The 230686-nt window shown below is 58.5% G+C and carries 195 protein-coding genes, 6 tRNA genes, 6 pseudogenes and 1 riboswitch; of the genes and pseudogenes, 85 read left to right on the top strand and 122 right to left on the bottom strand.

Annotation, left to right across the window (positions count from 1 at the left end):
* Nucleotides 1-97: 97 nt before the first annotated feature.
* The gene (locus ICA15_RS15365) at nt 98-1432 is read right to left on the bottom strand and encodes a dicarboxylate/amino acid:cation symporter (RefSeq protein WP_150616062.1); all 1335 of its coding nucleotides are present in this window, start codon (nt 1430-1432) and stop codon (nt 98-100) included.
* Between the two features lie 349 nt (nt 1433-1781).
* Here ICA15_RS15365 and ICA15_RS15360 point away from each other — a divergent pair, with 349 nt between their 5' ends.
* Nucleotides 1782-2780, top strand: coding sequence for an AraC family transcriptional regulator (locus tag ICA15_RS15360; RefSeq protein ID WP_210554067.1), 999 nt, complete (start codon nt 1782-1784; stop codon nt 2778-2780).
* A gap of 332 nt (nt 2781-3112) precedes the next feature.
* Nucleotides 3113-4177, top strand: a complete 1065-nt coding sequence (locus tag ICA15_RS15355) for a S8 family peptidase (RefSeq protein WP_150616064.1) — start codon at nt 3113-3115, stop codon at nt 4175-4177.
* Nucleotides 4178-4717: 540 nt separating this feature from the next.
* Here the strand turns inward: ICA15_RS15355 and ICA15_RS15350 are convergent.
* From ICA15_RS15350 to ICA15_RS15340, 3 genes are all read right to left on the bottom strand, one after another.
* Nucleotides 4718-6064, bottom strand: a complete 1347-nt coding sequence (locus ICA15_RS15350; protein WP_150616065.1) for an ATP-binding protein — start codon at nt 6062-6064, stop codon at nt 4718-4720.
* Complete coding sequence (locus ICA15_RS15345) at nt 6061-6738, bottom strand: response regulator transcription factor (protein WP_210554068.1); 678 nt, start codon at nt 6736-6738, stop codon at nt 6061-6063. Before ICA15_RS15345 ends, ICA15_RS15350 begins: the two co-directional genes overlap by 4 nt.
* 150 nt (nt 6739-6888) lie before the next feature.
* On the bottom strand, nt 6889-7494 hold the full coding sequence (locus ICA15_RS15340; protein ID WP_150604253.1) for a porin family protein: 606 nt from the start codon (nt 7492-7494) through the stop codon (nt 6889-6891).
* 142 nt (nt 7495-7636) lie between these two features.
* Here ICA15_RS15340 and ICA15_RS15335 point away from each other — a divergent pair, with 142 nt between their 5' ends.
* Together ICA15_RS15335 and ICA15_RS15330 are read left to right on the top strand one after the other, a co-directional pair.
* The gene (locus ICA15_RS15335) at nt 7637-8428 is read left to right on the top strand and encodes a dienelactone hydrolase family protein (RefSeq protein WP_210554069.1); all 792 of its coding nucleotides are present in this window, start codon (nt 7637-7639) and stop codon (nt 8426-8428) included.
* Between the two features lie 147 nt (nt 8429-8575).
* Complete coding sequence (locus ICA15_RS15330; protein WP_150616067.1) at nt 8576-9301, top strand: 4'-phosphopantetheinyl transferase; 726 nt, start codon at nt 8576-8578, stop codon at nt 9299-9301.
* 223 nt (nt 9302-9524) lie between these two features.
* On the opposite strand, the gene ICA15_RS15325 is transcribed toward ICA15_RS15330, so the two are convergent.
* Entirely contained in the window at nt 9525-11135 is a 1611-nt protein-coding gene (locus ICA15_RS15325; protein ID WP_150616068.1) for an ATP-binding protein, read from the bottom strand.
* Nucleotides 11132-11854: a response regulator gene (locus ICA15_RS15320; RefSeq protein ID WP_150597780.1), complete on the bottom strand. Its 723-nt coding sequence runs from the start codon at nt 11852-11854 to the stop codon at nt 11132-11134. The genes ICA15_RS15325 and ICA15_RS15320 overlap by 4 nt, the downstream gene beginning before the upstream one ends.
* 851 nt (nt 11855-12705) lie before the next feature.
* Between ICA15_RS15320 and ICA15_RS15315 the strand changes: the two genes are divergently transcribed.
* Nucleotides 12706-15600 carry a ribonucleoside-diphosphate reductase subunit alpha gene (locus tag ICA15_RS15315; RefSeq protein ID WP_210554070.1) on the top strand — a complete coding sequence of 965 codons (2895 nt, stop codon included), beginning with the start codon at nt 12706-12708 and terminating at the stop codon, nt 15598-15600.
* A 476-nt stretch (nt 15601-16076) separates the two neighbouring features.
* Here the strand turns inward: ICA15_RS15315 and flgE are convergent, their stop codons facing one another.
* From flgE to ICA15_RS15285, 6 genes are all read right to left on the bottom strand, one after another.
* Nucleotides 16077-17411 (bottom strand): flagellar hook protein FlgE, encoded by a 1335-nt coding sequence (gene flgE, locus ICA15_RS15310; protein WP_210554071.1) that lies wholly within the window; start codon nt 17409-17411, stop codon nt 16077-16079.
* 30 nt (nt 17412-17441) lie between these two features.
* Nucleotides 17442-18167, bottom strand: coding sequence for a flagellar hook assembly protein FlgD (gene flgD / locus ICA15_RS15305; RefSeq protein ID WP_150616071.1), 726 nt, complete (start codon nt 18165-18167; stop codon nt 17442-17444).
* A gap of 15 nt (nt 18168-18182) precedes the next feature.
* Nucleotides 18183-18626 carry a flagellar basal body rod protein FlgC gene (gene flgC, locus ICA15_RS15300; RefSeq protein ID WP_042560519.1) on the bottom strand — a complete coding sequence of 148 codons (444 nt, stop codon included), beginning with the start codon at nt 18624-18626 and terminating at the stop codon, nt 18183-18185.
* 3 nt (nt 18627-18629) lie between these two features.
* Nucleotides 18630-19040 carry a flagellar basal body rod protein FlgB gene (gene flgB / locus ICA15_RS15295; RefSeq protein ID WP_150616072.1) on the bottom strand — a complete coding sequence of 137 codons (411 nt, stop codon included), beginning with the start codon at nt 19038-19040 and terminating at the stop codon, nt 18630-18632.
* A gap of 367 nt (nt 19041-19407) precedes the next feature.
* Nucleotides 19408-20235: a protein-glutamate O-methyltransferase CheR gene (cheR, locus tag ICA15_RS15290; RefSeq protein WP_150604263.1), complete on the bottom strand. Its 828-nt coding sequence runs from the start codon at nt 20233-20235 to the stop codon at nt 19408-19410.
* A 46-nt stretch (nt 20236-20281) separates the two neighbouring features.
* Entirely contained in the window at nt 20282-21214 is a 933-nt protein-coding gene (locus tag ICA15_RS15285) for a chemotaxis protein CheV (protein ID WP_150604264.1), read from the bottom strand.
* Nucleotides 21215-21295: 81 nt separating this feature from the next.
* Here ICA15_RS15285 and flgA point away from each other — a divergent pair, with 81 nt between their 5' ends.
* The 4 genes from flgA to ICA15_RS15265 all read left to right on the top strand — a co-directional run bounded on the left by flgA (nt 21296) and on the right by ICA15_RS15265 (nt 23891).
* On the top strand, nt 21296-22057 hold the full coding sequence (flgA, locus tag ICA15_RS15280; RefSeq protein WP_210554072.1) for a flagellar basal body P-ring formation chaperone FlgA: 762 nt from the start codon (nt 21296-21298) through the stop codon (nt 22055-22057).
* Nucleotides 22058-22218: 161 nt separating this feature from the next.
* On the top strand, nt 22219-22545 hold the full coding sequence (gene flgM, locus ICA15_RS15275) for a flagellar biosynthesis anti-sigma factor FlgM (protein ID WP_042560523.1): 327 nt from the start codon (nt 22219-22221) through the stop codon (nt 22543-22545).
* Nucleotides 22546-22593: 48 nt separating this feature from the next.
* Nucleotides 22594-23061 carry a flagella synthesis protein FlgN gene (locus tag ICA15_RS15270; RefSeq protein WP_042560524.1) on the top strand — a complete coding sequence of 156 codons (468 nt, stop codon included), beginning with the start codon at nt 22594-22596 and terminating at the stop codon, nt 23059-23061.
* Between the two features lie 83 nt (nt 23062-23144).
* Nucleotides 23145-23891 carry a flagellar brake protein gene (locus ICA15_RS15265; RefSeq protein ID WP_210554073.1) on the top strand — a complete coding sequence of 249 codons (747 nt, stop codon included), beginning with the start codon at nt 23145-23147 and terminating at the stop codon, nt 23889-23891.
* A 265-nt stretch (nt 23892-24156) separates the two neighbouring features.
* Here ICA15_RS15265 and ICA15_RS15260 read toward each other — a convergent pair whose 3' ends face one another.
* From ICA15_RS15260 to ICA15_RS15245, 4 genes are all read right to left on the bottom strand, one after another.
* Nucleotides 24157-25551, bottom strand: coding sequence for an MFS transporter (locus tag ICA15_RS15260; protein WP_210554074.1), 1395 nt, complete (start codon nt 25549-25551; stop codon nt 24157-24159).
* Nucleotides 25552-25620: 69 nt separating this feature from the next.
* Nucleotides 25621-26862, bottom strand: coding sequence for a glutamine synthetase family protein (locus tag ICA15_RS15255; RefSeq protein ID WP_191627673.1), 1242 nt, complete (start codon nt 26860-26862; stop codon nt 25621-25623).
* 313 nt (nt 26863-27175) lie between these two features.
* Nucleotides 27176-27868: a sensor histidine kinase gene (locus ICA15_RS15250; RefSeq protein WP_210554075.1), complete on the bottom strand. Its 693-nt coding sequence runs from the start codon at nt 27866-27868 to the stop codon at nt 27176-27178.
* The gene (locus ICA15_RS15245; protein ID WP_150604270.1) at nt 27865-29469 is read right to left on the bottom strand and encodes a tetratricopeptide repeat-containing response regulator; all 1605 of its coding nucleotides are present in this window, start codon (nt 29467-29469) and stop codon (nt 27865-27867) included. The genes ICA15_RS15250 and ICA15_RS15245 overlap by 4 nt, the downstream gene beginning before the upstream one ends.
* Before the next feature lie 209 nt (nt 29470-29678).
* Between ICA15_RS15245 and ICA15_RS15240 the strand changes: the two genes are divergently transcribed.
* Nucleotides 29679-31055: a lysozyme inhibitor LprI family protein gene (locus ICA15_RS15240; RefSeq protein ID WP_210554076.1), complete on the top strand. Its 1377-nt coding sequence runs from the start codon at nt 29679-29681 to the stop codon at nt 31053-31055.
* 66 nt (nt 31056-31121) lie between these two features.
* On the opposite strand, the gene ICA15_RS15235 is transcribed toward ICA15_RS15240, so the two are convergent.
* Together ICA15_RS15235 and ICA15_RS15230 are read right to left on the bottom strand one after the other, a co-directional pair.
* Nucleotides 31122-31508 carry a c-type cytochrome gene (locus ICA15_RS15235; protein WP_411959655.1) on the bottom strand — a complete coding sequence of 129 codons (387 nt, stop codon included), beginning with the start codon at nt 31506-31508 and terminating at the stop codon, nt 31122-31124.
* Nucleotides 31509-31647: 139 nt separating this feature from the next.
* Nucleotides 31648-31724: transfer RNA gene (locus ICA15_RS15230), tRNA-Arg, on the bottom strand.
* A gap of 295 nt (nt 31725-32019) precedes the next feature.
* On the opposite strand from ICA15_RS15230, the gene ICA15_RS15225 reads away from it, so the two are divergent.
* Complete coding sequence (locus ICA15_RS15225) at nt 32020-32256, top strand: hypothetical protein (protein WP_210554077.1); 237 nt, start codon at nt 32020-32022, stop codon at nt 32254-32256.
* A gap of 20 nt (nt 32257-32276) precedes the next feature.
* A complete protein-coding gene (locus tag ICA15_RS15220) occupies nt 32277-32456 on the top strand; it encodes a PA3371 family protein (RefSeq protein WP_042560533.1) in 180 nt (59 codons plus the stop codon).
* Here the strand turns inward: ICA15_RS15220 and phnN are convergent.
* Nucleotides 32431-33000 carry a phosphonate metabolism protein/1,5-bisphosphokinase (PRPP-forming) PhnN gene (gene phnN / locus ICA15_RS15215; protein WP_210554078.1) on the bottom strand — a complete coding sequence of 190 codons (570 nt, stop codon included), beginning with the start codon at nt 32998-33000 and terminating at the stop codon, nt 32431-32433. The genes ICA15_RS15220 and phnN overlap by 26 nt on opposite strands.
* Before the next feature lie 388 nt (nt 33001-33388).
* On the opposite strand from phnN, the gene ICA15_RS15210 reads away from it, so the two are divergent.
* On the top strand, nt 33389-33715 hold the full coding sequence (locus tag ICA15_RS15210) for an Arc family DNA-binding protein (protein WP_003178899.1): 327 nt from the start codon (nt 33389-33391) through the stop codon (nt 33713-33715).
* Between the two features lie 122 nt (nt 33716-33837).
* Here the strand turns inward: ICA15_RS15210 and mgtE are convergent, their stop codons facing one another.
* Nucleotides 33838-35280 (bottom strand): magnesium transporter, encoded by a 1443-nt coding sequence (mgtE, locus tag ICA15_RS15205; protein ID WP_150592956.1) that lies wholly within the window; start codon nt 35278-35280, stop codon nt 33838-33840.
* Between the two features lie 321 nt (nt 35281-35601).
* Between mgtE and ICA15_RS15200 the strand changes: the two genes are divergently transcribed.
* On the top strand, nt 35602-36120 hold the full coding sequence (locus ICA15_RS15200) for a cell envelope protein SmpA (protein WP_210554079.1): 519 nt from the start codon (nt 35602-35604) through the stop codon (nt 36118-36120).
* A 19-nt stretch (nt 36121-36139) separates the two neighbouring features.
* On the opposite strand, the gene ICA15_RS15195 is transcribed toward ICA15_RS15200, so the two are convergent.
* From ICA15_RS15195 to ltaE, 8 genes are all read right to left on the bottom strand, one after another.
* Nucleotides 36140-36216 (bottom strand) — tRNA-Arg (locus tag ICA15_RS15195).
* A 72-nt stretch (nt 36217-36288) separates the two neighbouring features.
* Nucleotides 36289-36365: transfer RNA gene (locus ICA15_RS15190), tRNA-Arg, on the bottom strand.
* 71 nt (nt 36366-36436) lie between these two features.
* A tRNA-Arg gene (locus ICA15_RS15185) sits at nt 36437-36513 on the bottom strand.
* A gap of 107 nt (nt 36514-36620) precedes the next feature.
* A tRNA-Ser gene (locus tag ICA15_RS15180) sits at nt 36621-36711 on the bottom strand.
* Between the two features lie 62 nt (nt 36712-36773).
* Entirely contained in the window at nt 36774-36962 is a 189-nt protein-coding gene (csrA, locus tag ICA15_RS15175; RefSeq protein ID WP_002554426.1) for a carbon storage regulator CsrA, read from the bottom strand.
* 187 nt (nt 36963-37149) lie between these two features.
* The gene (locus ICA15_RS15170) at nt 37150-38391 is read right to left on the bottom strand and encodes an aspartate kinase (RefSeq protein ID WP_042560536.1); all 1242 of its coding nucleotides are present in this window, start codon (nt 38389-38391) and stop codon (nt 37150-37152) included.
* 92 nt (nt 38392-38483) lie between these two features.
* Nucleotides 38484-41102: an alanine--tRNA ligase gene (gene alaS / locus ICA15_RS15165; protein WP_210554080.1), complete on the bottom strand. Its 2619-nt coding sequence runs from the start codon at nt 41100-41102 to the stop codon at nt 38484-38486.
* Between the two features lie 146 nt (nt 41103-41248).
* Complete coding sequence (gene ltaE / locus ICA15_RS15160) at nt 41249-42253, bottom strand: low-specificity L-threonine aldolase (RefSeq protein ID WP_210554081.1); 1005 nt, start codon at nt 42251-42253, stop codon at nt 41249-41251.
* A 198-nt stretch (nt 42254-42451) separates the two neighbouring features.
* Nucleotides 42452-42624: riboswitch (FMN riboswitch) on the top strand.
* A 119-nt stretch (nt 42625-42743) separates the two neighbouring features.
* On the opposite strand from ltaE, the gene ICA15_RS15155 reads away from it, so the two are divergent.
* Entirely contained in the window at nt 42744-43253 is a 510-nt protein-coding gene (locus tag ICA15_RS15155) for a 6,7-dimethyl-8-ribityllumazine synthase (RefSeq protein WP_150616092.1), read from the top strand.
* A 179-nt stretch (nt 43254-43432) separates the two neighbouring features.
* Here ICA15_RS15155 and astE read toward each other — a convergent pair whose 3' ends face one another.
* The 7 genes from astE to ICA15_RS15120 all read right to left on the bottom strand — a co-directional run bounded on the left by astE (nt 43433) and on the right by ICA15_RS15120 (nt 51384).
* Entirely contained in the window at nt 43433-44443 is a 1011-nt protein-coding gene (gene astE / locus ICA15_RS15150) for a succinylglutamate desuccinylase (protein WP_210554082.1), read from the bottom strand.
* Nucleotides 44444-44455: 12 nt separating this feature from the next.
* A complete protein-coding gene (locus ICA15_RS15145) occupies nt 44456-44746 on the bottom strand; it encodes a topoisomerase II (RefSeq protein WP_150604280.1) in 291 nt (96 codons plus the stop codon).
* A gap of 57 nt (nt 44747-44803) precedes the next feature.
* A complete protein-coding gene (astB, locus tag ICA15_RS15140) occupies nt 44804-46150 on the bottom strand; it encodes an N-succinylarginine dihydrolase (protein ID WP_150604281.1) in 1347 nt (448 codons plus the stop codon).
* Nucleotides 46151-46313: 163 nt separating this feature from the next.
* Nucleotides 46314-47783: a succinylglutamate-semialdehyde dehydrogenase gene (gene astD / locus ICA15_RS15135; protein ID WP_210554171.1), complete on the bottom strand. Its 1470-nt coding sequence runs from the start codon at nt 47781-47783 to the stop codon at nt 46314-46316.
* A complete protein-coding gene (astA, locus tag ICA15_RS15130; RefSeq protein WP_042560544.1) occupies nt 47780-48805 on the bottom strand; it encodes an arginine N-succinyltransferase in 1026 nt (341 codons plus the stop codon). Before astA ends, astD begins: the two co-directional genes overlap by 4 nt.
* A 52-nt stretch (nt 48806-48857) precedes the next feature.
* Nucleotides 48858-49877 (bottom strand): arginine/ornithine succinyltransferase subunit alpha, encoded by a 1020-nt coding sequence (aruF, locus tag ICA15_RS15125; protein ID WP_042560545.1) that lies wholly within the window; start codon nt 49875-49877, stop codon nt 48858-48860.
* Nucleotides 49878-50163: 286 nt separating this feature from the next.
* Nucleotides 50164-51384, bottom strand: a complete 1221-nt coding sequence (locus tag ICA15_RS15120; RefSeq protein WP_150604284.1) for an aspartate aminotransferase family protein — start codon at nt 51382-51384, stop codon at nt 50164-50166.
* 307 nt (nt 51385-51691) lie between these two features.
* Here ICA15_RS15120 and ICA15_RS15115 point away from each other — a divergent pair, with 307 nt between their 5' ends.
* Nucleotides 51692-59461 carry a dermonecrotic toxin domain-containing protein gene (locus tag ICA15_RS15115; RefSeq protein WP_210554083.1) on the top strand — a complete coding sequence of 2590 codons (7770 nt, stop codon included), beginning with the start codon at nt 51692-51694 and terminating at the stop codon, nt 59459-59461.
* A 16-nt stretch (nt 59462-59477) separates the two neighbouring features.
* Here ICA15_RS15115 and argR read toward each other — a convergent pair whose 3' ends face one another.
* The 7 genes from argR to acs form a co-directional block, all read right to left on the bottom strand.
* Nucleotides 59478-60458 (bottom strand): transcriptional regulator ArgR, encoded by a 981-nt coding sequence (gene argR / locus ICA15_RS15110; protein WP_042560546.1) that lies wholly within the window; start codon nt 60456-60458, stop codon nt 59478-59480.
* Nucleotides 60459-60702: 244 nt separating this feature from the next.
* Nucleotides 60703-61467 (bottom strand): ABC transporter ATP-binding protein, encoded by a 765-nt coding sequence (locus ICA15_RS15105; protein ID WP_003227281.1) that lies wholly within the window; start codon nt 61465-61467, stop codon nt 60703-60705.
* Between the two features lie 27 nt (nt 61468-61494).
* A complete protein-coding gene (locus ICA15_RS15100; RefSeq protein WP_210554084.1) occupies nt 61495-62607 on the bottom strand; it encodes a M14 family metallopeptidase in 1113 nt (370 codons plus the stop codon).
* Nucleotide 62608: 1 nt separating this feature from the next.
* Nucleotides 62609-63307, bottom strand: coding sequence for an ABC transporter permease (locus ICA15_RS15095; RefSeq protein WP_042560548.1), 699 nt, complete (start codon nt 63305-63307; stop codon nt 62609-62611).
* Nucleotides 63304-63993: an ABC transporter permease gene (locus ICA15_RS15090; protein WP_007912702.1), complete on the bottom strand. Its 690-nt coding sequence runs from the start codon at nt 63991-63993 to the stop codon at nt 63304-63306. Before ICA15_RS15090 ends, ICA15_RS15095 begins: the two co-directional genes overlap by 4 nt.
* A 91-nt stretch (nt 63994-64084) precedes the next feature.
* Nucleotides 64085-64858, bottom strand: coding sequence for an ABC transporter substrate-binding protein (locus tag ICA15_RS15085; protein WP_150604287.1), 774 nt, complete (start codon nt 64856-64858; stop codon nt 64085-64087).
* Between the two features lie 688 nt (nt 64859-65546).
* Nucleotides 65547-67502, bottom strand: a complete 1956-nt coding sequence (gene acs, locus ICA15_RS15080) for an acetate--CoA ligase (protein WP_150604288.1) — start codon at nt 67500-67502, stop codon at nt 65547-65549.
* Nucleotides 67503-67952: 450 nt separating this feature from the next.
* On the opposite strand from acs, the gene ICA15_RS15075 reads away from it, so the two are divergent.
* The 5 genes from ICA15_RS15075 (at nt 67953) to ICA15_RS15055 (ending at nt 72967) form a co-directional block, all read left to right on the top strand.
* Nucleotides 67953-68213 (top strand): DUF2790 domain-containing protein, encoded by a 261-nt coding sequence (locus ICA15_RS15075; RefSeq protein ID WP_150604289.1) that lies wholly within the window; start codon nt 67953-67955, stop codon nt 68211-68213.
* 551 nt (nt 68214-68764) lie between these two features.
* On the top strand, nt 68765-70015 hold the full coding sequence (locus ICA15_RS15070) for a ribonucleotide-diphosphate reductase subunit beta (RefSeq protein WP_150604290.1): 1251 nt from the start codon (nt 68765-68767) through the stop codon (nt 70013-70015).
* Between the two features lie 351 nt (nt 70016-70366).
* Entirely contained in the window at nt 70367-70900 is a 534-nt protein-coding gene (locus ICA15_RS15065) for a Bro-N domain-containing protein (RefSeq protein WP_210554085.1), read from the top strand.
* A gap of 113 nt (nt 70901-71013) precedes the next feature.
* Nucleotides 71014-71727, top strand: a complete 714-nt coding sequence (locus ICA15_RS15060) for an HNH endonuclease signature motif containing protein (protein WP_210554086.1) — start codon at nt 71014-71016, stop codon at nt 71725-71727.
* 250 nt (nt 71728-71977) lie between these two features.
* Nucleotides 71978-72967: a hypothetical protein gene (locus ICA15_RS15055; protein WP_210554087.1), complete on the top strand. Its 990-nt coding sequence runs from the start codon at nt 71978-71980 to the stop codon at nt 72965-72967.
* A gap of 3 nt (nt 72968-72970) precedes the next feature.
* Here ICA15_RS15055 and ICA15_RS15050 read toward each other — a convergent pair whose 3' ends face one another.
* The 3 genes from ICA15_RS15050 to ICA15_RS15040 all read right to left on the bottom strand — a co-directional run bounded on the left by ICA15_RS15050 (nt 72971) and on the right by ICA15_RS15040 (nt 75838).
* Complete coding sequence (locus ICA15_RS15050) at nt 72971-74167, bottom strand: hypothetical protein (protein WP_210554088.1); 1197 nt, start codon at nt 74165-74167, stop codon at nt 72971-72973.
* A 132-nt stretch (nt 74168-74299) separates the two neighbouring features.
* Entirely contained in the window at nt 74300-74974 is a 675-nt protein-coding gene (locus ICA15_RS15045; protein ID WP_210554089.1) for a DUF6933 domain-containing protein, read from the bottom strand.
* Nucleotides 74975-75022: 48 nt separating this feature from the next.
* Nucleotides 75023-75838 carry a sulfite exporter TauE/SafE family protein gene (locus tag ICA15_RS15040; RefSeq protein ID WP_210554090.1) on the bottom strand — a complete coding sequence of 272 codons (816 nt, stop codon included), beginning with the start codon at nt 75836-75838 and terminating at the stop codon, nt 75023-75025.
* A 112-nt stretch (nt 75839-75950) separates the two neighbouring features.
* On the opposite strand from ICA15_RS15040, the gene ICA15_RS15035 reads away from it, so the two are divergent.
* Nucleotides 75951-76751 carry an AraC family transcriptional regulator gene (locus tag ICA15_RS15035; protein ID WP_210554091.1) on the top strand — a complete coding sequence of 267 codons (801 nt, stop codon included), beginning with the start codon at nt 75951-75953 and terminating at the stop codon, nt 76749-76751.
* 60 nt (nt 76752-76811) lie between these two features.
* Nucleotides 76812-77129 (top strand): XRE family transcriptional regulator, encoded by a 318-nt coding sequence (locus tag ICA15_RS15030; RefSeq protein ID WP_210554092.1) that lies wholly within the window; start codon nt 76812-76814, stop codon nt 77127-77129.
* A 140-nt stretch (nt 77130-77269) separates the two neighbouring features.
* Here the strand turns inward: ICA15_RS15030 and ICA15_RS15025 are convergent, their stop codons facing one another.
* Nucleotides 77270-78325, bottom strand: coding sequence for an MBL fold metallo-hydrolase (locus ICA15_RS15025; RefSeq protein WP_210554093.1), 1056 nt, complete (start codon nt 78323-78325; stop codon nt 77270-77272).
* A gap of 217 nt (nt 78326-78542) precedes the next feature.
* Here ICA15_RS15025 and ICA15_RS15020 point away from each other — a divergent pair, with 217 nt between their 5' ends.
* From ICA15_RS15020 to ICA15_RS15010, 3 genes are all read left to right on the top strand, one after another.
* Entirely contained in the window at nt 78543-79151 is a 609-nt protein-coding gene (locus ICA15_RS15020) for a TetR/AcrR family transcriptional regulator (protein ID WP_210554094.1), read from the top strand.
* 304 nt (nt 79152-79455) lie between these two features.
* Nucleotides 79456-80775, top strand: a complete 1320-nt coding sequence (locus tag ICA15_RS15015; RefSeq protein WP_210554095.1) for a methyl-accepting chemotaxis protein — start codon at nt 79456-79458, stop codon at nt 80773-80775.
* A gap of 187 nt (nt 80776-80962) precedes the next feature.
* The gene (locus tag ICA15_RS15010; RefSeq protein WP_210554096.1) at nt 80963-81493 is read left to right on the top strand and encodes a DUF1003 domain-containing protein; all 531 of its coding nucleotides are present in this window, start codon (nt 80963-80965) and stop codon (nt 81491-81493) included.
* On the opposite strand, the gene ICA15_RS15005 is transcribed toward ICA15_RS15010, so the two are convergent.
* Complete coding sequence (locus tag ICA15_RS15005) at nt 81494-82372, bottom strand: LysR family transcriptional regulator (RefSeq protein WP_224450884.1); 879 nt, start codon at nt 82370-82372, stop codon at nt 81494-81496. It lies immediately after the preceding gene.
* Between the two features lie 190 nt (nt 82373-82562).
* Here ICA15_RS15005 and ICA15_RS15000 point away from each other — a divergent pair, with 190 nt between their 5' ends.
* Complete coding sequence (locus tag ICA15_RS15000) at nt 82563-83261, top strand: CTP synthase (protein WP_210554098.1); 699 nt, start codon at nt 82563-82565, stop codon at nt 83259-83261.
* The gene (locus ICA15_RS14995) at nt 83261-83566 is read left to right on the top strand and encodes an antibiotic biosynthesis monooxygenase family protein (RefSeq protein WP_210554099.1); all 306 of its coding nucleotides are present in this window, start codon (nt 83261-83263) and stop codon (nt 83564-83566) included. The genes ICA15_RS15000 and ICA15_RS14995 overlap by 1 nt, the downstream gene beginning before the upstream one ends.
* Before the next feature lie 132 nt (nt 83567-83698).
* Here ICA15_RS14995 and ICA15_RS14990 read toward each other — a convergent pair whose 3' ends face one another.
* Entirely contained in the window at nt 83699-84025 is a 327-nt protein-coding gene (locus ICA15_RS14990; protein WP_210554100.1) for a DUF2025 family protein, read from the bottom strand.
* A gap of 222 nt (nt 84026-84247) precedes the next feature.
* On the opposite strand from ICA15_RS14990, the gene ICA15_RS14985 reads away from it, so the two are divergent.
* Nucleotides 84248-85375: a glycerophosphodiester phosphodiesterase gene (locus tag ICA15_RS14985; protein ID WP_210554101.1), complete on the top strand. Its 1128-nt coding sequence runs from the start codon at nt 84248-84250 to the stop codon at nt 85373-85375.
* A gap of 151 nt (nt 85376-85526) precedes the next feature.
* A complete protein-coding gene (locus tag ICA15_RS14980; protein ID WP_150592925.1) occupies nt 85527-85832 on the top strand; it encodes a PepSY domain-containing protein in 306 nt (101 codons plus the stop codon).
* A 306-nt stretch (nt 85833-86138) separates the two neighbouring features.
* Here the strand turns inward: ICA15_RS14980 and ICA15_RS14975 are convergent, their stop codons facing one another.
* Together ICA15_RS14975 and ICA15_RS14970 are read right to left on the bottom strand one after the other, a co-directional pair.
* Nucleotides 86139-86573, bottom strand: coding sequence for a hypothetical protein (locus ICA15_RS14975; protein ID WP_210554102.1), 435 nt, complete (start codon nt 86571-86573; stop codon nt 86139-86141).
* 109 nt (nt 86574-86682) lie between these two features.
* Complete coding sequence (locus ICA15_RS14970) at nt 86683-88305, bottom strand: methyl-accepting chemotaxis protein (protein ID WP_210554103.1); 1623 nt, start codon at nt 88303-88305, stop codon at nt 86683-86685.
* 274 nt (nt 88306-88579) lie between these two features.
* Between ICA15_RS14970 and ICA15_RS14965 the strand changes: the two genes are divergently transcribed.
* Together ICA15_RS14965 and ICA15_RS14960 are read left to right on the top strand one after the other, a co-directional pair.
* Entirely contained in the window at nt 88580-89602 is a 1023-nt protein-coding gene (locus ICA15_RS14965) for a transporter (protein WP_150601585.1), read from the top strand.
* Between the two features lie 179 nt (nt 89603-89781).
* Entirely contained in the window at nt 89782-91395 is a 1614-nt protein-coding gene (locus ICA15_RS14960) for an inorganic phosphate transporter (protein ID WP_210554104.1), read from the top strand.
* A gap of 107 nt (nt 91396-91502) precedes the next feature.
* Here ICA15_RS14960 and ICA15_RS14955 read toward each other — a convergent pair whose 3' ends face one another.
* Nucleotides 91503-92399 carry a LysR family transcriptional regulator gene (locus tag ICA15_RS14955; RefSeq protein WP_150601587.1) on the bottom strand — a complete coding sequence of 299 codons (897 nt, stop codon included), beginning with the start codon at nt 92397-92399 and terminating at the stop codon, nt 91503-91505.
* Nucleotides 92400-92526: 127 nt separating this feature from the next.
* Here ICA15_RS14955 and ICA15_RS14950 point away from each other — a divergent pair, with 127 nt between their 5' ends.
* The gene (locus tag ICA15_RS14950; protein WP_210554105.1) at nt 92527-93285 is read left to right on the top strand and encodes an SDR family NAD(P)-dependent oxidoreductase; all 759 of its coding nucleotides are present in this window, start codon (nt 92527-92529) and stop codon (nt 93283-93285) included.
* 150 nt (nt 93286-93435) lie between these two features.
* Here the strand turns inward: ICA15_RS14950 and ICA15_RS14945 are convergent, their stop codons facing one another.
* Entirely contained in the window at nt 93436-93873 is a 438-nt protein-coding gene (locus ICA15_RS14945; protein ID WP_210554106.1) for a multidrug/biocide efflux PACE transporter, read from the bottom strand.
* Nucleotides 93874-93962: 89 nt separating this feature from the next.
* On the opposite strand from ICA15_RS14945, the gene ICA15_RS14940 reads away from it, so the two are divergent.
* Nucleotides 93963-94817 (top strand): LysR family transcriptional regulator, encoded by an 855-nt coding sequence (locus tag ICA15_RS14940; protein ID WP_150616118.1) that lies wholly within the window; start codon nt 93963-93965, stop codon nt 94815-94817.
* A gap of 131 nt (nt 94818-94948) precedes the next feature.
* Here ICA15_RS14940 and ICA15_RS14935 read toward each other — a convergent pair whose 3' ends face one another.
* Genes ICA15_RS14935 through ICA15_RS14925 form a run of 3 tightly spaced genes read right to left on the bottom strand, consistent with a single transcriptional unit; the run spans nt 94949 to nt 96996 of the window.
* Nucleotides 94949-96193 (bottom strand): RNA polymerase sigma factor, encoded by a 1245-nt coding sequence (locus ICA15_RS14935; protein WP_210554107.1) that lies wholly within the window; start codon nt 96191-96193, stop codon nt 94949-94951.
* Complete coding sequence (locus ICA15_RS14930) at nt 96186-96530, bottom strand: YciI family protein (protein ID WP_008081988.1); 345 nt, start codon at nt 96528-96530, stop codon at nt 96186-96188. Before ICA15_RS14930 ends, ICA15_RS14935 begins: the two co-directional genes overlap by 8 nt.
* Nucleotides 96531-96570: 40 nt before the next feature.
* Nucleotides 96571-96996, bottom strand: a complete 426-nt coding sequence (locus ICA15_RS14925) for a YybH family protein (protein WP_210554108.1) — start codon at nt 96994-96996, stop codon at nt 96571-96573.
* A gap of 141 nt (nt 96997-97137) precedes the next feature.
* Here ICA15_RS14925 and ICA15_RS14920 point away from each other — a divergent pair, with 141 nt between their 5' ends.
* Together ICA15_RS14920 and ICA15_RS14915 are read left to right on the top strand one after the other, a co-directional pair.
* A complete protein-coding gene (locus ICA15_RS14920) occupies nt 97138-97623 on the top strand; it encodes a GNAT family N-acetyltransferase (protein ID WP_150616121.1) in 486 nt (161 codons plus the stop codon).
* 18 nt (nt 97624-97641) lie between these two features.
* Complete coding sequence (locus tag ICA15_RS14915) at nt 97642-98247, top strand: pyridoxamine 5'-phosphate oxidase family protein (RefSeq protein ID WP_210554109.1); 606 nt, start codon at nt 97642-97644, stop codon at nt 98245-98247.
* 152 nt (nt 98248-98399) lie between these two features.
* Here the strand turns inward: ICA15_RS14915 and ICA15_RS14910 are convergent, their stop codons facing one another.
* The 3 genes from ICA15_RS14910 to ICA15_RS14900 all read right to left on the bottom strand — a co-directional run bounded on the left by ICA15_RS14910 (nt 98400) and on the right by ICA15_RS14900 (nt 100429).
* Nucleotides 98400-98888 carry a GNAT family N-acetyltransferase gene (locus ICA15_RS14910; RefSeq protein ID WP_210554110.1) on the bottom strand — a complete coding sequence of 163 codons (489 nt, stop codon included), beginning with the start codon at nt 98886-98888 and terminating at the stop codon, nt 98400-98402.
* A 324-nt stretch (nt 98889-99212) separates the two neighbouring features.
* Nucleotides 99213-99698 carry a GyrI-like domain-containing protein gene (locus tag ICA15_RS14905; protein ID WP_210554111.1) on the bottom strand — a complete coding sequence of 162 codons (486 nt, stop codon included), beginning with the start codon at nt 99696-99698 and terminating at the stop codon, nt 99213-99215.
* A gap of 68 nt (nt 99699-99766) precedes the next feature.
* Nucleotides 99767-100429, bottom strand: coding sequence for a LysE family translocator (locus ICA15_RS14900; protein ID WP_210554112.1), 663 nt, complete (start codon nt 100427-100429; stop codon nt 99767-99769).
* 139 nt (nt 100430-100568) lie between these two features.
* Here ICA15_RS14900 and alaC point away from each other — a divergent pair, with 139 nt between their 5' ends.
* Complete coding sequence (gene alaC / locus ICA15_RS14895) at nt 100569-101786, top strand: alanine transaminase (protein ID WP_210554113.1); 1218 nt, start codon at nt 100569-100571, stop codon at nt 101784-101786.
* Nucleotides 101787-101963: 177 nt separating this feature from the next.
* Here alaC and ICA15_RS14890 read toward each other — a convergent pair.
* The 3 genes and pseudogenes from ICA15_RS14890 to ICA15_RS14880 all read right to left on the bottom strand — a co-directional run.
* Nucleotides 101964-102110, bottom strand: a pseudogene (locus tag ICA15_RS14890) (permease DsdX); the annotation flags it as partial.
* Nucleotides 102111-102328: 218 nt separating this feature from the next.
* Nucleotides 102329-103681: a gluconate:H+ symporter gene (locus ICA15_RS14885; protein ID WP_042560582.1), complete on the bottom strand. Its 1353-nt coding sequence runs from the start codon at nt 103679-103681 to the stop codon at nt 102329-102331.
* An 82-nt stretch (nt 103682-103763) separates the two neighbouring features.
* The gene (locus ICA15_RS14880; protein WP_150592911.1) at nt 103764-104297 is read right to left on the bottom strand and encodes a gluconokinase; all 534 of its coding nucleotides are present in this window, start codon (nt 104295-104297) and stop codon (nt 103764-103766) included.
* 216 nt (nt 104298-104513) lie between these two features.
* Here ICA15_RS14880 and ICA15_RS14875 point away from each other — a divergent pair, with 216 nt between their 5' ends.
* A complete protein-coding gene (locus ICA15_RS14875) occupies nt 104514-105545 on the top strand; it encodes a LacI family DNA-binding transcriptional regulator (protein ID WP_210554114.1) in 1032 nt (343 codons plus the stop codon).
* Between the two features lie 222 nt (nt 105546-105767).
* Here the strand turns inward: ICA15_RS14875 and ICA15_RS14870 are convergent, their stop codons facing one another.
* Entirely contained in the window at nt 105768-106640 is an 873-nt protein-coding gene (locus ICA15_RS14870) for a LysR family transcriptional regulator (RefSeq protein ID WP_210554115.1), read from the bottom strand.
* A gap of 122 nt (nt 106641-106762) precedes the next feature.
* On the opposite strand from ICA15_RS14870, the gene ICA15_RS14865 reads away from it, so the two are divergent.
* Nucleotides 106763-107203, top strand: a complete 441-nt coding sequence (locus tag ICA15_RS14865; RefSeq protein WP_150601600.1) for a PACE efflux transporter — start codon at nt 106763-106765, stop codon at nt 107201-107203.
* A 122-nt stretch (nt 107204-107325) separates the two neighbouring features.
* On the opposite strand, the pseudogene ICA15_RS28640 reads toward ICA15_RS14865, so the two are convergent.
* Together ICA15_RS28640 and ICA15_RS28635 are read right to left on the bottom strand one after the other, a co-directional pair.
* Nucleotides 107326-107751, bottom strand: a pseudogene (locus tag ICA15_RS28640) (methyl-accepting chemotaxis protein); the annotation flags it as partial.
* Between the two features lie 120 nt (nt 107752-107871).
* Nucleotides 107872-108645: pseudogene (locus ICA15_RS28635) on the bottom strand (PAS domain-containing protein); the annotation flags it as partial.
* 594 nt (nt 108646-109239) lie between these two features.
* On the opposite strand from ICA15_RS28635, the gene ICA15_RS14855 reads away from it, so the two are divergent.
* Nucleotides 109240-112149 carry a hypothetical protein gene (locus ICA15_RS14855; RefSeq protein WP_210554117.1) on the top strand — a complete coding sequence of 970 codons (2910 nt, stop codon included), beginning with the start codon at nt 109240-109242 and terminating at the stop codon, nt 112147-112149.
* 279 nt (nt 112150-112428) lie between these two features.
* Nucleotides 112429-112845: a GNAT family N-acetyltransferase gene (locus ICA15_RS14850; protein WP_150601605.1), complete on the top strand. Its 417-nt coding sequence runs from the start codon at nt 112429-112431 to the stop codon at nt 112843-112845.
* Between the two features lie 82 nt (nt 112846-112927).
* Here ICA15_RS14850 and def read toward each other — a convergent pair whose 3' ends face one another.
* The 3 genes from def to ICA15_RS14835 form a co-directional block, all read right to left on the bottom strand.
* Nucleotides 112928-113467: a peptide deformylase gene (def, locus tag ICA15_RS14845; protein ID WP_150616128.1), complete on the bottom strand. Its 540-nt coding sequence runs from the start codon at nt 113465-113467 to the stop codon at nt 112928-112930.
* Nucleotides 113468-113469: 2 nt separating this feature from the next.
* Nucleotides 113470-114420, bottom strand: a complete 951-nt coding sequence (locus ICA15_RS14840) for a YihY/virulence factor BrkB family protein (RefSeq protein ID WP_150601607.1) — start codon at nt 114418-114420, stop codon at nt 113470-113472.
* A 164-nt stretch (nt 114421-114584) separates the two neighbouring features.
* Nucleotides 114585-114776 carry a CsbD family protein gene (locus tag ICA15_RS14835; RefSeq protein WP_150616129.1) on the bottom strand — a complete coding sequence of 64 codons (192 nt, stop codon included), beginning with the start codon at nt 114774-114776 and terminating at the stop codon, nt 114585-114587.
* Between the two features lie 195 nt (nt 114777-114971).
* Between ICA15_RS14835 and ICA15_RS14830 the strand changes: the two genes are divergently transcribed.
* Nucleotides 114972-115349: a hypothetical protein gene (locus tag ICA15_RS14830; RefSeq protein WP_150601609.1), complete on the top strand. Its 378-nt coding sequence runs from the start codon at nt 114972-114974 to the stop codon at nt 115347-115349.
* 220 nt (nt 115350-115569) lie between these two features.
* On the opposite strand, the gene fadD1 is transcribed toward ICA15_RS14830, so the two are convergent.
* Together fadD1 and fadD2 are read right to left on the bottom strand one after the other, a co-directional pair.
* Nucleotides 115570-117267 carry a long-chain-fatty-acid--CoA ligase FadD1 gene (fadD1, locus tag ICA15_RS14825; protein WP_150601610.1) on the bottom strand — a complete coding sequence of 566 codons (1698 nt, stop codon included), beginning with the start codon at nt 117265-117267 and terminating at the stop codon, nt 115570-115572.
* Between the two features lie 348 nt (nt 117268-117615).
* Nucleotides 117616-119304, bottom strand: a complete 1689-nt coding sequence (gene fadD2, locus ICA15_RS14820; protein ID WP_210554118.1) for a long-chain-fatty-acid--CoA ligase — start codon at nt 119302-119304, stop codon at nt 117616-117618.
* Between the two features lie 199 nt (nt 119305-119503).
* On the opposite strand from fadD2, the gene ICA15_RS14815 reads away from it, so the two are divergent.
* Nucleotides 119504-120448, top strand: coding sequence for an alpha/beta hydrolase (locus ICA15_RS14815; protein WP_210554119.1), 945 nt, complete (start codon nt 119504-119506; stop codon nt 120446-120448).
* Between the two features lie 42 nt (nt 120449-120490).
* Nucleotides 120491-120961, top strand: a complete 471-nt coding sequence (locus ICA15_RS14810) for a MaoC family dehydratase (RefSeq protein WP_003227420.1) — start codon at nt 120491-120493, stop codon at nt 120959-120961.
* Between the two features lie 87 nt (nt 120962-121048).
* On the opposite strand, the gene ICA15_RS14805 is transcribed toward ICA15_RS14810, so the two are convergent.
* Nucleotides 121049-121516 carry a PA2169 family four-helix-bundle protein gene (locus ICA15_RS14805; RefSeq protein ID WP_150601613.1) on the bottom strand — a complete coding sequence of 156 codons (468 nt, stop codon included), beginning with the start codon at nt 121514-121516 and terminating at the stop codon, nt 121049-121051.
* Nucleotides 121517-121720: 204 nt separating this feature from the next.
* Between ICA15_RS14805 and ICA15_RS14800 the strand changes: the two genes are divergently transcribed.
* Nucleotides 121721-121957: a DUF3820 family protein gene (locus ICA15_RS14800; protein ID WP_003227425.1), complete on the top strand. Its 237-nt coding sequence runs from the start codon at nt 121721-121723 to the stop codon at nt 121955-121957.
* 31 nt (nt 121958-121988) lie between these two features.
* Nucleotides 121989-123170 carry an aminotransferase class V-fold PLP-dependent enzyme gene (locus ICA15_RS14795; protein WP_210554120.1) on the top strand — a complete coding sequence of 394 codons (1182 nt, stop codon included), beginning with the start codon at nt 121989-121991 and terminating at the stop codon, nt 123168-123170.
* 5 nt (nt 123171-123175) lie between these two features.
* Here ICA15_RS14795 and ICA15_RS14790 read toward each other — a convergent pair whose 3' ends face one another.
* The 4 genes from ICA15_RS14790 to zwf form a co-directional block, all read right to left on the bottom strand.
* The gene (locus ICA15_RS14790; protein WP_210554121.1) at nt 123176-123901 is read right to left on the bottom strand and encodes an intradiol ring-cleavage dioxygenase; all 726 of its coding nucleotides are present in this window, start codon (nt 123899-123901) and stop codon (nt 123176-123178) included.
* A 312-nt stretch (nt 123902-124213) separates the two neighbouring features.
* A complete protein-coding gene (locus ICA15_RS14785) occupies nt 124214-124879 on the bottom strand; it encodes a bifunctional 4-hydroxy-2-oxoglutarate aldolase/2-dehydro-3-deoxy-phosphogluconate aldolase (RefSeq protein WP_150616133.1) in 666 nt (221 codons plus the stop codon).
* Nucleotides 124880-124896: 17 nt separating this feature from the next.
* Nucleotides 124897-125610, bottom strand: a complete 714-nt coding sequence (pgl, locus tag ICA15_RS14780; protein ID WP_210554122.1) for a 6-phosphogluconolactonase — start codon at nt 125608-125610, stop codon at nt 124897-124899.
* Nucleotides 125597-127063, bottom strand: a complete 1467-nt coding sequence (gene zwf, locus ICA15_RS14775) for a glucose-6-phosphate dehydrogenase (protein WP_150616135.1) — start codon at nt 127061-127063, stop codon at nt 125597-125599. The genes pgl and zwf overlap by 14 nt, the downstream gene beginning before the upstream one ends.
* A 226-nt stretch (nt 127064-127289) precedes the next feature.
* On the opposite strand from zwf, the gene ICA15_RS14770 reads away from it, so the two are divergent.
* A complete protein-coding gene (locus tag ICA15_RS14770) occupies nt 127290-128150 on the top strand; it encodes a MurR/RpiR family transcriptional regulator (protein ID WP_171057240.1) in 861 nt (286 codons plus the stop codon).
* Nucleotides 128151-128297: 147 nt separating this feature from the next.
* On the opposite strand, the gene ICA15_RS14765 is transcribed toward ICA15_RS14770, so the two are convergent.
* From ICA15_RS14765 to edd, 11 genes are all read right to left on the bottom strand, one after another.
* Entirely contained in the window at nt 128298-129152 is an 855-nt protein-coding gene (locus tag ICA15_RS14765; RefSeq protein ID WP_210554123.1) for a D-hexose-6-phosphate mutarotase, read from the bottom strand.
* A gap of 355 nt (nt 129153-129507) precedes the next feature.
* The gene (locus ICA15_RS14760; protein WP_150601619.1) at nt 129508-130857 is read right to left on the bottom strand and encodes a carbohydrate porin; all 1350 of its coding nucleotides are present in this window, start codon (nt 130855-130857) and stop codon (nt 129508-129510) included.
* A gap of 192 nt (nt 130858-131049) precedes the next feature.
* On the bottom strand, nt 131050-132210 hold the full coding sequence (locus tag ICA15_RS14755; RefSeq protein WP_150601620.1) for an ABC transporter ATP-binding protein: 1161 nt from the start codon (nt 132208-132210) through the stop codon (nt 131050-131052).
* Nucleotides 132211-132212: 2 nt separating this feature from the next.
* On the bottom strand, nt 132213-133058 hold the full coding sequence (locus ICA15_RS14750; RefSeq protein ID WP_150616137.1) for a carbohydrate ABC transporter permease: 846 nt from the start codon (nt 133056-133058) through the stop codon (nt 132213-132215).
* The gene (locus ICA15_RS14745) at nt 133051-133959 is read right to left on the bottom strand and encodes a carbohydrate ABC transporter permease (RefSeq protein WP_042560606.1); all 909 of its coding nucleotides are present in this window, start codon (nt 133957-133959) and stop codon (nt 133051-133053) included. Before ICA15_RS14745 ends, ICA15_RS14750 begins: the two co-directional genes overlap by 8 nt.
* 139 nt (nt 133960-134098) lie before the next feature.
* A complete protein-coding gene (locus ICA15_RS14740; protein ID WP_210554124.1) occupies nt 134099-135400 on the bottom strand; it encodes an ABC transporter substrate-binding protein in 1302 nt (433 codons plus the stop codon).
* A gap of 119 nt (nt 135401-135519) precedes the next feature.
* Nucleotides 135520-136779: an AGE family epimerase/isomerase gene (locus tag ICA15_RS14735; protein ID WP_210554125.1), complete on the bottom strand. Its 1260-nt coding sequence runs from the start codon at nt 136777-136779 to the stop codon at nt 135520-135522.
* Between the two features lie 174 nt (nt 136780-136953).
* Nucleotides 136954-138423 (bottom strand): ATP-binding protein, encoded by a 1470-nt coding sequence (locus ICA15_RS14730; protein WP_150616140.1) that lies wholly within the window; start codon nt 138421-138423, stop codon nt 136954-136956.
* The gene (locus ICA15_RS14725) at nt 138413-139144 is read right to left on the bottom strand and encodes a response regulator (protein ID WP_042560610.1); all 732 of its coding nucleotides are present in this window, start codon (nt 139142-139144) and stop codon (nt 138413-138415) included. The genes ICA15_RS14730 and ICA15_RS14725 overlap by 11 nt, the downstream gene beginning before the upstream one ends.
* Before the next feature lie 179 nt (nt 139145-139323).
* Nucleotides 139324-140283: a glucokinase gene (locus ICA15_RS14720; RefSeq protein ID WP_210554126.1), complete on the bottom strand. Its 960-nt coding sequence runs from the start codon at nt 140281-140283 to the stop codon at nt 139324-139326.
* The gene (gene edd, locus ICA15_RS14715) at nt 140280-142106 is read right to left on the bottom strand and encodes a phosphogluconate dehydratase (RefSeq protein ID WP_150601625.1); all 1827 of its coding nucleotides are present in this window, start codon (nt 142104-142106) and stop codon (nt 140280-140282) included. Before edd ends, ICA15_RS14720 begins: the two co-directional genes overlap by 4 nt.
* Before the next feature lie 220 nt (nt 142107-142326).
* Here edd and gap point away from each other — a divergent pair, with 220 nt between their 5' ends.
* From gap to ICA15_RS28625, 8 genes and pseudogenes are all read left to right on the top strand, one after another.
* The gene (gene gap / locus ICA15_RS14710) at nt 142327-143328 is read left to right on the top strand and encodes a type I glyceraldehyde-3-phosphate dehydrogenase (RefSeq protein WP_047300149.1); all 1002 of its coding nucleotides are present in this window, start codon (nt 142327-142329) and stop codon (nt 143326-143328) included.
* Nucleotides 143329-143557: 229 nt separating this feature from the next.
* On the top strand, nt 143558-144085 hold the full coding sequence (locus ICA15_RS14705; RefSeq protein ID WP_150601626.1) for an RNA polymerase sigma factor: 528 nt from the start codon (nt 143558-143560) through the stop codon (nt 144083-144085).
* 101 nt (nt 144086-144186) lie between these two features.
* Nucleotides 144187-145152 carry a FecR family protein gene (locus ICA15_RS14700; RefSeq protein WP_210554127.1) on the top strand — a complete coding sequence of 322 codons (966 nt, stop codon included), beginning with the start codon at nt 144187-144189 and terminating at the stop codon, nt 145150-145152.
* Nucleotides 145153-145274: 122 nt separating this feature from the next.
* Nucleotides 145275-147833, top strand: a complete 2559-nt coding sequence (locus tag ICA15_RS14695) for a TonB-dependent receptor (protein WP_210554128.1) — start codon at nt 145275-145277, stop codon at nt 147831-147833.
* A 111-nt stretch (nt 147834-147944) separates the two neighbouring features.
* Entirely contained in the window at nt 147945-148541 is a 597-nt protein-coding gene (locus ICA15_RS14690; protein ID WP_210554129.1) for a biliverdin-producing heme oxygenase, read from the top strand.
* A gap of 149 nt (nt 148542-148690) precedes the next feature.
* Nucleotides 148691-149086 (top strand): YbaN family protein, encoded by a 396-nt coding sequence (locus ICA15_RS14685; RefSeq protein ID WP_210554130.1) that lies wholly within the window; start codon nt 148691-148693, stop codon nt 149084-149086.
* A gap of 326 nt (nt 149087-149412) precedes the next feature.
* Nucleotides 149413-150711: pseudogene (locus ICA15_RS28630) on the top strand (chemotaxis protein); the annotation flags it as partial.
* 150 nt (nt 150712-150861) lie between these two features.
* Entirely contained in the window at nt 150862-151617 is a 756-nt protein-coding gene (locus tag ICA15_RS28625) for a methyl-accepting chemotaxis protein (protein WP_411959657.1), read from the top strand.
* Nucleotides 151618-151771: 154 nt separating this feature from the next.
* Here the strand turns inward: ICA15_RS28625 and arcD (ICA15_RS14675) are convergent, their stop codons facing one another.
* Nucleotides 151772-153199: an arginine-ornithine antiporter gene (gene arcD, locus ICA15_RS14675; protein WP_210554132.1), complete on the bottom strand. Its 1428-nt coding sequence runs from the start codon at nt 153197-153199 to the stop codon at nt 151772-151774.
* A 486-nt stretch (nt 153200-153685) separates the two neighbouring features.
* Here arcD (ICA15_RS14675) and arcD (ICA15_RS14670) point away from each other — a divergent pair, with 486 nt between their 5' ends.
* The 12 genes from arcD (ICA15_RS14670) (at nt 153686) to ICA15_RS14615 (ending at nt 168439) form a co-directional block, all read left to right on the top strand.
* Nucleotides 153686-155113 carry an arginine-ornithine antiporter gene (gene arcD / locus ICA15_RS14670; RefSeq protein WP_150592879.1) on the top strand — a complete coding sequence of 476 codons (1428 nt, stop codon included), beginning with the start codon at nt 153686-153688 and terminating at the stop codon, nt 155111-155113.
* A 34-nt stretch (nt 155114-155147) separates the two neighbouring features.
* Complete coding sequence (gene arcA / locus ICA15_RS14665; RefSeq protein WP_210554133.1) at nt 155148-156404, top strand: arginine deiminase; 1257 nt, start codon at nt 155148-155150, stop codon at nt 156402-156404.
* 69 nt (nt 156405-156473) lie between these two features.
* On the top strand, nt 156474-157484 hold the full coding sequence (locus ICA15_RS14660; protein WP_150601634.1) for an ornithine carbamoyltransferase: 1011 nt from the start codon (nt 156474-156476) through the stop codon (nt 157482-157484).
* A gap of 177 nt (nt 157485-157661) precedes the next feature.
* Nucleotides 157662-158591: a carbamate kinase gene (arcC, locus tag ICA15_RS14655; RefSeq protein ID WP_150601635.1), complete on the top strand. Its 930-nt coding sequence runs from the start codon at nt 157662-157664 to the stop codon at nt 158589-158591.
* Nucleotides 158592-158653: 62 nt separating this feature from the next.
* On the top strand, nt 158654-159016 hold the full coding sequence (locus ICA15_RS14650; RefSeq protein WP_150601636.1) for a DUF5064 family protein: 363 nt from the start codon (nt 158654-158656) through the stop codon (nt 159014-159016).
* Nucleotides 159017-159225: 209 nt separating this feature from the next.
* Nucleotides 159226-160734, top strand: a complete 1509-nt coding sequence (locus ICA15_RS14645) for a sigma-54-dependent transcriptional regulator (protein ID WP_210554134.1) — start codon at nt 159226-159228, stop codon at nt 160732-160734.
* A 415-nt stretch (nt 160735-161149) separates the two neighbouring features.
* Nucleotides 161150-161533, top strand: coding sequence for a glycine cleavage system protein GcvH (gene gcvH / locus ICA15_RS14640; RefSeq protein WP_042560627.1), 384 nt, complete (start codon nt 161150-161152; stop codon nt 161531-161533).
* 11 nt (nt 161534-161544) lie between these two features.
* Nucleotides 161545-164397, top strand: coding sequence for an aminomethyl-transferring glycine dehydrogenase (gcvP, locus tag ICA15_RS14635; RefSeq protein ID WP_210554135.1), 2853 nt, complete (start codon nt 161545-161547; stop codon nt 164395-164397).
* 203 nt (nt 164398-164600) lie between these two features.
* Nucleotides 164601-165977, top strand: a complete 1377-nt coding sequence (locus ICA15_RS14630; protein WP_210554136.1) for an L-serine ammonia-lyase — start codon at nt 164601-164603, stop codon at nt 165975-165977.
* A gap of 135 nt (nt 165978-166112) precedes the next feature.
* Nucleotides 166113-167237, top strand: coding sequence for a glycine cleavage system aminomethyltransferase GcvT (gene gcvT / locus ICA15_RS14625; RefSeq protein ID WP_210554137.1), 1125 nt, complete (start codon nt 166113-166115; stop codon nt 167235-167237).
* Between the two features lie 403 nt (nt 167238-167640).
* The gene (locus ICA15_RS14620; protein WP_003227496.1) at nt 167641-167853 is read left to right on the top strand and encodes a cold-shock protein; all 213 of its coding nucleotides are present in this window, start codon (nt 167641-167643) and stop codon (nt 167851-167853) included.
* 97 nt (nt 167854-167950) lie between these two features.
* Entirely contained in the window at nt 167951-168439 is a 489-nt protein-coding gene (locus tag ICA15_RS14615) for an RDD family protein (RefSeq protein WP_210554138.1), read from the top strand.
* Between the two features lie 84 nt (nt 168440-168523).
* On the opposite strand, the gene nadA is transcribed toward ICA15_RS14615, so the two are convergent.
* From nadA to ICA15_RS14520, 19 genes are all read right to left on the bottom strand, one after another.
* Nucleotides 168524-169582: a quinolinate synthase NadA gene (nadA, locus tag ICA15_RS14610; protein ID WP_042560632.1), complete on the bottom strand. Its 1059-nt coding sequence runs from the start codon at nt 169580-169582 to the stop codon at nt 168524-168526.
* Between the two features lie 273 nt (nt 169583-169855).
* Nucleotides 169856-169931 (bottom strand) — tRNA-Lys (locus ICA15_RS14605).
* Nucleotides 169932-169993: 62 nt separating this feature from the next.
* Nucleotides 169994-170686: a 7-cyano-7-deazaguanine synthase QueC gene (gene queC / locus ICA15_RS14600; RefSeq protein WP_150601643.1), complete on the bottom strand. Its 693-nt coding sequence runs from the start codon at nt 170684-170686 to the stop codon at nt 169994-169996.
* A 1-nt stretch (nt 170687) separates the two neighbouring features.
* Nucleotides 170688-171335: a 7-carboxy-7-deazaguanine synthase QueE gene (queE, locus tag ICA15_RS14595; RefSeq protein ID WP_047302757.1), complete on the bottom strand. Its 648-nt coding sequence runs from the start codon at nt 171333-171335 to the stop codon at nt 170688-170690.
* A gap of 179 nt (nt 171336-171514) precedes the next feature.
* Nucleotides 171515-172351: a tol-pal system protein YbgF gene (gene ybgF, locus ICA15_RS14590; RefSeq protein ID WP_047302758.1), complete on the bottom strand. Its 837-nt coding sequence runs from the start codon at nt 172349-172351 to the stop codon at nt 171515-171517.
* 6 nt (nt 172352-172357) lie between these two features.
* Nucleotides 172358-172855, bottom strand: a complete 498-nt coding sequence (gene pal / locus ICA15_RS14585; RefSeq protein WP_003178634.1) for a peptidoglycan-associated lipoprotein Pal — start codon at nt 172853-172855, stop codon at nt 172358-172360.
* Between the two features lie 52 nt (nt 172856-172907).
* Complete coding sequence (gene tolB / locus ICA15_RS14580; protein WP_210554172.1) at nt 172908-174188, bottom strand: Tol-Pal system beta propeller repeat protein TolB; 1281 nt, start codon at nt 174186-174188, stop codon at nt 172908-172910.
* Nucleotides 174189-174205: 17 nt separating this feature from the next.
* On the bottom strand, nt 174206-175285 hold the full coding sequence (gene tolA, locus ICA15_RS14575; RefSeq protein WP_150616154.1) for a cell envelope integrity protein TolA: 1080 nt from the start codon (nt 175283-175285) through the stop codon (nt 174206-174208).
* Nucleotides 175285-175737 (bottom strand): protein TolR, encoded by a 453-nt coding sequence (gene tolR, locus ICA15_RS14570; protein WP_210554173.1) that lies wholly within the window; start codon nt 175735-175737, stop codon nt 175285-175287. Before tolR ends, tolA begins: the two co-directional genes overlap by 1 nt.
* A gap of 23 nt (nt 175738-175760) precedes the next feature.
* Complete coding sequence (gene tolQ, locus ICA15_RS14565; RefSeq protein ID WP_008080223.1) at nt 175761-176456, bottom strand: protein TolQ; 696 nt, start codon at nt 176454-176456, stop codon at nt 175761-175763.
* Nucleotides 176446-176913, bottom strand: a complete 468-nt coding sequence (gene ybgC / locus ICA15_RS14560; protein WP_064119107.1) for a tol-pal system-associated acyl-CoA thioesterase — start codon at nt 176911-176913, stop codon at nt 176446-176448. Before ybgC ends, tolQ begins: the two co-directional genes overlap by 11 nt.
* Nucleotides 176914-177040: 127 nt before the next feature.
* Nucleotides 177041-178102 carry a Holliday junction branch migration DNA helicase RuvB gene (ruvB, locus tag ICA15_RS14555; protein ID WP_150592864.1) on the bottom strand — a complete coding sequence of 354 codons (1062 nt, stop codon included), beginning with the start codon at nt 178100-178102 and terminating at the stop codon, nt 177041-177043.
* Nucleotides 178103-178711 carry a Holliday junction branch migration protein RuvA gene (gene ruvA, locus ICA15_RS14550; RefSeq protein ID WP_042560639.1) on the bottom strand — a complete coding sequence of 203 codons (609 nt, stop codon included), beginning with the start codon at nt 178709-178711 and terminating at the stop codon, nt 178103-178105.
* A 115-nt stretch (nt 178712-178826) separates the two neighbouring features.
* Nucleotides 178827-179354, bottom strand: coding sequence for a crossover junction endodeoxyribonuclease RuvC (ruvC, locus tag ICA15_RS14545; RefSeq protein ID WP_007912737.1), 528 nt, complete (start codon nt 179352-179354; stop codon nt 178827-178829).
* 151 nt (nt 179355-179505) lie between these two features.
* The gene (locus ICA15_RS14540; RefSeq protein WP_150598218.1) at nt 179506-180252 is read right to left on the bottom strand and encodes a YebC/PmpR family DNA-binding transcriptional regulator; all 747 of its coding nucleotides are present in this window, start codon (nt 180250-180252) and stop codon (nt 179506-179508) included.
* A 133-nt stretch (nt 180253-180385) separates the two neighbouring features.
* Entirely contained in the window at nt 180386-182161 is a 1776-nt protein-coding gene (aspS, locus tag ICA15_RS14535; protein WP_150592862.1) for an aspartate--tRNA ligase, read from the bottom strand.
* Between the two features lie 108 nt (nt 182162-182269).
* The gene (locus ICA15_RS14530) at nt 182270-182491 is read right to left on the bottom strand and encodes an FmdB family zinc ribbon protein (protein ID WP_042560642.1); all 222 of its coding nucleotides are present in this window, start codon (nt 182489-182491) and stop codon (nt 182270-182272) included.
* Nucleotides 182492-182622: 131 nt separating this feature from the next.
* On the bottom strand, nt 182623-182961 hold the full coding sequence (locus ICA15_RS14525) for a ribbon-helix-helix domain-containing protein (protein WP_150601647.1): 339 nt from the start codon (nt 182959-182961) through the stop codon (nt 182623-182625).
* 181 nt (nt 182962-183142) lie between these two features.
* Nucleotides 183143-183613, bottom strand: a complete 471-nt coding sequence (locus tag ICA15_RS14520; RefSeq protein WP_042560644.1) for a Dps family protein — start codon at nt 183611-183613, stop codon at nt 183143-183145.
* Between the two features lie 311 nt (nt 183614-183924).
* Between ICA15_RS14520 and ICA15_RS28535 the strand changes: the two genes are divergently transcribed.
* Nucleotides 183925-184527, top strand: a complete 603-nt coding sequence (locus ICA15_RS28535; RefSeq protein ID WP_150616156.1) for a cold-shock protein — start codon at nt 183925-183927, stop codon at nt 184525-184527.
* A gap of 71 nt (nt 184528-184598) precedes the next feature.
* On the opposite strand, the gene ICA15_RS14510 is transcribed toward ICA15_RS28535, so the two are convergent.
* Together ICA15_RS14510 and ICA15_RS14505 are read right to left on the bottom strand one after the other, a co-directional pair.
* Entirely contained in the window at nt 184599-184805 is a 207-nt protein-coding gene (locus ICA15_RS14510) for a SlyX family protein (RefSeq protein ID WP_150616157.1), read from the bottom strand.
* 3 nt (nt 184806-184808) lie between these two features.
* Nucleotides 184809-185234: an HIT domain-containing protein gene (locus ICA15_RS14505; protein ID WP_210554139.1), complete on the bottom strand. Its 426-nt coding sequence runs from the start codon at nt 185232-185234 to the stop codon at nt 184809-184811.
* Nucleotides 185235-186118: 884 nt separating this feature from the next.
* Between ICA15_RS14505 and ICA15_RS14500 the strand changes: the two genes are divergently transcribed.
* Nucleotides 186119-187444, top strand: coding sequence for an OprD family porin (locus tag ICA15_RS14500; RefSeq protein WP_150616159.1), 1326 nt, complete (start codon nt 186119-186121; stop codon nt 187442-187444).
* Nucleotides 187445-187670: 226 nt separating this feature from the next.
* Here the strand turns inward: ICA15_RS14500 and ICA15_RS14495 are convergent, their stop codons facing one another.
* On the bottom strand, nt 187671-188513 hold the full coding sequence (locus ICA15_RS14495) for a mechanosensitive ion channel family protein (protein ID WP_210554140.1): 843 nt from the start codon (nt 188511-188513) through the stop codon (nt 187671-187673).
* A gap of 72 nt (nt 188514-188585) precedes the next feature.
* Nucleotides 188586-189071 carry a YajQ family cyclic di-GMP-binding protein gene (locus ICA15_RS14490; RefSeq protein ID WP_042560649.1) on the bottom strand — a complete coding sequence of 162 codons (486 nt, stop codon included), beginning with the start codon at nt 189069-189071 and terminating at the stop codon, nt 188586-188588.
* 139 nt (nt 189072-189210) lie between these two features.
* Here ICA15_RS14490 and ICA15_RS14485 point away from each other — a divergent pair, with 139 nt between their 5' ends.
* Genes ICA15_RS14485 through ICA15_RS14475 form a run of 3 tightly spaced genes read left to right on the top strand, consistent with a single transcriptional unit; the run spans nt 189211 to nt 192798 of the window.
* Nucleotides 189211-190128 carry a putative 2-dehydropantoate 2-reductase gene (locus tag ICA15_RS14485; RefSeq protein ID WP_210554141.1) on the top strand — a complete coding sequence of 306 codons (918 nt, stop codon included), beginning with the start codon at nt 189211-189213 and terminating at the stop codon, nt 190126-190128.
* Nucleotides 190129-190173: 45 nt separating this feature from the next.
* Nucleotides 190174-192210: an ATP-binding protein gene (locus ICA15_RS14480; RefSeq protein WP_210554142.1), complete on the top strand. Its 2037-nt coding sequence runs from the start codon at nt 190174-190176 to the stop codon at nt 192208-192210.
* 3 nt (nt 192211-192213) lie between these two features.
* Entirely contained in the window at nt 192214-192798 is a 585-nt protein-coding gene (locus ICA15_RS14475; RefSeq protein WP_210554143.1) for a cob(I)yrinic acid a,c-diamide adenosyltransferase, read from the top strand.
* 131 nt (nt 192799-192929) lie between these two features.
* Here the strand turns inward: ICA15_RS14475 and ICA15_RS14470 are convergent, their stop codons facing one another.
* The 4 genes from ICA15_RS14470 to secA form a co-directional block, all read right to left on the bottom strand.
* Complete coding sequence (locus ICA15_RS14470; RefSeq protein ID WP_210554144.1) at nt 192930-193874, bottom strand: Nudix family hydrolase; 945 nt, start codon at nt 193872-193874, stop codon at nt 192930-192932.
* Nucleotides 193871-194503 carry a glutathione S-transferase family protein gene (locus ICA15_RS14465; protein ID WP_210554145.1) on the bottom strand — a complete coding sequence of 211 codons (633 nt, stop codon included), beginning with the start codon at nt 194501-194503 and terminating at the stop codon, nt 193871-193873. The genes ICA15_RS14470 and ICA15_RS14465 overlap by 4 nt, the downstream gene beginning before the upstream one ends.
* A gap of 293 nt (nt 194504-194796) precedes the next feature.
* Nucleotides 194797-196014 carry a bifunctional glutamate N-acetyltransferase/amino-acid acetyltransferase ArgJ gene (gene argJ, locus ICA15_RS14460; protein ID WP_210554146.1) on the bottom strand — a complete coding sequence of 406 codons (1218 nt, stop codon included), beginning with the start codon at nt 196012-196014 and terminating at the stop codon, nt 194797-194799.
* 121 nt (nt 196015-196135) lie between these two features.
* Nucleotides 196136-198871 carry a preprotein translocase subunit SecA gene (secA, locus tag ICA15_RS14455; protein WP_150601660.1) on the bottom strand — a complete coding sequence of 912 codons (2736 nt, stop codon included), beginning with the start codon at nt 198869-198871 and terminating at the stop codon, nt 196136-196138.
* A 306-nt stretch (nt 198872-199177) separates the two neighbouring features.
* Between secA and ICA15_RS14450 the strand changes: the two genes are divergently transcribed.
* Nucleotides 199178-199633: a DUF721 domain-containing protein gene (locus tag ICA15_RS14450; RefSeq protein ID WP_042560657.1), complete on the top strand. Its 456-nt coding sequence runs from the start codon at nt 199178-199180 to the stop codon at nt 199631-199633.
* 90 nt (nt 199634-199723) lie between these two features.
* Here ICA15_RS14450 and ICA15_RS14445 read toward each other — a convergent pair whose 3' ends face one another.
* The gene (locus ICA15_RS14445) at nt 199724-201211 is read right to left on the bottom strand and encodes a helicase HerA-like domain-containing protein (protein ID WP_210554147.1); all 1488 of its coding nucleotides are present in this window, start codon (nt 201209-201211) and stop codon (nt 199724-199726) included.
* A gap of 188 nt (nt 201212-201399) precedes the next feature.
* On the opposite strand from ICA15_RS14445, the pseudogene ICA15_RS28620 reads away from it, so the two are divergent.
* The 5 genes and pseudogenes from ICA15_RS28620 to ICA15_RS14425 form a co-directional block, all read left to right on the top strand.
* Nucleotides 201400-202431, top strand: a pseudogene (locus ICA15_RS28620) (cache domain-containing protein); the annotation flags it as partial.
* A 93-nt stretch (nt 202432-202524) separates the two neighbouring features.
* A complete protein-coding gene (locus ICA15_RS28615) occupies nt 202525-203289 on the top strand; it encodes a methyl-accepting chemotaxis protein (RefSeq protein ID WP_390896373.1) in 765 nt (254 codons plus the stop codon).
* A gap of 219 nt (nt 203290-203508) precedes the next feature.
* A complete protein-coding gene (locus ICA15_RS14435; RefSeq protein WP_210554174.1) occupies nt 203509-204600 on the top strand; it encodes a glycosyltransferase family 4 protein in 1092 nt (363 codons plus the stop codon).
* Complete coding sequence (locus tag ICA15_RS14430; protein ID WP_210554149.1) at nt 204593-205369, top strand: DUF2334 domain-containing protein; 777 nt, start codon at nt 204593-204595, stop codon at nt 205367-205369. The genes ICA15_RS14435 and ICA15_RS14430 overlap by 8 nt, the downstream gene beginning before the upstream one ends.
* Nucleotides 205366-206361 (top strand): YbhN family protein, encoded by a 996-nt coding sequence (locus ICA15_RS14425; protein WP_150601665.1) that lies wholly within the window; start codon nt 205366-205368, stop codon nt 206359-206361. Before ICA15_RS14430 ends, ICA15_RS14425 begins: the two co-directional genes overlap by 4 nt.
* An 86-nt stretch (nt 206362-206447) precedes the next feature.
* Here ICA15_RS14425 and ICA15_RS14420 read toward each other — a convergent pair whose 3' ends face one another.
* Together ICA15_RS14420 and purU are read right to left on the bottom strand one after the other, a co-directional pair.
* Complete coding sequence (locus ICA15_RS14420) at nt 206448-206624, bottom strand: hypothetical protein (RefSeq protein WP_210554150.1); 177 nt, start codon at nt 206622-206624, stop codon at nt 206448-206450.
* A gap of 102 nt (nt 206625-206726) precedes the next feature.
* Entirely contained in the window at nt 206727-207575 is an 849-nt protein-coding gene (gene purU, locus ICA15_RS14415) for a formyltetrahydrofolate deformylase (protein WP_042560661.1), read from the bottom strand.
* 338 nt (nt 207576-207913) lie between these two features.
* Between purU and mvaT the strand changes: the two genes are divergently transcribed.
* The gene (gene mvaT, locus ICA15_RS14410; protein WP_007933316.1) at nt 207914-208291 is read left to right on the top strand and encodes a histone-like nucleoid-structuring protein MvaT; all 378 of its coding nucleotides are present in this window, start codon (nt 207914-207916) and stop codon (nt 208289-208291) included.
* Between the two features lie 97 nt (nt 208292-208388).
* On the opposite strand, the gene sbcB is transcribed toward mvaT, so the two are convergent.
* Nucleotides 208389-209819 carry an exodeoxyribonuclease I gene (gene sbcB / locus ICA15_RS14405; protein WP_210554151.1) on the bottom strand — a complete coding sequence of 477 codons (1431 nt, stop codon included), beginning with the start codon at nt 209817-209819 and terminating at the stop codon, nt 208389-208391.
* Between the two features lie 180 nt (nt 209820-209999).
* Here sbcB and ICA15_RS14400 point away from each other — a divergent pair, with 180 nt between their 5' ends.
* From ICA15_RS14400 to ICA15_RS14375, 6 genes are all read left to right on the top strand, one after another.
* Nucleotides 210000-210725, top strand: coding sequence for an RDD family protein (locus ICA15_RS14400; RefSeq protein ID WP_210554152.1), 726 nt, complete (start codon nt 210000-210002; stop codon nt 210723-210725).
* Complete coding sequence (locus ICA15_RS14395) at nt 210722-211699, top strand: stage II sporulation protein M (protein WP_150616173.1); 978 nt, start codon at nt 210722-210724, stop codon at nt 211697-211699. The genes ICA15_RS14400 and ICA15_RS14395 overlap by 4 nt, the downstream gene beginning before the upstream one ends.
* The gene (locus ICA15_RS14390; RefSeq protein ID WP_210554153.1) at nt 211686-213233 is read left to right on the top strand and encodes a DUF4129 domain-containing protein; all 1548 of its coding nucleotides are present in this window, start codon (nt 211686-211688) and stop codon (nt 213231-213233) included. The genes ICA15_RS14395 and ICA15_RS14390 overlap by 14 nt, the downstream gene beginning before the upstream one ends.
* On the top strand, nt 213230-214393 hold the full coding sequence (locus ICA15_RS14385) for a DUF4350 domain-containing protein (protein ID WP_210554154.1): 1164 nt from the start codon (nt 213230-213232) through the stop codon (nt 214391-214393). The genes ICA15_RS14390 and ICA15_RS14385 overlap by 4 nt, the downstream gene beginning before the upstream one ends.
* Nucleotides 214390-215391 carry an AAA family ATPase gene (locus ICA15_RS14380; protein WP_210554155.1) on the top strand — a complete coding sequence of 334 codons (1002 nt, stop codon included), beginning with the start codon at nt 214390-214392 and terminating at the stop codon, nt 215389-215391. Before ICA15_RS14385 ends, ICA15_RS14380 begins: the two co-directional genes overlap by 4 nt.
* A gap of 115 nt (nt 215392-215506) precedes the next feature.
* The gene (locus ICA15_RS14375) at nt 215507-216838 is read left to right on the top strand and encodes a DUF58 domain-containing protein (protein ID WP_210554156.1); all 1332 of its coding nucleotides are present in this window, start codon (nt 215507-215509) and stop codon (nt 216836-216838) included.
* A 195-nt stretch (nt 216839-217033) separates the two neighbouring features.
* Here the strand turns inward: ICA15_RS14375 and ICA15_RS14370 are convergent, their stop codons facing one another.
* The 5 genes and pseudogenes from ICA15_RS14370 to ICA15_RS14350 form a co-directional block, all read right to left on the bottom strand.
* Nucleotides 217034-218011, bottom strand: a complete 978-nt coding sequence (locus tag ICA15_RS14370) for a hypothetical protein (protein ID WP_210554157.1) — start codon at nt 218009-218011, stop codon at nt 217034-217036.
* Between the two features lie 67 nt (nt 218012-218078).
* Nucleotides 218079-221816: a hypothetical protein gene (locus ICA15_RS14365; protein WP_210554158.1), complete on the bottom strand. Its 3738-nt coding sequence runs from the start codon at nt 221814-221816 to the stop codon at nt 218079-218081.
* Complete coding sequence (locus ICA15_RS14360) at nt 221809-225882, bottom strand: neuraminidase-like domain-containing protein (protein WP_210554159.1); 4074 nt, start codon at nt 225880-225882, stop codon at nt 221809-221811. The genes ICA15_RS14365 and ICA15_RS14360 overlap by 8 nt, the downstream gene beginning before the upstream one ends.
* Nucleotides 225883-225932: 50 nt before the next feature.
* Nucleotides 225933-229628, bottom strand: coding sequence for a Tc toxin subunit A (locus tag ICA15_RS14355; RefSeq protein ID WP_210554160.1), 3696 nt, complete (start codon nt 229626-229628; stop codon nt 225933-225935).
* A 140-nt stretch (nt 229629-229768) separates the two neighbouring features.
* Nucleotides 229769-230686 (bottom strand): annotated as a pseudogene (locus ICA15_RS14350) (hypothetical protein); the annotation flags it as partial.

Genomic DNA, 230686 nt, shown 5'->3' with positions numbered 1-230686 from the left:
GAGTGACAAGAAGGGGGCCGCTGCGCGAACCATCGGGGATAAATCCCCCACCACAAGGGCTCTCACAATCCCGCATCAACAGATGCGGGATCTTTTCTTACTTGACGTTAATCGGGGTTGGGCCTTCAGCCACACCCAGGTCATCTTCAGGACGGGTATCAGCGATACCGCGACCGCCCGAAGCCAGTTCGGTTTGCAGTACGTCGGTGTCCAGCTCTTTCACCCACTTGGCGACAACGATGGTCGCTACCGCGTTACCAACCAGGTTGGTCAGGGCGCGAGCTTCGGACATGAAGCGGTCGATACCCAGGATCAGCGCCAGACCAGCCACCGGCAGGTGACCTACCGCCGACAGTGTAGCCGCCAGCACGATGAAGCCCGAACCGGTTACGCCAGCCGCACCTTTGGAGGACAACAGCAACACCAGCAGCAGCGTGATCTGGTGGGTGATGTCCATGTGGGTGTCGGTTGCCTGAGCGATGAACACCGCGGCCATGGTCAGGTAGATCGAAGTACCGTCGAGGTTGAACGAGTAACCGGTCGGGATCACCAGACCGACTACCGACTTCTTCGCACCCAGACGCTCCATTTTGATCAGCATGCGCGGCAGTGCCGATTCAGAGGACGAAGTGCCCAGTACGATCAGCAGCTCTTCGCGGATGTAGCGAATCAGTTTCAAAACACTGAAACCGTGCGCGCGGCAGATCCCACCCAACACCACCAACACAAACAGCACGCAGGTGATATAGAAGCAGATCATCAACTGGCCCAGTTGCACCAGCGAGCCGACACCGTAGGCACCGATGGTGAAAGCCATGGCACCGAACGCACCGAGCGGCGCCAGTTTCATGATCATGTTGATGATGTTGAACATCACGTGGGCGAAGCGATCAATCATGTCCAGCAGCGGACGACCATACGAACCCAGACGATGCAGGGCGTAGCCGAAGATCACCGAGAACATCAGCACTTGCAGGATGTCGCCTGTGGCAAACGCGCCGACGATGGTGTTCGGGATCACGTTGAGCAGGAAGCCGACGATGCTCTGGTCTTTACTGGCCGTCACATAGGTGGCGATTTTCGAGGCATCCAGAGTGGTCACGTCGATGTGCATGCCGGCGCCCGGCTGCACGACGTTGACGACGATCAGACCGATCAGCAAAGCAATGGTGGATACGACTTCAAAATACAGCAGCGCGTAGCCGCCGGTCTTGCCCACCGATTTCATGTTCTGCATGCCGGCGATGCCGCTGACAACGGTACAGAAGATGATCGGGGCGATGACCATTTTGATCAGTTTGATGAACCCGTCACCCAGCGGCTTGAGGGCCACACCGGTCTGCGGATAGAAGTGACCGAGCAGAATGCCGATAGCGATGGCAACGATTACCTGGAAATACAGGGATTTGTAAATTGGCTGACGAGTCGTCATTGCAAGTTTCCTCAAGCGTCCCGCGTGGCAACATCCATCTGTCGTCAGCGAAACCTGAATTGCGAACCCTCCTGCACTGGAGGGATTTGTTGTTGGAACGGCGCTTTGCGGCAAGCAGAACGCACGCTTCTGTCACTTGTATCGCAATCGTCGTGCCACATTGGTGCATATGGCTGTGAGCCTTTTGATATCAGGGGTTACAGGTTTTTATCGTCACCATTCAGTTACTCAGGTGTGGCGGATATCCGCCAACTCGCCAGCTCTCGTCCTACAATTTGGCGGAAATCCGCCTTGTTGCTCGTGCCACCCTCCGGCTACCATCCGGCGCCTGAGGAAGGATCTGCCGCTTATGCGCGAACGCACCATTGCCAGTCATTTCGCCCGTGCCGCCCTCGGTGGCGCACGCCGTCTGGGGTTCGATTACTCGAGCCTGCTGTTGCAACTGGGCATCAGCCCCGAACTGCTCGAAGAGCCCCGCGCGCGCATCGCCCCGGAACAGTTCACCCGCTTGATCCAGAGCCTGTGGCTGGCACTGGACGACGAATACCTGGGTTTCGGCAAGGCAGCGAGCAAACCCGGCAGCTTCGCCATGATGTGCCACGCCTCGATCCACTGCCGCAATCTGGAAAAGGCTCTACAACGCGGCCTGCTGTTTTACAGCCTGTTCCCCGACGCCCCGCGCCTGAGCCTCAGCCGCGAAGACGAATGGGTGCGACTGAGCCTCGACGATGCGCAATGGTGGGACCCGGATCACTTCCTCAGCGAAAGCCTGCTGGTGATCTGGCATCGTCTCGGCAGTTGGCTGATCGGCCAGCGAATCCGCCTGGAGCAAGTGACCTTCAGCTATCCCAAACCTGCCCACGGCGCCGAGTACGATCTACTGTTCCCCTGCCCTTTGGCGTTTTCAGCAGACCAGACCAGCCTGCTGTTCCACAGCCGCTACCTGCACATGCCGTTGCTGCAGGACGAACGCACCCTCAAACACTTCCTCGAACGCTCCCCTGCTGATTTGCTGTCACGTCCCGACGACGGCGACAGCCTGAGCAGCCGCCTGCGCCGTTTGCTCAGCCGCGACAGCGCACGCTGGCCTGACCTGGACGCTGTGGCCGCGCACCTGCACATCAGCCCGCAAACCCTGCGCCGGCATTTGCGCGAGGAAGGCACCAGTTTTCAGGAGCTGAAAGATCAACTGCGGCGGGATATCGCCATCTACCATTTGGGCCGCGCGGATCTGTCGTTGCAACAGATCGCTGAACAGCTGGGTTTTTCCGAACCATCGGCGTTTCATCGGGCGTTCAAGAAGTGGACGGGGCTAACGCCCGGGGCTTACCGGGCGCAGGAGCATTGAAAACGCTGACGGATTTGGGAGAGGCAATAACAGGCCTCGATGCATAGCCTGAAAGCATGTCTGAAGATGTCGGTTTAACGCCTTCGTTGAACGTTTATTCAGGCGATAAAAATCGGGGCAGGCACGTAAATCCGGACGCTGCGCTCCCTCGCCTCAAGCTTGGATAACTCGAACTTTTCCATTCGCCATCCTTTGAAACAGACGGGGCACTTTGCCTCCATGACACTTCATCGCTTCACACCGGTAAGGTTCTCGCTTCAAAAAAACCTCCTCCGCGACATTTGCACAGGCCAGGAAGCCTGCTGTGCACGGAGCCTTATCAAGGAACGATCATGCTTCAAATCCCCGATATTTCACTCATCCCCGCGCTTGCGCTGACACTCCTGTTAACCGGATGCCTGACAAACCCCGTACAGCCCTCGATAGATCCGACGCCGTTCGAGACGCCGGAATATCAGGCCCAGAAAGGCTTGGCGATTGTCCATGCTTCAGCCCTTTATGCCCGCGGCGGTACCGGTCAGGGCGTGGCCGTCGCACTGATCGACTCGGGATTGAACAGCAACTTGCCGGAGTTTCAGGGACGGCTGCGTGACCCGGGGTTTGATCATGTCGAAAACCGCGTCGGCACCTTTGACCGAATCGGACACGGCACCCAGATGGCGGGCATTCTCGCAGCCAACAAGGACGACCAGGGCATGCACGGCGTCGCGTTCAACGCACAGCTGATCCCGTTTCGATTCGGCGACGACAACGAGCCGTTTTTCTTCGACAGCGAGATTGCCCAATCCTGGCAGGCCGGTTTCGACAAAGGCGCACGGATCCTCAATAACTCATGGGCGAATGCCATCCCGGCGACCGAGATCAATGAAGCACGCTACAAGCAGGTCATGCCGGAGTCGCTGGCAACCGCCCGAAAACTGGTTCAGGACGGCGCGGTATTCGTCTTCCCGACCGGTAACGAGTTGAAACGAGAACCCTTGGCCGAACCTGGCTTGCCACTCGCCCTGCCAGAACTTGAAAAAGGCTGGATCGCCGTGGTTGCACTGAAAAACGATGGCAGCGCCATCAATGCCAAATCCAACTACTGCGGCGTGGCAGCGGCCTGGTGCATCGCCGTCCCGGGCGGCGACTCAGGTACTGACCAAGGTCTGTTGACCACCAACAAGGATGGCAAATACGTCCAGACTGCCGGCACATCTCCCGCGGCAGCACTGGTCAGTGGCGCCATGGCAGCGCTGCAAAGTCGCTATCCCGAACTCACGCCACAACAAGTCCGCGCACACCTGCTGGCCACAGCCAACCGGACAGGCATCTACGCCAACAGCGAAGCCTACGGACAAGGACTGCTGGATCTGGAAGCCGCCTCCCGCCAAGCGCCGGACTCCAGCATTGATTGATGCAGTTTTGAGGGACTGACGGAGGAGTTAGGGGGAAGTACGCACCCGCGGTATACCGAACCGTGCTCGCATCCAGAAAAGCACCGCAAAGATCAGAATCAAAAGATCGCAGCCTCCGGCAGCTCCTACAGTTGAACCGAGTTCACGTTAGAGGCTGGTCGGCTGTCAGGCCGCCATCGCCAGCACGCTGGCTCCCACAGTTCTAATTTACCCGCGAAGCACGTGGCGCAGCCACCCCACTCAACACAATGAGCGTTAGCTCGAGTGCAGCTGTTGATCTTAAAGGCCCGTCGGCAGGCTGAGCGGAGGGGTTCATCCGGGGAAGACATCGAAAGGAGGTGCAGCGAAGCAAACCGGAATCGATGCCCCGGATGGATCCCGGAGCGAAGGAACCCCGAGCCCCAGCGAGTGGGCCGAACGTCAGGGCACAGACCTTTTGGTTACTTTTGGGGCGTTTGCCAAAAGTGACCCGCCGTAAGGGCGGAACCCTAAGCTGCCATCACCGCAGCAACGGATATACACCCAACCCCAAACCCCAACTCAAACCACCGGAAAAACAATCCGAAACGCAGCCCCCCCCATCGGCGAATCCCCCAACATCAACTTCGCGTTATAGCTCTCAATAATATCCTTCACCACCGCCAACCCAATCCCCTGCCCCGGATGCTGCCGATCCAGCCGCTCACCACGCTCAAGAATCCGCGCCCGCTGATCCGCCGGCACACCCGGCCCATCATCCTCAACACACAACTCAACCCCGGTCAGGCTCTCACGCACACTGATGCGCACCTCACCCAGACAAAGCCGATAAGCGTTCTCCAGCAAATTCCCCATCATCTCCAGCAAAGCACCCTGCTCAATCGGCACGTAACAATGCTCCGGCAGATCAAACGCCACCCGCACACGCTTGTCGCGATACACCTTGTCCAACGTATCGCACAGACTTTGCAGCACCGGACGCAACCGCACCTGATGCCGCACCAGCCCACTTTTGCGCAAACTCGCCCGCTGCAACTGATAACTGATCTGCTGACTCATGCGCTCAATCTGACTCTGCAGAACCCAGGCCTGATCGACGTCTTTAGGCCGCTGAGCCATGTCCTCACTGACGCCTTGCAGCACCGCCAACGGCGTTTTCAGGCTGTGCGCCAAATCATCCAGCGAGTCGCGATAACGGCTGCGCTGCTGCCGTTCGCTAAGCAGCAACCGGTTAAGCGAACCCGTCAGACGCAGCAGTTCGCGCGGGTGTTGTTCGGTGAGACTTTCGCGGGCGCCGGTCTCGATTTCGTCGAGTTCCTGACTGAGTTGGCGCAAGGCTTTCAAGCCCCAGGTCAGGCCGATCCACAACAGAGCCAGCAGCACCAGCAAGGCGGCGCCGAAGCCCAGATACAGGTTTTCGCGCAGGCCTTGAAGGGTGGTTTCGTACTCGCGCACCGGTTGCAGGGCGACGATGCTGAACGCCGCACTTTTGCCGCCGAGCAGTTTGACTTCAACGTCGTAGACGAAGAACTCCTGACCATTGGCTTCGCGTATCCGCGCGAACTCATTGCCGAGTCCGTCGTAACGCGGCTTGTAGTTGATCTGTTCTTCCTGGGTGGCTTTGGAGCGCCACACCAGATGCCCTTCACGGTCGTAGATGTAACCGAGCAAACGGAAGTCGGTGAGGTTGAAACGCTCATCGGGCAACTGCGACGGCATCATCAGTCGCCCGTTTTCAACGCGCGCGGCAGAGATCAGCGTGGTGACGTCCGAGGCCAGGCGTTGCTCGATCGAATCTTGCAAGGCAAGGCTGAATGCGCCCTGCATCGCTGGTAGCAAGGCGAGCATGAACAACACCGCCAACGTGGTGGCGGCAAGCATCAGCCGAACGCGAAGGGAACGAATCAAGTGCAGCGCTCATTGAACAGGTAGCCGAGGCCACGCACGGTGTCGATCGGCTTGAACCCGGCCGGGCCTTCGAGTTTGCGGCGCAAGCGACCGACCAGCACTTCGATCACATTTGGATCGCGCTCGCCGTCGTCCGGATAGAGCTGCTCCATCAAGCGATCCTTGGGCACCACTTGCTGGTGATGGCGCATCAGGTATTCGAGGATGCGGTATTCATAGGCGGTCAGCGCCAGCGGTTGCTCATCGAGGCTCGCCTGTTTGCGATTGAGATCAAGCAACAGCGGGCCGGCAACGATGGTCGACTGGGTGAAGCCGCTGGAACGGCGCAGCAAGGCATTCAGGCGCGCGTCGAGCTCTTCGAACTGGAACGGTTTGACCACGTAATCATCGGCACCGGCGGCGAGGCCTTCGACCTTGTCCTGCCAGTTGCCGCGCGCGGTGAGGATCAGGATCGGAAAGGTCTTGCCGCCTGAACGCAACTGACGAATCAGGTCGAGACCGCCCATGCCCGGCAGACCGAGATCAATCACCGCCAGATCAAAGTTGAACTGGCCGGTCTGGTACAGCGCCTCTTCGGCATTGGCCACGGACTCGACCACGTGGCCGCTCTCCGTCAGGCGGGTTTGCAGGTGATGGCGCAACAGCGCTTCATCTTCGACGACCAATAGTTTCATGACGCTCTCCCGGGTAAATCAAATGCTCCAGACAACTTGTGTGGGAGCTAGCCTGCTGGCGATAGCGATTTGACAGCCGACAATATGATCGGCTGTCAGGACGCTATCGCCAGCAGGCTAGCTCCCACAGGGTGCAGAAGGCGAACTTCCTTAGAAAAAGTAGTTGGCCGACAAGTACGTCTGCGCGCTGCTGGTCAGGTCCAGCGAGCCTTGCTTGCTGCCACCGCGTTCGCTCATCTCGGTGCTGGCATTGCTGCGCAGGTAACGGTAACCGAGTTCCACCGAGGTGTTTTGCGAAACTTGCTGCATCACACCGAACTGGCCGCCGACTGCATAACCGATGTCGCTGTCACGGCTAAAGCCTGGGGATTCCTGAGTCAGCTTGGTCAGACCCGCCGTTGCGCCGCCGAACAGTTTGGTGCTGCTGCCCACCGGGTAGAACAGATCGTAGCTGCCCAGCAGGTTTTCCTGACGCAGTTTAATGCCATTGTGCGAACCGGACACATTGTCGTAGGTGGCGTAGTAGCGACCTTGCGAGTTTTGCTGACCGACGCGCACGCCGTAGGTGTTGTTGCCGTCGATCGCGCCAGTGGCGTTCGGGTGATCAAGGTTATCGTTCAGTGCGTGGGACTTTTTGATCTTGTCACTGGTCTGGCCGAAAGTCAGGCCCGCGAAGTTGGAAGTGGTGTCGGCATGGGCCGCGATGCTGGCGCTCATTACGGTAAATGCCAGCAGCAGTTTGTTTAAACGAGTCATGGTATTTCCTCTTTCACAGTGCTGTTTGGGTATGGCGCAAGGTTACTGACCCTCCCCTGTACCGCCCCTGAACGCTCTCTGAACCTGACCTGAACCAAATCGACTAGGCTGTTTTGACCACTTATCAATAAGGAGACCGACCATGCGCCTGTTCCTCGCCCTCACGTTACTGGCCGTCAGCAGCCTCACCCAGGCTGCGATCAAGACTGAAGAAATCCCCTACCAGAGCGCCGACGGCACGAAGCTGATCGGTTACTACGCCTACGACGACGCCATCAAGGGCAAGCGCCCGGGGATCGTCGTGGTGCATGAATGGTGGGGCCTGAACGATTACGCCAAGCGCCGCGCGCGGGATCTGGCCGAACTCGGCTACAGCGCGCTGGCGATCGATATGTACGGCGAAGGCAAGAACACCGAGCACCCGAAAGATGCGATGGCGTTCATGCAGGCAGCGACTGCAGACGCGGCGGCGGCCAGCAAACGTTTCGAAGCAGGGCTGGATTTGCTGAAGAAACAACCGCAGACCGACGTCAGCAAACTTGCGGCCATCGGTTACTGCTTCGGCGGTGCGGTGGTGTTGAACGCGGCGCGTCAGGGTGTGCCGTTGGCGGGCGTGGTGAGTTTCCACGGCGCACTGGCAACCAAAACCCCGGCCACGCCTGGCAGTGTGAAAGCGAAAGTTCTGGTGGAACATGGCGCGCTCGACAGCATGGTCACACCTGACGCCGTTACCGCGTTCAAGGCGGAAATGGACAAGGCTGGCGCTGACTATAAGTTTGTCAGCCTGGAGGGTGCCAAGCATGGTTTCAGCAATCCGGATGCTGATCGCTTGAGTCATGGCGAGCACGGTGGCCCGGATATCGGCTACAACAAGGCTGCCGATGAAAAATCCTGGGCTGACATGCAGGCGTTCTTCAAGAAGATCTTTGGCTGATCACATCCCCCCCCTGTAGGAGCTGCCGAAGGCTGCGATCTTTTGACTTTGATTGCAAAAAAACAAGATCAAAAGATCGCAGCCTTCGGCAGCTCCTACATTGATATGCACTACCCAGCTCTTGTGCTAACCGGCAAAATGCCCGCCATGAATCCAACTCCAACCCTCCCCGCCTGTTGCACCCCGCTCGACGCCCACTGGCCGTTGCCGACGGTGTTGCCCGACACGGTGCTGCTCAGCACGCATTTCGATCCGTCACAACTGCTTGGCGATGACTTCCAGCGCAGCGCCATCGAGCCGCCGCCGAGTATCCAGCGTTCGGTAGCGAAGCGGCAGGCGGAGTTTCTCGCCGGGCGCATCTGTGCCCGCGCGGCATTGCAGCAACTTCAGGGCAGCGGCGTGGTTCCGCCCATTGGCGAGGATCGCGCGCCGGTGTGGCCGGCGCACATCTGCGGCTCGATCACCCACAGCACCGGCCGCGCGGCGGCGATTGTCGCCAACAAGCAGCATTGGCGCGGTTTGGGCATGGACCTGGAAAATTTGCTCAACCGTGAACGCGCCGAGCGCCTGGCCGGAGAAATTCTGACCGCGCCGGAAATGCAGCGCATGGCTGCAGCGTCGCCGGATCAATTGGCCCTGTGGGTGACACTGACGTTTTCGGTGAAAGAAAGTTTGTTCAAGGCGCTCTATCCGATCGTGCAGAAGCGCTTTTACTTCGAGCACGCCGAAGTGCTGGAGTGGACCGAGGCGGGATCGGTCCGGTTGCGTTTGTTGACCGATTTGTCGGGCGAGTGGCGCAACGGCACAGAGCTGGATGCCCAGTTCGGGGTGCAGGATGGACAGTTATTGAGCCTGGTCAGCATTCCTGCCTGAGATCTGTATTGCCTGTCGTGGCCTCATCGCTGGCAAGCCAGCTCCCACAGTGTCGGTGTTGAACACAGACTTTGTGAACTCATCTCAAACCTGGGAGTTTTACCCACTTAAACTGTGGAAGATTTATGGGCCCACCTCACACCTGTGGCTGAGTCTATGGACCCACCTCATACCTGTGGGAGCTGGCTTGCCAGCGATGGGGCCAGCCCGGCCAGCTCAAGACTCAGCGCCGCTCTTGGTTGCGCGGCCAACTCAGGCTAAAGCAAGCCCCACCCAGGCTTTTGCTCTTGCCAATGATTGCCCGGCCGTCATGCCAGTGGATGATCCGCCGCACAATCGATAACCCCAAACCATGCCCGCCTGACGCCCGAGTGCGACTGTCATCCAGACGAAGGAATGGCGTAAATATCCGCTCCCACGCCACCTCCGGCACACCCGGCCCGTCATCTTCGATGTCGACCCGACAACGCAATTGCCCGACCTGATAACTCACCGTGACCTTCGAGTGGGCGTGGCGCATCGCGTTACCCACCAGATTCTGCAGGGCGCGGTGCAGATACCGAGGCTCAGCCTCGACCCAGGCATCATCATTGTCGGCAGCCGACAGGCACAACCCACGCTGCACCGTGACCTCGGCGCGCAACGGCGCCAGCTCTTCGATCACCTGATTGACCAGTGCATCGAGGTCAATGCGCTGAAACGTCAGCGCCGGCGAGCCCTGCTCCAGCCGCGCGTAAGTAAGCATTTCGTCGACCAGCTTATCGAGGTCCTCGATGTCGTGATCCATGCCCTCCCGGTACTTTTCCAGTGCTTGCGGGGTGGTCGCCGAGCCGATCATCTCCAGACCGAAACGCAGGCGCGCCACCGGCGTGCGCAATTCGTGAGACACCGCGCGCACCAGTTCACGCTGGATCGCCAGCAATTGCTGCAAGTGCTCGGCCATGCCATTGAACGCCGAAGCCAGTCGCCCGACCGAGTCGGCACCGCGCGCCGGCACGCGGGTTTCCAGGCTGCCCTTGGCGATGCGCGTGGCCGCTGCTTCGAGACCGCGCAAACGCCGCTCCAACTGACGCACCAATAGATAAACGATGAGGCCGATCAAACTCAGACCGAGCGCGGCGATCAGCACCAGCCACTCCGGCGGATACGGATTCATCTGATACAACGGGCCGATTTCCAGCACCCATGGCGTGCCGACCATGCCGGCAAAGACACGGATCGAATCGCCGCCCTTGCCCAGCGCCATCACCGTATCGCCCTCGGACACGCGCCGGCTCTGGTCTTCGTCCATGTCGGCGTCATTGATCGTGACCAGCCGCAGGTCAAAACCAAAACCCTTGTCTTTCTTTATCTGCGCCAGCCGTTTCGGTTGCTCGGCCACTGGCACGCGCACCAGCTCATCAGCCAGCAGGTAAATCGTCGCCCGGGCCAGTTGCTCGCTGATCTGCTGCACCTCGCCGGTGAGGACGAGTTGTTCCTTGTCGCTGACCAGTCGATAGACCTTCGCCGCGTGCGGCCCGGTCTGCTCGACCAGCGCCAGACCGCGCTGCACCCGGGCGCGCTGAGACAGATCGAGATCGGTTTCGGCAAATTTCTTCAGCGCCAGCGGAATCCCCAGCAGTCGCTCCCACACCAGCAGCGCACGATGGCGCTCGGTTTCGTTCATCGGTTGCAGGTTGTCGGCCATCAGCGAGAACGTGCCATGGGCCAGACGCTCGCGATATTGTTCGCTGCGCACCTGATTGAGCAGGTGCAGCGCCAGCACACCGAGCACCGCCACCAGAATCAGCGCTGCGCACATGCCGCCGTAGATGCGCAGAAAGATCGAGTTCACAGCGTCAGGTCTACGCAGGCTTCAGGGACAAACAGATAGCCTTTGCTGCGGATGGTCTTGATCAGGCGCGGGTGATCGGGGTCATCACCGATTTTCGGGCGGATGCGCGAGATACGCACATCGATCGAACGGTCCTGGCCGTCGTAACCGATACCGCGCAGCGCAGTGAAGATTTCCTCCCGCGACAGGATGCGCCCGGCGTTGGACACCAGCAGCCAAAGCAGGTCGAATTCGGCACTGGTCAGCTCGATGCCGTTGTCGCTCAGCCAAGCCTCGCGCAAGGCGTTGTCGACCACCAGCGGGCCGAATTGCAGGCGACGGCTTTTTTCCGCGCTCGGCTCGGGTGTGTCACTGCGTCGCAGCAATGCCTGAATGCGTGCCAGCAGCAGTCGCGGACGCACCGGTTTGCACACGTAATCGTCGGCGCCGAGGTCGAGCCCCTGGATCTGGTCGGCATCGTCGGTGCGCGCGGTCAGCATCAGGATGGGCCCGTCATAACGGTCGCGCACCTTGCGGCAGATCGTCAGGCCATCTTCACCGGGGAGCATCAGATCGAGGATCACCAGATCCGGCTGCTCGGTGATGATCCGCGCCGCCGCCAGCGCGCCGTTGCCTTCGATTTCGACGCGCAATCCATTGGCTTGCAGGTAGTCCCGAGTGAGTTCGGCCAGACGTTGATCATCCTCGACTATCAATATCTGAAAGGCTTGTTGCTCCACCGGTGACCTCTGCTTGCTGTTTTTATTAATAGAAGGGATGGCTGCGAATCAGACTCTGCAGGAGCTGCGGAACGCTGCGATCTTTTGATCTGGTTTTTTACAATCAAAAGATCGCAGCCTTCGGCAGCTCCTACAAAAGCATGTGGAATATCCACGATCCTCCCGTTCATTTGTCATGTTTTTGGAGGATAAGAATGCCTGCGCGTGAGCCGATTGTATAAACGGCGTACAGCCAGAACACAAGTCGGTAAATGCGTTCGGACAAGGTCAGCTTTTGTGATAGGGTTCGCGCCCTTAAAAAACCGCTGAAGCGATTTTGTCGGCGGAAAAACAGTGACAAACGGTCTAGGTCAGCAGGTTCGCGGCCTACACGGGAATTCCAGCTTTCTTACACAATTTACGCACAGGTTTATCCACAGCCCGTACGTTGCAACACCCCTTAAAACGCATTATCTTGTAGCACGGCGAAAACAGAGACCCTACATGTAGGGTTTTCACCTGAAAAGCCCAACCACATTTCAGAGCTGAAACTCAAGCGATTTATGGCCAGTTTCAGCTTGAACACAGCAAGTTTTTCGAAGACCAGACCGCACTCGCGGATGGCACCGTTTTTATAGCTCCGAACGGGCAAAACGGTATGGGTGTTGCAGTCATAACTGTCACCTGAAAGGAATCCGGTTCGAGCATGTGCTCGCAACCAAAAACTTCGGCAAGGATGCGGCGTCGTAGCCTTTTTCCTACTGCTCCGAAGTTGTGAATGCCGACTCTCGTCGGTAGTAGTGCTTCGGGACAGAACGGTGAGCACCATGATGGTGCCCAAACAAACATAGAGAATGTGGAGACAATCCCTCATGCAAACCGACACAACTCGCGAGAACCCGCAGGGCACCTTGCCGCAGGCCGCCGATTCGAATTCGGATCTGGCAGCCACCGCGCCTGGTCAACTGCGCGTGATCAAGCGTAATGGCACTGTCGTTCCTTACACCGATGACAAGATCACCGTCGCTATCACCAAAGCGTTTCTCGCAGTTGAGGGCGGCACCGCTGCCGCTTCGTCGCGAATCCACGACACCGTTGCCCGCCTGACCGAACAGGTCACCGCGACCTTCAAGCGTCGCATGCCTTCGGGCGGCACCATCCACATCGAAGAAATCCAGGACCAGGTCGAACTGGCCCTGATGCGTGCCGGTGAGCAGAAAGTCGCTCGCGACTACGTGATCTACCGCGACGGTCGTTCGAAAGAACGCGCTGCCCACGCCCCGGCCGAAGAAGCCGTCAACGCGCATCCGTCGATCCGCATCACCCGTGCCGACGGCAGCCTGGCGCCGCTGGACATGGGTCGCCTGAACACCATCGTCACCGAAGCCTGCGAAGGCCTGGCTGAAGTCGACGGCGACCTGATCCAGCGCGAAACCCTGAAAAACCTGTACGACGGCGTGGCCCTGACCGACGTCAACACCGCTCTGGTGATGACCGCCCGTACCCTGGTTGAGCGCGAGCCGAACTACTCGTTCGTGACCGCCCGCCTGCTGATGGACACCCTGCGTGCCGAAGGCCTGAACTTCCTGGAAGTGACCGAGAGCGCCACTCACCACGAAATGGCCGACCTGTACGCCAAGGCCTTGCCGGCTTACATCGCCAAAGGTATCGAGTTCGAACTGCTGAACCCTGTGCTGGCCACCTTCGACCTGGAAAAACTGGGCAAGGCGATCAACCACGAGCGCGATCAGCAATTTACCTACCTGGGCCTGCAGACCCTTTACGACCGTTACTTCATCCACAAGGATGGCGTGCGTTTCGAACTGCCGCAGATCTTCTTCATGCGCGTGGCCATGGGCCTGGCGATCGAAGAGAAGAACAAAGAAGACCGTGCGATCGAGTTCTACAACCTGCTGTCCTCGTTCGACTACATGGCTTCGACTCCGACCCTGTTCAACGCCGGTACCCTGCGTCCTCAGCTGTCGAGCTGCTACCTGACCACCGTGCCGGATGACCTGTCGGGCATTTACCACGCGATTCACGACAACGCCATGTTGTCGAAATTTGCTGGCGGCCTGGGCAACGACTGGACCCCGGTCCGTGCGCTGGGTTCGTACATCAAAGGTACCAACGGCAAGTCGCAAGGCGTGGTTCCGTTCCTCAAAGTCGTGAACGACACCGCTGTAGCCGTTAACCAGGGTGGCAAGCGCAAAGGCGCTGTGTGTGCTTACCTGGAAACCTGGCACATGGACATCGAGGAGTTCATCGAACTCCGCAAGAACACCGGTGATGATCGTCGTCGTACCCACGACATGAACACTGCCAACTGGATCCCTGACCTGTTCATGAAGCGCGTCTTCGATGACGGTCCGTGGACCCTGTTCTCGCCATCCGAAGTACCGGATCTGCACGACCTGACCGGCAAGGCTTTCGAAGAGCGTTACGAGTACTACGAAGCGCTGTCCCAGTACCCAGGCAAGATCAAGCTGTTCAAGACCATCCAGGCCAAAGACCTGTGGCGCAAAATGCTGTCCATGCTCTTCGAAACCGGCCACCCATGGCTGACCTTCAAAGACCCTTGCAACCTGCGTAGCCCGCAGCAGCACGTCGGCGTGGTTCACAGCTCGAACCTGTGCACCGAGATCACCTTGAACACCAACAAGGACGAGATCGCGGTCTGCAACCTGGGCTCGATCAACCTGCCGAACCACATCGTCGACGGCAAGCTGGACACCGTTAAACTGCAACGCACCGTGAACACCGCCGTGCGCATGCTCGATAACGTGATCGACATCAACTACTACTCGGTACCGCAGGCGAAGAACTCCAACTTCCGCCACCGTCCGGTGGGTCTGGGCATCATGGGCTTCCAGGACGCTTTGTACCTGCAGCACATCGCCTACGGCTCCGACGCTGCCGTCGAGTTCGCCGACAAGTCGATGGAAGCGGTCAGCTACTACGCCATCCAGGCCTCTTGCGACCTGGCTGACGAGCGCGGCGCTTACGAGACGTTCCAGGGTTCGCTGTGGTCCAAAGGCATTCTGCCGCTGGATTCGCAACAGATCCTGATCGAACAACGTGGCCAGAAGTACATCGACGTTGACCTGAACGAATCCCTGGACTGGGCACCGGTTCGCGCCCGTGTACAGAAAGGCATTCGTAACTCCAACATCATGGCCATCGCACCGACCGCAACCATCGCCAACATCACTGGCGTATCGCAGTCGATCGAACCGACCTACCAGAACCTGTATGTGAAATCGAACCTGTCGGGCGAATTCACCGTGATCAACCCGTACCTGGTTCGCGACCTCAAGGCGCGCGGTCTGTGGGACTCGGTCATGATCAACGACCTGAAGTACTACGACGGTTCGGTTCAGCAGATCGAGCGCATCCCGCAAGAGCTCAAAGAGCTCTACGCAACTGCGTTCGAAGTGGACACCAAGTGGATCGTTGACGCGGCCAGCCGTCGTCAGAAGTGGATCGACCAGGCCCAGTCGCTGAACCTGTACATCGCCGGCGCATCGGGCAAGAAGCTGGACGTCACCTACCGCATGGCTTGGTACCGTGGTCTGAAAACCACCTACTACCTCCGTGCCCTGGCCGCGACCAGCACCGAGAAGTCGACCATCAACACCGGCAAGCTGAACGCTGTTTCCAGCGGCGGCAACCACGGTGAAGATTCGGTCCTGGCTGCTCCTGCCGGTCCCGCTCCAGTGCCGAAGGCTTGCGCGATTGACGAGCCGGATTGCGAAGCTTGCCAATAAGCTGAGCTGAATCAGGCGTTGCGAAACGCCTGATTCCTCCAGGCAAAAGAAAACCCCCGACAGACTTTTGGTTTGTCGGGGGTTTTGTTTTTTGGGGTTGGGGCATCGCCTTCGCTCGGCTTGCCGAAGGGGCGAAAGATCAAAAGCCCCTCACCCTAACCCTCTCCCGGAGGGAGAGGGGACTGACCGCGGTGATTGGGAGAGATATACCGAGGTGAGTACCGAGTCGAGTTCAAGCTCTGAATAGCCCACAAGTCCGCTCCCTCCTCCTCGGGAGATGGCCGAACGTGAGGGCACAGACCTTTGGTTACTTTGGACTGGGCCGGCACTCCGGCGCTTGCCAAAGTGGCCCCGACGTCAGGGCGCAACCTTAAGCAGCGATCACCGCAACAACGGATATCCCCCCGCCCCCAAAAACGCCATCCACAAAAAAGCCCCTCAAAAAGAGGGGCTCCCTGTACAGCCAATACCCAGAATCAAGCCATCTGAATAATGGTCTGCATAATCGTGCTCTGAGTCGAAATCGTTTTCGCGTTCGCCTGATAGTTCGATTGACCCTTGATCAGATCAACCAGCTCATTGGTCAGGTTAACGTTCGACTCTTCCAGCGAGTTGGACTGAATGGAACCCAGAGTACCGGTTTCCGGAGCGTCGTAACCCGGGATACCCGAAGCAAAGGTTTCTTTCCAGCTAGTACCACCAACAGCCTGCAGACCCTGCTCGTTGGTGAAGCTGGCCAGCGCAACCTGGCCGATGGCCTTGTTCTGATTGTTGCTGAAGTTGGCGAACAGAGTACCAGTGCCGTCGATGGTCAGGTTTGTGATCTGGCCAGTGGCGTAACCATCCTGAGTCGGAATCGTACGCGAGTTGTCCGCGTTGTACTGGGTAGTCTTGGCCATCGAAATGGTCACACCAGCCGGGTTGGCAGCTGCGCCGTTGGGCGTAAAGACACCGTTGGTCACCGTGCCCGGCCTCCAGCTTTTCAGCGTCAGGTCGCTGCTGATGATCGGATCGGCCGGATCTGCCGGGTTTGGTGTGCTGACCTGAGTCAACTTGCCTGCAGAGTCAAAGGTCAGGGTCGATGCCACTGGCGGAGTGGTTTTTGGATCGCTACCCGTTGCATCCGGGTTACGACCGTCAACCAACGTGTATACCTTCCAGGTGTTTTCGCCCGTCTTCACCACATACTGATCCATGTCGTGTTTGTTGCCCTGCGTATCATAGATCGGGGTGCTGAACGACTTGGTGTAGGTCTCGACCTTGGACGGATCGAATATGACGGCGTTGGCGCCAGTATCAACGATCACGGGGGACGAAGAGTTCAGGTTGATGCTCGATCCCACGGCCGAAGTCGACTTCGGTGCCAGGTTCGAGGTGTCGATTTTCAGGTCGGTCAACACACCGTTGATGACCTTGCCGTTGGCATCCACGCCGTAACCTTGCAGGCGCGAGGTGTAATCGGTGTTGGTGATGAAACCGGCGTCATCGACCTTGAATGTACCGGCACGGGTATAGGAGATCGAGCCGTTATTGCTCATGGTGAAGAAACCCGAGCCGTTGATGCCCATGTCCAACACGTTGCCGGTGTTGCTGATGTCACCCTGGGTGAACTGCTGCGAAACGTTGGCCAGGCGCACACCGTTACCGATGACCTTGCTGCCGGTGCCCAGTTTGGTCGCCGAGTAGACGTCTTCAAACTCTGCACGGGAAGATTTGAAACCGGCAGTCGCGACGTTGGCGATGTTGTTGCCGGTCACGTCCAGTTGTTTGTTGGCTGCATAGAGACCGCTAAGGCCGATATTGAAAGACATATTCCACTCCTTTGTGCCGGTTAGTCGGCTCTATATACCAATGGTTTGTACTTTGGACAGGGCGACGCTGCCCTTGCCGGCCAGGTTGAGCATCAGCTCGCCGCCGGTCTGGCTGATCGTCACGCTGTTGACGGTGGCCGGCAGGTAAGTTGCCAGGTCCGTCGCGGCGCCGTTGATCGGTGCGTTGGCCTTGAAGGTGTAAGTACCGACGGGCACCACGGTGCCGCTGGTGTCCTTGCCATCCCACGTGAAACTGGCGGCGCCAGCGGCGCGGCTACCCAGGTCGATGGTGCGAACCGTTTTGCCGTCCTTGTCGGTGATCGTCACGGTGCCTTCCGCGATGGACGATGGCACGGTTACCGAACCAGTCATGCCTTTGGTCGGGTCGTCGAGCTGTGCGGTATTGGTCTGCACAATCACGTTGCGGCCAACCAGAGACGACGCCTGCAACGCTTGCGACGAGTTGTAGTTGCCGGCCAGCCCGCTAACGGTGCTGTTGAGCGTGGTAATGCCTTCCAGGCTGCTGAACTGCGCCAACTGCGCAACGAATGCGCTGTTGTCCTGCGGATCGAGCGGGTTCTGGTTTTTCAGCTGGGTGACCAGCAGCTGCAGGAACGCATCCTTGCCCAGGGCTTGACCGCCGGTGGCGCTGTTGGTGGCCGAAGCAATGCCACCAGTGGTCGAACTGGTGCTCTTCGAAGAGTTCGCCAGGATGTCGTTCATGCTGAGGCCGCTGGTGGTATCGGTAACGCTCATGACAGTCGCCCCTTATTACTGACCGAGGGTCAGTACCTTCTGCATCATGGTTTTGGCGGTGTTCATCATTTCGGCGTTGGTCTGGAAGGACCGGCTCGCGGAGATCATGTCAGCCATCTCTTCCACCACGTTGACGTTCGGGTAGTAGACGTAGCCCTTGCCATCGGCAGCCGGATGGTTCGGCTCGTAGCGCGCTTCGAGGTTGCTCTGGTCTTCGACCACGCCGAGCACCTGCACACCTTGACCCGCAGCGTCCTGGTTCTGGAACAGCGAGTTGCTGCCGCCGCTCTGGCCGCCCTGGAACATGGTGGCGAATACCGGGTGACGGGCGCGATAGGTCTGGTCGATGCTCGACGAGACGGTTTCGGCGTTGGCGATGTTCGATGCCACGGTGTTCAGACGCGTGGTTTGTGCGCTCATGCCGCTGCCGGCAATGTTGAAAACGCTGGACAGGGACATGGATTACTCTCCGCGCAGGGCTGAAACCAGCCCTTTGAATTTGCTGTTGAGCAGGGTGAAGCTGGCCTGGAAGCCCACGGCGTTTTCCGCGTAGTTGGACTGCTCAATCTGGGCGTCAACAGTGTTCTGGTCGATCGACGGTTGCATCGGCGTGCGATACAGCAACGATTCGTCACCATTGCCCAAACCTTCAGCTTCGATGTGACGGCTGTTGGTCATGTTCAGGGCGAAGTGGCCACCGCTTTTGGTTTTCTCGGTCTGTGCTTCCAGCACTTTGGAGAAGTCCAGATCCCGAGCCTTGTAGTTCGGGGTATCGGCGTTGGTGATGTTATTGGCCAGCACTTCAGCGCGCTGGGCGCGGAAGCCCAGAGCCTTTTCGTGAATGCCGAGCGCTTTATCGAAGCTGATGCTCATGTCGGGAACCTTCAGGTGACCGGTTTTTCGTAACTGAGCTTTAGCAAGTGGCGTGCCAATGCAAGAAACACCCGTAAACCGGGGCCTTGCGGGCTATCGGCAATGCGGCAATGCCAGAAAAGCGGCAACCGCTTTCCGCCAGATGCCGCTTTTCTGCCGCTTGCCCCTGCCTTTACCGAATACCCCGGAACTGGTCTCAATCTGTAGGAGCTGCCGAAGGCTGCGATCTTTTGACTTTGTTTTTTAGAAACAAGATCAAAAGATCGCAGCCTTCGGCAGCTCCTACAGGGAATTGGCGCCTGGGAGATTATTCGGCACAAAAAACGGGAGCCCCTGAGGACTCCCGTTCTTGTGACGCCGATGTCAGTTACTTCGCCTGGTAAATGATCCCCGGGCTGCACTGAACCATCTGGTAATGGTCCGGCAAACCGTTCAGCGCTTCGGAAGCACCGAGGAACAGATAACCGCCCGGCTTCAACGTGCTGTGGATGCGCAACAGAATGTCTTTCTTCACTTCAGCCGAGAAGTAGATCAACACGTTGCGGCAGAACACGATGTCGAACTTGCCCAGCGCTGCATAGCTGTCGAGCAAGTTGAACGAGCGGAATTCCACCCGGTTCTTGATCGGCGCCTTGACGGCCCAGCGACCCGGCCCTTTCGGGTCGAAGTAACGTTGCAAGCGATCAGGCGACAAGCCACGACCGATTGCCAGGCTGTCGTACTCGCCGGTCTTGCAGTTGTTCAACATGAGACCAGACAGATCCGTGGCAACGATCTGCACGCCCATCTTCAACTGGCCGAGATTGCTGCGCTCGAACTCGTCGATCGACATCGACAGCGAGTACGGTTCCTGACCCGAGGAACACGCCGCCGACCAGATCCGCAGACGCTGGTTGGGAGCGGCCTTGATGGCTTCGGGCAGCACCTTGTTCTTCAAGACTTCAAACGGATAGGTGTCACGAAACCACAGGGTTTCGTTGGTCGTCATGGCATCGACCACCTGCTCGCGCAAACCGCTGCGCGGCTGGGTCTGGATGCGCTGAACCAGCTCACCCAGGGACTTGATGCCTTGCACTTCCATCAGTTTGTTGAGACGGCTCGAGACCAGGTATTGCTTGTTTTCACCGAGCAAAATGCCACAGGCTTTTTCCAGGAACACCCGGAACTGTTCGAAATCCAAATTACCCGTAGACAATGATGCCGCCTCTTAAATCGTGTTGACCGCCAGGGGCAGAAGGCCCCTAGCTGATATCTGCTGCTTTGATCCGGTCGACTACCCGGGATGCCAGGTCATCAGGACGGAATTTGGCCAGAAAGTCATCGGCACCGACTTTCTTGACCATCGCCTGATTGAACACTCCCGACAACGAAGTATGCAGGATGATATGAAGCTTTTGCATGCGTGGGTCGCTGCGGATTTCCGCCGTCAGGGTGTACCCGTCCATCTCCGGCATCTCGATGTCGGAGATCATCATCAGGAACTCTTCTTCCGGCTTCTTGCCCTCGTCGACCAGCTTGCGCAGGTAATCCAGCGCCTGCTTGCCGTCGTTCAACGCCACGACTTCCACGCCAACCGTCTGCAGACACCGCGAGACCTGCTTGCGTGCCACCGACGAGTCATCGACTGTCAGCACCCGCAGCGACAACGCTTTGGTCTGGGTCTCGACATCGACCACGCCGACCGAAATCGCTTCCGGCGTCGGTGCGACTTCCGCCAGCACTTTCTCGACGTCGATGATTTCGACTAACTGATTGTCCACCCGAGTCACAGCGGTCAGATAATGATCGCGACCCGTGCCCTTGGGCGGCGGATGAATCTCTTCCCAGTTCATGTTGACGATGCGCTCCACCGAGCGGACCAGGAAACCCTGGGTCTTGGTGTTGTACTCCGTGATGATCACGAACGGGTTGTTCTTGTCTTTCAACGCACCTGAGCCGGTCGCCATTGCCAGATCAAGGATCGGAATGGTCGCCCCCCGAATACTTGCCACCCCGCACACGACAGGACTGGACTTGGGCATCAACGTCAGCGACGGGCATTGCAGCACTTCCCGAACCTTGAACACGTTGATCCCGTAGAGTTGCTGACCGTCAAGACGGAACAACAACAGCTCCAGGCGATTCTGCCCTACCAGTTGCGTGCGCTGGTTCACCGAATCCATTACACCAGCCATGCCAGACTCCTAAACCAACGCCAAGTGTTGTTGCGACGCACATTCATTGCTAAACGGCACGGCGCTTGCTTTTTAACTCGTATGAACGCTCAAACGACATTTTTCCGACGCCTGACATCTTCCCTCCGCAGAGGGCTTTGCGCGGTGTCCGCCATTTATTGCTGTTTCGCTGGCAGCCCTGCCATTGCTGATGCGGTTACCCTGCCTGACATGCTTATCGGCGTCACACAGGGCTTTCTTGAGTTCACCGTAGAAGACTATCTGGCAACCAGTCAAACGGAAGGCCGCTACGAAATCGAAGTGAACCAGCTCGACCCCCGCATGCGCATGCCCATGTGCGACAAGGAATTGACAGCCTCACTGGAGAGTCCGGCACGTCCTTTGGGCCGGGTAACGGTCAAGGTTCGCTGTGAGGGCGCCTCCCCCTGGACCGTGTTCGTACCCGCTCAAGTCCGCCTGTTTCGCGAGATTGTGACCACTACCCGCCCCCTCAAGCGCGCCGGGATTATCGAGCCTCAGGATGTGGTTTTGCGCGAGCGCGATGTCAGCACAATCAACCAGGGTTTTTTGACGTCGGTAGACGACGCGATCGGGCAGAAATTAACCCGACCAACGGTAGCCGATCAGGTCATTACCCTGGTGCATCTGGAACAGGCGGAAGTTGTGCGCAAAGGCGATCAAGTGGTCATCACCGCCCGCAGCGGGACGATGGCCGTGCGCATGCCCGGCGAAGCCTTGGCCAACGGCGGCCTGAGGGAACAGATCCGGGTGAAAAACCTCAACTCGCAACGGGTCATCAAGGCGCAAGTCGTCGCGCCGGGCCAAGTGGAAGTCGCCATGTAGAAGCCCTCGTGAGAAAACTGGCGCGGACCCCGTCGCTTCCCTAAACTGTGCCGCAGCAGGACACGCGCCGGCGCATGCAGACTCATTCGCAAATGGGCCTAAAGTTTTCCAGGGGATAGCCGAAAACATGGCAAGCGTCCAAATTCCCAGAGGTTTTTATCATGGTCATCGATTTCAGCCGTTTGAACAGCTCCTCGTCACTTACGGGCAGTACGCGTACCAGCAACGCCAAGGAAACCGCCGAAAACGGCACCTCAGCGCCGCTGAATACCCCGGCCGAATCGGCCAGTACCGCTAAAAGCGGGGAATCGGTACACCTCAGCAATGAGGCTCAACAGTTGCAGAAGGTCACTGACAAGCTGCGCGATCAACCTGCTGTCGACAAAGCCCGTGTGGCCGAGTTGAAAGCCGCGATTGCCGATGGCAGCTATAAAGTCGACAGCAACCGTGTAGCCAGCAAACTGCTCAACTTCGAAGCCCAGCGCTAGGCCTTCGCCTGCGCCAGGCTTTTGGACGCTTAAAACCCAAGGCCAGCCATGCACGACACTAATTTACTGCAACTGATCAACGACGACTTTGCTCCAGCTCAACAATTGCTGGAGTTACTGCAAACCGAGGCCCTCGCCTTGCACGGTCGCGACATGCCCTTGCTGGAAGAAATTCTGGCGCGCAAACAGGCATTGATCATTCTGCTTGAACAGCATGGCCGCAAGCGCAGCGAAATCCTCGCCAGCCTGAACCTGCCGACTGACCGCACAGGCCTCGAGCAACTGGCCAGCCAGTCGAGCATTGGCGAGCAGTTGATGACGCAGGGCGATGCCCTCACTGACCTCATCAGCCAGTGCCAGGCAGCCAACGCCAAGAACGGCCAGTCGATCCAGATCCAGCAGGCCGCGACATCCAATCAGTTGAAAATTCTCACCGGGGGCGAACCGCCAGCGCTTTATGACGCCAGCGGCACTTTCGCCAGACCCGTCAAGCCGCGCACCTTCAGCCAGGCGTGAGCCATTCGCACTATCAACACGCGGAACATGCTGGCAAAATGCTGGCCATTCATCGTCAAATTTTGTCTGGAGATTGAGAGAACGTGCCAAACGCCCTAAGCGCGGATGATGCTCCGCAGCCACCTAAGGTGCTCACCACGCCCCTGGAAATCTCCAGCAACCTGCGTCAACTGCAAGACAGTCACGACCCGCTGATCATCACGTTCCATGAACGCAGCCAGCGCTTCCAGAGCTACCTGATCAAAGTCGACCGCGACAGCGCCTCGATCGCTCTGGACGAAATGATCCCGCGCGACGGCGAGCGCTTTCTGCTGGCCGGTGAACCGTTCAGGGTTGAAGGCTTCCATGATGGCGTACGCATTGCCTGGGAATGCAACGGTACGCTGAACATCGAAGAATCCGACGGCGACCGCTTTTACACCGGCGAGCTGCCGACCGAAGTGGTTTATCACCAGCGCCGCAACGCTTTTCGCGCAGCACTGAAACTGACCGATCTGGTCAGCGTTGAACTGGGTGGCGAAAAGCTCAAGGCGCCAATCCAGGGCAAACTGCTGGATATTTCCGCCACCGGTTGCAAACTGCGCTTTGAAGGCGACATCACTGACCGGCTGCAACTGGGCCAGGTCTACGACCGCATGATCGCCCCGCCACTGTTCGGCAACCAGCCGATTTCCGTCGAACTGCGCTATCTGCACTTCGAAGAAAAACTCAACATCACCTTCGCCGGCCTGCGTTTCCACAACATCAGTGGCCCGGCCGCGCGCAACGTCGAGCGTTTCGTCTATCAGTTGCAACGTGAAGCACGGCGTTTCGACAAAGACGATATGTGAGTCGTACGCGCCAATAAAAAGGGCAGTCACCTCGCGGTGACTGCCCTTTTTTATGTCTGCCAAAGGATTGAAGCGCTAGGAAATCCCTGTGGCGAGGGGATTTATCCCCGATGGGGCGCGAAGCACCCCCAAGAACCATTCAATGCGGTGTATCAGTGAGATCAGGTCAACCAGATTAGGGCCGCTGCGCGGCCCATCGGGGATAAATCCCCTCGCCACAAAAGCCCCGCAACTCCGAAATCCTCAGTTGATTGCTCTGCCATATTCAAGGCCTGGCACCGCTGATATCCGGTGTTGGTTTTTCGCCGTCGTCATCGGGGCTTGCTTCTGGCTCAGATGGAGATTCAGGCTCTGTTTCAGGCTCCGGCTCCGGCTCCGGCTCTGGATCCGGGCTGACCGGATTCTGCATCTGCTCCTGCACCACCTGCTCATCCACTCGCGGATCAAGCGCAGCGACCAGCGGCGAACTCGACATGCTGTCCGGCATCGCCACGTGATGCAGCGGCGCGTCGTCGACCTGATGCAGATTGGTCACCGCTTTCGGGCGGATTCGCCACACCAGCACCAGCGCAAAGAAGCTGAAGAACGCATACAGGCTCTGGCTGCCGAGAAACTTCATCAGCACACCCGCCAGCAATGGCCCGATACTCGCACCCACCCCGTAAGTGACCAGCAGCATCGCCGTCAGCGACACGCGCCGATCACCTTCGACGTGGTCGTTGGAAAACGCCACCGCCAACGGATACAGACAGAACTGCACCAGCGAGCAGAAGAAGCCGACCACGAACAGCACCTCCAACGGCACCTGCGGCATGATCGCCAATGGCAACGCCGCCACCGCAAGGAAACCGGCGAAGCAACGGATCAGCAGCGCGCGATCATAACGATCAGACAGCCAGCCCAACGGCCACTGCACCAGCAGCCCGGCAAAGATGCAGCTACCCATGAACAGACCGACCTGCTCGGTCGACAGCCCCTGCTGCGACGCATACAAAGGTGCCAGACCGTAGAACGCGCCGATGATCAATCCCGCACCGAGCACCGTGCTTAACGACTGCGGCACGCGCTTGATAAAGAAGCGCGGCTCCATCGGTGCCGGATGCAGTGGCGCCGGGTGAATCCGCCGGGTCAGCGTCACTGGCACCAGACACAGGGCAAAGCACAGCGCGACCAGCATCAGCAGTTCCAGACCCAGCCCCGGGTGCATGACCAGAATCAGCTGACCGAGCACCAGCCCCAGGTACGAGGCAATCATGTAGCCGCTGAACACCAACCCACGTTGATTGGCATCAGCCTGCTCATTGAGCCAGCTCTCGATCACCATGTATTGGCACATCATGCCCAGACCGACGATGGTCCGCAGCACCAGCCACGCCGGCAACCAATCGACCATGCCGTGGCCAAGTACCGCCGCACCGACGATCCCGGCACACGCGGAATACGCCCGGATATGACCGACCCGGGCGATCAACCGATGGCCGATCTTGCCACCCAGCACCAGGCCGAAATAGTTGGCCGCCATCAGCGCACCGACCCACAGTCCGTCGACATTCTCGGCGGCCAGGCGCAATGCCAGATAAGTAGACAAAAGGCCCGAGCCGATCAACATCATCAGCGAGGCGAAATACAGCGCTCGAAAGGATTTCCAGATTTGGCGCATCGGCGTTCCGAGCGGCTCCTTGCAGTAAAGATCGGGCTACCAGAACGATAGCCCGGTGACGATGGTACGTCAGGCCTGGGCTGCTAGAACACGCCGTTCCCAGGGAGTTATTTCATCAAAGAAGCTGGTCAATTCCATGGTCTTCGAAGCGATGTAGCCTTCGATGAACTCCTGTCCAAACAGTTCCCTCGCCAATTGACTACGCTTCAGACGCTCAAGCGCGGCGTGCAAGGTACACGGCAGCGAAAGATTGTCCGGCACCGCGAACTCGCCCTGAATCGCTTCGCTCGGCTCAAGCTCATGCTCGATGCCATGCAAACCGGCGGCCAGACTGGCGGCGATCGCCAGATAGGGGTTGGCATCGGCGCCCGGCAAACGGTTTTCCACCCGACGAGCGACCGGCGCACTGGCCGGAATCCGCAACCCGGCCGCACGGTTATCGTGCGACCAGCAGGCGTTGTTCGGCGACGCGTACGGATGGCACAGGCGCTGGTAGGAGTTCACATTGGGTGCAAACAGTGCGGTGAAATCGGCCATGCCGGCCTGCTGCCCGCCGATGAAGTGGCGGAACATCGCGGTCGGCTCACCGTGCTCGTCACTGAAGACGTTTTTACCCGTGGCGATGTCGACGATGCTCTGGTGAATATGCATCGAGCTGCCCGGCGTGTGCGCCAGTGGCTTAGCCATGCACACCACGGTCAAGCCATGCTTGAGCGCGACTTCTTTAAGCAGATGCTTGAACAGGAACGTCTGGTCGGCCAGCAGCAGCGGATCGCCATGCAGCAAGTTGATCTCGAACTGGCTGACGCCCATTTCATGCATGAAGGTATCGCGCGGCAAACCGAGGGCCGCCATGCATTTATACACTTCGCTGAAGAACGGCCGCAGACCGTTATTGGAACTGACGCTGAACGCCGACAAACCATCCTCGCGGCGACCATCGAGGCCGACTGGCGGGCGAAACGGTTGGGTTGGATCGGTGTTAGGCGCGAACACGAAGAACTCCAGTTCGGTCGCCACCACCGGTGCCAGGCCGCGCGCCGCGTAACGGGCGATGACTGCCTTGAGCTGGCCGCGGGTCGACAGACTGGAGCTTTCGCCGGTCAGCTCATCGGCATCGCAAATCGCCAGGGCCCGCGGTTCGTCGCTCCACGGCAAGCGATGAATCTGGTCTGGCTCGGCAATCAGCGCCAGGTCGCCGTCATCACTGCCGTAAAACCGCGCCGGCGGATACCCCCCCATGATGCATTGCAGCAGCACACCCCGCGCCAACTGCAAGCGCCGCCCTTCGAGGAAACCCTCGGCAGTCATTACCTTGCCCCGTGGTACGCCGTTCAAATCCGGCGTGACACATTCAATCTCATCAATGCCCGTCAGTCGCTGTGCGAGTGAACGCTGGCCATCGGTTGTCATGACGCAATCCTTGTTATTGTGCGAGCCGCGAACGGCGACCCGTACAAAATAGGCTCCGGCTGTTCGCAATATCAAGCAGCGTCAAACAAAATCCCATGCCCCATGTAGGAGCTGCCGCAGGCTGCGATCTTTTGATGTTGCTTTTTCAATATCAAAAGATCGTCCGATCGCGCCCCGAGCCTTCGGCAGCTCACATGACGCAGAGCGGGTGTCAGGGGAGATAGAGACTGAACACTCCGCCACCCAATGGCCCGCCATTGCCGATTTCGGTGCGCCCTTCAACGCCATTGCGCTGATGCAACGCCGCAATTCGATTGGCGAAATACAGGCCTAGCCCGGTGCTGCCGCTGCTGTGATTGATGCCCTGCACGTAGTCGGCCTGACGTTCGAGCATCTGGGCCGGATAACCGTCGCCGTCATCGTTGATGCTTATCACCAATTGTCCGGCCTCGTCGCTTACGCTGATCAGCAACGACTCGCGGGCGTAACGGATGGCGTTATTGATGCAGTTGCCCAACACCGAAGCGACCAATTCGCGATCGAAGAAACCCAGCGGAATCAGCGGATCAACTTCATAGGTCGCGATGATCCCGCGACTGGCGAACACTTCTTGATGCGCCGCCAGTTGCGCCTCGATGAAATCATCGAGTTCGTGGTACGCAGGCTGTAACGGCATCTGGTTGACGCCGAGCTTATACAGCCCGAGCAGTTGCACCAGCATGCCGTTGAGGTGGGCGAACTCGAAGTCGATCACGCCCTGCTCCGAGCCTTCGCGCTGCGCCTGCGGCAGACGCGCCAGCCATTGGCTGTGGGCCTGCATGAGCATGGCCAGCGAGTTCTTCATGTCGTGGACGGTGGAGGCGATCACCGTGGAAAAATCCAGAGCCTGCTCGTCTTGTTTCATTCGCCAAACGCCTTGCTTTTCAGCTTCTGATAACGCGCATGACGCGCGTCGGTGTCGGGCATCAGGCCGACCATTTTCAGGCAGGCCCGACATTCTTCCAGCTCCGCCGACGGCACACTGGTGTCGGTGCCGTGCAGCAGCGACTGGGCCATGTTCAGCGCAATACTGATGTTCTTCGGTTGCATCTTCAGCGCCTTGCGGAACACCTCGCGGGCCTCCACCAGATTGCCGGTCTTGTACACGCGCACGCCCTGACGATTGAGGTCGGCGGCGGCGTTGCTGGAACTGAGGATAGTCGGGTCATCGGTGAGCTTGGCAATGTCTTTCATCACCGCCGGATCGTCGCCGTAGATCTCCGCACAGCTCTTGAGCATCGAGTTGCCCGCCTCGGCCTGACCGAGCATCTGCAACTGCTTGGCGACCAGCAGCGCTGCCTCCGGACTCATGAACTGCTCCATGCCGTCGAGGCGCATCATTGCCTGCTCGGTAAGCTTGTCAGCGGTTTCGGCATCGTTGAGCAGCAGGCTGGTGGCCTTCATCAGACGCGCCCGAATCTGCAGGCCCGGATCGCTCGGGTTCTCTTTGGCCACAGCGCTGAGCGTGGTGTTGATCTCGAGCCGCGTGCGGGTGTCGAGACCGCGCTCGCTGCCCTTGCTGATCAAGGCGTGGGCCAGGCCGAGGTTGCTTTCTGCATCCTTGAATCGCGACTGCGCGCCCTGCGCCACGGCCTGACGATAAGCGCGCGAGGCGGTGTCGAAATCTTCGTTGGCCATCGCCAGTTTGCCCAGCAACGCCTGTCGACGCACCGCCAGTGGCGACAACCGGATCGCCTCTTCCAGCACCCGCTGCGCGCCTTTGGTATCGCCCTCGGCAACCAGCACATCGGCCATGCCGTCATACAGCGACGGCATCAACGGGAACACTTTCAGGGCTTTCTCGTACACGCCTTTGGCTTGTGCAACCTGGCCACGCTTGAACAACAACTTGCCCAACCCGGCAAAAGCCCAAGGCAACGGTCGATCAGCAATGATGCTGTCGTACAGACGCTCCAGCGCTTCGTTCTGATTCAGGTCGCGCAGCGCATCGGCGCGGTAACGCAGGCACAGCGGCGAATAGCGGATGTCCTGCTTGCACAGGGCGATGCAGGCATTGAGCACCTCGACCGGTTTGCCACGATCGAGGGCTTGCAGAATCGGCTTGAGCAACGTCTTGCGCTGCTCCAGACGCTCAAGGCGCTGAGCCAGGCCCGAGCGGTTGAACGGTTTGGTCAGGTAGGCATCCGGCTCATGCTCAAGAGCACTGAGCACCATCGCCTGACTGGTCTCGGCGGTCACCATGACGAACACTGCTTCATGGCTGATGAGCTTTTCCACCATCAAGTCTTCGAGGACTTGCTGGCCGTTCTTTTTACCGTCGCCGAGGTGGAAATCCTGCAGGATGAAATCGTAGGACTTCTGCGCACACATCTTCAGCGCCTGCTCGCCGGTGTCCGCCGTATCCACGTCCTTGACGCCCAGTTCGCGCAACATTGAGCGCACGGAACTGCGAAAATCCGAGAAATCATCGACGATCAGAAAACGCTTTTGGTGATACGACAGCATCGAGGATTTCCAGGCAATTGAAGTGAGGGCAATTTCGGGCGCGGAGATGATAGCCGGCGGCAAAATGCTATCAAGCGATTTCACGCGACTTTGAAGTCACCGTTTGTGTTATCGGCCAGAAGTGGCGTTCCCTGAAGCTCGCGCTTCAAGATTCCTCGCACTGCGATTACTCTGCGCGCCTGCACAACTCTCACTACAAGGCTTACTTCGTGTACATCAAAGGACGCTACATCGTGTCCGCCTGTGCGCTGCTGTTTCTCCAGCAGGCAATGGCGAACGCAATGGACTGCAGCAAGGCGGCGACTGCCGTTGAAACCACTATCTGCGCGAATAAAGGTTTGTATGAACTGGATGCGCAGATGGGGACGGTTTATCGGGGTTTGATGAAGGCTTCTGTCGAGGCACAACCCGAGCTCAAACGTACTCAGCGGCTTTGGTTGAAAGCGCGCAACGATTGCGCTGAAGATGTCGCCTGCCTGGATCAACGCTACCGCGAGCAACTGAAGGTTTTGCATGCGCAGTGGACAGAAGTTGTCGCCCATCAGCCGAGTGGCGTCGATAAACAGGTATTGGATGATCTGCAAAACAGTATTCGGGCAATCAGTAAAAATGATCCGGAGTTTGCCCTGGAACGGGCACTCGCTTCACTGTCGTTAAAAAGCCCTGAAACCACATTTTCTGCAGAGCCGGACGCCGATCAGTATTCTGATAAAACCCACTTCCCGAAAGCCATCCCCAAAGGCGTTTCCCGAGATGAGTGGAAGGCTTTGAGCGCCACTGATTTCGAGGCTGACACCGCACAGGGCCCGACATCATTCACGCTGCTGGATCTGGACAGTGATGGGCAACGTGACCTGATTGTTCAGACCTACAGCGGCGGCACCGGCCTGTTCACTTTCGTTGGAACCTATCGCCGCGACGGCGACCAGTTCACCCGCAGGACGCAGGCGTCGGAGGGAGAATCCATTGGCGGCGCCCTCTACTCCACCAATGATCGCGGCGCCAACCAGTCCGTGAACTGGATCAGCATTCGCGGCAAGGTTTACGCCGCCTATCGCGACGGTGGGTACGGCATTGATAATGTCTACCTGCTCAGTCCGTTGCAGGTAAACCGCGAAGTGCCCACGCTGACGGTTCGCTACCGCTATCGACTCAGCATCCCCCGCACTCAGCCTGATGATGATCACAAAAAAACTTACAAACTGAAGCCGGACCTGCACCGGGCACTTGCCCAAGGCCTGGCCACCGTCGAGGAAGACACGCCCGACACAGGTCAAGAAAGAAAGCCCCTCTGCCCCATTCCTGCGTCCGCCACAGACGTCGAGGAATATTACGGCTACGGAGCAGGCTATTACGCCATCGAGCCAGTCGCCGACTTCCCGGTGATCACCGGTGGTGAGTGTTTTATTGCGAGAATGAATAACTGGTTCGGCACCTACAGCGCTAAGGATGGCTTGTACGCGCAAGTAACCGTGCGCAAACCGGGCGAGGCAGAACAAGAGCTCGACTATAAGGTCAACGGCCGTCGGCGCATTACCGAGATAAGCACTTCAATCGGCAAACCCGGAGGTGGCGCTGAGCAATAGTCCCGATGCCTGCACATGAAAAAGCCACGACAACTGACGCTGTGCGGGGCTTTGCTTCATCTGAAATCACCGACTTTTTGAAATCACACCACTCATGTACTGATTCAAATCGCGAAAATCCTTAACCGTCCAAGCGTGCGGCGCCAGCGTTACACCATTCTCTTGCAAGGTCCGCGGGATCAAATCCCCGTTTGGGCGAAGAATTATTGATGACACGATAACGCCCGGATAGGCCTTCAGTCGCTGTTTGAAAGCGGATGTTGTCAGATCAGGCGTAGGTGGATTGCTTTTATCAGCCAGTGGCCCTGTTGCTTTGAGATCTGTCCCGTGGCACATGGCGCACCGCTGTGAATAGAGGTTCTTCCCACTGACATTATCTGCAAAGGATCGCGACGCTTGGATCAGCGATAAAAATCCAAGCGAAACGATGAACAGTATTTTCAGGCCATCCATTGGCAACATCCTTGAACCGTGAATACGAAAAAGCCCCTTCCAGATCATTCTGAAAGGGGCTTTATTTTATCCTGCTGCTGCCGCGCTGCTATCGCAGTAAACGAGGCTGGCAGAGGAGTGGCCAGAAGGCCTGAATATATGGTGTCCCAGGGCAGGTTCGAACTGCCAACCTTCCCCTTAGGAGGGGGATGCTCTATCCAATTGAGCTACTGAGACACTGAGTTGTCGGCAGCAGACGCTGCGCGACGGACGGCGTGCATGTTAACGGCAGGGCCCCGGTTTGTCATGTCGTCCGTAGGGCTTTTTAAGTGTAGGCAAGCGCCTCGCAACGCTGCGGGAAGCTTTACCGTGCATTTTGCACTACCCCAAAACGCCAGCATTGCAGATTGCAACCCGCAACGGTTGAAAAACCCTCTCAAATCCTTGTTTTTAAAGGACTTAACAGCGGTTAGACTGTTGGCACGACGGCTGCTTTGTCTGTTCTATAGAAGAACAACCGGAGCACCGCCCCATGAACAGCACTCTCTTGCTTGCAAACGCAATTGCATTCGCGGTTTTGATGGGTTTTCACTTTTTGCCCGAGCGAGCTGCGCCGGAGTCGGTGGCTCAACGCATGCCGCATTACTTGCAGGTGCAAAGAGCCCCGCAGTTGGCGGTGTTAAGCGATCAGCGCGGTTTTGTCCCACAGGCGGTCAGCGAGCCTGAGCAGGCATTGTCAGCTCACGCTACCGAACGTCTGGTTTTTTGAAATATCTTCAGGAGTACAGCATGTCCAAATCAGCTGCAGGATTTCTGATCCTCGCCTTAGTCAGTGGCGTATTGCATTTTTCGCTGTTCGAGGAAACCGAAATCACCCTGCCTCTGGTTGGCTGTGGCGTGTTTGCGGTGTTGTTCGTATTGGCACTGGTGGCCGGGCGCAAATTCAAGTTTGATCCGGTTCTGCGTTGAGTCGGATCAAGTCCAGTAGATGGCTGACCGCGTCAGCCAGGTCACCCGAGTTGTCTATCAGGTAAACAACGTCGTCAGTTGATCGCCTGTCCTTGAACAGAGCGTTGCGAGCCAGCCTCGCATCAATTTGCTCAGACGTCTCACGGCCACGTCTAAGCAGGCGCTCACGCAACACCTCATCCTTGACTGTCAGCAAAATTGGCAACAGCGTCGGATAGCACTCCAGGGCTTGTCGCAGGTTGGCGCGAGAGCCGTTTACCAGCACGTGCCGACCATCCTTGAGCCATTGATCCATTTGCGCAGGAATGCCATAGGCAAGTCCATTGGCCTGCCACGCCAGGGAAAAATCTCCTGCGCGCTGACGTCTTTCGAATTCTTGCGGTGTCACGCCGATCGCATCCTCGCCTACCGATTCGGCCGATCGCGTAATCACCCGGCGTATCACTTCGCAGCCGAGCATGCGCAATGGCTCACGTGCAGCCTCAATCAGGCTGTCTTTGCCGGAACCTGACGGCCCCATCAGATAAATAAGCCTGCCATCCATCTCGAAAACGCCCTCCGGCATGCTTCAGCGCTAGTAAATCGGCAAAATGCCACTATCCTGTATAGATAAGGGACAAGGATCGAAAGCCACATAGCATGCACCTTCTGACGTCTTTGGACATCAACGGTTGTGCGTCAGGAGGCGAACAGCGATGCAACTCAGGACAAAGTTTTCAAACCAGTCCGCATTTCTGATAATTGGTGCTGGCATTAAGCCTTTATCCGGATCAATATTTGTCACAGAATTGACGCCAATGATCTGGCAATTTTGAGGCATGATGCGGGCCTCTTAACAATTCAGGTTGAACCATTTGGCGCAAATGCGTGTCCTACCACACATCCTGCGGCCAATCCCGAGAACCGCTCCCCTGAACTAACCGGTTAAATATATGCGCCCATTGAAACAGGCAATTTATTCCAGCCGTACGGCTGACAAGTTTGTCGTACGTCTGCCAGACGGAATGCGTGAACGCATTGCCGAGGTGGCTCGCAATCATCATCGCAGCATGAACTCTGAAATCATTGCGCGCCTTGAGCAGAGTCTTATTCAGGAAGGTGCATTGGGCGAAGAGCTGAGCATGCGCCTGGACAGCCCTGAGCTGTCGTTGCACGAACGCGAACTGCTGCAACGCTTCCGCCAGCTGTCTCACCGTCAACAGAACGCATTGGTGTCCTTGATTGCACACGACGCCGAAATGGCCGCAGACGCGTCCTGAGTCATATCGAACATATCAAGCCAGCATGATTGCTGGCTTTTTTTTGCCTGGGATTTGGCTTGGCAGTTTTTCACAGATATAAAAAAGCCCGCCAATTTGGCGGGCTTTTTCATTGCAGCAGATCAGAGCAGGAAGATTGTTGCCAACCCCAGGAAAATGAAGAAGCCACCACTGTCCGTTACTGCGGTGATCATCACGCTCGCACCCATTGCAGGATCGCGGCCCATCTTCGCCAGGGTCATGGGAATGAATACCCCCATGAGTGCAGCGAGCAACAGATTGAGCGTCATTGCCGCCGTCATCACCACGCCCAGCGACCAACTGCCATAAAGCAGGTAAGCGACTACGCCAATCACCCCGCCCCAGACCAGACCGTTGATCAGCCCGACTGCCAATTCTTTACGCATCAACCGTGAAGTGTTGCCCGTGCTGACCTGATCCAGTGCCATGGCCCGCACAATCATGGTGATCGTCTGATTACCGGAGTTACCGCCGATACCCGCCACAATCGGCATCAGCGCTGCGAGCGCTACCAATTTCTCGATCGAGCCTTCGAACAAGCCAATCACTCGAGAGGCGACGAACGCGGTGATCAAGTTGATCGCCAGCCAAGCCCAACGGTTGCGCAGTGATTTCCACACTGAGGCGAAGATGTCTTCCTCTTCACGCAGACCGGCCATGTTGAGAACTTCGCTTTCGCTCTCTTCACGAATCAGGTCGACCATTTCGTCGATGGTCAGACGACCGATCAGCTTGCCGGTCTTGTCGACCACAGGGGCAGAGATCAAGTCGTAACGCTCGAACGCCTGTGCGGCGTCGTAGGCGTCTTCGTCCGGGTGGAAACTCACCGGATCGCTGGCCATCACCTCGGCAACCTGCTTTTCCGGATCATTGACCAGCAAACGCTTGATCGGCAGCACGCCTTTGAGCACGCCGTCGTAATCGACCACGAACAGCTTGTCAGTATGACCCGGCAACTCTTTGAGACGACGCAGGTACCGCAGAACCACTTCAAGGCTGACATCCTCACGGATAGTCACCATCTCGAAGTCCATCAGCGCACCGACCTGGTCCTCGTCATAAGACAGGGCCGAACGTACACGCTCGCGCTGCTGGTTATCGAGGCTCTCCATGAGCCCATGGACGACGTCTCGCGGCAGCTCGGAGGCCAGGTCAGCAAGTTCGTCGGCGTCCATGTCCTTGGCGGCGGCCAGGAGCTCGTGATCGTCCATGTCGGCGATCAGCGTTTCACGGACGGAATCGGATACTTCGAGAAGAATGTCGCCGTCGCGATCGGCCTTGACCAGCTGCCAAAGCGTCAGACGGTCGTCCAGCGGCAAGGCTTCAAGTATGTAGGCGACGTCGGCGGAGTGCAGATCATCGAGCTTGCGTTGCAGCTCGACCAGATTTTGCCGGTGAACCAGGTTTTCCACCCGGTCGTGATGCGCGCCTTCCTGGCGGTGAGTCAGGTCTTCGACGACCCGTTGGCGCTGCAGCAACTCGACGACCTGAGCCAGGCGGTCCTGCAGGCTTTCCTGTGTTTTCTTTACTTCGATTTCAGACATAGGCGAACTCCACTCCCAGCAGCGGGGCACGCCGGAAGGATCAATCAGTCAATTCATGATTGGAAAAACGGGGTACTGAGTAGCTACTGGGTAAGTCCATGGAGGTTTTCCATAAGCCCCGGCGGGGCTGACGGGCGCAATGATACACCGCCTGACGGTTTAACACGTTAAAAAATCGTGGCTGAAACAAGCGCTTGCGAGACAAACCTGAGCGCCATCCTGATCCATGTAAGTGCGACGACTCATCCTGAAAAGAAAACACACCAGCGCAGAAGATTGCAGCGACTACCCTTGAACCAAGATCGTCATGGAGGACATCGAATGCCATCGAAACCATCCCGCTTTTTACTCGCAAGCCTTCTCTGCCTGCCGCCTGCCGGGGCTGCAACCAGCCTTCATCGTTGCGAAGCAACCGACGGAAGTATCACGTTCACGTCGATGAGCTGCGCGAACGGTGAAAAACTTTCCGTACAGGAAGTTCACCCCTACCTCCCCGGATCGGTCGTGGCAATCATGCCGGAGCACAACCACGAAGAAATATCCGGTATGAAAAACACAGGCCGCGAACCGGGCATCGTTGGTCGTACACAAGACAAATGCGGAAATCTGATCGACGCCAGACAACGCCGCGAAGCGATCATCAATCGACGCGTGATTGCCGGCATGAGTCAGCAGGATGTAGAAAGCGCGCTCGGCAAACCGGACAAGGTGAATATTCGGACATCGACGACAAGCTATCGGTACGACCTCAAACGAGGCCGAAGTGCTCAAGTCGATTTTGATGAGAGAGGATGCGTGAAGGCGAAAGCCAAATCCCGGACAGCAAAAAGCCCGCGTTAAACGCGGGCTTTTCGTTATATGGTGCACTCGACAGGATTCGAACCTGTGACCGCTCGGTTCGTAGCCGAGTACTCTATCCAGCTGAGCTACGAGTGCATTTTGTGTTTTTAGACCAGACCACAACTGGCTGCAACCGAGTTACTTACATTGCTGCAACTAACTCTTAAATGGTGCACTCGACAGGATTCGAACCTGTGACCGCTCGGTTCGTAGCCGAGTACTCTATCCAGCTGAGCTACGAGTGCATTTGTGTTTTTTAGACCAGATCACACCTGGTTGAAGCAAGTCACTTACATTGCTGTAACTGACTCTTAAATGGTGCACTCGACAGGATTCGAACCTGTGACCGCTCGGTTCGTAGCCGAGTACTCTATCCAGCTGAGCTACGAGTGCATTTGTTGCGCCGCATTATAGCCCGTCTAATCTCTATTCCAACCACTTTTTCTAGTAATTTCAACAACTTACCGAAAAAGCCAGATTACGACGTACTAAGCAAATAATGGCGGAGAACGGGGGATTCGAACCCCCGACACCCTTTTGAGGTGTACTCCCTTAGCAGGGGAGCGCCTTCGGCCACTCGGCCAGCTCTCCGCAACACGGGGCGTATATTAACCAGCTTCCTCCCCGTTTGCAAACATAAAAATCGATAAAAATTAATGGCTTGGTTCTTCGTCCTTCTCTTTCTTTATACGCAGGTAAATTTCTTCACGGTGCACGGCAACCTCTTTCGGGGCGTTGACGCCGATACGCACTTGATTTCCTTTAACGCCGAGCACGGTCACGGTGATTTCGCCATCACCGATAATCAGGCTTTCTGCGCACCGACGGGTCAGAATCAGCATACCTTTCTCCTTACGCAATTCAGTTCAGGGACAACAGTCTGCAAAAAAAAGGCACCCGACCTACAACCAGAGCGATCGTAGCCCTACATGCCTGAGTATTGACCAGCGCGAGCAAAAGAACAGATCAGGGCTCGCGCCATTCAAAAAATAAAGGGCGCGGTCAGACCGCGCCCTTCAAGAAGCGGAATTACTCGCCCTGACGGGCCGGAGCATCCAGTTCGAAAGCCGTGTGCAGGGCGCGCACGGCCAGTTCCAGGTACTTCTCTTCAATGACCACGGAAACCTTGATTTCCGACGTCGAGATCATCTGGATGTTGATGCTTTCTTTGGCCAGCGATTCGAACATGCGGCTGGCCACGCCTGCGTGGGAACGCATGCCGACACCGACGATCGAGACCTTGGCAATCTTGATGTCGCCAACCACTTCACGGGCACCGATCTCGCGAGCGGTGTTTTCCAGCACGGTCTGTGCGGCCTGGAAGTCATTGCGGTGCACGGTGAAGGTGAAGTCGGTGGTGTTATCGTGCGCAACGTTCTGCACGATCATGTCGACTTCGATGTTCGCGGCACTGATCGGACCAAGAATCTTGAACGCCACACCCGGGGTGTCTGGCACGCCACGGATGGTCAGCTTGGCTTCATCGCGATTGAAAGCGATGCCGGAAATGATCGGCTGTTCCATGGTTTCCTCTTCATCAATAGTAATGAGGGTGCCCGGACCCTCTTTGAAGCTGTGCAGTACGCGCAGCGGTACGTTGTACTTGCCGGCGAATTCCACCGCACGGATCTGCAACACCTTAGAACCGAGGCTGGCCATTTCCAGCATTTCTTCGAAGGTGATCTTGTCCAGACGCTGAGCCACCGGCACCACACGCGGGTCGGTGGTGTAGACACCATCGACATCGGTGTAGATCTGGCATTCATCAGCTTTCAGCGCTGCAGCCAATGCCACACCGGTAGTGTCCGAACCGCCACGCCCCAGCGTGGTGATATTGCCGTGCTCGTCGACACCCTGGAATCCGGCGACAACAACAACGCGGCCTGCCTTCAGATCACCGCGAATCTTCTGGTCATCAATCTGCAAGATACGCGCTTTATTGTGTGCGCTGTCCGTCAGGATCCGCACCTGATTACCGGTGTACGACACCGCCGGCACACCGCGCTTGATCAGCGCCATGGCCAACAGGGCAATCGTCACCTGCTCACCGGTGGAAACAATCACGTCCAGCTCACGCGGAACCGGTTGACCGTCACCACTGATTTGCTTGGCCAGATCGATCAGACGGTTGGTTTCGCCGCTCATTGCAGACAGCACGACCACCAGGTCATCGCCGGCATCGCGGAATTTCTTAACCTTGTCGGCGACCTGCTCGATTCTCTCGACAGTGCCGACCGAGGTGCCTCCAAATTTCTGTACGATCAAAGCCATTTCAAAGCCGCCTCTGCCCATGAAGGGCGCCCAAATAATCAACTCAAACAGCCGTCGGGCCCGCCACTAGACTGCGGGGCCGACGGACTGTCTTATAAAGCTTGCTCGACGAATGGAACGGTCAGCGCCAGTGCGCCATCCAGCGCGCCGGCGTCGATACCGCCGCCCTGCGCCATGTCCGGACGACCACCGCCCTTCCCGCCCACTGCCGCAGCAGCCTGTTTCATCAAATCACCGGCTTTGAGTTGGCCAGTCAGGTCTTTGGTTACGCCTGCAACCAGAACGACCTTTTCCTCATGGACACTGCCGAGCAGGATCACTGCGCGGCCGAGTTTGTTTTTCAGCTGATCGACCAGCGCCAGCAGCGCCTTGGCGTCCTGACCGTCGAGACGCACGGCCAATACCTTCACGCCTTTGACATCCAGTGCCGAAGCCGACAGATCGTCGCCTGCAGCGCTGGCAGCCTTGGCCTGCAACTGCTCGAGTTGCTTCTCCAGCAGACGGTTGCGCTCCAGCACAGCCGACAGCTTGTCGATCAGGTTGTCACGGCTGCCCTTGACCAGGCTGGCCGCTTCCTTGAGTTGTTCTTCTGCAGCGTTCAAGTAGGCCAGTGCGGCTGCACCGGTAACTGCCTCGATACGACGCACGCCCGATGCCACACCGCCTTCGCTGATGATTTTCAGCAGGCCGATGTCGCCGGTACGGTTGGCGTGGATACCGCCACACAGCTCGACGGAGAAAGAGCCACCCATGCTCAGCACGCGCACGTTGTCGCCGTATTTCTCGCCGAACAGCGCCATCGCGCCTTTGTTCTTGGCAGTTTCGATGTCGGTTTCTTCGGTTTCAACCGCGGAGTTCTTGCGAATCTCGGCGTTGACGATGTCTTCCAGTGCTTTTATTTGCTCAGGCTTGATCGCTTCAAAGTGGCTGAAGTCGAAGCGCAGGCGCTGACTGTCGACCAACGAGCCCTTCTGTTGAACGTGTTCGCCCAGCACCTGACGCAATGCGGCGTGCAACAAGTGCGTCGCCGAGTGGTTCAGCGCAGTAGCGTGACGCACTTCGGCATCAACGTGGGTTTCAACCGGCGCGCCGATGGTCAGGCTGCCCGACGCCAACACGCCGTGGTGCAGGAACGCGCCGCCAGTCTTGGTGGTGTCGCGCACATCGAAACGTGCGTTGCCGGCCTGAAGGAAACCGCAGTCGCCGATCTGGCCACCGGATTCGGCGTAGAAAGGGGTCTGGTTGAGAACGATCACGCCCTCTTCGCCTTCACTCAGTACGTCGACCGATTGGCCTTCTTTATAGATGGCAACGATTTTGGCCGAACCGCTGGTCGCGGCGTAGCCGGTGAACTCGGTGGCCACATCAACCTTGACCAACGTGTTGTAATCCAGACCGAACGAGCTGGCCGAACGTGCGCGGACGCGCTGCGCTTCCATCTCACGCTCGAAACCGGCTTCGTCGACGGTCAGACTGCGCTCGCGGGCGATGTCCGCGGTCAGGTCCATCGGGAAACCGTAGGTGTCGTAGAGTTTGAAGACCACGTCGCCCGGCACCACGGTGCCTTTGAGTTCCAGCAGATCCTGTTCGAGAATCTTCAGGCCGTGCTCCAAAGTCTTGGAGAACTGCTCTTCTTCGGCCTTGAGCACGCGCTCTATATTGCTCTGCTGCTTCTTCAGTTCCGGGAACGCATCGCCCATCTCGGCAACCAGTGCCGCGACGATCTTGTAGAAGAAGCTGCCGGTGGCGCCCAGCTTGTTGCCGTGACGGCAGGCGCGACGGATGATCCGGCGCAGCACGTAGCCGCGACCTTCGTTGGATGGTGTTACGCCGTCGGCGATCAGGAAACCGCACGAACGGATGTGGTCGGACACAACCTTGAGCGAAGACTGATCGCCATTTTCGCAGCCGATCGCTTCAGCCGAAGCCTTGAGCAGGTTCTTGAACAGGTCAATGTCATAGTTGGAATTGACGTGCTGCATCACCGCACTGATCCGCTCCAGGCCCATGCCGGTATCGACCGACGGCGCTGGCAACGGATGCAACACGCCATCGGCGGTGCGGTTGAACTGCATGAACACGTTGTTCCAGATCTCGATGTAACGGTCGCCGTCTTCTTCCGGCGAGCCCGGTGGGCCGCCCCAGATGTGGTCGCCGTGATCGTAGAAAATCTCGGTGCATGGGCCGCACGGGCCGGTATCACCCATGGTCCAGAAGTTGTCGGACGCGTAAGGCGCGCCCTTGTTGTCGCCGATGCGGATCATGCGCTCGACCGGCACACCGATTTGCTGGGTCCAGATGTCATACGCTTCGTCGTCCGAGGCGTACACGGTGACCCAGAGTTTTTCCTTCGGCAGTTGCAGCACGCCGGTCAGGAAGGTCCACGCGTAAGTGATCGCGTCTTTCTTGAAATAGTCACCGAAGCTGAAGTTGCCGAGCATTTCGAAGAACGTGTGGTGACGAGCGGTATAACCGACGTTTTCCAGGTCGCTGTTCTTGCCACCGGCACGCACGCACTTCTGGCTGCTGGTTGCACGGGTGTACGCACGTTTTTCCTGGCCCAGGAAGCAGTCCTTGAACTGGTTCATCCCCGCGTTAGTGAACAGCAGGGTTGGGTCGTTGCCCGGAATCAAAGAGCTGGAGGCTACACGGGTGTGGCCTTGCTCTTCGAAGAAGCGAAGGAAGGCTTCACGGATTTCTGCGCTTTTCATTAGGTTCTTCCACGGAGGCTGCGGCCAAAGGCCTGTTCGAAACGTCAACAGACGAAGCGACGGCAAAGGGCCGCATTATATCGGCCCTGCGCGCGGGGTACAGCGTGTTTATACGATAGAAACGGTCAATTGGACGGGTAACGCTGTCACTTGCGCGAAAACTCGACGAATGCCGCGATAACTTGTTCGATTTGCGAGCGATTGACGTCCATGTGCGTGACCATGCGCAGACGTGCGGCGGCGCTCAATTTGATCCCGCGCTCGGCGGCAAACGCCTTGATGGCCTCGGCCTTGTCGCCTGCCTGCACATAAACCATGTTGGTCTGCACGGGTTCGACGCTGAAGCCGGCACCACGCAAGCCTTCGGCGAGAAATTGCGCGTTGGCGTGGTCATCGGCCAAACGCTCGACGTTGTGATCCAGCGCATACAGCCCCGCCGCCGCCAGCAATCCGGCCTGACGCATACCGCCGCCGACCATTTTGCGCAGGCGCCGAGCCTTGCCGATCAACGCGACCGAACCGCACAACACCGAACCCACCGGCGCGCCAAGGCCTTTGGACAGGCACACCGACACCGAGTCGAAGTGCTGGGTGATTTCCCGGGCATCAACGCCCAATTTGACCGCCGCGTTATACAAACGCGCGCCGTCCAGGTGCAGTTGCAGACCGTTGTCCTGGGTGAATTTGCGCGCGCGGACCAGATATTCCAGCGGCAACACTTTCCCTTGCATGGTGTTTTCCAGCGCCAGCAACCGGGTCCGGGCGAAGTGGAAGTCATCGGGTTTGATTGCCGCCGCGACCTGCGCAAAATCCAGCGAGCCGTCAGCCTGAACTTCCAGCGGCTGCGGCTGAATCGAACCGAGCACTGCCGCGCCACCGCCCTCGTACTTATAGGTGTGCGCCTGTTGGCCGACGATGTATTCGTCACCGCGCTCGCAATGCGCCATCAACCCCAGCAAGTTGCTCATGGTGCCCGTCGGCACAAACAACGCGGCAGCGAATCCCAGCCGTTTTGCCAGTTCCGCTTCCAGACGATTGACCGTCGGATCTTCGCCATAGACGTCGTCACCGGTGTCTGCCGCGGTCATCGCGTCGAGCATGGCGGGAGTCGGTTGGGTGACGGTGTCGCTGCGAAGATCGATAACACTCATGAACCTGGCCTCAAGTCAGCAGGGGAAATCCCTTTGCGAGGGTGAATTACTGCGGTCATCGCGGCGATTAATCAACCCTTGACGCAGGAAAACACCACACGAGCGTTCAAAAAACTCGATAACAATCATCAGATAGGCGCAATGCACGGAGACACAATCTGTGTTAAAAACGCTGCGTCGCCCAAAAAGGAGCGGCAAAAACGTTCTCAGGGCGGGGTGCAATTCCCCACCGGCGGTAATTGCGCGCAACGCGCATAGCCCGCGAGCGCTTGACGACGAACACGGCTTTGGCCGGTGATCGACGGCAAGGTCAGCAGACCCGGTGTGATCCCGGGGCCGACGGTCATAGTCCGGATGAAGAGAGAACGGGATTAACGCCAGAGGGCCGTCCGCGTGCATTCGTGCATTCGTGCATTCGTGCAAGCGTGCGTACCCTTGAATCCCTTTCGATTCATAACGCCCTGTTTTTCACACAAACAGGAGTCAGAACATGCAACCCACCGCTATCGACAGCAAAAGCAAACACCCTCACGGCGAGCGCGTCGCGTTCATCCAGGCCTGCTGGCACAAGGAAATCGTTGATCAGAGCCGTAAGGGCTTTGTCACCGAAATGCTTGCCCAGGGGTATCAGGAATCGGACATCGACTTCTTCGAAGTAGGCGGTGCCTTTGAAATGCCCCTGCACGCCAAACTGCTGGCCAAAACCGGTCGTTACGCCGGTATCGTTGCAGCAGCCTTGGTGGTGGACGGCGGGATCTACCGTCACGAGTTCGTCGCCCAGTCGGTCGTCAGCGGCCTGATGCAGGTTCAGCTGGAAACCGAAGTGCCAGTGTTCTCGGTATCACTCACCCCGCACCACTTCCATGCCGGCGAAGAACACCAGAAGTTCTTCTTCGAGCACTTTGTGCACAAGGGTCAGGAAGCGGCGAAGACGTGTGCGGATACGCTGCAAAAGGTTCGTGCGTTGCGCCGCAGTGAGCCGCGTGCGGTAGCGGTCTAAACCACTAATGATCGTTCCCATGCATCGCCCGGGAATGCCTCAATAGACATTCTGCGTACCGATTCGCGGGGAACGATCATCACCTGTAGGAGCTGCCGAAGGCTGCGATCTTTTGATCTTGTCTTTTAAGATCAAAAGATCGCAGCCTTCGGCAGCTCCTACAGGGGAATGTGGTGAATTCAGGCGAGGTTTTCGTCGGTGGTCGGGACGATCAGGATGCCCGCTCGCAAGCCGTTCTTGACCTTGGGATTGGGGAAGATGATCCGCGCGCCCGGCTCTTCGATGATCCAGCGGGTATTGGCCAGGTCTTCGGCCAGCACGTAACCCATTTCCAACTCTGAAAAGTTTTCGATGTCCGCCGGCAGGTTCAAGCGGAACGCATCGCTGTGCTTGATGATTTCCCGCGCCACGCTGAACAGCTGCAAACCGTCCAGCCCTTCTGCGGCAACCTCCGGCTCAGTCCCTTCGATGATCCGCTTCAGACGGGTTTCCAGCAACGACACGTTGACCCCGTCGTTTTGCCCGAACGGTCGCGCCTTGCCGAGTTCCAGCGTGAAGGCCTCGGCGCCGAGCTTGTCGTAGGTATACGAGCTGAACACGATCGACGGTTTGTTCTGCAACAGCACCGCTTCCATGCCGGCAGCGCGCAGCCGCGCCAGTTCCAGCCGCGAATGTTGGCGACCTTCCTTCCACGGATACAAGGCGAACTGCTCGATTTTCGAGCCACGAATCGCTGTGTGCAGGTCGTAGTGCAAACGCTGGCGATCCGGCTGGCTGAAGAACACCGCCGCCAATCGTTCCAGCTCACAGGCACGCAGCGCTTCGCTGCCACTGCTTTGTTCATGACGGCCGTTGAACAGCCGATTGACGTCCTGCTCGATAAAACGCTCGCCTTTGCGAATCGCCTCGGGGTTGCCGAACAGGAACAGAATGCGTGCGCGCGGCTTCAGATCACCGCGAGCGATGTCGTGCAGCAACCGATCAAGCAACTCGATCGGCGCTGTTTCGTTGCCATGGATGCCTGCCGACAGCAGCAGGTCCAGGCCATTGTCGCGAGCTTCGGGAGGCCGGACTTCCAGCGCGCCCTCGCTCAACCAGCGCATGCGCACGCCTTCGACAGTCAGTTGAGTCTTCTCCGCCGGTTCGCGGCCGGCGAGGGTCAGTTCAAGCAGTTTGCCGAGGGCGAGCATAGAGCGGTTTCCTTAGTGGTCGTGGTTGCAATCCGGGCCGTGCACGTGATCTTCGTCGTCGCCGACTTCGGCCGGTTCCATTTCCAGTTGCAGACTTACCAGATTAGTCGCCAATGGGCGCAACAGCAGGTTGGCGTACTCGGCATCACCTTCTTCGACGTCTACGCCGATCAACAGCTGGCCGCGGCCGTCCTGCTGGATCCACAGCTCTTTGCCTTGCCACAGGACCGCGACGCGGGTGCAGGAAGTTTCCAGTTGCGTGCCGTCGGTGTCTTCAAGGATCAGCTGCAGGGAATCGCTCATGTTTTTACTCTCTTGGGGAGACAAGCCGCGCGCCGCGGTCAGGCGACGCGCCGGCCATCAATTGATCTGGAATGGATAAACCGCGCCCAGTTTAAGGATTTGCGTCAGTTCATCCAGTGCCGTCCGGCATTCAAGCAGCAATTGCGGGTCCGCCAGATCGGTTTCGCTCAGGCGGTCGCGGTAGTGCTTTTCAACCCATGCGGTCAACGAACCGTACAACGGGGCCGTCATGATAACGCCTGGGTTGACCGCCGCCAGTTCGGTTTCGTTGAGCGCGACGCGCAGTCGCAGGCACGCCGGGCCACCGCCGTTCTGCATGCTCTGCTTGAGGTCGAACACCTTCACTTCGCGGATCAGGCCGCCGGAGCTGGTCAGGCCTTGCAGGTAGTTCCACACGCGCTCGTTGGCCTGGCACTCTTGCGGCACGATCAACAGCATCGAGCCATCAGGACGCGACAGCAGCTGACTGTTGAACAGGTACGAACGCACTGCGTCATCTACGGTGACCGCCGAACGCGGCACACAGATCGACTGGAAATTGCCGCCGACCCTGGCGAGTTTGCCTTGCAACTCGGCCAGCATCTGCTCGGTGTCGAGAAACGCGTCCTCGTGATAGAACAGCGCTTCGCCGTTACCCACGGCAATCACGTCGTTATGGAAAACGCCCTGATCGATCACGCTCGGATTCTGCTGCGCGTAAACCACGCCTTCGTCACGCAGACCGTGCAGACGCGCAACAGCTTGCGACGCTTCCAGAGTCTGGCGCGCCGGGTACTTCTGCGGCGCCGGATAGCGGTTGTCGAAGGCACTGCGACCGAACACGAAAAACTCGACACCTGCCTCACCGTATTCACGGCAGAAACGCGTGTGGTTGGCTGCGCCTTCGTCACCGAACTGCGCAACTGCCGGCAGCGCCGCGTGATGGGCGAAGTGCTGCTGATTGGCGAACATCGCGCCGAGTACGCGGCTGGTGGTCGGGTGCTCGATGCTGCGGTGATATTTGCAGTTTAGGTTGGCGGCGGTGAAATGCACACGACCGTCAGCGGTGTCGGCGCTCGGGCTGACGGTAGCGGCGTTGGCCACCCACATGCTCGATGCCGAGCAACTGGCAACCAGCAGCGGCATCGCTTCTTTGGCGGCACGCTCGATCACTTGAGCGTCGGTGCCGCTGAAACCCAGACGGCGCAGTGCGGCCACGTCCGGACGTTCCTGCGGTGCCAGTACGCCTTGCTGAAAGCCCATTTCCATCAGCGCTTTCATTTTCGCCAGACCTTGCAGCGCCGCTTCCTTCGGGTTCGAGGATTGCTGGCTGTTGCTCTGGGACGCGACGTTGCCGTAGGACAGACCGCCGTAGTTATGGGTCGGCCCCACTAGACCGTCAAAATTGACTTCATAGGATTTCATCAGCGAGGCTCCACGAGAATCTGTTGTTATAGGCTTCAGGTAACAATTCAGTCAGACCGCGTCGCGGCTATCGCGAGCAGGCTCACTCCTACAGGTTTAGCGGTGAACACAGATGTTGTGTGCGACACAATTCCTGTAGGAGTGAGCCTGCTCGCGATGGCCGTTACGCCATCTTCACGCCAGGCGTCAACGTGGCAGGCATCACCAGGCTCGGCGTTTCCAGCGACGCCACCGGGTACGCGCAATAATCCGCCGCGTAGTAGGCGCTGGCGCGATGGTTGCCAGAGGCACCCACACCGCCGAACGGTGCGCTGCTCGCAGCCCCCGTCAGTTGCTTGTTCCAGTTGACGATACCGGCGCGGCTTTCCAGCCAGAATTGCTGGTAGCGATCCTCAGAATCCGACAACAAACCGGCGGCCAAGCCATAAGCGGTGTCGTTGGCCTCGCTGATTGCCGCTGCGAAATCGGCGTAACGAATCACTTGCAGCAGCGGGCCGAACAGTTCTTCGTCCGGGCGCTCGGCGACCGCGGTCACATCAACAATGCCCGGCGTCAGCAGTGCGGCCTGCGCTTGCGGCTGAGTCATTGCCAGCAACGACACAGCACCGTTAGCCAGCAAATGTTCTTGAGCATCCATCAGCGCTTTCGCCGCGCCAAGGGATATCACCGAGCCCATGAACGGCGCTGGTTGCTGATCGAACGCACCGACTTCAATGGTCGCGCTCACTTCAACCAGACGCTTGAGCAGGCTGTCGCCCCACGCGCCTTGCGGCACCAGCAGACGTCGGGCGCAGGTGCAGCGCTGGCCGGCAGAAATGAACGCCGACTGAATGATCGTGTAAACCGCCGCATCCAGATCAGCAACCTGATCGACCACCAGTGGATTGTTGCCACCCATTTCCAGAGCAAGAATCTTGTCCGGACGACCGGCGAACTGCTGGTGCAGATGATTGCCGGTACGGCTCGAACCGGTGAAGAACAGACCGTCGATACCAGCATTCGCGGCCAGCGCGATGCCGGTTTCGCGAGCGCCTTGCAGCAGGTTCAACACGCCTGCGGGCAGACCGGCTTCGATCCAGCACTTGACCGTCAGCTCGGCGACTTTCGGCGTCAGCTCGCTTGGCTTGAACAGCACGCTGTTACCGGCCAGCAGCGCCGGCACAATGTGACCGTTCGGCAAGTGACCGGGGAAGTTGTAGGGGCCGAACACCGCCACCACGCCATGCGGCTTGTGGCGTAATACAGCGGTGGCGTCGCCCAATGGGCCGCTCTTCTCGCCTGTGCGTTCGCGGTAGCTCTGCACCGAGATCGCGATCTTGTTGACCATGCTGGTGACTTCGGTCGCGGCTTCCCACAACGGTTTGCCGGTTTCCTCACCGATGGTACGAGCCAGTTCGTCAGCGTGGTTTTTCAGCGCTGCGGCGAACGCTTCAAGAACGCTGATGCGCTCTTCCAGCGTACGACGCGCCCAATCCGGAAACGCCTGACGTGCAGCCTGCACCGCCGACTCAACCTGAGCGGCGGTAGCGCCCTCCCCCGACCACAGCACTTGCTGGGTCACCGGATTCAGCGATTGAAAGGCTTCGCCTTGGCCGGCCAGCCATTCACCTGCGATGTATAGCGAATTCATTATTTCGACTCCCGAGCAGCGGACAACGCCACGGCGCGAACCTGGTCGCCTGCGTTGAGTTGAAGACGTTTGGCAGTCTGCGAATCGACCACCAGCGTGCCGGCAGCCAGACGGGCCGGCGCGGCGGTGATGCGGCAATCTTCGCGTTTGCGGTTATGGATGATGAACGGCGTAGCGTCATCGCCCGGCGTACCAATGGCCAGCACCAACGCTTCGCTGTCACGCACCGCGCGGATCTTGCTGGTCTCGCATTCAATCCCCGGGCCGGCGTCGAAGATGTCGACATAACCCTGATAGCTGAAGCCTTCGCTCTTGAGCATCGCCAGCGCCGGTTCAGTGTCCGGGTGAACCTGACCGATCACACTGCGCGCGTCTTCCGACAGGAAGCAGGTGTACAGCGGGAATTTCGGCATCAGTTCAGCAATGAACGCCTTGTTGCCGACACCGGTAAGGTAATCGGCCTGGCTGAATTCCATCTTGAAGAAGTGACGCCCCAGGCTTTCCCAGAACGGCGAACGGCCGGCTTCATCGGACACGCCGCGCATCTCGGCAATGATCTTGTTGCCGAACAGTTCCGGGAACTCGGCAATGAACAGCATCCGCGCCTTGGACAGCATGCGACCGTTGAGACCGTTGCGGTAATCGGCGTGCAGGAACAGCGAGCACAGCTCGGAGTTGCCAGTCAGGTCGTTGGCCAGGAACAGCGTCGGAATCTCGCGATAGATGTTCAGCTCTTGCGAAGCGCTGACGGTCAGGCCGACACGGAAGTTGTACCAGGGCTCACGCAGACCGACCGCGCCGGCAATGGCAGAAATCCCCACCACGCGACCGTCATCGTCTTCGAGCACGAACAGGTAGTCCGCATCGCCACGGCCGGCTTCGCCGCGAAAGGTCTTCTCGGCCCAGCCAACCCGGTGGGTCAGGCGTTCTTCGTTGGCCGGCAACGTGGTCAGGCCGGTGCCGGTGCTGCGGGCCAGGTCGATCAGCGCGTCTAAATCGCTGCTGCGTACGGGACGAACAATCATGCTATCTCCTCAAACGGGCCGCCTTCGGCCACCCGTAAAACTCGCTAAGGCGTTAAACCGCCACCAGGCGCACGCTGGCACCTTCACCGACGCCCAGGGCTTCGGCCGCTTCCAGATCCAGGGTCACCGGTTTGCCCGGCGCGTAATCCAGCTCGAGCAACACGGCGCGGTAATCCTGCAACTGCGCGTTGGCCACCAGATACTGGCGCCCGGCACCTTTGACCGGCTCGCCGATCTTCACTGGCACGACGCGGCTCTGGGCGATCGAACGGATCCCCGAAACGCGCGCATGCAGGGTCGGGCCACCGTCGAAAATATCGATGTAGTGATCGGTCTCGAAGCCTTCGCGCATCAGGATGTCGAAGGTGATCTGCGCACGCGGGTGCACCTGCCCCATCGCCTCTTGGGCGGAATCCGGCAGCAGCGGCACGTAGATCGGGTAATGCGGCATCAGCTCGGCGAGGAACGTACGGCTCTTCAGGCCACACAGGCGTTCAGCCGCAGCGTAGTTGAGGTCGAAGAAGTTGCGACCGATGGCATCCCAGAACGGCGAGTCGCCATTCTCGTCGCTGTAACCGACGATCTCGGTCACCACCGAATCAGCAAAACGCTCCGGGTGGCTGGCGACGAACAGCAGACGGCCACGGGAGTTGAGCTCGGACCACGGCGACCCCACCAGCTCGCGCTGCACATAGAAACTGGTCAGCAAACTGTTGCCGGTCAGGTCGTGGCACTGCGAGAGCACGTGGATCTTGTTGTGGATCTTCAGCTCGCGGGAGGCGTGGACGAAGGTCTCGTTGCGGAAGCTGTAGAACGGTTCCGAGTAACCGGCCGAAGCAACGATGGCCGAGCAACCGACCAGTTTGCCGGTAGCGGTGTCTTCGAGGACGAAGAAGTAACTCTCTTCACCGTTGAAGCTCACTTCGGCAGAGAACGAGGCTTCGCTCGCAGCGATCTTGTCGCTCAGACGTTCCACGTCATCCGGCAAGGAAGTGACACCAATCGGGCTGTCCGCGGCCAGACGCTGTACCTCGCCCAGATCAGCCATTTGCGCGGGGCGCATCACCAGCATGGTGTCACTCCTTTCTCTTATAAATTTACAGAAGATGAAAATCCCGGGCCACTTCCCAGGGGATACAGGGGGAAAGCTGTTTGTGGCGAGGGGATTTATCCCCGTTGGGTGGCGCAGCCGCCCTAAATCCAGTCACCTCGCACGCAATTGTGCGGTTACGGATCCAGGGGCGCTGCGCACCCCAACGGGGATAAATCCCCTCGCCACAGGGGCTCACTCCCAAATCAATCTGGCCCGAAACAAAAATTGGGTTCGACGCCTAAATGCTCAGGCGCCGAAGGGTCTATCAGGCTTGCGTCAGTTTTGCTGCAGCACGTTCGAAGCGGTCGAGACCGGCATCGATATCGGCGTCTTCAACCACCAGGCTCGGGGCGAAACGGATCACGTCCGGGCCGGCTTGCAGAATCATCAGGCCTTCTTGTTCAGCGGCGTTGAAGATGTCCTTGGCCTTGCCTTTCCAGGCATCGCTCAGCACGCAACCGATCAACAGACCGAGGCCACGCACCTGAGTGAACAGGCCGTACTTCTCGCCGATCTGCTCCAGGCGTGCCTTGAACTTGTCGTGCTTGGCATTCACACCGCTCAACACCTCAGGGGTGTTGATCACGTCGATCACCGCTTCTGCCACCGCGCACGCCAGCGGGTTGCCGCCGTATGTGGTGCCGTGGGTGCCGACGACCAGATGTTTGGCCAGCGCTTCGGTGGTGAGCATGGCTGCGATCGGGAAACCACCGCCCAGGCTCTTGGCGCTGGTCAGGATGTCCGGAGTCACGCCGTAATGCTGGTAGGCGAACAGCTTGCCGCTGCGGCCCATGCCGGTTTGCACTTCGTCGAACACCAGCAGCGCGTTATTCGCGTCGCACAGTTCACGGGCGCCTTGCAGGTAAGCCAGCTCGGCCGGCAGCACGCCGCCCTCGCCCTGAATCGGTTCCAGCACAACCGCGCAGGTCTTGTCGGAAACGGCGGCTTTCAGCGCAGCCAGATCGTTGTAAGGAACGTGGGTGATACCGGTGATTTTCGGGCCGAAACCGTCGGAGTACTTCGACTGGCCACCGACGTTAACGGTGAACAGGGTACGGCCGTGGAAGCTGTTCAGCGCGGCAATGATTTCGTATTTCTCGCTGCCAAAACGGTCGAATGCAACACGACGGGCCAGCTTGAACGCGGCCTCGTTGGCTTCAGCGCCGGAGTTGCAGAAGAACACGCGCTCGGCGAACGTGGCGTCGATCAGCTTGTGCGCCAGGCGCAGGGCTGGTTCGTTGGTGAACACGTTGGAAACGTGCCACAGCTTGTTCGCTTGCTCGGTCAAGGCACCGACCAGCGCCGGATGCGCATGGCCCAATACGTTGACGGCGATACCGCCGGCGAAGTCGATCAGCTCGCGGCCGGCCTGGTCCCAGACACGGGAACCGGCGCCACGCACCGGAATGAAAGCGGCAGGCGCGTAGTTGGGAACCATAACCTGGTCGAAATCGGCGCGTTGTACCGCAGCGTGCTCAACGGACATCGGAGTCTCCTGATGAGGGCCACCCGCCGGAAACTGGCGAGCGATGGGGGGATTGTAAGGACAGTTATCGGCCCGGCCTTGCCGCCAGGCGACAACTTCTTATAGCGCCAACCCCGGATTTTTCCGGGTTTACGGCAATGCGACAAATAACGTCGCAAAGGCGCAGTTTAAACTGCCTCCGCCGATTTGCGGCAGGCCCGGGAGGATATCAATTCAACCCGCTGCCACAGATATATATATGTACCGCACCGCCATCGCATGATTCTGATTTGCTGGGGCCTTTCCAGACGCCAAGGAATGGCCCCCCATGCACCCAGTCACAGAACGGCGAACCGCGCATCCTCTCGAATCGCCCCAACGCGAACACCCCGATAACCATTATCTGCCGCTCAAAGCCGCCATCCCCGATTGGCTCGGCAATGCGTCTGCCGCCAAGCGCGAGGCATTCGGGCGCCAGGCCCCCTTCCTGCCGCCCAAACTGCAAACGGCCACGGACGACAAGCATCGGGCCCTCATGACCTTGAACGCTGCGCACTGGACCGCGCAAAACGATGTCGAGAAACGCCTGGAGCAGCTGCAGGATGCCAGCGCCTTCGCCGAACCGTTGCTGGGGGCAGCGCTGAAAGAGAAATTCGACCTGGAACTGAACCTCAGGACAACTTTCGTGCGGCTTTACATTCCCGCGAAAACTCCATGGTTTGCGATCAAGACCGGTGCCCGCGCCTGGACGGTCTCGTTACTTGAGGCGGCGTTGCACAACTTCGAGGAAGCGGAAACCGAAGACACCGCCTATGACCCCGAGTCGACCTTCATCACCCAACCCGATGCCAGAGGACAGTTCGATACCTTGCCGTCGCTTAACGCCAAGCTGAGCATCGCGGCGTTTACCAAGCTGTGCCGGGAGCTGGATATAGGCGCCAAATACCAGACCTATCTGCGCGAGAGTTTCGGTAACACCAATCCCGTCGGCGCCGCAGTGCTGCGACTGAAAATCGACCAGAGCCAGAAAGCCGCGATGAAAGCCGCCCTGCAATGGGCGCGAATGAGCGGTGACATCAGCGAGGACTACTTCCTCGAGATCGGCGGCCTGCTCGAAGAAACGCCGGACACACAACCTGATCGGCAAGGACTGAAATGCTACGACATGACGATGCTGGAAATGCCCCTGACCGGCATTGTCGTTTTTGCTCCCGACCTGCTGGAATCACGGACGTCGGCACGACTGGTCGCCTATGTGCCGGATGACACCGAGCACCCGATCAAGGAGTATGCCTCGACCATAGAGATGCTCATCGAGCTCACCCGTCAACTGCGTTCCCGTGATTATCAAAAATTCTTCAGCCGGTTCGTCAACCTTGAGCAGCACGGTATTTTTTTCGCCACGCTTAACAGTCGACTGAGCGAGGTAAAGTGGCACGAACCGGTGGCCGGCAGCAGTGAACCACCATGGCGAGATTCCCCACGCGAACGGCCCAAACTGCAACTGTCCGTTACGCCGATCAACGCACCACTGTGGCAACACCTCTACCAGAGCAAGCTGAACAAGATCCTCAATGATGCCGCGGCCATCGCCGTGCCGACCGCCTTGGTCGACCAGAAAGCACGCTGGGCGTTCTGGGATTCGGTCGTCAATATTGTCTCGACGATCCTGCAGACCGTCGCGTTCATCGTCGCGCCGTTTGTACCCGGCCTGGGCGAGCTGATGATGGCCTACATGGCGTATCAAATGCTCGACGAAGTGTTCGAGGGCATCCTTGCCTGGGCGCAAGGGCGAACCACCGAAGCGTTCACCTACCTGATGGGCACACTCGAGTCACTGATTCAGCTGGGCACATTTGCCATCGGCGGGGCGATTGGCGCAGCCGAGTTTCGCAACATCCTGCCCAAGGAAATCGTCGAATTCATCGACCGCTTCAAGCCTGTCGAAATGCCCAGCGGCAAGACCAAATACTGGGAACCGGACCTGACCCGGTACGAGCACACAGCCTCGCCCGCCGCAAATTCCGCACCGAATGAACTGGGCTTGCACGCACACGAGGGCCGTCACCTGCTGCCCCTTGATGACACGCATTTTGCAGTCAGCGAAACAGCTGATGCCGGTGAATACCGGATTGCCCATCCTACCCGGCCTGAAGCCTATCAACCCAAGGTGCGCCACAACGGCGAAGGTGCCTGGCACAGCGAAATCGAACAGCCGCTGGAGTGGGACAGGCCGACAGCCCTGCGGCGGATCGGCCATTCGGTCGAATCATTTTCTGCGGCGCAGCGTGAAACAATCCTGCAGGTCAGCGGCCTCGACGAAGAAGTCCTGCGCACCATGCACGTCGATCAGGAAACGATCCCCCCGCTGCTATCGGACAGCATCCAGCGCTTCAAGATTGATCAGGACCTGCAACGCTTCGCCGATGATTTACACAGCGAGTTGCCCGAGGCGTATTTGCGCGCTGATCCTGTTCTGCAGCTGCAACTGTTGACCGAACATGGACGTTGGCCGAAGGGCCAGCGCTTACGCCTGCTCGACCCCGAAGGCGAACTCGTCTGGCAGTCGTCCAGCGATGAGAGCCTGCCGCTGACAACCATTCGCCAAGACAGCCTCAAGGACGGCGACCTGCTCAAGACCCTGCTCTCCGTCCTCGACGAACAGCAAGTCAAGGATTTGCTCGGCGAGTCGTTCGCCAGCCCGACACTGGCGCTGGATGTGCGCAGCCAGAAGCTTAGAAATCAGCTGGCACAGATCGCAAAACAGCAGCGAACTTCAATCTTCGAATCCCGCTACGACGCCCTTCAGCGCAATGACGATCCGCTGGCGAACCTGCTCGCACAACACGATTCGGGCTTACCCGCCAGCGTCACCCGCGAACTGCTCGACACCGCGACCGGAGACGAGCTTGTGCAAATCAGCGAGGGTCAGTTGCCCCCGCGCCAACAGGCGCTCATGCAACTGGCCAATCAAGAGCTGCGTGTCACCCGCGCCTTTGAAGGGCTGGAACTGGACTCGGTGAACAATCCGGATGCTGACACCTTGGCGCTGCACAGTCTCAAACGAGTTCCCGGCTGGAGTGGCGACGTGCGGCTGGAGATTCGTGACGGGCATTACAAAGGACGATTGCTCGACAGCACAGGAAACGGGGATGCGTCCTTTCAGAAGGTTCTGGTGCGGCAAACCGATGGGACGTACCAGCCTTTCGACGATCAAGGTCAGGAGTTGCACTCGGCCACTGATTTTTATTCGAGCATTCTGTACGCCCTGCCCGACAGCGAGCGGCAAAACCTGAACATTCAGATTGGCCAGGGCGACAGGCTCAAAGCGACAATCCGCGAGCGACCGATGGAACGAAGCGAGCTGCGTCTGGCGATTTTCCCGGAGCCGATCCCGGAACCGCCCCTGGACACGTTGCGCCTTTTGGGGCGTGACGGTCAGCGTGGAGCCGTGGGCGTTTTAGGGGATTATCCGTCTTATGAGCCGACTGGCATCGCGGCTGATGTGGCAAGGGTGCGGGCAATATATCCGGCCTTTAGCGCCGAAGAAGCGCAGGCACTCGCAGCCCGGTTCCAGCATGAACCGGCAGGCCTGAGCAACGAACTGGCGCGTTTGCGAGCGCAATTCACTCAACTCAGGGATAGCTTGCGACTCTGGAGAGACGCATTGTTGAATGAGATTCCGGCTACCGATCCACCGCTGACATACATCCAGCAGCGAGCCCTGCTGCAGAACCGCGCCCTGTTCAAAAAAGCCGTCGAGCGTTGCTGGCGCCGGGAAGGAAGCGCCGGCGGCAACATGTTGCAGATTACAGAACCGCTGATCGGCGAACTGCCCACACTGGATGCCGACTTCAGCCATGTCACCCTGCTTTCCTTCCAAGGCAGCCCTGGCACTCTCGGCGTTGACCGATTTTTGCAGAGTTTCCCCTCCCTGCGATCCCTGGACTTGCATGACCTGAACATGCCCCAACTGCCACAATCCTTGAGTGCCATGCCACAGCTACAACATCTGACGTTGCGCAATTGCGGCATAAGCCTCTCCGGTGCAGACGCCCCCCGCTTCCCCGCCATGTCACACCTTGCGGTGCTCGACCTGCAAGGCAACCCATTGGGCATAGCACCTGACATTCAGGATCTGCCTTCATTGCACTTCCTTAACCTCGACAACACCGACATCAGCGCAGCGCCGTCCGGTCTTGTCAGCCATCCGAGTCTTTTTGCCGGTAAATTTGACGGCAACCAGATCACGGAAATCCCCCTGGAACTGCTGTCCTCATCCGACCCGGTCACCGGGGAATTCAGCTTTGCCGGCAACCCGCTCTCGGCCGTTAGCCGGGAGGCAGTGAAGACCGTCTATAACCGGACACGGCAAAACTTCGGGGTGATGATCGAGCAAGCTGACCTCCAGCGCATGACGGAGCTCTTTCCCGCTCTGACCGAAGATCAAGCCAACCATCTGCTCTATGAATTACCAGGATCCCTGGCTGAGGGGCGAACCCGACTGAGCGAATGGCAAGCCGAAGTCACAGTGCTGCGCGGCGAGCTCGCGCAATGGAAAAACCGGATTCCCGAGCGCTCCCCCGGCAGCGACCGCACGTTGAGTTTCAACGAGCAGGTAAGCGAACTGCTGGCGAGGGAGGAGTTTGCCGAAAAAATGGAAAGCCTCTGGCGCAGCCGATTGCCTGGCAATTTCAACGCCAGAAACAATCATCTGGTGGCAACCCTTGAGTTCATGGGGGACATGCCGGTGCTCAGCGCGGACTTCGGTCATGTCACCCGCCTAACGCTCAACGGCAACAAAAACATCACGGCGATCTCACCATTCCTGCAGCGGTTCCCCAATCTGAGAATTCTTGAACTGCGCTCCTTCGATCTGGAACCGAGTGACCTGCCCAGCCTCGACCTGTCAGGCCTCACCACGCTAGAGCTGAAAAATTGCGACCTCGTACTGACGCCTGAAAATGAGGCGGCACTGCTCACCATGAGCCAGATCGAGGTGCTCGATTTGAGTGGCAATCCCATAGGTTACCTGTTCGATCTGAAACTGCTGCCCACTCTCAAGACTCTGGATTTGTCCTCGACCTACATCAGCCAGGTGCCGCCAGGATTTCTCGACCTTCCAGAACTGCACAAGGCGACGCTGCGCGACAACTTGATCACTGAGCTGCCAGAGGCGATGTTCGAGTTACCACAGGGCCGTACTCGCGGGTTCGACTTCGCCGCAAACCCACTGTCCATCGAATCGCGCAACCGGATAAAAACCTACGTCCGCGAGACCAGTCACGACTTTGAAGTACCGGCGGATCCATTCGACATAGAACTGGCCAGGCAACTGTTTCCAGCACTCGATGAGCAAGGCGCGAGCGATATGATTTACGGCCTGCCCGGTACCTTGGCGCAGGGCCGAAATCAGTTACGGCACTGGAGAGCAGAGCGCGAGACCCTGAGGTCGGAGCTCTCTGCGTGGACCACCCAGAGCTCGGCGACTCACCCGGTGACTGGCGTACAGCGCACACCCCTCGAGCTCTACGATGACTACCGGGCACGATCGGAATTTCGCGAGCAGGTGCTGCGATTATGGGAAAGCCGATCGGACACCGGCATGCGCAACGATATCTTCGAAGCGAATCTGGGTTTCTCAGGTGACATGCCAAATCTGACGGCCGACTTCAGTCACGTGCTTACGCTTGATTTCACCGGCAACGCGACCATCAAAGACCTCGGCGAATTCCTTGACCTGTTCCCTCATGCACAAATTTTGAAGATGCGCGATTTCGCACTGGGTCGCGTGCCTGACAGCCTCTCACGATTGCCGGAACTCAAAGAGTTGACTTTGAACAACTGCGGCGTGGCAATGACAGCCGGCAGTCAGAGCGTGCTTGAATCCTTTGGCGAACTTCAACTGCTTGACCTGCGCTTCAACTCGCTGGGCACGGCGCCCGATCTGGAAACGCTGCCGTATCTGAACGACGTTCGCTTATCCGACACCGGGATTTCCAGCGTGCCAAACGGCGTCGCTGATCATCCCAATCTGCGCACCCTCAAGCTTGATGGCAACCAGATTGTCGATGTGCCTGATACTTTCCTTGAGGCTTACTTTGATATTGGCAAGGGCACCGATCTCTCACGCAATCCGTTGTCGGCGGCCAGTCGCCAGCGAATCAAGGACAACTACCGCGACGCCAACCATTTCAACGTGCTGCCCGAGGCGGCAGACATCGCCAAAGCCCAGGAAATGTTTCGGGCGCTGAGCACCGAAGGTGCCGTCCACATGATCTACTCACTGCCCGGCACTCTCGAGGCTGGCCGCGCGCAGTTGCTGCACTGGGAAGCGGAACTGGCAACCCTGAAGCGAGACCTGCGCTTGTGGACCGGGAACGTACCGAGGCGCAATCCGTCCACCGGGAGTTTGTACAGTACTCAGGCAAGAGATCTACAACGGGCACTCAGAAAGGATCTGGGCACAAAACTGAAACGCCTATGGCGCAGCCGATTTGTCGACCCGACCGACCTGCCGCCCGACCTATTGGAAACGCGACTCGACTTTGTCGGCGACCTGCCGAGCTTGACGGCTGATTTCAGTCACATCACCCAACTGAAACTGCTGGGCAATCCCTCGCTCAAGATGTCCGATGGATTTCTGCGCAGCTTCAGTGGACTGAACAGATTGAAGCTGCATAACTTTGCCTTGGGGCGAATACCTCAGGCCTTAAGGCGTATGCCCACGCTCGTATCGCTAAAGCTGCGCAACTGCGGCATCACTTTCGATGCCGATGGGCAGGCTGCGCTGTCTTCACTGTCGCGACTCAGGACTTTGGTTCTGCACAACAATCCATTGGTCGATGTGCCAGACGTCTCGGCGCTGACGGAAATGATGTTCCTGGATCTCTCCAAAACCTTGATCGACCGAATACCACCGGGACTCACCAGCCTGCCCAATCTGGAGGAAGCATTGCTCAATGAGAACAACATCAGCGAACTGCCCGATGAACTGTTCAACTTCCCCGAAGACGTCGGCTGGAGTATCGACTTGCATGACAACCCGGTCTCTGCGGCTACGCGGGAGCGGATCAAAACCTGCTACCAAACCAATGGCTACGCATTCAACGTGCCGGTCGAAGCCATGGACAGGGAACTGGCCCTTACGCTTTACCCAAGGTTGACCGACGGCCAAATCAGCGGGCTCGTCTACAGCCTGCCCGGCACGCTGGCCGATGGCCGTATCGAACTGATGCGTCGCAACACTGAACTCGCCACCCTGACTCAAGAGCTTGAGTCCTGGGCCAACGAGACACCGCTGGATCCGTCCAGCCACAGTCCACTGACGGGGGACGCCCTGCAACAGGAACAAGTCAACCGACAGTCGCTCAAGCAAAACCTGGAAAACTGCTGGCGCCGTATCGCGGAGCAGGGGCAGGACGAATTTGACTTCACGTTAGAGGTGCCTTTGACGAGTGATCTGCCCACACCGACGGCAGACTTTGCGCATGTACGCACCATCATCATGGCGAACGGCTCTGGGGTGCCGTCGCGCATCGGCCAGTTCCTGAATCTCTTTCCTGACGCGGAAAAACTGGCAATTCAGGGTTATCAACTCAACGACATTCCAGCCGCCGTACTGTCCATGGAAAAACTGACAGCACTGAGCCTTCGGGACTGCAATATCACACTGACCCCGGCCAGCGTCGAGGCGCTGGCCACGAAAAGCAATCTCAACGCGCTGATTCTAAGAAACAACCCGCTTGGCCTCACTCCCGATGTTGGCAGGCTGGAGAAGTTGTACTGGCTGGATCTGAGCAACACGGGCATCAGCGAGTTGCCACCAACACTCCCCGTGCAGCGGCTGGAGTACGTCAACTTCTCCAACAATGCCATTGTCGAGATACCCGAAAACTTCTGGAACGCCAGCACCACCGAGTTCGAATTCAGCGGCAACCCGCTATCTGCGCAAAGTGCGCAACGCGTGGAAAGTTATCGACTCAGAAGAAGTGTCGCACTGGCAGAGCATGCTCCGCCGCCATCCGAATCGTCATCCGCCTCCGCGGAAACGGATGGGTCGACGATGTCGATCGACTCCTCGCAGCCCTCGGCATGATTGAGGCTGAGGACGGTTAGCCGCGCTCTGACGGCACCGACGACAATTCGAACGGGCTGCTGCTGCGCCGCTGGTTGCGATCTTCCCGCGGCGTGGCACCGAAGAAGTTGCGGTAGGCGCTGGAAAAATGCGGCCCCGAGGAGAAGCCACACGACAGGCCGATCTGGATGATCGACTTACTGGTCTGCATCAACATTTGCCGGGCCTTGTTCAGGCGCAGTTCCAGGTAGTACTGGCTCGGCACGCGGTTGAGGTATTGCTTGAAGATCCGCTCGAGTTGCCGACGGGACACGCACACGTGCTGGGCAATTTCGTCGGTGGTCAGCGGTTCTTCGATGTTGGCTTCCATCAGCAACACGGCTTGCGTGAGCTTTGGATGACTGGAGCCGAGGCGATTCTGCAACGGAATGCGCTGACGCTCGCCGCCCTCGCGGATGCGCTCGACCACCAGTTCTTCCGAAACGGCACCGGCCAACTCTGCACCGTGATCACGGGCCAGCAATGCCAGCAGCAGATCGAGCACGGACATGCCGCCGCACGCGGTCAGGCGATCACGATCCCAATCGAACAGATGACTGGTGGCGATGACCTTCGGAAAGCGCTCGGCGAAATCGTCCTGCCAACGCCAGTGCACCGCCGCGCGGTAACCGTCGAGCAAACCCATTTGCGCCAACGGGTACACACCGGCGGACAACCCACCAATCACGCAACCGGCACGCACCAGTTGCTTGAGCGCACTGCTGAGTGCCGGGGCCAAGGTCGTCGGCGGCTCGTCGGCGACCAGAAACAGTTTCTGGAAGTTTTCCAGCTTGCCGGCCCACGGTTCGCCGGGTAATTGCCAGGCGCCGTCGCTCGGCGGCTCGGCCTGCAAGAACGACAGTTCGTAGACCACGTCCGGATGCACACGCTGGGCAACACGCAAGGCCTCCTCCGCCAGCGCCAGCGTCAACGCTTTAGTGCTGGGCCAAATCAGGAAACCAATTCGATGGGCAGTCATGGGTGGGCGATCCGAAACGAACAACGGTGATGAAGGCATGGGCCAATGCTAGCCCGTAAATGAACACAAATCCTGAAACTGCGCAGATCAAATGTAGGAGTGAGCCTGCTCGCGATGGCGGTGTAACAGTCAACATGATTGCTGTCTGAACCACCGCGATCGCGAGCAGGCTCACTCCTACAAGGGATTTGCCTAGGTCTCTAGGTCGCGAAGCATGACCTAATATGGTGCATAACAGCAGCGATTACTTGAGGCTACCCGACAAGAATTGCTGCAAACGTTCCGATTGCGGATTGACCAGCACTTCGCGCGGGTTACCGCTCTCCTCGACAACACCTTTGTGCAGGAACACCAACTGGTTCGACACTTCACGGGCGAAGCCCATTTCGTGGGTGACCACCACCATGGTGCGGCCTTCCTGAGCCAGCGCCTGCATTACCTTCAACACGTCGCCGACCAGTTCCGGGTCGAGCGCCGAGGTCGGTTCGTCGAACAGCATCACTTCCGGCTCCATCGCCAGCGCACGGGCAATCGCCACACGCTGCTGCTCGCCACCGGACATGTGTCCCGGGAACGCGTCTTTGCGATGCGCCACGCCAACCTTGTTCAGGTAGTGCTCGGCTTTCTCGCGGGCTTCGGCCTTGGAGACGCCGAGCACATGCACTGGCGCTTCCATGATGTTTTCCAGCGCGGTCATGTGCGACCACAGGTTGAAATGCTGGAACACCATCGACAGGCGCGAACGCATGCGTTGCAGCTGTTTCGGATCAGCGGCTTTCAGCGCGCCGTCCTTGTTGGCGACCAGTTTCAGCTCTTCGTTGTTGAGCAGAATTTTGCCCGCGTGCGGCTGCTCGAGCAGGTTGATGCAGCGCAGGAAAGTACTTTTGCCGGAGCCACTGGAGCCGATGATGCTGATCACATCGCCGGCTGCCGCTTTCAGGGAAACACCCTTGAGCACTTCGTGACTGCCATAGCGTTTATGCAGGTCTTGGACTTCAAGTTTGTACATGCGGTCGGTTCTCACAAAAACAGTCAGTCAGTCGTTGAGCAAGCGCCCGTGACGCAGCGCTTCGCGCCCCGCCACCTTGGCCAGCCAGAAACCGGGTTGGGCATAGCGCAGCCGTTCAATGGCAAACAGCACCCCGGACGTACCAGCACATACCGTGCTGACCCGATCGGACACAGGGTCGATCACTTCAAAAATCTCGTCACCGGCTTCAACCCACTCGCCGGGTTTACGCAGAAAACTCACCACACCCGGGTGGGGCGCGAACAGCAACTCTGTGCCTTCAAACGGCATGCCTTCGCACGCTTCGTGCGCCGCATTCGGCCACTCGCCGGTAATCAAACCTTGCTCGGCGAGGAACGCCAGAATGCCTTCAGCATACCCCTCGGCCTCGGCGCGGCCGGTGTCGGCCTGCCCGCCCAGCTCAATCGTCGTCGCCAGGCACGCCAATGGAATCTGCGCATCGGGGAACTGCCGCGACAGACGCAACCACGGCAGCGAACACGCTTCGTCGAAGGAGCTGCCGCCGGAATCTTCCGCCAGCAGACCAACCTTCACATTCAGATGCGCGGCCAGCGAACGCCACTGCGGCCAGTGCTGCGGCAGCGCGTACATGTGCAGTGCGGCTTCGGCGTCGCAGTGCAAGTCGAGCACCACATCAGCGTTGCAGGCATGGCTGAGCAAAACGCGCTGCATGCCTTGCAACTGGCTGCTCGCCGCAGGCAACGCCGCCAAGTGATCAGCCATCGCCTGACGGATCAGGCGAACGTTGGCGTGTGGATCATCATCGAGGCTGTCGGCCAAAGCTGCCGCAACCGGCGCGCTCAGCTCAACGAAATCTCGGTTGAAATTCTTGCCGCTACCCGCCTCGAAACGGCCTTGGTGATTGCCTTGCAGCAACTGCCCGAGACCCAGCGGATTGGCCACCGGCACCAGTTCGATCACGCCGTTGAGCAAGCCCTTGGCTTCGAGTTCGCCGAGGCGCTTTTTCAGCTCCCAGGCGGTGCGCATGCCGGGCAATTCGTCAGCGTGCAGGCTGGCCTGAATGTAGGCCTTGCGCTCGCCTTTGCCGAAGCGGAACACCGAAATCTTGCGCTCGCTGCCCAGATGGCTCCACGGTAATACGTGATCGATGCGTTCCATATCAGTGCTTCCGCGGGGCCAGGTAGCTCAGCCAGCGGCGCTCGGCCAACTTGAACAGCTTCACCAGAATGAAGGTCAGGCACAGGTAGAACACGCCAGCGGTGATGTACGCCTCGAACGGCAGATAGAACTGCGCGTTGACGGTACGCGCCGCACCGGTGATGTCGATCAGGGTCACGATGGACGCCAGACTGGTGGTCTGCAGCATCATGATCACTTCGTTGCTGTACTGCGGCAGCGCCCGGCGCAGGGCCGACGGCAACAGGATGCGTTTGTACAGTTTGAAGCGCGACATGCCCATGGCCTTGGCCGCTTCGATCTCACCGTTCGGCGTGGCCTTCAGGCTGCCGGCGATGATTTCAGCGGTGTAGGCGCTGGTGTTGACCGCGAATGCCAGACACGCACAGAACGTCGCGCTGGACAGCCACGGCCAGAGGAAGCTCTCACGTACTGCCTCGAACTGCGCCAGACCGTAGTAGATCAAAAACAGTTGCACCAGCATCGGCGTGCCGCGAATCACGTAGGTGTAGAGCCACGCGGCGCCGTTGACGACCGGGTTCTTCGAGACGCGCATCAGGCCCAGTGGCAACGCTGCCAGCAAACCGAAAAACAGCGAAAACGCGAGCAATTTGAGGGTGGTCACCAAACCGCCGAAGTACAGCGGCAGAGCCTCCCAGATGACGTTGTAGTCGAAGATCATAGATCAGCCGCCCTTACGCCTACCGAGTAGCGCTTCTCAAGTTGACGCAGTATCAGCAACGACACGCTGGTGATCACCAGGTACATCGCCGCCACTGCAAGGAAGAAGGTGAAAGGCTCGCGGGTGGCATCCGCCGCCTGCTTGGCCTTGAACATCATGTCTTGCAGACCGACCACGGAAATCAGCGCGGTGGCCTTGGTCAGTACCAGCCAGTTGTTGGTGAAGCCCGGAATCGCCAGACGAATCATCTGCGGCACCATCACCCGGAAAAACACCTGAAAACTGCTCATGCCGTACGCCATGCCGGCCTCGGCCTGGCCTTTGGGAATGGCCATGAACGCACCCCGGAAAGTTTCCGACAGGTACGCACCGAAGATGAAACCGAGGGTGCCGATACCGGCGGCCAGCGGATTCAAATCGATGTAATCGTCATAGCCCAGCATCGGCGCGACGCGGTTGAGCAAGTCCTGGCCACCGTAGAAGATCAGCAGGATCAGCACCAGGTCGGGAATGCCGCGGATCACCGTGGAATACAGATCGCCCAGCCAGGCCAGCCAGCGCACCGGCGACAGGCGCAACGCGACACCGATCAGCCCGAGAACGATGGCCAGGGCCATGGAAGACAAGGCGAGCTGAAGCGTCAGCCATGCGCCATCGAGGATGACAGCCCCGTAGCCTTTCAACATGATTCAGGTCCTCGAAAGTTGGGATGAAAAAATGGCGCAAACCTCAGAGATCCTGTTGCTTGCGCCATTTCGGACTTGTCGCAGAGACGTATTACTTGCCGTAGATATCGAAGGCGAAGTACTTGTCCTGGATTGCTTTGTATTTGCCGTTTTCACGGATGGCCGTGATAGCGGTGTTGATCTTGTCTTTCAGGGCGTCGCCCTTGCGCACTGCGATGCCTACGCCGTCACCGAAGTATTTGACGTCGGTGAAGGCCGGGCCAACGAAGGCGAAACCTTTGCCGGCGTCGGTTTTCAGGAAGCCGTCATCCAGCAGGGTTGCGTCTGCCACGGTGCCGTCGAGGCGACCGGCGGCCACGTCCAGATAGATTTCGTTCTGCGAACCGTACGGCTTGATCTCGGCGCCCAGCGGGGCCAGGACTTCGCGGGCGAAACGCTCGTGGATCGAACCACGTTGCACGCCGATGTTCTTGCCCTTGAGCTCAGCCAGACCTTCGCTGACCTGAGTACCGGCCTTCATGACCAGGCGGGCCGGAGTGTTGTAGTACTTGTTGGTGAAGTCCACAGACTTCTTGCGATCATCAGTGATCGACATGGACGAAAGGATCGCGTCGATCTTGCGCACTTTCAGTGCCGGGATCAGACCGTCGAACTCTTGCTCGACCCATACGCACTTGACCTTCATTTCTTCGCACAGGGCGTTGCCGATGTCGTAGTCGAAACCGACGATGCTGCCGTCCGGCGACTTCGACGCGAACGGAGGGTAAGCCGCTTCGATACCGATTTTCAGAGGTTTTTCATCTGCGAAGGAATTCAGCGACAGCACGGACAGTGCCAGGGCGCCAAGCAGCACAAGTTTCTTCATCTTGGGACTCCATCGGTAAAGGGCAAAAACGGCAGAGTGAGCGACAGCCCAATATGCGAATGGGTGAAACGGGAAATCGGTTGCTGCATCGGTGGGAAATTTCCCATTGAAACCGTCGCAGGTTTCAACGTCAGCCACGATGAGCGGGTGATCGGCATTCTAACGACAGGCCCGAAGCCGATATTTCTTCAATGCGACAACTAATTACAGATGCACAGAGAAACCCGCTTGAGCACATTGACAGCCCTGCAATTTCATGCAAGAGCGAACGATTGTGAACCGATCTATGCTGCAAATTGCGGGCCTATTATTCGCAAACCCTTCTAATCCGGCAAGCGCAGCGTTATGTCTTATTTTTCACCGGGTGCTTTAGGGCTCTAAAACGGGGCGATGCGTTTCCCTATGCCCCGGTTCGGCGCAAGCGGTTACACATTCGGTTACGTGGATCTGACCCGGTAACAGTGGGAAATGTCTTACGGGGGAGATCGATAATTATTGGCTGGGTGATTCAGAATCAAAAGATCGCAGCCTTCGGCAGCTCCTACATTGACCGCGTTGCCACCCCTTTCGCGGATGAACGCCGAACCTGTAGGAGCTGCCGAAGGCTGCGATCTTTTGATCTTGCCTCCACAAAAAAGCCCCGCCCGGCATACGCCGAGCGGGGCTTTCAGCTTTTCAGACCCGCCGCTTACGCAACATTCATGGTCTTGTGCGTATCAATCAAATGCTGCACCACTCCCGGATCAGCCAGGGTCGAAATATCGCCCAACCCGTCGTATTCCGCCGTAGCAATCTTGCGCAGAATCCGGCGCATGATCTTGCCCGAACGGGTCTTCGGCAGCCCCGGCGCCCACTGGATCACGTCCGGCGAAGCAATCGGCCCGATCTCTTTACGCACCCAGTTTTTCAATTCCAGACGCAATTGCTCGGTCGGTTCCTCGCCATTCTTCAACGTGACATAAACATAAATGCCCTGCCCCTTGATGTCGTGAGGCACACCGACCACCGCTGCTTCAGCGACTTTAGGGTGAGCAACCATCGCGCTTTCGATCTCGGCGGTGCCCATGCGGTGGCCAGACACGTTGAGCACGTCATCCACGCGCCCGGTTATCCAGTAGTAACCATCGGCATCACGACGTGCGCCGTCACCGGTGAAATACATGCCGCGGAACGTCTTGAAGTAGGTGTCGACGAAGCGGTCGTGGTCGCCATACAGCGTACGTGCCTGACCCGGCCACGAATCGAGAATTACCAGATTGCCTTCGGCCTCGCCCTCGATAATGTTGCCAAGGTTGTCGACCAGCGCCGGCACCACACCAAAGAACGGACGCGCTGCCGAACCCGGCTTCAGCGCATGCGCACCCGGCAACGGGCTCATCATGTTGCCGCCGGTTTCGGTCTGCCACCAGGTATCGACGATCGGGCAACGCGACTTGCCGACATTCTTGTAGTACCAGTCCCAGGCTTCCGGATTGATCGGCTCGCCCACCGAACCCAGCAGACGCAGGCTGCTGCCATCAGCACCTTCAACGGCTGCCTGACCCGAGGCCATCATCGCGCGGATCGCGGTCGGCGCGGTGTAGAGGATGTTGACCTTGTGCTTGTCGACGATCTTCGCCACCCGGGTGATGTCCGGATAGTTCGGCACGCCTTCGAACAGCAGCGTGGTCGCGCCATTGGCCAGCGGGCCGTAGACAATGTAGCTGTGGCCAGTGACCCAGCCGACGTCGGCGGTGCACCAGTAAACTTCGCCCGGGCGATAGTCGAACACGCGCTCGTGGGTCATCGCCGCGTACAGCAAGTAACCGCCAGTGGTGTGCTGCACGCCCTTCGGCTTGCCGGTCGAGCCAGAGGTATAAAGGATGAACAGCGCTTCTTCAGCGCCCATCTCTTTCGGCGCGCAAACGGTGCCCGCCACTTTCATCAGGTCTTCGTACCAGATGTCGCGATGCTGGTTCCACTTGATGTCGCCACCAGTGCGCTTGCACACGATGACTTTCTGGATGCTGCTGGTTTCCGGATTGGTCAGCGCGTCGTCGACGTTGGCCTTGAGCGGGATCTTCTTGCCGGCACGGATGCCTTCGTCAGCGGTAATCACCACTTTCGATTTGCAGTCGATGATGCGACCGGCCAGCGCTTCCGGCGAGAAACCGCCGAACACCACCGAGTGAATCGCGCCGATCCGGGTGCAGGCCAGCATGGCGACCACGGCTTCGGGAATCATCGGCATGTAAATGGTCACCACGTCGCCGCGGTGTACGTCCTGGCCACGCAGGGCGTTGGCGAGTTTGCACACTTGCTCGTGCAATTCGCGGTAGGTGATGTTGCGGCTCTCGGCCGGGTCGTCACCTTCCCAAATGATCGCGATTTGATCGCCGCGCTCGGCCAGATGACGGTCGAGGCAGTTGTAGGAAACGTTCAGCGTACCGTCGGCGAACCACTTGATGTCGACATGGTGATCGTCGAACGACGTCTGTTTCACCGTGGTGAAAGGTTTGATCCAGTCGAGACGCTTGGCTTGCTCGCGCCAGAAACCGTCAGGGTTGACGACCGACTGCTGGTACATGGCTTTGTAGGTCGCCTCGTCAGTCAGCGTGTTAGCCAGAACCTCGGGACGAACGGGATACAGAGAAGCCGCACTCATCTTTCCTACCTCGGTGTAATAGTTGTTTTTGTATGACCCTGTTGTAACGGGGCGGGGGCCATAGAACCATTCGACGATGGTAGTAACAAGCCCTCGCCCCCCCCACCACACCCCCTGCAGGAGCTGCCGAAGGCTGCGATCTTTTGATCTTGCTCCTGAAAGGCAACGTCAAAAGATCGCAGCCTGCGGCAGCTCCTACAGGGGAATCGCGGTGGCTTTCAGCGATTGTTACCAAATCTGCCAAAAGTGTTTATCAAAACCCCCTCTGTTTACCCCTGCCCTACCTCCCTAAAATTCACCTCGCCAACAAGGCAAAGCGATTAACAACGTTACAGCCCCCACGAAGGCCGTTAATCCAGTTCTCCAAGTAATGCATCAACTACTCAAGCTCCACACGCAACCCCAAAAAGGTTGCGTGACCCCACTCGACCTCAAAAAGGTAACTTTGAAATGAAAGCTTTATTGGTTCTGGCCCTCAGCAGTCTGTGCGCAACCGCCATGGCAGACGAGGTCCCGACTGATGTCGCACAGCAACAACCGATCATCGAGGAATACACTTACTCGACTCACCTGGACATCGCCAACGTTGTATCGATGAGCGAGATTCCAAATGTCTGCGAAGTAGTACCGGCGAAAATGGAGTACGACGACTCCAAAGGTCAGCGTCATATCCTGCGTTACAGCGTGATGGGCAACGGCTGCACCAATTGATGATTGAGACTGCACCGAATTGAACCGCTCAGCGCAACATCGAGGGTCAATTCCAGCCCGACTTCGGTCGGGCTCAGTTGTGTCTGAGAGTGCTCAAAAGGCTTGCAAAACACTAGATGTAGTAAAAATCGAGATTTTTTGCTCGTTTTTTGACCAAATCGACATTCGCGAGATATTTCCGAAAAAAAATCTTCGCCCGGCAAAGCCCCATAAACCCTCGCTCTGACCGAAAAACCGCCCCTCTCGGCCGTTCTGTGAGCCGATTCGCCGCACCACGCGCGTGAAAATTTCCCTATAATGCCGCCCTATAGCGGGCCTGCAATATCCCCTTACAGGGAGAACAGCCAGTCTGAAGCCCCGCAGCAGCGTCCAACGTTGCCTGCGCCCATCAGAGGCTCTCGGAACCCCGTACAAATTTCTGTTTGATGCCTGCGTATAGCTGCTGCAAAAAACGATTCCTTTAGATCCAATGCGGCCAGTACGGCCGTGTGAAAAACCAACCTTTCAGTTTTCACACGGGCATCTGGCCCTCACGCAGGAGACGACACGTCATGCTGAGCTGGGACGAATTCGACAAAGAAGACAGTGAAGTAGCCGTGGCAAAAGGCGCAAACGCCGGCCACGCCACTGAAGCCAACATGGACCGCCTCGACAGCGCCGGCGGTGCCGCCGCCCTCGAAGCACGCGCCGTGACGGCCAGTGACTCGGCTGCCGTGGCCCGCGCCAAGGCTGCACTGAACTCCCTCGACGTCGCCGAAGGCCTCGCCGAACTCGAAGGCGCCTCCGCCCGCGTCGCCGTTGACGAAAAGCGCATGATCAACTGCCGCGCCGACCTCAACCAACTCGTGCCATTCAAGTACGACTGGGCCTGGCAGAAGTATCTGGACGGTTGCGCAAACCACTGGATGCCGCAAGAAGTCAACATGACCGCCGACATCGCCCTCTGGAAAGACCCGGAAGGCCTGACCGACGACGAGCGCCGCATCGTCATGCGCAACCTCGGCTTCTTCTCCACCGCCGACTCCCTGGTTGCCAACAACCTGGTCTTGGCCGTGTATCGCCTGATCACCAACCCGGAATGCCGCCAGTACATCCTGCGCCAGGCGTTCGAAGAGGCGATCCACACCCACGCCTACCAGTACTGCATCGAATCGCTGGCCATGGATGAAGGCGAGATCTTCAACATGTACCACGAGATCCCATCGGTCGCGAAAAAAGCCACCTGGGGCCTGAAATACACCCGCTCGATCTCCGATCCGAAGTTCGAAACCGGCACCGTCGAAACCGACAAAGAGTTGCTGCGCAACCTGATCGCCTACTACTGCGTTCTGGAAGGCATCTTCTTCTACTGCGGCTTCACCCAGATCCTCTCCATGGGCCGCCGCAACAAAATGACCGGCGTCGCCGAGCAGTTCCAATACATCCTGCGCGACGAATCCATGCACCTGAACTTCGGCATCGACGTGATCAACCAGATCAAAATCGAAAACCCACACCTGTGGGATGCCGAAATGAAGGAAGAAGCGACCCAGATGATTCTGCAAGGGACTCAGCTGGAGATTGAATACGCGCGTGACACTATGCCTCGCGGGGTGCTGGGCATGAACGCGGCGATGATGGAGGACTACCTGAAGTTCATCGCTAACCGTCGTTTGTCGCAGATCGGCCTTAAAGAGGAATATCCAGGGACGACTAACCCGTTCCCTTGGATGAGCGAGATTATGGACTTGAAGAAAGAGAAGAATTTCTTTGAGACTCGCGTGATCGAATACCAAACTGGTGGTGCGTTGAGCTGGGACTAACTAATAGTCTCGCTCGCCACGATTTGACGATTGCTGCCTGAGTCGACAAGTCGAGAAAGCAAAAAGCCCCGATCTGATCGGGGCTTTTTTATGGGCGATTAGTAAACCCTTTCACGCCTACGCCACCGCGCTCAATCTCCTACAGCACTTACAGCCGCTTCCCATTGAAGCCTGCTACGAGCACTACTAAGCTCTATCGCAGGTGCCTAAGAAACGCCCAACGTAGAAAGCTTGGTCAGTGACACAGACGCGTAATTCGTCGGTGGCAACGGCTCTGCTCGTTGGGATTTCTTATGTCCGCTCTACGTTGGGGTCAGGCCCTCCCAAAATCTAAACGTAGAGGTCATAGATATGTCTGATCCATGCTCGATAACAGTCTTCTCTCGCCACAACCTTTCTCTGCATGCCCTTCTACTGGAAAACCAGCCATGGTTCTCCGCCCGGGATGTTGGCCGTTTGATGGGCTTCCACCTGAATGATCGGGTGGTCAACAAGCTAGATAACGATCAACGCCGCGTCATGTGGATTGAGTACTTTCGAGAACCTGAACAGCATCTGATGCTCAGTGAATCTGGGGTGTACGCGCTGTTGGTTTATCACTACGTTCCAGGGAATCGGTTGTTGCGTGAGTGGCTGACCAATGAGGTAGTGCCAACCTTGCGCGACGCTGCAGATTCGGGAGATTCGAATCGGCCAATGTTGAGCTTGTTGGATTGGCCGGAGATGTCTTTGAGTTTGCTGCATTGGCAGGATGAGGGCTGGATTCGGCTGCGGGATATGCCTTACCTGTTGAACGATCAAAATCCACGACGAGCTTCGGTAGAGAAACCCTGGTGGCGAAGGGTTACACAGGTGTTTCAGTCTTCGAAGCACTCGATGGGCTAGAGATGGTTTTGTAGGATCGCGCAGGATCCGTCGCTTTTTTCTGTAGGATTTTTCGTAGACAGATGTGATGGCCACTCAGTATCGTCCGAGGGTTTTCAACCCTCGGCGACTGTATGGACACGGAAAAAAGTAATAGCGATTGGAGTGAGGTCGAGATTCAGGCGGCAGTCGATGCCTATCTCAAGATGCTTGCACGCGAGCAGAGCGGCCAGAAATTCGTCAAGACTGAGGAAAATCGAATCCTGCGTGAAGGCCCGTTAGCCGGTCGGACTAAAGGCTCTGTCGAGTTCCGGATGCAGAACATTTCTACCGTGTTGGTCGAAATGGATAGAAAGCGTATTGAAGGCTACAAACCTGCCAAGAATGTTGGTGCGAATGTAGCGCGTAGCATCCGTAAGGCACTTGACGCTTCTACCGTTCTGACACTTGAAGATTCTGATCCAACGGCGGACGAAGAATTGCTCGAGCAACGCGCGGCTAAATTTGAGCAAAAGCAATTTGATTACGTCCCCAAAGGGATAAAAACACCTATCCAAACGACCTCCACTAGAAAGGTTTACTTTCGCGATCCTGAATTGAGGGGCTGGGTTCGTCAGCAAGCCGATGGAAAGTGCGAAGGTTGTGGCAGAGCAGCCCCATTTGAAAAGGATGGGAAACCGTTTTTAGAAGTGCATCACGTCAAGCACCTGTCGCAAAAGGGTTCGGACCTTGACACGAATGTTGTGGCGTTGTGTCCCAACTGTCACCAACGTTGCCACCATTCGGACGACAGAGCGGAATTCACTGCTTGGCTTTATGACAACGTTGGAAGACTCGAAAAGGAATAATTGCAGTTTGTCTGGCTAACCCCATTTGCTGGATTTGGGGCAGCTTCGCTGCCCATCGGGGATAAATCCCCTCACCACAATTCAATGTGTTGCTGCTGGGTGGGTGTCTGGATTCGAGATTAGGTTGATCCCACCAATCGCCAGCAGGCTGGCTCCCACAGATTCCGCATCATCCTGAAAACAATCAGTGCAACCCGCGCCACCTCCCGCTATTAATACCCCTCCCCCACTCAAGGATCCGAGCCCCACCATGAAATTCGATCTCGCCTACTGCCTCAGCCTCGACGACAAGTTGTCGATCTATGATGTTCGCGATCTCAATTTCGATGAGACGGTGGCGTTCGATTCTGCGAAGGAACACTTCCAGTGCCCCAACGATGCCTGCCGCTCTGCGTTCGAGGCCTCCAATGAGTTGGGTACGTTCAACGCCAAGAACGTGAATTACGTGCGCACGCCGCACTTCAAGAATCTGCCCACTACGCAGCATGTGGCGGGTTGTCCGTATGTGAGTTTGAAAGCTTCAGCGTCTGGCGTTGAGACAGCGGATGGCGAGGTGGATGACGGTCGTGAGGAACACTTCCCATCAGAGTTGTTGCTGACCCGGCGTGAGTATGTGCGCAAGCCTGTCGCGCCAGCGGGAGCTGCGGATGTGTTGCGCGATGATCCGGTACGAGTGACGGCGGACAGTGGTAAGGAATCAGCGAGTCGTGAGACGGCGCCGGACAAGACCAGTGTGTTTACGCATCCGGTGGAGTGCTTTGTTTCGAACTTCGCGGACAAGGATTTGCTCAAGCGGATGCCGTTGAAGGTCGGCGAACACTCGGCGCCGTACAGTTCGTTCTTCAAGAAGATTGAGTATCTGACGGACAACAAGGGGCTGATTTACTGGGGGCGGATCAAGAAGATCGAGGACTTCCACAGTGGCGCCAGTTTCCGGATCGATTTCGTGGACAAGGTCTGGTTCAAGAAGCCCGAGGACAGTAAGAAGAAGCCGTACCCGGTCAGTGTTTATCTGAACAAGAAGCTGATCGACAACTACCGCAAGCGCAAGGCGTTTCTGGAGGAGATCAAGCACGCTGCTGATAGCGACAAGGCGTTGTTCTGTTTCTTCTATGGTGTGACGCCGGAGTTGAAGCAGGTGCCGGGCAAGAAGAACCCCGAAAAGCCTTTCGAGGTCTTCAATGCCAATATCGAGAACCTGGATCACTTCATTATTCGTGAAGCACCGGGTCTGGAGTGACGGTTAGCCCTGGGGCAGTTGCAGTTTGACGGCGCCGGGGTGTTGTTTGACTAGCGAGTACGGCAGGATCGACCAGTCGGGTGAATCGCAGGCGCGTTCTACGCGGGCGAAGTACGCGCCCAGGTACAGACCTTTTTCGGTGAAGTGCCAGTTGGAATAGCTCCAGTTGTCTTCATTGGTGAAGTCGCAACTGTCTTCATCTCCGCCTGCCGGTTTCTTCATTTCATCCGGGTACAGCGCGGCGAATTGTTTGACCAGCCATGGTTTGAATACTTCGCGCTGATACTTTGAGCGCGCTGCGTCTTCGGCCTCGGTCAAAGGCTGGTCACCGCCTCTGTAACGATCGGCGTGAAGGATTGGCTGGCCCTCGCCCACCCAGAGCACGTCTTCGAGCGACAACGGGTGACCGGTTTTCACATCGATATTAAGTGGGGAATCGCCGAAGTCCGGATGCGCGCCGCCGCAGTCGTAGCTGGTGGAAACGTTCAGGCTGATCACACTCGGCGAGATAAACGTCGGGGTGACGTCCTGGAGGAATTCGGCATAACCTCGACCGCGCAACTGGCAACCGTAGTAACTGATGGCCTCGTCCCACAAGCGCCCGAGCAACTGCTGGTTAACCCGTTGCAGATCTTCTTTGGGCAGACCGGATTCGATGCTGAACATGGACATCTTGGTATCAGGCTCTTCCCACCATTGCAGGGTGTAGCCCATGAAGTCCTGTTTTTTACCGGGTTTGAGTTTCAGCCCCTGTAGCCGTAGATATTCGTAAGGCTCGCTCTTGGGCAACTTGGCGATGTAGGGCAACGCATTCGCTGGCACTTCGGGAAGTGGCGTATCGGTGACCAGTACGGGCAGTTTTTTGCCTTTCGGGTTTTGCCATTCGCCCTTCCAGCCGCCATCAATATGTTGCAGTTTGAGGGTCGGTAACGGCTTGTCCGGCTCCATACGATTGCTGCCCTCTGTGAGCACCAGGACGTCGTTTTTCAACGTGCCGTTGAGTTCCAGATCGCGGTGGAATTTCTCGTAGAAGTAGCGACCGGTGACTTGCTCTGGGTCACTGGTGTCGACTTCGAACACGATCGGCATTTTGCCCAACGTGCCGGTGAATACCAGCCGATTATCTTCGGCGTGCGCGGTGGAAATCAGTGTGAACAGCGCAGCGGCGTATGGCGCCAGGCGCAGCAGTCCCTTGAGCATGGATCGATCCCTGAATCAGTCGGTGGTTGCGCCTGAGGTTTGCACACCGGCGCGCAGAAAGTCGGGGCGGATTATGGCGAGGCTAAACCAGAGAATCGAGTGCAACCGCACATTTCGGCCTCACCCTGGCGCTTAATGAAAAGCTTCGATCTCTCGCCACGCCACCAGACGCCGCTCCAAGGCACTTTCGATACCCGACTCATTAACAGCGCAATATTCACGTAACCAGTGAGCGACCATTTCAACATTCGGCCAGTACATATCTTTCTGACCTTTGCTGCGTCTGGGCGTGTCATTCATCGCGGCATCGAAACCAATGGCTGCACGTTCACCGTGTGGTAAACAGCCCCACTCAGTTGCACTGCCCTGGAAATACCAGGCGATTTCATCAATGTGTTTTTGTGCGCTGCGATGGCTGCGCCGATAAAACCTGTACTCGCGACAGCCTTGATTCATACGCTCCGGCATGATGCCGGCATCGACCCAATCCATAAGACCGTGGTTGATCGCATCGCGGATCAACCCTTCACGCCAGCGATCTGCAAACCAGGCAACAAAACCTTCTGCGTCCGCCTTTTTCGCATCGGCGAAGACCATGCAGTAACGGGTTTTCACATGGATAACAAACAATACGTGCTTACGTTGCACAGTGACCGCATGGACTAGCCACTGCTCTACAGAACGGCTGGCCTCGTCATCTTCGATGGCCGGCGACGGTGGTTTGTTGTCCACCGGCGTAATCTTTTTGCCCTTATGGACGCGGCTGAAGAACTTGCTGGCAGCTTCGGTGCAATTGAAGATCAACATCCTGGTTCTCTGCTAAGACGGCTAACTTGAGCTGAGCCGAGTAATCACTTATCTGATCACCATACCCAGCATCACGACTATCAACAATCCAACATAAACCCATGCATGCACCCGATCCGGTATCCGCCCGATCCATCGCGTCGCCAATCGAATCCCCAGCAACGAACCCACCGTCAGCAACGCAAACGCCAGCAGATCCACATACCCGATGAACCACGGCCCGAGATCTGTCTCGCTGAAACCGGCCAGCGCCATGTACGTCAACGTTCCCGCCAGTGCCACCGGCACGCTCAACGGATTAGCCATGGACGTCGCCTGGGACATGCTCAAGCCGCAACGGCGCAGTAGCGGCACGGTCATGACGCTTCCTCCTACGCCAAGAAACGTCGCGATAGCGCCAATGCCTACACCGCCGCCGGACGTTTCCACCCTGCCTAATCGGCGTAGGACTGCGCCTTCGGTGTGTGTGAGAAATCCGCGTCGCAGCAGGCAATCAACGATGGTCACGCCAAGGTAGGCGATGAACGCATAGCGGATCACTTCGCCGGTGACCCACACCGCCGCTACCGCGCCGATGATTGCGCCCAATCCGATGAACCCGCCCAACGGCCACAGGTAATCCCGAATGAGATTGCCGGCGCGGCGGTGTTTGTCGGTGGCGATCAGTGCGTTGACGATCATCACGCAGGTCGAAGTGGCGACGGCGATGTGCATCGCTGATTGGCCGATGGGGTCGTCGGCGCCGTGGCTGGCGGTGAGCATTCGGTAGAGCAGCGGCACAACGACGAAGCCGCCACCGAATCCAAAGAGCACCGCGGTGACGCCTGTGAGGCAGCCGAAGAGTGTCAGCAGGAGATAGAACATGGTGGGTCGTCCGGTTGTGGGGAGCGGTCGACGATAAAGCGACAGGACTTGGCCTGCTTCAGCAAGTCAGCCAATAATGTTTGCGTTTACGCCAACCACTGAGCACCACTTGATGCGCAACGTTTCGATCAATCTGCTGGATGACACGCCGCGCCCAGTGGTGGCGATCGGTACGGATTATTCCCACGGCCATCTGTTGCCATTTCATACGCATCGTCGAGCGCAATTGCTCTATGGCGCGACGGGAGTGATGCAGGTCAGCACCCATGACGGCAACTGGGTGGTGCCGCCACAACGGGCAGTGTGGATTCCGCCGGGAGTGGCGCATGAGGTGTTGATGCTTGGGGTGAGCACTCGCAGTTTGTACATCGAACCGGGTGCGGTTGATTTGGGCGAGCGTTGTCAGGTGATCGATGTGTCACCGCTGATGCGCCATCTGCTCATGGAAGCGGTGGAGATTCCGCTGGCCTACGACCCGAGTGGGCGCGACGGTGCGCTTATCGATTTATTGCTGCATGAACTCGTGCGCAGTGCGCCATTGCCCTTGCACATTCCTTTACCGACTGACGGAAAACTACTCGCGCTGTGTCAGAACTTTCTGCATCAGCCCAACGCCCACCAGTCGCCACAACAGTGGGCCGACCAGTTACACATAAGCTTACGCACCTTCAACAGAGTGTTTCGCCAGCAGACCGGAATGAGCTTCAGCGAATGGCGGCAAAGGGCCTGCGTGGTGCTCGCGTTGGCACGGTTGGCGGCGGGTGAAGCGGTGACGCGAATAGCCCTGGACTTCGGTTATGAGAGCTCGGCAGCGTTCTCGACAATGTTCCGGCGCATCCTCGGTCAGCCACCGTCCGTCTGGTTGGCGGCGACAAATCAGGCCAAATCTAAAAATGCGTTTGATCCCGGCTGAAAACAACTGTACAAAAACACAGTACATTTTCAATCAGCACTCTTGAGCCCGGAGCACACCATGGCCTCTCTTGCGATGAACCACATCCTCGAACGCATTGCCCTTTTCCAGTTCACCCCGACGCACTGCGTGCAGGCCAGAGTAATGCTGGGCTGGAGCGTGGAACAGCTATCGCGGGAGGCTGAAGTTTCGGTAGGCGACATTCAACGGTTTGAAGCGCAGCAAGAGGTGGCGGATGCGGCACGTCTGGCGTTGGCGTACCGGTTTGAGTCGCGGGGGCTGGTGTTCTTTCCCGGGTTTGCGCCGGGACGGAGTGCGAGTTTGAACGGGGTGGCTGCGGAATCAGTGGGGCGTGGGGATTTTGCGATGGCTGAGTGAGCGTTTGCTGAGTAAGCAGTTGTGGTGAGGGGATTTATCCCCGATGGGCCGCGACGCGGCCCCCAAACAAGGGCTGCTGCGCAGTCCATCGGTGATAAATCCCCTCACCACAAGACTCATTCAGCATTCACTCATTGGGGTCAGGCGTTCTGAACCACCCCCTCACTCTCCCCTTCAACCCCCAACCACCAGGCATTGCCACGCTGCGGTTGCGTGATGTTGAAGGCCTCACCCATTTGCGGCGTGGTAATCGAAATGCTGCGCTCCCAGGCCAGCGCCAGAATGCGGTCGAACGGTTCATGCCAGGCATGCATCGCCAGGTCGAAAGTGCCGTTGTGGATCGGGAATAGCCAGCGGCCTTTCAGGTCGATGTGGGCTTGCAGGGTTTGTTCGGGTTGCATGTGCACGTGGGGCCATTCGACGTTGTAGGCGCCGGTTTCCATCAAGGTCAGGTCGAACGGGCCGAACTGTTCGCCGATGCGTTTGAAGCCGTCGAAGTAGCCACTGTCGCCGCTAAAGAAAATTCGTGTGTCGCCGTCGATCATCACCCATGACGCCCACAAGGTGCTGTTGCCGTCGAACAGGCCACGACCGGAAAAGTGCTGCGACGGAGTGGCAATGAAGCGGACACCGGCGATTTCAGTACCTTGCCACCAGTCGAACTGGCGCACCTTGCTCGCGTCGATGCCCCACTTGATGAGCGTGTCGCCGACGCCCAGCGGGGTCAGGAACAGATTGGTTTTGACCGCCAGCCTGAGCACCGCCTCGTAATCGAGGTGGTCGTAGTGGTTGTGCGACAGGATCACTGCCTCGATCGGTGGCAACTGGTCGAGGCTGATCGGTGGTTGGTGGAAACGCTTCGGGCCGGCCCATTGCACCGGCGAGGCGCGTTCAGCGAAGACCGGGTCGGTGATCCAGAATTTGTCCTGCAGCTTCAGCAACAGGGTCGAGTGTCCGAGGCGATAGACGCTGTGATTTGGCGCTGCCAGCAGATCTTCACGGGTCAGCGGTTGCACCGGTATTGCCGCGGCAGGTCGGGTGTTGCGGGGTTTGTGGAAGATCATGTTCCACATGATCCGCAGCATTTTGCGCAAGCCTTCGCGTTGCACCGGCGCATGATTGCGGAACAGCCCTTGGTCCTGTCGAGAGGCTTCAGGCGTGGATGTTTTATCCGGAACGGAAACTGGATTGGCCATGACTGAGTGACTCCAGAAAACCCGCGCTATTCACGGTTTTCCTCGGTGGGACGATAAATGGCCAAAGCACGCACGCATCAGCCGAACTGTCTGGTTTTTAGGTTACGAGGATTAACGCAACATTACACCGATCGGTGTAGTTTCCTAGGTTGCATCAAAGTCGACGACAAGTAAACTACCAAGTGTAATTTCATCTCTCACCTGCCGAAGCGTACTTATGACAGCTCCACAGCGCCTCACCGACCGCAAACGCGAAGCCATTATCCAAGCGGCGATTGCGGAATTCCGTGCCAACGGTTTCGAGATCACCAGCATGGACAAAATCGCGGCGACTGCCGGCGTGTCGAAGCGCACTGTGTACAACCATTTCCCCAGTAAAGAAGAGCTTTTCGCCGAAATTCTCAACCAGTTGTGGGCGCGGATCAGCGCAGAGCAAGTCATTACGTACAGCGCGAATCAGCCGTTGAGCGAGCAATTGCGGCAGATGTTTCTGGCCAAGTTGCAATTGATGGCCGACGACAATTTCCTCGGACTCGCACGCGTAGCGATTGCTGCAACCATCCACTCTCCAGAGCGTGCGCAGGATATGGTCGCGCGCATGGGAGAGCGGGAGGAAGGCCTGACGGTGTGGATTCGTGCCGCTCAGGCTGATGGCCGGTTGAAACCCGTGGATGCAGATTTTGCTGCGCAACAGGTGCACGGACTGCTGAAGTCATTCGGCTTCTGGCCGCAGATTTCCATGGGCCAGCCGCCGCTTGATGCCGAGAGACAGAACACCGTCGCGGAATCGGCGCTGGAGATGTTTCTGGCGCACTATCAGCGCTAGATCGACCTTCCCCTGCAACAGCACAACAGCTGATCGACATCGATCATTTCAAGCTCATCAATGACAGCTACGGCATATCGACGGCGATGCCGTGCTGCAATAGTTGAATCGCGAACCGGCATCTGAGCACATTCGTACAATTTCGAAACAGCAGTTTCTTGTACAGAACCTATAAGTCTGTATAAGATTCGTCGGCCAGCCTGGATGCTGGCACTTTGCAGCCAATGCCAATAACCCTCAGCTTGGCCTGCCCCCGCGGAAACAGGGACAAAACCCAGTCTTTCCCTACTTCCAGGTATGCGCCATGTTCTTCAATCGCCATAAATCCGCCCTCGACGACCTTCAACAGACCCTCACTCAACAGAACGGCTTGCTCGATGCAATCAACCGCTCAATGGCGGTGATTGAGTTCGATCTCGACGCCGTCGTGTTAAGTGCCAACGACAACTTCCTCAAGACCATGGGTTACCGCGCCGAACAAGCGATCGGCCAACCCCATCGTCTGTTCTGCACGCCTGAGTTTGGCCGCAGTGCTCAGTACAGCGAGTTGTGGTCACGCCTGAAAAGAGGTGAGTTTCAGTCCGGCACGTTCGAACGCATCAATAGCAAAGGCGAGTCGGTCTGGCTCGAAGCCAGTTACAACCCGATCAAGGATGCCGCCGGACGTGTGGTGAAAGTGGTCAAGTACGCGATGGACGTCACGGCCAAGGTGCAGCAGGAAAGCGAGGTCAATGCCAAGTTGGAGGCGATCGACCGGGCGATGGCGGTGATTGAGTTCAACCTCGACGGCAGCATTATCACGGCCAACCAGAACTTTCTGACGCGCATGGGTTACACACTCGCCGAGCTCAAAGGCAAACATCACCGTTTGTTCTGCACCGCAGAATTGGTCAACAGCAGCGCTTATCAGGATTTCTGGCGACGGTTGAATCAGGGGGAGTTCTTTCAGGGCCAGTTCGAACGCGTCGACAAGCGCGGCCAGACCGTTTGGCTGGAGGCCAATTACAACCCGGTTTACGACGCCTCCGGCCGTTTGTGCAAAGTGGTGAAATTCGCCTCGGACGTCACCGCTCGGGTCGAACAACACGAGCAAGACGCGCGCAGTGCCAGCGCCGCCTATCACATCTCGGTCGAGACGCGGAAAGTCGCCGAACAAGGCACTCAGGTCATTCAACAAGCGGCCAGCGAAATGCGCGAAATTGCTGAGGACATTGCCGCGTCTTCGACGCTGATCGCCCACCTGGGTGAACGCTCGGAGCAGATTACGGCCATCGTCAACACCATTCGCGCGATTGCGGACCAGACCAACTTGCTGGCGCTCAACGCTGCCATCGAAGCGGCGCGAGCCGGTGAACAGGGCCGTGGTTTTGCGGTGGTGGCCGATGAAGTGCGGCAACTGGCGGCGCGTACCAGCGGCTCCACAGCGGAAATTTCCAACATGATCGGTTTGATCCAGAGCGAAACCCGCCAGGCGATCAAGAGCATGGACGGCACCCGCGATCGCGCGGCCCAAGGCGTGGAACTGGCGGATCAGGCGGGTACGGTGATCTTGCAGATTCGTGACGGCGCCAGTGAAGCGGTGCAGGCGGTGAGCATGTTTGCCAATGAGCGGGCGCCTGGCTGATATCCGTGTATCGCCGGTAGTCCGAGTCGCGGCCATCGCGGGCAAGCCCGCTCCCACAGGTTAAGCGGTCGTACACAAAATGTGTGGTCGACTCAATCCCTGTGGGGGCGGACTTGCCCGCGAAGAGGCCGGCTGCCACAACGCAGAGCTATAGTGACGGCACGTCCGAAGTCCTGCCGAGCACACCATGAACAACGAAAAACCCGAAACATCCCCCGCCCCCATCGATCACCTGCGCTTCCACCGCCCCCACGCCCACCTGAACACGACCTTCGGTAACGACGCCTTCGCCTTGCGCGCCGAAGCCTTCGCGCGGTTCTTCGGCACGCCGCTGTTCCTTGGCGCGCAAACCTTGATTGTTGCGGTGTGGATCGGCCTGAACGTTTGGGGCGTGACTCAATTCGACGTCTACCCGTTCATCCTGCTGAACCTGGCCTTCAGCCTGCAGGCGGCCTACGCCGCGCCACTGATCCTGCTCGCGCAAACCCGTCAGGCCGCGCGCGACAAGGCGCAGGCCGACGCCGATGCGCAGCACCGTGAAGCGCTGGCACAGGCCAATACCGAACGTCAGGCTGAGGCGGCGAAGAATTCCGCGCAATTGCTGGCGTTGCTGGAACAAAACACCCGACTTACCGAAATGACGAAAAACCTCACGGAGCGAATCGAAGGCCTGACCAGCGAGTTGCACGCGCACATGTGCCAGAACCCACTGCGTTGATCAGGCTAAACGCAACGCCCGCCCCAGTTCATCGAACAGTGTCACCACCGAGCGCAACGCCCGACAATCCGGACGCGTCAGCAGCCACAGCGCCGTGTCATAGCCGTGCAACGGCTCGCTCAGCGCCTGCAAATCATCGTTGATAAGAAAATCCGGCAACGCCGCCACGCCGAGGCCGGCGCGCACCAGTTCCGTGACCGACAGCATGCTGTTGCAGCGATATCCCGGGGTCACGCCGGGCAAATGCTGGCGGCGCCAGGCGATGGTCGGGTGATCGGGAAGGAAGTCGTCCGGAGCGATCCAGGTCAGTGCAGCCAGATCCGCCGTATCGACGTTTTGCAGATAACCTGCACTGGCGCAAACCCTGTAGGAAACCTTCGCCAATTGCCGTCCGACCAGGTGCTCTGGCGGTGTACGCGTCAGACGCAAGGCGATGTCGGCATCGCGACGGCTGAGGTTGGCGAAATCGTTGGAGGTGCTCAGCTCAATGGTCAGCGCCGGATAGTTGGGCATGAACTGCGCCAGCGCCGGCAGCAGCAAACCTTGCAACACTGAATCGGTGCAGGTGAGCCGCACCGTACCGCTGATCACTTCGCCGCCCTGCTCCACACCGATCCGCGCCGCGTCGAGTGCCTGCTCTGCGCGTTCAGCCTGCTCGGCCAGCGTCTGCGCCAAAGTTGTGGGCAAGTAACCGGCGCGACTTTTTTCGAACAGTTGCTGACCGAGCGCGGCTTCGAGACGGCGGACGGCGCGGAACACCGTCGACACATCGACCTTCAACAGCTGCGAAGCGCGGGCCAGAGAGCCGCCGCGTACCAAGGCGAGGATCAGCGCCAGATCCGGGTAATCGAGTCGATAGTGCGCGGGTGCATTGATCACTTGGGGAAACGCCAATATTGAGTGCGTGAGCGCCAATCTATAGTGACCACCACCCTGTGGCGAGGTGATTTATCCCCGATGGGCTGCGAAGCGGCCCCAAAGAAAAGAAGAGACGACTGCTGTGCAGTCGGTCGGGGATAAATCCCCTCGCCACAAGGGCTCTTCACTTTCGTCACACAAAGGAAATCCCATGGACGCCATTTCCATTGCCCTGATCGGCGATTACGACCCGCAAGTCACTGCCCACCAAGCCATACCTGTGGCCCTTGGTCTGGTCGCCGAACACCACCATCGCCACGTGCAATTCGAATGGTTGGCCACCGATCAAATCCACGCTGATACACCCTTAAACAGGTTCGACGGTTTCTGGTGTGTGCCTGCCAGCCCTTACAAAAGCGAAGCTGGCGCGCTCATGGCGATCCGTTTTGCCCGCGAACAACAACGCCCTTTCCTCGGCACCTGCGGCGGTTTTCAACATGCGGTACTGGAATTTTCCCGCAATGTGCTGGGCTGGACGGATGCTGAACATGGCGAAACCTCGCCCGACTCCGAAAGAGCAGTGCTCACACCCCTTACCTGTTCGCTGGTCGAAGCCGTGGACAGCATTCATCTACTGTCCGGTTCGTTGATCGTCAAGGCGTACGAAACGTCGGAGATTCATGAAGGCTATCGCTGCCGCTTCGGTGTGAATCCGCAGTTTGAAGCGCAGCTTTTAGAACATCAGCTACAGGCTGTGGGTCATGATTCGGCCGGGGATTTACGGGCGATCGAATTGAAAAACCATCCGTTTTTCGTCGCAACGTTGTTTCAACCGGAACGCGCGGCACTCAAGGGACAGATGCCACCGCTGGTCCGAGCATTTATTGAAGCCTGCGCGGAGCCACGTTGATGACGTCTTGTTTTGCGGTGATTTTTACCTCGACCCGTACCGAGGGTGACAACGGTTATGCCAAAGCGGCTGAGCGCATGGCCGAATTGGTGAGCGAACAGCCGGGTTTTCTCGGTGTTGAGTCGGTTCGAGGCGCGGATGGCGTCGGGATCACGGTGTCGTATTGGGAGAGCGAAGCGGCAATTCTGGCGTGGCGGCAGCATCCCGAGCATCGGCTGATTCAGCAGCGTGGGCGGTCGACCTGGTATTCGTCGTTTCATACGCGGGTGTGTCGGGTGGAGCGTGAGTATCGGTTTGGCCAGTGAGTATTGCGGTGTACTCACTGGCCCCATCGCTGGCAAGCCAGCTCCCACAGGTTAGGTGTTGCTCTGAAGATCACGCCGTACCTGTGGGAGCTGGCTTGCCAGCGATGAGGCCCTGACAGCCACGGCAAAAACCTAGCCCCGCACCAAGCTCCGCACCGCCTCAATCTCCGGCACTTCACGCTTGCTCATATACACCCGCAACGGTTCGGTGATGTTGATCCGGTCGTCAATATTCTGATCCAGCAGCAACTGAATCAGCTCACGCTTCAAGGTCATGGTCGTTGGCGAAATCTGGGACCAGACGAATTCGCTGGTCGGAATAATGCCGTCATCTGCCACGTCCATGCCGAACGAGTCTTCGCTGAAGCGCACGATGTACTGGCCGGTTTTGCGGTTGAGGCCGACAAAGCCCTTGAGGTCGTCGGCTGCCTGGCAGATGAGTTGGGAGGTGATGCGCATGGTAAACCTCACGAAATGTTGATCGATGGTTTACACGCAGGGCAACTGAACGGCGCGCCCTCTGCCGGGACGTCTGCCGAGGGCAAGCGTACTGCAAACAGCACCACAAAAGTGCAGGAAATATCGCTTTTAATAGGTTTATGTCGGTCTGGCGATAGCATGCAATCGATTCAGTTGTTAAAAGGTACGTCTTTGAAAATGCCCTGCGAAAGGAACTCGACCATGCCCGCCACTTTCACCAAAAGCGCCCTCATGCTGAGCCTGTTGCTCGGTTTCAGTCAGGCGCATGCCGCCACTCACAGCGATCCGAACGCCGTGGCTGCAGCTCACGGCATCCCGCACCCGGCGGTGATCGCCCACCGTGGCGCATCATTCGATGCACCGGAATCCACCGCCGCGGCCTACAAACTGGCCCGTGACCTCGGCGCCGATTATCTGGAAATGGACTTGCAGCGCAGCAAGGACGGCGTGCTGTTCGTCCTGCACGACGACAATCTGCAGCGCACCACCGACGTCGCCAGCAAATTCCCGGATCGCAAGGACAGCCCGGCCAACGCCTTCACCATGGCCGAGCTGAAAACCCTCGATGCCGGCAGTTGGTTCAACACCAAATACCCGGACCGCGCGCGCCCATCCTACGCCGGGCTGAAAATTCTTACTCTCGATGAAGTCATCGACATCGCCCAGGCCAATCCGCAGCACAAACCTGGCCTGTACATCGAGACCAAAGAGCCGCAGCTGTTCCCCGGTTTAGAGAAAGACTTGAAGGAGAAACTGCAGGATCGCGGCTGGCTCAGCCCGGCGGGTTCGAAACTGGCGAAAAGTGCACTGGGTGTCGGTCAGGGCAAAGGCAAGGTGATCCTGCAAACCTTCGAGAAGAACAGCCTCGAACTGCTGCAAAAGGAAATGCCGCAAGTGCCGAAGATTCTCTTGCTGTGGGTCGGTGAAGGCAGCATCGAGCCGAAATCCAAGGTGACGTTTGCCGAGTCCGGCGAGAAAGACAAAAACGCTTTCTACGGCAAGCAGGAGCCGAAATCCGAAGCTGAATTTAAACAATGGGTTGATTACGCCAAGGCTCAGGGTGCTATCGGCACAGGCCCTTCGGCGAAGCTCACCCAAGGTGGCGACCAGAGTTATTCGGATCTGGTGCAACCGTGGATGAACCAGTACACCCACGATCAGGGCCTGCTGGTGCACGTCTACACCGTCGATGAGCCGGTGGACTTCGACAAAGTCATGGCCGCAGGCGTCGATGGCATCTTTACCAACCGCGCCAGCGAACTGCTGAAGTTCTATAAACGCCCGGCCGCCGCGAGCGTTGATCAGGTGTTGAAGAACAACGGGTTCTGATCGGTAAACCGGGTTGTCCGCATCGCGAGCAGGCTCACTCCTACAAGAGCCCTGCACGCGATGTGGGGTTTTAAGGGTGAATTAAGTTGCGTTGGCTAATCTGAACTCACTTCAACAGAACACGCACTTAAACAAACGAAGGAATGAACCGATGAAAACTTTGACTGCCCTGTTTACCGCAGCTGCCCTGACCCTCACCGCGGGTATCGCTCAGGCTGATGTACGCGTCGATCAGATCCCTGAGCTGGTCAAGTCCGGCAAGATCAAGTCGCTGGAATCGATGAACGAGGCTGCACTGAAACTGCATCCGGGTGCGACCATCACTGACACCGACCTGGACAACCACTTCAACGGTTACGAGTACGAAGTTGAATTGAAAACGGCTGATGGCAAAGAGTTCGATGTGGACTTCGACGCTACCACTGGCAAAGTGCTGAGCGACAAGCAAGACACTTGATACACCGTTTAACCAAAGCCGCACGATTGAAAGATCGTGCGGCTTTTTTACGTCTGGAGTAAATCGTTGCAGGAGTGAGCCTGCTCACGAATGCGTAGTGTCAGTCGACATCAATCCTGGCGAGGCTACCGCTTTCGCGAGCAGGCTCACTCCTACAATGACCGCGTCGGCCACAACATTGTGCGGCTGGCTAGAACCCTGTAGGAGCTGTCGAGTGAAACGAGGCTGCGATCTTTTGATCTGGTTTTTTACAATCAAAAGATCGCAGCGTGCCGCAGCTCCTACATAGATATCGCAGTTGAGGGTTTAGGCAGAAGTACTGACCAACGAACCGGATGTGCTCGAATCCGAATCCTGCAACGCCTGCAACAACCCCGCCGTCGCCGTTTGCAGCGAGGCCGAAGTTGCCGTGACTTGCGCTTGTGCCGCCGCAACATCCGCCGCTTTCGCATCGGCACTTTGCTGCTTCGCCTGTGCCGCTTGCAGCGCTTGTTGCTGTTCCTGCAACTGCTTTTGCAACTCGGCGATCTGCTTGCGCAGTTCTTTTACCGTGTCCGATTCTGAGCTGCTGGAACTGCCGCCACCCGCCGGTGCAGCCCCGCCGCCTGCGGCGACTTTACCGGTATCGCCAGTATCGCCGGTGCTGGCAGTCGCGGTGGTCGAGGTGTCTTCACTGGCCGAGGCTTTGCTGGCCGAGGTGGCCACAGGTTGAGTGATCGAAACAGAGGTGAGGCTGACCATGGGAGTGCTCCAATGCCGGTTATAGATCCCCGGACATCGGCCATGCTTGCGTCAAATTGAGATCGACTGTGTACCGACTCGGTATCCGAATCGGTACACAGTCAACGGATCACGCGCTCAGGCGAGCGGTGACTTCGTTCAGTTGCCCGGACAGGCCGTGCAGATTCTGGCTGGCGCTTTCGGTGCGCTGCACGTTGTCGAGGTTGGTGCTGGCAATCGAGGTGATTTCGGTCAGGTTGCGCGAGATGTCCTCGGCAACCGACGTCTGCTCTTCGGCCGCCGTGGCGATCTGACGGTTCATGTCGCGAATCGCTTCCACCGCGTGGGTGATACGCTCAAGCATGGCGCCCGCCTGCGTCACTTGCTCAACGCTTTCGTCGCTGCGGGTCTGGCCGCTATAGATGGCTTGCGCCGCATCTACCGCGCCGGTCTGCACGCTCTGAATGATCTGGTTGATCTCGATAATCGACTCCGCCGTGCGCTGCGCCAGGTTGCGCACTTCGTCAGCGACCACCGCAAAACCGCGCCCGGCCTCTCCGGCACGCGCCGCTTCAATCGCCGCGTTCAGCGCCAGCAGGTTGGTCTGTTCGGCGATGCCACGAATCACTTCCAGCACCTTGCCGATGCGGCCACTGTCGGCTTCGAGACGACGAATGACCGTGGCGGTGTTGGCGATTTCGCTGCGCATCAGCGTGATGGAATGGATGGTGCTTTGCATGACCTTTTCACCCTGCTGGGCGGACTGGTCGGCATCGTCGGCAGCTCGCGCGGCATCGGCGGCGTGACGCGCGACTTCCTGGGCGGTGGCGGACATTTCGTTCATCGCCGTGGCTACCTGGTCGGTGCGGTTGAACTGCTCGTTGGTGCCGCCGGCCATGGTCGTGGCGATGGCGTTCAACTCGCCGCTGGCGCTGTCCAGATCACTGGCGCTGCGCTGCAAACGAGTGAACGTATCCGCGAGAAAATCGCGCAGGGTGTTGGCGGCTGCGGCGAGGTTACCCAGCTCATCCTGACGGTCGCTGACCACCCGTTCGGCCAGTTTGCCGCGGCTCAGTTGGGTGACGTAGTCGATGAGTTTGCGGATCGGCTCGATCAGGTTGCGGTTGACCAGCCACAGGCTCAACAGCCCGATCAACAGACCCGAAGCGAGCATCACCAACAGCCCCAGCCATACGGTGCGATCGGCCTCGGCACTGATCAGCGCCGACTGCTCGGTGCCCTGCTTGCGCAATTCGGCGACCAGTTCGCTCATCTGATCGCTGGCAGCGCGATCAACACCTTTGACAGCCGCGTCACCGGCAGCAGAATCGCCACCCGCGGCGACGTAGGCATCACGGCCCTTCTGGTAGGCGCCGGCCAACTGACGATGCTCTTCACGCAAGCGCTCGATGCGGGTTTTCAGGCTTGGCTCGATGCCTTTCTGGCTGGCCAGTTCGCCGAGGATTCTCTGCACATCGCGCTGGCGATCTTCAAACTGGCTCCAGTACTTGGCCAGATCCGCCGGCTGCTTGCCGCGCAGCAGGACGTTTTTCCATTCCTGTACCTGCACCTTGAATTGCAGGTTGGCTTCATCGATCAATTGCGAAGTGTGCAACGGGCCGGCGATCAATTGGCTGTAGCTTTGCACGCCGTTGGAGAGGAAGTGAAAACACGCCAGCGCGATCAACAGCACCGCCAACAGGCTGCCGCTCAGCAGGGCGAGAATTTGCGCTCTCAGGGATTTTTGCAACATCGCAGATACTCAGGACAGGGATGAGGCACGCCAGGAAAAGGCGTGAAAAGTGGCCTGACTTCCCTGTCGGCGAACCTTGGCCAACGGCCAATGGCGCGCAACCTAACTCACCTGAGATCGGCGCGCCAGAGCGTTTCTTGAAGAACTCCCGACCGCCGGTAACGCTATGATTTGACGTCATTTTGCCGTCACACAAACGTCATGTGACATTGCGATGATCCGGCACAGGTGAATCTGAAAATCCCGCCCAGCGCCCTCCTCGCAGCGAGCCTCCATGAACCACAGCCTCGATATCAGCCATCGCGATCCTGACCTGTTCGGTTTGCTCTACGGTTTTCGTTTCCTGCCTGGGGAACGTGGCCGCGAAGTCGATTCGGCGACGGCACTGCGTTGTTTGCAGGACGACAGCGACAGTGGTGAATTCCTCTGGCTGCACTTGAATCTGGCCCACGCCGCGTGCGAGCGCTGGATGAAAAGCCATCTGCAACTGCCCGAAGAATTTTTCGAGGCGCTGCACGAAGGTTCGCGTTCGACGCGCATCGAGCACGTCGACTCGGCGTTGCTGGCAGTGGTCAACGATGTGGTGTTCAACCTCAGCAGCATGGTGTCGTCGGATGTATCGACGTTGTGGGTGTGCGTGCGCAGCAAACTGATCGTCAGTGCGCGCCTGCAACCGCTGCACTCGGTGGATAAATTGCGCTCGTCGGTGAAGGCCGGTGAGCGTTTTCGTTCGCCCTCGGAATTGCTCGTGCACCTGCTGCGCGATCAGGGCGAAGTGCTGACGCAGATCGTGCGCAAGACCAGCATGAGCGTTGATACGGTCGAAGACGAGTTGCTCTCCTCGCGCCTGTCGACCAACCGAGCCGAACTCGGTGCCAACCGCCGAGTGCTAGTGAGATTGCAACGGCTGCTGGCATTGGAGCCGGGTTCGTTACTGCGCTTGCTCAACCGCCCGCCGCCGTGGTTGCAGAAGGAGGACGTCAAGGAACTGCGCAAATCCACCGAGGAGTTTGCGCTGATCATCAATGACCTCACTGCCCTCGGCGAGCGCATCAAACTGTTGCAGGAAGAAATCGCCGCCAACCTCAACGAACAGAGCAACCGCACGCTGTTCACCCTGACCGTGGTGACGGTGCTGGCGCTGCCGATCAACATCATTGCCGGTTTCTTCGGGATGAATGTCGGCGGCGTGCCGCTGTCGCAGGACGCGCATGGGTTCTGGATATTGGTGGCACTGGTGGCGACGTTTACGGTGATTGCGGGGCGGTGGGCGTTTCGTAAGCGTGGAGATTATTAAGATCAAAAGATCGCAGCCTTCGGCAGCTCCTACACAGCCACTGTAGGAGCTGCCGAAGGCTGCGATCTTTTGACTTTGCCTCTAGCGATTCATCCATACACTGACCTGAAGCAGTCTCTCTGTAACATTCTGCAACGATCATGGGCGACATTCCTTCCCTCGCTCAGGATTGTCCTCTCATGGCTACTCCCTCCCTGACCGCCAGCCCAGCGTCCGCCGCCAGCGGCAGGCCCGCCCTCGACAAGAAAACCGGCCCGTTCACCTACGTATTGTTTTTCGCGGTGCTGGCCATGGGGATGCTGTTCACCGCCTATAGCCTGATGCACGACATGCAGGAACTCGGCACGACGGTCACCACCTGGACGCCATTTCTGCTGCTCGGCGTGGCGTTGGTGATTGCGCTGGGTTTTGAGTTCGTCAACGGTTTCCACGACACCGCCAACGCCGTGGCCACGGTGATTTACACCCACTCGCTACCGCCGAATGTGGCGGTGGTCTGGTCGGGGTTTTTCAACTTTCTCGGTGTGTTGCTATCGAGCGGAGCGGTGGCGTTCGGCATCATCGCACTGCTGCCGGTGGAGCTGATTCTGCAGGTCGGTTCGTCCGCCGGTTTCGCGATGATCTTCGCCCTGTTGATCGCAGCGATCCTGTGGAACCTCGGCACCTGGTGGCTGGGTTTGCCGGCCTCGTCGTCGCACACCTTGATCGGCTCGATCATCGGCGTCGGCGTGGCCAATGCCTTGATGCATGGCCGCGACGGCACCAGCGGTGTCGATTGGGCGCAGGCCACCAAGATTGGTTATGCGTTGCTGCTCTCGCCGCTGGTGGGTTTCGGTTGTGCGGCGCTGTTGCTGCTGGCGTTGCGCGCATTCGTGAAGAACCGCGCGCTGTACAAGGCACCGAAAGGCAACACCCCGCCGCCATGGTGGATTCGTGGTCTGCTGATCCTGACGTGCACCGGTGTGTCGTTCGCCCACGGTTCCAACGACGGCCAGAAAGGCATGGGCCTGATCATGCTTATTCTGGTCGGCACCTTGCCGATGGCCTATGCATTGAACCGCACCATGCCCGAAGAACAATCGCTGCAATTCGCCGCCGTGGCGCAAGTCACCCAACAAGCCTTGGTGAAAAGTGCGCCGCAGCCGGCACCTGCCGATCCGCGCCCGATCCTCTCGGATTACGTGCGCAGCAAGGAAGCCACGCCGCAACTGATCCCCGCCCTCGCCGCCCTCACCGGGCACATCGGCGAGGAAGTCAAAGGCTACGGTTCACTGGCGAAAGTCCCGGCTGAAGCCATGGGCAACGTGCGCAACGACATGTATCTGGCCAGCGAATCGATTCGCCTGATGGACAAGAACAAGGTCGGCAACTTCGACGCCGACACCGCTGGCAAGCTGCAACTGTTCAAGCAACAGATCGACAACGCCACACGGTTTATCCCGCTGTGGGTGAAGATCGCCGTCGCTATCGCATTGGGGCTCGGCACCATGGTCGGCTGGAAACGCATCGTGGTGACGGTCGGCGAGAAGATCGGCAAAACCCACCTGACCTACGCGCAAGGCGCCTCGGCGGAAACCGTGGCGATGCTGACCATTGGTGCAGCGGACATGTTTGGTTTGCCGGTGTCGACGACGCATGTGCTGTCCTCGGGCGTGGCCGGGACCATGGTCGCCAATGGCGGTGGATTGCAGATGAGGACCATCCGTAATCTGCTGATGGCGTGGGTGCTGACGCTGCCGGCGGCGATCTTGTTGTCGGGTAGCCTCTACTGGCTGTTCACCCAAATCTTCTGACCAAAATGATCCCCCTGTAGGAGCTGCCGAAGGCTGCGATCTTTTGATCTTTTTTTTAGATCAAAAGATCGCAGCCTTCGGCAGCTCCTACAGACGGCCAGGGTGGGTCAGAGGGTTGAGCGGATCACATCCCCCAGCCAATCCATGAACACCCGCACCCGCAGCGGCAAATGCCGTTGCCGCGCATACAGCAACGAAATTCCCATCGACGGCGCGGTGAATTGCGGCAACACGGTCACCAGTTCGCCGTTGTCCAGATGTGGCTGCATCCCCGTGCGCGGGACCTGTACCAGACCGAAGCCGCCCAGACATGCCGACTCGTAGGCGTCGGTGCTGTTGACCGTCACGCTGCCAGCCATTGGCAAGCGCCGAACCTGACCGTCCTGCTCGTAGACAAACCCTTCCGAACGCGAACCCAGTACGCCGACGTAATGCACCAGGCGATGCTGCGCCAGATCTTCCAGTGTCTGCGGCACACCATAGCGCGCGAGATACGCGGGACTGGCGCAATTGATCATCGGGAAGTCGCCAAGGTGCCGCGCCACCACGGATTGATCCGGCTGCGCGCCAATGCGCACCACACAATCGAAACCCTCGCTGAGCAGGTCGACGCGGCGGTCGGTGCTGCTGATTTCCAGTTCCAGATTCGGATGACGATCCATGAACTGCGGCAGCCGCGGCATGACCAGACGCCGCGACAGAATGTTCGGCATGTCGACGCGAATACGCCCCGTCAGTGAGGCCTCGTCCTGCCGGAACAAGCCTTCGATCTCGTCCATGTGCGAGAGCAGATCCTTGCTGCGTTGGTACAACACCAAACCGTCTTGCGTTGCCTGCACCTTACGCGTGGTGCGTTGCAGCAAGCGCGTGCCGAGCAGCGCTTCCAGCGCTTGCACCTGTTCGGACACCGTCGAACGTGGCAGCCCGAGGCTTTCCCCGGCGAGGGTGAAACTCGATAACTCACTGACCCGGACGAAGGTGCGCAGCAGTTCCAGTTTGTTCATGGGGGGGGGGGAGCTCTTTGATTGTTCGACTTAACCGACCAGTGATTCCGGTTTAAGCCTGTTTATCACCCCAGGGCGGATAAATAAACTTTGATCCATCACCACTCACCGCAATCGAGGACTTCACATGAGCCGCAAAATCGCATTGATCACCGGCGCCAGCCGTGGCCTGGGCAAGAACGCAGCACTGCACCTCGCCGCTCAGGGCGTGGACATCATCGGCACTTATCACAGCCGGGCGGACGAAGCGCAGGCGCTGGTCGTCGAACTGGAAAAACTCGGCGCAAAAGCCGTGATGCTGCAACTGGACGTCGGCCGCAGCGACAGCTTTGGCGCATTCGGTACGCAGGTCGAACAGGTGTTGCAGCAGCAGTTCGAACGTCAGCGTTTCGATTTTCTGATCAACAACGCCGGGGTCGGTCTGCATGTGAGCTTCGCCGAAACCACCGTCGAGCAATTCGACATGTTGATGAACGTGCACTTCAAAGGGCCGTTCTTCCTGACTCAGCAACTGCTGTCGCTGATTAACGACGGCGGGCGGATCATCAACGTGTCCAGCGGTCTCGCACGGTTCAGCATTCCGGGCGCCAGTGCCTATGCGGCGATGAAAGGCGCGATGGAAGTGCTGACCCGCTATCAGGCCAAGGAGTTGGGCTCACGCCAGATCACCGTAAATACCCTGGCACCCGGCGCCATCGAAACCGACTTTGGTGGCGGTGCGGTGCGCGACAATTCGGCGGTAAATGCGATGGTCGCCGAGAACACCGCGCTGGGCCGCGCGGGGCAGCCGGATGATATCGGCGGAGCACTGGCGTTGTTGCTGTCGCCGGGCGCGCAGTGGATCAATGGTCAGCGGGTTGAGGCGTCGGGGGGGATGTTTCTCTAAGCCTCACTAAAACTTTTGTGGAAATAGCCATTGTGGCGAGGGGATTTATCCCCGATGGACTGCGCAGCAGGCCCATTTTTTGGGGCCGCTTCGCAACCCATCGGGGATAAATCCCCTCGCCACAGGTTTTATATTTGCCACAGTTTTTGGTTAACCCTCACAGACACGACGCATCAGGAAGCGCTCGCGGAGTACGTCGTAGCCCCAGTGATAAACGTAGGTATAGGGCAGGAAAAACAGCAACACGCCGATGTCGAGCAAAAACGCCTGCCACAGGCTGACCGACAGCCACCAGGCAATCAGCGGCACGCCCATCACGATCAAACCACCCTCGAACAGCAAGGCGTGAACCACCCGCACCCAAGCGTTATGGGCGACATTCATGCGCTCGAGCATGCGGTCGAAAAACCGGTTGAACACCACGTTCCAGCCCAGCGCCAGCATCGCGATCAGCACCGTCACCGCGCCCATTTCAAGCATCGGTTTTTTCATGATCCACGCCAGCAACGGCGTGCAGATCAGAATCGCCAGCAATTCGAAACCGACAGCCTGGAAGATACGTTCAGTGATGGATTTTTGGGCAGTCATGGCCTGAGTCCTTGAGTGAAGATGGTTGCCATGATCTGCCCTCGCATCGATACTTCAAAACCAATAACCATCGATCAAGGCGATAGTTCATGGCCTCGCAAGAAGTGCTTTTGGCGTTTGTCCAAGCGGCGACCCAAGGATCGTTTTCGGCGGCGGCGCGCAAACTCGGGCGCAGTCAGTCGACCATCAGTGCGGCGGTGGCGAGTCTGGAGATTGATCTGGACCTGGTGTTGTTTGATCGCAGCAGCCGCAAACCGACGCTGACGCCCGCCGGCCATGTGATGCTGCAACGCGCCGAGGCGATTCTTACGGCCAACAGTCGTCTGGAAATGACTGCACGGCAATTGTCCCAAGGTGTTGAGCCGAAATTGACCGTGGCGATTTCCGACACCTATCAATCCGCGCGTTTCGAAGCGGCGCTGTTCGGTTTTGAACAGCGCTATCCGGATCTGGAACTCGAATGCCTGATCGCCGAATGCGATGACTTGATCGAACTGGTGCAGCGCGGTCGGGCGCATCTGGCGTTTGCAGAGATGCAGGACAATTACCCGCCGGATCTGGTGACCTCGACCGTGGCTGAGCGCACTGATATTGCGCTGTTCGTCAGTCGCGAACATGCGCTGGCGACACTGGAGCACGTCGATCAGCCAATCCTGGAGCAGCATCGCGAGTTGCGTCTGGCGACGATCGTCAATCCCTACGACAGTCGCGCCAAGGGTCGCGTCTGGTCGGCGCCGAGTTATCTGATGCTGATGGAAATGGCCGAAATGGGTTTCGGCTGGGCGCCGCTGCCGCGCTGGCTGGTGGGGCGTTTCGGCAATGGCACGCTGGTAGAGCTGACAGTGCGCGGCTGGCCGAAACCGGTGTTTGTCGATGCCTTGTGGTCGCGGCTATATCCGCCGGGGCCGGCGGGGAGCTGGTTGCTGAGCAAGATGCTGGAATAGATCAAAAGATCGCAGCGTGCCGCAGCTCCTACAGTTGCAACCCATGTAGGAGCTGCCGAAGGCTGCGATCTTTTGATCTTGTTGTTGATTGAAGAAAATCAACGTTAAAAGATTGAAGCCGTCGGCAGTTGCTACAGGGGGTTGGGTGTCGGTAGTTGGTTTAAGCGCGCCTCGATAAACCGCCGCTCAGGCTCTTGCCGCGTCAATTCCAGCGCCCGCAAATAAGCCACCCGCGCCTCCTCCGCCCTGCCCAACTGCCGACAAAACTCCGCCCGCGCCGAATGCGCCAAGTGATAATCCTGCAACTCACCGCGATCCATAATCCCTTCGATCAGCGTCAGCCCCGCCAACGCCCCATCCCGCTTGGCCACCGCCACCGCGCGATTCAACTCGATCACCGGCGACGGCATCGCCCGCAACAGCACGTCATACAGACCGACGATCTGCTGCCAATCGGTTTCCTCAGCGGTTGGCGCCTCGGCGTGTACGGCGGCAATCGCCGCTTGCAGGCAATACGGCCCAAATCGTCGTGTGGTCAGCGCCCGCTCCACCAACGCACAACCTTCAGCGATCAACTCAGCATCCCACTGCGAGCGATCCTGATCGTCCAGCAGCACCAACTCGCCATCGGGCGAGGTGCGCGCCGGGCGGCGGGACTCGTGCAGCAGCATCAATGCCAGCAACCCCATCACCTCGGGCTCCGGCAACAATTCCATTAGCAATCGCCCGAGCCGGATCGCTTCACGGGTCAGATCTTCGCGGGTCAGCTCAGCCCCCATCGACGCCGAATACCCTTCGTTGAACACCAGATAAATCACCCGCAGCACACTGTCGAGGCGCTCGGGCAGTTCGCTCAGGCTGGGGACTTGATAAGGGATTTTCGCGTCTCGGATCTTGGCTTTCGCGCGCACGATGCGTTGGGCAATGGCCGCCGGCGCCGAGAGAAATGCGCGGGCGATTTCCTCGGTGGTCAGGTCGCAGACTTCACGCAAGGTCAGCGGCACTTGCGCATCCGCCGCCAGCGCCGGGTGACAGCAGGTGAAGATCAGCCGCAGGCGATCGTCTTCCACGTCTTCGTCGCTCCAGTCGGCATCTTCGAGTTCTTCCAGTTGCGCCAGCAACAATGGCTGCGAGGCTTTGAAGCGTGCACGGCGGCGTAGCACGTCGATTGCCTTGAAGCGCCCGGTCGACACCAGCCAGGTGCGCGGATTGTCCGGCACGCCGTCACGCTGCCAACGCTCGACCGCGACGAAGAACGCCTCGTGCAAGGCTTCTTCGGCGAGGTCGAAATCGCCGAGCAGGCGGATCAAGGTCGCCAGAATCCGCCGCGAGTCTTCACGATAGACCTGCTCGACCCGCGTCCGGACCTCAGACATTCAACTGCCGCACCGGGCGCACTTCGACGCTGCCGACCCGGGCCGCCGGGATGTTCCCGGCGACCTGAATCGCTTCATTGAGATCCTTGGCGTCGATCAGGTAGAAGCCGGCCAGTTGCTCCTTGGTTTCGGCGAACGGCCCATCGGTGATCGACAACTTACCGTTGCGCATACGCACCGTGGTGGCGGTCTGCACCGACTCCAGCGCCTCGGCGGCAACCATCCGCCCGCTGCCCTGAATTGACTCGGCATAGGCCCAGCATTCGGCGTCTTCGGGGCTGTCGGGCGACGAATGCAGCAGGCGTTCATCGCTGTAGACCAGGCATAGATATTTCATGGCGTGCTCCTGATTCGAACGGATCAACTATGGCTGAAGATCACGGTTGCACATCAAACAGCGTGGCGCCGCTCATCGGATCAAACGGTGCCGACCAGTGTTCATGGGCAATCCGCCACGCGCCGCCGACCTGCCGATAGCACGCGGTGACGCGCATCCAGCAGCTTTGGGTTTCACCCTTCTCGTTGGTGCCGCCGCAATTGGCGACCCAGTGGGCGAAGGCGATGTTGTCGGCAGTTTCGATGACGACTTCCTGAAACTCGAAGATGTGCGGGCCGGGGCACATTTGCATGCAATCCACCCAGTGCGCGCGGTAGGCCGGTTTGCCCTTGAATTGCAGGGCCTTGATCGCGTCGAACGAGACGATGTCATCGGCGTACAGCGCCATGACTTTCTCCACGTCTTTGGTCATGACGGCGTCGCGGTAGGTATTGATTAGGGTTTGAATTTCAGACTGTGCGCTCATGGTGTTCTCCGTGTTTTTTGTTGTGAAGACACCCTTAGTCGTTCGGCGCATCGGTCGATCGACAACTGAAACAAAAAAATTCCGCAGGAGGCAAAGTCGCTAGAATCCGAGACTCATCTTTGTAGGAAAAAGGAAATTCCCGTGTCAGCCCAACTCGTGCCGTACGACAGCCTGAACGCCCAGCAGCGTGAGCAAGTCGAGGCGATTGAAATCCACCCCGAGCAAATCAAGTTCTCCGGCGACATCCACGGCGCCCTGCACACCTTGCTGTCAAAACCCGGCCCTGGCGTGAAGGGTTTTGCACTGCTGGCCGATGATGTGCCGGTGGCGTTCCTGCTGCTCAAGCGTCCGCCGGTGTTACCGGCATGGGCCGATGAACACAGCGCCACGCTGCATGCGTTGCAGGTCGATCGCCGGGCGCAGGGCAAGGGTTACGGCAAGGCGTGTCTGCAAGCGTTGCCCGAGGTTGCGCGCCAGGCATGGCCGGAGATCAAGGGGCTGGAACTGTCGGTGGACGCCGACAACGATGCCGCCATCGCGCTGTACGCCAAACACGGCTACGTCGACAGCGGCGAAGCGTACAAGGGCCGAATCGGTTACGAGCGGCGCATGGGGCTGTTTTTCTAAGTCATCGAGGGATGCACGATGATCGATTCAATTGAAGCACTGGAAGCTATTTACGGTTTGCCCCACAAACGTGCAGTGCGCAAGCAGATCACTTTTCTCAACGAAGACTATCAGGCGATGGTGCGGGTCTCGCCGCTGGTAATCGTCAGCTCGGTGGGGGCCGATGGCCTCGACAATTCACCGCGCGGTGATGCTCCGGGGTTTGTGCGGATCGTCGATGAACGCACGCTGGCCCTACCGGACCGCCCGGGCAACAACCGCATCGATACCTTGCGCAATGTGCTGCACGATCCACGGGTGTCGCTGCTGTTCATCATTCCGGGGATTGGCGAGACGTTGCGGGTCAACGGCACGGCGTTGATCAGTGATGAACCGGCGTTACTGGAGAGTTTTTCGGTAAACGGCAAACCGGCGAAAACGGTGTTGCTGGTGACGGTGGAGGCGGCGTTTTTCCACTGTTCGAAGGCGTTTGTGCGTTCGGATGCGTGGAACCCTGAAACGCATCTGCCGCGTTCGGCGTTGCCCACGGCTGGCGCCTTTCATAAACGTCTGAACGATGGGCAATTCGACGCCGACACGTACGACCGCGAAGCGCCGACCAGGGTCCGCGATAGCCTTTACTGACGCACCACGCCCCCCATGTAGGAGCTGCCGAAGGCTGCGATCTTTTGATCCTGTTTTTTACAAGCAAGATCAAAAGATCGCAGCCTTCGGCAGCTCCTACAGGGGTAATGATCCAGAGGGTCAGAGGGTCAGAGGGTCAGAGGGTCAGAGGGTCAGAGGGTCAGAATCATCTCGTGCCACGCCATGCCGCCATGGTCGGACTCCGACGGTTTGATGTAGGCAAAGCCAAACCCGGCATACAGCGCAATGTGCTGTTCCTTGCACATCAAATGAATTGTCGCTTTATCCATCCCGCGCATGCGCTCGATGAACTCGGCCATCAAACGCTTGGCCAGGCCCTGCCCCTGAGAATCCGGGTGCACCACAACCGACATGATCACCACGTTCGGCCCCGCCGGATCATGGCCGATCAGTTCCTTGAACGCTTCATCCGACATCTGCACATCGAACGCCGCGCCCGAGTTGACGAACCCGGCGACCTCGCCATCCACCTCGGCAACGATGAAACCATCCGGCCAGGTCGCAATGCGTGTGGCGATCTTTTCACGGGTGGCGGCTTCATCGCCTTCGTAGGCAACGGTTTCGATGGCGTAGCAGCGATCCAGGTCAGTGGCAGTGACGTTGCGGATAACGGTGTTCATGGCAGCTCGGAAATCAGCGGGAAAAGTGCGCAAAGCATAAAGGAATAAGGAGTGCATATCGATCCGCGCGGGCAGCGTAAAGCCTGCGTATAAGCGCTTTTCTTGCGCCTCGCGGGCGGCTATTTCTGTGGCGTGTCTCTGATTACCCTTGGGGGAACCCGTTTATGAGCAGCGTAGAAATCGGCCTGTTAATGGTGTTGGGCATCAGTACGTTCGGCTTTATCACCCTGGGCATCGACCTGTTGCGGGCGCGACGTGTGGGCAAGGGCAAGCGTGGTTGAAAGCGTTGACTGGACGGATCGCTGATCCGTCCATCAACGTGCGTCACACCTTGAGCGGCAGCCAGATTTCCAGCGTGCCGGTATGCAACTTGGGATTGAAGTCTTCGCTGTAGCGCTCGAACTCCGGCGCATCTGCCGCTTCGCGACCGGACTGCGGCAGCCAGGTTTTCCAGATGTGCTGGAACGTCGCCGGCAATTGGTCCAGAGAGCCCTTGTGCTCGAACACCGCGTAATCCTGCGGTTGCACCTCGATCCAGCGGTATTGCTCCGGCAGGTCATCGAGCTTGCTGATCTCGACCCCGGCGATGTATTCGAAACCACCCTTGCCGTCCGCATTGCAGCAGACGCCGAAGGTCACTTCGCTTTTTTGCCCGGGAATCTTGCCCAGATGCGGGATGAATTTTTCCCACAGCGCGGGGATGCCATCGGTGGTGTCCTGGGTAAATCGTCCGCCAAGCCCTGCGATCAGCAGGAAGTGTCCATGTTCGAAGCGAGGTTCCGCCACTTCGACGCGTGTTTGCTCATCCATGACTCGACTCCTGGAACGAAAAAAGTGGGTTCGGCTGGGAGTATAGAAGCCAAACCCGATTCGCAACATTACAGCGTATGCAGGGCCTCGGCCGCACCTGACCCGACAAACTCGTTATAGCCAGATACGATCACGTATACCGCGAAATAGCAGAAGATCGCCGCAGATGCCATGTAGGAGTAGCGCAGCAGTTTATCGCCCAAGAGCCTGCCGCCATGGCTTGCAGCGAAGCACAAACCGGCCGACCACACCAGCCCGGCGCACAGAAACCCGGCGAGGAACAACGCCGAGCTCAAAGGCCCGCCGCCACCCGAACGGGCGATCAACGTGCCGCCTACCGCAGCGAACCAGAGAATCGCGCTCGGCGATGACATGGCAAGGAAGATCCCCCGCAGGAACTCCTTGCGATGGGAGTTGTGCCCCACCTCAGCCGTCTCGGCCAACAGCGCATCGTGATGGATTGCCGAATAGATCATCTTCGCCGCGAAATAGATCAGCAGCGCCGAACCGCCGATCCACAGCACCCAGCGCACGGTTTCGTATTGCAGCAACACGGTCATCCCGGCGAGCGCCAGCACCGCGTAGATCAAATCGCCGACACAGGTGCCGAGGCCCAGCGCAAAGCCCTGAAAATACCCGCGCTGCATCGCCAACGTGATCATTGCGATGTTGGCCACGCCGATATCCAGGCACAGCGAAAGGCTCAGCAAAAAGCCGCTGGTGAATTCCATCAACCGATTTCCTTGGGAAAAATTTGTTTACGCACAGGCTGGACAGTCTGCCATCCCTGCCCTTATCTTCGCCAACAGGTCACCGCAGTGACCAGCGTCGCTCGGACGGTTCCGGGCGCTTACGTTATCCGAGGCAACAATGGCTGAACAAGGTTCGCCGCGCCGCTTTGCGCGCATAGATCGACTCCCCCCTTACGTTTTCAACATCACCGCCGAGCTGAAAATGGCCGCGCGGCGTCGTGGTGAAGACATCATCGACCTGAGCATGGGCAACCCCGACGGGGCCACGCCGCCGCACATTGTCGAAAAACTCGTGCAGGTCGCCCAGCGTGACGACACCCACGGTTATTCCACGTCCAAGGGCATTCCGCGCCTGCGTCGGGCGATTTCCAATTGGTACAAGCAGCGCTACGAAGTCGATATCGACCCGGAAAGCGAAGCCATTGTCACCATCGGTTCCAAGGAAGGCCTGGCGCATCTGATGCTGGCGACCCTGGATCAGGGCGACACGGTGCTAGTGCCGAACCCGAGCTACCCGATTCACATCTACGGCGCGGTGATTGCCGGCGCCCAGGTGCGTTCGGTGCCGCTGGTACCGGGGGTGGACTTCTTCGCTGAATTGGAACGGGCGATTCGCGGCTCGATCCCCAAGCCGAAAATGATGATCCTCGGTTTCCCGTCGAACCCGACCGCGCAGTGCGTGGAACTGGATTTCTTCGAGCGGGTGATCGCTCTCGCCAAGCAGTACGACGTGCTGGTCATCCACGATCTGGCTTACGCCGACATCGTCTACGACGGCTGGAAAGCCCCGTCGATCATGCAAGTGCCGGGCGCCAAGGACATCGCGGTGGAGTTTTTCACCCTGTCCAAGAGCTACAACATGGCCGGTTGGCGCATCGGTTTCATGGTCGGCAATCCGGAACTGGTCAACGCCTTGGCGCGGATCAAGAGCTACCACGACTACGGCACTTTCACTCCGCTGCAAGTCGCCGCGATTGCTGCGCTGGAAGGCGATCAGCAGTGCGTGAAAGACATCGCCGAGCAGTATCGCCAGCGCCGCAATGTGCTGGTCAAGGGACTGCATGAGCTGGGCTGGATGGTTGAAAACCCGAAGGCTTCGATGTACGTCTGGGCGAAGATTCCCGAGGCTTACGCGCACTTGGGCTCGCTGGAATTCGCCAAGAAACTGCTGGCCGAGGCCAAGGTTTGCGTCTCGCCGGGGGTGGGGTTTGGTGAGTATGGCAATGATCACGTGCGCTTCGCGCTGATCGAAAACCAGGACCGCATTCGCCAGGCTGTGCGCGGCATTCGCGGGATGTTCCGGGCGGACGGGTTAGCCCCGAAATCCAGCAGCTAACGTAGATCTCCTGTAGGAGCTGCCGAAGACTGCGATCTTTTGACGTTGATTTAAAAAGATCAAAAGATCGCAGCCTCGTTTCACTCGACAGCTCCTACAGGGAGATGTGTTCAGCCTTAAGGTTTCACCCACAAAAAAACCGCATCGCTGCGGTTTTTTTGTGTCTGGCGTTTGCTGTTAAACGAACATCGATAACAGCAGGATAAAGCCCAACGCGACCACCGAGAGGATGGTTTCCATCGCCGTCCAGGTCTTGAACGTCTCGGCCACGGTCATGTTGAAGTACTGCTTCACCAGCCAGAAACCGGCGTCGGATTCGCGGGATGTTCCGGGCGGATGGGTTAGCCCCGAAATCCAGCAGCTAACGTAGATCTCCTGTAGGAGCTGCCGAAGGCTGCGATCTTTTGCTGTCGATTTTCAAAGATCAAAAGATCGCAGCCTCGTTTCACTCGACAGCTCCTACAGGGGGATGTGTTCAGCCTTAAGGTTTCACCCACAAAAAAACCGCATCGCTGCGGTTTTTTTGTGTCTGGCGTTTACTGTTAAACGAACATCGACAACAGCAGGATAAAGCCCAACGCGACCACCGAGAGGATGGTTTCCATCGCCGTCCAGGTCTTGAACGTCTCAGCCACGGTCATGTTGAAGTATTGCTTCACCAGCCAGAAACCGGCGTCGTTGACGTGGGACAGGATCAACGAACCGGCACCGGTGGCCAGCACCAGCAGCTCACGGTTAACGCCCGGAACCATCCCGACCACCGGCACCACAATGCCCGCGCCAGTGATGGTCGCGACCGTTGCCGAACCGGTAGCAATACGGATCACCGCCGCCACCAGCCATGCCAGCAGGATCGGCGAGATCTGCGCGCTGACCGCCATGTGGCCGATCACGTCGCCCACGCCGCTGGTTACCAGCATCTGCTTGAAGCCACCGCCGGCACCGATGATCAGGATGATCGCGGCGGTTGGCGCAAGGCTCGCATCCAGCCACTTGAGGATCTGGTTAGAACCGATGCCCTGCTTGTAACCGAAGGTATACAGCGACAGCAGCAACGCCAGCAGCAGTGCCGAGATCGGGTGACCGATCATGTCCATCCAGGTGCGGAAGAAGTTACCGTCCGGCAGCGCCACGTCAGCGAAGGTTTTCAGCAGCATCAGGAATACCGGCAGCAGCACGGTGATCAGGGTGATGCTGAAGCTCGGCAGGACAGCGGTGTCGTTTTCGCGGGCCAGTTGATCGACCAGTTCCTGATTCGGGTGACCAGGAATGTGCTTGGCGATGAACGTACCGAAGATCGGCCCGGCAATGATTGCAGTCGGCAGCGCAACGATCAGACCGTAGAGAATGGTCTTGCCGATATCAGCACCGAACACGCCGATGGCCAGCAGCGGGCCCGGGTGCGGTGGCACCAGACCGTGCACGGCGGACAGGCCGGCGAGCAGCGGGATACCGATCTTGATGATCGACACGCCCGTGCGGCGGGCAACGATGAACACCAGCGGAATCAGCAGCACGAAGCCGATTTCGAAGAACAACGGAATGCCCACCAGGAACGCGGCGAACATCATTGCCCACTGGACTTTGTCCTTGCCGAACGCGCGAATCAGGGTCTGGGCAATCTGATCTGCCCCGCCCGATTCGGCCATCATTTTGCCGAGCATGGTGCCCAGCGCGAGGATGATGCCGACGAAACCGAGCACGCCACCAAAGCCGTCCTGGAACGCTTTGATGATGGTGCCGATCGGCATGCCGGACGTCAGGCCGAGGAACGCGGCGGCGATGGTCAGGGCAATGAAGGGGTGAATCTTGAACTTGGTGATCAGGATGATAAGTCCGATCACCGTGACCACTGCATCAAGCAGCAGGTAGGCGTCGTGGGACATGCCAAACATTGGGGGTGTCTCCTGGTTTGTTGTTGTTATTAAAGCGGGTTAATCAGAAGTCGTAAGGACAGCGCTGTCTGCATGAACACACTCATACCGCCTGTTTCAGGCCATTGGCCTGCCACCAGACGTGAGCTTGCTCTGCCAGTTCTTCGACGCTGTGGATCGAAGCGTTCAACGCCAGGGTCAACGGCTCGCCTTTGGGCGATTCGAGGGTGGCGAACTGGCTTTCGATCAACGTGGCCGGCATGAAGTGGCCCGGACGATGAGACACACGCTCGGCGGCAACTTCAGGGGTCAATTCAAGGAACACGAAGCCCAGGCCCGGCAAGGCACTGCGCAGGATTTCGCGATAACTGTGTTTGAGGGCCGAGCAGGTCAGCACCGGGCGCTGGCCCGTGGCGTCAACGCGGCGCAGCTCCTCGCACAGGCTGTCGAGCCAGCCGGCACGGTCGTCGTCGTTCAGGGGGATCCCCGCGCTCATCTTTTCGATGTTCGCGGCCGGATGGAAAGTATCGCCTTCAATGGCAGTGGCGCCGCTCAATTGGCACAGGGCCTCGCTGACGCACGTCTTGCCGCAACCGGCAACGCCCATGATGACTAGGGCGGTGATGGGATGATTCATGAAACACCTCAGCGCGCAGACAGCGCTACCTTTGCAAGCTATGACTCTAGTGCACAGATAGAAGTTGCCGACGCCTTCTTGTCGTTTTTTTGGGTTGCAGCAGGTTTGTTCCCAACACCAAAAAGCGAAGATCAGGCAGGACCTCGCTTACGCATTTGCAGCTGCATCAGGACAGCGCTACCTTAGTGCCTTGATTTTTGTTTGGCAAGCCGCCCGATGACCACTCCTAAAAACGATAAAAATACCCGCACCACCGGCCGTCCCACCCTCAATGAAGTTGCTCGCCTTGCCGGCGTCAGCCCGATTACCGCATCCCGTGCCTTGCGCGGGGTCAGCACCGTGGCCACCGAACTGGTGGAAAAAGTCCGCAAGGCCGCCCTCGAACTCAACTACGTGGTCAACCCTGCCGCCCGTGCTTTGGCCTCGGCGCAGAGCCATTCTGTAGTGGTTTTGGTGCCGTCACTGTCCAACCTGTTGTTCATCGATACGCTGGAAGCCATTCATCGGGTTTTGACGCCCAAGGGCTTCGAAGTACTGATCGGCAACTTCCACTACTCCCGTGATGAAGAAGAAAACCTGCTGCGCAACTACATGGCTTATCAGCCGCGCGGGTTTCTGCTGACCGGTTTTGATCGCACCGAAAGTTCGCGGCGAATGATCGAGGCCAGCAACATTCCCTGCGTGTACATGATGGAACTGGACAGCGCTGCGGGCGTGAATTGCGTCGGCTTCTCCCAGCTCAGCGCCGGCGAAACGGCGGCAGAGCATTTGCTTTCCCGTGGGCGCAAACGTCTGGCTTACATCGGTGCGCAACTTGATCAGCGCACGTTGCTGCGAGGCGAAGGTTTTCGCAAAGCGTTGCAGAAGGCCGGGCGTTATGACCCGGATCTGGAAATGCTGACGCCGCGTGCTTCGTCGGTGGGATTGGGTGGCGAGTTGTTTCTGCAATTGCTGGCGGCGCACCCGGATGTCGATGCGATCTTCTTCGGCAACGATGACCTGGCACAAGGTGCATTGCTGGAGGCGCTGCGCCACGGCATCAAAATCCCTGAGCAAGTGGCAATTCTGGGCTTCAACGACTTGCCGATGTCCGAGCACATGGTGCCGCGCCTGAGCAGCATCAACACCCCGCGTGAGGCGATTGGCCGGCGCGCAGCGGAGCAGATGCTGACGTTGATGGCGGGCAACAACGTGGCACGGCCGGTGGAAGACATGGGCTTCGAACTGAAGATCCGCGAAAGCACCTGAGCCTGCCTCGGGTCCATGTAGGAGCTGCCGAAGGCTGCGATCTTTTGATCTTGTTGTTAAAGATCAAGATCAAAAGATCGCAGCCTTCGGCAGCTCCTACAGGGGGGTTGTGCGTCAGTCGATACATTATTGACTGACAGACCGCTATCGCTGGCAAGCCAGCTCCCACAGGTTTCTGTGGCGCACACAAGCCCAAGGTTTACCCCGCAATTTGTGCGGGGCTTAGTGGCCGAGCAATTCGACCAACGCCAATGCAGCCTTCTGTAACGGCTGGCTCTTGAGCCATACCGCGTGTACCGGCAGTACCAGGCCATTTTCGATGTTGCGAAAATTCAGCCGTTTCAAACGCCCGGCATCCAGTCGCGACTGCACCACCGACAGCGGGAAATTGCCCCAGCCCAATCCCGCCTCGACCATTTCCATCGCGGTTTCCAGGGTATCGGTGCGCCAGTGCGATTCAGCCACTAACGGCCGCGTCTCACTGATCGGCAAGTCACGACTGGCGACGAAGATCTGCCGTACGTGCACCAGGTCTTCAAGAAACAGATCCTGCCCCTGCAACAACGGACTGTCCGCCGCCAGCGTCGCGATCATCCGTTCGCTGCCGACAAACTGAAAGCGCTCCAGCACGTTCATGCTCAACCCGGCGAACGCCAGGCATACACTGACGCGGCCGCTGTGCAGCATCGCCAGCACATCATCCTGCGGCGCCGTCAGGACTTCGATGTCGAGCAGCGGATGGCGCTCGGCAATAGCCTTGATCGCCGCCAGCAAACGCCGACGGTCGATGTCCGCGACCACGCCGATCGACAACTTGCTCTCCAGCCCCAACGACAACTCCACCGCGTGCACTTGCAGTTGCTTGAGCTGCCCGGCAATCAGCCGTGCGTGCGGTACCAGAGAAAGCGCCATCGCCGTCGGTTGCGGTTCGCGATGGCTGCGATCAAACAGCGGATAACCGAGTTCGGCTTCAAGGTTGCCGATGCCCATGCTCACTGCCGACGGGACTTTGCCCAATGCGCGGGCGGCGGCGGAAAACGAGCCGCGTTCAATCACCGCAAGGAACAGTTCAATGCTGTCGCTGTTGAAATTCAATGGGTCAACCTATCAATAGAACTGAAAGCTTCTGACTTTTTCTGTCAGCCCTATTGAAGCTATCTTTCGCCGCCTCCGCCAGTCCCACTGGCCAACAAATGGCAAGAAAGAGGCAAATCTGCATGCAAGGCGTCAAACGCAAACTGGTCTATGTGTCGCTCTACGAAGTGATCGGCATGACCTTTTCCGCCCTCGGTCTGGCCCTGTTGTCGGGCACCTCGCCGGGCAGCACCGGGCCGTTGGCGGTGATCATCACCACCATCGCCGTCACCTGGAATTTCATCTATACCTCGATGTTCGAGCACTGGGAGAGTCGTCAGCAGTCACGCACCCGCACCGTAAAACGACGCATCGCCCACGCAATCGGCTTTCAACTGACGTTGATCGTGTTCCTGATTCCGTTGATCGCGTGGTGGATGAATATCAGTCTGGTGCAGGCGTTCCTGCTGGATCTGGCGCTGATCATCTTCATCCCTTGCTACACGTTTGCGTTCAACTGGCTGTTTGATCGGGTGTTTGGTCTGCCTGCCTCGGCGTTGCCGGATTCCCCTGCGGCGGCATAAATCGTCAGCCACTGCAATGGAAACATGATGTAGGAGCTGCGGCACGCTGCGATCTTTTGATCTTGAATTTAAAAGATCAAAAGATCGCAGCGTGCCGCAGCTCCTACAGTTGCTATGCGGTGCTAGTTCAGTTGCAGGGTCTCATTGAACTGGCTGATCGCATCTACCACATGCCGCGAGCCTTGCTGAATCTCCAGGATCACCTCCCCCGCCTCATTCGCCAGTTCAACCCCAAGCCCGGTGCGGCTCAAACTCGATTGCATGCTCGAAACCGCACTCAACGACAAGTCATGGTTCTTGCGCACCACTTCAACAATCTCCAGCGTCGCCTGACTAGTGCGCGCAGCAAGACTGCGCACTTCATCCGCGACCACCGCAAAACCCCGCCCATGTTCGCCGGCCCGCGCTGCTTCGATGGCCGCGTTCAGCGCCAGCAAATTGGTCTGATCGGCGATGCCGCGTATGGTCTGGACGATGGTGCCGATGATGTCCGACTGCTTGCTGACCGCATCGATGCTGACCGCCGCTTCGTTGAGGTCGCGGGAAATGTCCTGAATGATCTGCACCGTTTGCTGCACGACCTGTGAGCCTTTTTGCGCGCAGGCGTCGTTTTGTACCGAAGTGCTGTGGGCCGATTCCGCGGCATTCTGCAACGTGGTCATCTGGCGGGTGATGTCGCTGGCGAACTTGACCACTTTGTACAAGCGGCCCTTGGCGTCGAACAACGGGTTATACGAAGCTTCGAGGTAAACCATCTGCCCGGACTTGTTCTTGCGCTCGAAGCGATGGGAGTGATATTCGCCGCGATTGAGCGAAGCCCAGAATGCCTTGTATTGCACCGACTCGGCTTCGGCCCGATGGCAGAACATGCTGTGGTGGTGGCCGACAACTTCGTTGAGCGTGTATTGCGTGGTCTTGAGGAAGTTTTCGTTGGCGGTAATCACATTGCCCTCCGGCGTGAACTCGATCACCGCCATCGAGCGACCAATCGCCGCGAGCATGCTTTCCTCTTCATGTTCCTTGTTGATCCGCGCGGTAATGTCCGCCGCCACTTTGATCACACTTTTTACTTGTTTGTCCGGGCCATAGACCGGCATGTAACTGGCTTCTAGCCAGACCTCCCTGCCGCTCTTGTTCAAACGCAGGAACGTCCCGCTGATCGGCTCGCCCCTGGCCAGGTCACGCCATAACTTCGCGTAATCCTCGCTGCGATAAAACGCTTCTTCGCAAAAGATCCGGTGATGTTTGCCGCGCACTTCTTCGGCACCGTAACCCATGGTCTTGCAGAAGTTTTCATTGGCATCCAGAACAATGCCATCGGGGCTGAACTCGATCATCGCCATCGAACGGCTGATCGCCGCCAACTTGGCATTGGCTTCAGTCAGGGCGCAGCTGAAGCGCTCGATTTCCTGCAGATCAGCCTTGTGATGTAGGTTGAACATGGTTGTATCACCTTCCGCGCGTTCTTTTGATTTGATGAAAGTTCAGGTCTTTCAGAATCCACCACTACGTTCCACAGAACAGGCACACGCCTTCCTCCATGGGAGGAAGTTGTCAGGTGATAAATGATGATCAATCGGAACGTCCATGCAGCAACGCTCTAATCAAGACATCCTTCTCTTGATAGCCCGGTTGAGGGCCAGCCCTAACGTGTTGAAGAAAGTCCATTTAGGTGTCGCTCCTTGTTGGTTCGGTGTCGGTGCCTCGGGTTGCGCACTCTGGCAGCATGAATCACGGACTAACCCTTTGGACTCGGCACGCTTTGGCATGACGGTCGACATAGTTAGTTAGGTGTCAGCATAGCCAGCGCAAAGTCTTGCGCAAGGCCACTAGTCGGCCAGTATCTGGCACTTTTTGCACAAGAAACGGTTCAGCGAAGACGTCTCAGAAAATATCTATCCAGAGTCAAGCGCCACCATTCGTCGGAAATCAGCCTCTACCTGTCAGACCTGACAGTTGTCGTAACCGCACCATTCCCTTCTGATCAGAGCTCCAGCTGCTCTTTTACTCGCAGCCACCCACGAAGGAACGTCGCCATGATCAACCCGCACGATGAAAACAATCCGCTCGCGCTTCATCGCCCCTTCATTGTCGGCAGTACCGATCTGAGCACACCTGAGCACTACGACGGCGGTATCCCGGTACGCGCGCTCGAGGGCGATTTACAAATCATCTTCAATCCCTGGTTGGTGATGAGCATTGGCGATGAGCTCAAATGTTTCTGGGGCAATCTCTCGACGCCGGTGCGCAGCATCATTATCGAAGACGAAAACCAGGTGGGGGAACGGGTCGTCATCACCATTCCCCAAGGCTTTGTTATCGATGGTGACGCGCAGATGTTTTACAGCGTAACGCGCGTGGGCCAGGCCGAGGAAAGTTACCAGCCGGTGCTGACGATGCTGGTCAAGACGACGCGCCCGGGCGGCTTCGATGACAGCCCTGAAGAAGGCCACTCCGGCCTCAATTACACGCTCATACCGGACTTGTCCAACGGGGTGGATCCCGGCATGGCCGAGCGCGGAATCCAGATGCGCATCGAGCCCTACGAAAACATGGCGACGTTTGATTGCATCATTTGCCGCTGGGGGAGCCAGCAGGTCACTTATTACCCCGTGACCCAGCAGCAGATCGACGACCCGGCCAACCACCCGATTATCGTCACCTTCGACAAAGCAACCATCGAGAAACACGGCGATGGCGCCAACGTCCCGGTGACCTATCAAGTGATCGACCGCGTCGGCAACTACCCCGACGAGCGTGCGCCCTGGGCGAAAATCACCCGTGTACTGGTGGACCTGAAAGGCAATCGCTTGAATGCAGCGCTGGTGCTGGTCGATGGCAAACCGGTGTCGACCATTGATCTTGCGAAACTGGGGGATATCAACGTCATCGTCTGGATCTATACCCCGGAAAATGACTTCGCCGTAGGCGACAAGGTCGTCATGACCTGGACCGGCACGGCGCCCAACGGTCAGCCGATCATCGTCGGGCCACTGGAGCAGACAGTCGAATATGTGCCGTTCCATTGCGATTTCGTCATTCCCAACGCCTCGGTCAAAGCCATCGCCAAAGGCTGGGCTTCAGTGGGTTACATACTGCAAAGAGCGGGCGTGGCGGACAGGCCGTCGAAAAATACCAGCGTGACTGTTGAAGGGCAGATCAACCATCTGGCGGCGCCCTCGGTAGTTGAGGCGCCGGGCGGCATTCTGGATCCCGATGAACCGTGGGCAACGGCGAAGATCGCTGCATATCCAGGCCGCAAGGGTAGCGATCAACTGACGCTGATCATGGAGGCGCGACACCCCAATGGCACCATCGTTTACTACGACGATTCGCGGCCAGTCGGTAATGTCCCCGAGAACGAGCCTATTCTGCGCAGCGTCAGCAACGCCGTAATTCGTCGGTTCACCGGGTTGCGCGTGAAGGTGTTTTATCGGGTGGCGAACGATGACGCTGTACTGCTTGATGTGCGCGACTCGCAGGTGTTTTACATGCAGGTAGGTGTGTCACTGCCCCAGTTTGAGCGGCCGCACGTAGAAGAAGCCGGGCAGGACGGCACGCTCGATCCGGACCATGTTCCACCGACGGGCGCCACATTGGTTGTGCCACATACCAACACAATCCTGGGGGATTGCGTGACCTATCGGTGGCGCGGCTCGACCACTGACGGAAGCACCAGTGACTTCATCGAACTGACGTCGCACACGGTGGGAAAACCGGTGAAATTCACTGTGCCCAAAACGTATGTGATCAACAACCTGAATGGCACGGTGATGGCGAGCTACACCCTGCAGCGCAATGGCCAAATGATGGGGACCTCGGCCGAACTGAAGTTGAATATCGGCAAGCCACAGGCCGAACTGCCACCGCCCGAAGTCGTTGAAGCACCCGATCTCATACTTGATCCCAATCAACACCAGCACGGCTTTACCGTCAGGTTCAATTCCGCCGAAGTTCCACCCGGCAGCGAGATCGAACTGACCATCATCGGTCGTGATGGCGAGGGTTCGACCACGCCGCAACGCAAACCGGTCAACGGCCAGCAGCGCGTTGATTTCAATATTGCGCCGGCTATCACTGGCGCCAATTTAAAGCGCAGTGTTTTGATTGAATACAAAGTGCTGAATACCCGAGCGCCTACACCTGCGCAAACGCTGGAGTTGCGTATTGGTGAACTGTTGCAACGGAGCATGCCGAAACCATTGTTGGAAGGGTTCTCGGGAGAAATTCTGCAAATCAGTTTGATCACGAACGCTACTAAGGCGCTGTGCGACAAATGGCCGTTCCAGCGCAGCGGCCTGCCGATCTGGTTAAGTTACAAGGAACAAAGAGCCGACGGGACTTCACGTTCCAAAGATCAGTTTGTGGGTACTGCGCATGATCAGGGCGCCGGTTTGAGTTATACGGCCGAGGTGGCATGGTTGCGTGAGTGCAAGGCGGATTCGACGGTTGCGATTGTGTTGAAGGTGGGATTTTTTAGAGAGGCTATGGTGAGTGATGCGGTGGAGTGTGAGGCTAGGGTTTATACGGTGAAGGCGGGGTTGGATGAACTATCAACTTTCACAGGGTACGATTGGCATCGGTGGACACTGATTGAAAATTTTCCCAAAGCAGAGATATGTGAAGAAGAAGGGGAATTCTTCGTTCAGTCAATCCCAAGCAGCAGTAGCCCTCCCTCTTATTATGTAGCTTTGAAAAAAACATTTGAGGTTGATAGTGGTGAACCGTATATATTTAGCTTTGACTACCAATGCGCAGTTGACGTAAATGCTCTCATTACACAGCCCTACCAGATTTACAAAGACATTCTTCCGGCCACCACTAAATGGCAGTCCAGGTCTAGCATATTTCTCGCAGCGTTTTCGCAAATTATCGTGTACGTTTATATTGGACACACCATAGACAATGTTATTAAGGTAGATAACCTTCGGATAAGAAAATACTAACTTAGCAGCTACTACCCGCCAAACCTGATCAGCCATTACGGTATCCCGTAATGGCTGTTATTGGCTTTCAATGCCCAAAAACATCCACTTTCTTGGCCTTCTTCTCCGCCCGCTTCTCAATCGCAGTCTTGGACGGTTTCTTCTTCGCGGCTTTCTTTGAATCCATACCTTTAGACATGTCAAATACTCCACTCACAGGGCTGTAGGCTCAGGTATACACCTATCCAGTGACGCGCGTTCTTTTATAATCGCCGCCTCCCCCACCGCCAGTCAGATCCCATGCCCGATACCCAGTACAGCCTGCTCGACGAGTCGTTATGGCCGTTGATGAACAAGTTCTACCGCAGCCACCAATCCTCGATGAAAGCCGTTCGCGAGGCGCAGCTGTGGGTGGCGCGGCGTGGCGACATTGTTGCGGCGCTGTGCTTGCGGCCGGTCGCGGGTGGGTTGTGGTTGACAGGGTTGTTTGTTGATCCTGCGTGTCGTGAGCAGGGGGTTGCTGCGCAGTTGATCAGCATGGCGGTGAAGGATGTGACAGAGCCGGTGTGGCTGTTCTGCCATCCGGATTTGCGCGGGTTTTATGAGCGACGCGGGTTCAGTGCCGACCCTGCCCTGCCCCAGGCAATGGCGGAACGGTTGAGCCGGTATGCGCGGAGCAAGCCGATGATTGCGATGGGGTTGAATGCGGGGCAATAAAGATCAAAAGATCACAGCCTTCGGCAGCTCCTACACGGATCTCTGCAGGAGCTGCCGAAGGCTGCGATCTTTTGATTTGGCTTTAGTCGTCTGCGCCTGGATCGAGATCCGGAAACATCACTTCGGTAAAACCGAACTTGCTGAAATCGGTAATCCGCGACGGGTACAACCGGCCGATCAAATGGTCGCATTCATGCTGCACCACCCGCGCATGGAAACCTGAAGCCACGCGCACAATCGGCTCGCCCTTCGGATCAAAGCCTTCGTAGCGAATCAGTTGAAAGCGATCCACCGCACCCCGTAAACCGGGCACCGACAGGCAGCCTTCAAAACCTTCTTCCGTCAACGTATTAAGCGGCGTGATCAGCGGATTGATCAGGATGGTCTGCGGTACCGCTTCGGCGTCCGGGTAACGTTCGCTGTGCTCGAAACCGAAGATCACCAGTTGCAGATCGACACCGACCTGCGGCGCGGCCAGGCCGACGCCGCCGACGCTTTCCATGGTCTGGAACATGTCGTCGATCAGTTGCCACAGCTCCGGGCTGTCGAACATTTCCGGCGGAACCGGCGGGGCTATACGCAGCAGGCGCTCGTCGCCCATTTTCAGAATTTCACGAATCATGGTCAGGCTTCATCAGTGTCCGGCTTGATCGAGTGATCGCGACCCAGGCCCGAGACGTGTTGTTTGGGATGTTCATCGAGTTCGCCGGGGACTTTCTCGCCCGCGTCCTTGCCCTCGCTCGACATGTGCTCGATCACTGCATTCATCTCCGCGCCGAGCAGCAGCACGGCAGCGGAAATGTAGAAGTACAGCAACAGCACAATAATCGCCCCGATGCTGCCATACATCGCGTTGTAGTTGGCGAAGGTTTTGACGTAAAACGCAAAACCCAACGAGGCAATGATCCACACCACCACGGCCAATACCGAACCCGGCGTGATGAAGCGGAATTCCTGTTTGACGTCCGGCATCACGTAGTAGATCAGTGCCACGGCGACCATCATCAGAATCACGATGACCGGCCAGCGCGCGATGGTCCATAGGGTGACGATGAATTCCTCCAGCCCCACCTGTGCAGCGATCCAGCCCATCACCTGTGGCCCGAGCACCATCAGGGCCGCCGCCACCAACAACATGCCGGCAATGCCGACGGTGTAGACGATCGACAGCGGGAAACGCTTCCAGACAGGTCTGCCTTCAACAACGTCATAGGCGGCGTTCATTGCGCTCATCATCAGGCGCACGCCGGCAGACGCGGTGTACAGGGCAATGACGATACCCACCGACAGCAAGCCGCCCTTGGACTGCTGCAGCTGATCGATCACCGGGTTGACCTGCTCCAGCGCTTGCGGTGGCAGTACCAGCTCCGATTGCAGGCGCAGCCAGGAAAAGAAGTCCGGCAGGTGCAGAAAACCGATCAGGGCGATCAGAAACAGGATGAACGGGAACAGCGAGAACAGCATCTGGTAGGCCAGTGCCGAGGCGTACGTCGACATCTCGTCGTCGATGAATTCAGTGACCGTGCGCACCATCACCCGGTGCAGGGGCAGACCTTTCATGTCCGGAAAAATCATTCGCGTCTCCTTTCGCCGCAATACAGGTTGAAGTCGTGGCGACTCAGGGGCCGTTTTTTACATCACGGTAGCCTGTTTGGCGACCCTTGCAGGATAACCGCAGGCTTTTGACACAAAAACGGCCATCCTTGGATGGCCGCTCGTGTCTTTCGTTCAAGGCCGGATTACGCCTTGTCGACGGTGTTCTTCACTGCATCTTTGGCTTTGCCAACGGCTTGCTGGGCTTCGCCTTTTTTCTCTTGGATTTTGCCTTCGACTTGCAGCTTGTCATTGTCGGTAGCTTTACCGACGCCTTGCTTGACGTTGCCGACTGCTTCGTTGGCCATGCCTTTTACTTTATCGCCTGTGCTACTCATGGTGTTTCTCCTTGGTGCAATTAGGGGAAAGTCAGTACGTAATGATTGACTGGCCGCGTTTGCGCCAAGTTTCATTTATTTTTAGCAGCTCATTTCATCGCGGCGTGCAGGTTGGGCTTTATGTTTGCTCGCCCAGCCCCGAGAATGCGCACCTATGGGCGCCGTGCGCCAGATAACCGATCCCGCAGGAATGTCATGAAACTCGATAAAAAGCAGGCCATTGCCCGTAGAAACCAGGAACTGGGCGGTGCCGTGCTCGGCACCAACAACTGCCACTTCGCCGAACTGAACCGCAACCGCAACATCTGGTGGTTCGACCTGCCGGTGGCGCGTCTGGCCGTCGGTCAGTACGAGTGGATTCACCTGCTGATGCACACACCGGACACCGACGAACTGCTGCACCTGAAAGTGCCGACGGTGTTCCTGCGTGAGAAGCTGGAAGGGCTGGTGATTCGTAATGAAGGCAAGCGCAAGGCTGCGTTGAGCCTGGAATTGAGTGCGGACAAGGATTCGTATCTGCAGGACATGCGTCCGGCGGGGACCAATGTGAACTTTGCGCCGTTTCGGCAGTAACCAACTCTCGCGGAGAGCCTGATCCCTGTGGCCTGGCGGTTCTCTGTGGCGAGGGGATTTATCCCCGATGGGCTGCGGAGCAGCCCCAAAACTGCCACCCAGGTTCTGTCAGGCAGACCGCATTCATCGGGTTTACGACTGCTGCGCAGCCGATCGGGGATAAATCCCCTCGCTACAAAGGCATAAAATCAAAAAGCCCCGCATCTGCGGGGCTTCTTGTTTACGCGGCGTTCTTCGCCTTGATCTTCTTCAGCTCTTCGTCACGCAGTTCGCGGCGCAGGATCTTGCCGACGTTGGTGGTCGGCAGCGCATCGCGGAACTCCACCGAACGCGGCACCTTGTAACCGGTGACGTTGGCGCGCATGTGCTCCATCACCGTTTCCTTGGTCAGCGTCACGCCAGGCTTGGCAACGATGAAAATCTTGATCGCCTCGCCCGACTTCTCGTCCGGCACGCCGATGGCAGCACACTGCAATACACCCGGCAGGGTCGCCAGCACGTCTTCCAGTTCGTTCGGGTAGACGTTGAAACCGGAGACCAGAATCATGTCTTTCTTGCGATCGACAATGCGCATGTAGCCATCCGGCTGGATCAGCGCGATGTCACCGGTTTTCAGCCAGCCGTCACTGTCGAGCATTTCATCGGTGGCGTCCTGACGTTGCCAGTAACCCTTCATCACCTGCGGGCCCTTGACGCACAGCTCGCCGATTTCACCCAGCGGCTGCTCGACACCGGCATCGTCGATGACTTTGCACAGGGTCGATGGCACTGGAATGCCGATGGTGCCGATCTGGATGTGCTGGATCGGGTTGACCGTGGCCACCGGGCTGGTTTCGGTCATGCCGTAACCTTCGCAGATGGCACAACCGGTGACCGCTTTCCAGCGTTCGGCAGCGGCCAGTTGCAGGGCCATGCCGCCAGACAGAGTGACTTTCAGCGCCGAGAAATCCAGCTTGCGGAAACCTTCGTTGTTGCACAGCGCCACGAACAGCGTGTTCAGGCCGACGAAACCGCTGAACTTCCACTTCGACAGTTCCTTGACCATCGCCGGCAGGTCGCGCGGGTTGCTGATCAGGATGTTGTGGTTGCCGATCAGCATCATCGCCATGCAATGAAAGGTGAACGCATAGATGTGGTACAGCGGCAGCGGGGTGATCAGGATCTCGCAACCTTCGTTGAGGTTGGAACCCATCAGCGCCTTGCATTGCAGCATGTTGGCGACGAGGTTGCGGTGGGTCAGCATTGCGCCTTTGGCCACGCCGGTGGTGCCGCCGGTGTATTGCAGCACTGCCACATCACCGCTGTCCGGGTTTGCTTCAGCCACAGGCTGGCCCTGGCCCTTGCTCAGCACGTCGTTGAACTTGACGGCTTTTGGCAAGTGATAAGCCGGGACCATTTTCTTCACGTACTTGATGACGCTGTTGATCAGCAAGCGCTTGATCGGCGGCAGCAGGTCGGCGACTTCGGTGACGATGACGTGTTTGACGCCGGTTTTCGGCACCACGGCTTCGGCCAGGTGCGCCATGTTCGCCAGGCACACCAGCGCTTTGGCACCGGAGTCGTTGAATTGGTGTTCCATTTCCCGCGTGGTGTACAGCGGGTTGGTGTTGACCACGATCAGCCCGGCGCGGATGGCACCGAAAACGGCCACCGGGTATTGCAGAACGTTGGGCAGTTGCACGGCGATTCGATCACCGGGCTGCAAATCGGTATGCTGTTGCAGATACGCGGCAAACGCACCGGACAATTCGTACAATTCACCGTAGGTGATTGTCTTGCCCAGGTTGCTGAAAGCCGGTTTGTCGGCGAAGCGTTGGCAGGATTGCTTCAACACTGCCTGAATGTTCGGATACTCGTCTGGATTGATCTCGGCAGCGATTCCAGCCGGGTACTTATCCTTCCAAAAGTCTTCGATCATGGAAGCCCACTCCTCAGCAACGCGAATTCTTCACCGCATTTGATGCGATTATTATTGGTGTGTGTTTTGTATTGGTGAATCTGGCTTGTATATAGGCCGAGAAGTCACAAAGCGCGCCGAGAGTAGCAGCTTTGCCGAGGGTCGACTAGAGCCAAAAGCGGCCTCTACAGTCACATTGGTGACTCAAGACTTTCTAGCAGTCATTTTAGAGCAAAAATCCTAGAACACCTCTAAGGCCCCTGAATTCCGGGGCTTGAAAGCAAAAGATCGCAGCCTTCGGCAGCTCCTACATGTGAATGCGTTTCCTGTAGGAGCTGCCGAAGGCTGCGATCTTTGCGTTTTTGCCCTTTATGCGATATCGCGCAACTCACGTCGCAGAATTTTCCCGACAGGCGTCATCGGCAACGACTCACGCAACACAATGTGCTTGGGCACTTTGTACGCAGTGAAATTCTCCTTGCAGTAAGCCTTCAGCTCTTCAAGGCTGACGCCGTTTTCCCGCGCCACCACGAACAACTTCACCGCCTCGCCCGAACGCTCGTCCGGCACACCGATCACCGCGCAGTTGGCGACTTTCGGGTGGGCCATGACCACGTCCTCGATTTCATTCGGATACACGTTGAAACCGGAAACGATGATCATGTCTTTCTTGCGATCAACGATACGCACGAAACCGTCCGGATCGATGACCGCAATGTCGCCGGATTTGAACCAGCCCTCGGCATCCAGCACTTCAGCGGTGGCTTCGGGTTTGTTCCAATAGCCTTTCATGATCTGCGGGCCTTTGATGCACAGTTCGCCACGCTCGCCCATGGGCTGCTCGACGCCGTCATCGTTGATCACTTTCAACAGCGTGCCCGGCACTGGCAAACCGACTGTGCCCAGACGCGACTGGTCGCCGTACGGGTTGGTGCAAGCCACCGGCGAGGTTTCGGTCAAGCCGTAACCTTCAGTGATGCGGCAACCGGTGATCTGCTCCCAGCGTTCGGCGGTCGCCTTCACCAGCGCCGTGCCGCCGGAGTTGGTCAGTTTCAGTGTGGAGAAATCCAGGGTCTTGAAATCCGGGTGCTCCATCAACGCGACAAACAGGGTGTTGAGCCCCAGCAGCGCCGAAAATTTCCAGTTCTTCAGTTCTTTGATGAACCCGCCAATGTCCCGCGGGTTGGTGATCAGTACGTTGTGGTTGCCCGAGACCATCATGCACATGCAGTTCGCGGTGAATGCATAGATGTGGTACAGCGGCAGCGGCGCGATCATCACTTCCTGGCCTTCGCGCAACAGCGGCTGACCATCGGGGCCGAGTTGCGCAAGGCAGGCGCGCACTTGCTGCATGTTCGCCACCAGATTGCCATGAGTGAGCATTGCACCCTTGGCAAGGCCTGTGGTGCCGCCGGTGTATTGCAGCACGGCGATGTCGTCGAGGCCGACCTTCAGCGGCTTGATGCCCAGACCGCGACCCATACGCAGCGCGCTCTTGAAGGAGATCGCCTGCGGCAGTGAATATGCCGGGACCATTTTCTTAACCTTGCTGACCACAGTGTTGACCAGCCAGCCTTTGGCGGTGGGCATCAGGTCGCCCATCTTCGCCTCGATCAGGTATTGAATGTCGGTGTCGGCCAGCACTTCCTGGACTTTCTGGCCGAACATGTTCAGGTAGACCAACGCCCGCGCACCGGAATCCTTGAACTGGTGGCGCATCTCCCGCGCGGTATACAGCGGGTTGGTGTTGACCACGATCAGCCCGGCGCGCAACGCACCGAACACGGCAATCGGGTAATGCAGGACGTTGGGCATCTGCACCGCGATGCGATCCCCCGGCACCAGATCGGTATGCGCTTGCAGGTAACCGGCGAATGCTGCGCTCTGGCGCTCAAGCTCGGCGTAGGTCAAGGTCACGCCCATGTTGCTGAACGCCGGGCGATCCGCGAACTTCTTGCAGGAACGCTCGAACACCTCGATCACCGACTTGAATTCCCCCATGTCGATGTCCAGCGGTACGCCGGCGGGGCGTTTGTCATTCCAGAAATCAGGTTGCATTGTTCTTGTCCTCTTTACCTGAGCCGATCCGGGCCGCTTTCTGTCATTTCTGAAAAAGCGGAGCTTCACGGACACTAGCAGTTATGGCCATTCAGGCAAATATGGGCGAGGTCCTCATTGATCGTGTGAATCTTCGTGCCGTGGCGTGGGCTGATCAGACGCGCTATACAATGTGCCGACTCTGAGCAAAGGAATCGCCATGACCCACGACACCCTATGGCTGGACGCGAGTGACCGCAGCCGCCTGTACGTCAATCGCTGGCTGCCGCTGGGGCCGCTCAAAGCGGTGATCCTGCTGGCCCACGGCATGGCCGAACATAGCGCTCGATACGCCCGATTAGCCGACACGTTTTGCGACAAAGGTTATGGCGTGTACGCCCCGGATCTGCGTGGACATGGCAAAACCGCCGATAACGGCACCCTCGGCCATTTCGCCGATGACGACGGCTGGTGCAAAGTCGTCGGTGATCTGGCCAGTCTCAACCAGCACATCGGCCAGCAGCATCCCGGCGTGCCGATCATCCTGCTCGGGCACAGCATGGGCAGCTACCTCGCCCAGGGTTATTTGCTGCACCACAGCGCCAGCCTGCACGGGGCGATTCTCAGTGGCTCGAACTTCCAACCGGTGGCGCTCTATGGCGCGGCGCGGCAGATCGCCCGTGTGGAGAAGCTGCGCCAGGGCGGCAAAGGACGCAGCGCGCTGATCGAGTGGCTGTCGTTCGGCTCGTTCAACAACAAATTCAAACCGGTGCGCACACCGTTCGACTGGCTGAGCCGCGACCCGGCTGAAGTCGACAAGTACGCCAGCGACCCACTGTGTGGTTTTCGCTGCACCAATCAGCTGTGGATCGACTTGCTCGGCGGCTTGCAGCAAATCAGCAAAGCGTCCAATCTCGCCCAGATCGCTCCGGGCCTGCCATTGCTGGTAATCGGTGGTGAATGTGATCCGGTGAGCGATGGCAAACGTCTGAAAGACCTGGCTGATGCATTGCGCTCGGCCGGCAGCCAGAACCTGCAACTGAAGATCTACCCGCAGGCGCGGCACGAATTGTTCAACGAAACCAATCGCGACGAAGTGATCGCCGATGTGCTGGCCTGGATCGACCAGACCCTGAGCCATCCACGCCCTCAGCGCAGCGAATAATTTTTTGTGGATTGATCCAATCCATCACAGGAATCGAGACCGATGACCCAGGTTACCAACATCCCTTACGAAGCCCTTGAAGTCGGCCAGACCGCCAGCTACAGCAAGACTGTCGAAGAGCGTGACATTCAGCTGTTCGCCGCGATGTCAGGCGACCATAACCCGGTGCACCTGGACGCCGAATTCGCCGCCGCCAGCATGTTCAAGGAGCGCATCGCCCACGGCATGTTCAGCGGTGCATTGATCAGTGCGGCGGTGGCATGCGAACTGCCTGGACCGGGCACTATTTATATCGGTCAGCAGATGAGCTTTCAGAAACCGGTGAAGATTGGCGACACCTTGACGGTGCGTCTGGAAATTCTCGAGAAGCTGCCGAAGTTTCGCGTGCGCATTGCCACTCGCGTGTTCAACCAGCGTGATGAGTTGGTAGTGGATGGCGAGGCCGAGATTCTGGCGCCGCGCAAGCAGCAGACGGTGACGTTGCCGACGTTGCCGGCGATTAGCATTGGCTGATTGGTTGCGCTGTGTCAGGAAAATCTTTCCCCCCAGACATAAAAAAACGCCAGACTATCTGGCGTTTTTTATACAGCCTACGAACGCTTACGAACGTGCGCGAGCCTGGTTACGCAGGGCTTTCACCTGGTCGTGGTTACGTTGTACGCCGTGGTACTGGCGTTCAACCAGATCACGAATACCGACCAGGTTGTGCTTGTTGATTTTTTCGAGGGCTTCTTTGTAAGCCTTCAGTGCATGGTCTTCACCGCGCTCGGCTTCGTTCAGCACTGCTTCTTCGTCTTTGCCGGTAAACATGGCTTTGACGTCGACCCAGCGACGGTGCAGGTCACCGCTGACACTGGTGGAGGTTTCCGGATCGCCACCCAGCTTGCGAACTTCAGCTTGCAGCTCGGCAGCGGCAGCGGCGCAATCGGCAGAGCGAGTCACGAACAGGGTTTTCAGTTCTGGATGCTTGATGTCTTCAGCGCAAGTCTTGAACCCTTCCTGACCGTCTTTGCTGGTTTCGATCAGGTCGTTCAGTACAGAGATGGCTTCTTTATTTACGTCGGTCATTTTTCAATTCCTTGCGGGTTGATGAAAGATGCAAGGGATATTGCAGAGTGCGTGCCAGCTTTTTTATTTTTAAATAATCGTTATAAATCAACAACTTAAAGATAAGTGAACTATCTGTATCTCGGTAATTTGCATGATCTGTCATTTGGCCTGCATGCAGAATGCCTGTATTTTTCAATCTGATTTGAATCCAGACGAAAACCGATGAACCCAGAAAAACTCGAACTGCTGATCACCCGCGAAATGCCCTTCGGCAAATACAAGGGCCGAATCATTGCCGACCTGCCGGGCCCTTACCTTAACTGGTTTGCCCGTGAGGGATTTCCTCACGGCGAACTCGGTGGCTTGCTGGCATTGATGCAGGAGATCGACCACAACGGCCTCTCGGACTTGCTCGAACCACTGCGCGCCAAACACGGCAAACCTGCCCCGCGCCACTGAAGCGCCCTTCTCTATCAGAGTTAAGTCGACCATGCCTGATAACACCCGCCGCGCCCGTGATGAAGAATTCTGGCAAACGTTCGGCAATCGCTACGACGCTCAATCCGCGCCGATAAACCTGGAGAACGGTTACTTCGGGCGCATGTCGCGCACGGTGATCGAGGAGTATCAGCGCAACATCGAGCTGATTAACAACAGCAATTCGGTGTATGTGCGTCAACGCTTCGAACAGCACGACAACCTCGATATCCGAGCGCAACTGGCCGAGCTGATCGGCGTGCGTGCGCAAAGTGTCGCGTTCACCCGCAACGCCACCGAAGGCCTGCAATCGCTGATCCGCAACTACAATCGCCTGCAACCGGGCGATCAGGTGCTTATTTGCGATCTGGAATACGACACGGTCAAGGGCGCCATGCGCTGGCTGGGCAAGCATCGCAGCGTCGAGGTGATCGAGATTGCCCACGCGCATCCGGCCAGCTTCGACAGCCTGCTGGAGACGTATCGCGAGACGTTCATTCGCCACCCGAAACTCAAGTTGATGGCGCTGACCCATGTTACCCACCGCACCGGCCTGGTGATGCCGGTACAGGCGATTGCCGCGCTGGCCAAGGAACATGGCGTCGATATCATCCTCGACGGCGCCCATGCGCTGGGTCAGCTCGAATTCAATCTCGAAGCGATGGGCATCGCGTTCGCCGGCTATAACCTGCACAAATGGATCGGCGCGCCGCTGACCCTCGGCTTTCTCTATATTGCCCCGCAACGCCTGGCCGATATCGATCCGGACATGGGCGAGATACATTACCCAGGCAACGATATCCGCGCACGCACGTCGTACAGCACGCCGAACATCCCGGCGCTGATGACCCTGCCGCTGGTGTTCGAGGAACACCGTTCACTCGGCGGCGCTGCGGCCAAAGGTGCGCGGCTCAATTACCTGCGCAATCTTTGGGTCAGCGCCGTGCGCCACTTGCCAGGTATCGAAGTCATGACTCCGGATGATCCGCGACTGTATTGCGGGATCACGGCGATGCGCTTCACCCGCCATGACGATCAACAGTTGATGGCCGAGCGCCTGCTTAATGAATACAAGCTTTTCACTGTGGTGCGCACTGGCGCCGCGTGCGGGTCATGCATCCGCATTACGCCGGGGGTGACCACCACCGCCACCGACATGCAGTTACTGACCCGCGCGCTCAACGAGCTGCGTTGACTGGCTTAAACCGTGTACTTGTCGAAGTCCTCGGGTTTGATCTGCGACGACACCGCGAAGGTGTCGATGCCGATGGTCAGGTGGCCGAAAAAACCGTCCTCGTGAGACTCTCGACCGATCGGCCAGACCGTCAGCGTCGAGGCTTCACCGTTCTGGCGGGCAAAAAGAACGTCCTCGGCGTTGTTCAGCGGTAATGACGCTCGCCCGCGATAGGCTCGGGCATTGAGCACTGAACGGGAAATCACCTCGGGAAAATACAGCTGGCCGACCCAGGCGACATTGCGCTCCTCCAGGTATTCATTACCGGCGACGATGCGCACCGCCACATGAATGTGCAGCGCGCGCCCGGCATAGAAGCCGGGATAGACGGTGGTAAACCGCACGCGCCCCAAGTGATCACAGAACTGGCTGCCGCGCAGGTAAGTGTCATCGTCCGTGCGCGGAATCGAGCCGATGGCCGCGACATCGACTTCCATGTCCGGATTGAGTCGGCTCCAGCCTGAGTACGCGCCTCGTGCGTTGCAATGCCAGATATCCACCAACGCACCGTTGACGGGCTCACCGGTCATGGCATCAACGATGGTCAGGCGCAGGACCAGCGGTATCCCTTCAGCACCTTCGCTGATGTTGCGCCGCAAGAGTTTGGGGTTGCGAAAGAAGGGCCCGGCGATTTGCTCGGGGGCCAGTTGATACACAGACTGCTGTGAGGCTGATGCGAGATCTCGCTCCATGAGTACGTCCTCTCTTCCATAAGATGAACGCAAGGTTAGCGCCACGGAAAAATCGCCGTGCGGTAACTATGTATCGCTGAGTAACCGATGACCTGCTTCATTAGAAGCAAGATCAAAAGATCGCAGCCTCGTTTCACTCGACAGCTCCTACAGAAAAACTGTCACGCCTCCTGTAGGAGCTGCCGCAGGCTGCGATCTTTTGATGTTGTTCTTAAACAAGGGAGCGCCCGTTTTCTACAGGCAAAAAAAAACGGTGCACCGACCAAGCGCACCGTAAAGCCGTAGAACACACAACGAAGTGTCAGGTATTGATCAGTCCAGCAGCGCCAACGCCTCGGCGGTGCATTCCTGAATGCGGGCCCAGTCGCCGTTCTTGATCCACTCCGGATCAAGCATCCAGCTACCGCCCACGCACATGACGTTTTTCAGCGCCATGTAGCTCTTGATGTTGGCCGGGCCGACGCCGCCAGTCGGGCAGAATTTAACTTCGCCGAACGGGCCGCCGAGGGCTTTGATCGCGGCCACGCCGCCGCTGACTTCAGCCGGGAACAGCTTGAAGCGGCGATAACCCAAGCCATAGCCTTCCATGATGCCGGAGGCGTTGCTGATGCCCGGCAACAGCGGAATCGGGCTATCGACACTGGCTTCGAGCAGATCACGGGTGATGCCTGGGGTGACGATGAATTGCGAGCCGGCCGCTTCAGCAGCCGCGAGCATGGTGCGATCCAGCACAGTGCCGGCGCCGGTCATCAGTTCCGGGCGCTGGTCGCGCAGGATCTGGATAGCCTTGAGGCCGAACTGCGAACGCAGGGTTACTTCCAGCGCGGTCAGACCACCGGCAGCGAGGGCGTCAGCCAGTGGCAGCACGTCCTGTTCGCGGGCGATGGTGATCACCGGCAGGATCCGTGCCTTGGCGCAGATGCTGTCGATCAGGGCAACTTTGTCCGCCATGGAAACGGTCGGGGATGGGGTTGTCATAGCGGCTGTTCCTTGGCTCATGGGCACCAGTAAATCTCTAACGTAGGTTGCAGAAACGCGCGCACCGGCATGGCCGCGACGTCGTCGGATGCCAGTGCGGCATTCAAGGTGGTCAGTTTCGACTGACCGGAAATAGACAGAATCTTGTGGTCGGCCGAAGCCAGCAGCGCGCGGCTCATGGTCAGGCGCTGACGCGGCACACTCGGCGCCAGCATCGGCCAGCAACGACGCGTGCCGTCGGTTTGCAGCGCTTCGGCCAGGTTCGGGCTGTCTGGGAACAGCGACGCGGTGTGGCCGTCATCGCCCATGCCCAGCACCAGCACATCAATTGGCGGCAGTTCCGCGAGCAAGCGATCAGCCTGTTCAGCAGCCTGCTCGACGTTGGCCGCCGCGCTATAAAGGCTGAGGAACTGCGCCTTGGCCGCCGGGCCTTTGAGCAAGTATTGCTTGAGCAGACCGGCATTGCTGTCGGCATGTTCAACCGGCACCCAGCGTTCATCGGCGAGGGTCACTACAACCTTCGACCAGTCCAGCTCCTGCTTGGCCAGGTGCTGGAAAAAAGCCACAGGGCTGCGACCGCCCGACACCACCAGCACCGCGTTGCCGCGTGCGGCGATGGCATCGCTCAGTTGCTTGGCCACATTCAGCGCCAGACCTGCGGCCAACAGCACCGGGCTCTTGAATGCGTGGGCATTCACGCCCGCAGGCAGTTTCACATCAGATATCGCCATACCACGACCTCCCGTCCCGCGTGATCAATGCAATGGAGCTCATCGGCCCCCACGACCCGGCCGCGTACGGCTTGGGCGCGTCACCGGATTTTTTCCACCCGGCAATCAGCTGGTCACACCAGTTCCACGCGGCTTCGATTTCATCTTTACGGACAAACAGGTTCTGATTGCCGTTCATCACTTCCAGCAACAACCGCTCGTAGGCATCGGGAATCCGCGCGCTACGCCAGGTGTCGGAGAAATTCAGTTGCAGCGGACCGCTGCGCAATTGCATGCCCTTGTCCAGGCCCTGCTCTTTGGTCATCACGCGCAAGGAAATGCCTTCGTCCGGTTGCAGGCGGATGATCAGTTTGTTGCTGATCTGCAGGCGCTGCTCGGGGGCGAAGATGTAGTGCGACGGTTCCTTGAAGTGGATGACGATCTGCGAGAGTTTCTGCGGCATACGCTTGCCGGTACGCAGGTAAAACGGCACGCCGGCCCAGCGCCAGTTGCGGATGTCGGCACGCAGGGCGACGAAGGTTTCGGTGTCGCTCTGGGTGTTGGAATTCGGTTCTTCGAGGTAGCCCGGTACGGATTTGCCTTCGCTGTGACCGGCAATGTACTGGCCGCGCACGACCTGGGTGGTCAGGCCTTCCGGGCTGATCGGTGCCAGCGCCTTGAGCACTTTGACCTTCTCGTCACGGATGCTGTCGGCGGACAGGTCGGCCGGCGGGTCCATGGCGATCAGGCAGAGCAGCTGCAACAGGTGATTCTGGATCATGTCGCGCAGTTGGCCGGCCTTGTCGAAATAGCCCCAGCGGCCTTCGATACCAACCTTCTCGGCCACGGTGATTTCCACGTGGGAGATGTAATTCTGGTTCCACTGGGTTTCGAACAGGCTGTTGGCGAAACGCAGGGCGATCAGGTTCTGAACGGTTTCTTTGCCCAGATAATGGTCGATGCGGTAGGTGCGGTTCTCCGGGAAGAACTGCGCCACGGCGTCGTTGACCTTGCGCGAGGATTCCAGATCGGAGCCGATCGGTTTTTCCAGGACCACGCGGGTGTTTTCTGCTAGGCCGACTTTCGCCAGGTTCTCGCAGATCGCGCCGTACACCGCCGCCGGGGTGGCGAAGTAAGCAATCATTCGTTGCGTGCTGCCGGCCATTTCGGCCAGCGCGACGTAATCTTCAGCCTTGAGGAAGTCGACGTGCAGGTAGGTCAGGCGCGCCAGAAAACGTTCGGCGACGGCCTCGTTCAACTCTTTGCCGACGTAGCGGCGCAATTCGGCGGCGATGAACGCCAGGTGCTGCTGCTCGCTGCCGTCTTCACGGGCCAGCGCGATGATGCGCGTGTCCTCGTGCAACAAGTCAGCGCCATCGAGGTGGTAAAGGGCAGGAAACAACTTGCGCAGGGCCAGATCGCCAAGAGCGCCGAACAAGGCAAAGGTGCACGGTTCAACCGTAATCGAAGGCATGATGTTTGTTCTTTTATCAAGTTAAGCTACAAATACCTTTTTTCAAGGCATCACTCAAGGGAAAATGTAGTAATAACCACAACATTTTCGCAAAATACAGATTCCGTGTGGTGGTCGGTCGGAGCCATCAGTAGGATAGGCCACCGTTACGGGCGATATCAAAGGCCCAATTTGCATAGCCCGGCGCACCTTTGCGCAGGTGAATTAGGAATTCCATATGGATCGCGTGCGAAATTTACTGGAACAGATCCAGAGTCGCCTTGAAGACCTGAACAAGGCCGAACGCAAAGTCGCCGAAGTGATCCTGCTCAACCCGCAGCAGGCCACCCGCTTCAGCATCGCCGCCCTCGCTCAGGCAGCGTCGGTGAGTGAGCCGACGGTTAACCGTTTCTGCCGTTCGTTCGGCGTCAGCGGCTACCCCGAGCTCAAGCTGCAACTGGCGCAGAGCCTGGCCAGCGGTGCAGCGTACGTCAGCCGGGCGGTCGAGGCCGATGACAATCCCGAAGCGTACACGCAGAAGATTTTCGGCAGCGCCATCGCCTCGCTGGACAGCGCTTGTCAGGCGCTTGATCCGAACCTGATCAGCCGTGCCGTCGACCTGTTGATTCAGGCGCGGCAGATTCACTTCTTCGGCCTCGGGGCTTCGGCGCCGGTGGCTCTGGATGCGCAGCACAAGTTTTTCCGTTTCAACCTGGCGGTGACAGCGCATGCCGATGTGTTGATGCAGCGAATGATTGCTTCGGTGGCGCACACCGGTGAGCTGTTCGTGATCATCTCTTACACCGGCCGCACCCGTGAACTGGTGGAAGTGGCGCGCATTGCTCGCGAGAACGGTGCTTCGGTGCTGGGCTTGACCGCCGAGAATTCGCCGCTGGCCAAGGCCAGCACCTTGAGCCTGAACATTCCATTGCCGGAAGACACCGACATCTATATGCCGATGACTTCGCGGATCATTCAGTTGACCGTGCTGGATGTGTTGGCGACCGGGATGACGCTGCGTCGCGGGGTGGATTTCCAGCCGCATCTGCGCAAGATCAAAGAGAGTTTGAATGCGAGCCGGTATCCGGTGGGAGATGAATTCAACTGATCGCTGATGATTCTTTATTGAATGATCCGGCATCATCGCTGGCAAGCCAGCTCCCACAGTGTCGGTGTCGTAAGCAAAATCGATGACCACCACCGAATCTGTGGGAGCTGGCTTGCCAGCGATGGGGCCAGCAGCAACAGTACAAATTCAGGCAGCCGCCCACGCCTGCAAACTCAAATGCGCCTTTTCCCCCGGCGCCAGATGCAGACTATCCGTCCCACCCGCCGCCGCTTCCACACACACAAACTCCAACACTTCATCCCAGCTCACGCCCAACAACGGCCGCGAGCCCGGATGCCACACCACCGTGTCTGCACTGTCACCCGTATCGATGCACAACTCGCGCTGCCAGGCGTGATCCTTGAGCTGTAATTCACCGTCGTGCTGAAACACCCGCTGACAGCCACCATCGACCCGCAACTCGCCTTCCTGCTGGCAAACCTGGCGGTTCAACTGGTCATAACCTTGCGCGCCTTCGAGCCCAGACAGCGCTATCTCACCGACATCGCCAATACGCCAGTAAGCGTGCAAAGCCTGGCTCAACTGGCACGGCATGTCGTCCTGATGCTCGGTGCTCAGGCGTAATTCCATGCGTTCGCCAAGGTGCGCGTGCAGGTCGACCTGCCAGTCGCACAGTTGCAATTGCCAGTGCAGACGCACGCCGTCTTCGCAGCTGCTGCTGTCTAGCAACTTCCAGTCGAGCAGGCGCGCCCAACCATGGGAGGGCCAGGCGTTTTCGCTTGGATGGCGGCCATACCACGGCCAGCACACCGGCACACCACCACGGATCGCACCCACATGTGGCCACTTCGCCGCACACCACAGCCACGGCTTTTGCCCGCGCGGCTGAAAATGCAGCAACTGCGCGCCCTGCCGACTGAACACCGCCTGACACAGCGGATGATCGATCACCAACACGTCGCGCATCTGATAGCGCTCCCAGGCGAACACCGGTTGTTCGCGCAAGGATTTGAAGAAGCGTTGTAGCGGATGCTCATGCATGGGCCACGGTCCTGAAAATCATGGGGGTATTTATCAATCCAAAGCCTTGCATAGCACTTTGTGGCGAGGGGATTTATCCCCGCTGGGCTGCGAAGCAGTCCTGAAACCATTCACCGAGGTGTGTCAGCCAGATTGTATTTACCGGATTTGGGGCTGCTTCGCAGCCCAACGGGGATAAATCCCCTCGCCACAATAAATCCCAGCAAAACATCAAATCTCATCAGCACAAAAAGTCCCAGCACCACATCAAATTTCAACAGTGCAAAAAGTCCGCGACACATCTCGGCAAAAAAAAGCGGACAGCCTTGGCTGTCCGCAAATATGCGCACATAGAGAGGAGCTTATCGCAGACGCGTTAGAACACCGACTGAATTTTCAAGCCGGCGACCAGAGCGTTGTCCACTTCATCAACACCGCCCGGGTGTGTGATGTATTGCAGGTTAGGACGCACGGTCAGCCAGTTGGTGACGTGGAAGCCGTAGTTGATCTCGTAGTTGTATTCGGTTTCACGAATCGGCGAGAACACCGGATTGTCGTAGTCCGAAACACCGTTGGAAACGTTGAGCAGCTCGGCGTTTTTCTTCACGTCATCGTTGACGTGGATACGCGCCGCGCCGATACCGACGTCATCCTTGGGACGCGCGTCGAACGGGCCTTTGTAGACAAACATCACCGACTGATAGTTGTCGATGAAGTTGGTGTCCTTGTCGTGGAACGTGGCATTGGCCGCGATGTTCAGGCCGCGGGTCGCATCACCGTTATGGCTGGTGAGTTGCTGTTGCGCCACGAACCAGTAGCCGCTTTTGCTGCTGTGGCTCTTGTAGGCGTCGCCAGTAGTCGCAGCGTCGAAACCATTGATGTCTTCACGGACATCATCAGCATCGGCCGTGCTCTTGTAGTAACCGACGCGGTATTCGCCCGGCAGGCTGTTAACCTTCGGCGACCAGACCAGTTCGACCGGCAAAACGGTGCCTTTGGTGCCGCTGCCGCTGAGTTTGAAGCCGTTGCCGTGCTCCAGTTGCGACGGGTTCTGGTTGTACGCACCGATCTGAGCGTAGAGCTCATCATTGATGTTGTACTTCACACGAATCGCGGCCTGACTGACGGGCCAGTTGTACCAGATGTTGGTCGCCCAGTTACCCACTTGCGAACCGCAGAACGCCAGGTTCTGGAAGTCGCACGGGAAGGTGTTGAAGTCTTCGCCTTCACCGAAGTAACCGGCCTTGACGTCAAGTTTGTTGTCGAAGAACTGGTGCTGAATCCACAACTGGGTCAGACGCACCATGTGGCCACGACCATAGACTTCCTGCGACGAACTCAAGGTGCCGGCACGCGGATCGCCAACACGGTCGTTGGAGATGTTGTAGCCGTTACGGTTGGTCAGCTGGATCTTGGCCTGAGTGTTGTCCCAGCCCCACAGCTTTTGCAGATCGAGTGCCACGCCCAGACCGAACTGGTCGGCGTAACGCGCAGTCTTGTCGTCGTTGTAGCCACCGTTCAGGTTGCCACCGACTTCCCCAACGTAGTCGGCCTTGATGTCGATACCCTGCTCGATCAGCTTGGTCCGCTCGCCGCCCCAGTCACCGGTCATCCATTTGGAGTCGGAGCTGAAAGCATCCGCCGCCATCGCATTGCCGGCCAGCACCAGTGCTGCCGCAGCTGACACTTGGCAGATCAACCGGGCATTGACGTGTTTCATTTTCATCCCTACATCCTCGTCTTTATTGTTATTAACTGTTTTTATCTAACGCGGTTTACATCGCCGTGAGAGCAGCCCTTGTGGCGAGGGGATTTATCCCCGATGGGTCGCGAAGCGGCCCCAAAAAGCTGGGGGTGCTGCGCACCCCATCGGGGATAAATCCCCTCACCACAAAAGCTCACTCCTACATTTTGATCTTCAGCGGCCCTTGAACTGGGCGACGTTGGCGCTGTGCGCTTCGGTCTTCGGCTGCGCCGCAACGCCCAACCGCTCGCCAGTCTTGGCATCAAACAACAACACTTTCGACGGATCGAATTGCAGCGTCAGGCTCTCGCCCACCTGCGGCGCTACGTCGGGTGCCAGACGGCAGCAGACCTTGGTGTCGTTCAGATTGACGAACACCAGCGTGTCCGGACCGGTCGGTTCGGTAACCTGCACTTCAGCGCGAATACTCGGCAGGCCGTTGCCCTCGCCGTTCGCCAGAACGATCTGTTCCGGGCGCAGGCCGAGGATCACTTCGCGGTCTTCAAGACCGGCGTCCTGCATGCCCATCGGCAATTCGCAACGGGCCTGGCCGCTGTCGAGCAGCGCCAGCAGACGACCGTCCTTGCGTTGCAGGCGCAGCGGGATGAAGTTCATCGGCGGCGAACCGATGAAGCTCGCCACGAACAGGTTGGCCGGGTCGTTGTAGATCTCTTTCGGCGTGCCGAACTGCTGAATGATGCCGTCCTTCATCACCGCAACCTTGTCGCCCAGGGTCATCGCTTCGATCTGGTCGTGGGTCACGTACACCGTGGTGGTTTTCAGGCGCTGGTGCATCAGTTTCATTTCGGTACGCATCTCGACGCGCAGCTTGGCGTCGAGGTTGGACAGCGGTTCGTCGAACAGATAGATCTTCGGTCGACGCGCCAACGCACGGCCCATCGCCACACGCTGTTGCTGACCACCGGAGAGCTGGCCCGGCTTGCGGTTGAGCAAGTGTTCGATCTGCAACAGCTTGGCCACGCGAGCGACTTCTTCGTCGATCGCCGACTGCGGCATCTTGCGAATCTTCAAACCGAACTCGATGTTCTCGCGCACGCTCATGGTCGGGTACAAGGCGTAGGACTGGAACACCATGGCGATGTCGCGATCCTTGGGGCTCATGCCGCTGACGTCTTGATCGCCAATCATGATCGCGCCGCCGGTGATGGTTTCCAGCCCGGCGATGCAATTCATCAGGGTCGACTTGCCGCAGCCCGACGGGCCGACGAGGATCAGGAACTCACCTTCCTTGATCGACAGTTCGATGTTCTTCAGGGTGTCCGGCAGGCCGGGGCCATAAGTCTTGTTTACGTTGCGAAGTTCGAGCGTTGCCATGATTACCCCTTGACCGCGCCGGCCGTCAGCCCGCGCACGAAATACTTGCCTGCGACCACATAGACCAGCAGGGTCGGCAGGCCGGCGATCATCGCCGCTGCCATATCAACGTTGTATTCCTTGGCGCCGGTGCTGGTGTTGACCAAGTTGTTCAGCGCCACCGTGATCGGTTGCGAATCACCGCTGGAGAACACCACACCGAACAGGAAGTCGTTCCAGATCTGGGTGAACTGCCAGATCAGGCAGACCATGATGATCGGCGTCGACATCGGCAGAATGATCCGCCGAAAAATGGTGAAGAACCCTGCACCATCCAGACGTGCGGCTTTCACCAACGCATCAGGAATGCTCACGTAGTAGTTACGGAAAAACAGCGTGGTGAACGCCAGGCCGTAAACCACGTGGATGAACACCAGGCCGGTGGTGGTGCTCGCCAGGCCCATCTTGCCGAGGGTGAACGAGGCCGGCAGCAGCACGGTCTGGAACGGCAGGAAGCAGCCGAACAGCAGCAGGCCGAAGAACAGTTGCGAACCACGGAAGCGCCAGAACGACAGCACATAGCCGTTCAACGCGCCGATGGCGGTGGAGATGATCACGGCCGGGACGGTGATCTTGATCGAGTTCCAGAAGTAGCCGTCGACGGTGGCCCAGGCTTTCACCCAGCCGATGCCGGTGACCACGGTCGGCCAGCTCAGCAGGTTGCCGGTGCCGATGTCTTCCGGGGTCTTGAAGCTGGTCAGCAGCATGACCACCAGCGGCACCAGATACAGGAACACCGCGAGGATCAGCACCGCGTAGATCGCGATGCGACTCAGGCTGATGGGGGATTTGGCAGCGAGACTAGTCATTACGCTTGGTCCTCAGCTCGGAGTACAGGTAAGGCACGATGATCGCGAGAATCGCACCGAGCATCAGAATCGCACTGGCCGAGCCCATGCCCATCTGGCCGCGACTGAAGGTGAAGGAATACATGAACATCGCTGGCAGGTCGGAGGAGTAACCCGGACCACCGGCCGTCATCGCCGCGACCAGGTCGAAGCTCTTGATCGCGATGTGCGCCAGAATCATCACGGCACTGAAGAACACCGGACGCAGGCTTGGCAGCACGACTTTCCAGTAGATGCGCGGCATGCTCGCGCCATCGATCTGCGCGGCACGGATGATCGATTGATCAACTCCGCGCAGGCCGGCGAGGAACATCGCCATGATGAAGCCCGAGGCTTGCCACACAGCGGCGATCACCAGGCAGTAGACCACGCGATCCGGGTCGATCAGCCAGTCGAGACGGAAGCCTTCCCAGCCCCAGTCACGCAACAATTTGTCCAGGCCCATGCCCGGGTTGAGCAGCCATTTCCACGCGGTACCGGTGACGATCATCGAGAGCGCCATCGGGTACAGGTAAATGGTGCGGATAAAGCCTTCACGACGGATACGCTGGTCGAGGAACACCGCCAGCAACACGCCGATCACCAAGGTGATGCCGATGAACATGCCGCCGAACATCGCGAGGTTCTTGCTCGCGACCCACCAGCGATCGTTGTCGAACAACCGCGCGTATTGCGCCAGACCGGCCCACTTGTAGTTGGGCAGGAATGTCGAGGTGGTGAACGACAGGACGAACGTCCACAGGATGTAGCCATAGAAGCCCACCAGCACGATGAACATGCTCGGCGCCAGCACCAGTTTGGGTAGCCAGCGTTGCAATGCATCGAACGGCGAGGCCTTGCTGAACACAGCAACAGAACTCATGGGGAAATCCAGAATAATGGTTTACGAGGGCGCCCCCTTGTAGGAGTGAGCCTGCTCGCGATAGCGGTGTGTCAGATAACAGATGCATCAACTGACAGGACGCAATCGCGAGCAGGCTCGCTCCTACAGGGTCCAAGGATTACTTGGACGACTTGATCGCCGCGCCGAGTTTCTTGGCGGTGTCGGCCGGGTCGGCTTTCGGGTCGTTGATGTAGTTGGTTACTACGTCAAAGAACGCGCCTTGTACGGCCAGCGTGGTCGCCATGTTGTGCGCCATGCTTGGCTGCAGGCCGCCGGACTTGGAGTCCGCCAGGAAGTCTTTGGCAGCCGTCTGTGCGCAGGAGTCGAAACCGAGTTTCTCCATGTCGTTCAACATGTCGATTCGTACCGGGATCGAGCCTTTGTTGATGCTGAAGACTTTCTGGAAGTTTTCACCCAGCACGACTTTGGCGATGTCTTGCTGACCAGCCGCGGTGCCCGCGTCTTTCTGCTTGAACACGGCCAGCGAGTCGATGTTGTAGGTGAACGCCTTGTCGGTACCCGGGAAAGCTACGCACTGGTAATCCTTGCCGGCGATTTTCTTCGCGGCGGTCCATTCGGACTTGGCCCAGTCACCCATGATCTGCATGCCGGCCTTGCCGTTGATGACCTTGGCCGCTTCCAGGTTCCAGTCCTGGCCTTTGCCGTCGGCGTCCATGTAGGTCGCGACTTTCTTCAGCTCGGTCAGGGCCTTGACCATTTCCGGGCCAGTCAGCGCAGCGTTGTCCAGATCGACCAGGGCTTTCTTGTAGCCATCCACACCCATGACCGAGAGCACAACGGCTTCGAACACGGTGCTGTCCTGCCAAGGCTGACCGCCGTGAGCCAGCGGTATGAAGCCCGCAGCCTTGAGCTTGTCGCCAGCGGCGTAGAATTCTTCGAGGGTGGTCGGGGCTTTTTCGATACCGGCTTTCTTGAAGACTTCCGGGTTGATCCACAGCCAGTTCACCCGGTGAATGTTCACCGGCACGGCCACGTAATCACCGTCGTACTTCACGGTATCGGAGACTTTCTTGTCGAGCAGGCTGTCCCACTTTTCCGACTTGGCAACGTCTTTCAGAACGTCGGTGTCGAGCAGGCCGGTCGACGCCCATTCCTGGATGTCCGGGCCTTTGATCTGGGCAACGCCTGGCGGGTTGCCGGCAACTGCACGGCTTTTCAGCACGGTCATGGCAGTCGCACCGCCACCACCGGCGACCGCGCCGTCTTTCCAGGTGAAACCGTCTTTTTCGACTTGGGCCTTGAGCACATCAACGGCAGCTTTTTCGCCACCGGAGGTCCACCAGTGCACGACTTCCACCGAACCTTTGGATTCGGCAGCGGAAACACTGAGAGGCAGAATTGCGAGCGGGAACAGGGAGGCGACAGAAATGACAGTAGCGAGGCGAGAAATCGCATTCATCTGAGATGTACCTTTCTTGTTGTTATGCATTGCAAGTCTGGTGCTTGCGCTGCACAGGAGTTTAAACAGGGCGATTCCCCTCGCAGGTAACGAAGGGACGCGCAAATGTCACCACATGGTTACACAGGAATGCTCTGGGACAACTGCGCCAGCGCAGTGGCCATGCTCGGCGCCAAGGGTAGACGCGGAATCAGCACCGCTTGCCAGGCGTGATACAGATCGGGTTTGCCCGGCCAGATATCGGCACTTGGAGTGTTTTGCGGATTGAGCTCGTGATGCCAGCTGCCATCGCAACGATCGATGAAATTCACTTCGCAAAAATCCCAGAACAGTCGGTACCAGGTTTCGTATTGCTCATCGCCGGTACGTTTGAGCAAAGCGCTGGCTGCAGCGCTGGCCTCCGCATGCGTCCAGTGCAAGCGATGGCGGACCACGGCTTTGTTGTTCCAGTCGAGGGTGTAGACGATGCCCGGCGCGCCATCGACATCCCAACCGTAACGGCAGTTTTGCTCGAAGAGTTTCTGCGCGTCGGTGGCGAGCCAGCCGGGAGTAAGCATCCCGGCCTGCACTCGCGCCGCTTCGAGGTGCAGCAACAGCCGCGCCCACTCGAAACCGTGGCCCGGCGTGGAGCCGTAAGGACGGAAACCGTCGGCGGGGTTGTCATGGTTGTACTCGCGCAGCGGTTGCCAGTCGCGGTCGAAGTGCTCGATGACCATGTAATCGTTGGCGGCTGCGTGGCCGTGAATCACTCGCTCGACGATGCGCTGGGCGCGCACCAGCCAGCGTGGGTCTTCAGTGACATCGGCCAGGGCGAGAAACGCTTCGGTCGCGTGCATGTTGCTGTTGGCGCCGCGATAGGCTTCCTCTTCGCTCCAGTCGCGATTGAAGAATTCGCGCATGGCGCCCTCGTCTTCGCTCCAGAAATACGTGTCGATGATGTCGATCGCATCATCGAGCAGCGCCTGCGCGCCGGGACGTTGTGCGACCACCGCCGAGCTCGCCGCCAGTGCAACGAAGGCGTGCAAGTAAGCGTTCTTGCCCGTGTTGTCATCGCGATGCTCGGCCACCGCAAACCACCCGCCGTGCAGCGCATCACGCAACGGCCCGCGCAGGGCGGCAATGCCGTGATCGACCAGTTCGGCAAATCCCGGCAAACCCTGAATGTGGGCCATGGCGAAGCTGTGGGTCATGCGCGCGGTGTTCATGGTTTCGGCTCGTGCGTTCGCCGGCAAACGGCCGCGTTCGTCGAGGTTGCCGAAGCCTTCAGACAGGCGTGATGCCTTGGCGAAATCCAGCAGACGCAGGCCTTCGGCGGCTAGCCATTGCTGGTGCGCGGGGGCATTGAGCCAGCTGCTGAAGCCGGGGTCGAAGTGATCCATGGGGGGCCTTTTTTGTTGTTATGACAGCGGGGAGTCTAAACAACGGGCCGGGGTGGGCTTGTAACGAAGGGGACGGGTTTTGTCACTGATCCGTGACATGAAAAAGATCGCAGCCTTCGGCAACTCCTACAGGGATCGGTGTAGGAGCTGCCGAAGGCTGCGATCTTTTGATCTTCAATCCACCGACCGCGGCAACTGCAACGTCACCCGCAACCCACCCTCACGCAGGTTCTGTAACGTCACCTCACCGCCATGGCTATGAGCGATATTGCGCGCAATCCCGAGGCCGAGCCCATACCCCTGCTGCTGCCCCGCCAACCTGAAGTGCGGCTCAAACACCTGCTCCAGCCGCTGCTCCGGTACGCCCGGCCCTTCATCATCGACGTGCAGGACGAATGCACTCTCATCGTCATCAATGTGCAGATGGGCGTTCTGCCCGTACTTCAACGCATTGTCGATCAGGTTGCCGATGCAGCGCTTCAAAGCCAGAGGTTTGCCCGAATACGCCGCCAGCGCCCGCCCATGCTGGGTCACGCGACCATTGCCGTTAGGCGCCAGATACGGCTCCACCAGACAATCGAGCACATGGTTGAGATCGACCGGTTCGATGTTTTCGTGGATGTCAGTGTCTTTCACGCATTGCAAAGCGCCTTTGACCAGCAGCTCCAACTCATCCAGATCACGACCGAACTTGATTTGCAGCTGTTCGTCTTCGAGCAGTTCGACGCGCAAACGCAGACGGGTGATCGGCGTGCGCAAGTCGTGGGAAATCGCGCTGAACAATTGGCTGCGTTCGGTCAGGTAACGGCTGATGCGCTCGCGCATGGTGTTGAACGCGCGGCCCACCTCGACCACTTCACTGCCGCCGCCCTCCGCCACCGGTTCGACGTCGGCGCCCAGCGACAGATCCCGCGCGGCCCGGGCCAGGCGCTTGAGCGGCCGGCTCTGCCAGTGCACCAGCACACCGATGAACAGCAGCAGAAAGCCGCTGGTGAGGACGATGAACCACACTTGCTGCGACGGCAGGCCTTGCTCTTCAAGGCTGGTGTAGGGCTCGGGCAACAGCGATGCGATGTACAGCCATTCGCCCGGCGCCATCTGAATCTGCGTGACCAGCACTGGCGGATTCACCGGCTCAAGGGTTAGCGCGTAGTGCGCCCAGGAGCGCGGCAATTCATCGAGTTTCAGCCCGGCGTTGAAGATGCGCAGATCCTCGGGACTGACGAACGACACCGAGATGTCGGTGTCGTGACCGAGGGACTGACGCAGCACTTCGTCGACCGCTTTCATCACCGCGGCTTTACGCGGCGTGACCGGTAACACGTCCATGCCCAGCGGCTTGTCGTTGAGTGTTACGACAAACCGCGTGCCGCCCATGCTGCGCAATTGATCAAGCACAAGCGGCCGATAAGCCACCGGCAACGAACGAAAATAACTGACGCTGGCGGTCATCGAATGGGCAAGGCTGCGGGCGCTGGTGACCAGGCCTTCGAGCTGGGTGGCGCGCAATTGCGAAACCCAGATCACACTCGACAAGGTCTGCGCAAACAGCACCGCCAACAGGGTCAGCAATAACATCCGCCCCAGCAGCGAACGCGGCACGGGCACCTTGGCGGCGAGCTTGCGCAGCGACTCAGTGACCATTGCCGGCAACCACGTTGGCTGCCAGTTGATAGCCGCTGCCGCGTACGGTGCGAATCAGCCGTGGCGGCTTTTCCGTGTCACGCAGACGTTGGCGCAAGCGGCTGACGGCCATGTCGACAATGCGATCAAGCGGCATCAAGTCGCGGCCACGGGTGGCGTTGCCGATGGTGTCGCGGTCGAGAATTTCCTGCGGGTGATCGAGGAACAGTTTCAGCAGAGCGAAATCGGCACCGGACAGAATCACTTCTTCGCCGTCGGTGTGAAACAGCCGATGACTGACCATGTCCAGTCGCCAATCGTCAAACGCCAGCACTTCACTGCCGCTGCGTTCCTGGCCGAATTGTGCACGGCGCAGCAGCGCTTTGATGCGCGCCTGCAATTCGCGGGGGCTGAAAGGTTTGCCGAGATAATCGTCGGCGCCGAGCTCCAGACCGATGACCCGGTCGGCCTCGTCGGAACTGGCGGTGAGCATGATGATCGGCACCTGCGCCTGACGCGGATGCTGACGCACCCAGCGGCACAGACTGAAACCGTCCTCGTCGGGCAGCATGACATCGAGGATCACCAGATCGCTCGGTGCCTCGTTGAGGGCCTGACGGAAACTGGCGCCATCGGCTGTGGCCCGTACCTGAAACCCGGCGCGGGTCAGATAGGTTTCCAGCAACTCGCGTATTTCCTGGTCGTCATCGACCAACAATATCGACTTGTTGACTGAGCTCACTTCGAAGGCATCCTTGTTGTTGGAATTGGGGCGGATTATGCCTTAAGCACTGATTTTACAAACACCACAAAACAACTGTAGGAGTGAGCCTGCTCGTGATAGCAGTCTTACATTCAACACATTGGTTGACTGACATACCGCTATCGCGAGCAGGCTCACTCCTACAGTTTGATTGCATTTCAGGTCGGGATTGACTGATCCAGGGCCACGCCGGCGCCAACCAGCCCGGAATACGGTGCCGTCACCAGCCACACCGGAATGCCTTTGAAGTAATCGCTCATGCAGCCCTTGTCGGCAAAACTGCGGGCAAAACCACTTTCAAGGAAGAAGTCGGCAAAGCGCGGAATCACCCCACCGACGATAAACACCCCACCCCGTGCGCCAGTGGTCAGCACGTTGTTACCCGCCACGCGGCCGAGCCAGCAGCAGAACTGCTCCAGCACTTCCAGCGCAATCGGATCGCCTGCAAGGCCTGCGGCAGTAATGGCTTCTGGCGTTTCGAGCGTCGGCTCATGGCCATCCACCGCACAAATCGCCCGATAGACACGCGGCAAACCACCACCACTCAGCGCAGTTTCGGCGCTGACATGGCCGATCTCGTTGTGGATGTGCTGCCAGAGCTGTGTTTCACGCGGGCTGCTCAGCGGCAGATCAACGTGACCACCTTCGCCCGGAAGCGCTGCAAATCGGCCCTCGCCCAGATCGAGCAAAGTACCGACGCCAAGGCCAGTGCCCGGACCAATCACCACTGCCGGACGCAACGGCTCTGGCGTGCCTTCGCACACCACCCGAAACTCGCCCGGCTGCAAACGGGTCATGCCCAGCGCCATCGCCGAGAAGTCGTTGACCAGCAACAACTGCTCGACCTGCAAAATGTTGCAGAACGCTTTGCGGCTCAGCCGCCAGTGGTTGTTTGTGAACTTGAATTCATCGCCACTCACCGGGCCGGCCACCGACAGGCACACCGAACCGATAGCGCCCGGCGCCAGACCGAGCCCGCTCAGGTAGAGGCTGATGGCCTCTTCCGGGCTGGCATGGTCCGCCGTGGCCAACACTTGAATCGATTCCAGTTGCTGGTTTTTCCACAACGCGAACCGTGCGTTGGTGCCTCCGATGTCACCGACCAAAGCCAGTTTCAATTAAGCGTCTCCAGGGCAGAAGTGAAGGCGCTGGCGCCCTGCTCCGCCGAGCTGAAGGCCACGCGCATGAAACCGAACAGTTCGCGACCGCTGCCAATGTTGTTGCCCAACAGGCCTTTGGCGGGTTCGCGCGCTGCAAATTCGTCGGCGTCCACTTTAAGTTCCAAAGTGCCTTTGACGCCATCGACGCGGATGATATCGCCCTCTTGCACACGAGCCAAAGCACCACCGACATAAGCTTCCGGACTGACGTGGATTGCCGCCGGGATTTTCCCCGAGGCGCCGGACATGCGCCCGTCCGTCACCAACGCTACTTTGAAGCCGCGATCCTGCAGCACGCCGAGGAACGGCGTCATCTTGTGCAACTCGGGCATGCCGTTGGAGCGCGGGCCCTGGAAGCGCATCACGGCGACGAAATCCTTCTCAAGCAAACCGGCTTTGAACGCGTCGGCCAGATCCTGTTGATCCTGGAACACCATGGCCGGCGCTTCGACAATCTGGTTTTCCAGCGCCACCGCAGACACCTTCATCACACCGCGACCGAGGTTGCCCTCCATCACCCGCAGACCACCCTCCGGCGAGAACGCGCGTGCCACCGGTCGCAAAATGTTTTCGTCGAGGCTGTCGACCGGGCCTTCGCGCCATACCAGTTCGCCGTTATCGAGGAACGGCTCTTTGGTGTACTTGCTCAAGCCGTGGCCGAGCACGGTGTTGACGTCTTCGTGCAGCAGGCCGGCACCGAGCAGTTCGCGGATCAGGAACGACATGCCGCCCGCTGCCTGGAAGTGGTTGATGTCGGCTTTGCCGTTCGGATAGACGTGGCTCAGGGTCGGGACGACTTCGGAGAGGTCGGCCATGTCCTGCCAGGTCAGTTGAATGCCCGCTGCCATGGCGATGGCCGGCATGTGCAGGGTGTGGTTGGTCGAGCCGCCAGTGGCGTGCAGCGCGACAATCGAGTTGACCAGCGACTTCTCGTCGACGATTTCGCCGATCGGCATGAAGTTGCCGTTCTGCTTGGTCAGGCGCGTGACTTGATGCGCCGCTTCGCGGGTCAGTGCATCACGCAGCGGCGTGTTCGGGTTGACGAAAGAGGCGCCCGGCAAGTGCAGGCCCATGACTTCCATCAGCAACTGGTTGGTGTTGGCGGTACCGTAGAACGTGCAGGTGCCCGGGCTGTGGTAGGACTTCATCTCCGATTCCAGCAGCTCTTCGCGGGTCGCTTTGCCTTCGGCGTACTTCTGCCGAACGTCGGCTTTTTCCTTGTTGGAAATGCCCGAGACCATCGGCCCGCCCGGCACGAAGATTGTCGGCAGATGACCGAAACGCAGCGAGCCCATCATCAGGCCCGGCACGATCTTGTCGCAGATGCCGAGCATCAGCGCGCCGTCGAACATGTTGTGGGACAACGCCACCGCCGTCGACATCGCGATCACTTCGCGGCTCGGCAGGCTCAGTTCCATGCCCGGTTCGCCTTGGGTCACGCCATCACACATCGCCGGAGTGCCGCCAGCGAACTGGCCGACCGAACCGATTTCACGCAAGGCGTTTTTGATTTGTTCAGGGAAGACTTCGTACGGCTGATGCGCCGAGAGCATGTCGTTATATGAAGAAACAATGGCGATGTTCGCCGAGTTCATCATCCGCAGGCTGTGCTTGTCTTCAGTGCCGCACCCGGCCACGCCGTGAGCGAAGTTGGCGCATTGCAGCTTGCCGCGCATCGGGCCGTCAGTTGCAGCGCCGCGAATCAGCGCAAGGTAAGCCTGACGCGTGGCGCGGCTGCGGGCGATAAGCCGTTCGGTGACCTCAAGGACGCGGGGATGCATGTTTAGAACTCCAGGCTAACGGATATGGCGACCTGATTGTCTATGCTGACCAAGGGCCCGCGCATTCGGGATGACGGACGGTTTTCTTGATCATTCGGACCAGTTGATTCAGGTCACTCGTTGTAGATAAAACAAAATATTGCCACTAAAAAGGCTTGTTTTCTATTTTTATGCGAATAATCTTGTAATTCCAACAACAAAACGACGGCGGCGCTGCTCCATGACTCTTCGAATTGCAATCAATGGTTTTGGCCGCATTGGCCGTAATGTCCTTCGCGCACTGTATACCCAAGGCTATCGACAGGATCTGCAGATTGTCGCCATCAACGATCTGGGCGACAGCTCGATCAACGCGCATCTGCTCAAATACGACACCGTTCATGGCACGTTCGACGCCGAAGTGGCGCACGACAACGAAAGCCTGACCGTCAACGGCGACCGCATTGCGGTCAGCGCCATTCGCAACCCGGCCGAGCTGCCATGGGCTGCGGAAAAAATCGATGTAGTCTTCGAATGCACCGGTCTGTTCACCGACCGAGCCAAAGCCGCTGCGCATATTACTGCCGGCGCGCGCAAAGTGATCATCTCGGCCCCGGCCAAAGGTGCCGATGCCACCGTCGTTTACGGTGTGAACCACGACATTCTGCGCCAGTCGCACCAGATCATCTCCAACGCTTCGTGCACCACCAACTGCCTGGCACCGGTGGCGCAAGTGCTGCACCGTGAGCTGGGCATCGAAAGCGGTTTGATGACCACGATCCACGCCTACACCAACGATCAGAACCTGACCGACGTCTACCACACCGACCCGTACCGCGCGCGTTCGGCCACGCAGAACATGATCCCGAGCAAGACCGGCGCCGCTGAAGCGGTAGGCCTGGTACTGCCGGAACTGGCGGGCAAACTGACCGGCATGGCCGTGCGGGTGCCGGTGATCAATGTGTCGCTGGTGGATCTGACCGTACAACTGAAGAAAGAAGCCACGGCCGAGGAAGTCAACGCACTGCTCAAGGCTGCCAGCCAACACTCGAAAATTTTGGGTTACAACACGTTGCCGCTGGTTTCCAGCGACTTCAACCACAACCCGCTGTCGTCGATCTTCGACGCCAACCACACCAAATCCAGCGGCAAACTGCTGAAAGTGCTGGCTTGGTACGACAACGAGTGGGGCTTCTCCAACCGCATGCTGGATAACTGCCTGGCATTGTGTAACGCCGAGTAAGCTTTCATTACAGCTTCCGGTAGTTGACTGACTCTCCCTGTAGGAACTGCCGAAGGCTGCGATCTGTTGATCTTGTTATAAAAACAACATCAAAAGATCGCAGCCTACGGCAGCTCCTACAGTTATCTCGGTGCAATCCAGACCTTTACCGATCTCTGACAAATCAATGCTTGACCATTCAGCTAGATGACAATCATTATCATTCGCTTGAAATGGATCAGGTCCTCCCGTGAGTCAATCGCGCTTCAACCACGTCTTCCTCACCCAGCGCATTTCGCTGCTGCGTACGCTGGAACGGATGGTCAACAATCACAGCACCGCTGAAGACCTGCTGCAGGAGACCTATCTGCGCGTGGCGCGGGCGCTGAACGAGCGGGCCATCGATCACCTCGAACCCTTTGTCTTCCAGACCGCGCGCAACCTGGCGCTCGATCATCTGCGTGCGCGCAAGATTCATTCGCGGACCATGGTCGATGACGTGCCGCAGGAAATCGTGCACAGCATCGCCGCCCCTGCCAGCAGCGCCGAAGACGCCGCCCACGCCGAACAGATGCTGGAGCGCTTGAACGTGAGTCTCAGTCAACTCAGCCCGCGCCAGCAGCAGATCTTCATCCTCAGCCGCCTGCACGGGCACAGTTATCAGGAAATCGCCGAAGAACTGAGTGTGTCCCTCAGCACCGTGCAAAAAGAACTCAAACTGATCATGAGCATTTGCATCGGCGTCGCCGAACGACACGACAGCAGCGGCAAGCTGTAAGCTTCACGCTCCAAGTAAAAACGAAAAGCAGTACACGCATCTGGCTTGCAGCTTGCAGCTTGAAGCTTGAAACTGCTTCGCCAGAAGCCCGAGGAAACACCGTGACGGACACCCATCGCTCGCCTTCGCCCGCGTCGGCGCAGGACGCTGCAAGTGCAATGGACCAGGCCCTGGACTGGCTCATCGTGCTCGGCAGCCCGGACGAGGAGCAGACCCGGCAGTTCCATGCCTGGCTGGCAGCGGATCCATTGAATGCCGAGGCGTTCGCCAAGGCTCAGGCAATCTGGGACGGTCCGCAAATCGCCCAGTGCGCGCAAAACCTGGCTTCAAAACCCGCGAAAGTCACCTTCCTCCAACGGCTGCGTCCACACTGGAAACCGCTGGCCACCGCCGCCGTGCTGGTGCTTGGTCTGTTCAGTTTCAGCAACCTGCCGATGCGTTTGCAGGCTGATCATCTGACCGTGGTCGGCGAACGTCAGCGCCTGCAACTGGAGGACGGTTCGCAAGTCCTGCTCAACACCAACTCGGCGTTCTCCAGCACCATCGATGATCAGCAGCGCGTCGCGCGGTTGTATCAGGGCGAAGCGTTTTTCGAGGTCGCGGCCAATCGCAATCAACCGCTGGAAATTGACGCCGGCCCGGTCAAGGCCAGCGTGCGCGACACCGCGTTCGCCGTGCGCTATCTGGACGGAATCGCGCAGGTCAATGTGCAGCGTGGCGATGTCGATTTGCGCGCCACCCACAACGATGCGCGGGTGCGCCTGTCAGCCGGGGAAAGTATCCGCATCGGCCCCAACGGTTTCGATCGCCCGGCCAAGCTCGACGCCAATACCGATCTGGCGTGGGTGCAAGGCCGACTGGTGTTCGAGAACTGCCCGCTGAATCAGGTACTGGCCGAGTTGCGCCGTTACTATCCGGGCTGGATCATCAACAACAACGAGCAGTTGGCCGGCGTTGCCGTGACCGGCAATTACCGCCTCGATCAGCCGCTCGACGTGGTGCGTTCTCTCGCGCACATCACCTCGGCGCGCCTGCAGGAATTCCCGGCGCTGGTCATCCTGAACTAAATGAGAATTATTTTTACTCGATAGCGTGAGCGCGTTCGTCTAGTTATAGCCAATGCAATTGATTCGCATCCTCGGATACGCGTCAGCAACTATAAAGATTCGTGCGACACGGAGCGCTATCGATGTCCTTTCGCCTTACCCGCCAGACCTCTTCCCCTTCCCGCGTATTGTCGCTGCTGACCGCGGCCATCCTCATGGCCGGCACCGCGCCACTGATGGCTGCGACCGAGCAACCGGCGCGCAACATGGGTGATTACTCTTTCTCTATCAGTCAGCAGCCGCTGGTGTCGGCGCTTAACGCGTTCACCACCGTGACCGGTTGGCAGATCGGCCTGCCGGCAGAACTGGGTCAGGGCATCTCGTCGCCGGGCGTGCGCGGCTCGCTGCCACCGGAAAAAGCCCTGGAGCGCCTGTTGGTGGGGACCAACCTGAGCTTCCGCAAGCTGAGCAACAACAACGTGGTGCTGGAGAAGCGCAGCAGCAGCGGCGCACTGAATCTCGATCAGGTGACCATCAGCGCCACCCGCCAGGAACAGTCGGTGAACAGCGTGCCAAGCACCGTTACCGTGCAAACACGTGAAGAACTCGATCGCAACAACGTCAACTCCATCAAGGATCTGGTGCGCTATGAGCCGGGCGTGTCGGTCGGCGGCGCCGGTCAGCGCGCCGGGCTGACTGGCTACAACATCCGGGGTATCGATGGCGACCGCGTCCTGACGCAGATCGACGGCGTGCAAGTGCCGGACAGCTTCTTCAATGGCCCCTACGCCCAGACCAATCGCAATTACGTCGACCCGGAAATCGTCAAACGCGTGGAAATTCTCCGCGGCCCGGCATCAGTGCTCTACGGCAGCAACGCCATCGGCGGCGCCGTCAGCTACTACACCCTCGACCCGGACGACATCATCAAACCTGGCAAGGACGTCGGCGCGCGGTTGAAAACCGGTTACAGCTCCGCTGACGACAGCTGGCTGACCTCCGGCACGGTCGCTGGCCGCAATGGCGATTTTGACGGTTTGCTGCACCTGAGCCAGCGCAATGGCCATGAAACCGAATCCTACGGGGAAACCGGTGGCACCGGCCTGAACCGCACCGAGGCCAATCCCGAAGATGTACGCACCACCAACGTTCTGGCCAAACTGGGCTGGAATTACGCCGACGATGCGCGCTTCGGGCTGACCTACGAACATTACAAGGACGACCGCGACACTAACCAGTTGAGCGCTGTCGGCGGGCCGTTCAACGCTGGACGGGGTTTCGGTTTCTACAAATCCCGCACGGGCAACGATACCGTCACGCGCGAGCGTTTTGGCCTGGAACACAGCTTTGGTCTCGACAGCGCGCTGGCTGACAACATCAAGTGGTCGCTCAATTACCAGATCGCGAAAACCGACCAGAGCACCGAAGAAATCTACGCGCCTTCGCGCACCGTATTGCGCGAACGCGAGACCACCTACAAAGATCGCCAATGGGTGTTCGATGCCCAGGCTGACAAGTCCTTCGCCATTGCTGACACCGACCACGTTGTCACCTACGGCACCACGATCAAACAGGACAAAGTCACCGGTCTGCGCACCGGCAGCGGCACTTGCCTGACCGTGGCCGGCGCCTGCCGTGTGATCGGCGCGCCAAGCGCTGCCGATACCCTGACACCGGCCAGCGACTTCCCCGATCCGACCATCAACAGCTACAGCCTGTTTGCCCAGGATCAGATCAGTTGGGGCAACTGGACTTTCCTGCCGGGGGCACGTTACGACTACACCCAGCTCAAGCCACACATCACCGACGAATTCCTGGTCACTGCCGACCAGAGCGGCAACGGCGTGGTCAGCGACAAGACCAAAACCTGGCATCGTCTGTCGCCCAAGTTCGGCACCACTTACAGCTTCAACGACAACTACACCTGGTACGGCCAGTACGCTGAAGGGTTCCGCACGCCGACCGCGAAAGCCCTTTATGGCCGTTTTGAAAACCTCGCCGGCGGCTATCAGGTCGCGCCGAATCCCGATCTCGACCCGGAAAAGAGCAAGAGCTATGAAACCGGCCTGCGCGGCCAGTTCGAGGCAGGCACGTTCGACGTGGCGGTGTTCTACAACAAGTACCGTGATTTCATCGACGAAAACGCCATCACCCCCGGTTACTCGGAGACCACTTTCCAGAGCAATAACATCAAGCACGCGACCATCAAGGGAGTGGAACTCAAGGGTCGTCTGAACCTTGATGCATTCGGCGCGCCGACCGGCCTCTACACCCAAGGCTCGATGGCCTATCTCTACGGTCGCAACGATGACAGCGGGCAACCTCTGAACAGCGTCAATCCGCTGACCGGCGTGTTCGGCCTCGGTTACGACCACGACAACTACGGTGCCCTGCTGAGCTGGACGCTGGTCAAGCGCAAGGACCGCGTCGACAGCAGCAGTTTCAACACGCCGGACGGCACCAGTTCCCAGTTCAAGACGCCGGGTTATGGCGTGCTCGACCTGGCGGGCTTCTACAAGGTTACTGACGAAGTGACCCTGAACGCCGGCCTCTACAACCTGACCGACAAGAAATACTGGCAGTGGGATGACGTGCGCGGCTACGACAGCGTCGGCGAAGCCTCGGTGACGCAACCGGCCAACCTTGATCGCCTGACCCAACCGGGTCGTAACTTCGCAATCAATCTGGTGTGGGACATCTGACCCCGCCGGCCTCGCTGCGCGTGTATACGCACGCGCAGTGAGGCTTTTTTTACTGTCCGGCGCTTGCCCGTTCGTCTTGTTATCAAGCGCCTCATTTATCAAGGACACGTCATGACCTCTTCGGAAAAAGCCCTGCGTTCACAACGCCTGAACCAGATCACCCACGAGCCGCACAGCAAACTCGACACCTTGGTCAAAGCCCATGCGCCGTTTGAAACCCGCGCCAACTTCGCCCGTTTCGTGGTCGCGCAATACCTGTTCCAGTCGGAACTGGTTGCGCTGTACAACGATGCCGAACTGACTGCGATCGTGCCTGACCTGCCGGCTCGCTGCCGCGCTGATGCAGCCAAGGCTGATCTGGCCGATCTCGACACCGAAGTGCCGGCACCGGTGGCCGGCGCGGTGAAAAACCCGAGCAAGGCCCGAGCGCTCGGTTGGATCTTCGTTTCTGAAGGTTCGAAGCTTGGTGCGGCATTCCTGATCAAACGCGCCGTGGCGCTGGAGCTGAGTGAAACCTTTGGTGCCCGCCATTTGGGCGAACCTGAAGGTGGCCGCGCCGAAGGCTGGAAGCGCTTCGTCAAAACCCTCGACGCGTTGCAATTCAGCGCCGAGGAAGAAGCCGAAGTGGAGCAAGGCGCGATTGACGCGTTCAACCGCTTCACCGTGCTGCTGGAACAGGCTTACGCGACAGAAGCCGAGCCTGCCTGATAGAAACTCTCCCTGTAGGAGCTGCCGCAGGCTGCGATCTTTTGATCCTGAAAACAACATCAAAAGATCGCAGCCTGCGGCAGCTCCTACAGGGGACAGAGTAAGTCTGTAAGATCCCCATTCCGCTCTAGAAGCCGCCCGCTGAGCCCATGCCGCAACCAGCCTCCTCCAAACTCGCCCGTCTGCTGTTCGGTCTGCTGGCCTACGTCAGCCTCGGCATCGGCCTGATCGCCATTGTCGTACCCGGATTGCCGACCACCGAGTTCATCCTCCTCGCCGCCTGGGCCGCCACCCGCAGTTCACCGCGCCTGAGTGCCTGGCTGGAAAACCATCGGCTATTCGGGCCAATCCTGAGTAACTGGCGCAACGGCAAGATCATCGCGCGCAAGGCCAAAGTCAGCGCCACGCTGAGCATGTTGCTGTGTGCGACGTTGATGCTGGTGATGCTCGATCACGGCTGGCCGATTTATTTGGCGATGGCCGGGATGGCCATGGGCAATCTATGGATCTGGTCGCGACCGGAAACTATCGCCACCCCTTCCTGACTGCCCATAACCCCCTGGTCAAAGGAGCTTCTGTGGAGAGGGGATTTATCCCCGATTGGCTGCGCAACAGCCACAAATCAGACCCCGCGTAGTGTCAGCCAAAACGGGTTGTCAAATTTTGGGTCTGCTGCGCAAACCATCGGGGATAAATCCCCTCGCCACAAAAGCATCCACCTGCATCCAGCCTCCTGCAACAACCCTGAAACATCCCTGTAATTAATCCCCTTTTCAGCACATTCCCCTGCGCAAACGTTTAGCGCTGACCGTCCGTCGGCAAACACCTCATGCGCTCTCGTTCCACGCCGATGAGCATTGAATGGCGCTGAATGGATTTGGCGATTCGGGTACTTCGTACCCACAGCCCCCCGTTTATTCATTCGCGAGATCGCCCCATGTTCGACTCTCTTTCCATTCGCCTGAAAATCGTTCTGCTCTCCGGTCTGTGCCTGCTCGGTGTGGTTGCGCTGATCGTCGGCATGAACATTTACCAGACCAACCAGAACGACGAACTGGTCAGCCATTCCAGCAGCAAGATGCTCACCGCCAGCGTGCAAGACTTGTTGCAGGCCAAAGCCGCCGAACAGGCGGTGCGAGTGCAGAAAACCTTCGGCGAAAGCCTGGTGGTGATCACCGCGCTGGCCGACCAGATCAAGGACATGCGCGTGATGGCCGCCAAGCGTTCGCTGGACGCCGGCGCCTTGCGTGAAGAGTTGAACCTGAGCCTGAAAACTGCCTTCGAGCGCAACGACAAAGTGCTCGGCATCTGGCTCGCCTTCGAACCCAATAGCCTGGACGGCAAGGACAGCGAGTTTGCCAACGACGCCGCCCGCCAGTCCAACGAAGCCGGACGCTTCGCCGCGTACTGGAGCCGCGCCGGCGGTGCCTCGCTGAACACGGTGATGGTAGAAGATGATTTGACCAAAACCACCCTCAGCGTCAGCGGTACGCCCTATAACAGCTGGTACACCTGCCCTCGCGACAACAAACGCACCTGCCTGCTCGACCCGTACGCTGACACCGTCGGCGGCAAGGAAATGCTCATGACGACCATTTCCGTGCCGTTGATCGTCGACGGCAAAGCCATCGGTGTGGTCGGTGTCGACATCGCCCTCGATGCCTTGCAAGCTGCAACGGTGGAATCCCAGCGCAACCTGTTCAACAACGCCGGGCATATGCTCATTGTCTCCGGCAGCGGCGTGCTGGCTGCCGATAGCTCCGACGCTACCAAAGTCGGCAAGAAGATCAGCGACACCCTCGGCGCCGAGGGCAAAGACGTGCTGCAACTGCTCGGCAGCGGCACGCCGAAAATCCTCGAACAGGGCGACCTGATCCGGGCGGTGTATCCGGTCGATCCGATTGGCAACTCGCGCGCCTGGGGCGTGGTCATCGACCTGCCCAAACAAGTGCTGCTGGCCGACTCGGTCAAGCTGCAAGCGGTGCTCGACGAAGCACAGGAAACCGGTGTGTTCACGGCGCTGGCAGTTGCTGTGGTCGCGGGTGTGATTGGCCTGCTGCTGATATGGCTCACCGCTTCCGGCGTCACTCGCCCGATCAACAGCGTCGCCGAGATGCTGAAAAACATCGCCAGCGGTGAAGGTGATCTGACCCAACGCCTGAACTACAGCAAGAAGGATGAGCTGGGCGAACTGGTGAACTGGTTCAACCGTTTTCTCGACAAGCTGCAACCGACCATCGCGCAGATCAAACAGAGCATCACCGAGGCTCGCGGCACTGCCGACCAGTCTTCGGAAATTGCCCGTCAGACCAGCGAAGGCATGCAGGTGCAGTTCCGCGAAATCGACCAGGTCGCCACCGCGTCCAACGAAATGAGCGCCACCGCCCACGATGTCGCCAACAGCGCATCGAACGCGGCCAACGCCGCCAAGCGTGCCGACCAGTCAGCCAAGGACGGCATGTCGATCATCGAGCGCAGCACCCGCGACATCAATCAACTGGCCGATGAAGTCAGTAAAGCGGTGACCGAAGTTGAAGCACTGGCGGTCAACAGCGAGCAGATCGGTTCGGTTCTGGAAGTGATCCGCAGCATCGCCGAGCAAACCAACCTGCTGGCGCTCAACGCCGCCATCGAAGCCGCCCGCGCCGGGGAAAGCGGTCGCGGTTTTGCCGTGGTCGCGGATGAAGTGCGCAACCTCGCCAAGCGCACGCAGGATTCTGTGGAAGAAATCCGCATCGTCATCGAGAAAATTCAGACTGGCACTCGTGGCGTTGTCGCGACCATGCATTCGAGCCAGACCCAGGCCCACAACAACGCCGGGCAAATCCGCCAGGCCGTGGATGCGCTGGGCAAGATCAGCGACGCGGTGACGGTGATCAGCGACATGAACCTGCAAATCGCCAGCGCCGCCGAACAGCAGAGCGCAGTGGCTGAAGAGGTTAACCGCAACGTCTCGGCGATTCGTACGGTGACTGAAACCTTGACCGGGCAAGCCACAGAGTCGGCGGCGATCAGCAGCCAGCTCAATGCGTTGGCCAGCCAGCAGATGAAATTGATGGATCAATTCCGCGTCTAGTGGATCACCTCAAGTCCCTGTGGGAGCTGGCTTGCCAGCGATGACGGTGGATCAGTTGATACAGGGGTCGACTGACACACCGCTATCGCTGGCAGCCAGCTCCCACAGGGTCAAAGGCCCCCTCTCCCTCCGGCTCAAAGTGCACCCGACAACCTCACAACGACAAAACACCACTGTACAAACCATAAGCCGCCAGCCCCGCGCCAATGATCACGCACGTAAAAATGCCCTTCTCGACATGGGTGAACAGCGGCTCTCCCTGCTCATGTTTGGCCTTGGCGAACAGAATCACTCCCGGCGCATACAACAGCGCCGACAGCAGCAGATATTTCACCCCGCCGGCATACAAAAGCCACACCGCATAACTCAGGGCGATGCCGCCAATAAGCAGATCCTTGGTGCGTTCGGCCGAAGCGTGTTCGTAGGTTTCGCCGCGCCCGCTCAACAACACCGCGTACGCCGCCGACCACAGGTACGGCACCAGAATCATTGATGACGCCAGATAAATAAGGCTGGTGTACGTGCCCTCCGAGAACAGCGTGATCAGCAGGAAAATCTGAATCATCACGTTGGTCAGCCACAACGCGTTGACGGGCACATGGTTGGCGTTTTCCTTTTTCAGGAACGCCGGCATGGTCTTGTCCCGGGCCGTGGCGAAAAGGATTTCGGCACAGAGCAACGCCCACGACAGCAACGCCCCAAGCAGCGAGATCGCCAAACCGATGCTGATCGCCAGCGCCCCCCACGGCCCGACGATGTGCTCAAGCACCGCCGCCAGCGACGGGTTCTGCAGGTTGGCCAGTTCCGGCTGGCTCATGATCCCCAGTGACAACACGTTGACCAGCACCAGCAGCGCCAGTACGCCGATGAATCCGATCACCGTGGCACGCCCGACATCGCTGCGTTTTTCCGCTCGCGCCGAGTACACGCTGGCGCCCTCGATGCCGATGAAGACGAACACCGTCACCAGCATCATGTTGCGCACCTGATCCATCACCCCGCCGAAACTCGGGTTGCTGCGGCCCCAGATGTCGCGGGAAAAAATGTCAGCCTTGAACGCCACAGCGGCGATAACGATGAACATGATCAGCGGCACGATCTTGGCCACGGTGGTCACCTGGTTGATGAACGCCGCCTCCTTGATCCCGCGCATCACCAGAAAGTGCACAGCCCACAGCAGCACCGAGGCGCAGCCAATGGCGATCGGCGTATTGCCCTGGCCGAATACCGGAAAGAAATAACCGAGGGTGCTGAACAGCAGAACGAAGTAGCCGACATTGCCCAGCCAGGCACTGATCCAGTAACCCCAGGCGGACGAGAAGCCCATGTAGTCGCCAAACCCGGCCTTGGCGTAGGCATAGACGCCAGAATCCAGCTCGGGCTTGCGGTTGGCCAGGGTCTGAAACACGAAGGCCAGGGTCAGCATGCCAATGGCAGTAATCCCCCAACCGATCAGGATCGCTCCCGCATCGGCGCGTGCCGCCATGTTCTGCGGCAGCGAGAAAATTCCGCCGCCAATCATCGACCCCACCACCAGGGCGATCAACGCACCAAGGCGCAGCTTTTGCGTCGGTTGCGACATTCCAGTCTCCCTCTTCCTGACTACCCGTTCTCGAAACCTGTTTACACCTGTGGCGAGGGGATTTATCCCTTCGCCACAAGGCTCGTCATATTCTGGTTATTAACTAAACGGATCAAGAGTAAGAACACCTGTCGAATAAAGCCAAACAACAGCCTTTATATATAGCGGATAAAGCTAACGCCTACCACGTTAAGACAGTTTTGTGCGCTGATCCTGATAAATCAATTCTGTACTGAAAACAGATGGGGGGAATTTGCCAAACCCGGAAAAAGAACTAGCGTCATAACTCGAAAGCAATAATAGCCATTCCCAACCACATAGCGAAAAACCGTTCTGGAACGGGCCTCGCAGACGGTCGCTTTATGCCTCAAGCGACTCCTTAAGTCATTCATTAACAATGGAATGTGACCATGAACTGATCCAAGTCAGCTGTTTGAACAGACAACAGAACTACGCTGTGATCTCTTCCTGCAATGGAGTCATGCAATGTCTGAAGCTCCCGGAAAACTACGACTCGGTGCACTGGTTGCATTGGTAGTCGGTTCAATGATCGGTGGCGGGATATTCTCCTTGCCACAAAACATGGCCGCCAGTGCCGACGTCGGTGCAGTGCTGATCGGTTGGGCCATCACCGCTGTCGGCATGCTCACCCTCGCTTTCGTCTTTCAAACCCTCGCCAATCGCAAGCCTGACCTGGACGGCGGTGTCTACGCCTACGCTAAGGCCGGGTTCGGCGATTACATGGGTTTCTCATCCGCCTGGGGTTACTGGATCAGTGCGTGGCTGGGCAACGTCGGTTACTTCGTTCTGCTGTTCAGTACCCTCGGTTATTTCTTCCCGATTTTCGGTGAAGGCAACACGGTTGCTGCGGTCATTGGTGCTTCGATTCTGTTGTGGGCGGTGCATTTCCTGGTACTTCGCGGGATCAAGGAAGCGGCATTCATCAACCTCGTGACCACCGTGGCCAAAGTCGTGCCGCTGGTGCTGTTTGTGTTGATCGCCGTCTTCGCCTTCAAACTGGACATCTTCACCGCCGATATCTGGGGCCTGAAAAACCCGGACCTGGGCAGCGTGATGAACCAGGTACGCAACATGATGCTGGTCACTGTGTGGGTGTTCATCGGCATCGAGGGCGCGAGCATATTCTCGGCCCGCGCCGAAAAACGCTCCGACGTCGGCAAGGCCACCGTGATCGGCTTCATCACCGTGCTGCTGTTTTTGATGCTGGTGAACGTGCTGTCGCTGGGCATCATGACTCAGCCAGAACTGGCCAAATTGCAGAACCCGTCGATGGCTGCCGTGCTTGAGCACGTGGTCGGTCCGTGGGGCGCAGCGCTGATCAGCGTCGGTCTGATCATCTCGCTGCTGGGGGCGCTGCTGTCGTGGGTGCTGCTGTGTGCGGAGATCATGTTCGCCGCCGCCAAAGACCACACCATGCCGGAGTTCCTGCGCAAGGAAAACGCCAACCACGTACCGGTCAACGCCCTGTGGCTGACCAACGCGATGGTGCAGATTTTCCTGGTCATCACCCTGTTCTCGGCCAGCACTTACCTTTCGCTGATCTACCTCGCCACATCGATGATTCTGGTGCCCTACCTGTGGTCGGCGGCCTACGCCCTGCTGCTGGCGGTGCGCGGCGAAAGTTATGAAGGTTTCGCGGCCGAGCGGCGCAAGGACCTGATCATCGGCGGCATCGCCCTGATCTACGCGGTGTGGCTGCTGTACGCCGGCGGCGTGAAGTACCTGCTGCTCTCGGCCCTGCTTTATGCGCCAGGCGCGATCCTGTTCGCCAAGGCCAAGCTCGAACTCAAACAACCGGTTTTCACCAACGTCGAGAAGCTGATTTTCGCCGCAGTGGTCGTGGGCGCCCTGGTGGCTGCCTACGGACTGTATGACGGCTTCCTGACTCTGTAATTGCCAAACATTTTATCTCTGGAGGATCACTGCAATGACCACGGAAAAAGTTAAGTACGGCGTCCATTCCGAAGCCGGCAAACTGCGCAAAGTCATGGTTTGCTCCCCAGGTCTGGCCCACCAGCGGCTGACCCCGAACAACTGCGATGAACTGCTGTTCGACGATGTACTGTGGGTCGCCCAGGCCAAGCGCGACCACTTCGACTTCGTCACCAAGATGCGTGAACGCGGGATCGACGTGCTGGAAATGCACAACCTGCTGACCGACATCGTCGCCATCCCGGAAGCGCTGGACTGGATTCTCGATCGCAAGGTCACCGCCGATTCAGTGGGCCTGGGCCTTATCAGCGAAGTGAAATCCTGGCTGAAAAGCCTCGAGCCGCGTCACATCGCCGAATTCCTGATTGGCGGCGTGTCCGCCGACGATCTGCCGGACAGCTTCGGCGGCAAGATCATCGAGATGTACCGCGATTTCCTCGGCCACTCCAGCTTCATTCTGCCGCCGCTGCCGAACACCCAGTTCACCCGCGACACCACGTGCTGGATCTACGGCGGCGTGACGCTGAACCCGATGTACTGGCCCGCGCGTCGTCAGGAAACCCTGCTGACCACCGCCATCTACAAATTCCATCCGCAGTTCACCAACGCCGAATTCGAAATCTGGTACGGCGACCCGGACAAGGACCACGGCAGCTCCACCCTTGAGGGCGGCGACGTCATGCCAATCGGCAACGGTGTGGTGTTGATCGGCATGGGCGAGCGCTCATCCCGTCAGGCCATCGGTCAATTGGCGCTGAATCTGTTCAAGAACAAAGCCGTGGAGAAAGTCATCGTTGCCGGCCTGCCGAAGTCTCGCGCCGCGATGCACCTGGACACCGTGTTCAGCTTCTGCGACCGCGATCTCGTGACGATTTTCCCGGAAGTGGTCAACCAGATCGTCGCCTTCACCCTGCGACCTGATGAAAGCAAACAGGGTGGCATCGACATTCGCCGCGAAGAAACCAGCTTCCTCGACACCGTGGCGGCTGCGCTCAATCTCAAGACGCTGCGCGTGGTGGAAACCGGCGGCAACAGCTTCGCCGCCGAACGCGAGCAATGGGACGACGGTAACAACGTGGTGGCCGTGGAACCGGGCGTGGTCATCGGCTACGACCGCAACACCTACACCAACACCCTGCTGCGCAAGGCAGGCGTGGAGGTCATCACCATCAGCGCCGGTGAATTGGGCCGTGGCCGTGGCGGCGGCCACTGCATGACCTGCCCGATCATCCGCGACCCAATCGACTACTAAACCTCTGAGCCCTGGCCGGCACTTACAGCGTGCGGCCAGGGGGATAACCGATACCGAAGGAGATCCATCATGGCTTTTAATATGCGCAACCGCAGTTTGCTGAGTTTGATGCACCACACCACTCGCGAACTGAATTACCTGATCGACCTGTCCCGCGACCTCAAACGGGCCAAGTACACCGGCACCGAGCGTCCACACCTGCAAGGCAAAAACATCGCGCTGATCTTCGAAAAAACCTCGACCCGCACCCGTTGCGCGTTCGAAGTCGCGGCCCACGATCAGGGTGCTCACGTCACCTACATCGACCCGGTGTCGTCCCAGATCGGCCACAAAGAAAGCATGAAAGACACCGCCCGCGTCCTCGGCCGGATGTTCGACGCCATCGAGTACCGTGGCTTTGAACAGGAAATCGTCGAAGAGCTGGCCAAGTACGCCGGCGTGCCGGTGTTCAACGGCCTGACCGCTGAATTCCACCCGACGCAAATGATTGCCGACGTGCTGACCATGCGCGAACACAGCGACAAGCCGATGCATGACATCAGCTACGCCTACCTCGGCGACGCCCGCTACAACATGGGCAACTCGCTGCTGATGATCGGCGCCAAACTCGGCATGGACGTGCGTATCGCTGCGCCGAAAGCCCTGTGGCCACACGCTGACTTCATCGCTCAGTGCAAAGAGTTCGCGGAAGAAAGCGGCGCGCGCATCACCATCACCGAAGACCCGAAAGAAGCGGTCAAGGGTGTCGACTTCATCCACACCGACATCTGGGTGTCGATGGGTGAACCGGTGGAAGCGTGGGACGAGCGCATCGAGCAACTGCTGCCGTACCAGGTCAACACGCAGATGATGAAAGCCTCCGGTAATCCACGGGTGAAATTCATGCACTGCCTGCCGGCGTTCCACAACAGCGACACCAAGGTCGGCAAAGATATCGCTGCGCGCTATCCACACCTGGCCAATGGCGTCGAAGTAACGGAAGACGTCTTCGAATCCCCGGCCAACATCGCCTTCGAGCAAGCGGAAAACCGCATGCACACGATCAAGGCGATTATCGTGTCGGCGTTGGCGGATATTTAACGGTTGATCGCTTGATCAACCACTGACCTGTCATGGCTGATCATTTTGATTGATCACTGACCTGTAGGAGTTGCCGAAGGCTGCGATCTTTTGATCTTTGTTTTTTGAAATCAAGATCAAAAGATCGCAGCCTTCGGCAGCTCCTACAGGGTTATCGAATTCAGAAAGGATTGCACCATGCGTATCGTCGTAGCGTTGGGCGGTAACGCCCTGCTCCGCCGTGGTGAGCCGATGACCGCTGACAACCAGCGCGCCAACATCCGCATCGCCACCGAGCAAATCGCCAAAATCTATCCCGGCAACCAACTGGTCATCGCCCACGGCAATGGCCCGCAAGTCGGCCTGCTGTCGCTGCAAGCGGCGGCCTATACCTCCGTCACCCCTTACCCGCTGGACGTGCTCGGTGCCGAAACCGAAGGCATGATCGGCTACATCATCGAGCAGGAACTGGGCAACCTGCTGGACTTCGAAGTGCCGTTCGCCACCCTGCTCACCCAGGTTGAAGTCGACGCCAATGACCCGGCCTTCAAGAACCCGACCAAACCGATCGGCCCGGTCTACGAGAAAGCCGAAGCAGAAAAACTCGCCGCCGAAAAAGGCTGGGCCATTGCCCCCGACGGCGACAAGTTCCGCCGTGTGGTGGCCAGTCCACGGCCAAAACGCATCTTCGAAATCCGTCCGATCAAGTGGCTGCTGGACAAGGGCAGCATCGTCATCTGCGCCGGTGGCGGCGGGATTCCGACCATGTACGACGAAAACCGCAACCTCAAGGGCATCGAGGCGGTGATCGACAAGGATTTGTGCTCGTCGCTCCTGGCAGAACAGCTTGAGGCGGATTTGCTGGTGATTGCCACTGACGTCAACGCCGCGTTCATCGACTACGGCAAGCCGACGCAGAAAGCCATCGCCGAGGCCCATCCGGACGAACTCGAACGCCTGGGCTTCGCCGCGGGCTCGATGGGACCAAAGGTTCAGGCAGCCTGCGAATTCGCGCGCCATACTGGCAAGGTCGCGGTGATCGGTTCGCTGGCGGACATCGAAGCGATTGTCCAGGGCACCGCCGGTACGCGGATCAGCACGGCGAAACCCGGTATCACCTATCGATAATCAGAAACTCCGGGGGCAGGCCCAGGGTCTGCCCTTCTCCCATGCCTTGAAAGGAGAAATCCATGGCCCAGTTTGAACCTGGTCATTTGCACATTGAGCGGCACGCGTTGACCCCGGACGACGTCAGTTACAACGTGCACCTCGACTACGAATTGTTCACCGACCCTCAAAAGGGCAAGGGCATCCAGTTCACGATGCATGGCAACCTTCAGGGCAAGGACATGAAAGAAACCTTCTTCCTGCCCAAGGAGGAGGCCTACAACTTTGCCAACAACGTGACGAAAATCGCCGAGAAGTACGGCATTCCCAAGACGCACAGCCAGATTGGCTCGGTTCACAAGCATTACGACATGATGTTCGAAGACATCCGCAAGCAGCTGGATATGAAATCCGGCGATCCGGTTAACCTCGAGCACTTCGAATAATCAGAACACGACACCTCCTGTAGGAGTGAGCCTGCTCGCGATAGCGGTCTGTCATTCGACATTTATGTCGTCAGACTCACCGTCATCGCTAGCAGGCTCACTCTTACAGGGTTCGATGTCGGCCTGAAATCCTGCACCGGATTTCACCTCTGCCCTCGCCCCAAGGCATACTTGCCACCCTCCGCACTGCAGAACACTGAACCGCCCCCATGCGTATCCACGTCAGCTTCATCGACCGCGTCGGCATCACCCAGGAAGTCCTGGCCATTCTCGGTGGGCGCAACCTTAATCTGGATGCCGTGGAGATGATCCCGCCGAACGTCTACATCGACGCCCCGACCCTGAGCCCGCAAGTACTCGAAGAACTCAAAGATGCGCTGTTTCGCGTGCTCGGCGTGGAAGCGGTAACGGTGGTCGACATACTCCCCGGCCAGCGTCGGCACTTGCAACTCGACGCCTTGCTCGCGGCGATGACCGATCCGGTGCTGGCCCTCGACAGTGCGGGCAAAGTTCTGCTGGCCAACCCGGCGTTGATTGCGTTGTACGGGCGGGAGCCGGCGGGCGAAGGCGTCTCTGAGCTGTTCAACGATCCCGGTCTGCTGGCAACCCTGCTCGAACACGGTTTTCGCCTGCCGCTGCGCGAGATCACCGTCAACGGCCAGACGCTGTTGCTCGACGCTACGCCGATCACCGACGCTGGCGCCCTGCTCACGCTGTATCAACCGAACCGCATCGGCGAACAGCTCTCGGCGTTGCACCACGACCACGCTGAAGGTTTCGATGCGCTGCTCGGCGAATCCCCGGCGATCCGCACCCTCAAGGCGCGTGCGCAGCGTGTGGCCGCCCTTGATGCGCCCCTACTGATTCAAGGCGAAACCGGCACCGGTAAAGAACTGGTCGCCCGTGCCTGCCACGCGATCAGTGCGCGGCACAGTGCGCCGTTCCTGGCATTGAACTGCGCTGCTCTACCGGAGAACCTCGCCGAGAGCGAACTGTTCGGCTACGCCCCCGGCGCCTTCACTGGCGCGGCGCGTGGCGGCAAACCGGGGCTGATGGAACTGGCCAACCAAGGCACGGTGTTTCTCGACGAGATCGGCGAGATGTCACCGTACTTGCAGGCCAAGCTGCTGCGTTTTCTCAACGATGGCAGCTTCCGTCGGGTCGGCGGTGACCGAGAGGTGAAGGTCAACGTGCGGATCCTCAGCGCAACTCACCGCGACCTGGAAAAAATGGTCAGCGAAGGCTCGTTTCGCGAAGACCTGTTCTATCGCCTCAATGTGCTCAATGTCGAGGTGCCGCCGCTGCGCGAACGCGGTCAGGACATTCTGTTGCTGGCGCGTTATTTCATGCAGCAGGCCTGTGCGCAGATTCAGCGCCCGGTCTGCCGTCTCGCACCCGGTACTTACCCGGCACTGCTCGGTAATCGCTGGCCGGGCAACGTGCGCCAATTGCAGAACGTGATCTTCCGCGCCGCTGCGATTTGCGAAAGCAGTCTGGTGGACATTGGCGACCTCGACATTGCCGGCACTTCCGTTGCGCGTCAGGTCGACAGCGACGTTGACAGCCTTGAACAAGCGGTCGAAGGCTTCGAGAAATCGCTGCTGGAAAAACTCTACGCCAGCTACCCCTCGACCCGCCAACTGGCCAGCCGCCTGCAAACCTCGCACACCGCCATCGCCCATCGTTTGCGCAAATACGGCATCCCCAATAAACCCTGACTCACCCAAATCCCCTGTAGGAGCTGCCGAAGGCTGCGATCTTTTGATCATGATGTTGAAAAAACACAGTCAAAAGATCGCAGCCTTCGGCAGCTCCTACACTAGGCATATCTGCTTTAAAAGCGACCTCCACCTGTACTGAAAGCGCTACAGCGGAACGATATCGCTACACCCTCCTCCAGTCACCGCCGTGCAAGGCTTTGATCCCGTTCAGCTTTTTTCCCTGCCCCACGCTGTAGCGATTTCGCTACACGCACACCCTCAGCCTTAACTTAAAAAATCCACAAGCCATTGTTTTATAACGATAAATTCACATTGGCCGCGATCTTGCTAATCAACCCCTCATAAATAAGGGCTTCCCTGCCCAAGCCTTCCACCGCGTCCACCAGACGAGTCTGGCCCCTGAGGAGTTTCCATGAGCGAGTTGCGTTTTACTGAAGATCACGAATGGCTGCGCGCCGAAGCTGACGGTAGCGTTACTGTCGGCATCACCGCTTTCGCGCAGAACGCCCTGGGCGACGTGGTGTTCGTGCAACTGCCTGAACTGCAGGCTTACGAAAAAGGCGCCGAAGCCGCCACCGTGGAATCGGTGAAAGCCGCGAGCGGCGTTTACATGCCCCTCGACGGTGACGTGCTGGAAGTGAACCCGGCGCTGGAAGACAGCCCTGAGCTGGTCAACGAAGATCCACTGGGCCAAGGCTGGTTCTTCCGCTTCAAACCAAGCGACGCCGCCGCTGTCGGCAAACTGCTTGATCAAGACGCTTACGACCGTCTGATCAAAGCCCAAGCCGAAGCCTGAGGAGAGCCGACATGACACAAGTAAACCTGGGCACCGCCAACGAATTCATCGCCCGTCACATCGGCCCGCGCGCCGGTGACGAGCAAGCCATGCTCAACAGCCTCGGCTTCGACTCGCTCGAAGCCCTGAGCGCCAGCGTCATCCCGGAAAGCATCAAGGGCACCAGCGTGCTCGGCATGGACGATGGCCTGAGCGAGGCCGATGCACTGGCCATGATCAAGGGCATCGCCGGCAAGAATCAGCTGTTCAAGACCTACATCGGTCAGGGCTATTACAACTGCCACACGCCGTCGCCGATCCTGCGCAACCTTTTGGAAAACCCGGCCTGGTACACCGCTTACACCCCGTACCAGCCAGAAATTTCCCAGGGCCGTCTCGAAGCGCTGCTGAACTTCCAGACCCTGATCAGCGACCTCACCGGCCTGCCGATCGCCAACGCCTCCCTGCTCGACGAAGCTACCGCCGCTGCCGAAGCGATGACCTTCTGCAAACGCCTGAGCAAGAACAAGGGCAGCCATCAATTCTTCGCCTCGATCCACAGCCACCCGCAAACCCTCGACGTGCTGCGCACCCGTGCCGAGCCGCTGGGCATTGAAGTGGTCGTGGGCGATGAGCACGCATTGACCGATGTAACGCCATTCTTCGGCGCATTGCTGCAATACCCGGCCAGCAACGGTGATGTGTTCGACTACCGCGAACTGACCGAGCGCTTCCACGCCGCCAACGCCTTGGTTGCCGTAGCCGCCGACCTGTTGGCCCTGACCCTGCTGACCGCCCCGGGCGAGTTCGGCGCTGACGTTGCCATCGGTTCCGCACAACGCTTCGGCGTGCCGCTGGGCTTTGGTGGCCCGCACGCGGCTTACTTCTCCACCAAAGATGCGTTCAAGCGCGACATGCCGGGCCGTCTGGTCGGCGTTTCGGTTGACCGTTTCGGCAAGCCAGCGCTGCGCCTGGCGATGCAGACCCGCGAGCAACACATCCGCCGCGAGAAAGCCACGTCGAACATCTGCACCGCGCAAGTGCTGCTGGCCAACATCGCCAGCATGTACGCCGTGTATCACGGCCCGAAAGGCCTGACCCAGATCGCCAACCGCATCCATCACCTGACCGCGATTCTGGCCAAGGGCCTGACTGCGCTGGGTCTGAATGTCGAGCAGGAAAGCTTCTTCGACACTCTGACCGTGGCTACCGGCGCGCAAACCGCTGCGCTGCACGACAAGGCTCACGCCCAGCAGATCAACCTGCGTGTCATTGACGCCCAGCGTCTGGGTCTGTCGGTTGACGAAACCACCGCTCAGGCTGATATCGAAACCCTGTGGAGCGTCTTCGCCGACGGCAAAACCCTGCCGGACTTCGCCGCCCTCGCCGCCACCGTGCAGAGCACCATTCCTGCTGCGCTGGTACGCCGGTCGCCGATTCTCAGCCACCCGGTGTTCAACCGTTATCACTCGGAAACCGAGCTGATGCGCTACCTGCGCAAACTGGCAGACAAGGACCTGGCCCTGGATCGCACCATGATTCCGCTGGGCTCGTGCACCATGAAGCTCAACGCCGCCAGCGAAATGATCCCGGTGACCTGGGCCGAGTTCGGCGCCCTGCACCCGTTCGCCCCAGCCGCGCAAAGCGCCGGTTATCAGCAACTGACCGATGAACTGGAAGCGATGCTCTGCGCCGCGACCGGTTACGACTCGATCTCGCTGCAACCGAACGCCGGTTCGCAAGGTGAATACGCAGGTCTGCTGGCGATCCGCGCCTATCACCAGAGCCGTGGCGATGACCGTCGCGACATCTGCCTGATCCCGTCGTCCGCCCACGGCACCAACCCTGCTACTGCCAACATGGCCGGTATGCGCGTGGTCGTGACCGCGTGCGATGCTCGTGGCAACGTCGACATCGAAGACCTGCGTGCCAAAGCCATCGAGCACCGCGATCACCTCGCCGCGCTGATGATCACTTACCCGTCGACCCACGGCGTGTTCGAAGAAGGCATCCGCGAAATCTGCGGGATCATTCATGACAATGGCGGCCAGGTGTACATCGACGGCGCCAACATGAACGCGATGGTCGGCCTCTGCGCACCAGGCAAGTTCGGCGGCGACGTGTCGCACCTGAACCTGCACAAAACCTTCTGCATCCCCCACGGCGGTGGCGGCCCGGGCGTCGGCCCGATCGGCGTCAAATCGCACCTGACGCCATTCCTGCCAGGCCACGGCCACATGGAACGCAAGGAAGGCGCGGTCTGCGCAGCACCGTTCGGCAGCGCAAGCATTTTGCCGATCACCTGGATGTACATCCGCATGATGGGCGGCGCGGGTCTGAAGCGCGCTTCGCAACTGGCGATTCTGAATGCCAACTACATTTCCCGTCGCCTCGAAGAGCACTATCCAGTGCTGTACACCGGCAGCAATGGTCTGGTGGCGCACGAATGCATCCTCGACCTGCGTCCGCTCAAAGACAGCAGCGGCATCAGCGTTGATGACGTCGCCAAGCGTCTGATCGACTTCGGCTTCCATGCTCCGACCATGTCGTTCCCGGTGGCCGGCACGCTGATGATCGAGCCGACCGAAAGCGAATCCAAGGAAGAACTCGACCGCTTCTGCGACGCCATGATCCGCATCCGCGAAGAAATCCGCGCTGTGGAAAACGGCACGCTGGACAAGGAAGACAACCCGTTGAAAAACGCTCCGCACACCGCAGCGGAATTGGTCGGCGAGTGGACTCACCCGTACAGCCGCGAGCAAGCCGTTTACCCGGTGGCCTCGTTGATCGAAGGCAAATACTGGCCACCGGTCGGTCGCGTCGACAACGTGTTCGGCGACCGCAACCTGGTCTGCGCCTGCCCGTCGATCGAAAGCTACGCTTAAACGAATGAGGGGCGGGTTCACCCGCCCCGAACGATTCACCTGGTTCACCTTATCCAACTGTAGGAGCTGCCAAAGGCTGCGATCTTTTGATCTTCTGTTAAAGATCAGGATCAAAAGATCGCAGCCTTCGGCAGCTCCTACAGGGAAATGCATCAAGCCTGATGTTTCGCCAATTCCTATAACAAGAAACCGGAGAACCACTCATGTCGTTAAGCGTGTTCGACCTGTTCAAGATTGGCATCGGCCCCTCCAGTTCCCACACCGTCGGCCCGATGCGCGCAGCTGCGCGCTTCGCCGAGGGTTTGCGTCGTGAAAACCTGTTGAGCGCAACCGCCAGCGTTCGCGTCGAGTTGTACGGTTCTCTCGGCGCCACCGGCAAAGGTCACGGCAGCGACAAAGCCGTGTTGCTTGGCCTCGAAGGCGAACACCCCGACACGGTAGACACCGAAACCGTCGCCGCGCGTTTGCAAGAAATTCGTAGCAACGGACGCCTGAACCTGCTGGGCGAACACAGCATTGCGTTCAACGAGAAAGAACAGCTGGCGATGATCCGCAAGCCGCTGGCCTATCACCCCAACGGCATGATCTTCCGTGCGTTCGACGCGGCGGGCCTGCAAATCCGCAGCCGCGAGTACTACTCGGTCGGCGGAGGTTTTGTTGTCGACGAAGACGCGGCCGGCGCCGACCGCATCGTCGAAGACGCCACCCCGCTGATTTTCCCGTTCAAAAGCGCCAAGGACTTGCTCGCACATTGCAGCACGTATGGTCTGTCGATCAGCCAGGTCATGTTGACCAACGAAAGCGCCTGGCGCCCGGAGGCGGAAACCCGCGCCGGCCTGCTGAAAATCTGGCAGGTGATGCAGGATTGTGTGACCGCCGGCTGCCGCAACGAAGGCATTTTGCCGGGCGGATTGAAGGTCAAACGGCGCGCGGCGGCATTGCATCGGCAACTGTGCAAGAACCCCGAATCCGCGCTTCGTGATCCGCTGTCGGTACTCGACTGGGTCAACCTTTACGCGCTGGCCGTCAACGAAGAAAACGCCAATGGCGGGCGCGTGGTCACCGCGCCAACCAACGGCGCAGCGGGAATCATCCCGGCCGTGCTGCATTACTACATCCGATTTATCCCCGGTGCGAATGATGATGGCGTCGTGCGTTTTCTGCTGACCGCGGCGGCAATCGGCATTCTGTACAAGGAAAACGCCTCGATCTCCGGCGCCGAAGTCGGCTGTCAGGGTGAAGTCGGCGTAGCCTGCTCGATGGCGGCTGGGGCCTTGTGCGAAGTACTCGGCGGTAGCGTTCAGCAAGTCGAGAACGCCGCCGAAATCGGCATGGAACACAACCTTGGCCTGACCTGCGACCCGATTGGCGGGCTGGTGCAAGTGCCGTGCATCGAGCGCAACGCCATGGGCTCAGTGAAAGCGATCAATGCGGTGCGCATGGCTTTGCGTGGCGACGGCCAGCACTTCGTCTCCCTCGACAAGGTCATCCGCACCATGCGCCAGACCGGCGCCGACATGAAAAGCAAATACAAAGAGACCGCCCGCGGCGGCCTAGCGGTCAACATTATCGAATGCTGATCACGTAATTAACTCCCTCTCCTCTGAGAGAGAACGCGTAATTAACTCCCTCTCCCTCCGGGAGAGGGCTGGGGTGAGGGGCTCTTGACCTTGATCTTGAGCGCCATCCCCAACCACCCATTCAAGGAGCCACGCATGTCCACCGAACAACTGTCGAAAACCCCGCTGCACGCTCTGCACATCGAACTCGGCGCCCGTATGGTGCCGTTCGCCGGCTACGACATGCCGGTGCAATACCCCCTCGGCGTGATGAAAGAGCACCAGCACACCCGCGAGCAGGCCGGGCTGTTCGATGTCTCGCACATGGGTCAGATCCACCTGACCGGCGCGAATGCCGCCAAAGCCCTGGAAACCCTGGTGCCGGTAGACATCATCGACCTGCCGGTGGGCATGCAGCGTTACGCGATGTTCACCAACGAGCACGGCGGGATTCTCGATGACCTGATGGTTGCCAACCTCGGCAATGATGAACTGTTTCTGGTGGTCAACGCAGCGTGCAAGGATCAGGACCTGGCGCATCTGCAAAAACACATTGGCGATCAGTGCACCATTACGGCGCTGTTCGAGGAGCGCGCACTGCTCGCGCTGCAAGGTCCTGCGGCGGTAACAGCATTGGCGCGTCTCGCTCCGGAAGTGGCGAAGATGACCTTCATGCAGTTCAATCGCGTGCAGCTGCTCGGCGTGGATTGCTTCGTCAGCCGTTCCGGTTACACCGGTGAAGACGGTTTCGAAATCTCGGTGCCGGCCGCCGACGCAGAAAAACTCGCACGCGCCCTGCTCGCCGAATCTGAAGTAGCGGCCATCGGCCTCGGCGCTCGCGATTCGCTGCGCCTTGAAGCCGGCCTGTGCCTGTACGGCCACGACATGAACACCGAAACCACGCCCATCGAAGCCAGCCTGCTGTGGGCAATGTCCAAGCCGCGCCGCGCCGATGGCGCACGGGCCGGGGGTTTCCCGGGGGCAGAGCATATCTTCGCCCAACAACAAAATGGCGTCGCACGCAAGCGCGTCGGCCTGCTCCCGCAGGAACGCACGCCGGTGCGCGAAGGCGCGGAAATCGTCAACGAGGCCGGCGACATCATCGGTAGCGTGTGCAGTGGCGGCTTCGGTCCGACACTGGGTGGGCCATTGGCAATGGGTTACCTCGACAGTGCTTACGTCACTCTCGATACGCCAGTGTGGGCAATTGTTCGTGGGAAAAAGGTGCAAATGCTTGTAAGCAAAATGCCATTTGTTCCACAACGCTACTACCGTGGTTGATTGACTGTTTCTATAAGTAACGCGATTGCGTTATGCGTGCACTAATGTGTAACGCAATCGCCATAAAACAGTGCAGTTTCTAACAACCGTTTCGAATATGAACTTTGCTTATAACGTTCGAAAACATTTGAACAAGCTAATCGTCTAAGCCTGCACTAGCGGATTGACTAAGTGCCTTCAAGCGCAGCAAAACCGGGCCTGCAAGGGGCTTGTTTTTTCTCCGGTAGTTGGCGTAGAGTTTCCTCACTGTGTTTGCATGGGTCAGCTTGGAATCGTGACCTGGGCAGTAGCCTACAAGTTAGCTACATCCCGTTCGACGTCTTCTTACTCTCCTGCAACCAGCCCCAGTACTCTTTCATGAGAAAGAGGCTGTCATTAATTTATTGCGTCAAAGGAATAAGAAATGTCCACACGTCAGAGCGGTACCGTCAAGTGGTTTAACGACGAGAAAGGTTTTGGTTTTATCACTCCAGAAAGCGGTCCGGATCTGTTCGTGCATTTCCGCGCCATTCAGGGCAACGGCTTCAAGAGCCTGAAAGAAGGCCAGAAGGTGACCTTCGTTGCAGTGCAAGGCCAAAAAGGCATGCAGGCTGACGAAGTACAAGCAGAAGCCTGATCTGTGTAACGAAAAAGCCCCTGATATTGATATCAGGGGCTTTTTTGTCCGCGCGAATCCGTAAAATGGCGGTTCCTTCAAGCGTCCAGAGGCTGCCATGTCGAAGAACCTGCTCACTCCCCAGGGCGATTTTCCTGCCGTTGGCCTTGGCCGTCGGCTGGCCGCGATGTTCTACGACTTTCTGTTGTGCACCGCCCTGCTGATCGTGACCGGCTTCGTTTACAAGCTCATTCAGGGTTTGATCATCGGTGCAGAACGCCTGCGGGTGATGACCGACGCCGGACAGCTCGACGGTGATCCGCTGTACTCGACCGTACTGCTGTTGGTGTTGTTCGGATTCTTCGCCAAGTTCTGGACCCATGGTGGGCAGACGCTGGGCATGCAGGTGTGGGGCATTCGCGTGCAGAACGCCAATGGCACCGCAATCAGCCTGTGGCAGGCGTTGCTGCGGTTTATGGTGTCGATTGCGTCGTGGCTTTGTGTGGGGCTGGGATTCTTCTGGTCGCTGTATGACAAACAGAAGCGCACGTGGCATGACATCTATTCGGATACCTGCGTGGTGCGGGTTCCGAAGAAGACGAAGTAAGTACCCACAAAAAAAGATCGCAGCCTCCGGCAGCTCCTACAGGTATCAGTGTAGGAGCTGCCGAAGGCTGCGATCTTTTGCTTTTTAAGCGTTACCGGCCAGCTTCATCCGCGCCGCCTGGGTGAAATCCAGCATCCGCTTCAAAGGCCGAATCGCCTGCGGAATCAACGCCGGATCAACAAAGATCTCGTTCGTCCCTTCCTTCAAGCTCTTGAGCGTACGCTCAAGGGTATTCATGGCCATCCACGGACAATGTGCGCAACTGCGGCACGCGGCGCCGTTACCGGCGGTTGGCGCCTCGATGAAGACCTTGTCCGGGCACAACTGCTGCATCTTGTAGAAGATGCCGCGGTCGGTGGCAACGATCAGGGTCTTGTTCGGCAGGGACTGCGCAGCGGCGATCAATTGACTGGTGGAGCCCACGGCGTCTGCCAGTTCGATCACGGCAGTCGGCGATTCGGGGTGCACCAGAATCGCGGCGTCCGGGTACAAGGCCTTCATGTCTTCGAGCTGCTTGGACTTGAACTCCTCGTGGACGATGCAGGCTCCGTCCCACAGCAGCATGTCGGCGCCGGTCTTGCGCTGAATGTAGGTGCCCAGATGCTTGTCCGGCCCCCAGATGATGGTCTCGCCGTTGTCCATCAGGCTTTCGACGATTTCCAGCGCACAACTCGACGTCACCACCCAGTCGGCCCGGGCTTTGACGGCAGCGGAGGTGTTGGCGTAGACCACGACCGTGCGCTCCGGGTGCTGATCGCAAAACGCCGAGAACTCGTCGACCGGGCAACCCAGGTCCAGCGAACACGTGGCTTCGAGGGTTGGCATCAGCACACGTTTTTCCGGGTTGAGAATTTTTGCAGTCTCACCCATGAACTTCACGCCGGCGACCACCACGGTCTTGGCCGGATGGGCATTGCCGAAGCGGGCCATTTCCAGGGAGTCGGAGACACAGCCACCGGTTTCTTCGGCCAGGGCCTGAATCACCGGATCGCAATAGAAGTGGGCAACCAGCACCGCGTCCTGAGCCTTGAGCTCGGCGGCGATGGCGGAACGGTAATAAGCCTCTTCCTCGGCAGTCAGCGGTTTGGGCTGTTTGGCGTCGAGGTGGGCTTGAACCAGAAGGCGTTCGGAAATCTGCGTCATGTTCGCAAGACCTGCAGGCGCTTTCGCGCGAAAGTCGAGTATACACCCGGCTCCGGACCGCTTGAGGGTACCGCCGGGAGAGTGAGTTTTATCAGGCACGGACAGCGTTGAAGCTGCGCAAGGCTACAGAATATCCCGGGGATACAAAAGATGATTCTGACCTGCGTCAGCGCAACTTGCACTGGAACAACGCACGCCCAAATCACAGGCAAAAAAAAAAACCCGGAAATCCTCACTTGCGTGGGCCTTCCGGATTTTCTAAACCGCCTAAAATGGTGGGTCGTGTGGGATTCGAACCTACGACCAATTGGTTAAAAGCCAACTGCTCTACCAACTGAGCTAACGACCCGCTGTGTGGTGGCGCGTATAATACTGATTTTTAAGGACTATTCAACACCTTTTTGAAAATAATCAAAAATAAGGTGTTGGATCGCTCACGCCGGCCGCTGCAAAGCCTTCTGCGCGCAGGCGGCAGCTGTCGCATTTACCGCAGGCACGGCCTTCATCGTCGGCCTGATAGCAGGAAACAGTCAGACCGTAATCAACGCCGAGCTTCACGCCCGCCTGAACGATTTGCGCTTTGCTCAGGTTCTGCAACGGCGCCTGAATGCGGAAGCCATTACCCTCGACGCCAGCCTTGGTCGCCAGATTGGCCATACGCTCGAACGACTCGATGAACTCGGGACGGCAATCTGGATAGCCGGAGTAGTCCACCGCATTCACACCAATAAAGATGTCACGAGCGCCGAGCACTTCAGCCCAACCCAACGCCAGAGACAGGAACACCGTGTTGCGCGCCGGCACGTAAGTGACCGGGATGCCCTCACCCAGCTCTTCAGGGATATCAATGCTGGTGTCGGTCAGTGCCGAACCGCCCATGCCGTTCAGGTTGATGCCGATCACCTTGTGCTCGACCACACCCAGGTCGCGAGCGACGCGCGCAGCGGCATGCAATTCGGCATGGGAGCGCTGGCCGTAATCGAAACTCATGGTGTAGCAGGCGTAGCCTTCAGCGCGGGCCATGGCCACGACCGTTGCCGAGTCCAGACCACCGGACAGCAGGATCACCGCACGTTTTTCGGTTGTGTTCAGTTGTTCAGTCATTTCAGCGCCCCGGCTCATCATTCCATAGATATTTATGCAGCTGCAGTTGCAACCGCACTGGCAGGTTGTCCGCCACCACCCAATCCGCCAGATCCCTTGCGTTGAGGTCATGGTGACTTGGAGAAAACAGGACTTCGCCGGCACGCCGGTCGAGCCCGTACTGGATCAGTTTGGAAACCGCCCAGTCGTAATCTTCCCGCGAGCAGATGACAAACTTCACCTGATCGTTGGGAGTCAGCAATTCGATATTTTCGTAAAGGTTGCGATGGGCTTCTTTCGAACCCGGTGTCTTCAGATCAAGCACGCGACTAACGCGCGGATCGACCGCCGAAATGTCGAGGGCACCGCTGGTTTCCAGCGAGACCTCATATCCGGCATCACATAGCTGTTTGAGCAAGGGAATAGCGTTGGGCTGCGCCAACGGCTCACCGCCGGTGACACAGACGTAACGCGGACGAAATCCGGCCACTTGCTCGAGGATATCGTCGAGGGTGCGCACGGTGCCGCCACTGAATGCGTAGGCACTGTCGCAGTATTGGCAACGCAATGGGCAACCGGTCAGGCGCACAAAAACAGTGGGCAGCCCGGCAGTCCGCGTTTCCCCCTGCAAAGAGTAGAAAACTTCGGTAATTCTCAATGTGTCTTGCATAGTCGCCACGGGCGTAACAGCTAAACAGGCTGTCCGCCTCCGTCAGGCACTTCAGGTAATCGCGCCAACGCGCGGATCACAAGAAGCGTGTTTCAGAAAAAGGGCGTGAATTCTAACGAAAAAACCCGCGACAGGCGCGGGTTTCTTCTAAACGGGTGCAACACCTGAAAAGCTCAGGCTTACATGCGCTGCAAATCGCGTTGGGCCAACTGAGCGGCGGAGGTACCCGGATACTGGGCCACCACCTGTTGCAGAATGCCTTTTACCTTGTCGGTATGACCGAGGCGGCGCTCTACATCAGCCAGCTTGTACAGCGAATCCGGCACTTTGTTGTGCTTGGGATACAGCTGCGAAACCTTGGCGAAAGCCTGACCTGCACCTTGCAGATCACCCTTGGCCAGGTTCACTTCGCCCAACCAGTACTGGGCGTTGCCCGCGTATTGGCTGTTCGGGTATTTGCGCAGGAATGCCGAGAAAGCCTGGCTGGCCTTGTCGAAATCCTTGGCTTTGATCAGGTCGAAAGCGGCATCGTAATACAGCTTTTCCTTGGCCGGATCAGCCGGTTCGCTACCCGCAGCAGGAGCCTGGGCGGCAGCAGCCCCGGCGCCAGCGGCAGCACCGGCAGCAGCACTTGCATCGCCACCGGCAGAAGAATTCTCAGGAGTCGCGGCAGGTGCAACGCCGGATCCTATGCGCCGATCAAGATCCTGGTATCGCTCCAGGGATTCTTGCTTCATGCGCGCAACCTGGTTCTGCAGTTCTTCAATCACACCTTGCTGGCGCGATATCTGATCCTGCATCTGTTGCAGTTGGTTAAACAGCATGCCTTGTGCCGAGGCAGGGGCCGAAGCCGCTCCCCCGGCATAGGCGCCGTTCGTACCGTAACCCGCAGGCGGATAACTGCTCCCGCTATTGTTATAACCGGAGTTGTCATCGACCACAGGAACCGCAGCCCACACCGCAAGCGGTGCGAGGCTGAGAGCCAGAACAGTTACAGCACGACGGCACGTTCGCATATCGAATTACTTACGCAGTTCGACGCGACGGTTTTGAGCCCAGGACTGCTCGTCGTTGCCGGTAGCAACTGGACGCTCTTCGCCGTAGGAAACCAGTTCCAGCTGAGCTGGGGAAACACCTTGCAGTACCAGGTAGCGTTGAACGGCTTTCGCACGACGCTCGCCCAGTGCCATGTTGTACTCACGAGTACCACGTTCGTCGGTGTTGCCTTCCAGAACAACGCGAGCGCCGTTTGCTTTCAGGTCTTTGGCGTGAACATCCAGAGCGCGCATGGCTTCTGGCTTCAGGTCCGAGCTGTCGTATTCGAAGTAGAAGGTGGTGATTGCGCGCAGAGCAGCTTCTTCGCTCAGGGAACCGTCAACGGCACCAGTGTTTGCGCCGTAACCAGCGTTTGGATCAACAGCGCCTTCACCGGCGTTGTCGCCGCCTTTGGACGAGCAACCTACAGCTACAGCCATGGCCAGAGCCAGCGCAGCAAATTTACCAAACTTCAGCATTTCCATCGTGAAACTCCTAATGAACCCCAGTGTGTTAAGTAAAACGTGTAGCGCCCGCTCACTTCAGGTAAGGGGACCAGGACGGTTCTCTGACTTCGCCTTGAGCGGTAGGAAGCGGGAGCCTAACGCGTCCATTAATGGACACGAGCATCAAGACTCCCCGGCCCTGTTGGCGGGTGGCGTAGATTACCATGGTGCCGTTGGGCGCAACAGTAGGCGACTCGTCCAGAGTGCTATCAGTGAGAATCTTTACACTACCTCGCTGCAAATCCTGGGCTGCCACCTTGAAATTGGTGAAACCATCCTGGCGATGGATCATCACCAGCGTCTTTTCATCTGCCGACAGTTTCGGGTTGGCGTTGTAGTTACCTACGAACGTCACACGCTCGGCACCGCCGCCACTGGCGCTGGTTTTGTAGATCTGTGGCTTGCCGCCACGGTCCGAGGTGAAGTAGATGGTCGAACCATCCTTGCCCCAGTACGGTTCGGTGTTGATGCCCGGGCCCGCGGTTACACGATTGATCTGACGCGAAGCCAGGTTCATCACGTAAATATCCGGGTTACCGTCTTTCGACAGCACGAACGCCAGACGATCACCATTCGGCGACCAGGCAGGTGCGCCGTTCAGGCCTTCGAAGTTGGTGATCTGCTCACGACGACCGGTGTCGATGTTCTGCATGAAGATCCGCGGACGCTTCTGCTCGAACGACACGTAGGCGATGCGCTTGCCATCCGGTGCGAAACGCGGCGACAGGATCGGCTCGCGCGATTGCAGCAGAGTCACGGCGCGAGCACCGTCGTAGTCCGAACGCTGCAGGGTGTAACGGGTGTTCTTCTCGGAGAAGCGTTCAGCCGTTACGTACAACAGACGGGTCGAAAACGCACCCTGGATACCGGTGAGTTTTTCGAACGACTGGTCAGCGATGAAGTGCGCCATGTCGCGCAACTGCTCGGTGGTACCGGAAACACTGCCGTCAGCCACTTTCTGTTCGGTGGCCACGTTGAACAGTGCCCACTGCACCTGCAGACGGCCGCCCGCAGGAGCGATGCTGCCGACCATCATGTATTGAGCACCGACCGCCTTCCAGTCACGGAAGATGATTTCGCTCGGCTGGCTTGGCTGGCTGATCATGTTTTGCTTTGGAATCGGCGAGTAGTAGCCCGAGTTACGCAAATCGTTACCAATGATTTCAGCCATGTCGTCCGGCAGGACGGCGCCGCCCTGCAAACCGAACGGTACAACAGCGATCGGAGTAGCCCGATCGCTGCCGCTGGTGACCAGAATGTTCTTTTCATCAGCCATCGCGATCCCTGCCATGCAGCAGATCACGACCAGCATTCCTCGAAGAAGGTTTCTCACAAGGCTAGATCCTCAGGTGTGAATGTCATCTTGAATGAACGATACGGAGCGAAATCGCTCGGCTTCATTCCCTGCATTTCTGTCAAACGTCCAATATTCTTGACCGCCGCTACTGCCGAAGCATCGAACGGACCATCGCCACTGGATTTGGCCACGCTGACCGAGGTCACCGTACCGTCCGGCAACATGCCGATTTGCAACACGACAGTCATGCCTTTGCGTGCCGAAGGTGGACGAGCCCAGCCTTCCGCTGCCCGCGCACGAATCAGGTCATCGAAACTGCCCGCAACTTCGTCGCCCTGCTCATCGGCCAAGGCCTGCTGACGCTGCGGCGTGTCGGAAAGCAAATCTGCCAAGGCCTGAGCCTTTTTGTCTTCGGTAGATTTACGTGCCGCATCCTGCGCTTTCTTCTTCGCAGCATCGGCAGCAGCTTTCTTCTTCGCTTCGTCGGCGATTTTCTTCTTCGCCTCTTCAGCTTCAGATTTCTTCTTGGCGTCTTCGGCGGCTTTCTTCTTCGCGTCTTCGACGATCTTTTTCTTCGCTTCTTCAGCGGCCGCTTTCTTGGCCTCTTCTTCAGCAGCCTTTTTGGCTTCTTCTTCAGATTTCTTCTTGGCTATATCAGCCAATTGTTTCTCTTCTGCCTTCTTGGCTTCGGCGGTCTTCTTCGCGTCATCGGCTTTTTTGGCTTCATCAGCCTTTTTCGCCTCGTCCGCTTTTTTCGACTCGTCGGCCTTCTTGGCTTCCTCGGCCTTTTGAGCCGCTTCTTCTTTCTTTTGTTCCGCAGCTTTCACCGCTTCCTGCTCGACCTTTTTCTGTTCCATCTGCTCGACTTCAGTCTGACGCGCGGCGGATTTCTTCGCCTCACCCGCAATCTTCTGATTGGTCTGGGTGGTTGCCTGACTTTTCGATTTCAGCTGGTACAGGGTCGCCTGGACAATCGGCTTGGCCGGCGGCAGCTCTGGTGTAAAGGCGAAACTGACGAACAGCATGCCGAATACCAGCACGTGCAGGACAATCGCCAGAACACTAGGCCAGAAGTAGCTTTCCGAGGCAGACGGCTCTCGCAGTGGCTGCATCAGGGGGCCTCGGTAATCAAACCAACGTTACCGACCCCGGCTTTCTGCAACCCGCCCATGGCGCCCATGACGGAACCATAGTCGACGGTTTTGTCGCCGCGGATGAAGACCTGGGTACGCTTGCCGTTATCGTTGCCAGCAGAAATGATCTTCGTCACCGCACTGGTCATCTGCGGCAGGGTCATGGCCCTGTCCTGTTGCTTCTCGGTGTCGACTTCGCTGCCAAGGTTCCAGTAATAGGTCTTGTCAGCCTTGATCGAAATGGTCAGGACCTGAGTGTTGTTGTCCTGCGGCAAGGCTTCGCTGGAAACCTTGGGCAGATCAACTTTCACGCCCTGATTGAGCATCGGCGCGGTCACCATGAAAATGACCAGCAGCACCAACATCACGTCGATGTATGGCACCACGTTCATCTCGGCGACCGGCTTGCGCTTTTTGCGAGCTCGAGCGATTAAAGCCATTGGAAATTACCTGCTTATTCTTCGCTGGTGTGCACTTTGCGGTGCAGGATCGCCTGGAATTCATCGGCGAAGGTGTAGTAACGGCCCAGCAGGGTTTCGCTGCGAGCAGCAAAACGGTTGTAAGCGATTACGGCAGGGATTGCCGCGAACAGGCCGATCGCCGTGGCGATCAGTGCTTCGGCGATACCCGGAGCCACGGTGGCCAGGGTTGCTTGCTGGGCGCTGGCCAGACCGCGGAAGGAGTTCATGATGCCCCATACGGTACCGAACAGACCGATGTACGGGCTGACCGAACCAACAGTGGCGAGAAACGGCAGGCTCTGCTCCAGTTTCTCTTCTTCGCGCGAGATGGCAACGCGCATGGCACGGGCCACGCCTTCCATCACCGCTTCAGGATCGACACCTGGCTGCTGGCGCAGACGGGAGAACTCCTTGAAACCGGCGCGGAAGATTTGCTCGACGCCCGAATCCGGATCAGGGTTGCTGCCGGCCTGGCGGTACAGTTTGGACAAATCGATACCCGACCAGAAGCGCTCTTCGAAGCTCTCCAGGGCGCGTCGACCGGCACGCAGCAGGTTGCTGCGCTGAAAGATCATGATCCATGAGGTCACCGATGCGGCCACCAGAGTCAACATTACCAACTGCACCACGATGCTGGCATTGCTGACCAGGCTCCACATGGAGGAATGGTCGACGACGTTAGCTTCCACGCTTTATCTCCTGCTTTGAGTGTGTACCCGGGCCGACCGCGTCGGCGAAAGCCGCACGCAAGTCTTCGGGAAGGGCCCGGGGTTTCAAACTGTTAGTGCGCACACAGGCCACCAAAAACTGCCCTTCACAGAGCAGCACATTATCCGTTGCCCGCCTGACCTGCTGTTTGAAACGCAGGCTGGCACGGTTCAATTCGATTACTTCAGCACTTACCAGAAGCTCGTCGTCCAGTCGCGCCGGCGCGTGGTAACGCGCTTCGCTGGAATGCACGACAAACAACAGGTCCTCTCCGGCAAGCTGCGATTGGGCAAAGCCCAGTTCGCGGAGCCGCTCGGTTCGAGCCCGTTCCATAAACTTGAGGTAATTAACGTAATACACGATGCCGCCCGCATCGGTGTCCTCGTAATAAACGCGACAACGATGTGCGAACGGCTCAAGCCCGTTTTGCGCGCGCATACTCTAGTGCTTACTCCTCATGTTGCCAATCCGGCCAGACAACTGTTTTTCGTTGTTTCAGGGCTTTACTGCAAAAGTACCGTCCTCTGACAGTACAAACCCTGAATAAATCGACAACAAATGTGTATTAATCGTCCACGGCATCGAGAAACTCGTCTACCACGGGCGTCTCACCCATTCGTGACGGAATGTTTAAACCGAAATGCAGATACGCATGCCGCGTCACCACCCTGCCCCGTGGCGTGCGCATGATGTAGCCCTGCTGAATCAGATACGGCTCCAGCACGTCTTCAATCGTGTGGCGTTCTTCACTGATCGCTGCTGCAAGGCTGTCGATACCGACCGGCCCGCCATCGAACTTCTCGATCATGGTCAACAGCAGACGTCGGTCCTGATGATCGAAACCATGCTCGTCGACATCCAGCAGATTCAACGCCAGATCCGCCACCGCTTTGGTGATGTGGCCCTTGGCGCGCACTTCGGCAAAATCGCGCACGCGGCGCAGCAATCGGTTGGCAATTCGCGGCGTACCACGGGCACGTCGAGCGATTTCAAAGGCGCCCTCCGGGTCCAGTGGCAGGCCAAGAATATTCGCCGAACGACCGACAATCGTCGCCAGATCCGCAGTGCTGTAGAACTCAAGACGCTGGACGATACCGAAGCGGTCACGCAACGGGTTGGTCAGCATGCCGGCGCGAGTAGTCGCCCCGACCAGGGTGAACGGCGGCAAGTCGAGCTTGATCGAGCGCGCTGCCGGCCCTTCACCGATCATGATGTCGAGCTGGAAATCTTCCATCGCCGGATACAACACTTCTTCGACGATCGGCGACAAACGATGGATTTCGTCGATGAACAGCACGTCATGCGGCTCAAGATTGGTCAGCAATGCCGCCAGATCACCCGGACGCTCCAGGACCGGGCCCGAGGTGCTCTTGATCGACACGCCCATTTCCTGGGCGATGATGTTGGCCAGCGTGGTTTTACCCAGCCCCGGCGGACCGAAGATCAACGTGTGATCAAGGGATTCGCTGCGGCCACGAGCAGCCTGAATGAACAGTTCCATCTGCTCGCGCACCGTCGGCTGGCCAATGTAGTCAGCTAGGCTGACCGGGCGAATGGCGCGGTCCTGGACTTCTTCGCGCTCGCGCGGAATGTGCGCAGCGGCGATCAGACGATCAGCTTCAATCACTTAAATCATTCCCTTCAGGGCGCGGCGGATCATGTCTTCACTGCTCAAATTCTTGTCCTTGATGGCCGAAATTGCCTTGCTCGCTTCCTGCGGCTTGTAACCCAGGGAAATCAGCGCGCTGACCGCATCGTTTTCAGCGGTGTTGACCGGCGCCGGGCCGTCCGGCTGGTTTGGCACCAGGGCGAACATGGCCGGCGAGGTTTCCCAGGCCTTGAAGCGATCTTTCAGCTCGACGAGCAAACGCTCGGCGGTTTTCTTGCCGACGCCCGGCACCTTGGTCAGCGCCGACGTGTCCTGCGACTGCACGCAGCGCACCAGTTCATCGACTTCCAGGCTCGACATCAATGCCAGGGCCAATTTCGGCCCGACACCATTGAGACGGATCAACTCGCGAAAAAAGTCTCGCTCACGCTTGCCGGCGAAACCATAGAGTAACTGCGCGTCTTCGCGTACGACCAAGTGCGTGTGCAGGGTCAGCGGTTCACCGACCGGCGGCAGTCGGTAGAGGGTGGTCATGGGCACTTCCAGCTCATACCCGAGGCCATTTACATCGAGAATCAGGTGCGGCGGCTGTTTCTCAGCCAGGGTGCCGCGCAAGCGTCCAATCACGTTACAGATCCTTGAGCGTTGGCCAGCCGTGGGCTGGCGACTGACGGAAAGCGTGCTTCAGGCCGACGACCCAGGCGCAAAACCCGCATTCCGGAAAATTTGATTGCTGATGCTATCAGAGACGCAGGCGCCCGCCACGACTGCGTGCGGCTCCCAGGCCATGCGGCAGCAGACTGGAACGGGTGTGAGCATGGCAAATCGCAATGGCCAGGGCGTCCGAAGCATCGATTTGCGGTTTGCTGGTCAACTTCAGCATGTGCATGACCATCATCTGCACCTGCTCTTTATTGGCCGCGCCCGTGCCGACCACGGCTTGCTTGACCTGGGTTGCTGTGTACTCGGCAATTTCCAGGCTTTCTTCGGCACCGGCAACAATCGCCGCGCCACGGGCCTGCCCGAGTTTGAGCGCCGAGTCAGCGTTTTTCGCCATGAACACTTTTTCGATGCCCATGGTGACCGGGCCGTAGGTCTGAATGATTTCACGCACGCCGCGATAGACGATTTGCAGTCGCTCATGCAGTTCGCCAGCGCCGGTGCGGATACAGCCCGAGGCGACGTAGATGCAGCCGCCACGTCCGGTATCGCGAACAATGCCGTAACCGGTGATGCGCGAACCGGGGTCGATACCAAGAATTAAAGTCATAACGCCTGCAAGAGAGATCGCATTCGCCTGAGGATAACTGTAGGAGCTGCCGCAGGCTGCGATCTTTTAAATAAACAGCAGAAAATCAAAAGATCGCAGCCTTCGGCAGCTCCTACAGAGAGCTGTCAAGGCTGCGATCTTTAGTAGTGCATCAACCGAGCTGAGCGGCAACGTCTTCCGGAATATCCGCGTTGGAATAAACGTTCTGCACGTCATCCAGGTCTTCAAGCATGTCGATCAGCTTGAGCACTTTCTCCGCGCCTTCCAGATCCAGTTCGGCGCTGGTGGTCGGCAGCATGACGATTTCCGCGTCATCACCTTTGAAACCGGCGGCTTCCAAGGCGTTACGTACAGAATAGAAACCGGCGAACGAAGTGAACACGTCAATCGAACCGTCTTCGTTCGTAACCACGTCATCGGCGTCGGCTTCCATCGCCGCTTCGATCAGAGCGTCCTCATCAACGCCCGGGGCGAAGGAGATCTGGCCCTTGCGCTCGAACAGGTACGCGACCGAACCGTCGGTGCCCAGGTTACCGCCGCACTTGCTGAACGCATGGCGCACGGCTGCTGCGGTGCGATTGCGGTTGTCGGTCATGCACTCGACCATCACCGCCACGCCGCCCGGGCCGTAACCTTCGTAACTCAGCTCGACCATGTCGTCGGTGTCGGCGGCACCGGCACCGCGAGCAACCGCGCGATCAATGATGTCGCGGCTCATGTTCGCACCGAGGGCCTTGTCCAGGGCCAGACGCAAACGCGGGTTCGAGCCTGGATCACCGCCACCCTGACGGGCAGCGACGGTCAGCTCACGAATCCACTTGGTAAAGATTTTGCCTTTCTTGGCATCCTGACGTTCTTTGCGGTGCTTGATGTTCGCCCACTTGGAATGACCCGCCATAACTCGCTCCGAATTCTCTTTGAAACGTTGCCCGCCCTGCTCTTGCAGCGGCCGGCAAACAAAAAATCTTGAACAGCTTTCAATCTATAAGAAAGAAAAAAGGCGCATCCGAAGATGCGCCTTCAGGCCCGTCTTACTCAGCCTTTGGCGTTTCGCGCAAACGAATGTGCAATTCGCGCAATGCCTTGGCATCCACTACACCCGGTGCTTGCGTCATGACGTCGGCAGCGCTCTGGGTTTTCGGGAAGGCGATCACTTCACGGATCGACTGGGCGCCGGTCATCAGCATGACCAGACGGTCCAGACCGAAGGCCAGGCCACCGTGCGGCGGTGCGCCGTACTTCAGGGCGTCGAGCAGGAAGCCGAATTTCTCTTCCTGTTCCGCTTCGTTGATGCCCAACAGGCGGAACACCGACTGCTGCATTTCCTTGCGGTGGATACGGATCGAACCGCCACCCAGCTCAGTACCGTTCAGCACCATGTCGTACGCGCGGGACAGAGCAGCGGCCGGGTTGGCTTCGAGCTCTTGCGGCGTGCACTTCGGTGCAGTGAACGGGTGGTGCAGCGCAGAGAAGCTGCCGTCGTCGTTTTCTTCGAACATCGGGAAGTCGACGACCCACATTGGCGCCCACTCGCAAGTCAACAGCTTCAAGTCGTGACCGAGCTTGATGCGCAGTGCGCCCAAGGCTTCGCTGACGATCTTGGCCTTGTCGGCGCCGAAGAACACGATGTCGCCATCGACTGCGCCAACGCGATCGAGGATCACGTTCAGCTTGTCTTCCGGGATGTTTTTCACGATCGGCGATTGCAGACCTTCAACACCGGCTGCGCGCTCGTTGACCTTGATGTATGCCAGGCCCTTGGCACCGTAGATGCCGACGAACTTGGTGTAGTCGTCGATCTGCTTGCGCGGCATGCTCGCCCCGCCTGGAACGCGCAGTGCAGCGATACGGCATTTCGGATCGTTGGCCGGGCCACTGAAGACCTTGAAATCGACTTCTTTGAGTTGATCGGCAACGTCGACCAGTTCCAGCGGGTTACGCAGGTCTGGTTTGTCGGAACCGTAACGGCGCATGGCTTCTTCGAAAGTCATGTGCGGGAATTCGCCGAATTCCAGGCCCAGCACTTCCTTGAACAGGTTGCGGATCATTTGCTCGGTGAGGCCCATGATCTCTTTTTCATCGAGGAAGCTGGTCTCGATGTCGATCTGGGTGAATTCCGGCTGACGGTCGGCACGCAGGTCTTCGTCGCGGAAGCACTTGGCGATCTGGTAGTAACGGTCGAAGCCGGCCACCATCAGCAGTTGCTTGAACAGCTGCGGCGATTGCGGCAACGCGAAGAACGAACCGGCGTGAGTGCGGCTCGGCACCAGATAGTCGCGTGCGCCTTCTGGAGTAGCACGGGTCAGGATCGGCGTTTCAACGTCGAGGAAGCCGTTTTCGTCGAGGAAGCGACGGATGCTGGTGGTCATGCGCGAACGCAGACGCAGCTTCTCGGCCATTTCCGGACGACGCAGGTCGAGGAAGCGATAGCGCAGGCGGGTTTCTTCGCCAACGTCGGAGTATTCGTTGAGCGGGAACGGCGGGGTTTCGGACTCGTTCAGCACTTCCAGTTCGTAACCCAGCACTTCGATCATGCCCGACGCCATGTTGGCGTTGGTTGCACCGGCCGGACGCAGACGCACCTTACCGGTGATCTTCACGACGTACTCACTGCGCACGCGATCGGCGGCGGCGAAGCTCTCGGCGCGATCCGGATCGAACACCACCTGGGCCAGACCGTCACGATCACGGATATCGAGGAAAATCACCCCGCCGTGGTCGCGGCGACGGTGAACCCATCCGCAAAGGGTAATTTCCTGACCTTCCAGGCTTTCGTTCAGTTGGCCGCAATAGTGGCTGCGCATCATGGTAGTGGTTCGCTTCTCGTAATTCGAAATTCGGTGGAGATCCCGTCGCACTCAAGCATTGTGCGACGTGTGGAAACTCACGCGTGTCGTTCGACCTGGGCTTGAACCCTAGTCAGATTTGTCGCTACCGGCCAGGTTCTTCTTGGTTCCGGTCTTGAAATCGGTTTCGTACCAACCGCTGCCGCTGAGGCGAAAGCCGGGCATGGACAGCTGTTTCTTGAGCTCTGGCGCCTGGCAGGCAGGGCAGTCGACCAGCGGTGCATCGCTGATCTTTTGAATGGCTTCCAACTGATGACCACAGGAAGCACATTGATAATCGTACATCGGCATGGAGGTGTCTCGGCGATCAGATTGCCACCGCGCGCAGGGCTTTGCGGCGAAAGAGCGGGATTATATCCATTAAATGCGGCCTGTGCAGCCGTAAGACTGCACAGGCTGCAACCTCCTTTGCAACCGCTGTTTCAGAGCGATTTCACTGGTTCAGCGACTTTGACCCCGTTCATGACACACACCACTCGTACCAGCGCACTGAAATTTTTCACCCCGCCGTGACGAAGATGCACCTCACGGTCAACGTGGGATAACAGTGAGCTGATCGAACAGCAGTTGTCTTTGGCCATGGCGCCGAGGATGTTCCAGTACACCTGCTCCAGCCGCAGGCACGTCGCGTATCCGTTCAAACGCACGGATCGGGACAGCGGCTGTACCAATGACATGTCGAATTCGTTGACGAACGGATCGAACTTCAATTCATGCTGCAAGCCGACAATCCTGTCGCCTCGCCTGTCTCCCTCTATCATATCGGTGACACTCCTTTGCCATCTCTGCGTGTTTTCAAAGTCACATCCTGTGACTTCTATAAAAGCGCAGACGCAAAGTTATATCCAGATGACTAATTGACCATCCCCGTAGGATAAGCCAACGATAGAAGTAAGACTTCGGACAGCGCGGGCATCCTCAAGGCATGCCCGCGCACTGGGGTCAGGCTTCGAGCAATGCGCGCAACATCCACGCGGTTTTTTCATGAACCTGCATGCGCTGGGTCAGCAGATCGGCCGTTGGCTCATCGCTGACCTTGTCGAGCAGCGGGAAAATGCCGCGCGCGGTGCGGGTCACGGCTTCCTGACCGGCGACCAGTTGTTTGATCATGTCCTCGGCGCTTGGCACGCCCTCCTCCTCCTTGATAGAAGAAAGCCGCGCATAAGTGGCGTAAGCGCCCGGCGCCGGAAAACCCAGCGCGCGAATACGCTCGGCGATCGAATCGACGGCCAGCGCCAATTCGTTGTATTGCTCTTCGAACATCAGGTGCAGTGTGCGGAACATCGGGCCTGTGACGTTCCAGTGGAAGTTATGGGTTTTCAGATACAGCACGTAGGTGTCCGACAGCAGACGCGACAGCCCCTCGACGATGGACTTGCGGTCTTCTTCACTGATACCGATATCGATTGCCATGTTTACCCCCTAACGGCGATTTGGATTCATCCAAGGTACCGCCCCACTCTAGCAAGGCTGTCGATACCTCGCAGCCTCGAATCGACGCTCGCACTGCGACAAATCGACCACTTTGCTGCCGCTGGCCGGCCTGATTTGAGTAGCTGCAGGCTTTGCTGTTAAATAGGCAGTGTGTCGCCATGCCCCATTTTCCGGGGATTTGCGCATAGGCTGATGCTGTGTCCGTGTCCACCGCCTCTTATTTTGTTCCGAAGCGAACCGTGCGCCTTCAGCTCTTCCTTGTGAGCCGTTAATAACGTGAGCCAATCAAAATGTTGAAAATCGTCCACCTGCTAATGGGCGCAGCGGCACTGCTGCTGTCGTTCATACCTAGCTTGAAATCCGAAGCCGTTCCCTACCTGCAACAACCCGATGCACTTTACCTGGCCTTTTTCGGCCTGCTGAACCTGGTCATTGCTCCAGTGATTCCTTACTGGAACAAAGGCCCGCGCCAGCATCTGCAAAATCTGGTCAGCGCTCTTCTGGTGCTGACTGTCGTCCTGCAAACCTTGACCCTGATCGCGCCGATGCCAGTCATCGCCGGCCAGCCAGCCGTGTTGTTCAGCCTGGTGATTGCCCTGGTTGCCGTGGTCCTGCACCTGGCCGTCAGCTTTTATCGATCTTCACCGGCTGCCACGCCAACCAGCTACGACATGACCAACCGTGATACCGGCACCGTCAAGTGGTTCAACACCTCCAAAGGCTTCGGCTTTATCTCCCGGGATTCCGGTGATGACATTTTCGTGCACTTTCGCGCGATCCGTGGCGAAGGCCATCGCGTTCTGGTTGAAGGCCAGCGCGTGGAGTTCTCGGTGATGAACCGGGACAAAGGCCTGCAAGCCGAGGACGTGATCGCCGCGCTGCCGCGTCGCTGATCCGAGGCATAAAAAAACCGCGAGCAGCGTGCTGTTCGCGGTTTTTTTACGCCTGATGAAAAGCCTCCACCTCAATAGTGCGGCGGCGGTGCATCTTCCTCGAAGGATTCGAACTGCCCCACCATCTCTTCCTGACGCTTGAGCAACGCAGCCATTTGCAATTGCAGGCGCTCGACCACCCGCTGCTGCGCCACCAGGATGTCGTTCAACGTCTGGATAGTGTCGTCCTGAAACGCCAGACGGCTTTCCAGATCGTTAACGCGCTCTTCCAGGGTCATGAATCAGCCCTCCACAAAGGTGAAATCTTCGGTCAGCACCACACGCAACTGCGCGCGAATGGCCGCCACCTGCTCGCTGTCATAAGGCTTGGCCGGGTGCTTGCCCCAGACCGGCGCCGGCCACGCTGCATCGTCGCGTTTGCGCACGATCACATGCATGTGCATCTGACTGACCACGTTACCCAGCGTTGCGACGTTCATTTTGTCGGCGTCGAACAAGTCTTTAAGCAACTCGGCCAGCGCAGTGGTTTCGAGCCAGAGCTGCTGCTGATCGGCGACATCCAACTGAAACAATTCGCTGATATCGTTGCGGCGTGGCACCAGGATGAACCACGGGTAGTTGGCGTCGTTGGACAGCAACAGTCGGCAGAGCGGAAAGTCGCCGATGGTCAGCGTGTCCTGTTGTAGTCGTGAATCTAAAGCAAACACTGCGCGCACTCCCGGCTGATCTACATAATTCAGCTTGGCGGCCCACCCGACAGGCAGCACACCAAGCGACAGAACCGCAGCATACCTGCGAATGCGCCCGTCTTCACGACGACTGTGCCCTTGCCATTCTCCGGGCGCCCCGACATGTGACATTTTGAGACACCCCGCACCAGTACGGAACCCGAACCACACTGAAATGACCGAAAACCCTGAGGTGCTCACGATCGCCCGCAGGCAGATCTGTATGAATCCGGTACAGCGCGTAAATTTTTTGCACCAAAACCGCACAGTGCGTCTACGCTCAGTGCGTCGGGCATCCGCCGAATACTCACTGCCGGGGTGAACCGGTAACGTTTTTGGTTGTCACGCGTCGATTACGGTGTAGCAACACCATACGAACAATCGCGTCAAGCCCCGACAAAAAGCGGCTTGGCGCCCCGTATTTATGAGGTTTTTACAGGTAAAGACAGGCGTTCTGAAAAATAACCGCACCGACATTGCAGTTTGTGCACGCTTGTTGCATTCGTACTCATATGGACTATAAGCGCACCACGGGAAGTGGGAGCCTTAAGCCCAAAAAAAACAGTGGCAGGGCTGCCCGATGGAGATTCAAGTGTTTTGCCAGGGACTCTTTTTTAGCGATGCAAAAGGCTAGAAAAACAGCAAGAAAGTTGTCGGTCCGATTGCATCGGTACTGTGAATTTGCGACATCTACAAAGCCATCTGCGACAGCGTCGTAAAGAAGGTGAAAGGTTAGATTCGCAAGTATCGCCAACAATGTCGGCGTGATATAAGTTTGCGCCGACACAAAAAGAAAGAGCCGCCCAGATAATAAAACAGGTGGGACGGCAGTACTCTTCTAAAAACCAAAGGAGCAAATCACGATGCGCGTGATGAAGTGGAGCATGATCGCCCTGGCTGTAGCAGCAGGCACCTCGCAGTTCGCAATGGCCTCTTCTCAGGATGAAGCCAAAGGTTTCCTGGAAGACCAGAGTCTGAAACTGAAGACTCGTATGGAATACATGAACCGTGACTTTAAAAACGGTGCAGGCAACAGCACTTCCGGCACTGCCGGCTATCGTCAGGACACCGGCGTCAGCCAACTGCTGTCCTACGAATCGGGCTTCACTCAAGGCACCGTAGGCTTCGGTCTCGACGCCATGGCAATGGGCGCAGTCAAACTCGACGGCGGCTCGGGCCACCGTGGTAACGGTCTGTTCGCCAACGACAGCGACGGCAACCCGGAAAAATCCCAGGGTAAAATCGGCGGCGCAGTCAAATTCCGCGTATCCGACACCGTGTTGAAATACGGCCAGCAATTCGTTGCCAGCCCGGTTTTCGCCACTGACGACAGCCGTATGCTGCCAGAAGTCGCTACCGGTACCCTGATCACTTCCAAAGAGATCAAAGGTCTGGAACTGAGCGCAGGTCGCTTCACTTCCCTGAGCAAGCAAACCGGCATGGGCCGTGACAGCATCGGCGGTCTGCCTGATGAGAACGGTAATGGCGGCAAAGGCCTGACCAACATCAACATCTTCGGTGCCAGCTACTCGTTCACCGACAACTTCACCGGTGCACTGGCCGCCTCCGACGCTGACGACTACTTCAAGAAGTACTACGTCAACCTGAACTACACCTTGCCGATCAACGACGAGCAGTCGCTGAACTTTGACTTCAACGGTTACCACACCAAAGGCGACAGCCGTGGCGATCTGGTTGATGCCATCGGCGACGGCACCACCGGCGTGGACAACAACCTGTGGTCCCTGGCTGCTGCCTACAGCATCGGTGCTCACAAGTTCACCCTGGCTCACCAGCGCTCCAGCGGCGACAACGCTTACTACTATGGCGTTGACGGCAACAGCACCATCTTCGTGGCCAACTCCATCCAGATCTCCGACTTCGTGGGCCGCGACGAGCGCTCCTGGCAAGCTCGCTACGACCTGAACATGAAAACCTACGGCGTTCCTGGCCTGAGCTTCATGACCCGTTACGTGATGGGTGACCACATCACCACCAACGGTCTGGGCGAAGGCAAGGAAAACGAGTGGAACGCCGAATCCAAGTACGTGATTCAGGAAGGTCCTGCCAAAGACCTGTCGTTCCGTCTGCGCTACGCCATGTACCGCTCCAATGGCGCGTACAGCGGCTACTCGTCTGACAACAACGACACCCGTCTGATCGTTGAGTACCCACTGAACATCCTCTAATAGGGATGAACAGCTGACGTACTGTAGAGCACTGCTCTAACAAGAACCGCCCACCTGATTCAGGTGGGCGGTTTTTTTATGCGCGAGAAACTTCGTACACCTGAAAAACATTAGCCAGCTATCTATTAGCCAGCAAACTTTCACACCGACATAAAAAAACCCAAGAGTGCGAACACCTCTTGGGTTGGCATTAATTAACTGACCGTAAAGCCAGGTATCAATGTTGTTACTGAACAGCGCTTTCCTGAACTACGCGAATCACCCGTTGCGGAAACGGAATATCAATGCCAGCAGCTTTTAAACGATCGCGGGACTGTTCATTCAACATGAACATCACATCCCAATAGTCTGCAGTTTTAACCCACACACGCAGGGACACCGTGATCGAACTGTCGCCCAGTGTCGAAATCACTGCCTGCGGCTCAGGATCTTGCAGAACACGCTCATCCTTGGCCAGATCCAGCAGCACCTGACGGGCCTTTTGCAGATCGGCTTCGTAATCCACGCCCACATCGAACACAACCTTGCGGGTTGGCTGACGGTTGGTGTTGGTGATGATGCCGTTCGACAGATTGCCGTTTGGCACGATGACGGTTTTGTTGTCGCCGGTACGCAGTACGGTGTGGAAGATCTGGATGCTGTCGACCGTACCCGCCACGCCTTGCGCTTCGATCCAGTCACCGATGCGGAACGGGCGGAACAGCAGAATCAGCACACCACCAGCGAAGTTCGCCAGGCTGCCCTGCAACGCCAGACCGATGGCCAGACCCGCAGCACCGATCGCTGCAACGAACGAGGTGGTTTCGACACCGATCATCGAGGCCACGCTGACGATCAGCAACACCTTGAGAATGATGTTGGCCAGGCTGCTGATAAAGCCTTGCAGTGCCAGGTCAGCGTTACGCAGGGCCAGCAAACCACCGAGTTTTTGCGTGACCTTGTTGATCAGCCACCAGCCGATCCCCAGGGTAATCACTGCCAGCAGCACGCGGCTGCCGTATTCCATGATCATCGGGATCCACGCTTGGGATGCCTTGACCAAGTGGTCTACTTCAGCATTCAAATCCATGTTCTATCTCCTGATTTCCGGCTACCCGGGATGTGCACAAATAAATGTGGCAGCAGTTTCAACGGATAACGCTTAGTCGCGGAAGTTGTTGAACTGCAGCGGCATGCCGAATTCCTTGGCACGCAAGGCCGCGATGGCTTCTTGCAGGTCATCACGCTTCTTGCCGGTCACACGCACTTGCTCGCCCTGAATGGCGGCCTGCACCTTGAGTTTGGCGTCCTTGATGTGGCCGACGATTTTCTTCGCCAGCTCCTTGTCGATGCCTTCCTTGAGCACGGCGTCCTGCTTCATCAGCTTGCCCGAGGCGTACTCATCCTTGACTTCAAGGCACTGCACGTCGATCTTGCGCTTGACCAGGGCCAGCTTGAGGATTTCGATCATCGCTTCCAGCTGGAATCCGGCTTCAGCGGTCAGACTGACAGTCAGGTCCTTTTCCTTGAACTCGAAACTGCCTTTACCTTTCAGGTCATAACGACGATCGAGTTCCTTCACGGCGTTCTCGACCGCGTTGGTGAGTTCGTGTTTGTCCAGTTCGGATACCACGTCGAACGACGGCATGTAATCTCTCCAATAAAAAGGCGCGCCCGATGTGGATGGAGCGCGCTTGGCTTGCGGTTAAAATCGGGCTCATTATAACGGGTCTTTTCCTGTCGACACGCGAGCCGAGCATGCCTGTATTCAATCGAGCAAAAAACTGATGTCTACCCCTTGGCACATTCTCGGCGCCGGCAGTCTCGGCACACTCTGGGCTACACGGCTGGCTCGGGCCGGCCTGCCGGTGAGGCTGATCGTGCGCGACGTGACGCGTTTGCACAGCTATAACGCAGCCGGCGGGTTGACCCTTGTAGAAAACGGACAAGCCAACACCTATGCAGTTCCCGGCGAAACCCCGGACAGCCCCGAACCGATCCGGCGCCTGCTGGTGGCCTGCAAGGCCTACGACGCCGAAAACGCGGTGGCGCGCCTCGCCCCGCGCCTGACGCCCGATGCGGAAATTATTCTGCTGCAGAACGGCCTCGGCAGTCAGGACGCTGTCGCCGCGCGAGTACCGCATGCACGCTGCGTCAGCGCTTCAAGTACCGAAGGGGCGTTCCGCGATGGCGACTGGCGTGTGGTGTTCGCCGGCCACGGTTTTACCTGGCTCGGTGATGCCGCTCATCCAGTGGCGCCGATCTGGCTGGATGATCTTGAGGCGGCGAAAATCCCCCACGAATGGAGCACCGATATCCTCACACGGCTGTGGCGCAAACTGGCGCTCAACTGCGCGATCAATCCGCTGACGGTGCTCCACAACTGCCGCAACGGTGGCTTGCAGGCGCATCATTGCGAAGTCGCCACGCTCTGCGCTGAGCTCGCCGAACTGCTGCAGCGCTGCGGTCAACCTGCGGCGGCGGACAATCTGCAACAGGAAGTCGAACGGGTGATCCAGGCCACCGCGGCCAATTACTCATCGATGTATCAAGACGTCGCCAACCAGCGCCGCACCGAGATCAGTTATCTATTGGGCCACGCCTGCAAAGTCGCCGCACGCCACCAGCTAAACCTGCCGCACCTCAGTCAATTGCAGCAACGCCTGATCGCTCATCTGCGCAGCCTCGGATTGCCCAGCGACTGAGCAGCGGCTACGCTGGCGACTTGTTCCTTTGCTGCGAAAAACCCGATGCCATTGCGCCAGCGCCTCGAAAACCTGCCGGTCGGCCAGAAACTCCTGGCCGCCCTGCTGGTGCTGTTGACCACTGTGTTGCTGGTCGCCAACCTGACGTTTATCAGTGCCGCCTATTACATCTCCCAGGAAAGCATGGCCCCACAGGCCTTGCAGACCATCGGCCGCCTGATCGCCAACCCGAGCCTGGTCAGTGAAGCCCTGCAATCACCGCAAAGCGCCGAACGCCTGCTCAAGGAACTCGACAGTTATTCACCACTGCGCGCCGCCGCCCTGTATGACGGCAAGGGCGAACGGCTCGCGCAGTTACAACACAGCGACAAACTCCACCTGCCGGAACGTTACCGGCACATCGAAGCCTGGCAACTCACCGAATTTCGCACCAACCAGGTGATCACCCTGCCCCGCCCCGGCACCGAGCCGGGTCATCTGCTGCTGGTGGCCAGCAGCGAACTGCCGATGGCGTTCTACACCGGCACGCTCACGGCTAGCCTCGGCATCCTGATTTTCAGCGTGCTGTTGTGGTTGGTGATTGCCCGGCAGATCAAACGGCTGATCACCCGCCCAATCCATGAACTGGAAGAGCTTTCGCGCCAGGTCACCCGCGAAGAGAACTACGCGTTGCGTGCCTCGCGGGGCAACCACGACGAAATCGGCAGTCTCGCCGAAGCGTTCAACACCATGCTGTCGCGTATCGAAGCCCGTGAGCAACAACTCAAACGCGCCCGCGATGACTCGCAAGCCGCTTACGATCAGGCTCAGGGGCTGGCCGAGGAAACGCGCCACACCAACCGCAAGCTTGAGCTGGAAGTTCAGGTGCGCAGCAAGATCGAAAAGAAACTCACCGGTTTCCAGAATTACCTCAACAGCATCATCGACTCGATGCCTTCGGCGCTGATCGCGCTCGATGAGCAGCTCTACGTCACCCAATGGAACCAGGAAGCCAGCGCCCTCTCCGGGACGCGCCTGGACGAAGCACTGAACCAGCCGATCTTCCTCGCGTTCGAACCGCTGAAACCGTTTTTGCCGCAGCTCAAGCAAACGGTCGAGCAGCACACCGTGGCGAAAATCGAACGGGTGACATGGTTCAAGGACGAGGAGCCCAAACATTACGCGCTGACCTTCTACCCGCTGATGGGCGGTACCGGGCGTGGCGTGGTGATCCGTATCGACGACATCACCCAGCGCCTGTCGCTGGAAGAAATGATGGTGCAGTCAGAAAAAATGCTTTCGGTCGGTGGCCTCGCGGCGGGCATGGCCCATGAAATCAACAACCCGCTCGGTGCGATCCTGCACAACGTGCAGAACATCCGCCGGCGCCTGTCCGCAGACCTGCCAAAGAATCTCGAAACCGCCGAGCAACTGGGTATTGAGCTGGACACGGTCAACCGCTACCTGCAAGGCCGGGAAGTCCCGAAACTGCTCGACGGTATTCAACAGGCTGGTGCGCGGGCAGCGAAAATCGTCACCCACATGCTCAGCTTCAGCCGTCGCAGCACGCGGCAGATGGCGCCGTGCGATCTGCCGGCACTGATTGATCAAGCGGTGGAAATCGCCGGTAACGACTTCGACCTGGCCATCGGTTTTGACTTCAAGGGTCAGGCGATCATCCGCCAGTTCGACCCGGCGCTCGGCCCGGTACCGGGCACCGCCAACGAGCTGGAGCAAGTGCTGCTCAACCTGTTGAAGAACGCCGCGCAAGCCATTCATCAGCGCGAAGAGGACAGCGAGCCAGGACGGATCATCCTGCGCACGCGGCTCAATCCGCCGTGGGCCGAGATTCAGGTCGAGGACAACGGCATCGGCATGAGCGAGAACGTGCGCAAGCGCACCTTCGAACCGTTTTTCACCACCAAGGAAATTGGCCAGGGCACCGGTCTTGGCTTGTCGGTGTCGTACTTCATCATCACCAATAATCACAAAGGGCAGATGGAGGTGCAGTCGGCGCCGGGGCAAGGTACGTGTTTCACGTTGCGCCTGCCGCTGGCCCATCCACTGCCCATCGCTGCTGAAACCAATCAACTGACGAGGTAACCCATGGGCTTTCGCCTGTCGAAAATCTACACCCGCACCGGCGACAAAGGCGAAACCGGCCTGGGCGATGGCCGCCGCGTGCCCAAGGATCACCCACGCATCGAGGCCATTGGCGAGGTCGATACGCTGAACAGTCAGGTCGGCGTGTTACTGGCCGGTTTGATTGCCGAGCGTGAGACGTATCCGGGGCTGAATGAGCTGATCGAGGTGCTGGCGCCCTGTCAGCATCGGCTATTCGACCTCGGGGGCGAGTTGGCGATGCCGGAATATCAGGCACTAAACGTGGCGGAAATCGAACGGCTGGAAGCGGCGATTGATGTCTGGAACGAAGAGTTGGGGCCGCTGGAGAATTTCATTCTGCCGGGCGGTTCGATGCTGATTGCTCAGGCGCATGTGTGCCGGAGTCTGGCAAGGAGTGCCGAGCGGCGCTGTCAGCATTTGAATGCTGAAGAACCCTTGGCCGGGGTTGGCCTGGCGTATATCAATCGGTTGTCGGATTTGTTGTTTGTCGCGGCACGGGTGATTGCGCGGCGCCAGGGGATTGCGGAGATTTTGTGGCAGCCGGCGGTGAAGCCTTCAGATAAATAGCGTCTGACAGGAAGTCATCGCTGGTAAGCCAGCTCCCACAGGTTCCATTGGTGTACACAACATCTGTGAACGACACAAAACCCTGTGGGAGCTGGCTTGCCAGCGATGAGGCCGGTGGCCGCTCTACATGATCAAGCCTCAGGCCAGAACGCCCGAATCCCCGCCACACCCTGCGCACCAACATCCCAGGCCTTTTCGCGCTCCGCCGGGCCAACTCCACCCAGCAAAAACACCGGTTTGCTGAAGCCCTCGATCAACGTCGAAGCCTGCTCCCAGCCCAGCGGCTGCGCATCCGGATGGGTCAAGGTCGGCTGCACCGGCGACAAGGTCACGAAATCCACGCCCATCTGCTCGGCCAGCGCCAGTTCCTCGGCGTTATGGCAAGAAGCCGCGAGCCAGCGCTGCGCCGGCAACGGGCGCCCCGCCGCTGCGTATTTACGCAACTGCGCGGAAGTGATGTGCCACCCCGCAGACGGAAAATCACCGAGCCACTCGAATGGTCCCTTGATCATCAATTGCGCCTTGCCCGCACACAGCCCCGCGGCGTCCACCGCCAGATCGCGATACTTCGGGTCATAGCCATTCGGTGCGCGCAGCTGGATCAATTTGATCCCGCCGGCAATCGCCTTCTGAATTCCGCGCAGCAAGGCCGGGGTTTCCAGATCTTCCGGCGTGATCAGGTATTCGGCAGGCAAACGTGCCGCTGCGACGATCGGCTGGTTGGCGGCCGGGAACTCATAGTTCGCCAACTCCTTCGCCGTCACCCAGGCCAATGGCTGGCCTTCGGCACCGTGCGGCTCGCCGCTGAAGCTCGACACTTCCCAGACATCCAGCATCACCTGCTTGTCCGGGTAATCGTGACGCACCTTGATCAACGGCCGAGCGGCGCCAACGACGATGCCCAACTCTTCTTGCAGCTCTCGGGCCAGCGCGGTTTCGACCGATTCGTCGGCCTCGACCTTGCCGCCGGGAAACTCCCACAAACCACCCTGATGCTGAGTGTCGGCACGGCGGGCGATAAGGATTTTGCCACTGCTGTCACGAATGACGGCGGCGGCGACGTGTACGCGTTTCACGGGTTCAATTCCTCCAGTCCAGCCTTTTGCCACGCCTTGAAGGCGGGCCATTGGTAGACGGTTTCAACATAGGCTTCGTCGGCGTCCGGCAAGTTCACCTGATAGGTGCGCAGGCGCACGGCGATCGGAGTAAAAAAAGCATCGGCCAGGCTCACACGGCCAAACAGGTACGGCCCGGACTCGGTGGCGACGGCACGGCATTCTGCCCACAGCGCGAGCATGCGCTCGATATCGACCTTAACCTCTGGCGGCACCGGATTCAGCGGCGCGTCGTGGCTGAGGTTGAACGGCATGTGGTTGCGCATGGCGAAGAAGCCGCTGTGCATCTGCGCACAGGCTGATCGGGCTAGGGCGCGGGCGGCGATATCGGTTGGCCAGAGTTGCTCGGAAGGGAACTGCTCGGCCAGGTATTCGGCAATCGCCAGCGAATCGGCAACAGTGCCGCGTGCGGTTTTCAGCAGCGGTACCTTGGCAGTCGGCGAATGCTTGAGCAAAAGCGCACGGGTGTCAGGCTTGCCGAGTTTGATCAACTCTTCGGTGTAGGGCGCGCCGGTCAGCTCAAGCGCCAACGCGGCGCGCAAGGACCAAGAGGAAAGCAGTTTGTCGCCGATGATCAGGTGCAAGGACATGGTGTGGCGCCTTTTCGTCAGGGGGACAGCTTTGGGACTCGTAGTGTCTGGGCTACCGCCTTCGCGAGCAAGCTCGCTCCCACAGTGATCCCGGATATTCACAAATATTGTGTACACCAGTGAACCCTGTGGGAGCGAGCTTGCTCGCGAAGAGGCCGGCACATTCAACGTTGATGTTGCCTGAAACTCCGCTATCGCTAGCAGGCTAGCTCCTACAAGGGATCTGTGTCGTTCACAAAACTACTGTGGGAGCCAGCCTGCTGGCGATGCAGGCGACTCGGTCTCAGGTTAGATCAGGTCCGGTACTCGGCGTTGATCTTCACATATTCGTGCGACAGGTCGGTGGTCCAGATGGTTTCGCTGCAATCGCCACGACCCAGTTCGATGCGGATGGTGATCTCTTCCTGCTGCATCACCGCTGAGCCCTGCGCTTCAGTGTAGGTCGCGGCGCGGGCGCCACGGCTGGCGATGCACACTTCGCCGAGGAACACGTCGATCTTGCTCACATCCAGATCCGGCACGCCGGCACGACCGACAGCTGCCAGAATACGGCCCCAGTTCGGGTCGGAGGCGAACAGCGCGGTCTTGATCAGCGGCGAGTGCGCCACAGTGTAGCCAACGTCGAGGCATTCCTGATGATTGCCGCCGCCGTTCACTTCAACAGTGACGAACTTGGTTGCGCCTTCGCCGTCACGCACGATGGCCTGGGCCACGTCCATGCACACTTCGAACACCGCTTGTTTGAGTTTGGCGAACAGCTCGCCTTCGGCGCGGGTGATTTCCGGCAGGGCAGCCTTGCCGGTGGCAATCAGCATGCAGCAGTCGTTAGTCGAAGTGTCGCCGTCGATGGTGATGCGGTTGAACGACTTGTTGGCGCCGTCGAGCATCAGGTTTTGCAAGACGTCACGGGAGACTTTGGCGTCGGTTGCGATGTAGCCCAGCATGGTCGCCATGTTCGGGCGGATCATGCCCGCGCCTTTGCTGATGCCGGTGACGGTGATGGTCACGCCGTCATGCTGGAACTGGCGGCTGGCGCCCTTGGGCAACGTATCGGTGGTCATGATCCCGGTGGCGGCCGCTTCCCAGTTGTTTTCCGACAGATCGTCCAGTGCCGCTTGCAGTGCACCTTCGATCTTCTCGACCGGCAGTGGCTCGCCGATGACACCGGTGGAGTACGGCAGAATCTGGTTTGCATCGACGCCGGTCAGCTCAGCGAGCTTCGCGCAGGTGCGCTCGGCGGCGGCAAGGCCTGGCTCACCGGTACCGGCGTTGGCGTTACCGGTGTTGGTCAGCAAGTAGCGCACATCGTTCTGTACGCGCTTCTTCGCCAGAATCACTGGTGCTGCACAAAAGGCGTTCAACGTGAACACGCCCGCCACCGTCGAACCTTCGGCGCAGCGCATCACCACGACATCCTTGCGCCCGGGGCGCTTGATGCCGGCCGAGGCAATACCGAGTTCAAAACCGGCAACTGGGTGCAACGTTGGCAAAGGACCAAGACCAACAGCCATGAATGCGCTCCTTACTCAATGATGTCTGCACCGCCCATTTGCAGGCAGTGGTTTAAATGGCAAAACGCCGCGACGGCAGGAGCCGGTCGCGGCGCGGGTACTTCAGCGATTGGAACGGGTTTTACTGGATCTGCCCGTGGCAATGCTTGAATTTCTTGCCCGAACCGCAGTAGCACAGTTCGTTGCGGCCCAGTTTCTGCTCGTTGCGAACCGGGGCGGTGGCGAGGGCCACATCGACCTCTTCACCGAGCAATTCCGGTTGCTCCAGACCTGGCGCTTCGGCGTGTTCGAACTGCATGCGGGCGGCCAGTGCTTCGGCTTCCTGACGCAGACGTTGCTCTTCGGCTTCCGGATCTTCGCGGCGGACCTGAACGTGCGACAGCACACGGATCGAGTCGCGCTTGATCGAATCGAGCAGCTCGGAGAACAGCGTGAACGACTCGCGCTTGTATTCCTGCTTCGGGTTTTTCTGGGCATAGCCACGCAGGTGGATGCCGTGACGCAGGTGATCCATGGTCGACAGGTGGTCTTTCCACAGATCATCCAGCACGCGCAGAACGATTTGCTTCTCGAAGGAGCGCAGTGCCTCGGCACCGGCCTGATCTTCTTTCTCGTTGTACGCGGCCATCAGCTCGGTCATGAGCTTCTCGCGCAGGGTTTCTTCGTACAGGTGATCGTCTTCGTCGAGCCATTGCTGGATCGGCAGCGCCACACCGAAGTCGCTCTGCAGCGAAGCTTCCAGACCGGCGACGTCCCACTGCTCTGGCAGCGATTGCGGCGGAATGTGCGCGCTGACGGTGGCGTTGAGTACGTCCTGACGGAAGTCAGCGATGGTCTCGCCAATGTTGTCAGCGGCCAGCAACGTGTTACGCATGTGATAGATCACTTTACGCTGTTCGTTGTTGACGTCATCGAACTCAAGCAATTGCTTGCGAATGTCGAAGTTACGACCTTCAACCTTACGCTGCGCCTTCTCGATCGCGTTGGTCACCATGCGGTGCTCGATCGCTTCGCCCGGCTGCATGCCCAGGGCTTTCATGAAGTTCTTCACCCGATCAGAGGCGAAAATGCGCATCAGGCTGTCTTCCAGCGACAGGTAGAAGCGGCTGGAACCGGCATCACCCTGACGACCGGCACGGCCGCGCAGCTGGTTGTCGATACGACGGGATTCGTGACGCTCGGACGCGATAACCTGCAAGCCGCCGGATTCCAGCACTTGTTGATGGCGCTTCTGCCAGTCGGCCTTGATCTGGGCGATTTGCTCAGGGGTCGGATCTTCCAGCGAAGCAACTTCAACTTCCCAGTTGCCGCCCAACAGGATGTCGGTACCACGACCGGCCATGTTGGTAGCGATGGTCAGTGCGCCCGGACGACCGGCCTGCGCGATGATCTCGGCTTCTTTTTCGTGGAACTTGGCGTTCAGAACCTTGTGTTCGATGCCTTCCTTCACGAGCAATGCGGACATGTGCTCGGAAGTTTCGATGGTCGCAGTACCCACCAGCACCGGGCGACCGGCAGCCATGCTTTCCTTGATGTCGGTAACGATTGCCGCGTACTTCTCTTCGGCAGTCAGGAACACCAGGTCGTTGTAGTCCTTACGCGCCAACGGCTTGTTCGGCGGAATGACCATCACTTCCAGACCATAGATCTGGTGGAATTCGAACGCTTCGGTGTCAGCGGTACCGGTCATGCCGGACAGCTTGGTGTACAGACGGAAATAGTTCTGGAACGTGGTCGATGCCAGGGTCTGGCTCTCGGCCTGAATGTTCAAGCCTTCTTTGGCTTCGATGGCCTGGTGCAGACCTTCGGACAAACGACGGCCCGGCATGGTACGACCGGTGTGTTCGTCGACCAGTACGACCTGGCCGTCCTGCACGATGTATTCAATGTTGCGATTGAACAGCTTGTGCGCACGCAGACCGGCATAAACGTGGGTCAACAGGCCCAGGTTATGTGCCGAGTACAGGCTCTCGCCTTCAGCCAGCAGGCCGACGCGGGTGAGCATGTCTTCGATGAACTGGTGACCGGCTTCGTTGAGTTCGACCTGACGGGTCTTCTCGTCAACGGTGTAGTGGCCAGCCTTGGTGACTTCGCCTTCGACTTCTTCAACGTGCAGTTCCAGCTGCGGGATCAGTTTGTTGATCTCGGTGTACAGCTTGGAGCTGTCCTCGGCCTGACCGGAAATGATCAGCGGGGTACGTGCTTCGTCGATAAGGATGGAGTCGACTTCGTCGATCACGGCAAAATTGAGTTCGCGCTGGAATTTTTCTTCCATGCTGAACGCCATGTTGTCGCGCAGGTAGTCGAAACCGAATTCGTTGTTGGTGCCGTAGGTGATGTCCGCAGCGTAAGCCTGGCGCTTCTCTTCCGGCGGCTGGAACGGCGTCACGACGCCGACGGTCAGGCCGAGGAATTCATACAGCGGGCGCATCCAGTTGGCATCACGACGCGCCAGGTAGTCGTTCACCGTCACAACGTGCACGCCCTTGCCGGACAGTGCGTTGAGGTAAACACCCAGGGTCGCCACGAGGGTTTTACCCTCACCGGTGCGCATTTCGGCGATCTTGCCTTCGTGCAAGGTCATGCCACCGACGAGTTGCACGTCGAAGTGGCGCATGCCCATGACACGCTTGCCGGCTTCGCGGGCAACCGCAAAGGCTTCTGGCAACAGCTTGTCGAGGGTTTCCCCTTTGGCGATGCGGGCTTTGAACTCTTCAGTCTTGGCGCGCAATTGATCGTCCGAAAGGGCTACCATTTGCTCTTCGAAGGCATTGACGTTCTGTACCGTCTTGAGCATGCGTTTGACTTCACGCTCGTTCTTGCTTCCAAAAAGTTTCTTTAACAAAGGCGCAAACATATCGGCAGATCTTCCACACTAAAGGGATGGAGGGCGGCCCCGTGAGTCGCCCGAGCAGCCCTCATGGCCGCATGCGAACGAGCATTCTACCCGGAAACGGTGGTGAGGAAAGTGGCGATGTTCCACGATGCTGGCACTGCGCTTTGACGGGGCTCACTTAAAATAAGGGCGTTTTGCTCAACTTCAACCCACAAGGGAAAGAAGTTAGTCGTTGATTTAATGGGTAAAGCAGGGGCAAAAGCAATGGGCGAGTGATTTCGGTGCTTTCTGCTACCATGGCGCTTCTGTTACTTCAGGTGTTCGATCATGGCATTTCGCCCTCTTACGGCCAAAGCACCCGCCGTTTTGCTACGCGAAGCCAAGCCGCTCAAAGCCATCCTCGGCCATGCCCATCGACTGGGTCATCTGCAACGCCTGCTCGAAAGCCAACTGCAACCCGCCGCCCGCGAACATTGCCATGTGGCGTCGTGGCGTGAAGGCAATCTGCTGTTGATCGTGACCGATGGCCACTGGGCCACGCGTCTGCGTTATCAGCAAAAACGCCTGCAACGGCAATTGCAGATGTTCGATGAGTTCGCCAGCCTGACGCGGATTCTGTTCAAGGTGCAGCCGCCGACGGTTCAGCGCGGGGCGACCGGGCACACGATGGACCTGTCGACGAACGCGGCGGCGACCATTCAGGCCACGGCGGACGGCATCAGTGACCCGGGCTTGCGCGCGGCACTGGAGCGATTGGCGGCGCACGCCAAAGACAAAACCTGAAAGCAAGATCAAAAGATCGCAGCCTGCGGCAGCTCCTACAGTTGGAATGCAATCCCCTGTAGGAGCTGCCGCAGGCTGCGATCTTTGCTTTTAGCGGCGTTTGCTGCCGCCGAGCAGGGAGCCCATCAAGCCACGCACCAGTTGTTTACCCAGGTTGTTGGCTGCCTGGCGCATTGCCGATTTCAACGCCTGGCCCGCCGCCGTGCCGAGAAACTCCCCGGCACGATCAGCCAGGCTCGGTTCCTCGGCCGCTGGTTTGCCCGCGGGTGCCTCTGCATCCGGCGCCAACCCTTTACGCCCCATCAGGATTTCATAAGCCGACTCGCGATCAATCGGTTTGTCATAGCGCCCTTTGAACGGTGACCCGGCAATCAGCACCGTGCGCTCGGTTTCCGTCAGCGGCCCGATTCGCGACTGCGGTGGCGCCACCAGTACGCGCTGAACCATTTCCGGCGTGCCTTTTTCCGTGAGCGTGCCGACCAGCGCCTCGCCGATCCCCAACTCGGTCAGCACCGACAGACTGTCAAATGCCGGATTCGGCCGGAAGCCGTCCGCCACCGCGCGCAGGGATTTCTGCTCTTTGGCGGTGAACGCGCGCAAGCCGTGCTGAACGCGCAGGCCCAACTGCGCCAGCACATCGTCCGGCAAGTCGGCTGGCGATTGAGTGACGAAATACACACCCACGCCTTTGGAACGGATCAACCGCACCACTTGCTCCAGCCGTTCCTGCAACGCCTTCGGGGTATCGCCGAACAGCAAATGCGCCTCATCGAAAAACAGCGCCAGCAGCGGTTTGTCGGCATCGCCGCGCTCCGGCAACTGCTCGAACAATTCGGCGAGCAGCCACAACAGGAACGTCGCATACACCTTCGGTGCCTCGTGCACCAGACGACTGGCATCCAGCAGATGAATGCGCCCACGGCCATCGGCGGCCGGTTGCAGGATGTCTTCGAGCTGCAGCGCCGGCTCGCCGAACAGGGCCTCGGCGCCCTGCTGCTCCAGGGTTGCCAGACGGCGCAACAGCGCCTGACTGGAACCGGTGGTCATCAGCGCCGCATCTTCGCCCAACAACTGCGGGTTGTCCTTGAGGTGGTTGAGCAGCGCTTTCAGATCCTTCAGATCCAGCAACAACAGCCCTTCGCGATCCGCGACCTTGAATGCGGCATACAGCGCCGACTGCTGACTGTCGGTGAGCTCCAGCAGACTGCCGATCAACAGTGGGCCCATTTCGCTCAACGTAGTGCGCAATGGATGACCGGACTCGCCGTGGATATCCCACAACGTCACCGGATAAGCCTGGGGCTGATGATTGAGCCAAGGCATCCCGGCGATGCGCTCGGCGACCTTGCCCTGAGGGTTGCCCGCAGCACCGAGGCCGCACAGGTCGCCCTTGATGTCGGCCGCAAATACAGCGACGCCGGCGTCGCTGAAGGCTTCGGCCAAGCGCTGCAAGGTCACGGTTTTACCGGTACCGGTGGCGCCGGCGATAAGGCCGTGACGGTTTGCCAGGCGCATGGCCTGTGCGATCGGTTGCCCGGCGAGATCGGCGCCGATTACGAGTTGCGATGAGTCAGGCATTTTGTCACCCAATGGTTAATCTTTAATGCGCGATGGCCGATAGATAAAGGCGTAGACCTGACTGAAAAGTCGGTAGGACATTTCCCTAAGGAGAGACGGAAATATCAGCTTTTATTCACCTTTGCCCATATTGCGCGTCTTTATAAAAGCACGCCCAGGACATTAAGACCTTAGCGGAACCCCAAGCCATGAACAAAAATCTGCGCTTCAGCCATAAAATTTTGCTTGCCGCCGCCCTCATCGTCATCGCCGCTTTTGCCTCGTTTACGCTTTACAACGACTGGCTACAGCGCAACGCGATTCGTGAAGACCTGGACAACTATCTCAATGAGATGGGCGAAGTCACTGCCGGCAGCATCCAGACCTGGCTCAGCGGCCGCATTATGCTGGTCGAAAACGCCGCCCAGAACATTGCCATCAACCCCGAACCCGCCAACGTCGCCAGTTTGCTGGAACAGAAAACCCTGACTTCGACGTTTATGGCCACCTATCTGGGCGATGCCACCGGCCACTTCACCATCCGCCCGGACGTGAAGATGCCCGACGGTTTCGATCCGCGGGTTCGCCCTTGGTATAAAGGTGCCGAGAGCAGCAGCACCTCGACCTTGACCGAACCGTACATCGACGCGGCCACCGGCCAACTGATCATATCTGTCGCCACCGCCTCGAAAAAATCCGGCCAGAGCGTCGGCGTGGTCGGCGGCGACCTGAGCCTGCAATCACTGGTCGACACCCTCGCCGCCCGGGATTTCGACGGCATGGGTTATGTGTTCCTAGTCAGCGCCGACGGCAAGATTCTGGTGCACCCGGACAAAGCCCTGGTGATGAAATCACTCAAGGAAGCTTATCCACAGGACACCCCGCGCATCAGCAGCGACTTCAGTGAAGTCACCGTCGATGGCAAAACCCGCATCGTCACCTTCGCGCCGATCAAAGGCCTGCCGTCGGTGAACTGGTACATCGGCCTGTCGGTGGACAAGGACCAGGCCTTCGCGATGCTCAGCGAATTCCGCGCCTCGGCAGTCATTGCGACCATCATCGCCGTCGGCATCATCCTTGCCCTGCTCAGCATGTTGATCCGCATCCTGATCCAGCCTTTGCACGTCATGACCCGCGCCATGGAAGACATCGCCGATGGCGAAGGTGACCTGACCAAGCGCCTGACCATCGTCAATAACGATGAATTTGGTGTGCTGGGTACGGCGTTCAACCGCTTCGTCGAGCGGATTCACGGCTCGATCCGCGAAGTGTCGTCGGCCACCGGCCAAGTCAACGAAGTCGCCCTGCGCGTGGTCGCTGCGTCGAATTCGTCGATGTACAACTCCGATCAGCAGGCTTCGCGCACCAGCAGTGTCGCTGCCGCGATCAATCAGCTCGGCGCCGCCGCACAGGAAATTGCCCGCAATGCCGCCCAGGCGTCGAATCAGGCCAGCGACGCCCGCGGCCTCGCCGAAGACGGCCAGCAAGTGGTGGACCGCAGCATCAAGGCGATGAATCAACTGTCGAGCATGCTCAGTGCGTCGAGCAGCAACATCGAGTCGCTGAACAGCAAAACAGTGAACATCGGGCAGATTCTCGAAGTCATCACCAGTATTTCCCAGCAAACCAACCTGCTGGCGCTCAACGCGGCCATTGAAGCGGCGCGTGCCGGTGAGGCCGGTCGTGGTTTCGCCGTGGTGGCGGATGAAGTGCGTAATCTGGCGCACCGCACGCAGGAATCGGCGCAGCAAGTGCAGACCATGATCGAGGAACTGCAAGTCGGCGCGCGGGAATCGGTGAGCACCATGAGTGAGAGCCAGCGCCACAGCCAGGACAGCGTCGAGATCGCCAACCTTGCCGGTGAGCGTCTTAACAGCGTGACTCAACGGATTGGCGAGATCGACGGGATGAACCAGTCGGTGGCGACCGCGACCGAGGAGCAGACCGCGGTGGTCGAGTCGATCAACGTCGACATCACCGAGATCAACACGCTGAACCAGGAAGGCGTGGAGAACCTGCACGCAACACTGCGTGCGTGTTCGGATCTGGAGCAGCAGGCTTCGCGGTTGACGCAATTGGTGGGCAGTTTCCGCATTTAAGGCGCACCTGCCGGCCTCTTCGCGAGCAAGCTCGCTCCCACAGTTGTAATGCATTCCCCTGTGGGAGCGAGCTTGCTCGCGAAGGCGTCCTTTCAAACGCCTCAAAACCTCAATGACACCCCTGCCAGCAATCCCGACCGAACATCCCTTGCGGATAAAGGTCAACCAAGGGAGAACAACAGCGCAGGGACCATCACCGTGCACATTGCCGACATCACCATGTTCTACGCCCCGGCCAGCGGCGGCGTGCGTACTTATCTGGATGCCAAGCACCGCCGACTGGGTATCAAGTCCGGTACTCGCCACAGCTTGCTGATCCCCGGCGCGAAATTCGGCGAACACGATGGTGTCTACACGGTTCCCGCTCCCGCCCTGCCCTTCGGCAAGGGTTATCGCTTTCCGGTACGCCTGGCCCCGTGGCGAAATGTCCTTCAGGATTTGCAGCCGGATCTGATCGAAGTCGGCGATCCGTACCTCACGGCGTGGGCCGCTCTGGATGCCCGGCGACAACTGGATGTGCCGGTGATCGGCTTTTATCATTCCGACCTGCCGCTATTGGTCAGTAACCGCATGGGCCAATGGGTCACGCCGAATATCGAGGCTTACGTCACCAAGCTCTACGGCAACTTTGACCGGGTTCTCGCGCCGAGCCAGGTCATGGCAGACAAGCTTATCGGCCTCGGCGTGCGTAACGTCTTCGTGCAACCGCTGGGTGTCGATCTGCAAACTTTCAACCCTGACGCCCGTGATTCGGGCCTGCGCGCCGAACTGGGGATCGATGAAGACACGCGCCTGCTGATCTTTGCCGGGCGTGGTTCGAAAGAGAAAAACCTGCCGGTGCTGCTCAAATGCATGCAGCGCCTCGGCCCGCGCTATCACCTGCTGCTGGTCGGCTCGTCGATGCCTGCTGTGGTGCCGGACAACGTCAGTGTCATCAATGAATTCTGCACGGCACCGACCGTTGCGCGACTGATGGCCAGTGCCGATGCGCTGCTGCACGCCGGTGATCAGGAAACTTTCGGCCTGGTGATCCTTGAGGCCATGGCTTGCGGCATTCCCGTCGTGGCGGTGGCGGCCGGGGCGTTTGAAGAAATAGTCGCCGATTCCTGCGGCCTGCTCTGCGCACCGAATAACCCTCAGGCGATGGCCAATGCCGTGCGCGAATTGTTCAGTCGCGGCGTTAACAAACTCGGTGTTCAGGCGCGCCAACATGTCGAATGCCATTACGCCTGGGACACCGTGGTCGACAGCCTGCTGAGTCACTACCACGCTGTCCTCGGCCACGCGATCCCTCGGGTGGCTAATGGCTGATCTCATCAACCACCCCGCTGTGCTGCTGGTGTTGCACGACGTGGCGCCATCGACCTGGGCGGATTACCAACCGTTTGTCGAGGCAGTCGATGCACTGGGCAACGTGCCGATGACCTGGCTGGTGGTGCCGGACTTTCATCGCCACGACAACCTCGACGCACACGCGGATTTTCGTCGACTTCTGAGCGAGCGCGTCGCCCGTGGCGATGAATTGGCCCTTCACGGTTTTTTCCATGATGACCAGGAGCCTCGACCGCGTACGCCGCGCGACTGGTTCATGCGCCGCATCTATACCCATGAAGGCGAGTTCTATCGTTTGTCCCACGAGGCCGCCCTCGCCCGTCTGCGCGCCGGCATTGAAATGTTCCAGCGCTACGACTGGCCATTGCACGGTTTCGTTGCCCCGGCCTGGTTGATGAGCGAAGGCACGCGCCAGGCGCTGGCCGCATTACCGTTGCGCTATACCAGTGATCCCCAGCATCTGTATCGTCTGCCGGATTTCACCCCGATCGACGCGCCGGGCCTGGTCTGGAGTGCCCGCAGTGCCTGGCGTCGTGGCCTTTCAAAAATCCTCAGCGAGCAACGTGAACAGCGCTGGCGCCAAGCGCCGGTGATTCGGCTAGGATTGCACCCCGTGGACATGCGCCACGGGTTCTCCCGCGAATATTGGCTTAATACCCTCGAACGGCTACTGACGGATGGACGAGTACCGATGACCAAAATCAACTGGCTGGCCCAACAGAGCGGTCAACTGGAACACGCCGCATGAACCGCGGCATTGTGCTGTTGGTCGGCCTGCTCGCTGCGGTGCTGATTCCGCTGCTGCTCGGTGGCAGTGAAATCTGGGCGCGCCTGCACAGCTTTCCGCTGCAATGGCTGCTGATCATGTTCGGCATGATTCTGCTGTGCTGGGGCATCAACACCTTGCGCCTGCGTTTGTTGCTCGGCGATCAACGTGACCGCGTCACGCCGCTGAAAAGCCTGGGCGTAGTCATGGCGGCCGAGTTCGCTTATTGCGCGACACCCGGCGGCAGCGGAGGACCGCTGACGATCATGGCGCTGTTGGCCCGCTGCGGCGTACGGCCGGCCCGGGGCAGCGCGGTGTTTGCCATGGATCAACTCAGCGATCTGCTGTTTTTTCTCTGCGCCCTGAGCGGCATTCTGATTTACGCGCTGTTTCAACACCTCAGTGACCGCATGGAATGGCTGCTGATTATCAGCGCCGTGTCGCTGTTCGGCGGTTTGTGCAGTTGTGTGCTGCTGGCGCGCTACCATCGCCGACTGATTCGCCTGAGCGGCCGGTTGCTGGCCCGCATGAACGTGCGCGCCGACACCCGTCGCCGCTGGGCACGCAAGCTGCTGCATTTTCTCGCGGCATTTATCGATACGCTGAAATTGCCATGGCAAACCTTGAGCAAAGTCTTCGCCCTGACCTGTGTGCATTGGCTGCTGCGCTACAGCGTGCTGTATCTGGCATTGCGCGGTTTGGGAGCGGACTTGCAGTGGGCCTGGAGTTTTCTGGTGCAGATGCTTTCGCTGGGCGCCGGGCAGTTCAGTCTGTTGCCCGGTGGCGCGGGCGCTGCGGAATTGACCTCGGCGGCGCTGCTGGCACCGATGGTCGGCAAATCGACAGCAGCGGCGGCGATTCTGATCTGGCGGGTGGTGACGTTTTATTTCTATCTGGTGGTCGGTGGGCCGGTGTTTCTGATGATGCTGGGGCGACCGTTGCTGAGGAAGCTGATGAAGGTGCGTCAAGCTTAGAATATCGCAGCCTGCGGTAGCTCCTACAGGGGGATCACATTCCAAATGTGAGCTGCCGAGGGCTCGGGCCGCGTTCGGACGATCTTTCAGCTCTTCCCGTCCTTAACTTCGGACTCATCCTGCAACTGCTCCCACAACTCGGCCGCACCGGGAAACTCGGTGCCATCCTCCGGGCTCATGTCATCCGGGTCATAGCGACTCAAACAACCCTCGCCCAACGTAGCGGGTGCTTTGGAAGTGGCTTTGTCCAGTGGATCGCTCATGGCTTTTCCTCGGATCAAAAAACGGCAAAGGGATTTATACAAAAAAGGGCATGGACGATTGAACGCCCAGGCCCTTCCTTTTTCAAGCATGCGTGAGTTCGATCAGAACACCACAGTCTTGTTGCCGTGCACCAGCACTCGATCTTCGAGGTGATAACGCAGACCGCGCGCCAGAACCATCTTCTCGACGTCACGACCGAAACGCACCATGTCTTCGATGCTGTCGCTGTGGCTGACGCGCACAACGTCCTGCTCGATGATCGGGCCGGCATCCAGCTCTTCGGTCACGTAATGGCAGGTCGCGCCGATCAGCTTCACGCCACGCAGGGACGCCTGGTGATAAGGCTTGGCGCCGACGAACGACGGCAGGAAGCTGTGGTGAATATTGATGACCTGGTGCGCATATTCGCGGCACAGCGCCGGCGGCAGGATTTGCATGTAGCGCGCCAGCACTACAACTTCGGCGTCGTGCTGTTTGACCAGACGCGACACTTCGGCGAAGGCCGGTTCCTTGTCCTGCGGATTGACCGGCACATGGTAATAAGGAATGCCGTGCCACTCGACCATGCTGCGCAGATCGTCATGATTGGAAATCACGCAGGATATTTCGCAGTCCAGCTCATCGCTGTGCCAGCGGTGCAGCAGGTCAGCCAGGCAGTGGGATTCGCGGCTGGCCATCAACACCACGCGTTTCTTCTGCTCGGTATCGGTGATGCGCCAGTCCATCGAGAACTCTTCGGCAATTGGCGCAAACTTCTCGCGCAATACTTCAATACCGAACGGCAGCGAATCGGCACGAATCTCGTGACGCATGAAGAACCAGCCAACCTGATTGTCCGAGTGGTGGCTCGCTTCGGTGATCCAGCCGTTGTGGGATGCCAGAAAATTACTGACTTTGGCAACGATGCCAACGCGGTCCGGGCAAGAAATCACCAGCCGAAAAGTGCGCATGAGGGGGTAACTCCAGAACTTCGCAAAGGCCGCCATTCTAGCGACTGCGCAGGAAAACTGCAGTATTGATGAACGCGGGCGTGCGTCCGGCCCCGCAGCAGGGCTTTTTTTGACGGGCCCACCGTCAACTTGACGACAAATCAATGACTCCTTTTGTGCAGGGCACTGTGAATATCTGTGATGACTGCATCACACTATTTAACTGAACATTCAATTCGCTGCTAATTCTTGTAACTCATTTAAATAAAAAACCCGGTTAAATGTTTACTTGATGAAACAGCCTGACTATTATTGCGCCACTGTCCCCTGCAATTCAGCACTCTACTAAGGTAGTAATCATGTCCTTGATCAACGAATATCGCGCCACCGAAGAAGCAATCAAAGAGCTGCAAGCCCGTTTGAAGAACCTGTCGCAAGACGACAAACTGCAAACCGAGCTGGAATTCGAAGGCAAACTGCGCACCCTGATGGGCGAATACTCCAAATCCCTGCGTGACATCATCGCGCTGCTGGATCCGGAATCGAAAACCAAAGCACCACGCGGCGGCGCAGTAAAAACTACCGGCACCAAGCGTGCTCGCAAAGTTAAACAATACAAAAACCCGCACAACGGCGAAGTCATCGAAACCAAAGGTGGCAACCACAAAACTCTGAAAGAGTGGAAAGCCAAGTGGGGCGGTGACGTGGTTGAAGGCTGGGCTACCCTGCTGGGCTAAGCCGCAACGCCTTCGCAGAGCGATCCGCGAAAAAAGAAACGCCAGCGAATGCTGGCGTTTTTTTATGCATGGAATTTGCTCCCGGGCATGTTCGATTTCAAAGATTCAAACGTTTGCGTAATGCCTGGACATAATTCTGCCATTCATTGAGCACCTCTTTCTGCATCGGTGTCGCACTTAGCAACCATTGCTCTGCGGCCTGCGTAAAAGATTTCAAGGTATTGGGTGCACCCCATTCAGGCTCGGACAAACGCTGCCGAGAAAATATTTGCCAGCGCTCCTGCTCTTCAGGATTCAACGTCTCTGGAAAGTTGCGTGCTCGATATCGAAAAAGTAATTCAGGCAAACGTTCATCATCGAAAGGCCATTGCTCTTGCGCCAATTGAGCAGGATCAGCCGCTCTGACTTGCTCACATAGACGCCGGTCGCGGTCACCGATAAATCCGTCGTACAACTGTTGTTCCGGATCCTCGCTCGGGGTGAAATCTTCACTGGCATAAATCGCCGCAACTTTATCTTTCAAAACTTGTTGTGCGTCAGTTAGTCGCAGCGTTCGTTCCTGATAAAGCGCCATGTCCAGACCCAGCCTTTGCTGATCCTGGGCACGCAATACCGTCAGCGGTGCCACCACCGGGCAACGGTTTATGTGAATCAGCTTGAGCGGTACCGGCAACTCGCCTTCCAGCAAATCATCACGGCGGGTGTACAGGCGCTGGCGCAGGGTTTGCGCATCCAGATCGAGCAAGCCCTGCGGATCGAGGTGCAAGTCGCAGACGATCAAGGCGTTGCGGTTTTTCGGGTGCCAGGCCAGCGGCAGTACCACACCGACATAACTGCGCGCCGCCGAGAAGCGTCCGCTGATATGCACCATCGGCTGAAGCAGGCGAATCTGATCCATGACTTTTTGCTTGCTGCGCATCTGGAACAGCCAGTCGTACAGCTTTGGCTGCTTTTCACGGATCAACCGCGCCAGCGCGATGGTTGCGCGCACGTCCGACAACGCTTCGTGGGCATGCCCGTGATCAATGTTGTTGGCGGCTGTCAGACGCTCGAGCTTGAGGGTCACCCGCCCCTCGTCATCGGTCGGCCAGACCAGCCCGTCCGGACGCAAGGCATACGCGGCACGCACCACGTCGATCAAGTCCCAGCGACTGTTGCCGCCCTGCCATTCGCGCGCGTACGGGTCGAAGAAATTGCGATACAAACTGTAGCGCGTCATCTCGTCGTCGAAACGCAAGGTGTTGTAACCCGCGCCACACGTGCCGGGCGCGGCCAGTTGCGCGTGTACCCGGGTCATGAAATCGGCTTCGCTCAAACCCTTTTCGGCGAGCTGGCTCGGGGTAATACCAGTGATCGCGCACGCAGCCGGGTGCGGCAGGATGTCTTCGCTGGGCTGGCAGTAGAGATTGACCGGCTCGTCGATTTCGTTGAGCTCGTGGTCGGTGCGAATCCCGGCAACCTGCAGCGGCCGGTCGCAACGGGGATTGATGCCGGTGGTTTCGTAGTCGTACCAGAAGATGGAAGTCACGGGCGGTTCCTGAACTGAAGATCGGCGAAGTCTAGGCGCTCAACCGCGCTCGCGGCCAGCCACGCGTCATTGAACCACCGGGCAACACACGATGTGCAATACATAGTTATGTCGTTTTCCCCCGAGAGGCTGCTAGCATCGGCCCACTTGCATCCCGAACAGGCGAACATCAGGTAGCCCATGCTCGAGCCCACAGCACCGCCAAGGAAAGCACCGCTGGCCCCGCCACTGGATACGCGGCATCAGGTCGAAACGCCGGAGGGTATCGACTTGCCGTTGCGTCCGGCCGGGTTGATGGTGCGGGCCATCGCTTTCGCGATCGATCTGGGGATTCGTGGCTTGATCATGGGCGTGCTGTTTATTGTGCTGGCGTTGCTCGGCAGACTCGGCATGGGCCTTGGCTCGCTGCTGTTGTTTGCGATCAGCTGGTGGTACATGGTGCTGTTCGAAGTGCTGCGTCAGGGACGCTCGCCGGGTAAACAATGGATGGGGTTGCGGGTGGTGCACGACGACGGCACCCCCATCGGCTGGTCGGCCTCCTTGCTGCGCAACCTGCTGCGCTTTGTCGACCTCCTGCCGTTCGGCTACTTCCTCGGCGCCATCAGTTGCCTGCAACACCCGACCTTCAAACGTCTGGGCGATATCGCCGCCGGTACGCTGGTGGTGTACAGCGAACGCCCGCTGACCCGCCCGCAATTACCCGACGCCGAACCCCGCCGTGCGCCTGTGCCGCTCACCCTGAGCGAGCAACGTGCCGTGCTCGGGTTTGCGGAACGCCAAGGTGAACTGACACCCGCACGGGTCAATGAACTGGCCGGTTTGCTGGCCCAGCCGCTGCATATTTCCGCCCCCAAAGCCGTCGCCGAACTCAACGGGATCGCTCGCGGTTTGTTGGGCCCGGCATGAAGCAAAGTCTTTTCGAAAGTCGCCACAAGGCCGAATGGGAGCGCTTTGCGCTGGCCCTTGAACGCCTCGAACGGGGCAAGGAAACCTCGCAAGTGGCGGGTTTTCCCAAGGCTTATCGACGCCTTTGCCAACACCTGGCGCTGGCGCAGGAACGCGGCTACAGCAGTTTTCTCATCGACTCTCTGCAACAACAGGTGCTGCGCGGCCATCAACAACTTTACCGGCATCGCAGTCGACTGGGCGCCAACCTGATCGGCTTCATCCTCGCCGACTTCCCCCGACTGGTGCGCAGCGAATGGCCCTTCGTGCTGGTTGCCGGCCTGCTGTTTTTTGGCAGCCTGATCGGCGTCGGCGTGCTGGTCTACGTTTTCCCCGAGTTGGTTTACAACCTCATCCCCGCCGATCAAGTGCGTGAAATGCAAGGCATGTATGACCCGGTGGCCGGCCACCTCGGGCGCCCGGCCGAGCGAGCTGCCAGCGAAGACTGGATGATGTTCGGGTATTACGTGATGCACAACATCGGCATTGCCTTTCAGACGTTCGCCAGCGGTTTGCTGATGGGCGTGGGCAGCGCATTTTTCCTGTTCTACAACGGTCTGGTGATCGGCGCGGTGGCCGGGCACCTGAGTGAAATCGGTTTCGGCCAGACCTTCTGGTCATTCGTCATCGCTCATGGCGCTTTTGAACTGACCGCCATCGCCTTGGCTGGCGCCGCGGGGCTGGAACTGGGCTGGGCATTGATCGCGCCGGGACGCCTGACCCGCGCCGAAGCGTTGAAACGCGCCGCACGCAAGAGCGTGTTGCTGATCTGTGGGGTCATGCTGTTCTTGCTGATCGCAGCGTTCATCGAAGCGTACTGGTCGTCGAAAACCAGCGTCACGCCGCTCACCAAATACCTGGTCGGCGCCGGTCTGTGGATATTGGTCGCGATCTATTTGCTCTTCGCCGGAAGGACCCGTCATGCGCCTGAGTGACGCCACCGTGGTGATCCGCCCGCGCAGCACTTGGGAAGCCATGGATCTGGGCGTGCTCATGAGCCAGCAACACCGGCGCCTGTTGATGACCAGTTGGGCAATCGTCACCCTGCCGCTGTTCGCCTTGTTGAGCGTGTTGCTATGGGACTCGCCGTCACTGGCGGTGTTTATCTTCTGGTGGCTGAAGCCGGCCTACGAACGCCTGCCGCTGTACATACTGTCCAAAGCCCTGTTCGGCGAAACCCCGACGCTCAAGCAGGCCCTGCGCGAGTGGCCGCGGCTGCTCAAGCCACAATTGCTGGCCAGCCTGACTTGGCGACGGTTGAGTTTCAGCCGCAGTTTCCTGATGCCCGTGGTGCAACTCGAAGGCCTGGACGGCAGTGCACGGCAGCAACGTCTGCAAGTGCTGCTGCAACGTAACGCCGGCGCCGCGCAGTGGCTGACCATCATCGGCGTGCATCTGGAAACGGCGCTGTGGATCGGCCTGTTGGTGCTGTTCTACCTGCTGTTGCCGCAGCAGATTGAAACCGATTGGGACTGGCAGTCACTGATTCTCGCGGCGGATAACGACTGGCGCTGGCTGGAGCACCTGACCAATGCCTTTTATGCGCTGGTGCTGGTGGTGTGGGAGCCGATCTACGTGGCCTGCGGGTTCAGCCTCTATCTGAACCGGCGCACGCAACTGGAAGCGTGGGACATTGAACTGGTGTTCCGGCGCTTGCGCCAACGGCTGAACAGCAGCGTGCTCGGCGTGCTGCTGGCGGTGTGTCTGTTGCTGCCGAATGTTCAATCGGTGTGGGCTGCCGAGCCCGTTGATGCACCGGACGCTCCCCGTCTGTTGAATCAGCCACTGACCAGTCAGGCATCACGCGACAGCATCAAGGCACTGCTCGAACAACCGCCCTTCAAGAACCCGGAATCCGTCACCCGTTACCGCTTTGGCGATGACCCGGCAAACACCGCCAAAGAAGAACAACCCGGTGAAGCCCCACAGTGGCTCAAAACCCTGCTGGGTTGGCTGGATGGCCAGCACTTCAACGCCTTGGCCACGATCATCGAAGTATTGCTGTGGGGCACATTGATCGCTGCGCTTGGCTGGCTGATCTGGCGTTACCGCGAGTTTCTGCAAGCGTTCGTCAGCCGCCGTCCGGCCCTGCCCGCCCGGGCAAAACGGCCCGCGCCGCAGCAAGCCTTCGGCCTGGATCTGAACCGCGACACCTTGCCCGACGATATCGCCGCCCACGCCGAACAACTCTGGCAGAGTCAGCCACGCGCGGCCCTGAGCCTGCTCTATCGGGGATTGCTCAGCCACTTGCTCCACGACTTTGATCTGACCCTGAAAGCCGCCGACACCGAAAATCAGGTGCTGGCGCGGGTCGAACAACTCCAGCGTCCGGAGCTGCTTGCGTTCAGCCGCACCCTGACCACCCATTGGCAGAACATGGCCTACGGGCATCGCGTACCGGCGATGCACCTGCAACAGGAATTGTGCGATGGCTGGCGCGCGTTATTCGGCCATGGAGCGTCCCGTTGAATCGGCGCACGCTGTGGTGGGTCGGCGCATTGATCATCGCGCTGCTGAGTGCGCTGGGGGTTTTTCTCTTCCTTGCCGCCAAGCCTTATCAGGAACAGATCGATCACGGCCCATCGCCCGCCGCACAGGCCAATCCCTATCTGGCGGCGGAAATGTTCTTGCGTGAGCGCGGCATCAACGTCAGCCATGCCGAAAGCCTTGCGGTGCTGCCGGATATCGAACCGCACGGGCACACCCTGCTGCTGTTCAACGAGCGCTCTCGAATGACCCCGCGTCAGGTCGATCAAGTATTGAACTGGACGCGGGCTGGCGGACGGCTGGTGTTCGTTGCCGAATCGTTGTGGGATGAACAGGCAAAACAAAGCAACGACCTGTTGCTGGATCGGGTGCAACTGCATCAATCACTGAGCAAGGATCTGAAGGATTCGCCCGCCGATCAAGAGAAGGATCCGTACCCGAAATTGACCAGGTTGTATCTGGAGGACGAAGACGCCCCGGCCTACGCCGGGTTCGACACCGACTTCCACCTCGACGACCCGAAGAATCTTGCGCAAGCCTGGGCCAACAGCGCCAAGGCTACGCACATGATGCAACTGGCCTACAGCCTCGGTTCGATCACTGTGGTCACCGATGCCGAGTTATGGAAAACCACGGCGATCGCCCAGTACGACAACGCCTGGCTGCTCTGGTATCTGAGCGCCGACACCGACGTCACGCTGATCTACAACAGCGAGCACGATGGCTTGCTGACGCTGCTCTGGCGCTATTTCCCGCAAGCCATCGTCGCCCTGCTTGCGCTGATCGGCTTGTGGCTCTGGCAGGCCGGCGTGCGCCATGGCCCGCTTCAGGCGCCAGCCCCGAATGGCCGCCGGCAGTTGCAGGAACACTTGCGCGCCAGTGCCGATTTCATGCTTCGGCACAACGGTCAGCAAGCGCTGTTGCAGGCTCTGCAACAAGACGTATTACGCCGCGCCCGTCGCCGCCATCCCGGTTTTGATCAATTGAACGTTGCCGAACAATGGCTGGCGTTGTCGCGCCTGACCCGACAACCCACCCGCGCCATCAGCCAGGCCTTGAGCCCGGTGCCGAACCGGCGGATGTCCAGCGCCGATTTCTGCCGCCAGGTCGCCCACCTGCAAACCTTGAGGAACACGCTATGACTGAACAGATCGAGCCCGGCAGCGCCAGCCACGCCGCCCAGCAACGCCAGCGCGCCAGTCAACTGGCGCAAGCGGTGCGCAGCGAATTGCGCAAAGCGATAATCGGCCAGGACGCAGTCATCGACGACGTGCTGACGGCGTTGATCGCTGGTGGCCACGTGCTGCTCGAAGGCGTTCCCGGACTGGGCAAGACCTTGCTGGTGCGGGCGTTGGCGCGTTGCTTTGGCGGCGAATTCGCACGCATTCAATTCACTCCCGACCTGATGCCCAGCGACGTCACTGGCCACGCCGTGTACGACCTGCACACCGAGCAATTCAAGCTGCGCAAAGGCCCGTTGTTCACCAATCTGCTGCTGGCCGACGAGATCAACCGCGCCCCGGCGAAAACCCAGGCAGCGCTGCTCGAAGCGATGCAGGAGCGCCAGGTCACACTGGAAGGACGCGCCCTGCCGATCGCTCAGCCGTTTATGGTGCTGGCGACGCAGAACCCGATCGAACAGGAAGGCACCTACCCACTGCCGGAAGCCGAACTCGACCGCTTCATGCTCAAGGTGCGCATGGACTACCCCGATGCGGATCAGGAGCTGAACATGGTGCGGCAGGTCAGTCGCTCGACCCGCGCCGACATGCTTGATGTGCAGCCGTTGCGCACCGTGCTGCAAGCCAAGGACGTGCAAGCCTTGCAGCGCATTGCCAGTGATTTGCCGCTGGACGATCAGGTGCTCGATTACGCCGTTCGCCTGGCGCGCAGCACCCGCACCTGGCCAGGCCTGACCCTCGGTGCCGGGCCGCGCGCCTCGATTGCACTGGTACGTTGCGCCCGCGCCCGGGCCTTGTTACGCGGCGGTGAGTTCGTGATTCCGGATGACATCAAGGGCTGCGCGCTGGCGGTGTTGCGCCATCGCGTGCGCATTGCCCCGGAGCTGGACATCGAAGGCCTGCAAGTCGATCAGGTGCTGCAACAACTGCTCGATCAGATTCCGGCGCCGCGCCTGTGACACTCCTGAAAAGGTCAAAAGATCGCAGCCTTCGGCAGCTCCTACATCGAGCGCATTCCTCAGTAGGAGCTGCCGAAGGCTGCGATCTTTTCTGCAGACAACACGGTGTCAGATCATGAAGCCCTCCAAACTGTTATTGAGTTGGGTCGCCGTGCTGCTGGCCATCGGCATCGTGCTCGGCACTTTGCAGGCCTTGCAGATCGAGCTCCCGGCCAGTCTGCTGTCGATCAACTGGGGGTTGCTGCTGGCACTGCTGGCGTTGGCGATGCTCGACGCGTTGCGCCTCAAGCGTTTGCCCACCGTGCGGATCACGCGACAGATGCCCGGCAGCCTCGCATTAGGACGTTGGGGAGAGGTGCAGCTCAAGGTTGAACATGATTTTGCCGAGCCATTGAACATTCAGATTTTCGACCATGTGCCCGATGGCCTGAGTTTCGAAAACCTGCCGCTAAATGTTGCGCTGCAACCCGGTCAGCACAGCCAGATCAGCTATCGCCTGCGCCCGCTCAAACGCGGGCATTTCAGCTTCGAGCACTGCGAAATCAGTCTGCCGAGTCCGCTGGGTTTATGGTCGGGCAAACGCCTGCTCAGCGTTATCGACAACACTCGGGTTTACCCGGATTTCGCGCGACTCTACGGCGGCCAATTACTCGCGGTGGACAACTGGCTCAGCCAGCTCGGGGTGCGTCAACGGCAACGTCGCGGCCAAGGGCTGGAGTTTCACCAGTTACGTGAATTCCGCGAAGGCGACAGCTTGCGTCAAATCGACTGGAAAGCCACCGCCCGCCAACGCACACCGATTGCCCGCGAATATCAGGACGAACGCGATCAGCAGATCATTTTCATGCTCGACTGTGGACGACGCATGCGCAGTCAGGACGATGAGTTGTCGCACTTTGATCACGCGCTCAATGCCTGCCTGTTGCTCAGTTACGTCGCCCTGCGCCAAGGCGATGCAGTGGGTTTAAGTACCTTCGCCAGTGATCAACCGCGCTACGTCGCGCCGGTGAAAGGCAACGGCCAACTCAACGTACTGCTCAATAGCGTCTATGACCTCGACAGCACGCAACGCCCTGCCGATTACCAAGCCGCCATCAACCAACTATCGGCCCGACAAAAACGCCGGGCACTGGTGGTGCTGGTCACCAATTTGCGCGATGACGACGATGAAGAACTGCTGAACGCGGTCAAGCGCCTGAGCAAGCAACACCGAGTGCTGGTGGCGAGCCTGCGCGAGGACACACTCGACACCTTGCGTAAGGCGCCAGTGCAAACGCTACCCGAGGCATTGGCCTATTGCGGCACCGTGAGCTATTTGAACGAACGGGCAGAAGTGCATGAGCGGTTGAGTGCTCATGAAATCCAGCTTCTGGATTCCCGGCCCTTTGAACTAGGGGTTGGGTTAGTGTCACGGTATCTGGCATTAAAAAAGGCTGGAGATTTATAGGCGGTGAGAAAAACACCTTATCTCAGTGAAAAGGTGTTTATTGCCTAGCACCCCGACAGGCCGCGTCAAACGAGAGTTCCGTCATATCGGTTGTGAATTTCCAGCCGCCCCCCGACTGATGAAGCGATATAGCAGCCTCTCCATAGAATTGGCGCTTTGAAATAAACTCAGCATCAAGCACGGCGTATTCTTTAACTATACTTCCACCCCGTCATAGCGATTAAAAACAGATAATCCAACACTCGCGCCATCACGATTACTCACCTGAGCTTCGCCATTCGAGTTTGCGCTCAAGTAACTGACGTGGCCATTTCTGACTAACTTTACCTGAACACCGTCAGCGGGCTTATTCAAAAAAACGGACGTAGCACGAATATGATGCGAAAACCATGTTTCGGCTGGATATGCCCAATGTTCCTCCTGCCAACGCTCAACCTTCACAAGGTTATGGGCCATCGACATTGCTAATGGAGATGTCACCAGTCCCGATTTGACCAACGTCAATTGCAAGGAGAAATCCCCTGAACGGGTACTGTTGAGACAATCTAAATCCCACGTTTTCCCTTCTTGCGTCAGCAGTTCCTCTTCGCCAAGCGCTGGTGTAATCACCACACCGAGATTTGCGCCAGGTGCCTTTTCCCATTGCAGTTTTATTAGCTTGCCCAGCAATTGGCTGGAGGGCTTGGGTCGAACGGTCAACGTGTGCTTTGCGCCAAGACATGGAAAAGCGCTACCTGCGAAGGCAACATCAAACTCGTCAAATTTCACCTCCAGTTCCTGCGCCAGATTCAGTATCGTTCCCGGCACTGGTGGTGACCTCGGTATGCCAGCAATGGGTGAAAGACCAAATTGCAATACAAAAGCGGCGCTTGGTGCGTTTTGCGCCGTGATAGTCCAACTCACAGACGTAGTGCCTATTGCCATTTCAATCAACTGTTCCAGAGGCGGTTCGAAAATCAGTCCAAGCCCAGCCTCACCAACCAGGCAATACAGACCAATATGACCCTCAGACGCGCCAATCAACCAGCTGTATTCATAATCCAGGGTCAGTGTGCAAACTTCGCCTGCCAATAAATTCAACGTCAGGTCAGGCCACCTCACATGCTGGCCATTTACATAGGGTTTAAACTCTTGAAACCAGGTAGGCGAGTTAGGCACCTCATGAGTATTCATGCTTATGACTCCTTCTACACACGTTAAAGTACGCCAATCAAACACAGGCATACGCTCTTCCAATCAATTAAATATCAGTTGCCACCAATTCGAATTCGAGAGATTGAACTTGCCATCCGGCAAGTCCACCTTTTATGGAGGCTTTAAGCCAGGCACGTTTTATACCGGGCAATCTGAACTCGACTCGGGCATTACCGTTGGCGTCTGTTGTGGTTGGAGAAAGAATTCTGTCGGGGTATTCCCATTCGACTTCGACGTCCTGCAGAGGCTCGCCGGTAAGGGCTGACACGACATTGACGACAGCGCTAACCCGCTCTCCCAGATGACCACTGGGCTTGGGACTGGTGAAAGAGTGAATTTCCCGAGGTTGATTGAGGAAAAACTGCAACGAAAGCGACTCCGAGTACAAGGCATCGCCAACAGTAGCGGTCAACTCAAACACCCCCGGTGTAACGGGAACAAAGTGAGTCCTCGCTACACCATAAAAATCGCTGGTCGTCGTGACTTCCCCAAGGTCGGAACTGCGCCAGGTCACGGTCATGCCCACCATGGGATTACCGGTAACCGAGGAGACTACCGTGATCTGCTCAAACACCTCGTCACCCCAGAACAAGGTCTGGTTGACCCTCTGACGCTCGGCAATCTTTACCAGCTGCGAGCCTTCACCCAGGGACATCGCGTTTACCGGGGACAGGTTCGCCAGTCGATTGGAGGCGAAGCACAAGCCGAAGCTGCCATCGTTAGTGCTATTGACCACAAATTGATAATGGAACCCCTCGCTGAATGACATGGGCTTGCCGAGTCCTGGGTCAAGGAAGCGTATGCCGAGTTGCGCAGGACCAGTGCCCGTCATGCCCAGCGCAAGCTGGTGGTTGCACAGCTCGCTGTCTTCCTTCGCCGTCAGCCTGAACGCGTAAGTGCCTTTACGCCGCGGGAAGTAGGTTTTTTCACCCCACGGCTGTTCCGGTTGATCTTCAAAACACACCATAAGATCGTCCCACGGATCACTCGCCAGCGCTTTGACCCGTAATTCGCCCGAGTCTGCGTAGTTATCGAAGTGGCTGTCTACCGATGCGATCACCGAATGCTCGCCGGCAGTTTTCGGCGCGAAGGGGAATCTGCTCCAGCCGTCATCATCGGTCGGCTCGATGCCACCGTCGGCGCCGTCCGACCATTTCACCTTGACTTGCCCCACCGGCTGGTCGGTGAACTGCGAAAAGATCCGTGCCCACAACCACACCGGTTCCTGGTCAACGACCGGATCCACAGCCGATTCGAGCAGGGTCTGAATCCTGACTTTGTTGTGAAACAGCTCCATCGGTTTGGCGACAGCTTCAATGCCCAGTTCAGGCAAGACAAGGGTCAGTTCGAATCGCCCCCGTTGCTCGCTGTTGGAGAAATTTAGCGTCCAGACCACGCCCCCATCGTCCAAGGTTCGAGCAACATCCAGCGCCGGCTCAATCGTTGCTCCCAGCTCCTCGGCGGTATCTCCCGTCCATTTCACTTCGGTCTTCAGGCCCACCAACGGACTCAGAGCGTTAGGCAGGATTTTGAAATGGTGAATGGCACCCAGACACGGATAAAGCAATTCTTCGTTTAACTGCGCCCGAACCTGATCGAGCATCAGTTGCACTTCCTTGTTCAGATTCGCCGCCAGCAACCTACCGGGCAGCGCTCGAACTGTCGCCTCTCCATTAAGGCGCAACTCCAGATCGAACAAACTGCTGATACTGTGATTTGCCGCAGAATCCAGCGTCCACTCCGCTCCTGTTTCCCGGATAACCTGCCATTGTCCGGGGTCAGAGGGGGTCAACCCGATGCCCGGGTCACCGCCACGCCAATTCAGACTGATGTATTTGCCGATCCAGGGGCTGTTGGCCACTGGCTCGACCTTCAGGGTATGTGTCTGCCCATGCAGGCAGAGCACCCCCACCGTTTTCAGATCGACTGTCTCGCCGTCGAGCAATATCCGCACATGACTTTTCCAGGGACTGGTCGCAATGGCGTGGAAGGTGAAGTTTCGTTCGATCGGGACCGCCTCGGAATGCGCCTTGATGCTGGCCGTGACGACAACCTCGCCTGCGGTTTTCGGCGTGTACAACAAGCTCGACCAGCCATCGGCACCGGTCACGCTCTCAATGACCTCACCTTCAGGTGTTCGCCAGTCCACCAGCGCATTAATGACCGGGGCGCCATCGCCCAGAGAGGTGTCATACAACACCTGCAACCGCAGCAGCACACTTTCGTCTTCGTCCACTATCGGCGACTTGTTGGCCTCTCGCACCTCGCCGATTTTGACCCGGTTGCGCGCCAGCGACATCGGTTTGGCCGGCGAGGGTTCCAACAGTTTCGAGCAGCGCAGTGTCAGCTTGAACCGACCGTCGAGTTGATCTTTACTGGTCAGCGTCCACACCAGATCGTCAGTTGTCACGGGCACCGGAGTCTCCAGCGCCGGGCTGACCTCAACGCCGAGCTGGTCGGCAAGATCACCGCTCCAGTGCAACGAAAGTTCGGTATTCACCAAGGGACTGTCCGCAGCAAATCGCAGTTGAACCGGATGGTCGCTACCCCGGTTCGGATAACCTTGCGCCTCCCAGGCCGTCAACTTGCCATCCACAACGGCCCTTAAATCTGGCCACGGATCTGTCTCCAGTACCTTGACCTGAAAATCTCGGGTAACCACACCAATCTCGTAATAGGGGCTGGCAACCGAAGCGGTCGCGACAAAATCACCGGCAGCCGTTGGTCGATAGATGTAGCCACTCCAGCCGCTATCGTCAGTGACCGCCGTGTCTGTCTCGTCCTGTCCTTCAACCGACCAGGTGACTGTCTGGCCAGCCATCGGCTGACCGGTGTAATACGACACCACTCGCACCCCCAGCCCTACACTCTGCGCGTACTCCAGCACCGGGTAATGGGCAGCTACTCGCTCATCCACCAATTTGAGACGGTGATGCCCCAGCGACACGGGGATGACATAAGGGTCGGCGGTGTATCGGTTACGCAGGATCAACTGGAACTCATCGCGTTGCTGATCGTTGATCATGGGGCTGTCGATCAGCCATGGTGATTCCACTGGCTGATTAACTCCCCAGCATGGCGTGACAGTCACCGCCTCCAGCGGATTACCGTCAACGTTCAGCGAAGCGTCGCTGCCCAGCCAGATATTTTCAGCTTCAGGTACGAATCTCAGTTCATGCGGGCTGCCAGCTTCTTTCGTGCCCAAACACAGGTATAACAGCTCGCCTGGTGGCAGCACCTGGTCATCGAGTTGCATCTTTTGCAGCGTTAACGGCATCAGATGCAGCAGCATTTTGACGCGGGTAATGCGGATATGCGACTGCCTGTCCGAAGGGGCATTCTTCGGGCTGATGATCTCGAGGGTCAGCTCATCACCCTGAGCAACCGACACCAGCTCCTGATTGTATTCATCCGGCAGGAAGTCCAGCGGTTCCTCGCTTGTCGAAGATGAAGAAACGGATACCTGGCGGTTCGAGCCAGAGGGTTTGAGCTCGATAGCGAGCAACTCTTGCGTCCCTCTGAAGACGCGCATCCAGCCTGACTGGTTATGTCGCACTTCACAGAGAAAGCTCAACCGATATCGCGCATTGAGGCCTGGGTCCATGGGGATTTTGATAATCTGCCGAACCCATCCACCGTTTGAAGCCTCCAGAAGATTAACCCGCTCCGATTCGTACCAATCCACTGAAGTGCCGATCAGCCCCCGCATCTCCCAGTGCTTCAGATTGGTGAAGTCCCCATTCAGCACCAGACTTTCATTCGCTTGAATAACGGGCTCATCCATGATTGCGCGCTCCTTTGCCCAGCTTGTCTGGTTCGGGTTTTTCAATGGCGGTGACCAGATCCATTACCTTGCTGACAAACGTCGCATCGCCGGATTTGGCCCTGAAGTTGATGACCAGGATGATGTCGGTAAGCGTTCCCATCACGTCCGACTGCGGTGATTTGGAAGGCCACGGGAAGCTCAGTTTCCATTTGGATACGGCGCCGGTGTTTTCGAACGGGTTGAGCAGGCCTTCATCGGGTTTCATCGCCGTCATACCGTTGTCGGCGATGCCCGACGACAAGGCAATCTGCTGGCCGCTGCGCAAATTGAACAGCACATCGGAAGGCGCTACTCCTTGCGGATTGTGCAGGTACTGCACCGATTGCGTGGTGGCCCGGGTTGCCGTCATGCTGCTGAACTGCACCAGCGTGGCTTTCACATCCTCGTAGGGGCCAAGCAGAACCGGCAGATTGACTTCAACCGAACTGATCTGGCGGCAGAAATGCCCCGGATAATCGCGGTCATAGAGTAACTGCGGCAGGCTGAACTCCAGCGAGCCTGTGCGCCGCAACTGCTTAAGTGCGTCTGCCCAGTCGCTGGCACTTTTCTGCGGATCGACCGTGTCGTCGAAGAGCTTGCGCAGAGACACCGTTTTCGTCAGTTCCAACCGTCGCTCAAAGCGTTGCAGATATTCGCGTTCCATCTGCAGCAAATACCCACGCAGGTGCTCGCCCGCCGTGAAACCATGGCGCTGGTCAAGCCATACCTTGGGCATAGGGATTTGCTTATCGTAATCACCGGTTTCAGCATTCATCGAGTTCTGGGCGGTCAGGCACAGACTGATGACCGCGTCGTAAGCCTGGTAATGCAAAGCCTTGAGCTGGCCGAGCATCCAGCCGAACAGCTCCGCGTTGGTCGCACGTTTTTTCAGGTAGTTGTAGATCGTCAACGCCTGGCCATTGGCACGCAGGGTTTGCGCCAGGCTGGTTCGGGCAGCGGTGACAGCATGACGTTGCGCCTCGATCTGCGCATCGATGGCATCGACTTCCAGCAACGCCTGGTCGCGCTGCAGTTGCCAATCATCACGGCGTCGACGATAGGCTTCGGTGGTTGCCTGCTTGTCGGCGTCCAATTGCGCCACCGACGAAGCAACGCCCAATCCGAAACTGACGGCCTCAAGCGCCCGATCCACGCGATGCCCGCCATTGGCAAGACCTAGGATATTTGGCAGAGCAGCCAGCGCCGCCGCCGCAGGCTGGATGCTTGAAGACGCCAGCGAGAGCATTTTGGACAAGTACAGGCTGCTCAAGACTTCGTATTCGACTGCCGATACGTTTTGGTCATAATGCTGTGCGTACGTCTCAGCGCGTTGCAGCGCCACTGCACGACTCTGCTCGAGTGCCGTCACGCTGGCTTCCAGTTGCGCAATGGACTGTTCCTGCACGGTTTTGGCGTAATCGCCCAACTCCACCAGATGGGTTTGCTGCAATACTTCCTGCTCGGCGTTATCACGCAGTTGGAGCATGCTCAGCACCTTGCTACCGAGCTCCTCCAGTACCTGCGATGAGCGCAATGCCACTTCGTGGCTCAAGCGCCAGTGAAACGCATTAACCACTAGCGTTCCGCCCATCGACCGCGGGCCAGCAGCACCGCCGGCAGCCAGGTCACGCAGCAACTGGTTAGGATCGGTTGGTGGGCTGAACAGCGGGATGTCCAGCGGTTTGCCGTCAATGGTGAGGTTGTTGCGCAGGTTGTGCAGACGTTGCTCAGGCGCCGCAAACAGATCCAGCAATGGTTGATTGATCGGCGCCTTGAACGGCCCGCAGGCCAGCATGCCCAGCATGGGCGCCGCGTCGGAGCCGGACGGAACATCGGCCAGGCTGAAGTTCAGCGTCTGTTCAAACGCTTCAAGCTCTGGACGGCTTTTGCATTCCTCCAGCAATTCGCCAACCGTCTTGGTCTGCCAGCGCGAAACCGTGAGGGCGGTGGGTGCCTTGCCCATCAGGAATCCTGCCTGCACGTAGCAGAGCTTGGCCGCCACAAGGCTGTCGCGGGTCAGTTGCCGGTAAAGCCCGTTCCCTTGTTCCATCAGATTTATTACGTAATCGCAGAAAATCCGGATCTTGAAGTGTTCCGGTTTCGAATAGCCGATAGCGTCCGGGTCGATGGGTGCCAGGGCTTCACAGCCCGGATTACCCTGGTTTTTGGCCAGCGGCCGGCAGCGCCAGTAAAGCGGTTTGCCATTGATGTCGGACTCATCTGCGGCCGCCTGTGGGTCGAACACGTAATGCAGCCAGTTCTGCGAATCGGCAAAGCGCTCTTCGTTGCGCAGGAGCGTGGCCACCAAATGCGGCAAATGGAAAAACAGCTCCCAGAAAAACAGCCCGTTGGCCCCGTCGAACGCTCCGTTGATTTCCTTGAAAGCCGGGTCAGCAGCCGGTGGCGGTTCAGTTTTGAACTGAGTGCTCCAGTCCAGAACTGCATCCACGCCAATATTGGAAAGCTGCACCAGTTCCGGGCCGAACAGTGAGTTCAGGCGGGTGTGCCGCAGATACGGCGCCGGCAGGTTGAAGGAAAGAAACTGCGCCGCGTCAGTGCTGTTTTTCAGCAGTGTTGGCGGCGTGAAGTCCGAAAGATTGGCAATCGTCAACTTGAACTCTCGACCGCCAAACCCGGCCGTTTGCGTGACGAGTTTGAACGCGGTGGGCTGCGGCCATGAGCCTTTACTGCGACTCAACGTCAGCGGTTCGGTTGTCCAGCCACCGACGGGGGAAAGGTCAACGTTCAGTTCGCGATCGTCCACCGTTTTGTTCACCAACCCCATTGCAAAAGGAAGCGATTGCGGGGCGTCGGGCAACCCTGTCGGCTCGCACAAACCGATCACTGTCACCACGTCCCTGCCGCCGAGACGCACAGCCGTGGCTTGCAAACTCAGGAAAGGTGACATGGACCCCTCAGGGTTGCCCGCGCTAGTCATCGTTACCTGATTGCTCAATGAATGCTGAACAGTTTCCGCCGTGGCAAATCGCTCCCTTGCCGCATCCAGCCAAGTGCCGGCGTCAATTGTGTCGGGGCGCATCAACACATCGAAAATCTTTTGCACCCTCAGATCATCCGGTGTTTGATCCGCCGTGATCAGAATCCCCAGCTTGCCTTTGGACGCTGGGCTCTCCATCAGCACCGAGGCAATCAAGCGAAAGTTCACCGGTTCAGCAGCAGTATCGAAATCGGCACTGTAAATATCCAGCGGTGCCGACCACTGACCACTCTGTGTCATGAACGCCAGGTGGACTTCCAGCCTGGCCGGTATGAACTCCTTCGGATCTTTGCCGCTTACTTTGTCGCGCCATTGCGCCCAGACCAGACACAAGCGACCGTTCCAGAACACCGGGCGCATATCCAGCACCCGATTGGCCGGCTGAATGTCCACCGCTTGCCATTCACTCCAGGCTGCCGGATTGACGCCAACGCAGGTGGGCGTGAGCTCGATCCCGGCCTTGCGCCAGTAGTATTGGAACGGCTGCACGCGCTGGCGTCCGACAAAGTAGTAATCGGCCAGGTCAGGCGTGGCACCGTCCATGTAGCAACTGAGGACGTCCAGATCACAGGTCTGCTCGAAAGTATGCAAATACCCCTGCAACGCAGACTGCACCGAATCGTTATTGAGGCGGCTCTGGTTGAGGTCGTTTTCAAGGTTCTTGAACAGGCTGGACTTGCGTTGCCGAACAAAGGGGTTGATGTAGTTTTCCGGGTAGATCGAAATCAACTGCACCGCCGCCCAGTCCGGGTAGTTGTTGTATAGCTGCCATTGGGCCAATTCATGTGGGGGGAATTGGTGCGTGGCAAAACCGGGCTCCAGCTTGCGATACACCGCATGTATATATTGCTGCACACAACTGGTCGCCTCGGCCACCCAGGAGTTCTGCACCGCAAACGTGTCCAGCGGATCCGTGCGCAAGAGTTCGAACAAATCGGCGGCTGACTTCACAAAGTCAAATGCCGGCTTATTGACTTGACCGATGCTGTACTCAAGCAGTGCATAACGACGCTTTTCCATCAGAACGCCAATGTCACTCAGTGCCATGATCCTTGCTCCTTGGGGAAACCGAGACAAATGCTTGTTGAGGTAACCGCTCACTCCGACATCGGCTCGCCATCGAACGTAATAGGGAGGAACACGGCGGTCTGTTCACTGCCGTGGCCAAGCACACTGAACACGAAGGTTCCGCCAGTGAAACTGGAAACGAAAACCCGTGTGAGCCCTTCCTGATTGGAGAACCCCTGCGAAGGCCGGACAATCGCAACAGGTAGTTTGATTACGTCGACGGGTTCGACGAACCAGTCCACCAGCATCTCCCGGCCGAGGTTTCCATACTTGTCCATCATCGTGGCGTAGAGCTCGACCTCCTCCCCGATTGGCACCACCTCCGATGGCACGGGGGATCTGTAGAAGAGCGGGAACTCCATGCTGGTGGCCTCGGCAATGATGTTGATGGTCGGGGCGTATTCGGGGTCGAACAGATCGAGCCAGTACTTCGGCGTCTCGGCCCCCATCGTCGTGCCGGGCGTGTACACGGCCTTCAACGTGCCTCTGGCGTCGGTCATGCCGTTCTCGACAGTGCCCAGCCTGGCTTCCCAGTAAACAGTGACACCCTCCAGTGCCTGCCCTGCGGAGTTCTTGATCGTCATCGTGAAAGTGGCTTTTTCGCCGGGTTTCCTGGCAATCACCTCCGTGCGATCGACAACACACGTTGTAGTGACCAGCTGTTGCAGATCCCCCGCCATCTCGACACGCGACACTTGCTCACCGGTTTCGCTCAACAAGGCGCGCTCGGCTGCGCTGGCATAAGCCTTTCTGGACGCGTCGTCGCCCACTGTCGCAGGCAAGGTGCCAAGCAGGAAAATCGTCAGGGCATCCATGCCAGTCGTTGTGGACAGCACCCGGACCCGCATCAACAGATCCAGTTGTCTGAGGTTTTTGAGTATCGGCAGATCAGGGTCAATGCGCCTTACACACTCGCGCACTTCCTGCACGCTCCAGCCGAAAAGCTCGGCCAGCTTGATGGTCGACGCCTCGTGCGCCAAAGTTTTGGCATCAACCGAAAGGTTTGGCAGTGCATTGACCTGGCGCAGGTAGTCGAGGAGTTTCTGCTGTGGTAGTTCGCTGAGCGCAAAGGCGCGTTTGAACAGTGACAGGTAGTACAGCGTGTTCAGCGATATCGTGTATTTATCGGTCTGACCGAGCCAGGCCAGATGGCCGTAATCCAGATAGTCCTGCAACAACACAGCACTGAGTTCCAGCGTCGAAACCACCGCACTGCGCCGCCGCACATCGGCCAACAAATCGATCAACGGGTCGGTTTCATTCGTGCGCCTGCGCTCCCCGCCGTCATCCGTCAAAGCGATGCGCTGGAGCAACTGCTGCAACAAACGGAAAACCGTTGTGCCAGCCCAGTTGATGACCGGAATCGCCAGCTCCACTGCAACGCCGGCATAGACCGCCAGCGTTTCCTTTACCACCGACACCTGCGCGTCCCGGGCTTCCAGGAGCACATTGAGCATGCTGCCAACCAGCGCGTCACGTTGCGGGGTCCAGGTTGCGTCCAGCGCGTTATCGACCGCCCAGCCAAGCCGTTTGCGCGCGAAGATCAGGTATTCGTCCGGCGTGCCGACAGGCGCCAGCACCAAGCCGCTGGCATCAACAATCGGTCCCAACGACTCGGACTTACCATCGGGCAGCGGCAGAGCGACGGTCTGCGTCAAAAAGTCCAGCCAGTCGGCGGCTCCCGCAGAAGGCAGGCCGGCCATCAACAAACCGGCATTGGAGAAAAGCGCGCTCGGGAGCAAATTGCGCAGTTGTTCGAAGAGTGCCAGATCGCGCTCTGACATCTCTCGCCCCGGTGAAAACTCAACCGCGTGCTGCACCACCCACAGCACCGGCAACTCGCTTTGCTTGCACCATCGCACGCAGGCATCCATGGCACTAATGAGCGTCAGCACATCGGGAGCGCCGTCGGCTGCAGATTTGATCAACGGCTGACCTGCAAAACCCTTGACCCAGTCGTCGCCGCCCAGCAACTGCAACAGCAGCACACCTTCGACCGGCGTTATGCGCAACAGCCGTGGCAACCACACCAATCGACAAAAACTCGAGATGATCGGCAGACTTCGGTGCAACGCATTGCCGGTAATCTTGTGTGCGCTGGCCACCGCTACCGCCAGATGCCGGTAAGTCTGCAGGTCGATCCGCAGGCCTGCACACAGTTGGCTGATCGTCAGGTCGTCCGCCCCCGGCTCCGGTATTACCGGGAACGTCCCGTTATCGAGCTTCATGGGCTGGCGATAGTCCGCTCGAGCGTTGAACACCTGATCAAACTGCGAAAGCGCTTCGCCGCGACCGTAAACCGACAGGTCATCGAGGAACACCGCAAAGTCTGCCGCGGTACAGGCGTAGCGTTCGCGCAAAACCTGGAACAACCCGAGTGCGTGCACGACGTTGTCCGAGATCAGCCATTTGTTGGCAACCCCGGAACTGGCCCGTGCCTCAGCACGCATCGCGGCCGCCAGCAAAGCGTCCACCTGATCGCTGGGCAGTTGCAGCCAGTTGTCCAGGCGCAACTTGCGGTTCATCCGGTCGAAGGTAACCCGTCCCTGTGCACGATCGGGCTCCACGGACAGTCGATTCAAAGGCGAAGACGTTGACGATGCATCGGTTTCGATAGATACGCCAGGGTGAATATTGGCATTGATATAAACCGAGCCGGATCGAGCGCTTTCAGCCCCCCCCGCCGTCTCCGAGTCATAGGTCACGTTGGGCGAGCGCATGGGGGCGAATGCCTGGACTGATAACAGGCTTTCGAGCATCAAAGTGTCGAGTTTTGTTTGCGTGGCGAAGTTTGGAACGTGGTGCAGATCCTTCCATTGCGCATCCGTTGCACCGAAGTTGACGCGATAGAATTCTGCCCATTCATTTTCTCCCTCAGCGCCGGTTGGCATAGCCTCCGTCAGCAACGCTCGCTGATAGGGGCCCAGGCGCGAAGCATGTGCCAAGGCCTGCCCGGGTCGGACAGCACTGGATCCGCTTGAAAAATAGGGGTAGGACAAGTCCACGCTGTCATGAAAGTCGCCCACCGACCGTTTGTTGAGCTGGGCGATGCCATCAATCGTCACCCAGTGCTGGTAATAAGGCAGGCCATTGGGGTATCGCGATGTGATCAAGGCTTGCTCAATGTCGATTTCCGGATTGTGTGCGGTGATATAGGCTTCCAATACCGCCGTGGTGATGCCCACCGAGGACACCGACTGGTACACCGCATTGAAATCGACCGACAACTTCTTCAAGTCGGTACGACGCACATGGAGCGGGAGCTGAGTCTGATCGCCCTCAGGTTCGATCTTTTCGATAACCCACCACAACAAATCGGTCAGGTACGCCACCGGTGAAATGCACGACTCGAGCGCGTCCGGAGGGCTCATTTTTTTAAATGCGGTTTTGAAAATGTCTTCGTATTTCGGGCCAGTGACCATCGACAACAGCCCTGAAGAGGGATCGCCCGGCGCACTTTGGTCAGTGACAAGGGTGTGCTCGATAAACTGGCGGCGCACATACGTGGCCATGCTGTTGGCCCGACGCAAAAACTGCTGCGCTGCCTCAGTGCTCAAGCCGTACTCCCTGGCGAGGCCTGGCACTCCCTTCTGCACCAGTGGAAAAATCGAACCGCCTTGCTCAAGGTATGTCTTGAGCTTCTGAAGAGAGATTTCCTGTGCCTGTTGATCTCCACTGAACAACTGCTCGTACAGTTGCACTGAGGGGCGGGTGCCTTGAGCCATGATCAGAATCCTTGAGTCGATAACCGGCCGCAGCAGCCTGACGATGGTGTCAGGCTGCAAAGTCTTGGTTAAGATTTGGCGCCGAATCGGGGCTAAGATCTACTGTCAGAACTGACAGGTTTTGTGACCGTTCGTCGGTTTTACAGATCGACTTTCGGTGTGACGGGCTCCACTTCGAAACGCGAGCTGACCACCCAGGCCGAATGTGGCCCCTCACTTCCTCCGGTCAGCGTCTGGCTGAACAGTGCCCATTGCCCCCCCTGGCGTAATGACTGCGCGGCCTGGCCTTGCCATTTGTTACCGGTGACGGCAACAGGCGCAAGCCACTTCTGGTCCGGGTCGAACCAGCTCACCACTTGCCCGACACCTGTGCGCCCCTGCCCTGCGAACAGCACCGGATTCTCCACCCGATGCCCTCCCGCCGGACTATTGAAGGAGGGAAGATACGTGCCCAGCAGCACTGGACATTGCGTGGCTTCAGATTCGAAATCATCCAGCGCCGCTGTTACTTCAAAGCTGTGCGCTCCCCCGGTCTGAGTGAGTGCAAGCTTTACCGACCAAGTGCGATCCGCCATGACTGCTGCACTGGCTTGTACGGCGCCGAGTTTCACGGTGACACTGTCACCCGGCACACCGAACCCGGAGACCACCACCCGTTGGCCGATGTGTTGGCCCGCAATAGGCGTCTCGACAAAAGGCGCAGCCGGAACGACGCTGTATTGCACGTCAGCCGAGTATTCCGACCAGTGGGTTTTTCCTTCTTCGATGAAGCTCTGCCGGGCCCGAAGGGTTTTGAGTCCAACCGCAAAGGTCACCTCACCCTCCCAATCACCGTCCCCGTTCACGACAATGTCCTTGAGTAAAGGCTCGGTGGCCCCCACCTCCCAGACCTCGACCCGCCCTCCGCGCCTGCCATGCCCTTTTATCTTCCCGGTGCGCGGCAGGTTGCCACCCTCTGTCGGCTGAGTGATCTGCGGCGCCAACACCACTACGTTGAAGTTGCGCCGATCACTGTTGGAGTCGCGATTTTTATGAGTCTGGCGTGCAATGACGCCGTA

The sequence above is a fragment of the Pseudomonas sp. P116 genome (genome assembly GCF_020149425.1).
GTDB classification, from domain to species: domain Bacteria; phylum Pseudomonadota; class Gammaproteobacteria; order Pseudomonadales; family Pseudomonadaceae; genus Aquipseudomonas; species Aquipseudomonas anatoliensis.
The sequence above is the reverse complement of the archived record's forward strand: the minus strand, read 5'-3'. Positions and strand labels throughout refer to the sequence as shown.

What these genes read in the sequence shown, in the direction of transcription:
- ICA15_RS14480 (WP_210554142.1), top strand. Translation starts at nt 190,174, where the DNA reads ATGCCATTGCGCCAGCGCCTCGAAAACCTGCCGGTCGGCCAGAAACTC.
- ICA15_RS14735 (WP_210554125.1), bottom strand. Translation starts at nt 136,779, where the DNA reads ATGGATCACTTCGACCCCGGCTTCAGCAGCTGGCTCAATGCCCCCGCG.
- ICA15_RS15055 (WP_210554087.1), top strand. Translation starts at nt 71,978, where the DNA reads ATGAAATTCGATCTCGCCTACTGCCTCAGCCTCGACGACAAGTTGTCG.
- ICA15_RS15210 (WP_003178899.1), top strand. Translation starts at nt 33,389, where the DNA reads ATGCGCCCATTGAAACAGGCAATTTATTCCAGCCGTACGGCTGACAAG.
- ybgF (WP_047302758.1), bottom strand. Translation starts at nt 172,351, where the DNA reads ATGCGAACGTGCCGTCGTGCTGTAACTGTTCTGGCTCTCAGCCTCGCA.
- ICA15_RS15255 (WP_191627673.1), bottom strand. Translation starts at nt 26,862, where the DNA reads ATGACTGCCGAGGGTTTCCTCGAAGGGCGGCGCTTGCAGTTGGCGCGG.
- nadA (WP_042560632.1), bottom strand. Translation starts at nt 169,582, where the DNA reads ATGACGCAGATTTCCGAACGCCTTCTGGTTCAAGCCCACCTCGACGCC.
- ICA15_RS15015 (WP_210554095.1), top strand. Translation starts at nt 79,456, where the DNA reads ATGTTCTTCAATCGCCATAAATCCGCCCTCGACGACCTTCAACAGACC.
- ICA15_RS14880 (WP_150592911.1), bottom strand. Translation starts at nt 104,297, where the DNA reads ATGAATCATCCCATCACCGCCCTAGTCATCATGGGCGTTGCCGGTTGC.
- ICA15_RS15040 (WP_210554090.1), bottom strand. Translation starts at nt 75,838, where the DNA reads ATGTTCTATCTCCTGCTGACACTCTTCGGCTGCCTCACAGGCGTCACC.
- flgB (WP_150616072.1), bottom strand. Translation starts at nt 19,040, where the DNA reads ATGAGCATCAGCTTCGATAAAGCGCTCGGCATTCACGAAAAGGCTCTG.
- aruF (WP_042560545.1), bottom strand. Translation starts at nt 49,877, where the DNA reads ATGCTGGTGATGCGCCCCGCGCAAATGGCTGATCTGGGCGAGGTACAG.
- ICA15_RS14355 (WP_210554160.1), bottom strand. Translation starts at nt 229,628, where the DNA reads ATGGCTCAAGGCACCCGCCCCTCAGTGCAACTGTACGAGCAGTTGTTC.
- ICA15_RS15335 (WP_210554069.1), top strand. Translation starts at nt 7,637, where the DNA reads ATGCGCCTGTTCCTCGCCCTCACGTTACTGGCCGTCAGCAGCCTCACC.
- ICA15_RS14645 (WP_210554134.1), top strand. Translation starts at nt 159,226, where the DNA reads ATGCGTATCCACGTCAGCTTCATCGACCGCGTCGGCATCACCCAGGAA.
- ICA15_RS14375 (WP_210554156.1), top strand. Translation starts at nt 215,507, where the DNA reads ATGAAGCCCTCCAAACTGTTATTGAGTTGGGTCGCCGTGCTGCTGGCC.
- ICA15_RS15050 (WP_210554088.1), bottom strand. Translation starts at nt 74,167, where the DNA reads ATGCTCAAGGGACTGCTGCGCCTGGCGCCATACGCCGCTGCGCTGTTC.
- ICA15_RS14830 (WP_150601609.1), top strand. Translation starts at nt 114,972, where the DNA reads ATGAAACTCGATAAAAAGCAGGCCATTGCCCGTAGAAACCAGGAACTG.
- ICA15_RS14765 (WP_210554123.1), bottom strand. Translation starts at nt 129,152, where the DNA reads ATGCATGAGCATCCGCTACAACGCTTCTTCAAATCCTTGCGCGAACAA.
- ICA15_RS14955 (WP_150601587.1), bottom strand. Translation starts at nt 92,399, where the DNA reads ATGAACAAACTGGAACTGCTGCGCACCTTCGTCCGGGTCAGTGAGTTA.
- ICA15_RS15070 (WP_150604290.1), top strand. Translation starts at nt 68,765, where the DNA reads ATGCTGAGCTGGGACGAATTCGACAAAGAAGACAGTGAAGTAGCCGTG.
- tolB (WP_210554172.1), bottom strand. Translation starts at nt 174,188, where the DNA reads ATGCTGGTCGTGATCTGCTGCATGGCAGGGATCGCGATGGCTGATGAA.
- ICA15_RS14990 (WP_210554100.1), bottom strand. Translation starts at nt 84,025, where the DNA reads ATGCGCATCACCTCCCAACTCATCTGCCAGGCAGCCGACGACCTCAAG.
- ICA15_RS15045 (WP_210554089.1), bottom strand. Translation starts at nt 74,974, where the DNA reads ATGTTGATCTTCAATTGCACCGAAGCTGCCAGCAAGTTCTTCAGCCGC.
- ICA15_RS14370 (WP_210554157.1), bottom strand. Translation starts at nt 218,011, where the DNA reads ATGAATACTCATGAGGTGCCTAACTCGCCTACCTGGTTTCAAGAGTTT.
- ICA15_RS14430 (WP_210554149.1), top strand. Translation starts at nt 204,593, where the DNA reads ATGGCTGATCTCATCAACCACCCCGCTGTGCTGCTGGTGTTGCACGAC.
- ICA15_RS14530 (WP_042560642.1), bottom strand. Translation starts at nt 182,491, where the DNA reads ATGCCGATGTACGATTATCAATGTGCTTCCTGTGGTCATCAGTTGGAA.
- queE (WP_047302757.1), bottom strand. Translation starts at nt 171,335, where the DNA reads ATGCAAGACACATTGAGAATTACCGAAGTTTTCTACTCTTTGCAGGGG.
- ICA15_RS14785 (WP_150616133.1), bottom strand. Translation starts at nt 124,879, where the DNA reads ATGACAACCCCATCCCCGACCGTTTCCATGGCGGACAAAGTTGCCCTG.
- ICA15_RS14915 (WP_210554109.1), top strand. Translation starts at nt 97,642, where the DNA reads ATGATCGATTCAATTGAAGCACTGGAAGCTATTTACGGTTTGCCCCAC.
- ICA15_RS15100 (WP_210554084.1), bottom strand. Translation starts at nt 62,607, where the DNA reads ATGGAACGCATCGATCACGTATTACCGTGGAGCCATCTGGGCAGCGAG.
- ICA15_RS14495 (WP_210554140.1), bottom strand. Translation starts at nt 188,513, where the DNA reads ATGGATTTGAATGCTGAAGTAGACCACTTGGTCAAGGCATCCCAAGCG.
- ICA15_RS14465 (WP_210554145.1), bottom strand. Translation starts at nt 194,503, where the DNA reads ATGTCCTTGCACCTGATCATCGGCGACAAACTGCTTTCCTCTTGGTCC.
- flgM (WP_042560523.1), top strand. Translation starts at nt 22,219, where the DNA reads ATGGTCATCGATTTCAGCCGTTTGAACAGCTCCTCGTCACTTACGGGC.
- ICA15_RS14445 (WP_210554147.1), bottom strand. Translation starts at nt 201,211, where the DNA reads ATGCCTGACTCATCGCAACTCGTAATCGGCGCCGATCTCGCCGGGCAA.
- ICA15_RS14760 (WP_150601619.1), bottom strand. Translation starts at nt 130,857, where the DNA reads ATGAAAATGAAACACGTCAATGCCCGGTTGATCTGCCAAGTGTCAGCT.
- ICA15_RS14855 (WP_210554117.1), top strand. Translation starts at nt 109,240, where the DNA reads ATGATCAACCCGCACGATGAAAACAATCCGCTCGCGCTTCATCGCCCC.
- flgD (WP_150616071.1), bottom strand. Translation starts at nt 18,167, where the DNA reads ATGAGCGTTACCGATACCACCAGCGGCCTCAGCATGAACGACATCCTG.
- ICA15_RS15245 (WP_150604270.1), bottom strand. Translation starts at nt 29,469, where the DNA reads ATGCTGTCGTATCACCAAAAGCGTTTTCTGATCGTCGATGATTTCTCG.
- ICA15_RS15200 (WP_210554079.1), top strand. Translation starts at nt 35,602, where the DNA reads ATGCCATCGAAACCATCCCGCTTTTTACTCGCAAGCCTTCTCTGCCTG.
- astB (WP_150604281.1), bottom strand. Translation starts at nt 46,150, where the DNA reads ATGAAATCCTATGAAGTCAATTTTGACGGTCTAGTGGGGCCGACCCAT.
- ICA15_RS14940 (WP_150616118.1), top strand. Translation starts at nt 93,963, where the DNA reads ATGGCCTCGCAAGAAGTGCTTTTGGCGTTTGTCCAAGCGGCGACCCAA.
- ICA15_RS28615 (WP_390896373.1), top strand. Translation starts at nt 202,525, where the DNA reads ATGTACAACTCCGATCAGCAGGCTTCGCGCACCAGCAGTGTCGCTGCC.
- flgE (WP_210554071.1), bottom strand. Translation starts at nt 17,411, where the DNA reads ATGTCTTTCAATATCGGCCTTAGCGGTCTCTATGCAGCCAACAAACAA.
- ICA15_RS14805 (WP_150601613.1), bottom strand. Translation starts at nt 121,516, where the DNA reads ATGACCGACGTAAATAAAGAAGCCATCTCTGTACTGAACGACCTGATC.
- ruvC (WP_007912737.1), bottom strand. Translation starts at nt 179,354, where the DNA reads ATGACTTTAATTCTTGGTATCGACCCCGGTTCGCGCATCACCGGTTAC.
- edd (WP_150601625.1), bottom strand. Translation starts at nt 142,106, where the DNA reads ATGCATCCCCGCGTCCTTGAGGTCACCGAACGGCTTATCGCCCGCAGC.
- ICA15_RS14970 (WP_210554103.1), bottom strand. Translation starts at nt 88,305, where the DNA reads ATGTTGCAAAAATCCCTGAGAGCGCAAATTCTCGCCCTGCTGAGCGGC.
- ICA15_RS14975 (WP_210554102.1), bottom strand. Translation starts at nt 86,573, where the DNA reads ATGGTCAGCCTCACCTCTGTTTCGATCACTCAACCTGTGGCCACCTCG.
- purU (WP_042560661.1), bottom strand. Translation starts at nt 207,575, where the DNA reads ATGCGCACTTTTCGGCTGGTGATTTCTTGCCCGGACCGCGTTGGCATC.
- ICA15_RS15035 (WP_210554091.1), top strand. Translation starts at nt 75,951, where the DNA reads ATGCGCAACGTTTCGATCAATCTGCTGGATGACACGCCGCGCCCAGTG.
- ICA15_RS14390 (WP_210554153.1), top strand. Translation starts at nt 211,686, where the DNA reads ATGCGCCTGAGTGACGCCACCGTGGTGATCCGCCCGCGCAGCACTTGG.
- ICA15_RS14950 (WP_210554105.1), top strand. Translation starts at nt 92,527, where the DNA reads ATGAGCCGCAAAATCGCATTGATCACCGGCGCCAGCCGTGGCCTGGGC.
- ICA15_RS15315 (WP_210554070.1), top strand. Translation starts at nt 12,706, where the DNA reads ATGCAAACCGACACAACTCGCGAGAACCCGCAGGGCACCTTGCCGCAG.
- ICA15_RS14810 (WP_003227420.1), top strand. Translation starts at nt 120,491, where the DNA reads ATGACCCAGGTTACCAACATCCCTTACGAAGCCCTTGAAGTCGGCCAG.
- ICA15_RS14420 (WP_210554150.1), bottom strand. Translation starts at nt 206,624, where the DNA reads ATGAGCGATCCACTGGACAAAGCCACTTCCAAAGCACCCGCTACGTTG.
- ICA15_RS14500 (WP_150616159.1), top strand. Translation starts at nt 186,119, where the DNA reads ATGCGCGTGATGAAGTGGAGCATGATCGCCCTGGCTGTAGCAGCAGGC.
- ICA15_RS14525 (WP_150601647.1), bottom strand. Translation starts at nt 182,961, where the DNA reads ATGATAGAGGGAGACAGGCGAGGCGACAGGATTGTCGGCTTGCAGCAT.
- ICA15_RS14745 (WP_042560606.1), bottom strand. Translation starts at nt 133,959, where the DNA reads ATGAGTTCTGTTGCTGTGTTCAGCAAGGCCTCGCCGTTCGATGCATTG.
- ICA15_RS14850 (WP_150601605.1), top strand. Translation starts at nt 112,429, where the DNA reads ATGCCCGATACCCAGTACAGCCTGCTCGACGAGTCGTTATGGCCGTTG.
- ICA15_RS14800 (WP_003227425.1), top strand. Translation starts at nt 121,721, where the DNA reads ATGAACCCAGAAAAACTCGAACTGCTGATCACCCGCGAAATGCCCTTC.
- ICA15_RS15075 (WP_150604289.1), top strand. Translation starts at nt 67,953, where the DNA reads ATGAAAGCTTTATTGGTTCTGGCCCTCAGCAGTCTGTGCGCAACCGCC.
- ICA15_RS15345 (WP_210554068.1), bottom strand. Translation starts at nt 6,738, where the DNA reads ATGAAACTATTGGTCGTCGAAGATGAAGCGCTGTTGCGCCATCACCTG.
- ICA15_RS14945 (WP_210554106.1), bottom strand. Translation starts at nt 93,873, where the DNA reads ATGACTGCCCAAAAATCCATCACTGAACGTATCTTCCAGGCTGTCGGT.
- ICA15_RS14660 (WP_150601634.1), top strand. Translation starts at nt 156,474, where the DNA reads ATGGCTTTTAATATGCGCAACCGCAGTTTGCTGAGTTTGATGCACCAC.
- acs (WP_150604288.1), bottom strand. Translation starts at nt 67,502, where the DNA reads ATGAGTGCGGCTTCTCTGTATCCCGTTCGTCCCGAGGTTCTGGCTAAC.
- tolA (WP_150616154.1), bottom strand. Translation starts at nt 175,285, where the DNA reads ATGCAGCCACTGCGAGAGCCGTCTGCCTCGGAAAGCTACTTCTGGCCT.
- ICA15_RS15340 (WP_150604253.1), bottom strand. Translation starts at nt 7,494, where the DNA reads ATGACTCGTTTAAACAAACTGCTGCTGGCATTTACCGTAATGAGCGCC.
- pgl (WP_210554122.1), bottom strand. Translation starts at nt 125,610, where the DNA reads ATGGCGATATCTGATGTGAAACTGCCTGCGGGCGTGAATGCCCACGCA.
- ICA15_RS14900 (WP_210554112.1), bottom strand. Translation starts at nt 100,429, where the DNA reads ATGGAATTCACCAGCGGCTTTTTGCTGAGCCTTTCGCTGTGCCTGGAT.
- mgtE (WP_150592956.1), bottom strand. Translation starts at nt 35,280, where the DNA reads ATGTCTGAAATCGAAGTAAAGAAAACACAGGAAAGCCTGCAGGACCGC.
- aspS (WP_150592862.1), bottom strand. Translation starts at nt 182,161, where the DNA reads ATGATGCGCAGCCACTATTGCGGCCAACTGAACGAAAGCCTGGAAGGT.
- ICA15_RS14685 (WP_210554130.1), top strand. Translation starts at nt 148,691, where the DNA reads ATGCCGCAACCAGCCTCCTCCAAACTCGCCCGTCTGCTGTTCGGTCTG.
- ICA15_RS14520 (WP_042560644.1), bottom strand. Translation starts at nt 183,613, where the DNA reads ATGGCAATCGATATCGGTATCAGTGAAGAAGACCGCAAGTCCATCGTC.
- gcvP (WP_210554135.1), top strand. Translation starts at nt 161,545, where the DNA reads ATGACACAAGTAAACCTGGGCACCGCCAACGAATTCATCGCCCGTCAC.
- ICA15_RS15355 (WP_150616064.1), top strand. Translation starts at nt 3,113, where the DNA reads ATGCTTCAAATCCCCGATATTTCACTCATCCCCGCGCTTGCGCTGACA.
- ICA15_RS14395 (WP_150616173.1), top strand. Translation starts at nt 210,722, where the DNA reads ATGAAGCAAAGTCTTTTCGAAAGTCGCCACAAGGCCGAATGGGAGCGC.
- ICA15_RS14925 (WP_210554108.1), bottom strand. Translation starts at nt 96,996, where the DNA reads ATGAGCGCACAGTCTGAAATTCAAACCCTAATCAATACCTACCGCGAC.
- ICA15_RS14360 (WP_210554159.1), bottom strand. Translation starts at nt 225,882, where the DNA reads ATGGCACTGAGTGACATTGGCGTTCTGATGGAAAAGCGTCGTTATGCA.
- ICA15_RS15170 (WP_042560536.1), bottom strand. Translation starts at nt 38,391, where the DNA reads ATGGCTTTGATCGTACAGAAATTTGGAGGCACCTCGGTCGGCACTGTC.
- fadD1 (WP_150601610.1), bottom strand. Translation starts at nt 117,267, where the DNA reads ATGATCGAAGACTTTTGGAAGGATAAGTACCCGGCTGGAATCGCTGCC.
- phnN (WP_210554078.1), bottom strand. Translation starts at nt 33,000, where the DNA reads ATGGATGGCAGGCTTATTTATCTGATGGGGCCGTCAGGTTCCGGCAAA.
- ICA15_RS14690 (WP_210554129.1), top strand. Translation starts at nt 147,945, where the DNA reads ATGACCTCTTCGGAAAAAGCCCTGCGTTCACAACGCCTGAACCAGATC.
- csrA (WP_002554426.1), bottom strand. Translation starts at nt 36,962, where the DNA reads ATGCTGATTCTGACCCGTCGGTGCGCAGAAAGCCTGATTATCGGTGAT.
- ICA15_RS15065 (WP_210554085.1), top strand. Translation starts at nt 70,367, where the DNA reads ATGTCTGATCCATGCTCGATAACAGTCTTCTCTCGCCACAACCTTTCT.
- ICA15_RS28535 (WP_150616156.1), top strand. Translation starts at nt 183,925, where the DNA reads ATGTTGAAAATCGTCCACCTGCTAATGGGCGCAGCGGCACTGCTGCTG.
- ICA15_RS14435 (WP_210554174.1), top strand. Translation starts at nt 203,509, where the DNA reads ATGTTCTACGCCCCGGCCAGCGGCGGCGTGCGTACTTATCTGGATGCC.
- pal (WP_003178634.1), bottom strand. Translation starts at nt 172,855, where the DNA reads ATGGAAATGCTGAAGTTTGGTAAATTTGCTGCGCTGGCTCTGGCCATG.
- ICA15_RS14965 (WP_150601585.1), top strand. Translation starts at nt 88,580, where the DNA reads ATGAACCACAGCCTCGATATCAGCCATCGCGATCCTGACCTGTTCGGT.
- ICA15_RS14905 (WP_210554111.1), bottom strand. Translation starts at nt 99,698, where the DNA reads ATGGATGAGCAAACACGCGTCGAAGTGGCGGAACCTCGCTTCGAACAT.
- ICA15_RS15000 (WP_210554098.1), top strand. Translation starts at nt 82,563, where the DNA reads ATGGACGCCATTTCCATTGCCCTGATCGGCGATTACGACCCGCAAGTC.
- ICA15_RS15020 (WP_210554094.1), top strand. Translation starts at nt 78,543, where the DNA reads ATGACAGCTCCACAGCGCCTCACCGACCGCAAACGCGAAGCCATTATC.
- argR (WP_042560546.1), bottom strand. Translation starts at nt 60,458, where the DNA reads ATGACTGCCCATCGAATTGGTTTCCTGATTTGGCCCAGCACTAAAGCG.
- argJ (WP_210554146.1), bottom strand. Translation starts at nt 196,014, where the DNA reads ATGGCTGTTGGTCTTGGTCCTTTGCCAACGTTGCACCCAGTTGCCGGT.
- ICA15_RS14930 (WP_008081988.1), bottom strand. Translation starts at nt 96,530, where the DNA reads ATGAAATATCTATGCCTGGTCTACAGCGATGAACGCCTGCTGCATTCG.
- ICA15_RS14400 (WP_210554152.1), top strand. Translation starts at nt 210,000, where the DNA reads ATGCTCGAGCCCACAGCACCGCCAAGGAAAGCACCGCTGGCCCCGCCA.
- ICA15_RS15115 (WP_210554083.1), top strand. Translation starts at nt 51,692, where the DNA reads ATGCACCCAGTCACAGAACGGCGAACCGCGCATCCTCTCGAATCGCCC.
- ICA15_RS15235 (WP_411959655.1), bottom strand. Translation starts at nt 31,508, where the DNA reads ATGGATGGCCTGAAAATACTGTTCATCGTTTCGCTTGGATTTTTATCG.
- secA (WP_150601660.1), bottom strand. Translation starts at nt 198,871, where the DNA reads ATGTTTGCGCCTTTGTTAAAGAAACTTTTTGGAAGCAAGAACGAGCGT.
- ICA15_RS14980 (WP_150592925.1), top strand. Translation starts at nt 85,527, where the DNA reads ATGAAAACTTTGACTGCCCTGTTTACCGCAGCTGCCCTGACCCTCACC.
- ICA15_RS14755 (WP_150601620.1), bottom strand. Translation starts at nt 132,210, where the DNA reads ATGGCAACGCTCGAACTTCGCAACGTAAACAAGACTTATGGCCCCGGC.
- ICA15_RS15145 (WP_150604280.1), bottom strand. Translation starts at nt 44,746, where the DNA reads ATGAGCGATTCCCTGCAGCTGATCCTTGAAGACACCGACGGCACGCAA.
- ybgC (WP_064119107.1), bottom strand. Translation starts at nt 176,913, where the DNA reads ATGCGCGCGCAAAACGGGCTTGAGCCGTTCGCACATCGTTGTCGCGTT.
- ICA15_RS14620 (WP_003227496.1), top strand. Translation starts at nt 167,641, where the DNA reads ATGTCCACACGTCAGAGCGGTACCGTCAAGTGGTTTAACGACGAGAAA.
- ICA15_RS14650 (WP_150601636.1), top strand. Translation starts at nt 158,654, where the DNA reads ATGGCCCAGTTTGAACCTGGTCATTTGCACATTGAGCGGCACGCGTTG.
- ICA15_RS15085 (WP_150604287.1), bottom strand. Translation starts at nt 64,858, where the DNA reads ATGAAGAAACTTGTGCTGCTTGGCGCCCTGGCACTGTCCGTGCTGTCG.
- ltaE (WP_210554081.1), bottom strand. Translation starts at nt 42,253, where the DNA reads ATGAGTGTTATCGATCTTCGCAGCGACACCGTCACCCAACCGACTCCC.
- ICA15_RS14815 (WP_210554119.1), top strand. Translation starts at nt 119,504, where the DNA reads ATGACCCACGACACCCTATGGCTGGACGCGAGTGACCGCAGCCGCCTG.
- gcvH (WP_042560627.1), top strand. Translation starts at nt 161,150, where the DNA reads ATGAGCGAGTTGCGTTTTACTGAAGATCACGAATGGCTGCGCGCCGAA.
- ICA15_RS14510 (WP_150616157.1), bottom strand. Translation starts at nt 184,805, where the DNA reads ATGACCCTGGAAGAGCGCGTTAACGATCTGGAAAGCCGTCTGGCGTTT.
- ICA15_RS15010 (WP_210554096.1), top strand. Translation starts at nt 80,963, where the DNA reads ATGAACAACGAAAAACCCGAAACATCCCCCGCCCCCATCGATCACCTG.
- ICA15_RS14875 (WP_210554114.1), top strand. Translation starts at nt 104,514, where the DNA reads ATGACCACTCCTAAAAACGATAAAAATACCCGCACCACCGGCCGTCCC.
- ICA15_RS15030 (WP_210554092.1), top strand. Translation starts at nt 76,812, where the DNA reads ATGGCCTCTCTTGCGATGAACCACATCCTCGAACGCATTGCCCTTTTC.
- ICA15_RS15225 (WP_210554077.1), top strand. Translation starts at nt 32,020, where the DNA reads ATGAACAGCACTCTCTTGCTTGCAAACGCAATTGCATTCGCGGTTTTG.
- ICA15_RS15260 (WP_210554074.1), bottom strand. Translation starts at nt 25,551, where the DNA reads ATGCGCCAAATCTGGAAATCCTTTCGAGCGCTGTATTTCGCCTCGCTG.
- arcC (WP_150601635.1), top strand. Translation starts at nt 157,662, where the DNA reads ATGCGTATCGTCGTAGCGTTGGGCGGTAACGCCCTGCTCCGCCGTGGT.
- ICA15_RS14540 (WP_150598218.1), bottom strand. Translation starts at nt 180,252, where the DNA reads ATGGCGGGTCATTCCAAGTGGGCGAACATCAAGCACCGCAAAGAACGT.
- ICA15_RS14615 (WP_210554138.1), top strand. Translation starts at nt 167,951, where the DNA reads ATGTCGAAGAACCTGCTCACTCCCCAGGGCGATTTTCCTGCCGTTGGC.
- flgA (WP_210554072.1), top strand. Translation starts at nt 21,296, where the DNA reads ATGAACGCTCAAACGACATTTTTCCGACGCCTGACATCTTCCCTCCGC.
- ICA15_RS14995 (WP_210554099.1), top strand. Translation starts at nt 83,261, where the DNA reads ATGACGTCTTGTTTTGCGGTGATTTTTACCTCGACCCGTACCGAGGGT.
- ICA15_RS14910 (WP_210554110.1), bottom strand. Translation starts at nt 98,888, where the DNA reads ATGAACACCGTTATCCGCAACGTCACTGCCACTGACCTGGATCGCTGC.
- ICA15_RS14840 (WP_150601607.1), bottom strand. Translation starts at nt 114,420, where the DNA reads ATGATTTTTCCGGACATGAAAGGTCTGCCCCTGCACCGGGTGATGGTG.
- ICA15_RS14960 (WP_210554104.1), top strand. Translation starts at nt 89,782, where the DNA reads ATGGCTACTCCCTCCCTGACCGCCAGCCCAGCGTCCGCCGCCAGCGGC.
- ICA15_RS14365 (WP_210554158.1), bottom strand. Translation starts at nt 221,816, where the DNA reads ATGGATGAGCCCGTTATTCAAGCGAATGAAAGTCTGGTGCTGAATGGG.
- ICA15_RS15090 (WP_007912702.1), bottom strand. Translation starts at nt 63,993, where the DNA reads ATGTTGAAAGGCTACGGGGCTGTCATCCTCGATGGCGCATGGCTGACG.
- ICA15_RS14425 (WP_150601665.1), top strand. Translation starts at nt 205,366, where the DNA reads ATGAACCGCGGCATTGTGCTGTTGGTCGGCCTGCTCGCTGCGGTGCTG.
- ICA15_RS15250 (WP_210554075.1), bottom strand. Translation starts at nt 27,868, where the DNA reads ATGAAACAAGACGAGCAGGCTCTGGATTTTTCCACGGTGATCGCCTCC.
- gcvT (WP_210554137.1), top strand. Translation starts at nt 166,113, where the DNA reads ATGTCCACCGAACAACTGTCGAAAACCCCGCTGCACGCTCTGCACATC.
- arcD (WP_210554132.1), bottom strand. Translation starts at nt 153,199, where the DNA reads ATGTCGCAACCGACGCAAAAGCTGCGCCTTGGTGCGTTGATCGCCCTG.
- ICA15_RS14790 (WP_210554121.1), bottom strand. Translation starts at nt 123,901, where the DNA reads ATGGAGCGAGATCTCGCATCAGCCTCACAGCAGTCTGTGTATCAACTG.
- def (WP_150616128.1), bottom strand. Translation starts at nt 113,467, where the DNA reads ATGATTCGTGAAATTCTGAAAATGGGCGACGAGCGCCTGCTGCGTATA.
- astA (WP_042560544.1), bottom strand. Translation starts at nt 48,805, where the DNA reads ATGATTGTTCGTCCCGTACGCAGCAGCGATTTAGACGCGCTGATCGAC.
- ICA15_RS15155 (WP_150616092.1), top strand. Translation starts at nt 42,744, where the DNA reads ATGCAACCCACCGCTATCGACAGCAAAAGCAAACACCCTCACGGCGAG.
- ICA15_RS14695 (WP_210554128.1), top strand. Translation starts at nt 145,275, where the DNA reads ATGTCCTTTCGCCTTACCCGCCAGACCTCTTCCCCTTCCCGCGTATTG.
- ICA15_RS15220 (WP_042560533.1), top strand. Translation starts at nt 32,277, where the DNA reads ATGTCCAAATCAGCTGCAGGATTTCTGATCCTCGCCTTAGTCAGTGGC.
- ICA15_RS15105 (WP_003227281.1), bottom strand. Translation starts at nt 61,467, where the DNA reads ATGTACAAACTTGAAGTCCAAGACCTGCATAAACGCTATGGCAGTCAC.
- arcD (WP_150592879.1), top strand. Translation starts at nt 153,686, where the DNA reads ATGTCTGAAGCTCCCGGAAAACTACGACTCGGTGCACTGGTTGCATTG.
- ICA15_RS14450 (WP_042560657.1), top strand. Translation starts at nt 199,178, where the DNA reads ATGGCATTTCGCCCTCTTACGGCCAAAGCACCCGCCGTTTTGCTACGC.
- ICA15_RS14750 (WP_150616137.1), bottom strand. Translation starts at nt 133,058, where the DNA reads ATGACTAGTCTCGCTGCCAAATCCCCCATCAGCCTGAGTCGCATCGCG.
- queC (WP_150601643.1), bottom strand. Translation starts at nt 170,686, where the DNA reads ATGACTGAACAACTGAACACAACCGAAAAACGTGCGGTGATCCTGCTG.
- ICA15_RS15365 (WP_150616062.1), bottom strand. Translation starts at nt 1,432, where the DNA reads ATGACGACTCGTCAGCCAATTTACAAATCCCTGTATTTCCAGGTAATC.
- alaC (WP_210554113.1), top strand. Translation starts at nt 100,569, where the DNA reads ATGGCTGAACAAGGTTCGCCGCGCCGCTTTGCGCGCATAGATCGACTC.
- ICA15_RS14885 (WP_042560582.1), bottom strand. Translation starts at nt 103,681, where the DNA reads ATGTTTGGCATGTCCCACGACGCCTACCTGCTGCTTGATGCAGTGGTC.
- astE (WP_210554082.1), bottom strand. Translation starts at nt 44,443, where the DNA reads ATGCTCGCCCTCGGCAAACTGCTTGAACTGACCCTCGCCGGCCGCGAA.
- zwf (WP_150616135.1), bottom strand. Translation starts at nt 127,063, where the DNA reads ATGCCTTCGATTACGGTTGAACCGTGCACCTTTGCCTTGTTCGGCGCT.
- ICA15_RS15120 (WP_150604284.1), bottom strand. Translation starts at nt 51,384, where the DNA reads ATGTCCGTTGAGCACGCTGCGGTACAACGCGCCGATTTCGACCAGGTT.
- flgC (WP_042560519.1), bottom strand. Translation starts at nt 18,626, where the DNA reads ATGTCCCTGTCCAGCGTTTTCAACATTGCCGGCAGCGGCATGAGCGCA.
- ICA15_RS14985 (WP_210554101.1), top strand. Translation starts at nt 84,248, where the DNA reads ATGCCCGCCACTTTCACCAAAAGCGCCCTCATGCTGAGCCTGTTGCTC.
- ICA15_RS28625 (WP_411959657.1), top strand. Translation starts at nt 150,862, where the DNA reads ATGCAGGTGCAGTTCCGCGAAATCGACCAGGTCGCCACCGCGTCCAAC.
- ICA15_RS14935 (WP_210554107.1), bottom strand. Translation starts at nt 96,193, where the DNA reads ATGTCTGAGGTCCGGACGCGGGTCGAGCAGGTCTATCGTGAAGACTCG.
- ICA15_RS14490 (WP_042560649.1), bottom strand. Translation starts at nt 189,071, where the DNA reads ATGCCGTCGTTCGACGTGGTATCCGAACTGGACAAACACGAACTCACC.
- ICA15_RS15285 (WP_150604264.1), bottom strand. Translation starts at nt 21,214, where the DNA reads ATGGCTGGTGTAATGGATTCGGTGAACCAGCGCACGCAACTGGTAGGG.
- mvaT (WP_007933316.1), top strand. Translation starts at nt 207,914, where the DNA reads ATGTCCTTGATCAACGAATATCGCGCCACCGAAGAAGCAATCAAAGAG.
- ICA15_RS15060 (WP_210554086.1), top strand. Translation starts at nt 71,014, where the DNA reads ATGGACACGGAAAAAAGTAATAGCGATTGGAGTGAGGTCGAGATTCAG.
- arcA (WP_210554133.1), top strand. Translation starts at nt 155,148, where the DNA reads ATGACCACGGAAAAAGTTAAGTACGGCGTCCATTCCGAAGCCGGCAAA.
- ICA15_RS15360 (WP_210554067.1), top strand. Translation starts at nt 1,782, where the DNA reads ATGCGCGAACGCACCATTGCCAGTCATTTCGCCCGTGCCGCCCTCGGT.
- ICA15_RS14740 (WP_210554124.1), bottom strand. Translation starts at nt 135,400, where the DNA reads ATGAATGCGATTTCTCGCCTCGCTACTGTCATTTCTGTCGCCTCCCTG.
- ICA15_RS14795 (WP_210554120.1), top strand. Translation starts at nt 121,989, where the DNA reads ATGCCTGATAACACCCGCCGCGCCCGTGATGAAGAATTCTGGCAAACG.
- gap (WP_047300149.1), top strand. Translation starts at nt 142,327, where the DNA reads ATGACTCTTCGAATTGCAATCAATGGTTTTGGCCGCATTGGCCGTAAT.
- ICA15_RS14630 (WP_210554136.1), top strand. Translation starts at nt 164,601, where the DNA reads ATGTCGTTAAGCGTGTTCGACCTGTTCAAGATTGGCATCGGCCCCTCC.
- ICA15_RS15095 (WP_042560548.1), bottom strand. Translation starts at nt 63,307, where the DNA reads ATGATCTTCGACTACAACGTCATCTGGGAGGCTCTGCCGCTGTACTTC.
- alaS (WP_210554080.1), bottom strand. Translation starts at nt 41,102, where the DNA reads ATGAAAAGCGCAGAAATCCGTGAAGCCTTCCTTCGCTTCTTCGAAGAG.
- ICA15_RS15270 (WP_042560524.1), top strand. Translation starts at nt 22,594, where the DNA reads ATGCACGACACTAATTTACTGCAACTGATCAACGACGACTTTGCTCCA.
- ICA15_RS14835 (WP_150616129.1), bottom strand. Translation starts at nt 114,776, where the DNA reads ATGAGTAGCACAGGCGATAAAGTAAAAGGCATGGCCAACGAAGCAGTC.
- fadD2 (WP_210554118.1), bottom strand. Translation starts at nt 119,304, where the DNA reads ATGCAACCTGATTTCTGGAATGACAAACGCCCCGCCGGCGTACCGCTG.
- ICA15_RS15330 (WP_150616067.1), top strand. Translation starts at nt 8,576, where the DNA reads ATGAATCCAACTCCAACCCTCCCCGCCTGTTGCACCCCGCTCGACGCC.
- ICA15_RS14485 (WP_210554141.1), top strand. Translation starts at nt 189,211, where the DNA reads ATGTCTACCCCTTGGCACATTCTCGGCGCCGGCAGTCTCGGCACACTC.
- ICA15_RS14730 (WP_150616140.1), bottom strand. Translation starts at nt 138,423, where the DNA reads ATGGTCACTGAGTCGCTGCGCAAGCTCGCCGCCAAGGTGCCCGTGCCG.
- ICA15_RS14475 (WP_210554143.1), top strand. Translation starts at nt 192,214, where the DNA reads ATGGGCTTTCGCCTGTCGAAAATCTACACCCGCACCGGCGACAAAGGC.
- ICA15_RS14380 (WP_210554155.1), top strand. Translation starts at nt 214,390, where the DNA reads ATGACTGAACAGATCGAGCCCGGCAGCGCCAGCCACGCCGCCCAGCAA.
- ICA15_RS14865 (WP_150601600.1), top strand. Translation starts at nt 106,763, where the DNA reads ATGCAAGGCGTCAAACGCAAACTGGTCTATGTGTCGCTCTACGAAGTG.
- ICA15_RS15025 (WP_210554093.1), bottom strand. Translation starts at nt 78,325, where the DNA reads ATGGCCAATCCAGTTTCCGTTCCGGATAAAACATCCACGCCTGAAGCC.